Origin of the sequence: Tabrizicola fusiformis (assembly GCF_013328815.1) — a bacterium.
In the GTDB taxonomy this organism is placed as follows: Bacteria; Pseudomonadota; Alphaproteobacteria; order Rhodobacterales; family Rhodobacteraceae; genus Fuscibacter.
Window position 1 is genome coordinate 110016 of the sequence record NZ_JABUHN010000002.1, and the last position, 222520, is coordinate 332535.

General features: G+C 65.6%; 218 protein-coding genes and 2 tRNA genes (2 of these 220 only partly in view). 121 read left to right on the plus strand and 99 right to left on the minus strand.

Features of this window, described 5'->3' with window-relative positions:
• Positions 1-611 carry the 3' portion of a bifunctional diaminohydroxyphosphoribosylaminopyrimidine deaminase/5-amino-6-(5-phosphoribosylamino)uracil reductase RibD gene (ribD, locus tag HS053_RS03115; RefSeq protein ID WP_347233285.1) on the plus strand. The gene continues 490 nt to the left of window position 1, outside the view, so the window shows 611 of its 1101 coding nt (coding positions 491-1101); the start codon falls outside the window, past its left edge; it ends in the stop codon at positions 609-611.
• 134 nt (positions 612-745) lie between these two features.
• On the opposite strand, the gene HS053_RS03120 is transcribed toward ribD, so the two are convergent.
• The 3 genes from HS053_RS03120 to HS053_RS03130 are packed head-to-tail and all read right to left on the minus strand — an operon-like array spanning position 746 to position 3479.
• Entirely contained in the window at positions 746-1174 is a 429-nt protein-coding gene (locus HS053_RS03120; protein ID WP_174209751.1) for a VOC family protein, read from the minus strand.
• Positions 1175-1234: 60 nt separating this feature from the next.
• Positions 1235-2584, minus strand: coding sequence for a hypothetical protein (locus HS053_RS03125; protein ID WP_174209752.1), 1350 nt, complete (start codon positions 2582-2584; stop codon positions 1235-1237).
• Position 2585: 1 nt separating this feature from the next.
• On the minus strand, positions 2586-3479 hold the full coding sequence (locus HS053_RS03130; protein ID WP_174209753.1) for a hypothetical protein: 894 nt from the start codon (positions 3477-3479) through the stop codon (positions 2586-2588).
• 187 nt (positions 3480-3666) lie between these two features.
• Between HS053_RS03130 and thyX the strand changes: the two genes are divergently transcribed.
• Entirely contained in the window at positions 3667-4575 is a 909-nt protein-coding gene (gene thyX, locus HS053_RS03135) for an FAD-dependent thymidylate synthase (protein ID WP_174209754.1), read from the plus strand.
• The gene (locus tag HS053_RS03140) at positions 4568-5407 is read left to right on the plus strand and encodes a hypothetical protein (RefSeq protein WP_174209755.1); all 840 of its coding nucleotides are present in this window, start codon (positions 4568-4570) and stop codon (positions 5405-5407) included. Before thyX ends, HS053_RS03140 begins: the two co-directional genes overlap by 8 nt.
• A 33-nt stretch (positions 5408-5440) precedes the next feature.
• Here the strand turns inward: HS053_RS03140 and HS053_RS03145 are convergent, their stop codons facing one another.
• Entirely contained in the window at positions 5441-5992 is a 552-nt protein-coding gene (locus tag HS053_RS03145; protein WP_174209756.1) for an REP-associated tyrosine transposase, read from the minus strand.
• A gap of 110 nt (positions 5993-6102) precedes the next feature.
• On the opposite strand from HS053_RS03145, the gene HS053_RS03150 reads away from it, so the two are divergent.
• Positions 6103-6429 carry an arsenate reductase family protein gene (locus HS053_RS03150; protein WP_174209757.1) on the plus strand — a complete coding sequence of 109 codons (327 nt, stop codon included), beginning with the start codon at positions 6103-6105 and terminating at the stop codon, positions 6427-6429.
• Between the two features lie 42 nt (positions 6430-6471).
• On the opposite strand, the gene HS053_RS03155 is transcribed toward HS053_RS03150, so the two are convergent.
• Positions 6472-6678, minus strand: coding sequence for a cold-shock protein (locus HS053_RS03155; RefSeq protein WP_174209758.1), 207 nt, complete (start codon positions 6676-6678; stop codon positions 6472-6474).
• A gap of 193 nt (positions 6679-6871) precedes the next feature.
• Here HS053_RS03155 and HS053_RS03160 point away from each other — a divergent pair, with 193 nt between their 5' ends.
• Positions 6872-7225: a hypothetical protein gene (locus HS053_RS03160; protein ID WP_174209759.1), complete on the plus strand. Its 354-nt coding sequence runs from the start codon at positions 6872-6874 to the stop codon at positions 7223-7225.
• On the opposite strand, the gene HS053_RS03165 is transcribed toward HS053_RS03160, so the two are convergent.
• Complete coding sequence (locus HS053_RS03165) at positions 7222-7656, minus strand: MerR family transcriptional regulator (RefSeq protein WP_174209760.1); 435 nt, start codon at positions 7654-7656, stop codon at positions 7222-7224. The genes HS053_RS03160 and HS053_RS03165 overlap by 4 nt on opposite strands.
• Positions 7657-7738: 82 nt before the next feature.
• On the opposite strand from HS053_RS03165, the gene HS053_RS03170 reads away from it, so the two are divergent.
• Entirely contained in the window at positions 7739-9937 is a 2199-nt protein-coding gene (locus tag HS053_RS03170) for a heavy metal translocating P-type ATPase (RefSeq protein WP_174209761.1), read from the plus strand.
• A gap of 33 nt (positions 9938-9970) precedes the next feature.
• Here the strand turns inward: HS053_RS03170 and thrS are convergent, their stop codons facing one another.
• The gene (gene thrS, locus HS053_RS03175; protein WP_174209762.1) at positions 9971-11914 is read right to left on the minus strand and encodes a threonine--tRNA ligase; all 1944 of its coding nucleotides are present in this window, start codon (positions 11912-11914) and stop codon (positions 9971-9973) included.
• 165 nt (positions 11915-12079) lie between these two features.
• On the opposite strand from thrS, the gene HS053_RS03180 reads away from it, so the two are divergent.
• Genes HS053_RS03180 through HS053_RS03195 form a run of 4 tightly spaced genes read left to right on the plus strand, consistent with a single transcriptional unit; the run spans position 12080 to position 15221 of the window.
• A complete protein-coding gene (locus HS053_RS03180; protein WP_174209763.1) occupies positions 12080-12760 on the plus strand; it encodes a DNA-3-methyladenine glycosylase I in 681 nt (226 codons plus the stop codon).
• Between the two features lie 31 nt (positions 12761-12791).
• Positions 12792-13538, plus strand: coding sequence for an alpha/beta hydrolase (locus HS053_RS03185; protein ID WP_174209764.1), 747 nt, complete (start codon positions 12792-12794; stop codon positions 13536-13538).
• Positions 13531-14511, plus strand: a complete 981-nt coding sequence (locus tag HS053_RS03190; RefSeq protein ID WP_174209765.1) for an alpha/beta hydrolase — start codon at positions 13531-13533, stop codon at positions 14509-14511. Before HS053_RS03185 ends, HS053_RS03190 begins: the two co-directional genes overlap by 8 nt.
• Positions 14511-15221 (plus strand): alpha/beta fold hydrolase, encoded by a 711-nt coding sequence (locus HS053_RS03195; RefSeq protein ID WP_174209766.1) that lies wholly within the window; start codon positions 14511-14513, stop codon positions 15219-15221. Before HS053_RS03190 ends, HS053_RS03195 begins: the two co-directional genes overlap by 1 nt.
• A 10-nt stretch (positions 15222-15231) precedes the next feature.
• Here HS053_RS03195 and phaZ read toward each other — a convergent pair whose 3' ends face one another.
• Positions 15232-16506, minus strand: a complete 1275-nt coding sequence (gene phaZ, locus HS053_RS03200) for a polyhydroxyalkanoate depolymerase (protein WP_174209767.1) — start codon at positions 16504-16506, stop codon at positions 15232-15234.
• Positions 16507-16595: 89 nt separating this feature from the next.
• Here phaZ and phaC point away from each other — a divergent pair, with 89 nt between their 5' ends.
• From phaC to HS053_RS03225, 5 genes are all read left to right on the plus strand, one after another.
• On the plus strand, positions 16596-18389 hold the full coding sequence (phaC, locus tag HS053_RS03205) for a class I poly(R)-hydroxyalkanoic acid synthase (protein ID WP_174209768.1): 1794 nt from the start codon (positions 16596-16598) through the stop codon (positions 18387-18389).
• Positions 18390-18531: 142 nt separating this feature from the next.
• Positions 18532-18990 carry a Phasin gene (locus HS053_RS03210; RefSeq protein ID WP_174209769.1) on the plus strand — a complete coding sequence of 153 codons (459 nt, stop codon included), beginning with the start codon at positions 18532-18534 and terminating at the stop codon, positions 18988-18990.
• A gap of 130 nt (positions 18991-19120) precedes the next feature.
• Positions 19121-19681, plus strand: coding sequence for a polyhydroxyalkanoate synthesis repressor PhaR (gene phaR, locus HS053_RS03215; RefSeq protein WP_174209770.1), 561 nt, complete (start codon positions 19121-19123; stop codon positions 19679-19681).
• Positions 19682-19684: 3 nt separating this feature from the next.
• Positions 19685-20632 (plus strand): LysR family transcriptional regulator, encoded by a 948-nt coding sequence (locus HS053_RS03220; protein ID WP_174209771.1) that lies wholly within the window; start codon positions 19685-19687, stop codon positions 20630-20632.
• A gap of 54 nt (positions 20633-20686) precedes the next feature.
• Positions 20687-21208 (plus strand): PhnA domain-containing protein, encoded by a 522-nt coding sequence (locus tag HS053_RS03225; RefSeq protein WP_174209772.1) that lies wholly within the window; start codon positions 20687-20689, stop codon positions 21206-21208.
• A 39-nt stretch (positions 21209-21247) separates the two neighbouring features.
• On the opposite strand, the gene HS053_RS03230 is transcribed toward HS053_RS03225, so the two are convergent.
• A complete protein-coding gene (locus HS053_RS03230; protein ID WP_174209773.1) occupies positions 21248-24688 on the minus strand; it encodes a pyruvate carboxylase in 3441 nt (1146 codons plus the stop codon).
• Between the two features lie 202 nt (positions 24689-24890).
• Here HS053_RS03230 and HS053_RS03235 point away from each other — a divergent pair, with 202 nt between their 5' ends.
• From HS053_RS03235 to HS053_RS03250, 4 genes are all read left to right on the plus strand, one after another.
• Positions 24891-25709, plus strand: a complete 819-nt coding sequence (locus HS053_RS03235) for a pyrroline-5-carboxylate reductase family protein (RefSeq protein WP_174209774.1) — start codon at positions 24891-24893, stop codon at positions 25707-25709.
• A gap of 74 nt (positions 25710-25783) precedes the next feature.
• Positions 25784-28444 (plus strand): ATP-dependent helicase, encoded by a 2661-nt coding sequence (locus tag HS053_RS03240; RefSeq protein WP_174209775.1) that lies wholly within the window; start codon positions 25784-25786, stop codon positions 28442-28444.
• A gap of 66 nt (positions 28445-28510) precedes the next feature.
• Positions 28511-29098 carry a heme NO-binding domain-containing protein gene (locus HS053_RS03245; RefSeq protein WP_174209776.1) on the plus strand — a complete coding sequence of 196 codons (588 nt, stop codon included), beginning with the start codon at positions 28511-28513 and terminating at the stop codon, positions 29096-29098.
• On the plus strand, positions 29095-30120 hold the full coding sequence (locus HS053_RS03250) for a diguanylate cyclase domain-containing protein (protein ID WP_174209777.1): 1026 nt from the start codon (positions 29095-29097) through the stop codon (positions 30118-30120). Before HS053_RS03245 ends, HS053_RS03250 begins: the two co-directional genes overlap by 4 nt.
• Before the next feature lie 58 nt (positions 30121-30178).
• Here HS053_RS03250 and HS053_RS03255 read toward each other — a convergent pair whose 3' ends face one another.
• Together HS053_RS03255 and HS053_RS03260 are read right to left on the minus strand one after the other, a co-directional pair.
• Positions 30179-30931, minus strand: a complete 753-nt coding sequence (locus HS053_RS03255) for an NYN domain-containing protein (RefSeq protein WP_174209778.1) — start codon at positions 30929-30931, stop codon at positions 30179-30181.
• A gap of 123 nt (positions 30932-31054) precedes the next feature.
• Positions 31055-33487 (minus strand): GcvT family protein, encoded by a 2433-nt coding sequence (locus HS053_RS03260; RefSeq protein ID WP_174209779.1) that lies wholly within the window; start codon positions 33485-33487, stop codon positions 31055-31057.
• 95 nt (positions 33488-33582) lie between these two features.
• Between HS053_RS03260 and HS053_RS03265 the strand changes: the two genes are divergently transcribed.
• Positions 33583-34332 carry a DeoR/GlpR family DNA-binding transcription regulator gene (locus tag HS053_RS03265; RefSeq protein ID WP_174209780.1) on the plus strand — a complete coding sequence of 250 codons (750 nt, stop codon included), beginning with the start codon at positions 33583-33585 and terminating at the stop codon, positions 34330-34332.
• Between the two features lie 3 nt (positions 34333-34335).
• Here HS053_RS03265 and hypE read toward each other — a convergent pair whose 3' ends face one another.
• The 27 genes from hypE to HS053_RS03400 all read right to left on the minus strand — a co-directional run bounded on the left by hypE (position 34336) and on the right by HS053_RS03400 (position 63268).
• Positions 34336-35358, minus strand: coding sequence for a hydrogenase expression/formation protein HypE (gene hypE / locus HS053_RS03270; protein WP_174209781.1), 1023 nt, complete (start codon positions 35356-35358; stop codon positions 34336-34338).
• 87 nt (positions 35359-35445) lie between these two features.
• Positions 35446-36582 (minus strand): hydrogenase formation protein HypD, encoded by a 1137-nt coding sequence (hypD, locus tag HS053_RS03275; RefSeq protein ID WP_174209782.1) that lies wholly within the window; start codon positions 36580-36582, stop codon positions 35446-35448.
• The gene (gene hypC / locus HS053_RS03280) at positions 36579-36860 is read right to left on the minus strand and encodes a HypC/HybG/HupF family hydrogenase formation chaperone (protein ID WP_174209783.1); all 282 of its coding nucleotides are present in this window, start codon (positions 36858-36860) and stop codon (positions 36579-36581) included. Before hypC ends, hypD begins: the two co-directional genes overlap by 4 nt.
• Positions 36860-38374 (minus strand): sigma-54-dependent transcriptional regulator, encoded by a 1515-nt coding sequence (locus HS053_RS03285; protein ID WP_458358873.1) that lies wholly within the window; start codon positions 38372-38374, stop codon positions 36860-36862. The genes hypC and HS053_RS03285 overlap by 1 nt, the downstream gene beginning before the upstream one ends.
• A complete protein-coding gene (gene hypB / locus HS053_RS03290) occupies positions 38341-39189 on the minus strand; it encodes a hydrogenase nickel incorporation protein HypB (RefSeq protein ID WP_174209785.1) in 849 nt (282 codons plus the stop codon). Before hypB ends, HS053_RS03285 begins: the two co-directional genes overlap by 34 nt.
• The gene (hypA, locus tag HS053_RS03295; RefSeq protein ID WP_174209786.1) at positions 39189-39530 is read right to left on the minus strand and encodes a hydrogenase maturation nickel metallochaperone HypA; all 342 of its coding nucleotides are present in this window, start codon (positions 39528-39530) and stop codon (positions 39189-39191) included. Before hypA ends, hypB begins: the two co-directional genes overlap by 1 nt.
• The gene (locus tag HS053_RS03300; RefSeq protein WP_174209787.1) at positions 39523-40383 is read right to left on the minus strand and encodes a HupK protein; all 861 of its coding nucleotides are present in this window, start codon (positions 40381-40383) and stop codon (positions 39523-39525) included. Before HS053_RS03300 ends, hypA begins: the two co-directional genes overlap by 8 nt.
• A 2-nt stretch (positions 40384-40385) precedes the next feature.
• Positions 40386-41144 (minus strand): [NiFe]-hydrogenase assembly chaperone HybE, encoded by a 759-nt coding sequence (hybE, locus tag HS053_RS03305; protein WP_174209788.1) that lies wholly within the window; start codon positions 41142-41144, stop codon positions 40386-40388.
• Positions 41141-41974 carry a hydrogenase expression/formation protein gene (locus tag HS053_RS03310; RefSeq protein WP_174209789.1) on the minus strand — a complete coding sequence of 278 codons (834 nt, stop codon included), beginning with the start codon at positions 41972-41974 and terminating at the stop codon, positions 41141-41143. Before HS053_RS03310 ends, hybE begins: the two co-directional genes overlap by 4 nt.
• 9 nt (positions 41975-41983) lie before the next feature.
• Positions 41984-42403: a thioredoxin domain-containing protein gene (locus tag HS053_RS03315; RefSeq protein ID WP_174209790.1), complete on the minus strand. Its 420-nt coding sequence runs from the start codon at positions 42401-42403 to the stop codon at positions 41984-41986.
• A 3-nt stretch (positions 42404-42406) separates the two neighbouring features.
• Positions 42407-42718 carry a HypC/HybG/HupF family hydrogenase formation chaperone gene (locus HS053_RS03320; RefSeq protein WP_174209791.1) on the minus strand — a complete coding sequence of 104 codons (312 nt, stop codon included), beginning with the start codon at positions 42716-42718 and terminating at the stop codon, positions 42407-42409.
• A complete protein-coding gene (locus HS053_RS03325; protein ID WP_174209792.1) occupies positions 42718-43326 on the minus strand; it encodes a HyaD/HybD family hydrogenase maturation endopeptidase in 609 nt (202 codons plus the stop codon). Before HS053_RS03325 ends, HS053_RS03320 begins: the two co-directional genes overlap by 1 nt.
• A gap of 277 nt (positions 43327-43603) precedes the next feature.
• A complete protein-coding gene (gene cybH / locus HS053_RS03330) occupies positions 43604-44365 on the minus strand; it encodes a Ni/Fe-hydrogenase, b-type cytochrome subunit (RefSeq protein ID WP_174209793.1) in 762 nt (253 codons plus the stop codon).
• A gap of 4 nt (positions 44366-44369) precedes the next feature.
• Positions 44370-44951, minus strand: a complete 582-nt coding sequence (locus HS053_RS03335) for a HupE/UreJ family protein (protein ID WP_174209794.1) — start codon at positions 44949-44951, stop codon at positions 44370-44372.
• A 12-nt stretch (positions 44952-44963) separates the two neighbouring features.
• Positions 44964-46757 carry a nickel-dependent hydrogenase large subunit gene (locus HS053_RS03340; RefSeq protein ID WP_174209795.1) on the minus strand — a complete coding sequence of 598 codons (1794 nt, stop codon included), beginning with the start codon at positions 46755-46757 and terminating at the stop codon, positions 44964-44966.
• Positions 46758-46760: 3 nt separating this feature from the next.
• Complete coding sequence (locus HS053_RS03345) at positions 46761-47846, minus strand: hydrogenase small subunit (protein WP_174209796.1); 1086 nt, start codon at positions 47844-47846, stop codon at positions 46761-46763.
• Between the two features lie 259 nt (positions 47847-48105).
• On the minus strand, positions 48106-50307 hold the full coding sequence (hypF, locus tag HS053_RS03350) for a carbamoyltransferase HypF (protein ID WP_174209797.1): 2202 nt from the start codon (positions 50305-50307) through the stop codon (positions 48106-48108).
• A 91-nt stretch (positions 50308-50398) separates the two neighbouring features.
• The gene (locus tag HS053_RS03355) at positions 50399-51820 is read right to left on the minus strand and encodes a nickel-dependent hydrogenase large subunit (RefSeq protein ID WP_174210073.1); all 1422 of its coding nucleotides are present in this window, start codon (positions 51818-51820) and stop codon (positions 50399-50401) included.
• Between the two features lie 8 nt (positions 51821-51828).
• A complete protein-coding gene (locus HS053_RS03360) occupies positions 51829-52815 on the minus strand; it encodes an NADH-quinone oxidoreductase subunit B family protein (RefSeq protein ID WP_174209798.1) in 987 nt (328 codons plus the stop codon).
• Positions 52812-54131, minus strand: coding sequence for a sensor histidine kinase (locus HS053_RS03365; protein ID WP_174209799.1), 1320 nt, complete (start codon positions 54129-54131; stop codon positions 52812-52814). The genes HS053_RS03360 and HS053_RS03365 overlap by 4 nt, the downstream gene beginning before the upstream one ends.
• 98 nt (positions 54132-54229) lie before the next feature.
• Positions 54230-56293, minus strand: coding sequence for an oxidoreductase (locus tag HS053_RS03370; RefSeq protein WP_174209800.1), 2064 nt, complete (start codon positions 56291-56293; stop codon positions 54230-54232).
• 63 nt (positions 56294-56356) lie between these two features.
• Positions 56357-57268 carry a LysR substrate-binding domain-containing protein gene (locus HS053_RS03375; protein WP_174209801.1) on the minus strand — a complete coding sequence of 304 codons (912 nt, stop codon included), beginning with the start codon at positions 57266-57268 and terminating at the stop codon, positions 56357-56359.
• A gap of 56 nt (positions 57269-57324) precedes the next feature.
• Positions 57325-57996, minus strand: coding sequence for a DUF1028 domain-containing protein (locus tag HS053_RS03380; RefSeq protein WP_174209802.1), 672 nt, complete (start codon positions 57994-57996; stop codon positions 57325-57327).
• A gap of 156 nt (positions 57997-58152) precedes the next feature.
• The gene (locus HS053_RS03385; RefSeq protein ID WP_174209803.1) at positions 58153-58569 is read right to left on the minus strand and encodes a RidA family protein; all 417 of its coding nucleotides are present in this window, start codon (positions 58567-58569) and stop codon (positions 58153-58155) included.
• A gap of 66 nt (positions 58570-58635) precedes the next feature.
• Positions 58636-59895: a flavin-containing monooxygenase gene (locus tag HS053_RS03390; RefSeq protein ID WP_174209804.1), complete on the minus strand. Its 1260-nt coding sequence runs from the start codon at positions 59893-59895 to the stop codon at positions 58636-58638.
• A gap of 170 nt (positions 59896-60065) precedes the next feature.
• Complete coding sequence (locus tag HS053_RS03395; RefSeq protein WP_174209805.1) at positions 60066-61088, minus strand: ACP S-malonyltransferase; 1023 nt, start codon at positions 61086-61088, stop codon at positions 60066-60068.
• Complete coding sequence (locus HS053_RS03400) at positions 61085-63268, minus strand: dehydrogenase E1 component subunit alpha/beta (RefSeq protein WP_174209806.1); 2184 nt, start codon at positions 63266-63268, stop codon at positions 61085-61087. Before HS053_RS03400 ends, HS053_RS03395 begins: the two co-directional genes overlap by 4 nt.
• Before the next feature lie 169 nt (positions 63269-63437).
• On the opposite strand from HS053_RS03400, the gene HS053_RS03405 reads away from it, so the two are divergent.
• Positions 63438-64271: a LysR family transcriptional regulator gene (locus HS053_RS03405; RefSeq protein ID WP_174209807.1), complete on the plus strand. Its 834-nt coding sequence runs from the start codon at positions 63438-63440 to the stop codon at positions 64269-64271.
• Here HS053_RS03405 and HS053_RS03410 read toward each other — a convergent pair whose 3' ends face one another.
• Both HS053_RS03410 and rlmB read right to left on the minus strand, forming a co-directional pair.
• Complete coding sequence (locus tag HS053_RS03410; RefSeq protein ID WP_174209808.1) at positions 64272-64691, minus strand: CoA-binding protein; 420 nt, start codon at positions 64689-64691, stop codon at positions 64272-64274.
• A 174-nt stretch (positions 64692-64865) separates the two neighbouring features.
• Positions 64866-65645, minus strand: coding sequence for a 23S rRNA (guanosine(2251)-2'-O)-methyltransferase RlmB (gene rlmB / locus HS053_RS03415; RefSeq protein WP_174209809.1), 780 nt, complete (start codon positions 65643-65645; stop codon positions 64866-64868).
• Positions 65646-65761: 116 nt separating this feature from the next.
• Here rlmB and HS053_RS03420 point away from each other — a divergent pair.
• Positions 65762-65845 (plus strand) — tRNA-Tyr (locus HS053_RS03420).
• A 38-nt stretch (positions 65846-65883) separates the two neighbouring features.
• Here HS053_RS03420 and HS053_RS03425 read toward each other — a convergent pair.
• The 4 genes from HS053_RS03425 to HS053_RS03440 are packed head-to-tail and all read right to left on the minus strand — an operon-like array spanning position 65884 to position 69674.
• Positions 65884-67068 (minus strand): MFS transporter, encoded by a 1185-nt coding sequence (locus HS053_RS03425; protein ID WP_174209810.1) that lies wholly within the window; start codon positions 67066-67068, stop codon positions 65884-65886.
• A gap of 7 nt (positions 67069-67075) precedes the next feature.
• Entirely contained in the window at positions 67076-68158 is a 1083-nt protein-coding gene (gene arsB / locus HS053_RS03430) for an ACR3 family arsenite efflux transporter (RefSeq protein WP_174209811.1), read from the minus strand.
• An 11-nt stretch (positions 68159-68169) separates the two neighbouring features.
• Positions 68170-69147, minus strand: a complete 978-nt coding sequence (gene arsC, locus HS053_RS22620) for an arsenate reductase (glutaredoxin) (protein ID WP_206677576.1) — start codon at positions 69145-69147, stop codon at positions 68170-68172.
• Positions 69148-69152: 5 nt separating this feature from the next.
• Positions 69153-69674, minus strand: a complete 522-nt coding sequence (locus HS053_RS03440) for a DUF6428 family protein (protein WP_174209813.1) — start codon at positions 69672-69674, stop codon at positions 69153-69155.
• A 42-nt stretch (positions 69675-69716) separates the two neighbouring features.
• On the opposite strand from HS053_RS03440, the gene HS053_RS03445 reads away from it, so the two are divergent.
• The 3 genes from HS053_RS03445 to HS053_RS03455 all read left to right on the plus strand — a co-directional run bounded on the left by HS053_RS03445 (position 69717) and on the right by HS053_RS03455 (position 71912).
• Positions 69717-70043: an ArsR/SmtB family transcription factor gene (locus HS053_RS03445; RefSeq protein WP_174209814.1), complete on the plus strand. Its 327-nt coding sequence runs from the start codon at positions 69717-69719 to the stop codon at positions 70041-70043.
• A gap of 82 nt (positions 70044-70125) precedes the next feature.
• Entirely contained in the window at positions 70126-70923 is a 798-nt protein-coding gene (locus HS053_RS03450; protein WP_174209815.1) for an arginine deiminase family protein, read from the plus strand.
• The gene (locus HS053_RS03455) at positions 70863-71912 is read left to right on the plus strand and encodes a hypothetical protein (protein WP_241699740.1); all 1050 of its coding nucleotides are present in this window, start codon (positions 70863-70865) and stop codon (positions 71910-71912) included. Before HS053_RS03450 ends, HS053_RS03455 begins: the two co-directional genes overlap by 61 nt.
• A 136-nt stretch (positions 71913-72048) precedes the next feature.
• On the opposite strand, the gene HS053_RS03460 is transcribed toward HS053_RS03455, so the two are convergent.
• From HS053_RS03460 to HS053_RS03490, 7 genes are all read right to left on the minus strand, one after another.
• On the minus strand, positions 72049-72963 hold the full coding sequence (locus tag HS053_RS03460) for a glutaminase (protein ID WP_347233286.1): 915 nt from the start codon (positions 72961-72963) through the stop codon (positions 72049-72051).
• Positions 72960-73601 carry an imidazole glycerol phosphate synthase subunit HisH gene (gene hisH, locus HS053_RS03465; RefSeq protein WP_174209816.1) on the minus strand — a complete coding sequence of 214 codons (642 nt, stop codon included), beginning with the start codon at positions 73599-73601 and terminating at the stop codon, positions 72960-72962. Before hisH ends, HS053_RS03460 begins: the two co-directional genes overlap by 4 nt.
• 93 nt (positions 73602-73694) lie before the next feature.
• Positions 73695-74282 carry an imidazoleglycerol-phosphate dehydratase HisB gene (gene hisB, locus HS053_RS03470; protein WP_174209817.1) on the minus strand — a complete coding sequence of 196 codons (588 nt, stop codon included), beginning with the start codon at positions 74280-74282 and terminating at the stop codon, positions 73695-73697.
• Positions 74283-74337: 55 nt separating this feature from the next.
• On the minus strand, positions 74338-75252 hold the full coding sequence (locus tag HS053_RS03475; RefSeq protein WP_174209818.1) for a ribokinase: 915 nt from the start codon (positions 75250-75252) through the stop codon (positions 74338-74340).
• Between the two features lie 72 nt (positions 75253-75324).
• A complete protein-coding gene (locus HS053_RS03480) occupies positions 75325-75834 on the minus strand; it encodes a flavin reductase family protein (RefSeq protein WP_174209819.1) in 510 nt (169 codons plus the stop codon).
• A gap of 29 nt (positions 75835-75863) precedes the next feature.
• Positions 75864-77009: an aminotransferase class V-fold PLP-dependent enzyme gene (locus tag HS053_RS03485; RefSeq protein ID WP_241699741.1), complete on the minus strand. Its 1146-nt coding sequence runs from the start codon at positions 77007-77009 to the stop codon at positions 75864-75866.
• Between the two features lie 91 nt (positions 77010-77100).
• A complete protein-coding gene (locus HS053_RS03490) occupies positions 77101-77421 on the minus strand; it encodes a hypothetical protein (RefSeq protein ID WP_174209820.1) in 321 nt (106 codons plus the stop codon).
• Positions 77422-77716: 295 nt separating this feature from the next.
• On the opposite strand from HS053_RS03490, the gene HS053_RS03495 reads away from it, so the two are divergent.
• From HS053_RS03495 to HS053_RS03505, 3 genes are all read left to right on the plus strand, one after another.
• Complete coding sequence (locus tag HS053_RS03495) at positions 77717-78370, plus strand: protein-L-isoaspartate O-methyltransferase family protein (protein WP_174209821.1); 654 nt, start codon at positions 77717-77719, stop codon at positions 78368-78370.
• Between the two features lie 83 nt (positions 78371-78453).
• Positions 78454-79839, plus strand: a complete 1386-nt coding sequence (locus HS053_RS03500; protein WP_174209822.1) for a TolC family outer membrane protein — start codon at positions 78454-78456, stop codon at positions 79837-79839.
• Positions 79840-79938: 99 nt separating this feature from the next.
• A complete protein-coding gene (locus HS053_RS03505; RefSeq protein ID WP_174209823.1) occupies positions 79939-80697 on the plus strand; it encodes a hypothetical protein in 759 nt (252 codons plus the stop codon).
• A gap of 69 nt (positions 80698-80766) precedes the next feature.
• Here HS053_RS03505 and HS053_RS03510 read toward each other — a convergent pair whose 3' ends face one another.
• Positions 80767-81093, minus strand: coding sequence for a DUF6280 family protein (locus tag HS053_RS03510; protein ID WP_174209824.1), 327 nt, complete (start codon positions 81091-81093; stop codon positions 80767-80769).
• 217 nt (positions 81094-81310) lie between these two features.
• Between HS053_RS03510 and efp the strand changes: the two genes are divergently transcribed.
• The 15 genes from efp to HS053_RS03585 all read left to right on the plus strand — a co-directional run bounded on the left by efp (position 81311) and on the right by HS053_RS03585 (position 97061).
• Positions 81311-81874, plus strand: coding sequence for an elongation factor P (gene efp / locus HS053_RS03515; RefSeq protein ID WP_174209825.1), 564 nt, complete (start codon positions 81311-81313; stop codon positions 81872-81874).
• Positions 81875-82278: 404 nt separating this feature from the next.
• The gene (locus HS053_RS03520) at positions 82279-83277 is read left to right on the plus strand and encodes an LLM class flavin-dependent oxidoreductase (RefSeq protein WP_174209826.1); all 999 of its coding nucleotides are present in this window, start codon (positions 82279-82281) and stop codon (positions 83275-83277) included.
• Positions 83278-83288: 11 nt separating this feature from the next.
• Complete coding sequence (locus HS053_RS03525) at positions 83289-84623, plus strand: LLM class flavin-dependent oxidoreductase (RefSeq protein WP_174209827.1); 1335 nt, start codon at positions 83289-83291, stop codon at positions 84621-84623.
• A 1-nt stretch (position 84624) separates the two neighbouring features.
• Positions 84625-85806, plus strand: coding sequence for a M20 aminoacylase family protein (locus HS053_RS03530; protein ID WP_174209828.1), 1182 nt, complete (start codon positions 84625-84627; stop codon positions 85804-85806).
• A complete protein-coding gene (locus tag HS053_RS03535; RefSeq protein ID WP_174209829.1) occupies positions 85803-86429 on the plus strand; it encodes a GNAT family N-acetyltransferase in 627 nt (208 codons plus the stop codon). Before HS053_RS03530 ends, HS053_RS03535 begins: the two co-directional genes overlap by 4 nt.
• Positions 86426-88204, plus strand: a complete 1779-nt coding sequence (locus tag HS053_RS22625; RefSeq protein ID WP_174209830.1) for an amino acid ABC transporter permease/ATP-binding protein — start codon at positions 86426-86428, stop codon at positions 88202-88204. Before HS053_RS03535 ends, HS053_RS22625 begins: the two co-directional genes overlap by 4 nt.
• A 96-nt stretch (positions 88205-88300) precedes the next feature.
• Complete coding sequence (locus HS053_RS03545; protein ID WP_174209831.1) at positions 88301-89224, plus strand: ABC transporter substrate-binding protein; 924 nt, start codon at positions 88301-88303, stop codon at positions 89222-89224.
• A 75-nt stretch (positions 89225-89299) separates the two neighbouring features.
• A complete protein-coding gene (locus HS053_RS03550; protein WP_174209832.1) occupies positions 89300-90265 on the plus strand; it encodes an ABC transporter substrate-binding protein in 966 nt (321 codons plus the stop codon).
• Between the two features lie 7 nt (positions 90266-90272).
• Positions 90273-91295 carry an LLM class flavin-dependent oxidoreductase gene (locus tag HS053_RS03555; protein ID WP_174209833.1) on the plus strand — a complete coding sequence of 341 codons (1023 nt, stop codon included), beginning with the start codon at positions 90273-90275 and terminating at the stop codon, positions 91293-91295.
• Between the two features lie 157 nt (positions 91296-91452).
• Positions 91453-92085 (plus strand): CMD domain protein, encoded by a 633-nt coding sequence (locus HS053_RS03560; RefSeq protein ID WP_174209834.1) that lies wholly within the window; start codon positions 91453-91455, stop codon positions 92083-92085.
• Between the two features lie 7 nt (positions 92086-92092).
• The gene (locus tag HS053_RS03565; RefSeq protein ID WP_174209835.1) at positions 92093-92827 is read left to right on the plus strand and encodes a glutathione S-transferase C-terminal domain-containing protein; all 735 of its coding nucleotides are present in this window, start codon (positions 92093-92095) and stop codon (positions 92825-92827) included.
• Between the two features lie 62 nt (positions 92828-92889).
• Entirely contained in the window at positions 92890-93807 is a 918-nt protein-coding gene (locus tag HS053_RS03570) for a serine O-acetyltransferase (RefSeq protein ID WP_347233287.1), read from the plus strand.
• Positions 93808-93970: 163 nt separating this feature from the next.
• Positions 93971-94960 carry a taurine ABC transporter substrate-binding protein gene (locus HS053_RS03575; protein WP_174209836.1) on the plus strand — a complete coding sequence of 330 codons (990 nt, stop codon included), beginning with the start codon at positions 93971-93973 and terminating at the stop codon, positions 94958-94960.
• A gap of 71 nt (positions 94961-95031) precedes the next feature.
• A complete protein-coding gene (locus HS053_RS03580) occupies positions 95032-95838 on the plus strand; it encodes a taurine ABC transporter ATP-binding protein (RefSeq protein WP_174209837.1) in 807 nt (268 codons plus the stop codon).
• A complete protein-coding gene (locus tag HS053_RS03585; protein WP_174209838.1) occupies positions 95835-97061 on the plus strand; it encodes an ABC transporter permease subunit in 1227 nt (408 codons plus the stop codon). Before HS053_RS03580 ends, HS053_RS03585 begins: the two co-directional genes overlap by 4 nt.
• A gap of 30 nt (positions 97062-97091) precedes the next feature.
• Here the strand turns inward: HS053_RS03585 and HS053_RS03590 are convergent, their stop codons facing one another.
• Both HS053_RS03590 and HS053_RS03595 read right to left on the minus strand, forming a co-directional pair.
• Positions 97092-98333, minus strand: a complete 1242-nt coding sequence (locus HS053_RS03590) for an L-rhamnose isomerase (protein ID WP_174209839.1) — start codon at positions 98331-98333, stop codon at positions 97092-97094.
• A gap of 9 nt (positions 98334-98342) precedes the next feature.
• On the minus strand, positions 98343-100445 hold the full coding sequence (locus HS053_RS03595) for a bifunctional rhamnulose-1-phosphate aldolase/short-chain dehydrogenase (RefSeq protein WP_174209840.1): 2103 nt from the start codon (positions 100443-100445) through the stop codon (positions 98343-98345).
• A gap of 186 nt (positions 100446-100631) precedes the next feature.
• Here HS053_RS03595 and HS053_RS03600 point away from each other — a divergent pair, with 186 nt between their 5' ends.
• The 8 genes from HS053_RS03600 to HS053_RS03635 all read left to right on the plus strand — a co-directional run bounded on the left by HS053_RS03600 (position 100632) and on the right by HS053_RS03635 (position 108869).
• Positions 100632-101441 carry a DeoR/GlpR family DNA-binding transcription regulator gene (locus HS053_RS03600; RefSeq protein ID WP_174209841.1) on the plus strand — a complete coding sequence of 270 codons (810 nt, stop codon included), beginning with the start codon at positions 100632-100634 and terminating at the stop codon, positions 101439-101441.
• 52 nt (positions 101442-101493) lie between these two features.
• Positions 101494-102486 carry a rhamnose ABC transporter substrate-binding protein gene (gene rhaS / locus HS053_RS03605; RefSeq protein ID WP_174209842.1) on the plus strand — a complete coding sequence of 331 codons (993 nt, stop codon included), beginning with the start codon at positions 101494-101496 and terminating at the stop codon, positions 102484-102486.
• Positions 102487-102547: 61 nt separating this feature from the next.
• On the plus strand, positions 102548-104068 hold the full coding sequence (locus HS053_RS03610) for a sugar ABC transporter ATP-binding protein (protein ID WP_206677578.1): 1521 nt from the start codon (positions 102548-102550) through the stop codon (positions 104066-104068).
• A 1-nt stretch (position 104069) separates the two neighbouring features.
• On the plus strand, positions 104070-105035 hold the full coding sequence (locus HS053_RS03615; protein ID WP_174209844.1) for an ABC transporter permease: 966 nt from the start codon (positions 104070-104072) through the stop codon (positions 105033-105035).
• Positions 105032-106036, plus strand: coding sequence for an ABC transporter permease (locus HS053_RS03620; RefSeq protein ID WP_174209845.1), 1005 nt, complete (start codon positions 105032-105034; stop codon positions 106034-106036). The genes HS053_RS03615 and HS053_RS03620 overlap by 4 nt, the downstream gene beginning before the upstream one ends.
• Positions 106036-106350, plus strand: a complete 315-nt coding sequence (locus HS053_RS03625) for an L-rhamnose mutarotase (protein WP_174209846.1) — start codon at positions 106036-106038, stop codon at positions 106348-106350. Before HS053_RS03620 ends, HS053_RS03625 begins: the two co-directional genes overlap by 1 nt.
• A complete protein-coding gene (locus tag HS053_RS03630; RefSeq protein WP_174209847.1) occupies positions 106347-107714 on the plus strand; it encodes an FGGY-family carbohydrate kinase in 1368 nt (455 codons plus the stop codon). Before HS053_RS03625 ends, HS053_RS03630 begins: the two co-directional genes overlap by 4 nt.
• A gap of 9 nt (positions 107715-107723) precedes the next feature.
• Entirely contained in the window at positions 107724-108869 is a 1146-nt protein-coding gene (locus HS053_RS03635; RefSeq protein WP_174209848.1) for an alpha-hydroxy acid oxidase, read from the plus strand.
• On the opposite strand, the gene HS053_RS03640 is transcribed toward HS053_RS03635, so the two are convergent.
• The gene (locus HS053_RS03640) at positions 108862-109761 is read right to left on the minus strand and encodes an AraC family transcriptional regulator (protein ID WP_174209849.1); all 900 of its coding nucleotides are present in this window, start codon (positions 109759-109761) and stop codon (positions 108862-108864) included. The two genes, HS053_RS03635 and HS053_RS03640, sit on opposite strands and share 8 nt — an antisense overlap.
• A 97-nt stretch (positions 109762-109858) precedes the next feature.
• Between HS053_RS03640 and HS053_RS03645 the strand changes: the two genes are divergently transcribed.
• Positions 109859-110593, plus strand: coding sequence for an SDR family oxidoreductase (locus tag HS053_RS03645; RefSeq protein WP_174209850.1), 735 nt, complete (start codon positions 109859-109861; stop codon positions 110591-110593).
• 54 nt (positions 110594-110647) lie between these two features.
• On the opposite strand, the gene HS053_RS03650 is transcribed toward HS053_RS03645, so the two are convergent.
• A tRNA-Cys gene (locus HS053_RS03650) sits at positions 110648-110721 on the minus strand.
• Between the two features lie 180 nt (positions 110722-110901).
• Between HS053_RS03650 and HS053_RS03655 the strand changes: the two genes are divergently transcribed.
• Genes HS053_RS03655 through HS053_RS03670 form a run of 4 tightly spaced genes read left to right on the plus strand, consistent with a single transcriptional unit; the run spans position 110902 to position 115944 of the window.
• Positions 110902-112152 (plus strand): sarcosine oxidase subunit beta family protein, encoded by a 1251-nt coding sequence (locus HS053_RS03655; RefSeq protein ID WP_174209851.1) that lies wholly within the window; start codon positions 110902-110904, stop codon positions 112150-112152.
• Between the two features lie 9 nt (positions 112153-112161).
• The gene (locus HS053_RS03660; RefSeq protein WP_174209852.1) at positions 112162-112446 is read left to right on the plus strand and encodes a sarcosine oxidase subunit delta; all 285 of its coding nucleotides are present in this window, start codon (positions 112162-112164) and stop codon (positions 112444-112446) included.
• Positions 112443-115388 (plus strand): sarcosine oxidase subunit alpha family protein, encoded by a 2946-nt coding sequence (locus HS053_RS03665; protein WP_174209853.1) that lies wholly within the window; start codon positions 112443-112445, stop codon positions 115386-115388. The genes HS053_RS03660 and HS053_RS03665 overlap by 4 nt, the downstream gene beginning before the upstream one ends.
• The gene (locus HS053_RS03670) at positions 115381-115944 is read left to right on the plus strand and encodes a sarcosine oxidase subunit gamma (protein ID WP_347233288.1); all 564 of its coding nucleotides are present in this window, start codon (positions 115381-115383) and stop codon (positions 115942-115944) included. The genes HS053_RS03665 and HS053_RS03670 overlap by 8 nt, the downstream gene beginning before the upstream one ends.
• On the opposite strand, the gene HS053_RS03675 is transcribed toward HS053_RS03670, so the two are convergent.
• Positions 115941-116426, minus strand: coding sequence for a hypothetical protein (locus HS053_RS03675; protein WP_174209854.1), 486 nt, complete (start codon positions 116424-116426; stop codon positions 115941-115943). The two genes, HS053_RS03670 and HS053_RS03675, sit on opposite strands and share 4 nt — an antisense overlap.
• A gap of 122 nt (positions 116427-116548) precedes the next feature.
• Here HS053_RS03675 and HS053_RS03680 point away from each other — a divergent pair, with 122 nt between their 5' ends.
• Entirely contained in the window at positions 116549-117208 is a 660-nt protein-coding gene (locus HS053_RS03680; protein WP_174209855.1) for a helix-turn-helix domain-containing protein, read from the plus strand.
• Between the two features lie 71 nt (positions 117209-117279).
• Here HS053_RS03680 and HS053_RS03685 read toward each other — a convergent pair whose 3' ends face one another.
• From HS053_RS03685 to HS053_RS03710, 6 genes are all read right to left on the minus strand, one after another.
• Positions 117280-117549 (minus strand): hypothetical protein, encoded by a 270-nt coding sequence (locus HS053_RS03685; RefSeq protein ID WP_174209856.1) that lies wholly within the window; start codon positions 117547-117549, stop codon positions 117280-117282.
• Positions 117546-118220: a hypothetical protein gene (locus HS053_RS03690; protein ID WP_174209857.1), complete on the minus strand. Its 675-nt coding sequence runs from the start codon at positions 118218-118220 to the stop codon at positions 117546-117548. The genes HS053_RS03685 and HS053_RS03690 overlap by 4 nt, the downstream gene beginning before the upstream one ends.
• A 75-nt stretch (positions 118221-118295) precedes the next feature.
• Complete coding sequence (locus HS053_RS03695; RefSeq protein ID WP_241699742.1) at positions 118296-119732, minus strand: APC family permease; 1437 nt, start codon at positions 119730-119732, stop codon at positions 118296-118298.
• A gap of 9 nt (positions 119733-119741) precedes the next feature.
• Complete coding sequence (locus HS053_RS03700; protein WP_174209858.1) at positions 119742-119912, minus strand: hypothetical protein; 171 nt, start codon at positions 119910-119912, stop codon at positions 119742-119744.
• A gap of 9 nt (positions 119913-119921) precedes the next feature.
• On the minus strand, positions 119922-120302 hold the full coding sequence (locus HS053_RS03705; RefSeq protein ID WP_174209859.1) for a hypothetical protein: 381 nt from the start codon (positions 120300-120302) through the stop codon (positions 119922-119924).
• Between the two features lies 1 nt (position 120303).
• Complete coding sequence (locus HS053_RS03710) at positions 120304-120561, minus strand: hypothetical protein (RefSeq protein ID WP_174209860.1); 258 nt, start codon at positions 120559-120561, stop codon at positions 120304-120306.
• 266 nt (positions 120562-120827) lie between these two features.
• Between HS053_RS03710 and HS053_RS03715 the strand changes: the two genes are divergently transcribed.
• The 4 genes from HS053_RS03715 to glnT are packed head-to-tail and all read left to right on the plus strand — an operon-like array spanning position 120828 to position 125093.
• A complete protein-coding gene (locus HS053_RS03715; RefSeq protein WP_174209861.1) occupies positions 120828-121724 on the plus strand; it encodes a class II glutamine amidotransferase in 897 nt (298 codons plus the stop codon).
• 4 nt (positions 121725-121728) lie between these two features.
• The gene (locus HS053_RS03720; RefSeq protein WP_174209862.1) at positions 121729-122418 is read left to right on the plus strand and encodes a GltB/FmdC/FwdC-like GXGXG domain-containing protein; all 690 of its coding nucleotides are present in this window, start codon (positions 121729-121731) and stop codon (positions 122416-122418) included.
• A gap of 8 nt (positions 122419-122426) precedes the next feature.
• On the plus strand, positions 122427-123755 hold the full coding sequence (locus tag HS053_RS03725) for an FMN-binding glutamate synthase family protein (RefSeq protein ID WP_174209863.1): 1329 nt from the start codon (positions 122427-122429) through the stop codon (positions 123753-123755).
• A gap of 30 nt (positions 123756-123785) precedes the next feature.
• Positions 123786-125093 (plus strand): type III glutamate--ammonia ligase, encoded by a 1308-nt coding sequence (glnT, locus tag HS053_RS03730; RefSeq protein ID WP_174209864.1) that lies wholly within the window; start codon positions 123786-123788, stop codon positions 125091-125093.
• A 61-nt stretch (positions 125094-125154) separates the two neighbouring features.
• Here glnT and HS053_RS03735 read toward each other — a convergent pair whose 3' ends face one another.
• Together HS053_RS03735 and HS053_RS03740 are read right to left on the minus strand one after the other, a co-directional pair.
• Positions 125155-125796 carry a glutathione S-transferase family protein gene (locus HS053_RS03735; RefSeq protein WP_174209865.1) on the minus strand — a complete coding sequence of 214 codons (642 nt, stop codon included), beginning with the start codon at positions 125794-125796 and terminating at the stop codon, positions 125155-125157.
• Positions 125797-125809: 13 nt separating this feature from the next.
• Positions 125810-126172: a cupin domain-containing protein gene (locus HS053_RS03740; protein WP_174209866.1), complete on the minus strand. Its 363-nt coding sequence runs from the start codon at positions 126170-126172 to the stop codon at positions 125810-125812.
• Between the two features lie 118 nt (positions 126173-126290).
• Between HS053_RS03740 and HS053_RS03745 the strand changes: the two genes are divergently transcribed.
• The 8 genes from HS053_RS03745 to HS053_RS03780 all read left to right on the plus strand — a co-directional run bounded on the left by HS053_RS03745 (position 126291) and on the right by HS053_RS03780 (position 135349).
• Positions 126291-126704: a universal stress protein gene (locus HS053_RS03745; RefSeq protein WP_174209867.1), complete on the plus strand. Its 414-nt coding sequence runs from the start codon at positions 126291-126293 to the stop codon at positions 126702-126704.
• 165 nt (positions 126705-126869) lie between these two features.
• Entirely contained in the window at positions 126870-128213 is a 1344-nt protein-coding gene (locus HS053_RS03750) for an NAD(P)-binding domain-containing protein (protein ID WP_174209868.1), read from the plus strand.
• Positions 128214-128539: 326 nt separating this feature from the next.
• Positions 128540-130303, plus strand: coding sequence for an APC family permease (locus HS053_RS03755; RefSeq protein WP_174209869.1), 1764 nt, complete (start codon positions 128540-128542; stop codon positions 130301-130303).
• Positions 130304-130461: 158 nt separating this feature from the next.
• Positions 130462-131601, plus strand: coding sequence for an aminomethyltransferase family protein (locus HS053_RS03760; RefSeq protein WP_174209870.1), 1140 nt, complete (start codon positions 130462-130464; stop codon positions 131599-131601).
• Between the two features lie 95 nt (positions 131602-131696).
• Positions 131697-132314: a dimethylamine monooxygenase subunit DmmA family protein gene (locus tag HS053_RS03765; RefSeq protein WP_174209871.1), complete on the plus strand. Its 618-nt coding sequence runs from the start codon at positions 131697-131699 to the stop codon at positions 132312-132314.
• Positions 132311-133273: a PDR/VanB family oxidoreductase gene (locus HS053_RS03770; RefSeq protein ID WP_174209872.1), complete on the plus strand. Its 963-nt coding sequence runs from the start codon at positions 132311-132313 to the stop codon at positions 133271-133273. The genes HS053_RS03765 and HS053_RS03770 overlap by 4 nt, the downstream gene beginning before the upstream one ends.
• 10 nt (positions 133274-133283) lie before the next feature.
• Complete coding sequence (locus tag HS053_RS03775) at positions 133284-134354, plus strand: heme-dependent oxidative N-demethylase family protein (protein ID WP_174209873.1); 1071 nt, start codon at positions 133284-133286, stop codon at positions 134352-134354.
• A gap of 2 nt (positions 134355-134356) precedes the next feature.
• A complete protein-coding gene (locus tag HS053_RS03780) occupies positions 134357-135349 on the plus strand; it encodes a GlxA family transcriptional regulator (protein WP_174209874.1) in 993 nt (330 codons plus the stop codon).
• Here the strand turns inward: HS053_RS03780 and HS053_RS03785 are convergent, their stop codons facing one another.
• On the minus strand, positions 135350-136201 hold the full coding sequence (locus tag HS053_RS03785) for a DMT family transporter (protein ID WP_174209875.1): 852 nt from the start codon (positions 136199-136201) through the stop codon (positions 135350-135352).
• A 105-nt stretch (positions 136202-136306) separates the two neighbouring features.
• Here HS053_RS03785 and HS053_RS03790 point away from each other — a divergent pair, with 105 nt between their 5' ends.
• The 7 genes from HS053_RS03790 to HS053_RS03820 all read left to right on the plus strand — a co-directional run bounded on the left by HS053_RS03790 (position 136307) and on the right by HS053_RS03820 (position 143979).
• The gene (locus tag HS053_RS03790; protein WP_174209876.1) at positions 136307-138676 is read left to right on the plus strand and encodes a DUF1989 domain-containing protein; all 2370 of its coding nucleotides are present in this window, start codon (positions 136307-136309) and stop codon (positions 138674-138676) included.
• A 4-nt stretch (positions 138677-138680) separates the two neighbouring features.
• Positions 138681-139064, plus strand: coding sequence for a group II truncated hemoglobin (locus HS053_RS03795; protein WP_174209877.1), 384 nt, complete (start codon positions 138681-138683; stop codon positions 139062-139064).
• 70 nt (positions 139065-139134) lie between these two features.
• Entirely contained in the window at positions 139135-139527 is a 393-nt protein-coding gene (locus tag HS053_RS03800; protein ID WP_174209878.1) for a hypothetical protein, read from the plus strand.
• A gap of 256 nt (positions 139528-139783) precedes the next feature.
• A complete protein-coding gene (locus tag HS053_RS03805) occupies positions 139784-140905 on the plus strand; it encodes an extracellular solute-binding protein (protein ID WP_174209879.1) in 1122 nt (373 codons plus the stop codon).
• A gap of 185 nt (positions 140906-141090) precedes the next feature.
• On the plus strand, positions 141091-142173 hold the full coding sequence (locus tag HS053_RS03810; RefSeq protein ID WP_174209880.1) for an ABC transporter ATP-binding protein: 1083 nt from the start codon (positions 141091-141093) through the stop codon (positions 142171-142173).
• Between the two features lie 3 nt (positions 142174-142176).
• Positions 142177-143100 carry an ABC transporter permease gene (locus tag HS053_RS03815; RefSeq protein ID WP_174209881.1) on the plus strand — a complete coding sequence of 308 codons (924 nt, stop codon included), beginning with the start codon at positions 142177-142179 and terminating at the stop codon, positions 143098-143100.
• A gap of 9 nt (positions 143101-143109) precedes the next feature.
• Positions 143110-143979 (plus strand): ABC transporter permease, encoded by an 870-nt coding sequence (locus tag HS053_RS03820; RefSeq protein WP_206677579.1) that lies wholly within the window; start codon positions 143110-143112, stop codon positions 143977-143979.
• An 87-nt stretch (positions 143980-144066) separates the two neighbouring features.
• On the opposite strand, the gene HS053_RS03825 is transcribed toward HS053_RS03820, so the two are convergent.
• The 4 genes from HS053_RS03825 to HS053_RS03840 all read right to left on the minus strand — a co-directional run bounded on the left by HS053_RS03825 (position 144067) and on the right by HS053_RS03840 (position 146584).
• Positions 144067-144738 carry a DUF1638 domain-containing protein gene (locus HS053_RS03825; RefSeq protein WP_347233289.1) on the minus strand — a complete coding sequence of 224 codons (672 nt, stop codon included), beginning with the start codon at positions 144736-144738 and terminating at the stop codon, positions 144067-144069.
• On the minus strand, positions 144729-144884 hold the full coding sequence (locus HS053_RS03830; protein WP_174209883.1) for a hypothetical protein: 156 nt from the start codon (positions 144882-144884) through the stop codon (positions 144729-144731). The genes HS053_RS03825 and HS053_RS03830 overlap by 10 nt, the downstream gene beginning before the upstream one ends.
• A 59-nt stretch (positions 144885-144943) precedes the next feature.
• Positions 144944-145765: a hypothetical protein gene (locus HS053_RS03835; RefSeq protein WP_174209884.1), complete on the minus strand. Its 822-nt coding sequence runs from the start codon at positions 145763-145765 to the stop codon at positions 144944-144946.
• Between the two features lie 123 nt (positions 145766-145888).
• Positions 145889-146584, minus strand: a complete 696-nt coding sequence (locus HS053_RS03840; RefSeq protein WP_174209885.1) for a corrinoid protein — start codon at positions 146582-146584, stop codon at positions 145889-145891.
• 135 nt (positions 146585-146719) lie between these two features.
• On the opposite strand from HS053_RS03840, the gene HS053_RS03845 reads away from it, so the two are divergent.
• Positions 146720-147826 carry a PA0069 family radical SAM protein gene (locus HS053_RS03845; RefSeq protein WP_458358875.1) on the plus strand — a complete coding sequence of 369 codons (1107 nt, stop codon included), beginning with the start codon at positions 146720-146722 and terminating at the stop codon, positions 147824-147826.
• A gap of 60 nt (positions 147827-147886) precedes the next feature.
• Here the strand turns inward: HS053_RS03845 and bmt are convergent, their stop codons facing one another.
• From bmt to HS053_RS03860, 3 genes are all read right to left on the minus strand, one after another.
• Positions 147887-148903, minus strand: a complete 1017-nt coding sequence (bmt, locus tag HS053_RS03850; protein WP_174209886.1) for a betaine--homocysteine S-methyltransferase — start codon at positions 148901-148903, stop codon at positions 147887-147889.
• A 193-nt stretch (positions 148904-149096) separates the two neighbouring features.
• Entirely contained in the window at positions 149097-149411 is a 315-nt protein-coding gene (locus HS053_RS03855) for a DUF1476 domain-containing protein (protein ID WP_174209887.1), read from the minus strand.
• Positions 149412-149507: 96 nt separating this feature from the next.
• Positions 149508-150119 (minus strand): hypothetical protein, encoded by a 612-nt coding sequence (locus tag HS053_RS03860; protein ID WP_174209888.1) that lies wholly within the window; start codon positions 150117-150119, stop codon positions 149508-149510.
• A gap of 147 nt (positions 150120-150266) precedes the next feature.
• Here HS053_RS03860 and HS053_RS03865 point away from each other — a divergent pair, with 147 nt between their 5' ends.
• From HS053_RS03865 to HS053_RS03895, 7 genes are all read left to right on the plus strand, one after another.
• A complete protein-coding gene (locus tag HS053_RS03865) occupies positions 150267-151034 on the plus strand; it encodes a phosphoribosylaminoimidazolesuccinocarboxamide synthase (RefSeq protein WP_174209889.1) in 768 nt (255 codons plus the stop codon).
• An 85-nt stretch (positions 151035-151119) separates the two neighbouring features.
• Positions 151120-151359, plus strand: a complete 240-nt coding sequence (purS, locus tag HS053_RS03870) for a phosphoribosylformylglycinamidine synthase subunit PurS (RefSeq protein WP_174209890.1) — start codon at positions 151120-151122, stop codon at positions 151357-151359.
• A gap of 137 nt (positions 151360-151496) precedes the next feature.
• Positions 151497-152534, plus strand: a complete 1038-nt coding sequence (locus HS053_RS03875) for an alcohol dehydrogenase catalytic domain-containing protein (protein ID WP_174209891.1) — start codon at positions 151497-151499, stop codon at positions 152532-152534.
• A 142-nt stretch (positions 152535-152676) separates the two neighbouring features.
• Positions 152677-153345 carry a phosphoribosylformylglycinamidine synthase subunit PurQ gene (purQ, locus tag HS053_RS03880; RefSeq protein ID WP_174209892.1) on the plus strand — a complete coding sequence of 223 codons (669 nt, stop codon included), beginning with the start codon at positions 152677-152679 and terminating at the stop codon, positions 153343-153345.
• A gap of 46 nt (positions 153346-153391) precedes the next feature.
• Positions 153392-155158, plus strand: coding sequence for a sensor histidine kinase (locus HS053_RS03885; RefSeq protein WP_174209893.1), 1767 nt, complete (start codon positions 153392-153394; stop codon positions 155156-155158).
• Between the two features lie 3 nt (positions 155159-155161).
• Positions 155162-156490 carry a sigma-54-dependent transcriptional regulator gene (locus tag HS053_RS03890; RefSeq protein WP_174209894.1) on the plus strand — a complete coding sequence of 443 codons (1329 nt, stop codon included), beginning with the start codon at positions 155162-155164 and terminating at the stop codon, positions 156488-156490.
• A gap of 439 nt (positions 156491-156929) precedes the next feature.
• A complete protein-coding gene (locus HS053_RS03895) occupies positions 156930-159620 on the plus strand; it encodes an Rne/Rng family ribonuclease (RefSeq protein ID WP_174209895.1) in 2691 nt (896 codons plus the stop codon).
• 42 nt (positions 159621-159662) lie between these two features.
• On the opposite strand, the gene HS053_RS03900 is transcribed toward HS053_RS03895, so the two are convergent.
• Positions 159663-159893, minus strand: a complete 231-nt coding sequence (locus tag HS053_RS03900; RefSeq protein ID WP_174210082.1) for a sulfurtransferase TusA family protein — start codon at positions 159891-159893, stop codon at positions 159663-159665.
• A 174-nt stretch (positions 159894-160067) separates the two neighbouring features.
• Between HS053_RS03900 and HS053_RS03905 the strand changes: the two genes are divergently transcribed.
• The 3 genes from HS053_RS03905 (at position 160068) to HS053_RS03915 (ending at position 163434) form a co-directional block, all read left to right on the plus strand.
• Complete coding sequence (locus HS053_RS03905; RefSeq protein WP_174209896.1) at positions 160068-160808, plus strand: cytochrome c biogenesis CcdA family protein; 741 nt, start codon at positions 160068-160070, stop codon at positions 160806-160808.
• 62 nt (positions 160809-160870) lie between these two features.
• Positions 160871-162097 (plus strand): hypothetical protein, encoded by a 1227-nt coding sequence (locus HS053_RS03910; RefSeq protein WP_174209897.1) that lies wholly within the window; start codon positions 160871-160873, stop codon positions 162095-162097.
• A complete protein-coding gene (locus HS053_RS03915) occupies positions 162094-163434 on the plus strand; it encodes a cytochrome P450 (RefSeq protein WP_174209898.1) in 1341 nt (446 codons plus the stop codon). Before HS053_RS03910 ends, HS053_RS03915 begins: the two co-directional genes overlap by 4 nt.
• Here the strand turns inward: HS053_RS03915 and HS053_RS03920 are convergent.
• Positions 163431-164486: a LacI family transcriptional regulator gene (locus HS053_RS03920; protein WP_174209899.1), complete on the minus strand. Its 1056-nt coding sequence runs from the start codon at positions 164484-164486 to the stop codon at positions 163431-163433. The genes HS053_RS03915 and HS053_RS03920 overlap by 4 nt on opposite strands.
• Before the next feature lie 292 nt (positions 164487-164778).
• On the opposite strand from HS053_RS03920, the gene HS053_RS03925 reads away from it, so the two are divergent.
• The 9 genes from HS053_RS03925 (at position 164779) to HS053_RS03965 (ending at position 175565) form a co-directional block, all read left to right on the plus strand.
• The gene (locus tag HS053_RS03925; protein WP_174209900.1) at positions 164779-166020 is read left to right on the plus strand and encodes an ABC transporter substrate-binding protein; all 1242 of its coding nucleotides are present in this window, start codon (positions 164779-164781) and stop codon (positions 166018-166020) included.
• A 69-nt stretch (positions 166021-166089) separates the two neighbouring features.
• Positions 166090-166983: a carbohydrate ABC transporter permease gene (locus HS053_RS03930; protein WP_174209901.1), complete on the plus strand. Its 894-nt coding sequence runs from the start codon at positions 166090-166092 to the stop codon at positions 166981-166983.
• A gap of 1 nt (position 166984) precedes the next feature.
• Positions 166985-167887 (plus strand): carbohydrate ABC transporter permease, encoded by a 903-nt coding sequence (locus tag HS053_RS03935; protein ID WP_174209902.1) that lies wholly within the window; start codon positions 166985-166987, stop codon positions 167885-167887.
• A 3-nt stretch (positions 167888-167890) separates the two neighbouring features.
• On the plus strand, positions 167891-168970 hold the full coding sequence (locus tag HS053_RS03940; protein ID WP_174209903.1) for an ABC transporter ATP-binding protein: 1080 nt from the start codon (positions 167891-167893) through the stop codon (positions 168968-168970).
• Between the two features lie 3 nt (positions 168971-168973).
• Positions 168974-171358 carry a beta-mannosidase gene (locus tag HS053_RS03945; RefSeq protein WP_174209904.1) on the plus strand — a complete coding sequence of 795 codons (2385 nt, stop codon included), beginning with the start codon at positions 168974-168976 and terminating at the stop codon, positions 171356-171358.
• A gap of 11 nt (positions 171359-171369) precedes the next feature.
• Entirely contained in the window at positions 171370-172119 is a 750-nt protein-coding gene (locus tag HS053_RS03950) for a sugar phosphate isomerase/epimerase family protein (protein ID WP_174209905.1), read from the plus strand.
• A 2-nt stretch (positions 172120-172121) separates the two neighbouring features.
• A complete protein-coding gene (locus HS053_RS03955) occupies positions 172122-173243 on the plus strand; it encodes a Gfo/Idh/MocA family protein (RefSeq protein ID WP_194245493.1) in 1122 nt (373 codons plus the stop codon).
• A 7-nt stretch (positions 173244-173250) separates the two neighbouring features.
• Entirely contained in the window at positions 173251-174873 is a 1623-nt protein-coding gene (locus tag HS053_RS03960; protein WP_174209906.1) for a glycoside hydrolase family 43 protein, read from the plus strand.
• Between the two features lie 32 nt (positions 174874-174905).
• Complete coding sequence (locus tag HS053_RS03965) at positions 174906-175565, plus strand: GntR family transcriptional regulator (RefSeq protein WP_174209907.1); 660 nt, start codon at positions 174906-174908, stop codon at positions 175563-175565.
• An 81-nt stretch (positions 175566-175646) separates the two neighbouring features.
• Here HS053_RS03965 and HS053_RS03970 read toward each other — a convergent pair whose 3' ends face one another.
• From HS053_RS03970 to ssb, 15 genes are all read right to left on the minus strand, one after another.
• On the minus strand, positions 175647-176843 hold the full coding sequence (locus HS053_RS03970; protein ID WP_174209908.1) for a peptidoglycan DD-metalloendopeptidase family protein: 1197 nt from the start codon (positions 176841-176843) through the stop codon (positions 175647-175649).
• 50 nt (positions 176844-176893) lie between these two features.
• Positions 176894-177559 (minus strand): protein-L-isoaspartate(D-aspartate) O-methyltransferase, encoded by a 666-nt coding sequence (locus HS053_RS03975; RefSeq protein ID WP_174209909.1) that lies wholly within the window; start codon positions 177557-177559, stop codon positions 176894-176896.
• The gene (gene surE / locus HS053_RS03980; RefSeq protein ID WP_174209910.1) at positions 177556-178341 is read right to left on the minus strand and encodes a 5'/3'-nucleotidase SurE; all 786 of its coding nucleotides are present in this window, start codon (positions 178339-178341) and stop codon (positions 177556-177558) included. The genes HS053_RS03975 and surE overlap by 4 nt, the downstream gene beginning before the upstream one ends.
• Positions 178342-178498: 157 nt before the next feature.
• Entirely contained in the window at positions 178499-179395 is an 897-nt protein-coding gene (locus tag HS053_RS03985; protein ID WP_174209911.1) for a transglutaminase family protein, read from the minus strand.
• Complete coding sequence (locus tag HS053_RS03990; RefSeq protein WP_174209912.1) at positions 179395-181785, minus strand: circularly permuted type 2 ATP-grasp protein; 2391 nt, start codon at positions 181783-181785, stop codon at positions 179395-179397. Before HS053_RS03990 ends, HS053_RS03985 begins: the two co-directional genes overlap by 1 nt.
• Positions 181786-181791: 6 nt before the next feature.
• Positions 181792-185118 (minus strand): transglutaminase family protein, encoded by a 3327-nt coding sequence (locus tag HS053_RS03995; protein WP_174209913.1) that lies wholly within the window; start codon positions 185116-185118, stop codon positions 181792-181794.
• A 229-nt stretch (positions 185119-185347) separates the two neighbouring features.
• Positions 185348-186529, minus strand: a complete 1182-nt coding sequence (locus tag HS053_RS04000; protein ID WP_174209914.1) for a cytochrome P450 — start codon at positions 186527-186529, stop codon at positions 185348-185350.
• A complete protein-coding gene (locus HS053_RS04005) occupies positions 186526-187449 on the minus strand; it encodes a DMT family transporter (RefSeq protein WP_174209915.1) in 924 nt (307 codons plus the stop codon). The genes HS053_RS04000 and HS053_RS04005 overlap by 4 nt, the downstream gene beginning before the upstream one ends.
• A 59-nt stretch (positions 187450-187508) precedes the next feature.
• Positions 187509-188252, minus strand: coding sequence for a triose-phosphate isomerase (tpiA, locus tag HS053_RS04010; protein ID WP_174209916.1), 744 nt, complete (start codon positions 188250-188252; stop codon positions 187509-187511).
• A 145-nt stretch (positions 188253-188397) separates the two neighbouring features.
• Positions 188398-188754 carry a HesB/IscA family protein gene (locus HS053_RS04015; RefSeq protein WP_174209917.1) on the minus strand — a complete coding sequence of 119 codons (357 nt, stop codon included), beginning with the start codon at positions 188752-188754 and terminating at the stop codon, positions 188398-188400.
• 22 nt (positions 188755-188776) lie between these two features.
• On the minus strand, positions 188777-189490 hold the full coding sequence (locus HS053_RS04020; RefSeq protein ID WP_174209918.1) for a DUF3307 domain-containing protein: 714 nt from the start codon (positions 189488-189490) through the stop codon (positions 188777-188779).
• The gene (locus tag HS053_RS04025) at positions 189483-190142 is read right to left on the minus strand and encodes a hypothetical protein (RefSeq protein ID WP_174209919.1); all 660 of its coding nucleotides are present in this window, start codon (positions 190140-190142) and stop codon (positions 189483-189485) included. The genes HS053_RS04020 and HS053_RS04025 overlap by 8 nt, the downstream gene beginning before the upstream one ends.
• A 77-nt stretch (positions 190143-190219) precedes the next feature.
• Positions 190220-190582, minus strand: a complete 363-nt coding sequence (locus tag HS053_RS04030; RefSeq protein ID WP_174209920.1) for an SUF system Fe-S cluster assembly protein — start codon at positions 190580-190582, stop codon at positions 190220-190222.
• Positions 190583-190640: 58 nt separating this feature from the next.
• Complete coding sequence (locus HS053_RS04035) at positions 190641-191585, minus strand: acyltransferase family protein (RefSeq protein ID WP_174209921.1); 945 nt, start codon at positions 191583-191585, stop codon at positions 190641-190643.
• A 55-nt stretch (positions 191586-191640) separates the two neighbouring features.
• Entirely contained in the window at positions 191641-192189 is a 549-nt protein-coding gene (gene ssb, locus HS053_RS04040) for a single-stranded DNA-binding protein (RefSeq protein WP_174209922.1), read from the minus strand.
• A 236-nt stretch (positions 192190-192425) separates the two neighbouring features.
• On the opposite strand from ssb, the gene HS053_RS04045 reads away from it, so the two are divergent.
• Both HS053_RS04045 and HS053_RS04050 read left to right on the plus strand, forming a co-directional pair.
• Positions 192426-192992, plus strand: a complete 567-nt coding sequence (locus HS053_RS04045; RefSeq protein ID WP_174209923.1) for a helix-turn-helix transcriptional regulator — start codon at positions 192426-192428, stop codon at positions 192990-192992.
• Between the two features lie 88 nt (positions 192993-193080).
• On the plus strand, positions 193081-193704 hold the full coding sequence (locus tag HS053_RS04050) for a lytic transglycosylase domain-containing protein (protein ID WP_174209924.1): 624 nt from the start codon (positions 193081-193083) through the stop codon (positions 193702-193704).
• A 153-nt stretch (positions 193705-193857) separates the two neighbouring features.
• On the opposite strand, the gene tkt is transcribed toward HS053_RS04050, so the two are convergent.
• Positions 193858-195873, minus strand: a complete 2016-nt coding sequence (gene tkt / locus HS053_RS04055; RefSeq protein WP_174209925.1) for a transketolase — start codon at positions 195871-195873, stop codon at positions 193858-193860.
• A gap of 193 nt (positions 195874-196066) precedes the next feature.
• Here tkt and HS053_RS04060 point away from each other — a divergent pair, with 193 nt between their 5' ends.
• Genes HS053_RS04060 through HS053_RS04080 form a run of 5 tightly spaced genes read left to right on the plus strand, consistent with a single transcriptional unit; the run spans position 196067 to position 197727 of the window.
• A complete protein-coding gene (locus tag HS053_RS04060; protein WP_174209926.1) occupies positions 196067-196435 on the plus strand; it encodes a hypothetical protein in 369 nt (122 codons plus the stop codon).
• Positions 196428-196802 (plus strand): cell division protein ZapA, encoded by a 375-nt coding sequence (locus HS053_RS04065; RefSeq protein WP_174209927.1) that lies wholly within the window; start codon positions 196428-196430, stop codon positions 196800-196802. Before HS053_RS04060 ends, HS053_RS04065 begins: the two co-directional genes overlap by 8 nt.
• Positions 196799-197137, plus strand: a complete 339-nt coding sequence (locus HS053_RS04070) for an MliC family protein (RefSeq protein WP_174209928.1) — start codon at positions 196799-196801, stop codon at positions 197135-197137. Before HS053_RS04065 ends, HS053_RS04070 begins: the two co-directional genes overlap by 4 nt.
• 60 nt (positions 197138-197197) lie before the next feature.
• Positions 197198-197431: a type II toxin-antitoxin system CcdA family antitoxin gene (locus HS053_RS04075; RefSeq protein ID WP_174209929.1), complete on the plus strand. Its 234-nt coding sequence runs from the start codon at positions 197198-197200 to the stop codon at positions 197429-197431.
• The gene (locus HS053_RS04080; protein WP_174209930.1) at positions 197428-197727 is read left to right on the plus strand and encodes a CcdB family protein; all 300 of its coding nucleotides are present in this window, start codon (positions 197428-197430) and stop codon (positions 197725-197727) included. The genes HS053_RS04075 and HS053_RS04080 overlap by 4 nt, the downstream gene beginning before the upstream one ends.
• Positions 197728-197775: 48 nt before the next feature.
• Here HS053_RS04080 and grxD read toward each other — a convergent pair whose 3' ends face one another.
• The 6 genes from grxD to purL form a co-directional block, all read right to left on the minus strand.
• The gene (gene grxD, locus HS053_RS04085; RefSeq protein ID WP_174209931.1) at positions 197776-198138 is read right to left on the minus strand and encodes a Grx4 family monothiol glutaredoxin; all 363 of its coding nucleotides are present in this window, start codon (positions 198136-198138) and stop codon (positions 197776-197778) included.
• Positions 198135-198428: a hypothetical protein gene (locus HS053_RS04090; protein WP_174209932.1), complete on the minus strand. Its 294-nt coding sequence runs from the start codon at positions 198426-198428 to the stop codon at positions 198135-198137. The genes grxD and HS053_RS04090 overlap by 4 nt, the downstream gene beginning before the upstream one ends.
• A 137-nt stretch (positions 198429-198565) precedes the next feature.
• The gene (locus HS053_RS04095; protein WP_174209933.1) at positions 198566-198808 is read right to left on the minus strand and encodes a BolA/IbaG family iron-sulfur metabolism protein; all 243 of its coding nucleotides are present in this window, start codon (positions 198806-198808) and stop codon (positions 198566-198568) included.
• A 120-nt stretch (positions 198809-198928) separates the two neighbouring features.
• Positions 198929-199402: a GNAT family N-acetyltransferase gene (locus tag HS053_RS04100; protein WP_174209934.1), complete on the minus strand. Its 474-nt coding sequence runs from the start codon at positions 199400-199402 to the stop codon at positions 198929-198931.
• Complete coding sequence (locus HS053_RS04105) at positions 199399-199851, minus strand: GNAT family N-acetyltransferase (RefSeq protein WP_174209935.1); 453 nt, start codon at positions 199849-199851, stop codon at positions 199399-199401. The genes HS053_RS04100 and HS053_RS04105 overlap by 4 nt, the downstream gene beginning before the upstream one ends.
• On the minus strand, positions 199851-202010 hold the full coding sequence (gene purL / locus HS053_RS04110; RefSeq protein WP_174209936.1) for a phosphoribosylformylglycinamidine synthase subunit PurL: 2160 nt from the start codon (positions 202008-202010) through the stop codon (positions 199851-199853). Before purL ends, HS053_RS04105 begins: the two co-directional genes overlap by 1 nt.
• A gap of 197 nt (positions 202011-202207) precedes the next feature.
• On the opposite strand from purL, the gene HS053_RS04115 reads away from it, so the two are divergent.
• Positions 202208-202558, plus strand: coding sequence for a YciI family protein (locus HS053_RS04115; protein ID WP_174209937.1), 351 nt, complete (start codon positions 202208-202210; stop codon positions 202556-202558).
• Positions 202555-203754, plus strand: coding sequence for an RNA polymerase sigma factor (locus HS053_RS04120; RefSeq protein ID WP_347233290.1), 1200 nt, complete (start codon positions 202555-202557; stop codon positions 203752-203754). The genes HS053_RS04115 and HS053_RS04120 overlap by 4 nt, the downstream gene beginning before the upstream one ends.
• A gap of 345 nt (positions 203755-204099) precedes the next feature.
• Here HS053_RS04120 and HS053_RS04125 read toward each other — a convergent pair whose 3' ends face one another.
• On the minus strand, positions 204100-204993 hold the full coding sequence (locus HS053_RS04125; RefSeq protein WP_174209938.1) for a LysR family transcriptional regulator: 894 nt from the start codon (positions 204991-204993) through the stop codon (positions 204100-204102).
• Between the two features lie 217 nt (positions 204994-205210).
• Between HS053_RS04125 and HS053_RS04130 the strand changes: the two genes are divergently transcribed.
• Both HS053_RS04130 and murI read left to right on the plus strand, forming a co-directional pair.
• Complete coding sequence (locus HS053_RS04130; RefSeq protein ID WP_174209939.1) at positions 205211-206104, plus strand: lysophospholipid acyltransferase family protein; 894 nt, start codon at positions 205211-205213, stop codon at positions 206102-206104.
• 39 nt (positions 206105-206143) lie between these two features.
• Positions 206144-206956 carry a glutamate racemase gene (gene murI / locus HS053_RS04135; RefSeq protein ID WP_174209940.1) on the plus strand — a complete coding sequence of 271 codons (813 nt, stop codon included), beginning with the start codon at positions 206144-206146 and terminating at the stop codon, positions 206954-206956.
• Positions 206957-206982: 26 nt separating this feature from the next.
• On the opposite strand, the gene HS053_RS04140 is transcribed toward murI, so the two are convergent.
• A complete protein-coding gene (locus HS053_RS04140) occupies positions 206983-207444 on the minus strand; it encodes an MAPEG family protein (RefSeq protein WP_174209941.1) in 462 nt (153 codons plus the stop codon).
• 111 nt (positions 207445-207555) lie between these two features.
• Here HS053_RS04140 and HS053_RS04145 point away from each other — a divergent pair, with 111 nt between their 5' ends.
• The 14 genes from HS053_RS04145 to pstA all read left to right on the plus strand — a co-directional run.
• The gene (locus tag HS053_RS04145; RefSeq protein WP_174209942.1) at positions 207556-208326 is read left to right on the plus strand and encodes a DUF1684 domain-containing protein; all 771 of its coding nucleotides are present in this window, start codon (positions 207556-207558) and stop codon (positions 208324-208326) included.
• A 75-nt stretch (positions 208327-208401) separates the two neighbouring features.
• Complete coding sequence (gene argC / locus HS053_RS04150) at positions 208402-209430, plus strand: N-acetyl-gamma-glutamyl-phosphate reductase (RefSeq protein WP_174209943.1); 1029 nt, start codon at positions 208402-208404, stop codon at positions 209428-209430.
• Positions 209431-209541: 111 nt separating this feature from the next.
• Positions 209542-209988, plus strand: a complete 447-nt coding sequence (gene ccmE, locus HS053_RS04155; protein ID WP_174210085.1) for a cytochrome c maturation protein CcmE — start codon at positions 209542-209544, stop codon at positions 209986-209988.
• A gap of 161 nt (positions 209989-210149) precedes the next feature.
• Positions 210150-210761 (plus strand): holin-associated N-acetylmuramidase, encoded by a 612-nt coding sequence (locus HS053_RS04160; protein ID WP_174209944.1) that lies wholly within the window; start codon positions 210150-210152, stop codon positions 210759-210761.
• Positions 210752-211234 (plus strand): holin family protein, encoded by a 483-nt coding sequence (locus HS053_RS04165; RefSeq protein ID WP_174209945.1) that lies wholly within the window; start codon positions 210752-210754, stop codon positions 211232-211234. Before HS053_RS04160 ends, HS053_RS04165 begins: the two co-directional genes overlap by 10 nt.
• Positions 211235-211321: 87 nt before the next feature.
• Entirely contained in the window at positions 211322-212140 is an 819-nt protein-coding gene (locus HS053_RS04170; protein ID WP_174209946.1) for a MurR/RpiR family transcriptional regulator, read from the plus strand.
• 87 nt (positions 212141-212227) lie between these two features.
• Positions 212228-214147: a bifunctional 5-dehydro-2-deoxygluconokinase/5-dehydro-2-deoxyphosphogluconate aldolase gene (locus tag HS053_RS04175; RefSeq protein ID WP_174209947.1), complete on the plus strand. Its 1920-nt coding sequence runs from the start codon at positions 212228-212230 to the stop codon at positions 214145-214147.
• A complete protein-coding gene (iolD, locus tag HS053_RS04180) occupies positions 214144-215973 on the plus strand; it encodes a 3D-(3,5/4)-trihydroxycyclohexane-1,2-dione acylhydrolase (decyclizing) (RefSeq protein WP_174209948.1) in 1830 nt (609 codons plus the stop codon). The genes HS053_RS04175 and iolD overlap by 4 nt, the downstream gene beginning before the upstream one ends.
• 7 nt (positions 215974-215980) lie before the next feature.
• The gene (gene iolE / locus HS053_RS04185) at positions 215981-216877 is read left to right on the plus strand and encodes a myo-inosose-2 dehydratase (protein ID WP_174209949.1); all 897 of its coding nucleotides are present in this window, start codon (positions 215981-215983) and stop codon (positions 216875-216877) included.
• Between the two features lie 87 nt (positions 216878-216964).
• Entirely contained in the window at positions 216965-217780 is an 816-nt protein-coding gene (gene iolB / locus HS053_RS04190; protein WP_174209950.1) for a 5-deoxy-glucuronate isomerase, read from the plus strand.
• Between the two features lie 60 nt (positions 217781-217840).
• Positions 217841-218857, plus strand: coding sequence for an ATP-binding protein (locus HS053_RS04195; protein ID WP_174209951.1), 1017 nt, complete (start codon positions 217841-217843; stop codon positions 218855-218857).
• Positions 218858-218978: 121 nt separating this feature from the next.
• Positions 218979-220034, plus strand: a complete 1056-nt coding sequence (locus tag HS053_RS04200) for a substrate-binding domain-containing protein (protein WP_174209952.1) — start codon at positions 218979-218981, stop codon at positions 220032-220034.
• Positions 220035-220094: 60 nt separating this feature from the next.
• Positions 220095-221552, plus strand: coding sequence for a phosphate ABC transporter permease subunit PstC (gene pstC / locus HS053_RS04205; RefSeq protein WP_174209953.1), 1458 nt, complete (start codon positions 220095-220097; stop codon positions 221550-221552).
• Positions 221549-222520, plus strand: partial view of a phosphate ABC transporter permease PstA gene (gene pstA / locus HS053_RS04210; protein ID WP_174209954.1) — the 5' portion only. 330 nt of this gene lie beyond the right edge of the window; 972 of the gene's 1302 nt are visible here — the first part of the coding sequence; it begins with the start codon at positions 221549-221551; its stop codon lies beyond the right edge, outside the window. Before pstC ends, pstA begins: the two co-directional genes overlap by 4 nt.

Consider the following 222520-nt stretch of genomic DNA (forward strand, 5'->3'; position numbering starts at 1 on the left):
GGATTGCCACCGCTTCGGGCGAAAGTCGCTGGATCACCGGGGCGCAGGCCCGCACCCATGTCCATATGCTGCGGATGACCCATGATGCGGTGATGGTTGGCGCGGGCACCGCACTGGCCGATGACCCAGACCTGACGGTGCGCGGCCTTGGCGCGCGGCATCAGCCGGTGCGCATCGTGCTGGACAGCCGGTTGCGCCTTCCGGTGGGCAGCCGGCTTGGCCGCAGCGCGGGCGACAGCCCGGTCTGGATGGTGCATGGGCCCGATGCCCCCGCCGCCGCCCGCAGCGCATGGGCCGCCACTGGCGCCACCCTGATAGAGGCCGAGGCGCCGGGCGGCAGCCTTGCCACCCGCCCCGCGCTGGCGGCACTGGCGGCGCGGGGGCTGACCCGCATCCTCTGCGAAGGCGGCGGCACGTTGGCCGCGAGCCTGCTGAACGACCGGCTTGCGGGCGATCTGGCGCTTTACACCGCCGGTCTTGCTCTGGGTGCCGAGGGGCGGGCGGCGCTGGGGGCGCTCAAGCTCGCCCGGCTGGCCGATGCCCCGCGCCTGATCCTGCGTGAAAGCCAGACCTTGGGTGCCGACAGCTATACGCTCTGGTCCCTGGCCTGACACCGATATTTGCACCTTGCCAAATACTCCCGCCGGAGGCCCCGGTGTCAGCAAGCGCCCGGACCACGCAGCAAAGCCCCGGCCGTTCCGCCAAAGCGGGCGCTGCGGAGGCTTCAGCCTCCGCAGCGCCCGCTTTACCAGGATCCGGTATTGCCCATGCTGATCCAGGGTTCCGCCGGGGTCAGGGCCGCGCCCTTTTGCAACAGCTCGATCGACACGTTGTCGGGGCTGCGGACAAAGGCCATCCGCCCGTCGCGCGGCGGCCGGTTGATCAGCACGCCATTGGCCTGCAGATGGGCGCAGGTGGCGTGGATATCGTCCACCTCATAGGCCAGATGGCCGAAATGGCGGCTGTCGGACGGCAGGCCCGCATCGCCATCCCAGTTATAGGTCAGTTCCACCGGGCAGTCCGGCTGGCCGGGCGGCGCCATGAAGACCAGCGTGAACCGCCCGCCCTCATTGTCATAACGCCGGGTCTCTTCCAGCCCCAGAAGGCGGTAGAAGGCCATGGATTTCTCAAGGTCCAGCACGCGGACCATGGTGTGAAGATAGCGGATCGTCATGGGAAGCCTCCTGTTTGCTGCGGCAAACCTAGGATGGGCCGCGCGCAAAGGGTAGGGGGCTCAGAATGTCGATTTCACGCCCAGCCGCAGCTCGGCCTTTCGGGTCGTCATGGCCGTGATGTTTGAGTCCGTCTGGCTGAACGTCACCCCGACCTCGGGTGCAAAGCCCAGATAGTCGAGCTTGACCAGAACCGCCGAAAGGCCAAGTTGCGCTGTCACGTCCCGCCGTGCGTCCGCGATGTAGAGCGGCCGGTCATAAAGCTTCAGGCCAATGCTGGCGAAAGCGGACAGTTCCGCACCCAGAAGCGGCTGCGCGTCCTGCCAATCCAGCCGCAGCTCGGCCTCGCGCCGGGCGACCGAGGCCGCACCGGACGCCACCCGCCCTATGGACAGCCCCAAGGCCCAGCCATCGGCGCCCGGGGCGCCCCAGGACCAGCCCAGATCGACCGCAGATCGCAGGGACGAGCGCAGCGCCGCATCATGGCGGTCGGTATCGGTAAGGCTGAAGCCCAGGTTCAGCCGCCGGTCTTCCGCAAAAGCCCGACCATAGCCGAGCCGCAACTGCCGCCAATCGGCAAGGGTGGCACCGGCCTGCCAGTCGCGCCCGCCCTGCACTGTGACACTAAGCTGGGTCGGCCCGTCCTGCCGCGCCCAGCCGATCGAGGCCGAAAGACCCGCCTTGCCGAAATCCGAGGCCCGCGCCGACGGAACCGCCGCCCGTGCCGCGTCAGACAGCCGGTATTCGGTCACATTCCCTGCGAGCCCCAGCACGATCCGGGAGGTTGGACCCAGTTCCCAATGGCGCTGCAGATCGGCCGCCGCCGACAGGCCAAACCCCGAGAGCGGCACCGCATCGGGGTTGCTGAACTCGATCCCGCCGATGACGATGGTATTGGTGACCGGGCCGTCATTGACGTTCGAGGACGGAAAAGCGCCGAAGTCAAAGGTCGCTCGCCAAGGGTTGCGGCTTTTGACATAGGCAAAGTCGCGCACGGCAACCATGCGGTGGCGCGCGTCAGGGGCCACGTCGGCCGCGCGGCGCAGCCAGAGTTGCGCCGCGCCGTGACGCCCGTGCGAGGCCAGTGCCTGTGCCATCGCCAGGGCTGCCGAAAAGCGATCCTTGTCCGTTTGTGCGATCCGAAAGGCGCGGCGGGCTGCGGCCTCGGCGGGACGATAGTCGCCCAGATCCCGTGCGGCCCGGCTCAGGACGATCAGAGCAACGACATCGTTCGGATCGTGCCGCAACAGCGCCAGGGCCGCCGCGCGCGCGGCCAGAGGTTGTCCCGATTGCACAAGCTGCACCGCGAATTGCCGTGCCTGCGGCAAGCTCAACCGCGTTTCTGCGGCGACCGGGGCCTGAAACAGCGCCAGAACGAGAAAGGCGCAGCGCAGGAGCCAGGCCCGCCTCATGTCAGCGCAATGCGATGAAGACGCCGGTTTCGCGGACATTCCCGGGCGTGCTGCCATCGGGCGGCGTGTCATTGGCCAGCCCTTCCAGCACCACGATCCCGGCGATTTCGGTGCCGTTCGGCCCACCCAGAATGGCGGTCCATTGGCCCGAAGTCAGCTCTTCAGCCGTGTTGCCCGAGACGCCGACCGCCGTTTCGGCCGCGACGACGCCGGTGCTGCGGTCGATCTCGGACATCGCAAGCGAGACGAAATCGTCCATCGGGCCCAGTGCCGTGCCGTTCACATCGAAAAGCTGGCGGTTGGAGATGACGCCGACGATCGCCCCCACCTCATCGAAGTCGCCGAAGTCCATCTCGATCTGGACGGCGCCGGTCACATATTGCGGCTGGTTCGGCATTCCGGCGGCGTTTTCAAACACACGCACGGCCGCATATTCGCCGGTGAAGGAATATTCGCCCGAAGCGGGAAGGTTGACTGTTTCGGTATTGCGCTGCGCGCTGGCCCCGCCGATGCCGAAGTCGATATAGCCCGAGGTGGCAAAGGCCCCGGCCTGGGTGGCGCCACTGGTCGAGCGGCGGAAGACGGCGTAATAGGCCAATGTGCCCGCCGTATCCTCATAGCGCGAGAACGAGGTCGCACCAACCGCTCCGGTTCGGGCGTAAAGCGCCTGACCGTTGGGCGCATTGGCGCCATCGAAGGGTATGTTGTTGACGATCAGCTCACCCGTCTCGGAATCGTAGACCATGCTGTCCATAGTCAACTGCTCGTCAAGATCGGTGGCATAGATCGACCCGCCGAAGACGTCGGGCTCTGCCCCATCCTCCTCGACCCAGGGGTTTCCGCCGCAAGCCGCCAACGCCAGCAGCGACACGACCGCCGCGCATTTCACCCACATCTGCCTGCCCCATGCGTTATCTTTGCGCGAAGAATGCCGTGAAAGCGGTTGAAAGTCAAAGCAGATTCGGGTCGTCCACAGGCTTGTCCACCGCCTGTCACCGCCCTGCATCACACCGGGTTTGGCGGTTTCGCCATGGCGATCCGCAAGATATAGTTGATGGCGACTCATCCAGAAAGGCCCGCCCATGTCCCTTACGCCCGAGCAGCAGTCCCAGATCGAGGCCGCCCGCGCCACGCCGCGCCCCACGCTGCGCGCGGTGTCCGAAGGGATGGAGGCGCGGCTTTACCATGCTGCGCCGGTTCTCGACCACGGTTTCGTGCGGGTGATCGACTATATGGGCGATGATGCGGCCATCGTGCAGGCCGCCCGGGTATCTTATGGAGCCGGCACCAAACATGTGCAGAACGATGAGGGGCTGATCCGCTATCTGATGCGGCACTGGCATTCGACTCCGTTCGAGATGTGCGAAGTCAAGCTGCACGTCAAACTGCCGGTCTTTGTCGCCCGCCAGTGGATCCGCCATCGCACCGCCAATGTGAACGAATATTCCGCACGCTATTCGATCCTCGACCGGGAGTTCTACATTCCCGAGCCGGGGCAACTGGCGGCGCAATCGACGGTGAACAATCAGGGCCGCGGCGCGGTTCTGGAAGGGGCCGAGGCGGCGCGGGTGCTGGAGATGCTGAAATCCGACGCCGGCCGCAGCTATGACCATTACGAGGCGATGTTGAGCCAGGAGGGCCAGCAAGGATTGGCCCGCGAATTGGCGCGGATGAACCTGCCGATGAACATCTATACCCAATGGTATTGGAAGACCGATCTGCACAATCTGTTCCACTTCCTGCGCCTGCGCGCCGATGCCCATGCCCAGTATGAAATCCGCGTCTATGCCGAGGCGATTGCCGAAGCCGTGCGCGACTGGGTGCCGCTCGCCTTTGCCGCCTTCGAGGATTACCGGATGGGCGGCGTGACCCTGTCGGGCAAGGCGATTGCCGTGTTGAAACGGCGGCTGGCCGGCGAGGCGGTGACGCAGGAGGATTCGGGAATGAGCAAGGGCGAATGGCGCGAGTTTATGGAGGTTTGGGGTGTTTGAAGCTAAATTCATTCATTATTATTTGCTGCCAATCTTGGCGGCGGCGAGTTTGGGATTTTCAGAACCAGTTGCGGCACAGGCAGTCGATAAGTGCGATGAATTGGCTTCAAACGCCGATGATCCAGGCTCGGTTGCGCCCGGGGTTTCGATGGAGGCCATGAAGGGCGAAGAGGCTAGGGATGCCTGCCTGCGATCAGTATACAAGATGCCCGAGGTGCCCCGCTTCAAATACCAATTGGGGCGGGCATATTACAAGCTGCAGAACTGGAATCAGGCCAGGCTGAATTTCCAGTTTGCTGCCAATGAAGGCTATGCCATGGCGCATTATGCGCTTGGGGTTGTTGATTACGATGCGACCTTCTTCGATAAGGCAGCCAAGCATTTCCAGAAGGCACAGGAGCTTGGTATTACGGTCGCCGACGAATATGCACAGAACCTCGTCTTCGACGCGTCGATCTTTTCTGACCCTATCTTCTTCACCGGCCTCTACGAAGGCAAGCTTGAAGGGGGCGGAAAGCCGGCGCTCTCCTATATCGTGCAATTCACCGAATACCTTTCGATAGCGGGTTGCGAGCCGGCGATGTCGATTCACATGCAGGCGGGAAACCGCGCGACGGTTATACATCTTTCCGATGTCGGTGATCTTCTGGAAAGCCCATATCAAGGGCTCGGTGCGGATATCGCGGCATATGCGGATATGTCCGCGCAATGGGCAACGACGAGTCAGAACGTTTCAGCGGATGCGGCCGCGATGATTTCGCGCTATCAATGCACCGGTCCGGTCAACAAGGCGTTGCTTGTGGGGCTTTCCGCCTGGTTGAATACTCTGTGACGGGAGGGCCCGTGTGTCGGGGTGAACCCCGACCTACAGCAGCGCCTCATCCCCGTCGCGGTGCCATGAGGAATAAGGCCAATCCTTTGGATGGCTGACCAGCCCGTGTTTCACCGGGTTCAGCCAGCAATAGCGCAGATGAGCGGTGAAATCGCCCTCGTCGCGGATGTGATGTTCCCAGAACCGCTTTTGCCAGATCGGGGCCTCGTCCTTCCGTAGGTCGGGGTTCACCCCGACTCGCCGGGCGGTGCCCGCGCGCTCCCGCCCGCCCTTGGCGCCAAAGGGATTGTCCGCCGGAGTCGGGGTGAACCCCGACCTACGCAAATCGCGTGAGAAGCGGGCCTTGATCGCGCCGATGCGGGTGGCATAATCGCTGTCGCCCTCTGGCAGGGTCCAGAGACAGTGCATATGGTCGGGCAGGATCACCCAGGCGTCGATGCCGAAAGGGCGCTGCATCAGGGTCAGCCTTGCGGCCTGTCGCAGCGCCTCGATCTCGCGCAGCAAAAGGTCGCTGCCGGGCCTGGCGAGGGCGACGGTCATGAAGAGGGTGGCGCCGGGGCGCCGGGGGCGGCGGTATCTGGACATGGCCGCAGTTTCGCAGGGTCTGGTTAACAAAACCTTGCGGCGCGCAGCGGCTTGACCCCGGCCTCCCATCGCGTAGACACGGGCGCAGCGGTAAAAAAGGGGGCGGCAGAATGATCGTTTACGGCATTTCCACCTGTGACACGACCAAGAAGGCCGTGAAGGCGATCGAGCGGGCCGGGTTGCCGGTGATCTTCCGCGACATCCGTGCCAATCCGCTGACCCGGGACGAGATCGACGCCATCGTGACCGAATTCGGCAGCCGGGCGGTGAACAAGCAATCCACCACCTATCGCAGCTTTTCTGATTTCCTGCGCGAAAGCGAGCCGGAAGCGCAGATTGCTGCCCAGCCGACGGTGATGAAGCGCCCGGTAATCCAGACCGAAACCGGCTGGCATCTGGGCTGGGACGCCGAGGTTGAGGCAGCGCTTCTGGGGTGACCCGGCCCGCCGCAGCGGGCCCGATCAAATCTCAGAACCGGATCAGAGCAGACGCAGCTCGCCCGCCGATTGCTTGCCATCGCGGCCCGACAGCAGCTCGTATCCGACTTTCTGGTTGTCGTTCAGCCCCTTGAGGCCCGCCCGCTCCACCGCAGAGATGTGGACGAACACATCCTTGCCGCCATCATCGGGCGCAATGAAGCCATAGCCTTTGGTGCTGTTGAACCATTTCACGGTGCCGGTCGGCATTCCGCTTCTCCCCTTCCGATCCTCCCACGGCGGAATTGCCGCGGGCCGTGCGCCAATCTTCCGGGCCTTCGATCAGAGGGCAGTCAGAAAGTCTGTCGTCACAGGCAAAATCATGCCAAAGCTTAAGTGAAAATCAAGCGCGGAATCGGAGCAGCGAGTCGCGCAGGCAAAGCCTTGAAAACAGGGGATATTCATGCGGAACGCAGCCTTGGTGCTGGGCATCATCGGCGGAATCTGGGCGATGATCGTCGGCTTTTTCGGCTATGGCTATGTCACATGGGTCGCCGAATATGGCGAAACCGGGCTGACGGAACAGGTCAATCACCCCTTGGTGATTCAGGTTGCGAGCTTCCTTGCGCCCATTCTGGCGATTGCCGGGGCGGCCATGGCGCGGTCACAGAACCTGCCTGCCGGGGTCTTGCTGCTGGCGTCGAGCGCGGCAATCTGGGTGGCCTTCGGCTTCAACGTTTTCACCATGTTCCCCATCGCCATGTGCGGTCTGGGTGGCATCCTGGCCTTGGCCGCGCGTCAGCCCGACGCGCATTAGGGTTCCCCGGCGCTGTCATGGTGCGGGTGCGCGCATTGGCCATGATCGCCCAGCACTTCGATCACCCGGCAGTCTGAAATCGCGCCATGGGCGCATTGCGTGACCATCCGCTCCAGTTCCATCTCCAGCGCCTTCAGGCGCGAGAGACGGGCGCGCACGGCCTGTAGCTGGGCCTTTGCGATGGCATCGGCGGCGGTGCAGGGCTGATCCGGTTTGTCGGAGAGGGAAAGCAGGTCGCGGATCGCCTCCAGCGGAAAGCCGAGTTCCCGGGCGTGCCGGATGAAGGCCAGCCGGTCCAGCGCCGCGCGGGGATAAAGCCGCTGGTTGCCTGTGCTGCGTTCCGGCTCGGGCAAAAGGCCGATCTGTTCATAGTAACGGACGGTCGGCACCTTGACCCCGGCGGCCTGTCCCAGTTTTCCGATGGTCAGCATCAGATTCCCCTTGAACCTATAGTTGCTAGAGACATTAGCTTGCTGACTCGATCCGGTCCAGTGCCGGGAAAGCGAGGATAAGATGAACGAAGGCGAACACTGCGAATGGGCGGTGACGGGCATGGATTGCGCCGCCTGCGCAACCAAGATCCGCGATGCGGTGGGCCGGTTGCCGGGCGTCAGCGATGTCAGTGTCACGGTGATGGGCGAGAAGCTGAAACTGACACTGGCGCCGGGCGGGGCAGGCAGGGATGAGGTCGCGACGGTGGTGACCGCGCTTGGCTATGGGCTTGGCCCCGGCAAGGGCGCGTCGCGGCCAAAGGGTTTTGTCCTGCCGGAGAAGGCACCTCATGACCACGACCATGACCATGACCACGCGGCCCTGGGCCACGTCCATGACGATCCGGCGGACCGGGGCAAGGGCTGGTATCAGACGGCCAAGGGGCGGCTGGCGATCTTTACCGCGCTGCTTCTGGCGGGGGCATGGGGTGTCGGGCTTCTGTTTCCCGGTCAGGCCGGCACCTGGGCCTTTGTTGCGGCCTGCCTGATCGGTGTGGCGCCGGTGGCGCAGCGGGCCTTTGCGGCGCTGCGGTTGGGTCAGCCCTTTACCATCGAAAGCCTGATGACCTTGGCCGCCATCGGCGCCCTGTTCATCGGGGCGGCGGAAGAGGCGGCGCTGGTCGTGTTCCTTTTCGCCGTGGGCGAAGTGCTGGAAGGGGTGGCTGCGAACAAGGCGCGCGACGGCATCCGCGCGCTGGCCAATCTGGTGCCCAAGACCGCGCTTCTGGACGAAGGTGGCAATCCGCGCGAAGTTGCGGCTGACACGCTGATCCCCGGGCAGCGGGTGCTGGTCCGCCCCGGCGACCGCATTCCGGCGGATGGCGAGATCGTCGAAGGCATCTCGGGCATCGACGAAAGCCCGGTCACCGGCGAGAGCGTGCCGAAAAGCCGTGGCCCCGGCGAGCCGGTCTTTGCCGGGTCGATCAACACCGAGGCGGCGCTGCGCATCCGGGTGACCAAGGCTGCGGCGGACAACACCATTTCCCGCATCATCCGGCTGGTCGAAGAGGCCGAAGAGGCCCGCGCCCCGACCGAGCGGTTCATAGACCGCTTCAGCCGCTGGTATATGCCGCTGATCACCGGGCTGGCGGCGCTGGTGGTGTTGGTGCCGCCGCTGGGTCTTGGCGGCGACTGGGACACATGGATCTATCGCGGCCTTGCGCTGTTGCTGATCGGTTGCCCCTGTGCGCTGGTCATCTCGGTTCCGGCGTCGATTGCCTCGGCTCTGGCTTCGGGGGCGAAGCGCGGCTTGCTGATGAAAGGCGGCGCGGTGATCGAGGCGGCGGCCAAGGTGACGCAGGTTGCCTTTGACAAGACCGGCACGCTGACCCATGGCCGCCCGGTGGTGACCGACCTTGTGGCGCTGACCCTGCCCGAAGCCGAGGTGCTGCGCCTTGCCGCGGCGGTCGAGGCGGGGTCGGGCCATCCGCTGGCGCAGGCCATCTTGCGCAAGGCTGAAGGCGTGGCGCTGCCCGAGGCGACCGGGGCGCGGGCGATTGCGGGCAAGGGTGTTTCGGCCAGTGTCGAGGGCCGGGTGCTGACCATCGCCAGCCCGCGCTTTGCCGCCGAACAGGGCGCGCTGACGGCAGAGGGCGCGGCTGAGGCGCGCGCGCTGGAAGAGGCGGGCAAGACGGTGGCTGTGCTGTTCGGGGGTGGTGCGGCGCTGGGCCTGATCGCGCTGCGGGACGAACCCCGCGCCGATGCGAGCGAGGCAGTTCAGCAACTGCGCGCGTTGGGCCTGACGCCGACGATCCTGACCGGCGACAATCCCCGCACCGCAGCCGCCATCGCCGCCAGCCTTGGCACCGGGTTCCGCGCCGAGATGCTGCCGGAAGACAAACTGGTGGCGATCCGCGAGATGGCGGCGCAGGGCGGCGTGATGATGGTGGGCGACGGCATCAACGACGCGCCGGCGCTGAAACAGGCCAATGTCGGGGTGGCGATGGGATCGGGCACCGATGTGGCGCTGGAAACCGCCGATGCCGCCATTCTGCGCGACCGGGTGACGGACATTGCCGCCACGATCCGGCTGGCCCGGGCGACGATGGGCAACATCCGCCAGAACGTGACCTTGGCTCTGGGGCTGAAGGCGGTGTTCCTTGTCACCTCGGTTCTGGGGATGACCGGGCTGTGGATTGCCATTCTGGCCGATACCGGGGCGACGGTTCTGGTGACGCTGAATGCGCTGCGGCTGTTGCGATATGACCCCGAGCGGGGCTGAGAAAGGGGCACGCCGGAGCGCGCCCCTGTTCCGTCAGGCCGAAGGCGGCAGGCCTTCCAACCCGAAGGTGGCGATGGCCTGATCAAGGCTGATCGTTTCGGTCCGCGTCTCGCCCAGACGACGGACGGAGACCGTGCGCTCTTCGACTTCCTTCATGCCGATGGCAAGGATCACCGGAACCTTGCCCATCGAATGCTCGCGCACCTTGTAGTTGATCTTCTCGTTCCTAGTATCGGCTTCGGCGCGGACACCGGCCTTTTGCAGCGCTTCCACCACTTCGGCCACGAAAGGATCGGCGTCCGAGACGATCGAGGCCACCACCACCTGACGCGGCGCCAGCCAGAACGGCAGCTTGCCGGCGTAGTTTTCGATCAGGATGCCGATGAAGCGTTCGAAACTGCCCAGAATGGCGCGGTGCAGCATCACCGGGCGGTGTTTCATGCCGTCTTCACCGACGAATTCGGCATCCAGCCGGTTCGGCAGGTTGAAGTCGCACTGGAAGGTGCCGCATTGCCATTCGCGCCCGATGGCGTCGGTCAGCTTGAAATCCAGCTTCGGGCCATAGAAGGCGCCATCGCCGGGGTTCACCTCATAAGGCAGGCCCAGCTTTTCGATGGCCTGTTGCAGGGCGCTTTCGGCCTTGTCCCAGACCTCATCCGACCCGACCCGCACATCGGGGCGGGTGGACAGCTTGATGTCGAACTTCTCGAACCCAAGGTCGCGGTAGACGCCCGAAAGCAGTGCGATGAAGCCCGCGCATTCGCTTTCGATCTGGTCTTCGGTGCAGAAGATATGGGCATCGTCCTGCGTAAAGCCGCGCACCCGCATCAGACCGTGCATCGAGCCGGAAGACTCATAGCGATGGCACGAGCCGAATTCGGCCAGACGCAAGGGCAGGTCGCGGTAGGATTTCAGGCCCTGATTATACACCTGCACATGGCAGGGGCAGTTCATCGGCTTCAGCGCGTTGATGCGCTTTTCCTTGGCGCCTTCCTCGTCCACCTCGACGATGAACATGTTCTCGCGGTAGGCTTCCCAATGGCCGGACTTCTCCCACAGGATGCGGTCCACCACCTGCGGCGTGCGGATTTCCTTGTAACCAGCCTTGCGCAACCGGCCGCGCATGAAATCCTCAAGGCCCCGCCAGATCTGCCAGCCGTTGGGGTGCCAGAACACCATGCCCGGCGCCTCTTCCTGCAGGTGGAACAGGTCCATCTCGCGGCCCAGCTTGCGGTGGTCGCGCTTGGCCGCCTCTTCCAGCATCGTCAGATGCGCCTTCAGGTCGTCGCGGTTCCTGAACGCCACGCCATAGATGCGTTGCAGCATCGGGCGGCTGGCATCGCCCAGCCAATAGGCGCCCGCAACATGCGTCAGCTTGAAGGCATCGGCAGGCACCTGCCCGGTGTGTTGCAGATGCGGGCCGCGGCACAGATCCTGCCAATCCCCATGCCAATACATGCGGATGTCCTGATCTTCGGGAATGCGGTCGAGCAGTTCGAGTTTGAACGGCTCGCCCTTGCCGCGGTAATATTCCACCGCGCGGGCACGTTCCCAAAGCTCGGTCTTCACCGGCTCACGCGCGTTGATGATCTGCTTCATCCGCGCCTCGATGGCGCCGAGGTCTTCGGGCGTGAAGGGTTCCGCCCGGTCGAAATCATAGAACCAGCCATGGTCGCGGACCGGGCCGATGGTGACCTTCACATCCGGCCAGATTTCCTGCACGGCGCGGGCCATGATATGGGCAAGGTCGTGGCGGATCAGTTCCAGCGCCTGCGCGCTGTCGGCCATCGTGTGGATGGCGATGCTGGCATCGGCGGGGATCGGCCATTGCAGGTCGTAATGCGCGCCGTTCACCGTGGCGCTGATCGCCTTTTTCGCCAGCGAGGGGCTGATGGCGGCGGCCACTTCGGCAGGCGTCACGCCTGCGGGAAAGCTGCGCGCATTGCCATCGGGAAAGGTGAGGGAAATCTGGGCCATTCGGGCCTCCTCGTCATTTTGGCGCCTACGAAACGCCCGGTTGCGGGTTATGGTGGCGGTGTTCTGGCGCCGGGTTGCGTGAAAGTCAAGCCGGAGCGCGGGTGGAAAGCTGCGCCTCCGGCGGGGATATTTGGGCCAAGATGAATGGCTTGGCGGGGAGAAGACATGCGCAGTTTTGCGGAGATTCTAGAGCTGGCCGTGGCGCGGCGCGGCAACGAGGCGGCGGTGCTGGAGGGGGCGATGGTGCCGCTGGCGCCCGCAGCGCTGGCGGCGATCCCCGATGACCGCTGGCTGGGGGCGATGGCGCGGGGGATCTTTCAGGCGGGGATAAGCTGGAAGGTGGTCGAGGCGAAATGGCCCGGGATCGAGCTGGCCTTTGGCGGGTTCGATCCGGGTTTCGTGGCGATGATCGAAGGCGAGCGGCTTGAGGCGCTGTTGGGCGATGCCCGGGTGATCCGTTCCGGTGCCAAGATCGTGGCGATCCGCGACAATGCGGTGATGGTGCGCGCAAGCGGCGGGTTTGGCCGCAAGGTTGCGGAATGGCCGGAGGAAGATTTCGCGGGGCTTCTGGCTTGGCTCGGCCGCGAAGGCAGCCGGCTCGGCGGCACCACCGGGCAATACATGCTGCGCCAGATGGGCAAGGACAGCTATATCCTGACGCGGGATGTGGTGGCGCGGTTGCAGGAGGAAGGGGTGATCGCGGCTGCCCCGGGATCGGCCAGGGCCATGGCGGCGGTGCAGGCGGCCTTCAACCGCTGGCGTGCGGAAAGCGGGCGGAGTTTCAACGAGATCAGCCGGGTTCTGGCGCGCAGCATTGGGCCGGTTGGCATCGGGCCGGGGGATTGATAGGGTTTGCCCAGCCGCGAAGGAGCCTGATTTGACCGAATTTCTGACCACCCCGCAGGGCCGCCGTCTTGCCTATGAGCGCCGCGCAGGCCGGGGGCCGGGGGTGGTGTTTCTGGGCGGGTTCAAATCGGACATGCAGGGCACCAAGGCGCTTTACCTGCAGGATTGGGCGGCGCGGACCGGCCGGGCCTTTCTGCGCTTCGATTATTCCGGCCATGGCCAGTCTTCGGGCGATTTTCTGGACGGCGCTATCGGCGACTGGTTCGAGGATGCGCGGGCGGCGGTGCAGGCGCTGACAGAAGGGCCGCAGGTTCTGGTCGGTTCGTCCATGGGGGGCTGGATTTCGCTCTTACTGGCCCGGGCGCTGCCCGCGCGGGTGGCGGGGCTGGTGGGCATTGCTGCCGCGCCGGATTTCACCGAAGACAGCATGTGGGCGGGGTTTGCCGCGGCGCAGCGTGCGGCGTTGGCGGCAGAGGGCCGGGTGGTGCTGCCATCGGACTATGATCCGGCGGGCTATGTGATCACAAGGCGGCTGATCGAAGAGGGGCGGGGGCGGCTGGTGCTGCGCGACCCGCTGCCGCTGCCCTTTCCGGTGCGGCTGTTGCAGGGGACGGCGGACAGCGATGTGCCGCCTGCGGTGGCTTTGCGGCTTTTGGACCATGCGACAGGGCCGGATATCCGGCTGACGCTGGTCAAGGGGGCCGATCACCGCTTTTCCACGCCGGAGTGTCTGGCGCTGATCGAGGCGGCCATCGCAGAGGTTTTGCACCATGCGTAGGCTGGGGCGGGCGCTGGGCCGGATTCTGGTTGCCCTGCTCGTGGTTGGCGGCGTGCTTTGGGCCACCGATCCGCCCGATCAGGTGGGCGGGCCGATCGCCTTTGATCCGGCCAGCCTGCCCGCTGACCTGCCCGCATGGCTGGCGGCGCGCGAGGCGGCGGTGCCTGACCTGCGGGCGGGAGAGGAAAAGCGCATTGTCTGGGCCGGGCAGGCCGGGGTGAAGACGCCGCTGGCGGTGGTTTATCTGCATGGCTTCTCGGCCAGTTCCGAGGAAATCCGCCCGGTGCCGGATCAGGTGGCGCGGGCCCTGGGGGCGAACCTGTTCTTCACCCGGCTGGCGGGCCATGGCCGGAACGGGGCGGCAATGGCCGAGCCCACGGCGCAGGACTGGATCGAAGACACCGCCGAGGCGCTGGCCATCGGGCAGCGGCTCGGCGACCGGGTGCTGGTGATCGCCACCTCGACCGGCGGCACGCTGGCGGCCATGGCGGCGCGGGACGGGCGCCTGAACGGCGGGCTGGCGGGGGTGGTTCTGATCTCGCCCAATTTCGGGCTGCGGCCTTGGGCGGGCAAGATTCTGGACCTGCCTTGGGTCGAGGTCTGGGGGCCGGTCGTCGCCGGGGCCGAGCGCAGCTTTGCGCCGCAGAATGCCGCTCATGCGGCGCATTGGACCACGACCTATCCGACCGCCGCCCTGTTCCCGATGGCGGCGCTGGTGCGTCATGCGCGTGCGCAGGATTACAGCACGGCCGAGGCGCCGCTGCTTTTGATCCAGAGCCCGGATGATCAGGTGGTCAGCCCTGCCGCGGCGCAGGATGTGCTGGCGGGCTGGGGCGGGCCGGTCCGGCGGGAGGCGCGGCAGATGGGGCCGGGGGATGACCGCTATTCCCATGTGATCGCGGGCGACACGCTGTCGCCCGGGCAGACGGCCGGCACGGTAACGCTGATCCTCGATTGGGCGGCGGGATTGTGATGGCCGAACCGCTGGTGCTGATTCCGGGGCTGATGGCCGATGCGCGGCTGTTCCTGCCGCAGATGGTCCAACTGGGGGGCAGCCGGGCCATGTTGGTCAGCCTGCCGACGCGGGGCGACACGGTGGAGCAGATGTCAGAGGCGATGCTGCCCGATCTGCCGGCGAAATTCGCGCTGCTGGGCCATGGTCTTGGCGGTGATGTCGCGCTGGACCTGATCCGCCGGGTGCCCGAGCGGGTGACGCGGGTCGTCCTGATGGCGACCGATCCGCTGGCCGAGGCGCCGCAGGCGGCGGTGGCGCGCGAAACGCGGATGGTGGCCGCCCGCGCGGGCCGTCTGGTTGAGGCCATGCGCGAGGAAATCCCGGCGGCTGCGATTGCCGACAGCCCGTGGCGCGATGAGGTCATGGCGCTGGTCAAGGATATGGCGCTGGGTCTGGGCGAGGGGGTTTTTCTGCGCCAGAGCCGCGCCCTGCAGCGCCGCCCGGATCAGCAGAAGACCATGCGCAAGGTCAAGCTGCCCGCGCTGGTGATCGCCGGGGCTGTCGATACGCTGGTGCCGATGCGGCGGCAGGAGTTCACGGCCAACCTGATGCCCTTCGGCAAGTTGCAGGTGATCCCCGACGCTGGCCACCTCGCCCCGCTGGAGCAACCCGAAGCGGTGAGCGAGGCGCTGGCGGCCTTTCTGGCTGGGCCGGTCCTGTTGCGGTGACCCCGCCTGCTCAGACCGCCTGAAGCTTGGGTTTGGCGGGGGCGGGCACCGGGGCGGCCGAATTGGCGTCGATGAAGTTCAGGACCAGCGGGCGGATGTTCAGGCGCCAGCTCTTGCCGGCGAAGATGCCGTAATGGCCGGCGTCGGGTTCCAGGTGGCTGGCTTTCTTCGATTCCGGCAGCCCGGTGCAAAGCTTCAGCGCCGCCACGCATTGGCCGGGTGCGGAAATGTCGTCCTTCTCGCCTTCAACCGTCTTCACCGCGACCTGGGTGATGGCGCCGATATCCACCTTCTTGCCTGCCACCACGAATTCATTCCGGGCGATTTCGCGGTTCTTGAAGATGCGCTCAACGGTGGAGAGATAGAATTCTGCCGTCATGTCCATCACGGCAAGATATTCGTCGTAGAAGCGGTTGTGGGCATCATGATCAGACGCTTCGCCGCGGGCGACGCGCATGATCTGCTCGGCGAAAGCTTTGGAGTGACGCTCGGCATTCATCGACATGAAGCTTTGCAGTTGCAGCAATCCCGGATAGACCAGACGGCCCACGCCCTTGTATTTGAAGCCCACCCGCTGGATGGCGATCTGCTCCAATTGCCCCATGGTGATTCGGCGTCCGAAGTCGGTCACCTCGGTCGCGGCGGCGTCCGGGTCGATCGGGCCGCCGATCAGCGTCAGGCTGCGCGGCTGGGCGGCGGGGTCTTCCCCGGCCAGATAGGCGGTGGCGGCAAGGGTCAGCGGCGCGGGCTGACAGATGGCGATGACATGGGTATCGGGGCCGAGGTGCCGCATGAACTCGACCAGATAGAGCGTGTAATCTTCGACATCGAACTTGCCCGCCGACACCGGAATGTCGCGGGCATTGTGCCAGTCGGTCACATAGATATCGGCATCGGGCAGCAAGCTTGAGACGGTCGAACGCAGAAGCGTGGCGTAATGGCCCGACATCGGCGCCACCAGCAGGATCTTGCGAGCCATGGGCGCACGGCGGCGCACGAAAAACTGCACCAGATTGCCAAAGGGCTTTTCGACCACCGATTTCACATCGACGAGGTGATCCTGCCCGTCGGGCCCGGGGATCGAACGGATGCCCCAGTCGGGCTTGGCGACCATGCGGGAAAAGCTGCGTTCGGTCACTTCGCCCCATGCGGCGGCGAGTTGCAGCATCGGACTCATGGTCAGGGCGAAGGCCGGGTAAGAGGCCATGGCGCGTGCTGTTGCACCCAGCCACTCATTGGTATTACGGGCGCTTTCCATCAGGTCGTAGGTGGCCATATACTTCACGGGCGTCTCCTTGGCCGATGCGTCGCATCGCCTGTTGGGCAAAGCGTTGCTATGCTGCGTAGCAGCGAGAATAGGGTCGAAAAGATATCATGACAACTGATGAATATGACGCAGGACCAAAGTTGGAGAAACTGACCGAGAACCTTGCCAAGGTCGAGGCCCTGTCCGAGCGGCTGATGGGCGCTTTGGCCCGCTACAAGCCGCATGACCCTTCGCTGAACGGCCCTTCGCAAGAGGTGTTCATGAAGGCGGCCCAAGCCTATCTGGCGGCGATGATGCAGAACCCGGCCAAGGTGCTGGAGCATCAGGTCGGCTATTGGACCAAAAGCCTGAAGCATTACATCGAGGCGCAGCAGGCCCTTGCCACGGGCGAGTTCAAGGCCCCCGCCGACCCGGGGCCCAAGGACCGCCGCTTTGCCAATCCGCTGTGGGAGACCCACCCGGCGTTCAACTATCTCAAGCAGCAATATCTGATCAACTCGGATGCCGTCAGCACCGCCATCGCCGATATGGAAGGCATCGAGCCGGGCGAGCGGCAGCGGGTGGAATATTTCACCAAGCAGATCGTCGATATGCTGTCGCCGACCAATTTTCTGGGCACCAACCCCGATGCGCTGGAAAAGGCCATCGCCACCGATGGCGAAAGTCTGGTGAAGGGGCTGGAAAACCTGATCTCCGATATCGAGGCCAACAACGGCGAGCTTCTGGTGACGCTTGCCGACCGCGAGGCATTCGAGATCGGGCGCAACATTGCGACCACCCCCGGCTCTGTCGTGTTTCGCAACCGGATGCTGGAGCTGATCCAGTATGCGCCCACGACCGAGACGGTCCATGCCACGCCACTGCTGATCTTTCCGCCCTGGATCAACAAATTCTATGTGATGGACCTCAAGCCGCAAAACAGCTTGATCAAATGGATCGTCGATCAGGGCTTTACCTTGTTCGTGGTCAGTTGGGTGAACCCGGATGCCGGCTATGCCGATGTGGGCATGGATGATTACATCCGCGAGGGCTATCTGACCGCCATGGCCGAGGTGCGCCGCATCACCGGCGAGAAACAGATCAACTGCGTCGGCTATTGCATTGCGGGCACCACTCTGGGCCTGACGCTGGCGCATCTGGAGCGGGCAGGCGACCCTTCGGTCAAATCGGCGACCTTCTTTACCACGCTGGCCGATTTCTCGGACCCGGGTGAGGTGGGGGTGTTCCTCAACGACGATTTCGTCGATGGGATTCAGCGGCAAAGCGAATCCGACGGCATCCTGTCGCGGTTCTTCATGAGCCGCACCTTCTCGTTCCTGCGCTCGAACGACCTGATCTATACCCCCGCCATCAAAAGCTACATGCTGGGCGAGACGCCGCCCGCCTTTGACCTGCTTTACTGGAACGGCGACGGCACCAACCTGCCCGCCAAGATGGCCATCGAATATCTGCGCGGCCTCTGCCAGCAGGACGGCTTTGCCAAGGGCGAATTCCCGGTCTTCGGCAAGCCGGTCAGCCTTGAGGGCGTGAAGGTGCCGCTTTGCGCCATCGCCTGCGAGACCGATCACATCGCGCATTGGAAGGGCAGCTTCAACAGCGTGCGGCAGATGGGATCTGACGACAAGACCTTCATCCTTTCGCAGTCGGGCCATATCGCAGGCATCATCAACCCGCCATCCAAGGGCAAGTATGGCCATTACACCAACGATGGTCCGATGGCTGCGCCCGAGGACTGGCTGGCAGGCGCCACCTTCCATCAAGGGAGCTGGTGGCCACGCTGGGGCGCCTGGCTGGCCGGCCGGTCGGGCGGGCAGGTGAAGGCCAGAATTCCGGGCGATTCGGGGGTGCCGGTGCTGTGCCCGGCCCCGGGAACCTATGTGTTGCCCAAGCCAAGCCATTGATCCTTGGAAGATTTCCCCTGCGTCAACCGGGCGCGGGGGAAGAAATGCTGCATTGCAGAAATTTACTTGAAATGCTGCGATGCAGCATGTATATATGGCTCATCAGAAAACGGGATGACCCGGATTTTCAGGAGCAAATGAAATGACCAAGACCCCCGACTTCACCAAAGCCTTCCAAGACATCTTCGCTTCGCTTCCGGTTGACGCCACCGCGTTCCAGAACGCCTTCAAGACCCAAGCCGCTTTCGGCGAAAAGCTGTCGGCCGTTGCACTGGCCGCCGCTGAAAAATCGACCGAAATCTCGTCCAAATGGGCCAAGGACTCGATCGCCAAGCTGGCGACCGCTGCCAAGGCCAAGGCCGAGCCGGTTGAATACGGCAAAGCCGTGAGCGACCTCGCCACCGCCACCGCCGAACTGGCTGCCGAGAACCTGGCCGCCTTCGCTGAAGTTGCCAAGAAGGTGCAGATCGAAACCGTCGAACTGATCCTGGCTGCCGGCAAGGACGTTTCGGAAGAAGCCACCTCGGCCGTGAAGAAAGCCACCGCCGACGTGACCGCCGCTGCCAAAAAGGCCGCGACCGCCGCGACCGCTGCCAAGTGATCTGACGATCCAGAGCTTCCCTTTCCTCCCTGAGGGAAGCCGGAGGGCGGGCCATGAGCCCGCCCTTTCTTTTTTTCTGCGCCTCGCCTAAGCTTCTCTGCAAACGCATAAAGCACAGGGAGACAAGACCATGGCCGAGACCGCAAAGCCCCTGCTGATCAAGCGATACGCCAGCCGCCGCCTCTACAATACCGAGACGTCGGATTATGTGACGCTTGAGGATATTGCGAGCTTTATCCGCGCCGGCCGCGAGGTGCAGATCGTCGATCTGAAATCGGGCGATGACCTGACCCGGCAGTATCTGTTGCAGATCGTGGCCGAGCATGAATCCAAGGGCGACACCGTGCTGCCGACCAATGTGCTGACCGATCTGGTGCGCAGCTATACCACCAATGTGCAGTCGGTGGTGCCGCAATTCCTTGCCGCCAGCTTCGAGATGCTGCGCGAGGGGCAGTCGAAGGTGATGGAAAACCTTTCCGCCCTGCCCAACCCGATGGCCGCCATGCCCGGGTTCGAGGCGATGCGCAAAAGTCAGGAAGCCTTCATGAAAACCATGATGGGCGGCATTCCCGGCTGGAACGCCGGCAGCACCGGACCCGGCGAAGAGGCGCCGGCCCCCGGTTCGGCCGAAGAACTGGCGGAGATCAAGAAGCAGTTTGCCGAGCTTCAGAAGAAGCTCTCAAAGCTCTGAGCCATGCCCGAGACCTCGGGCCGCGTCACGCTCTGGGCCATCGAGGTCTTTCTGGCGGTGGCCGAAGAGCGGGCCATTTCGGCGGCGGCGCGGCGGCTGGGCGTATCGCCTTCGGCCATTTCACAGCAGTTGACCGGGCTTGAGGCGGCGCTGGGGGCGGCGCTTCTGGACCGCACCGCACGGCCGATGGCGCTGACCCCCGCCGGGGCGATGTTCCGCCGCCATGCCCAGACCATCCTGAATGCCGAAGCCGAGGCGCGGGCCGAACTGGCGATGGCCGACCTGTCGGGTCTGACCACGCTGCGCCTTGGCATGATCGAGGATTTCGACGCCGAGGTGACGCCGCGCCTTCTGTCCGCGCTGGCGGCGGAATTGCGCGGTTGCCGCTTTCTGCTGGAGACCGGCGCCAGCCACCGCCTGCTGGACCAGCTTGACGCGCGGGCGCTGGATATCGCCGTGACGGCCGATCTGGGGCAGGCGGGCAGCGATGAGGGTTGGCGCGAGGTGCATCCGCTGCTGGCCGAGCCTTTCGTTGCCGTGACACCCAAGGGGCGGGCGTGGGACAGCCTGCCGCTGATCCAATATACCGCGCGGCATCTGATGGGGCGGCAGATTGCAGCACATCTGGCGCGGCAGAACTTGCGGCTGGCGCATCGGCTGGAACTTGACAGCTATCACGCCATTCTGGCCATGGTCGCGGGCGGCGAGGGATGGACCATCCTGACGCCGCTTGCCCTGCACCATGCCGCCCGGTTCCGCGCGGCGGTCGAGGTGGCGCCCTTGCCCTTCGCCGCGCTGGAACGCACGCTGTCGCTTTCGGCGCGGTCGGGGGTGTTGCAGGACATGCCGGGGCAGATTGCCGGGCGGCTGCGTGGGCTGATCGGCGATCTGGTGGTGGCACCCGCACTGGCCGAATGGCCGTGGATGGCGGGGGATTTGCGGGTTCTCTGACCCTTTCTTTCCGGGCCCGCAGGGCGTAGGGGAGGGGCAACCAAGGAGCCCCCGATGATCCCTTCCGCCCTTCTGACCCGCTCTGGCGGGGTTTGCGAATTTTGCGGCGCCGCCGAGGCGCTGAGTGCCGTGCCCGTGCCGCCGGGGGGCGAGATCGTGCTGTGCGCGCTGTGCCGCGAGGAGGCGTCCGCCCCTGCCAGCCATTGGCGCGCGCTGGAAGGCGCTGCATGGTCCGAGGTGCCCGAGGTGCAGCTTGCCGTCTGGCGTAAGCTCGGCCAATTGGGCGAGGCATGGGCGACCGAGGTGCGCGACGGTATGGTGCTGGGCGATCAGGCGCAGAGCTGGGCCGACATGCCCGCCGCGCTGGAACACCGCGACAGCAATGGCGTGCTGCTGGCGCGGGGCGACGATGTGGTGCTGATCAAGGATCTGCCGGTCAAGGGCGCCGGTTTTACCGCCAAGCGCGGAACGGCGGTGCGCGGCATCTCGCTGGTGGCCGACAACGCGGCCCATATCGAGGGCCGCGTCGAAGGCCAGCGCATCGTGATCCTGACCGAGTTCGTCAAGAAGAAGTGAGTTTGGGGGATGGGCAATCTGCCCATCCTTGCCAAAGACCTACTCCAGTTCGACCAGCAGATCCTTCGCCTCGATCTGGCTGCCAGCCTGAACATGCAGCGCCTTGACCGTCGCGGCGCGGTCGGCGTGCAGGCCGGTTTCCATCTTCATCGCCTCGATGGTCAGCAGAAGGTCGCCCGCGTTGACCTTCTGGCCCACGGTCACCGCCACCGAAGCGACCGAGCCGGGCATCGGCGCGCCGATATGAGCGGGGTTGCCATCGGCGGCCTTCGGCCGTGCGGCGGTGCGGGCCTTGATCGCGCGGTTTGCCACGCGGATCACCCGGGGCTGGCCGTTCAGCTCGAAGAACACCTTCACCTCGCCGTCATCGGTGGTCTCGCCCACCGCCTGCAACCGCAGTTCCAGTGTCTTGCCGGGGTCGATTTCGGCCGTGATCTCTTCGCCCGGCTGCATTCCGTAAAAGAAGGTCCGCGTCGGCAGGGTCCGCACCGGGCCATAGGACTTGTGGCGGCCCATATAGTCGAGGAAGACCTTGGGATACATCAGATATCCGTTCAGATCCTCGTCATCCACCGGATAGCCGTTCAGCTCGGCCGAAAGGCGCGCCCGCTCGCCTTCCAGATCGACCGGCGGCAGCGATTTGCCGGGCCGGTCTGCCAGCGGCGCCTCGCCTTTCAGCACCTTCTTCTGGATGCCGGCAGGCCAGCCGCCATGCGGCTGGCCAAGATTGCCCTTCATCATGTCCACGACCGAGTCCGGGAAGGCCACGTCATGGCCCGGGTCTTCGACCTGCGCCCGGGTCAGCCCCTGCGCCACCATCATCAGCGCCATATCGCCGACCACCTTGGACGAGGGGGTGACCTTCACGATGTCGCCGAACATCCGGTTGGCATCGGCATAGGCTTGCGCCACCTCGGGCCAACGCTCTTCCAGACCCAGCGAGCGCGCCTGCGCCTTGAGGTTGGTGAACTGGCCGCCGGGCATTTCGTGCAGGTAAACCTCGCTCGCCGGGGCCGGCAGGCCGGATTCAAAGGCGGCATATTGCGCGCGGACATGTTCCCAATAGTTGGAAATCTCGCGGATGGCGGCGATATCAAGGCCGGTATCGCGCTCGGTATGGCGCAGCGCCTCGACGATCGAGCCGAGGCAGGGCTGCGAGGTGCCGCCCGAAAACGCATCCATCGCCGCATCCACCGCATCCACCCCGGCATCGCAGGCGGCCAGAATGGTGGCCGCCGCAGCACCCGAGGTGTCATGCGTATGGAAATGGATCGGCAGGCCGATTTCCTGTTTCAGCGCCTTGACCAGTTGCCGCGCGGCAGCGGGCTTCAACAGCCCCGCCATGTCCTTCAGCCCCAGCACATGGGCGCCGGCAGACTTCAGCTCTTTCGCGCGCTCCACATAATATTTCAGGTCATACTTGGCGCGGGCCGGGTCCAGCATGTCGCCGGTATAGCAGATGGTGCCTTCGCAGACCTTGCCAGCCTCGACCACCGCATCCATGGCGACGCGCATGTTTTCCACCCAGTTCAGGCTGTCGAACACGCGGAACACATCCACCCCGGTTTTCGCGGCCTGCGCCACGAAAGCCTGCACCACATTGTCGGGGTAATTGGTATAGCCGACCCCGTTCGAGGCGCGCAGCAGCATCTGCGTCATCACATTGGGCATCGCCGCGCGCAGGTCGCGCAGCCGCTGCCACGGGCATTCCTGCAAGAAGCGGTAGGCCACGTCAAAGGTTGCCCCGCCCCAGCATTCGACGCTGAAAAGCTGCGGCAGGTTGGCGGCATAGGCGGGCGCCACGGTGATCATGTCGATCGACCGCATCCGCGTGGCCAAGAGGCTCTGGTGCCCGTCGCGCATGGTGGTGTCGGTGATCAGCACCTTGGTCTGCGCCTTCATCCAGTCGGCCACCGCCTGCGGACCCTTCTGCTCCAGAAGGTTGCGGGTGCCCATCGCCGGTTCGGCGCGGGCCTTGGGCGGTTTCGGCGCCTTGGCCTCGGCATGGGGTTTCGGGCGGCCCGCCGTCTCGGGGTGCCCGTTCACCGTGATGTCGGCGATATAGGTCAGGATCTTGGTCGCCCGGTCGCGCCGCTTCTTGAAGGCAAAGAGGGCAGGGGTCGTGTCGATGAATTTGGTCGTATAGCTGTAGTCAAGGAAGGTCGGGTGCTTCAGCAGGTTGATGACGAATTCGATATTCGTCGCCACGCCGCGGATGCGGAACTCGCGCAGCGCCCGGTCCATCCGTGCAATCGCCTTTTCCGGCGTTTGGGCATGGGCCGTCACCTTGACCAGCAGGCTGTCGTAATAGCGGGTGATCACCCCGCCGGCATAAGCGGTGCCGCCATCCAGACGAATGCCGTTGCCGGTGGCGCTGCGATAGGCGGTCAGGCGGCCATAGTCGGGGATGAAATTGTTCAGCGGGTCTTCGGTCGTCACCCGGCATTGCACGGCATGGCCGTTCAGCCTGACCTCGGCCTGAGAGGCGACGCCGGTCGCTTCGGTCAGGGTCTTGCCTTCCTCGATCAGGATCTGGGCCTGCACGATGTCGATGCCGGTCACCTCTTCGGTTACGGTATGTTCGACCTGCACGCGGGGGTTCACCTCGATGAAGTAGAACTTCTGGCTGTCCATATCCATCAGGAATTCGACGGTGCCGGCGCATTCGTAATCCACGTGCGCACAGATTTTCCGTGCCATTTCGCAGACTTCGGCACGCTGCTCCTCGGTCAGATAGGGGGCGGGGGCACGCTCGACCACCTTCTGGTTGCGGCGCTGCACGGTGCAGTCGCGCTCCCACAGGTGCCAGACATTGCCCTGCTTGTCGCCCAGGATCTGCACCTCGACATGGCGGGCGCGCAGGATCATCTTTTCAAGATAACCTTCGCCATTGCCAAAGGCCGCCTCGGCTTCGCGCCGACCTTCGCGCACCTTGGCCTCAAGCTCGTCTTCGGACAGGATCGGGCGCATCCCGCGCCCGCCGCCGCCCCAGCTTGCCTTGAGCATCAAGGGATAGCCCACTTCGGCCGCCTGTTTCTTGACCAGCGCCATGTCGTCGCCCAGCACCTCGGTCGCGGGGATCACCGGCACGCCCGCCTCGATCGCCACCCGGCGGGCGCTGGCCTTGTCACCCAAGGCGCGCATGGTTTCGGCCCGCGGCCCGATGAAGGTGATGCCCGCCTGATCGCAGGCTTCGACGAAATCGGGGTTTTCCGACAGAAGACCATATCCGGGGTGGATCGCATCCGCCCCCGCCATCTTGGCCACACGGATGATCTCGGGGATCGAGAGATAGGCCCCCACCGGCGAAAGCCCCTGACCGATCAGATAGGCTTCATCCGCCTTGAAGCGGTGCAGCGACAGCTTGTCTTCCTCGGCATAGACGGCAACCGTCTTCTTGCCCATCTCATTGGCGGCGCGCATCACCCGGATGGCGATTTCGCCCCGGTTTGCGATCAGGATTTTCTTGAACTCGGTCATCGGCAGCACTCCGGGCAGGCAATTGGGCGGGGGGGTTGCGCAAACTGCGGTCACTCTACGGTCGCTGCGGTGCAGCGCAAGGGCGCGCTGTCACGAAACTGCAAAGTTTGCGAAATATGCAGGGCAGGGTTTGCAAGTGCAAATTGTGCTGCCCGGCTTGCACCCGACTTGCCTTGCCGTCACCCGATCCCTAGGCTTGGGCATGGGCATTGCATCCGGTTCCGATCCTGCAAAATCGCGTCTTGGCATTCTTGGCGGCACCGGCTGGCTGGGGCAGGGGCTTGGCCTGAACCTGTTGCGCAAGGGGCTTTGGCCGGCGGCCGATCTGGTGATCCTGAACCGCTCGGGCAAGGCGGGGGGCTATGAGGCGCATCCGGGCGTGATCATGGCGCGCGACATGGCCGAGTTGCAGGCGCTGTGCGACACCATCGTCCTGTCGGTCCGGCCCGAGGATTTCCCGGTGCCGGGGTTTGCGCCGGGAAATCGGCTGCTGATCTCGTTCATGGCTGCGGTTCCGATGGACCGTCTGGTCGCGTTGGCGCCCGAGGCAAGGATCGTGCGCGCGATGCCCAATGGCGGGGCGACCACCGGCACCTCCTATACGCCGTGGTTTGCCGAGGGGCTGGCGGCGGCGGATGTCGCGCTGACCCGGCGCATTCTGGCGGCGATGGGCGGCGAGGACCGGGTGGAAAGTGAAGACCATCTCGACATCCTCACCGCCTTCTCCGGCTCGGGCCCGGCCTATCCGGCGCTGATGGCACGCAGTCTGCTGGCGCAGGCGCTGGCCTTTGGCTTGCCGCAGCCCATTGCCGAGCGTGCGGTGGCGGCGGTGGTTTGTGGATCGGCGGCCGGGTTGCAGGTGGAGCAGGCCGAGGAGGTGATTGCGGCGATGATGTCCTATCGCGGCATTACCGCTGCCGGATTGCAGGCGGCGCAGGATGCGGGATTTGAGGCGGCACTCGCGGCGGCCATGACCGCTGCCGTCGCCCGCGCTCGCGCGATGGGCCGCGATGAGGTATGAAGCCGCCGGATGGTTCGGGCCGCAAACGCAGAACATTCCTTGAACATACGCCGTTGCGGCGCTAGATTCATCCAATGAACTCTTGGGACGAATCCGAAGCTTTTGCGGCCGCCGCCATACCGCTGTCGCAACTTGCGCTGGGGGCCCGCGCCCCGCGTGAGGCCGACACGCGCTATCTCGACGATCTGAACCCCGCGCAACGCGCCGCGGTTCTGGCGCTGGATGGCCCGGTCCTGATGCTGGCCGGGGCGGGCACCGGCAAGACCAAGGCGCTGACCTCGCGCATCGTGCATCTGTTGCGGACGGGGCGGGCGCGTCCGAATGAAATCCTGTCGGTGACCTTCACCAACAAGGCCGCACGCGAGATGAAAAATCGCGTCGGCGGCCTTCTGGGCGAGGTGGTCGAAGGGATGCCATGGCTGGGCACCTTCCACTCGCTTTCGGTGAAAATCCTGCGCCGCCATGCCGAACTGGTCGGGCTCAAATCGAACTTCACCATTCTGGATACCGATGATCAGTTGCGGTTGCTCAAGCAACTGGTGCAGGCCGCCAATATCGACGACAAACGCTGGCCGCCGCGCCTCTTGGCCGGGATCATCGACGGCTGGAAGAACCGCGCGCTGACGCCCGACCGCGTGCCCGCGTCTGAGGCTTCGGCCTTCAACAACCGCGGGACCGAGCTTTATGAACAGTATCAGGAGCGTCTGCGCAGCCTGAACGCCACCGATTTCGGCGACCTTCTGTTGCATTGCGTGGCGATCTTCCAGAAGCACCCCGATGTGCTGGCGCAATATCAGCGCTGGTTCCGCTATATTCTGGTGGACGAGTATCAGGATACCAACGTCTGCCAATATCTCTGGCTGCGGCTTCTGGCGCAGGCGCATAAGAACATCTGCTGCGTCGGCGACGACGATCAGTCGATCTATGGCTGGCGCGGCGCCGAGGTGGGCAACATCCTGCGCTTCGAGAAGGATTTTCCGGGCGCGCAGGTGATCCGGCTGGAACAGAACTACCGCTCCACCCCGCATATTCTCGCGGCGGCTTCGGGTATTATCGCCCGCAATGAGGGGCGGCTGGGCAAGACGCTCTGGACCGAGGCTGAGACAGGCGAGAAGGTCCAACTGAACAGCGCTTGGGATGGTGAGGAAGAGGCACGGTCAATCGGGGAAAAGATCGAAGACCATAGGTGTGGCCGTTCGGCGGAAGCGAAGAGAAGGTATAATCCGAGGTTAGCCAGCTTTCAGCAAGAGCTTGATAGAAGAGCAAAAGCGGGTCTCGGCCCGATAGATGAACAGGGCTATATTCGAGATGCGTTCGAAACCGGAAATGTTTATCGAGATTTAAAGACTTATAATCTCATTCTGAACCTTCTGAAGGATGACAAGGGCGGCTCAGGCAATATGCTTGGCGCTCTGCGTGGTTATCCTGTCAATGCGTTTTCTTTGAATGAAATCGCCATCCTCGTGCGCGCCTCCCATCAGATGCGGGCGTTTGAGGACCGTTTTCTGACCATCGGCCTGCCTTATCGTGTGATCGGCGGGCCGCGGTTCTATGAACGGCAGGAAATCCGCGATGCGATGGCCTATTTCCGGCTGGCCGTCAGCCCCGACGACGATCTGGCTTTTGAGCGGGTGGTGAACCTGCCCAAGCGGGGACTGGGGGAGAAGGCGCAGCAGGACATCCAGCGCGCCGCGCGGGCGGCAGAGGTGCCCCTTCTGGGCGGCGCGCGGGCGCTTCTGGCGCAGGGCGGCATCGGCGGCAAGGGGGCGGGGCAGTTGCGCGCCTTTGTCGAAGGCATCGACCGCTGGCATACCGCAATCACGCAAACGCGCGCCACCCAGCCCGAAGACAGTCTGGTCGAGCCGCTCTTGCCCGACACGCCGCAGGGTGGTCTGGACCATGTGCGGCTGGCCGAGGTGATCCTTGAGGAATCCGGCTATACCGCGATGTGGCAGAACGACAAGACGCCCGAAGCGCCGGGGCGGCTGGAGAACCTCAAGGAACTGGTCAAAGCGCTGGAGCAGTTCGACAGCCTGCAAGGCTTTCTCGAACATGTCGCGCTGATTATGGACAATGACAGTGAGGCGGCCGAAGAAAAGGTCACCCTGATGACGTTGCACGCGGCCAAGGGTCTGGAATTCCCCGTGGTTTTCCTGCCGGGGTGGGAGGATGGCCTGTTTCCCAGCCAGCGCAGCATGGACGAAAGTGGCCAGAAGGGCATCGAAGAGGAACGCCGTCTGGCCTATGTCGGCATCACCCGCGCCGAAGAGCTTTGCACGATTTCCTTCGCCTCGAACCGCCGGGTCTATGGCCAGTGGCAAAGCCAGCTTCCCAGCCGTTTCATCGACGAATTGCCGCGTGAGCATGTCGAGGTGCTGACGGTGCCTGGCCTGATGGGTGGCGGTTATGGCGCGGCGGCCCCGGCCTTTGGCGGGCTGGAAGACCGGGTGGCCAAGGCCGATGTCTACAATTCCCCCGGCTGGCGGCGCATGTCGGAACGAAACACGGCCCGCCCGGTGTCGCAGCCGCGTGAGGCCCGGCATATGACGATAGATGCCACGGCGGTCAGCGCCTATGTCATCGGTGACCGCGTGTTCCACCAGAAATTCGGCTATGGCGAGATCATGGGGATCGAGGGCGACAAACTCGAGATCGAGTTTGACCATGCCGGGACCAAGAACATCGTCGCCCGCTGGGTGGTGCCCGCGCATCAGGTGGATGATGTGCCTTTCTAGGCGGTTTTAGGCGGTTCTTAAACTCTGGCGCCTAGCCTTGGGGGGAATCATTGCCGAGTGCCCGCCATGCATGGTCTTTTCAACCGCGCCATCCAGTGTTTTCTGCGGGATACCTATGGTCCGGCGCTGTGGCTCGCGGTCACGCGCCGGGCGCAACTGGGGTTTGAGGGGTTTGAAACCATGCTGACCTATGACCCGTCGCTGACAGAGGCGGTCCTTGCCGCCGCCGCGACCGAGCTGAACCGCCCGCGCGATACGGTGCTTGAGGATCTGGGCACCTATCTGGTCTCGCATCCCAATGTCGAGGCGTTGCGGCGGCTGCTGCGGTTCGGCGGCGCCAGCTTTGTCGATTTTCTCTATTCGCTGGAAGACCTTCCTGACCGCGCCCGGCTGGCGCTGCCGGAGCTGGAACTGCCCGCGCTGGAATTTGCCGATCTGGGAGAGGGGCATTTTCGGCTGCGCTGCCGGGGCCATGTCCGTGGTATCGGCCATGTGGTCGTGGGGCTCTTGCGGGCGATGGCCGATGATTACGGCGCGCTGGTGCTGCTGGATCATGCCGGTTCCGATTCCGGGGGGGAGGTGGTGACCATCGACCTGCTGGATCACAGCCATGCCAGCGGGCGCCGCTTTCACCTGTCGGCCGACCTGGGATGAGGGCGCCGGGCCCCGATATCGGCCTCGGCCCCGAGGCGCTGGACCGGCTGATGCCGCTGCATCTGGCCTGCGATGCGCGCGGGCATGTGGTCTCGGTCGGCCCGACTTTGGCCAAGCTTTCCGGGCGCCGCCGCCTGATCGGCGCGCAGGTGCAGGAGATTCTGGCGCTGCGCCGCCCCGCCGCCCCCGCCACGGTCGAGGCGCTGCGCCTGCGTGCGGGCACGCTGGCACTGGCGCTGGCGACCGATCCGGCGGTCACCTTCCGCGGTCTTGCAGTGCCTTCGGCGGGGGGCGGGCTGTTCCTGAACCTGTCCTTCGGCATCGGCGTGACCGAGGCCGTCCGCCGCCACAGCCTGACGGTGGAGGATTTTGCCGCCACCGACCTGACCGTCGAAATGCTCTATCTTGTTGAGGCGAAATCGGCCGTCATGGATGAATTGCGCAGCCTGAACCAGCGTTTGCAGGGCGCGCGCGAAGCGGCCGAGGAACGGGCGCTGACCGATCAGTTGACGGGCCTGCGCAACCGCCGCGCGCTTGATTTGCAGATGAAGGCGCTGATAGGGCAGGGTATGGTCTTTGGCCTGATGCATATCGACCTCGATTTCTTCAAGCAGGTCAATGACACCCACGGCCATGCCGCAGGCGACCATGTGCTGCGGGAGGTGGCTCGCGTGCTGCGCGAGGAGACCCGCGCCTCGGATCTTGCTGCACGGGTGGGCGGGGATGAATTTGTTCTGGTCTTCCCCGGCCTTGCCGATGCGGCGCGGCTGGTCCGCATTGCCCGCCGCATCATCGCGCGACTGAGCCGCCCGATTGACTATGAGGGCCGTGCCTGCCGGATTTCGGCCTCGATCGGTGTCACGCTGTCGGCCTATTACGACCGGCCCGAGGCGGAGCGGATGCTGTTTGACGCCGATGCCGCGCTTTATGCCAGCAAACGCGCGGGCCGGGCGCAGGTGCAGCTTTTCACCCGGTCCGATGGCGACACCGATGGCGCTCTGGCCGGGCGCGATATCGCCTGATCCCGGCGCCCTTTTCCTTGTGGATGCGCGGGGGGCGGAGGGATGGCCAATCCGTGCCCTACGCCTTGTCTCGCACGATCACCGCATTGTTCGGCCCGGCCTTCACCTCAAACCGCGAAATCTTGCGCAACAGGTCCGAGAGTTTGGCCGACCCATAGCTGCGCGGATCGAAGTCGGGATGAAGCTGCGTCATCGCCTGCCCGATCGGCCCCAGCGAATACCAGTCCTGATCCGGGTCGATCTTGCGCATGGCATCCAGAACCAGCGGCATCGCCTTTTCCGGCGCCATCTTGACCGGCGGTGTGTCGGCCTTGCGGGGCTCTTTCGCCTCGGTCTGGGCGGGGGCCACCTCTTCGGCGCCGGCGATATTCTCGATCAGAAGGAAGCGGTTGCAGACCTTGCGCAGGGATTCGGGCGTCTTGGCCTCACCGATGCCGATGACCTGCAACCCATCCTCGCGGATGCGGCTGGCCAGCCGGGTGAAATCGCTGTCCGACGAGACGAGGACAAAGCCATCCACCTTGCCCGCGTGCAGAATGTCCATCGCGTCGATCACAAGGCCGATGTCGCTGGCGTTCTTGCCCTTGGTATTGGCCGATTGCTGATGCATCACAAGGCCAAGGTTGCGCGCCTGCTCTTTCCATTGGGTCAGGGCTTGGCTCGACCAGTCGCCATAGACGCGGCGCAGGCTCGGCTCGCCAAAGGCCGCGACTTCGCCAAGGATGGCTTCGGCATGACGGGCCGGAATGTTGTCGGCGTCGATCAGCACGGCCAGAAACGGCGCGCGGCCGGGGTGGGGGTCACTGGGCATGGGGCCTCACTTTCACCGGCGATCCTGCCCGAAACCGGCGGCAAGCGCAAACCGGCAGGGGGAGTCGGGGTAAACCCCGACCTACCGGCCCGTAGGTCGGGGTTCACCCCGACTCCGATAGGCTCAGCCCTTGACCCGGGCATTCGCCGGATCATAGGGCGCTTGCAGCGCGATCCGCGCCGGGACCACCTCATTGGCGATCACCAGCTCATAGCGCCCGCCCGTCAGGAACCCGTCGCTGACGCCCTCGGCATTGCGGACATAGCCATAGCCGATGGGCCGCCCGACCGTATAGCCAAAGCCGCCCGAGGTCAGATAGCCGACCGGCACCCCGTCGCGCAGGATGGTTTCCCGCCCGACCAGAACTGCCGACGGATCATCCACCACAAAGCCCGCCAGCCGTTTTACCAGCGGCCCCGCCGCCTCCAGCGCGGCACGGCCAAGGAAATCCATCCCCTTGCCCAGTTTCACCGCCCAGCCCAGTCCCGCCTCGAACGGCGTGTCATTGGGCGTGATATCGGCCGACCAGGCACGATAGCCCTTTTCCAGCCGCAGCGATTCAATCGCGCGATAGCCGAGCGGGCGGATGCCCTCGCGCTCCCCCGCCGACATCAGCGCATCGAACACCGCGCCGGTGGCGGCCAGCGGCACATGCAATTCCCAGCCCAGCTCGCCGACATAAGTCACCCGCAGCGCCCGGCAGATTGCCCCGGCAATCGGGATTTCCCGCACATGGCCAAAGGGGAACCCGGCGTTCGAGACATCCGCCGAAGTCACCCGTGCCAACACCTCACGCGCCTTTGGCCCCATCAGCGACAGCGTGCCCCAATCTTCGGTGATGTCGGTCAGGGTCACATCGCCTTGCGGCAGGTGATCGGCGATCCAGCCGAAGTCATGGTTGCGGAACCCGGTGCCGGTGACGATATAGAAATGATCCTCGGCCAGCCGCGCCACGGTCAGATCGGCCTCGATCCCGCCGCGTGAGTTCAGAAGCTGGGTATAGGTCAGCCGTCCCGGCGCCTTGGTCACATGGTTGGCGCAGATGTAATCCAACGCCCGGGCGGCATCCTTGCCCGTCAGTTCATATTTGGCGAAAGAGGATTGGTCGAAAATCCCCACCGCCTCGCGGCAATGGCGATGTTCCTCGCCCACCGCATCGAACCAGTTCTGCCGGCCCATCGAGTAGATGTCCTGCGCCTCGACCCCTGCGGGGGCGAACCAGTTCGGCCGCTCCCAGCCGAGTTTCGATCCGAAAACCGCACGATGGCCCTTCAGCCGGTCATACAGCGGCGAGACGATCCGGGGGCGCCCGCTTTCATATTCCTCATGCGGAAAGCCGATGGTGTAGTGTTTGCCATAGGCTTCGCAGGTGCGCGCATCCACCCAGGCGCGGTCCTGATGCAGGCCGGAAAAGCGCCGGATATCGACCGACCAGAGGTCAAGCGGCTGCTCGCCCGTCATCACCCATTCCGCCAGAACCCAGCCCGCCCCGCCGCCCGAGGCGATGCCGAAGGCGTTGAACCCAGCACCCACATACATGTTCGCGCAGTCATTCGCCCGGCCCAGAATGAAATTCCCGTCGGGGGTAAAGCTTTCTGCGCCGTTGATCATCTGCTTGACGCCGGTGGTCTCCAGCGCCGGAATGCGGGCGATGGCCTGCTCCAGATGCTGGGCGAAATGGTCATAATCATCATCGAACAGGCGGAATTCCCAGTTTTTCGGAATATCGCCGGTGGTCCAGCTTTGCGGGTTCGGCTCATAGCCGCCCATCACCAGCCCGCCGACCTCTTCCTTGAAATAGGTGCGCCGGTCGGGGTCGCGCAGGGTGGGGGCGTCGGCGGCAAGGCCCGCAATCTTCTCGGTCACGATATACTGATGCTTGATCGGTTGCAGCGGCACGGTGATGCCCGCCATGGCGCCGACCTCGCGCGCCCACATGCCGGCGCAGTTCACTACCTTGTCGCAGGCAATGCGGCCCTGATCGGTGAGGACGGCCAGAATCCGGCCCCCGTCCATCTCAAAGCCGGTAACAGTCACGCCCTCATGGATCCTTGCCCCATGCATCCGCGCGCCCTTGGCCAGCGATTGGGTGATGTCCGCCGGGCTGGCCTGCCCGTCGGTGGGCAGCCAGCTTGCCCCCACCAGATCGGAAACATCCATCAGCGGCCACATCCGCTTGACCTCGTCGGGCGAGATCAGATGCATCTCCATGCCAAAGCTTTTCGCCGTGGTCGCCAGCCGCTTGTATTCCGTCCAGCGGTCGGCATTGGTGGCCAGCCGCAGGCAGCCCGTCATCTTCCAGCCGGTCTCAAGCCCCGTCTCTGCCGCCAACCCCTTGTAAAGCTCGACCGAGTATTTCAGCACCCGGGTGATCGAGGCGGAAGAGCGCAACTGCCCCACCAGCCCCGCCGCGTGCCAGGTGCTGCCCGAGGTCAGCCTGCCCTGTTCGATCAGCAGCACATCCGCCTTGTGGTCGCGGGCAAGGTGATAGGCGGTGGAACAGCCGATGATGCCGCCACCGATGAGGACGATCTGGGCATGAGAGGGCAGGGACATGGGGCCTCCGGGGTGCGGGCTGGGAATCGCTTGTGGATTTTCGTGGATATTGCGACAAAAATCCGCAATTCTCCACAATAACCCAAGGAGACCCGATGACCCCGCGCCAGACCGCCCTGATCGCCCTTCTGGAAGCCGAAGGCAGCCAGCCGATTTCCCGGCTGGCGACGCGGCTGGCTGTGTCGGATGAAACGGCGCGGCGCGATGTGGCGCAGCTTGCCGCGGCGGGGCGGCTGGTGCGGGTGCATGGCGCGGTGGGGCTGGCGGGCGCGCTGGGCGAGGCGCCCTATGCCCGCCGGATGCGCGAGAATGCGGCGGCCAAGCGCGCCATTGCGGCGGCGGCGGCGGCGATGATCGCCGATGGCGCGACGCTGATGCTCGACACCGGCACCACCACGGCATGGCTGGCGCGCGCGCTGGCCCGGCACCGGCGGCTGACGGTGGTGACCAATTCCACCGACATCGCGCGGCTTCTGGCGGCGGGGGAGGGCAACCGCGTGCATCTGGCAGGCGGTGCCCTGCACCCCGACAGCGCCGCCGCCTTCGGGGCCGAGGCGCTGGGGTTTCTGGCGCGCTTTCGGGTCGGGCTGACGGTGATTTCCGCAGCGGCGTTGGATGCCGGCGGTGTGCTGGACGCCGAGCCGGATGAGGCCGATCTGGCCCGGGTGATGCTGGACGCGGGGGAGCGTCGCATGGTGGTGGCCGATGCCAGCAAGTTCCTGCGCCCGGCGCTGGCGCGGGTGGCGGGCTTTGACCGGATCGGCGATCTGGTCACCGATGCCGCCCCGCCGCCTGCCATCGCCGCCGCGCTGGAGGCCGCCGGAACGCGGTTGCATCTGGCCTGAGCGTCAGCAAATCCGTGGCAATTGCTCGCCCACCAGCATATCGACAATGCGGGCGCCGCCAAAGGCGGTGCGCATCGTCACCCGCCCGGCCGTCCCGGCCATCGCCCGCCCGATCCCCACCGAACCCGCGCCTTCGGGCAGTGCGCGCATCGCGGCCAAGGCTGCTTCGGCCTGATCCGGCGGGCAGAACAGCACCAGCCGCCCCTCGTTTGCCAGATAAAGCGGGTCCAGCCCGAGGATTTCGCAGACCCCCCGCACCTCGTCGCGCAGCGGCAGCGCCGCCTCGTCAATCTCGACCGCCAGCCCCGCCTCACCCGCCATCTCGTTCAGCGCAGAAGCCAGCCCGCCCCGGGTGCAGTCGCGTGCCGCCCTGATCCCGGGCGCCGCCGCCAGCGCCGTCTGCATCAGATGCCCCAGCCCCGCGCAGTCCGAGGCGATGTCCGACGACAGCGCCAGATCGCCCCGCGCTGCAAGGATCGTCGCCCCATGGTCGCCCAGCACGCCGTTGACGATCACCACATCCCCCGCCGCAATCCGCGCAGCACCCAGATCGACCCCCGGCGCAATCACGCCAATTCCGGCGGTGGTGATGAAGACGCCATCGCCCTTGCCCCGCTCGACCACCTTGGTATCGCCGGTCACGATCCGCACGCCCGCCTTTGCCGCCTCTTCCGCCATCGTCGCCACGATCCGGCGGAGCAGCGCCACCTCGCAGCCTTCCTCGATGATGAAGGCCGCCGAGAGCCAGAGCGGCCGCGCGCCGCCCACCGCCAGATCGTTCACCGTGCCGCAAACCGCCAGCTTGCCGATATCGCCGCCGGGAAACTCCAGCGGCGTCACCACGAAACTGTCGGTGGTAAAGGCCAGCCGCGCCCCCGGCACCTGCAAGGCATCGGCCATCAGCCGCGCCTGATCCTCTGACCCCGGCGGCTGAAAGACCGAGGTAAAGACCTCTTCGATCAGATCGCGCATCGCCCGGCCACCGCCGCCATGCGCCATCGTCACCCGCTTGTCGCGCAACGCCATGATTTGCACCTTTCGAAATACTCCGGCGGGAGCCCGGGACGGGCCGGGGGGCGGCGCCACCCGAAAATCCTTTCTTCAAGGATTTTCCTAAGCGGCGGCCACCCGCGCCCCGGCATATTGCCAATAGGCCGCACAGGCCCCCTCGGACGACACCATCAGCGCCCCCAGCGGCATCTCCGGCGTGCAGCCGGTGCCGAATTGCGGGCATTGGGTGGGTTTCAGCTTGCCCGTCATCACCGCGCCACAGGCGCAGCCGGGGATTTCCGGCACGTTGCGGCTGGCCGCGGCATAGCCGATGCCGAATTTCTCTTCCGCATCGAAGGCCGCATATTTCCCCCGAATGCGCAGGCCCGAAGCGTCGATCTCCCCCAGCCCCCGCCATTCAAAGCTGGGCCGCCGCTCATAGACATCGGCAATGGCGGCAAGGCTGACCGGGTTGCCATGTTCGGGCACCACGCGGCCATATTGGTTTTCCACCGCCGCCCGGCCTTCTGCGATCTGGGTCAGCACCATCAGCACCGATTGCAGAAGGTCGGTCGGCTCGAACCCGGCCACCACCAGCGGCTTGCCATAGTCGGCTGCAATGAAATCATAGGGATGCACGCCGATCACCATGCTCACATGGCCCGGCCCGACAAAGCCGTCCAGCATCATCTCGGGATCATCCAGCAGCGCCTTGATCGGTTCGGGCACGGTGATGTGGTTGCAGAAGACACTGAAATTCCCTAGCCCCTCGCGCGCTGCCTGTTGGATCGACAGCGCCGTCGAAGGCGTCGTCGTCTCAAACCCCAGACCAAAGAACACCACCTCGCGGTCGGGATTGCGCCGCGCCAGTTCCAGCGCGTCCAAGGGCGAATAGACCATGCGGATGTCGGCGCCGTCGGCCTTGGCCTGCATCAGCGATTTGCGATGCCCGGGCACCCGCATCGCATCGCCGAAGGTGGTGAAGATCACCCCCGGCTGCTCGGCAATCTCGACACATTCATCGACCCGCGCCATCGGCAGCACGCAAACCGGGCAGCCGGGGCCATGAATGAACTCGACCCCTTCATGGATCAGCTTGTCGAGGCCGTAGCGAAAGATCGAATGGGTATGGCCGCCGCAGATTTCCATGATGTGGACGGGCTTGGCGCGGGTGGCGCCGATCTCGTCAGCCTTGCGGGCGATGGCGGCAAGCAGGCCCTTGGCCGCCGCCGGATCGCGGAATTCGGATGCAAATTTCATGCCAAAGCCTCCTCAGAGCGGGCCATCTGTTCCAGCGTCTCTTGCGCCTCGCCCAGATCGCGCAGCGCCTCCAGAGTTTTGGTGGCCTCATCTTCGTCAATCAGGCTCATGGCAAAGCCGACATGGATCAGCGCCCATTGCCCGACCAGTGCGGTCAGGTCATTGCCCGCCACGCAAGCCACATTGACCGCGCGCCGCACGCCCGACACCTCGGCCATCGCCATCAGCCGGTCTTCATCCACGATGGCGGTGATCCGCCCCGGTATGCCCAGACACATCAGTCGTCCTCCTCTTCGGCGGCCAGCCGCCCCGAGGGGTCAGCAATGCCATAACGGTCCAGTTTCGCCCGCAGCCCCACCCGGCTCAGGCCCAGCTCGGCCGCGGCGCGCGATTTGTTCCAGCGGTGGCGCGTCAGCGTCTCGCGCAAAATCCGCATCTCGATCAGTTCCACCCGGTCTTTCAGCGTGCCATCGGCGACCAGCACCGCCTCGGCCGAACGGTCGGCCCCCGCCTCATGCGGGGCGGCTTGCAGGATCGGGCGGCTGATCAGCTCGGCCCCCAGAAGCGGCGATTGCGCAAAGATCAGCATCCGCGTCACCTCATTCGCCAATTCGCGCAGGTTGCCGGGCCAGTCGTAATTCTCAAGAAATTCAAGGGCGGCGGGGGCAAAGCCATGGGCCGCCTTGCCATGCTGCGCCGCCAGATCCATCAGGAAATGCTGCGCCAGCAGAGCCACATCGCCCCGCCGGGCGCGCAGCGGCGGCAGCGCCAGTTCCCCCACCGCCAATGCATAGTAAAGGTCGGGGCGGAAGGCGCCATCGGCCACCCGCCGCGCCAGTTCGCCACCCGAAGCCGCAATCAGCCGCAGGTTGGTCGTCAGCACCTCCTGCCCGCCGACGGGCGAGAAACTGCCCTCTTCCACCAGCCGCCACAGCGCCAGTTGCAGCGCGGGTCCGGCATGTTCCAGCCCGGCCAGAAACAGCGTGCCCCGATCCGCCTTTTGCGCCAGCCCGATGCGGTTGACCCCGCCGGGCAGGACGCCGCGCTTTGCCCCGAAAAGCTCTATCGCCGCCAGCTCCTCGGGCATCCCCGCAAGGTTCAGCGCGTGGAATGGTTTGTCCGAGCGCAGGCTGCCGAAATGCATTGCGCGGGCCAGCCGCGCCTTGCCGGTGCCGGGTTCGCCCACAATAAGGACCGGCACGTCGAAACTGGCGTAATGCCGTGCCGCCTCGATCAGGGCATTCATCGGGCTGGCGGGGGCGCGCAGCAGGGTTTCAAACCCCATCCCCTCGCGCAGCGCCGCCCGCCGCTTTTCCAGCTTGGTCTGCGCGGTGGACGCCAGAAAGCGCATCTCCAGCGCCATACGCTCATTCTCGCGCGCCAATTGAAACAGGCGCGCGCCGTTGCGGGCGGCCATCAAGAGTTGATCCGGGTGCCAGGGTTTGGTCAGGAATTGCTGGATGCCGGCGGCGTTGATCGCCTGCGCCATGGCGCCGGGGTCGGTGTAGCCGGTGATCAGCAGGCGCACGGTGTCGGGCCAGCGGTCGCGCAGGTCGGTCAGGAATTCAACCCCGGTCTTACCCGGCATCCGCTGGTCGCAGATCACCACCTGCACCCATTCCTCCTCCATCAGCCGCAGTGCCGCATCGGCATCGCCCGCTGTCAGGCAGTCGAATTCATCCTCAAGCGCCATCCGCATCGCCGAGAGCGAATGGGGCTCGTCATCGACCAGAAGGACGGCGGGGCGCGGGCTGGGCATCAGGCTTTCTCCGCCAGCCGGGCGCGCAGCCATTCCAGCCATTGTGCCATGCCCTGCCCGGTGCGGGCCGAGACACGCAGGATTTCGATGGCCGGATTGACCCGGCGCAGGTTCGCTTCATAGGCGTCAAGGTCGGCGTCGCAATGCGGGGCCAGATCGCATTTGTTCAGGATGGCCAGCCGCGCGGCGGTGAACATATCGGGGTATTTCAGCGGCTTGTCCTCGCCCTCGGTCACCGACAGGATGGCCACCTTGGCATCTTCGCCCAGATCGAAGCCGGCAGGGCAGACCAGATTTCCCACATTCTCGATGAAGAGGTAGGACCGGGGTGCAGGCCGCAGATCGTCCAGCGCGTGGCCCACCATATGGGCATCAAGGTGACAGCCCTTGCCGGTGTTGATCTGGATTGCCCGGGCGCCGGTGGCGCGGATGCGGTCGGCATCGGCGCTGGTCTGCTGATCGCCCTCGATCACGGCAAGCGGGGCATCGCCAAGCGCCTGAATGGTCTTGCACAGAAGGGTGGTCTTGCCCGACCCGGGGCTTGAGACAAGGTTCAGCGCCAGAACCCCCAGCGCCCGCAGCACCCGGCGGTTGGCCTCGGCCAGCGCGTCATTCTTGGCAAGGATCGAGGTTTCGACCTCGATCAGCCGGGCCTGCGACATGCCGGGCACCGAAACCCCCGCCGCACCAAGGCCGTAGTGGTGGCCGTGGTCATGGTGATGCCCGTGGGAATGGTTGTGCGCCGCAGGCGCCTTGGCCAGCACATGGGGAAAGGGCAGGGGTTTTTCCGCAGGCTTCGGCCCCGCGTCAAACGTCACCTCGCCATGGCATCCGCAAACGCTACACATCAGACCACCTCCATATCCCTGATCCGCATTTCATCACCGCCTTCGGGCAACAGCCGGCCACCGCCACACAGGGGGCAGGGCGCCAGCCGGTCGTCGATCTGCACCGTCACCCGGCAATCATAGCAAAGCGCCTGCCCGGGCAGGTCGATCATCTCCAGCCGCGCGCCTTCGGCGGGACTGCCGCGCATCACCACGTCAAAGGCGAATTCCAGCGCCGGTTTCTCGACCCCGGCAAAGCGCCCGATTTCCAGCCGCAGCACGGTCACGGCGGTAAAGCCATGGGCGCGGGCCTGATCCAGCACGATGCTGCGGATGCCTTCGGCAAGGCTCATCTCATGCATGGGCCACCTCTTTCACCGTGACCGGCACACAAGGATCATGCAGCGCGATGATCAGCGGGGCAAGGGCGGGGCGGCAGGTGGCCAGCGCCTGCTCCAGCGCGCCGCCGGGGGCAAGCAGGTGGTCGGTCGGCGTGCGGCGCTGCAACCCGGTCACCCGCCCGCCCGCCGTGTCGATCCGCAGCGCATATTGGCCACGGGCTGCGGGGGCAATCGCCACTCCGTTCTCAACCCGAACCCCCGGCAAATCACCCGCCAGCACCGCTTCGGCATCCGCCAGACGGCCCAGCAGCCGCCACAGCGGCCCACGGCCATGGGTGCCCTCGACCGCGCGCAACAAGGGATGGTCCGCCCGGCGTCCGGCGGCAGAATTTTCCCAGAGGCCGGGCGCGAAGGGGGCGGGGGGAGGGGGGAGGGGGGCAATGACCCCCTCCCCCGGTTGCAGCGCGTCCCGCAGGGCGGCAACCAGCGGCGCACATCCCGCGCCCTGCGCCAGCCACTCCGCCAACCCGTTCAGCCCCTTGGGCAGACCCCGTCCAAAAAGCGCCCCCGCCACGTCGCCCGCAGGCAGCCGCCCCGGTGCCCGGCACAGCAAAGGCGGCAGCGTCACGCAGAGCGCCACCAGATGCTCGCGCAGCACCTCGGCCCGCAGATCGGCGTCGGAAACTTCGGGCGCCAGCCCCAGCGCCGCCCGCGCCGCCACCCCCTGCGCCATGCGGCACAGGTTGAAGAGGCGGGGCAACATCGCCGCCGCCTCTGCCGCAGGGCGCCCGGCCAGCAGCGCCGCCAGCGGCAGCGCCGCCCCGGGCTGAACCCGCGCCCGTCCCGGCGACAGATGAACGACGGCCCCCTGCATCCTCAGCCCGCCAGCCCGCCCGAGATCAGCTTGCGCCGCGATGGCGTCGCCTCAACCTCTGGCGCGGGGGGCGCCAGTTCCGCTTCGCGTGCGGCGCGGATATCGGCGGCGCGGTCGGTTCCGGCGCGGTTCTCACTGCGGAAAAGTTCGGCCATCACCGCGCGGGCCACGTCAACCGCCTGCAACTGGCTGGTGAAATCCCCCATCGGCGAGAAGAGCGAGCAGGCCAGATAAGGCCCCACCATCTCGCGCGCATTGTGCAGGAATTCATATTCGCCCGAGGGGAAGGCGATCACTTCCTTTTCCCCGGCGCCCAGCACCGGGCGGGTTTCGGCGGGCAGCAGCACAAGGTTCATGAACCACGGTGCCACCAGCACCCCCAGAAAGCCACCCTCCCAAGGCTGAAACCCCACAGCCGCCACATGTAGGGCGTGGTTCACCATTGGCACGTCGCGCATCTTGGCGTTGAAGATTTCGCGGAAATCGGCCTCAAGTGCGGCGACCCGCCGCGCCATTTCCTCCATGACGGCGGCGCTTTCGGCGCCCGGGTCTTCACGGACCAGAAACTGTGCCTTGGGTGCGGAGCAGCCCGGGCAGGTCCAATCCTCGGGCAGGTCCAGAAACGGCGTGCCGGGCAGAACCTGCCGCGTGTCGTCGCCTTCCGCCGGGTCATAGGGCGTCCAGCAAATCTTGCATTCCATGATGGCCTTGGCGCTGATCTTGTCCGACGCGCCGAGATAGCTGCCCTCGAACCCGCTCATCGCGTTGCCTCCACCACTTCGCGCAGGCGCGCTGCGCTGTCTTGCAGATCTTCCAGTGCGGCCAATGCCACCTCGGGCATCGCCGCCACCTCATAGGTGTCAAGGATAAGCTGGTCGGTCGAGTTGTAGAATTGCACCCGCCAGACATGCCCCTGCGCGCAGGCGGTGATCCGGCAATTGCCATAGCCGCGCGACAGCACGGTGACCGCGCCTTCGCCCAAAGCTTCGGCCAGCCAGTCAAGGTCTTCGGGCGTGTGGGGCAGCAGGGTCAGGTTCACCACATGCGCCATGGCGCCGGGGCGGAAACCTGCGGATTTGTCCAAGAGTTCGGCCAGAATGGCCGGGGCGTTCACCACCCCCGGCGCCTTGCGCGCCAGCACCCCCAGCGCGGGCCGGTGCGGCAGATGCGCCCGCGCCACAGCCAGCGCAGGCACCGGTCCGACCTCCAGCCGGTCCAACCCGGCGGCGGCGAGCATCCAGACCCCGGCAAAGACGCTTTCCTGCACCATCACGGCAGGAATGCCGCGCAGCTTCATCGACACTTCGCCCTGACCCAGACAATCGGCCATCACCTTGCGCGCCGCGGGGGGCAGGCTGGCCAGATCGAATTCGGCCCCCGCGCCGCCCGCCGCCGCCGCATCACAGGCATCGGCCACCTGCAACAGCATGGCCAGCGCGGGCGACAAGGCGGCAGGGTCGTCAGCCTCGGGCAGATGGGGCGAATAGGTCCGCATCCCCGAGGGCATCGACATGTATTGCAACTCGCCATCGGCGTCGGGCTGCGAGCCGGGGCCAAAACCCGAGGGCGGAAGGGTGAAGGGCGAAGCCATGGGAACCTCTCAGACCGAAGGACGTTGCAGGATATGGGTGATGCGGTCGAGGTAATCGGACCAGTCGCGCACCTTCTCGATGGCACCCAGAAAGCGCCCCTCGCGGTAGAAGAGCAGCCCCGGCGTCTTCAGCGCCCGGGTCTCTTCGCGCAAGCCCGCCTCGATGCCGTCGCCCACCAGCGCGCAGTCAAAGGCGTGCTGAAAGGCCACCCGCAATTCCGGCAGGATCACCGCCGCATCGGCGGTTTCCAGATTGCGGCGGGGATCGCCGGGGATGAACAGGCAATGCGCGCCGGGCCTTGCGGTGAACTCGGCCAGATCATGGCGGCTGTGCAGGCTGGGCCAGCCGAACTCGACCTCAAGCCGGGTCAGCAGGGGGTGGGGGGCCGCCGGAGTGGCGTGGTCGTCATGGGGGGCGTGATCGTGCATCGGCTATCCTGTGGGCTGGCCCGCGTCGAGCGCGGCTTGCAGATGGGGGGGCAGGGTGGGGGTGCGGGCATCCAGATCGGCAAAGGCATCGCCCAGATCGCCGCCCGCCATCAGCGACCGCAGCCCGTCCAGCGCGGCGGAAATCTGCGCGGCAGTCTCGGGCGTCAGCACCTCACGCGCGGCACCAAGGAAGACCAGAACCCAGTCGCCCGGCCCGGCCTCGGGCACCAGCGACAGGTCAACCAATGTGCCGTCGGTCATGTGGCCCGCGATGCCGGCGACCGCCGCAATCTGCATCGGCACGCCCAGACACATCACGGCACCTGCGGGAAAAAGCGGGCATCACCGATACGGCAGGCGTCATCCTCGGACGGGCGCCCCGCTTCATAGGCGTCGCGCAACAGCGGCGCCTGCGCCAGCCCCTCGGCGCGCGAACGGCCTTCGGTCACGGTGATGCCCCAATCGGCCAGCGTGGCCCGGGCAATCTCCAGCGCCTGCGGGATGCGCGCGGCAACGGCGGGGCGCAGGCCACCGCCGAAATCCTCAAGCTCCACCGGCTGGCAGCCGATCAGCACCATCTTGGCCGGGCGGTAGCCCATCAGCGTGGCGGTGGCGATCACATCCTGAAAGCCGGTCTGATGCAGGCTCATCTTCTTGGCGCCCATAAAGGCGGGCACCTCGTCATCACGCACGATCTTCATGGTGCCGGGGGGCAGGCCATAGTCGATGGCGTCAAACACGATCAGCGCATCGGCGGCTTCGAGAAACGGCAAGAGATACAGCCCCTGCGTGCCGCCATCCAGAAGGGTGACGCCCTCGGGCAGGGCATAGCTTTGCGCCATCGCCTCGACGCAGCGGACGCCAAAGCCCTCGTCAGCCCACAGCAAATTGCCGATCCCCAGGATCAGAACCCTGTCCGTCATGCGCCTCTCCTCCCGGTCCGGCTCTGGTCGCGGGGTTATCGCCCCCGCCTTACAAGTGAGAGTATGCTTTGCAGATGACCCGGTCAGAGAGTTTTTGCATGACGCGGAAATTTCTGGCAACCGGCTGAAAAGCGGGAAGAATATGGCAAGTAACGGGGGCTAGCCGTCTTGCGTATCGGAAGGATGCTTTCCGATATGGCTGGCCAATCGCAAATCTTCCTTCCAAACGAAAAAGGCGGGCCCGAGGGCCCGCCGGTCACTGACACGCGGGAGGAACTCACTCGGGCCGGTCGTCCTTGAAGGTGCGGTGGCCCGAGATCATCGTGGACACCATGCTTTGACGGCTCATGATGTCTTCGCGGATCGCGGCATAGATGTGGATGATCATGAAGACGATGATCGCCCACATCCCCAGATGGTGCAGCGTGTGCAGCCGCTGGCTGTTGCCGACCAGACCCAGAAGCCAGCCCATCGCCAGATCGGGCAGGCTGCCTTGCCCGGCACCTTCGGCATAAAGCGCCCAGCCCGTCAGCAGCATGAAGGTGATGCCCACCGTCATGAAGAAGAACATCGCGGCCTGTGCCAAGGGGTTGTGGCCGACGTATTTCTTCGGCTCGGCCTCAAGGAACAGATACCAGCGCAGTTCGAAGAACACCTCCTGCCACCAGACCTTTTTGAAGATCGGGATGTAGAACATCTGCTTGGCGTGGTGGTTGCCGACAAAGGCCCAGTAGATGCGGCCAAAGAAGCCCACGGTCAGCAGTTGCGCCGCCGCGAAATGGGCAAAGCGGATATAGCCGAAGACGAATTGCTGCGTCGCCTCGCCGATCTGCATCGAGGGCAGCGGGGCGCCGATGAAATAGCCGGTGACGATCAGCACCAGAATGGCCGCCGCATTCAGCCAGTGCCAGAGGCGCACCGGCGCTTCATAGACATAGACCGAGGTGCGTTTGCGCAGGGTTTCAAGGTCTTGCGCGGTGGCATCGCCGGTCAGCCGCGCCGCCTCAAATCCCGGGGGTTGGGGGGTGATGTCGGTCATGGCATCAGCCCGCCATCATCAGCAGGCCGCTGCCGGCAATCCCCAGACCCAGCCCGCGCTGCATGATCCGCGCCGCCCGGCCATTGGCCACCACACGGGCAAGGCCAATGCCCGCCAGATGCAGGCCCGCCGTGGCAATCAGGAAGCCGGCAAGATAGCCAAAGGCATTGCCCGTCGCCTCGCTGGCATGGGCATGGCCATGGGCCGAGGCGAAGACCCCGATCATCGCCAGCGAAGCCAGCGTCAGGCTCTGCGCCTGCCCGGGTTTCGACACCACCACCAGCAGGCCAAAGACCACGACCGAGGTCAGGATCACCTGTTCGACCATCGGATAGCCGATGCCCGCCCAACTGATCGCGGCCCCCGCCGCCATGGCCGCCATGAACGTCGCGGCGCCCAGCCAGAAGCGGTGGGGCAGGGCAAAACCCGACCAGAGGCCGACCGCCAGCATGGCCAACAGGTGATCGGGGCCAAAGACCGGGTGCGACATGCCCGCCACAAAACCCGAGGTGTCGCCATGCCCGGTATGGGCCAAAGCCGGGGCGGCCACGGCCATCAGAACCGCCGAAAGTGCAAGTTTCTTCATCGCTTCCTCCTCTCAGCGAACCTTGACCCGGGCCATTTCCTGGCCTTCGGGCGACATGACATGGGTGGAACATGCCAAGCACGGGTCAAACGAGTGCAGCGTGCGCAGGATTTCCACCGGCTCTTCCGGGCGCTCCATCTTGGTGTCCATCAGGCTGGCCTCAAAGGCGCCGATATTGCCGGCGGTGTCACGGGGCGATCCATTCCAGGTGGTCGGCACCACGCATTGATAGTTCTCGATCCGGCCGTCCTTGATGCGCACCCAATGGCCAAGGGCACCCCGCGGCGCCTCGGTGGCCCCCACGCCCTTGGCTTCCTTGGGCCAGGTCGAGGGATCCCATTTCGTGACATTGGCGGTGCTTTCGTCGCCGTTCTTGATGTTCTGCACCAGCTTGTCGAAGAAATGCTTTTGCAGCCGCCCGCAATATTCGCTTTCCAGCGCCCGGGCTGCGGTGCGGCCAAGGGTCGAGAAGATCGCGGTCAGCGGCAGTTTCATGGTGCCCAGAAGGCCATCGACCTGATTCTTGATATCCTCATGCCCGCTGGCATAGCCGACGACATAGCGGGCCAGCGGCCCCACCTCCATCGCATTGCCTTTCCAGCGCGGCGCCTTGATCCAGCTATACTTCGCCGCTTCGTCCAACTGCTCGATATTGGTGCGGCTGCCCTTGGCATTCGGGCCAAGCTCATACTTCGGCTTGGTTTCGCCATCCCAAGGGTGCAGACCCTTGCCGGCTTCGGCATATTCATACCACGAGTGATCGACGAATTCCTGAATCTGCTCGGGGTCGCGCTGATCGACGTCATGCACCTCGTTCAGGTTGCCGTTGATGATGGCGCCGCGCGGCAGATGCAGTTGCGCGGGGCTGAAATCATTGGCGTTTTCGGGAATGTCGCCATAGGCCAGCACCGATTTGCCCGACAGCCCGCCGCCATACAGCCAATTCTTGTAGAAGCCGCCGATCGCCACCACGTCGGGCAGATAGACGTTGCGGTTGAACTCGATGCATTTGTCGATGATCGAGGAGACGAGGTTCAGCCGCTCCATGTTGATCGCACCCACGGCGCCGGTGGAATGCACGTTGATCGGGCAGGGCACGCCCCCCACCAGCCAGTTCGGATGCGGGTTCTTGCCGCCAAAGATCGTGTGGATCTTCACGATCTCTTTTTGCAGATCAAGCGCTTCCAGATAATGGGTGGTCGCCATCAGATCGGCTTCGGGCGGCAGAAGATAGGCCGGATTGTCCCAATAGCCGTTCTTGAACAGGCCCAACTGCCCGCTTTCGACAAAGGCTTTCAGCCGGTTCTGCACATCGCGGAAATATCCGGGGCTGGACAGCGGATGGTTCGGGCTGACCGCCTGTTGCAGCTCGGAGGTGGCCTTGGGGTCGGCGCGCAGCGCGTTGACCGGGTTGACCCAATCCAGCGCGTGCAGGTGGTAGAAGTGAACCACATGGTCATGGATTTGCAGGTTCAACTGCATGATGTTGCGGATGGAATTGGCATTGTCGGGAATGGTGATGCCAAGTGCATCCTCGACCGCCCGCACCGAGGTCAGGGCGTGGGTGCCGGTGCAGACGCCGCAAATCCGCTCGGTAAAGGCCCAGGCATCGCGCGGGTCGCGGCCCTTGAGGATCACCTCAAGGCCCCGCCACATGGTGCCGGTGCTGACCGCGTTGCGGATGATGCCCTGATCATCCACGTTCACCTCGCAGCGCATATGGCCTTCGATCCGGGTGACCGGATCGACCACAATACGCTTGCCGCTGTTGTCGAGGTTGAAGCCGTTCGGCGTTGTGATCCCCATGGCTTAACCCTCTACCTTGTCTTGATTTTTCTTCTGGGCGCGTTTCAGCGCCGAAATGGCGGCATGAACCGCCACGGCCCCGCCCACCGCACCGGCAGCCCCCATGCCGATGGTGTCGGCATTCGCCTCGATCCCGAATTGCTTGATGTTGGTCAGCCGGTCATAGAACGACCCCTGATCCCAGAACCCGTCCTCGGAGCAGCCGATGCAGCCATGGCCGGACTGGATCGGGAAGCTGGTTCCCTCATTCCAGCGCACGGTGGAGCAGGCGTTATAGGTGGTCGGCCCCTTGCAACCCATCTTGTAGAGGCAATAGCCCTTGCGGGCGTTCTCGTCGTCCCAGGCTTCCACAAACTGGCCGGCGTCGAAATGCGGGCGGCGATAGCATTTGTCATGGATGCGCTGGCCATAGAACATCGCCGGGCGGCCCTGACGGTCCAGTTCCGGCAGCCGGTCGAAGGTCAGCATATAGGTGATCACCCCGGTCATCACCTCGGCAATCGGCGGGCAGCCGGGCACCTTGATGATCGGCTTGTCGGTGATGACCTTATGCACCGGGGTGGCGCGGGTCGGGTTCGGTGCCGCCGCCTGCACGCAACCGTAAGAGGCGCAGGCGCCCCAAGAGATGATCGCCTTGGCCCCCGCCGCGGCATGGCGGAGCTGCTCGACAAAGGGTTTGCCGCCGACGATGCAGAACATGCCGTCTTCGTTCAGGGGCGGGTTGCCCTCGACCGCAAGGATGTAGTTGCCCTTGTATTTCTCCAGCGTCTCTTCCAGCGCCGCTTCGGCATGGTGGCCCGCCGCCGCCATCAGCGTGTGCTGATAGTCCAGGCTGATCATCGACAAGACCACGTCCTTGGCCAAGGGATGCGCCCCCCGGATGAAGCTTTCGCTGCAACAGGTGCATTCCAGCCCGTTCACCCAGACCACCGGCGTGCGCGGCTTGGTCTCCATCGCATGGGCGATCTTCGGCACGAAGGCCGGGCCAAGGCCCAGCGCGCTGGCCGTCAGCGAGCAGTATTTCATGAAGCTGCGCCGGGTGATCCCCTGACGGCGCATGACTTCGTAAAAGGTTTCGATCTCAGACATGGTTCCTCCCTTGCCCCTCGTCGCTGGGTTGGCCGGACAGAGTCACGGCTCCAAGGGCAGAGTGCAGGCGGGCAGAGGGAGGCGCCAAAGGTTTCAGGCGGCGCGGAAAACTCTCTGAAAGCCGTTTCAGGTCAGAGAGTTGGGCCGGATATGCCCCGGGTGTGCCGCGCCCCGCGCGGCAAGGCGCTGACCAGTTCGGCGCGGGGGGCGGTCAGGCGGTTTCCATGAGGTTTCGTGCGGGATGGGCAGATTGCCCATCCTACATCTGCGCCAGCGCCACCAGTGCCTGCCCGAAGGCCAGCCCGCCGTCATTGGCCGGAACCTCGCGGTGAACCAGCACCGGCAGACCCTCCAGCGCGGCCTGCATGGCCGTCAGCAGCCGGGCATTCTGGAAACAACCGCCCGACAGCGCCACCGCCTGCGCGCGGCCTGTCTCCACCAGCGCCCGCGCCTCTGCCGCAAAGGCCGCTGCCAGCCCGTCATGAAACCGCGCCGCGATGGTGGCCTGCGGCACATCCGCCGCAAGGTCATCCATCAGGCGGCGGATCATCGGCGCCGGGTCCAGCCCCGGCCCCATGGCATAGCCCGGCCCCGGCGGTTCGGCCAGCGCCTCAAGCCGCATCGCGGCCTCACCCTCATAACTCTGCATCTCGGGGCAGAGCCCCAGCAGCGCCGCCACCGCATCGAAGAGCCGCCCCGCCGAGGAGGACATCGGCGCATTCACCCCCGCCGCCATCGCCGCCCGCAAAACCCCGCGCGGCTGGCCGGGGAAGAGCCTGTCCGCTTCCGCCTCCAGCCCCGCCTGATCCAGCCGCACCAGCGCATTGCGCCAGGGCTGGCGACTGGCGGCATCGCCCCCGGCCAAGGGCGCCGGGCGCAGATGCGCCACCCGCTCAAACCTCTGGTAATCGCCCAGCAGCACCTCGCCGCCCCAGATCGTGCCATCGGCCCCCAGACCCAGTCCGTCCAGCACGATCCCCGCCACCGGCCCGCCGTCCTGCGGCCACAGGTTTTCGCCCAGACAGGCCGCCAGATGGGCATGATGGTGCTGCACCTTCACCATGGGCAGGCCCATCGCCCCGGCCTCGCGGGTGGCGCGGTAGCCGTCATGCAGGTCGCAGGCCACCGCTTCGGGCCGGTGATCGAACAGCGCCGAACAATCGGCAATCGCGCGGGAAAACTCCTCGACCGTCAGCGCATCGTCCAGATCGCCCAGATGGTGCGACAGCATCACCTGCCCGTTCTTGACCAGACAGATCGCCGCCTTCATCTGCCCGCCCACCGCCAGCACCTGCGCCGCGCCAAATCCCGGCGGCAGGGGCAGGGTGCCCGGCACCCGCCCCCGGGCGCGGCGCAGCACCATCCGGGGGGTGGCCCGCTCGACACTGTCATCCAGCCGCCGCGCGATGTCGCGGTCATGGCACAGGAAGCCGTCGGCGAAGCCTGCCAGCTTCTCCCGCGCCTCATCATTGCCGATCACCTGCGGCTCGCCCGAAAGATTGCCCGAGGTCATCACCAGCACGCCGCCGAACGCCTCCAGCAGCAGATGGTGCAGGGGCGTATAGGGCAGCATCACCCCCAGATCGGCCATGCCCGGCGCCACGCCTTCCGGCAAGACCCCGCGCGACGGCACCAGCACCACCGGCGCCGCCGGATCGCCGAGCAGCGCCAGCGCGGCCTCCCCCAGCACCGCCACCGCCGCCAGATCCGCCTCGCGCCCCATCAGGGCAAAGGGTTTGGCCGGCCGCCGCTTGCGCGCGCGCAGCAGCGCCAGCGCAGCCGGATTGGCCGCATCGCAGGCCAGATGGAACCCGCCCAACCCCTTGACCGCCACCACGCCACCCGCCCGCAGACAGGCCCCCGCCGCCGCAATCGGCCCGCCCGGCCCGCCCTCATACCACAGCCGCGGACCACAATCCGGGCAGGCCACCGGCTGGGCGTGAAACCTGCGGTCGGCGGGGTTTTCATATTCGGCCCGGCAGGCGGGGCACAAAGCAAACCCTGCCATGGTGGTCATCGCCCGGTCATAGGGCAACCCCTTCAGGATGGTAAAACGCGGCCCGCAATGGGTGCAGTTGGTAAAGGCATAACCGCGCCGCCGCCCGTCGCCGAACACCTCCTCCACACAATCGGCGCAGGTCGCCGCATCCGGCACCACCCGGGTTTCCGCGCCGCGCCCCTGCGAGGCGGCAATGATGAACCCCTCCGGCTCCACGTCGAAGGGCTGCCCGGCAACCTCCACCGCATCCACCCGCGCCAGTTTCGGCGCACGCGGCGCAATGGCGGCGGCAAATTCCTCAAGCCGCGCCCCGCAGGCCCGGATCAGCACCCCTTCGGGATCGTTCAGCACTTCGCCGCGCAGCCCGAACTCCTGCGCCAATTGCCAGATGAAGGGGCGGAACCCCACCCCCTGCACCTGCCCGCGCACCCGGATCACAGCCCCCTTCACGGCGCCCCCCATTCATCTTGGCCCAAATATCCTCGGGGGGAGAGGCCGAAGGCCGAGGGGGGCAGACGGCCCCCCGCGCCGCCAGGGCAGGGTGCGCGGCCCATCAATGCACCGTGCAGACCATGCAGGGGTCAAAACTGCGCACCACATGCTGCACCGCCAAGGGCACCGCCTCGCCTTCGCCCGCGGCCACGCCCTCCAGTGCCGCCTCCAACGGTCCGGGCAGACCGGCGCTGTCGCGGGGGGAAAAGTTCCATGTCGTCGGTGCCACGATCTGATAGCCGGCGATCCGGCCCTTTTCGATCCGTATCCAATGGCCCAGCGCGCCGCGTGCCGCTTCGACCAGCCCTTCGCCAGCGCCCTCGCGCGGCAGGGTTCCCTGCGCCATGAACAGCGCAGCCGGCTGGATATCTGCCACCAGACGCTCCATCACGCCCTGCGTGCGCGCCAGTTCCAGAAGCCGCCCCGCCACCCGCGCCAGCACCCCGCCGTCCCGCGCCAGCGACAGGGCCAGCGGGTGGCCATCCACCACCTGCCGCGCCAAGGCGCCGACTTCCACCGGACGGCCTGCCAGCCGCGGCGCCTTGCACCAGCTATAGGCCGTCTCGCGCATCGCCTCGTCCGGCTCGGTCCGGCCACGGGCGGGATGGGCCGCCCCGCCCAGCATCCAGGAATGGCTGACATCCTCAAGGATCGCGCCAGTGTCGAGCGGCTGCGTCCCGCCCTCCCACAATCCGCGGGCAAAGACCGGGCCTTCGGCCAAAGGATAGGCGCCAAAGCTCATATAGCGCCCGGCGCCCCGGCCCAGCGTCGCAAGGTCAAGATCGGCGGCAATCTCAAGGAACAGCCCGGCATCACCGCGGGTCCAGTGCATCAGCGCCGTCGCATCGGGCAAGGCGGCGAAATCCTCAAGCGGGGCACCGAACAGATCGGTCTCAAGATAGCGGCGGAAGGCGCGCAGGCTGGCTTGCAGGCGCAGCTTTTCGCGCAGGCCGGGTGCGCGGGTCACGCCGCCCGGCTGAATGGCCAAGGTATGCGGCCATTTGCCCGCCATCAGCCCCATGATGTGCAACAGTTCCGCCCGCGCCTGCACGGCGGCACGCAGCGCACCGCCCTCAACTGCCGTGAACCGGCTGACCGCCCGGTCATGCCAGCCGCGCCCGGCATAGGCGGGCCTTGCAAAATCCGGCATGAAGAACAGGTGGAAATGGGTCAGATGGTCGGCCACATTCTCGACCGCATGGATCAGCGCCGCCATCGCCGCACCTTCGGGCGTCGGCGCCAGCCCCATGGCCGCCCCCAAGGCCCGCGCCGCCGCCGCCGACTGGCTGATCGAGCAGATGCCGCAAATCCGCGGCGTGATGGTCAGCGCGTCGCGCGGGTCGCGCCCCTCGAGCATCCGTTCAAACCCGCGGTAGAGCGGCGCATTGACCCGCGCGCTCCGCACCCGGCCTTCGGCCACGTCCAGCGTCACCTCAAGATCGCCTTCCACCCGGTTGAACGGGCCGACCACCAGCCGGGTGATGTCTTGGGTCACCGGGGTTTCCTCAAGGTCGGCGGCACCACCACATGGTCGGAAACCGCATTGACCCCCAACCGTTCCGGCGTCGCCGCCTTGGACAGTGAGGCCAGCGCCATGAACCACGCCTTGGGCATATCGGTCGGCAGGCCCACCGGGATGCCGGCGATCTTGGGCGTTTCGGTAAAGGGATGGCGCGGGTCTTCAAATTCCGGCGCGGTGCAGTTGATGCAGGGATAGCCGCCCTTGGTGCAGCTTCCCTCGCCGTTCCACGGCCTTGTGTTGCAATCGCCCACCGCCTGCGTGCCGATGCAGCCAAGGTTTTCCATCATGCAGCCCAGTTGCGACAGCTCACGCGCCGAAGCCTTGTATTCGTAAAATTCATTCTTTGGGCAGCCGTGATGCACCAGATGATCGGCGTAAAACCGGGGGCGCTGATAGCCGTCCAGCGCCACCGCCTCACCTGCCGCCAGCATCATCAGCGTCTCGGTGACCCAGCCGGGATGGGTCGGACAGCCCGCGACGTTGATCACCGCCCCGCCCGCCCCGCCGCGCCATCCCGCAGGCAGCAAGCCGCCCGGATGCGCGCCCTCATATTGCAGCCCCACCGCGTCCGAAGGGTTGCCGCCCGCCGCCGTCACCCCCCCATAGGCCGCGCAACTGCCCACCGCGACCACATGGGCCGCCCTTGGCGCAAGGCTTGCCACCCAATCCATCAGGCTGCGGCCGGTGCCCGACAGCATCTGATACCGCCCGGTGCCGCGCGGGCCGCGCGCAATCGCGCCCTCGACGCAGAGGATATCCAGCGGCTGTTGCCCGCTCTCGATCCGCTCTAGGAGCGCCCGCGCCTCGGCCCCGGTTTCCACCGACAGGGCCGGATGCCAGAGCAATTCGATCCCGGCATCGGCCAGAAGGTCTGCCAGACCGGGGTTTTCGGCGCAAAGCAGCGACATCGTGCAGCCGCCGCACCCCGAAGCCTGCAACCACAGAAGCGTCGTCATTCCGGCCCCCCCGGCAGTTCCAGCCGGAAGGTCGCCCCCGGCCCGCCCTCGGCCAGCATCAGCCGCCCGCCATGTTCCTCAGCAATCTTGTGGCTGATCGACAGGCCAAGGCCGGTGCCGCGCCCGACCGGCTTGGTCGTGAAGAACGGGTCAAAGATCGCCGCCGCCAGATCGGGCGAAATCCCCGGTCCGTTGTCGGCCACCGTCAGCACCGCCCGCCCGTTCTCGGCCCGCGCGGTAAGGGTGACCGAAGCCCCGGCACAGCCCTCCAGCGCGTCAACGGCATTCTGCACCAGATTCATCACGATCTGCTGGATATGGCCGGGCCGGCCAAAGGCCATGACCTGCGGCTCTCCGGCAAAGGTCAGGGCGACCGGCTGTTTCATCCCCCGCAACACCCAATTGGCCGCGATCCGGGCGCAATCGACCAGATCGAACACCAGCCGTTCACCCGAACCGTCTGACGAAAGCCGCCGCAAATCCTCGACGATATCGCGCACGCGCTCTGACCCGTCGCGGGCCCCCTCAATCGCGGTGCGCAGATTGCCGATCTCGCGGTCCAGCCGCAGATTGGCGCGCAGGGCCACCAGTTCCTCGCGGCTGGCGCCCTCTTGCACCCGCTGGAAATAGGTCTCGAACTTGGTCAGATAGCGGTCGAGCGCATGGGTATTGGCATAGACAAAGCTGATCGGGTTGTTCAGCTCATGCGCCACCCCGGCCAGCAGACGGCCCAGCGAGGCCAGCTTTTCATTGCGCACAAGCTGCGCCTGCGCCGCCTTCAGCGCGTCATGGCTGGCCGAAAGTTCCGCATAGGCCAGCCGCAATTCGCCCAGGGGCCGCCCGGTCAGCACAAATCCCGCGGCCCGGCCCCGGTCATCCAGCCGGGGCGCGATGGACAGTTCCAGCGGGCTCGGCCCCTCGGGCGTCAGCAGGCCCAGTTCCAGCACCACCGAACGGCGGCTGTCGCGCGCCTCTGCCAGACCGGCCTGCAACCGGGCATGATCGGCCGGGTCGATCAACTCGCGCAGATCGCCGCCCTCGATCGCCACCCGCCCCGTGCGCGCCATGAGCGAGGCCGAAGCCTGCTCCACCAGCCCGCCGCGCGACACCACGATCAGCACATCCGACACCGAGCCGAGGATCGAGGTCAGAAAGGCCCGCATCCCCTGCAATTCGGCATTCTGCCGCTCAAGCCGCTCCTGATAGCCGACCAGATCGGCATAGGTGCGGTCCACCGCCGACAGCACGTCAATCCAGGCGTCATCCGAAAAGGATGCCGGGCGCGGCAGAGGATCGTCAGGGCGCAGGGTGGCCATGCGGGCAGGATAGGGGCAAGCGGCGATGCGGCGCAAGCGGCTGCGGCCGGCAGGCTGCGTGCTTGCACGCACCTTTGCCAACCCGACGGAAGGCGCGGTCAGCCCTGCAAGGCCACCACCTCGCGCCGGAAGGGCAGGGCATCGCCGATCTCCGCCATGTCCACCTCGCGCGCATAGCGGTGCCCGGCATAGGTGGCCCAGGCAATCGGCCCCGGCGCTGCCGCATCGCCGATCACCTTGACCGAACGGATGCCCGCATCGGCCCAGTCCGCCTGCCGTGCCATAAGCCCCTGATAAAGCGCGTCGTCCGAAGTCCGGCTGGCCACCATCACCACCGTATCGGCTTCCAGCCGCGCCTCTGCGCCGGTATAGGCGCAGGCGGTCACCACCGCCCCCGCCTCCAGCGCCGTGATCCCGGTGTTCAGCACGATCTTCACCCCCGCCGCCGCCAGCCGCCGGTGGATCGCCCCCTGTTCCAGCGTGTTGCGGCTCCAGTCCGAGACGAAGGCGGCAGGCGTGACCAGCGTCACCTCGCATCCCGCGCGCGCGCAAAGCTCGGCCAGCACGCCGCCCATGTAGTAATGGTCATCGTCGAACAGCACGACCCGCCCCGTGGGCCGCTGCCCCGCCATCAGGTCATCCGGCGTCAGCACCGGCATTCCGGTATTGGGGACCGGCGCGACATGCATCCGCGCCACGCCATCGGCCCGCCACTGCGACCCGGTGGCGATGCAGACATTCTGAAACCCAAAGGACAGGATATCCTCCACCGTCAGCCGGCTTTGCAGATAGGTCTCCACATTCGCCCGCTGCGAAAGCTGATAAATCCGGTAATCCGCCACCCGTCCCCAGGCCGAAAGCCCCGGCAGCAGCCGCTCCCGCGCCACCCGTCCGCCCAGGGCATCACCCGCCTCGGCCAGCGCCACATCGTAACCGCGCAAGGACAGCGCCCGCGCTGCCTCAAGCCCGGCAGGCCCGGCGCCCACCACCAGCACCGACTGGCTTTCCCCCTTGGGGTTCATCCGCTCCGGGTGCCAGCCCTTGCGCCATTCTTCCATGAAGCTCGGGTTCTGGGTGCAGCGGCTGATACCGCCCGTCATGTCGCCGGAAACGCAGATGTTGCAGCCGATACACTCGCGGATATCCTCGCTGCGGCCTTCCTGCACCTTCACCGGCAGGAAGGGGTCGGCAATCGAAGGCCGCGCACAGCCGATGAAATCCAGCGTGCCCTGCCGCACCAGCCGCGCCATCACGTCGGGGCTGGTAAAGCGCCCGACGCCCACCACCGGGCGGCTGGTCAACTCACGGATGCCGCGCACCAACTCCTCTTGCGCCGCCTCCTCCTTGAAGCGCGAGGGCCCGGAACACTCCTCCCATGTGCCATGCGCCAGATCCCAAAGGTCCGGCAGATCGCCGTTCATCCCGATGAAATCGCGCAGCTCCGCGTTGGAAAAACCAAGATCGCCAATGGTTTCGTCCAAGGACACCCGCAGCGTCAGCGCCATGCAATCGCCCACCGCATCGCGCATATCGCCGATCACCTCACGCACGAAACGAGAGCGGTTTTCCAGACTGCCGCCATATTCATCGCCGCGCTGATTGGTGGCCCGGCTCAGGAAATGCTGAAAGATGCCAAAGCCATGCGCGCCATACAGGCAAATCAGGTCGAACCCCGCCAGCTTGGACCGCCTTGCCGCATTCACGAACCAGCGCCGCAGGTTGCGGATGTCGGCCTTGTCCAGCGCGCGGGCCTGCACCGGGTCATTGGTAAAGGTGCGGATCGGGCCGGGGCTGACCGCCATCGGCACCTCACGGCTGTAGAAATTCGGCCCGTTGATGCCGGAATAGGCCAGTTGAATGCCCGCCAGCGCGCCATGGGTCTTCATCGCCTCCGACATCTTGCGCAGGGCAGGAATGTCCTGATCCTCCCACAGCCGCTGCTCGATGAAGGGGGTGATTTCCGAGGAATGGTGCATCTCGGTCTGTTCGGTAAAGATCACGCCCCAGCCGCCCTCGGCCTTCACCCCGCGCATTGCCGCCACGGCAGAAGGGTCGCGGTAGCCGCCACCATTGCAATGCGGCACCTGATAAAAGCGGTTCTTGGCAACATGCGGCCCGATGGCCAGCGGGGTGAACAGGATCTCGTGGCGCGGGTCGGTCATTGCGGTGGTTCCTGGCGGGTAAGGGGCTGGGCAGTCTAGATTGATATTCTGATTCGGACTTCACTAAGCCGTGCCAGGGGTCAGCGTGGCGCGGGCGTGATCGACAAATGCCTGCACCGTCAGCGCCAGCCCCGCCCCCGCCATCACGGCCAGCCCCAGTTGCAGGGGCCGCACCGGCCCGGCCAGCGGCACATGCGCCAGCCGCCCGCCATCGGGCGCCTGATCGGTGACCGGGCGGATATTGGCGATGGAATAGCCAAAGCCATTGGCCACCATGGCGCGCATCACCCCCATGTCGCGGGTCCGTTCGACAATGCGCGGTCGCAGCCCGGCGCGGGTGAAGACCGACAGGAAATAATCGGTCGAAAACGGCAGGTCCAGCAGCACCATCGGCAAAGGCGCAAGATCGGCCGGGCTGACACTCGTCTGCCGGGCGAGTGGATGATCGGCCTGCAAAACCGCATAGGGTGGCAGGGTGATCAGTGGCAGAAAGAAGATATCCGACGGAATATCAAGATCATAGATCAATGCGACATCCAGCGTCGCCCCGCGCAGCCCCTCGAATATCTCGGTCTGGTTCAATTCGGCCTGCCGGAATTCGACCTGCGGAAACGCATCGACAAAACCGCGCCGAAGCTGCGGCAACAGCACCTGCGCGAAGGTCTGCAGACAGCCGACCGACAGGGGGCCGCGCACCTGCCCGGTGATCTCGCCCGCCAGATCGTTCAGCCGCGCCGCCTCGGCCAGCACCGCCTTGGCCTGCGCCATGAACTGCCTTCCCCCTTGGGTCAGCGTCAGGCCATGGGCATGTTTGCGCACGAAAAGCGCAAGGCCGAACTCGGCCTCAAGCTGTGCAATTGCCGCCGAAATCGACGGGGAAGAGATATTCACCCGCTCGGACGCCAGCGCGATCGACCCCGCTTCGCCGACCGCGACCAGATATTCCAACTGACGAAGCGTAAAGCGCAGCGGCATCGGCGATCTCCTCACAGATTAGGACAAGGCTATGCCAGGCGTTGACATTGCCAAGTCTATTCGTCACCCGGAACCCCGTAGGACGGCGCCTGCGTCGGATCTTCGGCGCGCTGGACATAAGCGGCCATCTGCGGGCGATAGACCGTCCACGCCTCGGCCAGCATCCCGATCGGATCGTCGGCCCAGTCAATCCGCAGATCGGCCAGCGGCCAGGACAGCCGATCCGCGATCTTCAGCCCGGCCGAGCGGACCGGCCCCGCCTCGCCCCCGGCGGCCAGCCCGGCCTGCAAAGCGGCGATCAGACGGTCGCCCAAATGGCCGCCCGCAGCCTCAAAAGCCGCAACCATGCTCGCGGGAATATCATTGCTGGCCAGAAGGTTGCCGCCCGAAGCGCAGTCTTTCCCCCGCGCCTCGCCCCAAAGGCCCAATACGTTTGTCCCAGAATGAATCGCCACCTCGCCCGACCCGTCCACGACCAGCAATTGCCGGTAACAGATATGCGTCCGACCCGCCGTCACCGCCTGCAACGCCGCCCCGGCCGAAGCCCCCGCCTCCAGTGCATCCAGCAGCAGGGGGCCGAGCGCCGGGTCGGTCACATTCTGGCTCGCCACGGCGCCCACACCGGCGCGGACATGGGAACATCGCGCCGCAACTGCCGGAGAAGATGAGGAAATCACCACGCCGAACTGGCCAGTTTTTGCGCAGCGCGCGACAAGGGAAAAGGTCATATGGTCCTCATGGTGCCGGCCGCCGGGGGCGTTTCGCCCCCCGGACCCCCAGAGAGTATTTCGCAAGGTGCAAACCGGAAGAGCGGTCTTGCCATTGCACCTTTTCAAATACTCCAAGGGGGTTCGCGGGTGTGAAACCCCCGACTTTTCTGCGGGTCAGTCAGGAATGACGGCGGTTGCGTCGATCTCGACCAGCCAGTCGGGGCGGGCCAGCGCCACCACGGTCAGGCCGGTGCAGACCGGATGCACGCCTTTGATGTATTCGCCCATGGTGCGGTAGACCGGCTCGCGGTGGCGGACATCGGTGAGATAGACCACGAGTTTCACCAGATGCTCCATCCGGCCACCCGCCTCTTCGATCAACTGCTTGATATTGCTCATCACCTTATGGGTCTGTTCCACCGGATCATGGCTGCCGAGGTTGACGGCGGTGTCCAGATCCTGCGGGCAGGCGCCGCGGAACCAGAGCGTGGTGCCGCCCCGGGTGGCGACGAGGTGGCAGAGGTCGTTGTCGAGGTTCTGTTCGGGGTAGGTGACTTTGGTGTTGAACTTGCGGTAGCGGGTGATGGTCATCTGGGGCTCTTTCGCGCTGTCGTTTTCGTGTCGGGTTTCTGTAGGGTTTGCGTCGTTTTTCCGGAGCTACATCGCGGGCGTGCCCGGGCCGTCATAGGCGAGATAGCTGCGCTGGATGGCGATATGGTCGGCGACCAGCTTCGCATCATGCCAGACGCCCCAGATGAAGGACGATCCGCGCCGTGTCTGATAGGGCTGGCCAAGGAAATAGATCCCCGGCTCGGCGCCGATGCCGCGCAGGTGGCGCGGGCGGCCGTCCGCATCGACGGCATCGGTCTTCAGCCAGGAGAAATCGACGGCAAAGCCGGTGGCCCAGATGATTGTGGTGATGCCCGCGTCGGCGAGGTTGAGCGACAGGATCGGGTGGGTCACGCAGGCGGGGTCGGGGCCGATCACCCGGGCCGACGGTTCTTCCGGCAGGTTCAGGCCATTGCGGGCGACCCAGGCATCGGCCTCATCCAACACCGAGAGGTAGTTGGCATCGCCCTGGGCGATATTGGCGGCAAGGTCGGCGGCGAAGGTCAGGCGGCCGTCGGCGAAGGTTTCGGTGCGGCCGACCAGCGTCATCCCCTCGGCGGCAAAGCGGCGGAAATCGACGGTGCGGCCCCCCTTGGCGCCCGAAACCGCGATGGTGGTGTGTTCGGCGCCCGGCGTCGCCTCGCTGTCCCATTTGTTGAGGACGCCCAGCCACCAGACGAAATCGCGGCCCCGGTAGGCGCGGGGCGGACGGCCGTGCGGGCCGACCGAGAGCCAGACCTTGCGGCCCGACTGCCGGAGTTCTTCGGCGATCTGGGCGCCGGACGATCCGGCGCCGACCACCAGCACCCCGCCCGCAGGCAGCGCGCCGGGGTTGCGGTAGGCGGTGGAATGCATCTGGGTCAGGCCGGGGGTTTCGGGGATCAGCGCCGGGATCACCGGCTTTTGAAACGGGCCGGTGGCGGCGATGACGCGGGCGGCCTCGATGGTGCCTTGCGAGGTTTCCACCACGAAGCCGGGGCCCTCGGGGTTGCGGGTGACCGAGGTCACCTCGACCCCGGTGCGGATCGGGGCGTTGAATTTCGCGGCATAATCAACGAAGTAATCGGCCACGCCTTCCTTGCCGACAAAGGCATCGGGGTCGCCGGCAAAGGTCATGCCGGGGAAGCGGTCATGCCAGGCGGGGCCGTTGGCGACCAGCGAATCCCAGCGTTCCGAGCGCCAGCGTTCGGCGATACGGGCGCGTTCCAGAACGAGGTGTGGCACGCCCTGGCGGGTCAGATGCTCGCTGGCCGCGACCCCGGCCTGCCCTGCGCCGACGACGAGCGTATCAACCTTTTCGACAGACATCCTGCGGCCCTTTCCCGGTGGTGATGCCGGCAGGATGCGATAACATGAATTTGGGATAAAGTAATTGGTTCCGCAGATTGGATTAGGTTTAGACTAATCAATGGGCCACGACAAGGTAGGATGGGCAATCTGCCCATCCCTCGTTTCGCAGGATGGGCAGATTGCCCATCCTACGCGACAAGGGCGCGTTGTTCGGGCAGCGCCATCGAGATCAGAAAGGGGGCTTCCGCCTGCGACCGCTGGAAATCGGCCTTGTCGCCCATGCCTTTCCACCCCGCCAGGATCAGCGATTGCACCACCGCCCCGCCCAGCGTGGTGCCGGGGCCGGGGATGATGAAATAGTCCGGGGCGAACTCGCGGGCTGCTGTGCGGATGGCGGCGGTGAAGTCATAAGCCTCGGTCACCTGATGGCCGAGCGTGTAGTCGCGCAAGGTGGCTGTGGTGGCGGTGCCGGGCCACCAGATATGGCCGCGCCCGTCGATCAGCGGCAGCTTGGGCTGGGCGAACAGGGTTTCGGGCAGGCGGGCGCGGCCCTCTGCGGCGACAGGGGCCTGAAGGGCGGTGTGGAAGGCGGCGTGATTGGACAGGCGCATGGGGAAGCGGCCCTGCGCGGAGGGCACGGCGGCCTCAAACGCCTTCAGCCCGGTCTCGTTCCCTGCCAGAACCAGCAGCCCGCCAAGGTCGATCGAGAGGGAAAGGGTGTGGTCGGGGCGGGTGGCGATTTCGGCCACCAGCGCGAGGAGGTGGGATTTGCGGGCCGGGTCGGGGCGCCAGTCGTCGCCCATATGGGGATAGACAAGCTGCCCGCCGATCAGGCTTTGCTGCATCAGCGTGCCCATGGTGTTGACCACGGCAAAGCCGTTGTCGGGCGTCAGCGCCCCGGCGCAGGCGAGGGCCGAATACCAGCCCATCGAATTGCCGGTGACGGCGACGAGGTTGATGCCCTTCAGCGCCAGCCGGTCGCCCAGCGTGCAAGCGTAGATCAGGGCGCTGGCGTTGTCGCCGCGCGAATGTTTGGCGACGGAATAGGTCGCGGCGGTGTCGAGGGCGGTCAGAGTCTCTTGCCCCAGCGCCTGCCTTGCGGCGTCGAAACGGGCCAGCAGGGCGGCGTCGGGGAAGGTTCGGGTCAGGCTGCCCAGTTCACTCTTGGTATAGGTGCCCCGGCCGGGGCAGACGAGGACGGCGGTTTTCATGTCACCAGACCTTTCGCGGCTTCGGTGATCTGCAGGGCAGAGGGCATGGTGGCGGCATAGGCCGGGCCGGTGGCGATGAAGCTGTCTTCGGCGGTAAGGCGGGCCAGCTTCGCACCGGGGGCCGTTTCGTGGAAATGCGCCATCAGCGCCTCGGCCACGCCGCCGGTGTGGCGGGTTTCATCGACGATCAGGATATGTCTGCAGCCCCTGACCGCTTCGGTCAGTGCCTCTTTCGGCAGGGGGGAGAGCCAGCGGGTGTCGATGATGCGGGTCTTGATGCCGGCGGCCTCGATGGCCGGAAGGGCCTGATTGGACAGGTAAACCCCGTTGCCGAAGGTGACGATGGCAAGGTCGGTGCCTGCACCCTCCACCCCCACCTGACCGAAGGGGATCACCTGCGACGGGTCGGGATAGCGGCGCATCCAGGCGCCGTCCTTGTCGGAATGCAGATCGCGCATCGGATAAAGCGCGATGGGTTCAAGGAAGACCACCAGCCGCTGTTCCTCGCGCGCCAGCCGCACGCATTCGCGCAGCATCATCGCAGCATCGGCGCCGTTTGACGGCACGGCGAGGATCAGCCCCGGAATGTCGCGCAGCACGGCGACGGAGTTGTCATTGTGGAAATGGCCGCCGAAGCCCTTCTGATAGCCAAGGCCTGCGATGCGCAGCACCATCGGGTTGGTGTATTGGCCGTTCGAGAAGAAGGGCAGGGTCGCCGCCTCGCCCCGCAACTGATCCTCGGCATTGTGGAGATAGGCGAGGAACTGGATTTCCGGCAGCGGCACAAAGCCGTTCTGCGCCATGCCGATGGCAAGGCCGAGGATCGACTGTTCATCCAGCAGCGTGTCGATCATCCGGTCGGGGCCGAACCGCTGGTGCAGCTTTTGCGTGACGCCATAGACGCCGCCCTTGCGGCCGACATCCTCGCCCATCATCACCAGCTCGCGGTGGGTGAGCATCAGGTCGGTCAGCGCCCAGTTGATCAGACGCGACATGATCTGCGGCTCGTCCATCGCCTTCATATCGCCGCCAAAGGCCGCAGCGCGGGCCTCGGGTGCCGGGCCATTGGTCGGGGCGCAGGGGCGTTTCGGCGGGATGATGCTGGCCATGACCTGCGCGGCGGTTTTCAGCCGGGGGCGGGTGATCGCCTGATCGGCGACGCGGACCACACGGGCGTTCGTTTCATTATAGATCGCCAGCGCCTGATCGGGGGGCAGCACTCCGGCCTGATCCAGAAGGCGGACCGAATGCAGCAGCGGATCGTTGGCTTCTTCCGCCTCGACCTCTTCGCGGGGCAGGTAGGTGGTGGGCACATCGGCCCCGGCATGGCCGTAAAGCCGGATGGTGCGGATATGCAGGAAGGCGGGTTTGCGGCGGTCGCGGACATAGGCAGCCGCCTCCGACGCCACGCGGAAGGTGTCGTAGAGGTCCAGACCATCGGCCTTGAAATATTTCAGGCCGGGGCGGGCGCTGAACGTGGCCTCGATCCAGCCCTTGGGCGTTTTGGTGGAAATGCCAATGCCGTTGTCTTCGCAGACAAACAGCAGGGGCAGGGGGACCGATTGATAGCTGGTCCATTGCGCGGTGTTGAAGGCGCCCTGCGCGGTGGAATGGTTCGCGCTGGCATCGCCGAAGCTGCAATAGACGATGGAATCATCCGGCAGAATCTGATGTTCCGGCTTGTGCCGCCGGGCGGCGCCGATGGAATAGGCCGCCCCGACCGCCTTGGGCAGGTGGCTGGCGATGGTCGAGGTCTGCGGCGGGATGAAGAGGTCGCGCGACCCCAGAACCTTGTGCCGCCCGCCGGAAATCGGGTCTTCCATGGAGGAGGCGAAGGACAAAAGCATGTCCCATGCCGGATTTTGCCCCGGAACCTGTCCGGCCCGTGCAATCTGAAAAGCGGCATCGCGGTAATGCAGGAAGGCCATGTCGGTGGGGCGGAGCGCAAGGGCGACCGCCGCCAGCCCCTCATGCCCCGACGACCCGATGGTGTAGAAGCCTTGGCCCGCGCGCTGCATGGCGCGGGATTGGCGGTCGAGCGCGCGGGTCAACACCCCGGCGCGGAACGCCTGCAGCGCGGTTTCCGGCGTCATCGGGCCAGCCGGGGGGCGACCTGCGGGCAGGTCGCGGGCGGCGACGCGGGCGAGGAAGTTTTCGTGGACGATGGCGGCGCGGTCCATGGGACGGTCCTTTGACGGGATTTTGGGCGGCAACCCCCGGGGGTTTCACACCCCCGGACCCCCGTGGAGTATTTCGCAAGGTGCAAATCGCAAGGGTGGTTTTGCTTAGGCCATTGTCGTGCCGGGCGGAACCGATATTCTTGGGGCAATATATGAGTGGAGTGCATAGATGGAGCGGCGCGACCTGCCTTCGATGAGCCAGCTTGCCGCCTTTGAGGCGCTGTGCCGGTTGGGATCAACCGTGGCGGCGGCGCGGGACCTGGGGATGACGCAGGGGGCTGTGTCGCGGCTGGTGGCGGCGCTGGAGGCGCGGCTGGGCGTGGCTTTGGTGCGGCGGGTCGGGCGGCATCTGCTGCCGACCCCGGCGGCGGCGGTCTGGGCGGCCGATTTGGGCGGCGCGCTGGAGCGGATTGCCGGGGGTGCGGCGCGGCTGCGTGCGGGGGCGGGGGTGATGCTGGCGGTGCTGCCGGGCTTTGGTGCTAATTGGCTGGCGCCGCGGCTGGCGGGGTTCCGGGCGGCGCATCCGGGGGTGGCGGTGCATCTGGCGACGCGGCTGGAGCCGTTTGACCTGACGGCAGAGTGTTTTGATGCCGCCGTGCATTTCGGTGCGGCGGATTGGCCGGGCGCGGCGCATATGAAGCTTTGGGAGGAGCGGGTGCTGCCCTGCGCCGCGCCGGGGGCGGATCTGCACGGTATGGCTTTGCTGGGCCTGCAGACGCGGCCCGATGCCTGGGCGCGCTGGTTTGCGGCGCGCGGCGAGGCGGGCCGGGTGCCTGCTGTGGTGTTCGATCAGTTCGCGCCGATGATTGCGGCGGCGGTGCATGGGCTGGGCGTGGCGCTGTTGCCGGAGTTTCTGGCCGAGGCGGAGCTGGCCGCCGGGCGGCTGGTGGCGCTGGCGCCGGCACACGCGGCGGAGGGCGCCTATTGGCTGGTCTGGCCCAAGGGGGCAGAGAGCCCGGCGCTGACGGCGTTCCGGAGCTGGCTGTCGGCGCAGGTCGGCTGATCAGAGACCGAGACGCGGAATTTCGATGGCCGGGCAGCGGTTCATCGCCACCTCTGCCCCGGCGGCGCGGGCGCGGGCGGCGGCGGCCTCATCCTCGACGCCAAGCTGCATCCAGATGACGCGGGCCCCCAGCGCCACGGCCTCATCCGCCACCGCCCCGGCCTCTGCCGAGCGGCGGAAGACATCGACCATGTCCACTGGCCCCACCTCTGCCAGCGTGGCGCGGACCGGCTCGCCCCAGGGCGACAGGCTGCCCGCCTGGCCGGGGTTGACCGGGATCACGCGGTAGCCGCGTGCGGCCAGAAAGCGCGCCACGCCATGGCTGGGCCGGTCGGGCCGGGGCGACCAGCCGACCACGGCGATGGTTTTGACCGAAGTCAGGATGCGGGCAATGTCGGTGTCGGTCAGATGGTCGGTCATGGGCGGTTCCTGACAGAAAAAGGCGCCCGTGCCGCAGGGGCCGGGCGCCAAGGTGTGGAACGAGGGACAGTGAAAGAAGGGAACGGGGGTTCCAGACCCGGCCTCTGCACTGTGACATAAGTGTCTTTCCGCCCGGTAAAAGAGCGGGTCGCGTATTCGTGAAAAAGCCGTGAGTCAGCGCGTCGCGGCGGCATAAAGCCCCACGGCGGCGGCGTTGGAGACGTTGAGGCTGCCGAAGGCCCCGGCAAAGGCGATGCGGGCGATCATGTCGCAGGTCTCGCGGGTGCGTTCGCGCAGCCCGGGGCCTTCGGCGCCAAGGACAAGGCCCACGGCACGGGGGCCGGCGGTGGCCAGCGCCTCGGCCAGGGTTACCGTGCCGTCGCCGTCCAGCCCGATCAGGACATAGCCCATGTCGCGCAGCTCCTGCATCGTGTCGCCCAGATTGGTGACGCGCAGGTAGGGCTGGCGTTCCAGCGCGCCCGAGGCGGTCTTGGCCAGCGCGCCGGTTTCGGGCGCTGAATGGTGGCGCGGCGCGATCACCGCGCGGGCGCCGAACACTTCGGCCGAGCGCAGCACGGCGCCGACATTGTGCGGATCGGTCACCCGGTCAAGCAGCACCAGAAGCGGCGCCCCGTTGCCCGAAATCGCCACATCGGCCAGCTTGCCCCAGTTCAGCGGGCGCACCTCCATCGCGGCGCCCTGATGGACCGAGCCTTCGTCGATCGGCACGTCGAATTTGCGCGGATCGGCCAGTTCGGGTTCGATCCCGGCAAAGGCCACCGCCTCTTCCAGCTTGTCCAGCGCGTTTTTCGTCACCACCAGCCGCAGCTTTTCGCGGGCGGGGTTCATCAGCGCGTCGCGCACGGCATGAAGGCCAAAGAGCCAGACGGTCTCTTTCGCTTCGGCCTTGCGGCCGCGTTCCTTGTCCACCACCCAGCTCGGTTTCTTGGTCATGCGCGTCTCCTCGTGCAAGGCCACCTGTGGCAAGACAGCCCCGGCTTGGCAAGCCGCATTTCACCCAAATCGGCCCTTGACGCCCCGGGGGGCCTTGGGTAAACCCCGCCTCCAGTGGGCGATATGCTACAAGGTGTGGCAGCGGACTGTAACTCCGCCGAGGCGACTCATGCCTGGTTCGATTCCAGGATCGCCCACCATTCTTCCGATATGTGATGGAATGTCAGGGGCTTGGCCCCTATCCCGCGCGGTTGCCCGCGGCGATGGTTTTCCACAAAAGCCCGGCGAGGGCGGCATCGGCGACGGCCAGTGCCGCGGCAAAGGCCAGCGTGTTTTCTTGCCCGATGGTGGTGATCAGCAGGGCGCCGACGGTGGGGGCCATCGCCTGCGCCAGAAGGAAGGGCCGCGCAAGCCGCCCCATCACCGGGGCATAGCGGTCCGGGCCTAAGAGGGTCAGCGGCAGCGCGCCCCGTGCGATGGAGAAAATTCCGTTTCCGGCGCCGTAAAGGACGATGGCCGCCCCGATGATTGGTAGGCCAGAGGCCAGCAGGATCAGCCCGACCGCGCCAAGCCCGGTGGCGGCGGCCATGGTGCGGATCGGGTGGTGCCTTGCGCCGCTGGCCATCTCAAAGAGCCGGGCTGCAACCTGCGCCGGGCCGAGGAGGGCGCCCAGCCAGACCGTTTCGGCGGTGGTCAGGCCGCGCCCCTGCAGGATGGTCAGCAGATGGACCGAGACGATGGTGACCGACAGACCTGAAAGCACCATGATCGCCATGAGGATGCGGCTGGCGTGCCGCTCGTCCGGCGAAAGGTGGAGCGGGGCGGACTGGCCGGCGGCGGCGTCCGGGGCCGGGCGCTGCCCCGGCAGGGCGAAGAGGATCAGCGGCAGGCAAATCCCGATCTCGATGGCGGCATAGGTCGCGCAGGACCAGCGCCAGCCCAGATGATCCAGCAGAAAGGCCGAAAGCGGCCAGCAAAGGGTGCTGGCAAAGCCGCCCAGAAGGGTGAGAGAGGTGATTGCAGAGCGGGCCGCGTGCCCGTAGATGCCGCCCAGCGTGGCAAAGGCCGCGTCATAAAGCCCCGCCCCCATGCCAAGGCCGATCACCGCCCAGCCCGCGATGAAGACCGGCAGCGCCGGCGCCGTGGCAAGGATCAGCAGCCCCGCGGCCAGAAGCAGCGCCGACAGCGCTAGCACCGGCTTGCCGCCATGCAGCCGGATCGCCTGACCGACACGCGGCGAGGCAAGCCCGGCGACGAACAGGCCCAGCGACAGGCCGCCGACGATCCAGGACAGCGGCCAGCCGGTGTCGGCGGCGATGGGGGCCGCGAAGACCGCCAGAAGGTAATAGGAACAGCCCCAGGCAAAGATCTGGACAATGCCAAGGGCAGAGATCACCGGCCATCGCCGCGCGGTTATGGCCATTGTGGGGTCATCCGGCCGGTGCCTGACCGGATTGTGCGGTGCCTGCGGGAAACCACCTTGCGCCAAGGCGCAGCGCGACATGCACCAGCAGGATCAGCACCGGCACCTCGACCAGTGGGCCGATCACCGCGGCGAAGGCCACCGGCGAGGCAAGGCCGAAGGCGGCGATGGCCACCGCGATGGCCAGCTCAAAATTGTTGCCTGCGGCGGTGAAGGCGATGGCCGTGGTCCGAGGGTAATCCGCCGCGATCAGCCGCCCCATGGCAAAGCTGAGAACGAACTGGATCAGGAAATACAGCGCCAGCGGCAGGGCAATGCGGGCAGCATCCCCCGGCAGGCGCAGCACATCGCCGCCTTTCAGGCTGAACATGGCGACGATGGTGAAGAGCAGCGCCGCCAGCGTGACCGGACCGATGCGGGGCAGGAAGGCGGTCTGATACCACACTTCCCCCCGCCGTGCGATCAGGACGCGCCGGGTCAGGAAGCCCGCCGCAAAGGGCAGGCCGAGAAAAATCATCACCGCTTTGGTGATGGTCCAGAACCCCACGTCGATCACGCTGCCCTGCAACCCGAAAAGCGGCGGCAGGACCGAGAGAAAGATCCAGGCATAGGTCGAGAAGAACAGGATCTGGAAAACCGAGTTGAAAGCCACCAGTGCCGCCACATACTGACCGTCTCCACGCGCAAGCTGGTTCCAGACCAGCACCATGGCGATGCAGCGCGCAAGCCCGATCAGGATCAGCCCGGTCATATATTCCGGCTGATCACGCAGAAAGATCACCGCAAGGGCGAACATCAGCACCGGCCCGATGATCCAGTTCTGCACCAGCGACAGGGCCAGCACCCGGCGGTCGGCAAAGACGCGGGGCAGCTCTTCGTATTTCACCCGGGCCAGCGGCGGATACATCATCAGGATCAGGCCGATGGCGATGGGAATATTGGTGTCGCCGACCGAGAGCGCGTCAAGCGCACCCGCAAGGCCGGGCAAGCCCGCGCCGAGCGCGATGCCAAGCGCCATGGCGGCGAAGATCCACACGGTCAGCCAGCGGTCGAGGAAAGACAGCCGGGCAGGGGGCTCAGGGTGCGTCATGGGGGCTCCGGTCAGGATGCTGCGGGGGTGACGGGGCGGCCATCGGTGCCGGTCACGGCTTGGCCGTCCTCTTTCGAGAAGGCGCCTTTCTGCGGTGGCAGCAGGTCCAGCACCATCTCGGACGGGCGGCAGAGCCGCACGCCTTTGGGGCTGATCACAAGGGGGCGGTTGATAAGGACGGGATGCGCCATCATGGCATCCAGAAGCTGATCCTCGGTCAGGGCCGGGTCGCCAAGGCCAAGGTCGGCATAGGGCGTTCCCTTTTCGCGCAGCAGGTCGCGGGCGGAAATGCCCATGCGTGCAATCAGTTGCACCAGCATTTCGCGTGAGGGTGGGGATTTCAGATATTCCACCACATGCGGTTCAACCCCGGCATTGCGGATCAGCCCAAGCGTGTTGCGGGACGTGCCGCAGTCGGGGTTGTGGTAGATCACAACATCCATGCCTTGCCCCTGCGCCGCGTCCGGGCGCTGTGGCGTTGCGCCCGCAGACTGGCCAATCTCCCGCAGACGGGTCGCAAGGCTGGCGCGGTCAAGGGAGGCAACCGGAAGTGCGGTAAACGCGGCAATCCGCGCCTTCATCTGGCGCAGGGCATTTATGAAGGCCATTTCCTGTGTCAGGGCGGTGCCGGTGGCGGCAGCAGGGTCTTCGATGCCCCAATGCGCTGTCATCGGCTGGCCTGGCCAGAACGGGCAGACCTCTCCGGCGGCGTTGTCGCAAACGGTAAAGACAAAATCCATCACCGGGGCATTCGGCCCGGCAAACTCATCCCAGCTTTTTGAGCGCAGATCGCCGGTCGGATAATGGAAGTTTTCCAGAACCCGCAGGGCGGTCGGATGCACCTCGCCTTTCGGCTGGCTGCCCGCCGAGAAAGCGCGGAAGCGGCCGGCACCGTCCTGCCGCAGGATGCTTTCGGCAAGGATGGACCGCGCGGAATTGCCGGTGCAAAGGAAAAGCACGTTGAAGATGCGGGTGGTTTTCTCGGACATCGCCATCACCCGCAGCAGGGCTTGGCGCCGGGGGCGGCAGAGCAGGTGTTGCGTTCCTGCAACCAGCGGTCGCGCGGCTTGCAGCTTGCCGGGCGGGGCGACAGAATGACCCGGACCACGCCGCCTTCGACGCGCGGCAGGGCTGCGCGGTAAAGCTGCATCGGGCGCGCGCCATCGCTGACCTCGAAGGTCAGTTTCGCGGTCTGGTCCAGCGCAACATGTGCGATCACCTTGCCGATGATCTTGAGGAACCGGCCCGCAGGCATGTGGCTGCGATCCTCGTTCACATCCCAAAGCTGGATGAAGATTTCGGTCCAGCTTTCCGGGTTCGCGCCGCAGTCCAGCGCCTCGAACCGGCCCGCTTTCACCTCGGTAACGTGATAGCCGGGCTGCACATCCTGCCCGTCATAGCTGAAGACCAACGGCAGGTCGGCGGCGCCGTCCAGCGCGGACAAAAGCCCGCCGATGGAAATATCATCCGGGTCGGTTGCGCCGGCCGGCGCACCGATGTTGCCTTGAAGCGTCATTTGCGTTACCTTTCGATTCGACATTTTTAGGAATATCAAAATATGGAAGAACGTCAAGCCATCGCCGCCTTCGGGGCCTTGTCGCAGGAAACGCGGCTGCGGATCCTGCGGCTTCTGATCGTTGCGGGGCCAGAGGGGATGGCGGCGGGCATGATTGCCGAACGGGCGGGGGTTTCTGCCTCGAATGTCAGTTTCCATGCCAAGGAGCTGGAGCGCAGCGGTCTGGTGGTGTCGCAGCGCGAAAGCCGCTCGATCATCTACCGCGCCGATATGGCGGCGCTGGACGGTCTTCTGCGATTCCTGATGGAGGATTGCTGCGGCGGACAGACGCCGCTTTGTGCCGGGGTGCCCGCCTGCGCGGCGGATTGACGGGTTTTGTCGGTGCGCACGCCGGGCGATGCTTGCCCGTCGGGGCGCGGGGCGCTACGGCTTGGGCAGCAGGAGGCCCCCGATGTCCGACACATCCTTTCGTTTCAGCCATGCCATCACGCGGCGGCCATCCGGCTCGATCATCGCGGGGCTGCGCGCGGTGGATACCGGGGCGCCGGATCTGGACGTGATGCTGGGCCATCATGCCGATTATGTGGCGGCGCTGCGCGGCACGGGGGCGACGGTGATCGAACTGGCGCCGCTGGACGCCTATCCCGACGGCGTTTTCGTCGAAGATACTGCCCTTTGCCTGCCGCAGGGCGCGGTGGTGATGCGCCCGGGCGCGCCCAGCCGGTTGGGCGAGGCGGCAGAGATGGCGCCGCATCTGGCGGCGCTTTATGGCGATGTGCGGCAGATCACGGGCGCCGACAGCTATATCGAGGGCGGCGACATTCTGGTGACGGAGACCGAGATTCTGGTGGGCCGCTCGGCGCGCACCAATGCGGCGGGGGTGGCAGAGCTGGCGCGGCTGGTGGCCGACTGGGGCCGCCCGCTGCGCGAGGTGTTCACGCCGCCGGGGGTGCTGCATTTCAAGACCGATTGCTCGTTGCTGGATGGTGAGACGGTGCTGGCAACCAACCGGCTTGCCGCCTCGGGCTGTTTTGCGGGCTACCGGGTTGTGCCGGTGGCGGCGGGGGAAGAGGCGGCGGCCAATGCGATCCGCTTCAACGACCGGGTGATCATGGCGTCGGGCTTCCCGCGCACCCGCGATGCGGTGCTGGCGGCGGGGTATTCGGTGACCGAAATCGGCAATTCGGAATGCGCCAAGCTCGACGGCGGCATGTCCTGCCTGTCGCTGCGCTTCACGCCGAAGCCCTGACGAAAGGGCGGCGGGTGAGCGGGTTCAACATCGTCGCCGTGGTGCAGGAGGGGCGGCTGGCCTATGAGGCGCTGCTTCTGGTGGCCAGCCTGCGACGGATGAGCCCCGGCTTCACCGGCCGCCTGATTCTGGCCGAACCGCATGGCCCGCGCTGGCGGGCCGATCCGCGGCTGCAGGACGGGGCGATCCGCGCCGCTTTCGAGGCGCTGGGGGCCGAATTCCTGCCCTTCGAGAACATCGCCTTCGGCAGTTCCTATCCGCATGGCAACAAGATCGAGGCGCTGATGGCGCTGCCGGAAGAGCCGTTCCTGTTTCTGGACAGCGATACGCTGGTGACGGGCGATCTGGCGGCGGTGCCATTCGACTTCACCCGGCCCTCGGCCTCGATGCGGCGCGAGGGGTCATGGCCGGATGTGCCGGTCTATTCTACGCATGAGGCGATCTGGGGTGCGCTCTATGATCGTTTCGGGCTGGACATGGCGCAGACGCTGGACCTGTCGCAGCCGCAGGATTACTGGCAGCGGTTCCTCTACTTCAACGCAGGCTGGTTCTTTGGCGCCAATCCGCGGGCGTTCGGGGCGCGCTGGGCCAGCTATGCGCGGTCGGTGCGCGATGACACGCCGCCGGCGCTGGCGGCGCAGTCGCTGAACCCCTGGCTGGACCAGATCACCCTGCCGCTGGTGGTGCATTCCTTCGGCGGCGGGCGGCCGGGGCCGGAGCTTTGGGGGATGGACGGCGATGTGACCTGCCACTACCGGCTGCTGCCGCTGCTTTACGCCCGCGAAAGCGACCTTGTGGTCGAGGTGCTTGAGGCGGTGGCGGGGCGGCAGGAGCTGCGGCGGCTGCTGCGCGACTGGGAACCGGCGCGCGAGATGATCTATCTGAATCGCGGTGCGAAGGTGCGGGCGATGTTCGACCGTGCCGACCTGCCGCGGCGCGAACAGGCGATCCGGTCGCGGTTGAAGGCCGAAGGGTTGTGGTTGCGGTGATATGGGAGGAGAGTCGGGGTTTACCCCGACCTACGGGCGATGCCGCTGCCGCGAAGGTCGGGGTTCACCTCGCCCCCCCAACATCCGCCGAAACACCTTGCCGAACGGCGTAGGTCGGGGTTTACCCCGACTCTCGCTAACCAAACACCGACCATCCCGTCGCCCGCACCAGCCGCTCCAGCGCCAGCGTGCCAAGCCGGGAATTGCCCTGCGCGTTCAGGCCCGGCGACCAGACGGCGATGCTGGCCCTGCCCGGCGCGATGGCCAGAATGCCGCCGCCGACCCCCGACTTGCCCGGCAGGCCGACGCGATAGGCGAATTCGCCCGAGCCGTCGTAATGGCCGCAGGTCATCATCAGCGCATTGATCCGCCGGGCGCGGGCGGGCGAGACCAGACGCGGGCAGCCCGGCGCCCCCACCAGAAACCGCCCGGCGCGGGCAAGCTGGGCCGTGGTCATTTCCACCGCGCATTGGTGGACATAGGTGCCGATGGTCAGGGCCGAGGGATTGCGCAGATTGCCATGGGCCGCCATGAATTCGGCCAGCGCGATGTTGCGGTGGGCGGTCGCCTGTTCCGAACGGGCCACGGCCTTGTTGATGTGGATATCCTCATCCCCGGCGGCGGCGCGGATGAAGGCCAAGAGTTCGGCCAGCACCACCTTGGGCGCGTGTCCGGCCAGGATGGCATCGGTGACCACGATGGCCCCGGCATTGACGAAAGGGTTGCGCGGGATGCCCGCCTCATTCTCAAGCTGCAGGATCGAGTTGAAGGCCAGACCCGAAGGCTCGCGCCCGACCCGGTTCCACAGGCTGTCACCCAACCGGCCAAGGGCGATGGCAAGGGTGAAGACCTTTGACACCGACTGGATCGAGAAGGGCGTGGCGGCGTCACCGGCGCTGATCACGTGACCCGAGGGCAGGGCGACGGCAAGGGCGAACTGGCCCGGATCGACCTTGGCCAGCTCGGGGATGTAATCGGCGACGGCGCCCCGTTCGACCTCCCCTGCCATATCGGCGGCGATCTGTGCGACGATGGCCGGAAGGTCGGTCACGGCGTCCAGCGCAGGAAATTGGCGATCAGGCGCAGCCCGGTGGCCTGCGACTTCTCGGGGTGGAACTGGGTGCCGACCATATTGCCCGCACCGATGATGGCGGTGATGTCGCCGGCATAATCGACATGGGCCAGACGCTCATCCGGGGTGGTGACGCGGAAATGGTAGGAATGGACGAAATAGGCGTGGTCGCCGGTCTTCACGCCATCCAGAACCGGGTGGGGGTGGTCAATCACCAGATCGTTCCAGCCCATATGCGGCACTTTCAGCCCCGGCGCGCCGGGGGTGATCTTCACCACCTCGCCGCCGATCCAGCCGAACCCGGGGGTGTCGCGGTATTCGCGGCCCCAGTCGGCCATCATCTGCATACCGACGCAGATGCCGAGGAAGGGGCGGCCCTTGACGCGCACCGCCTCTTCAATCGCCTCGAAGAGGCCGCCGTAATCGCCAAGGGCGGCGCGGCAGGCGGGAAAGGCGCCGTCGCCGGGCAGCACGATGCGGTCGGCGCGGGCGACATCCTCGGGGCGCGAGGTGACCAGCACATCCCCGGCGCCGGTTTCCAGCGCCATGCGCTGAAACGCTTTTTCGGCAGAGTGCAGGTTGCCGGAATCATAATCGACAAGGACGGTCAGGGGCATGGGGCTTCCCTCTGAGCGGGCAAGAATTTTGGAAAATTCTTGTCCGGATTTTTCGAAAAATCCGGCAAATTCCTTGCAAGGAATTTGCGGCGGTTAGAGCGCACCCTTGGTCGAGGGCAGGGCATCGCCAAGGCGCGGGTCGGGTTCGACCGCCTCGCGCAGGGCGCGGGCCACCGCCTTGAAGGCGGCTTCGGCGATGTGGTGGCTGTTCAGCCCGTGGATCAGGTCCACATGCAGAGTGATGCCGCCATGGGTCGCCAGCGCCTGAAAGAATTCGCGCACCAGTTCGGTGTCGAATGTGCCGATCTTGGGCGCGGTGAAGGGCACATTCCACACCAGATAGGGCCGCGCCGACAGGTCCAGCGCGCAGGCGACCTGCGTGTCATCCATCGCCAGCCGGAAATGGCCATAGCGGCGAATGCCGCGCTTGTCACCCAAGGCCCGGGCCAGCGCCTGACCCAGCGCGATGCCGCAATCTTCGACCGTGTGGTGGTCGTCGATGTGCAGGTCGCCCTTGGCGTTCAGCGCAATGTCGATCAGAGAATGACGGGCCAACTGATCCAGCATGTGATCGAAGAAACCGACGCCGGTCTGGCAGGCGCTTTTGCCGGTGCCGTCCAGATTGATCGCCACGGTGATGGCGGTTTCATTGGTCTTGCGGGTGATCTCGGCCTGACGCATGGGGCCCTCCTTAGGCTTGTGGCCTTATAGGCAAGGGGGAGGCAAAGGCCAAGCCTCAGGACAAGAGCGCGTCGATTTCGCTGCGGGCGGGCATTGCGGCGGCAGCACCGGGGCGGGTCACGGAAATCCCGGCGGTGGCAGAGGCAAAGCGCAGGGCCTCGGCCACCGGGCGGCCCTCGGCCAGCGCCACGGCAAAGCCGCCGTTGAAGGCATCGCCGGCGCCGGTGGTGTCGGTGACCGGCCCGGCGGCAAGGGCGGGGCTGTGCAGGGACTGGCTGCGGTCGCGGTAAAGCGCGCCATTGGCGCCCAGCGTCATCACCACCGCGCCCACGCCGCGCGTCAGCAGGGCATCCGCCGCCGCCTCGGCCTCGGCCAGCGTGGTCACCGGCAGGCCGGTCAGCAGTTCGGCCTCGGTCTCGTTCGGGGTGATATAATCGCAAAGCGCCAGCATCCCATCGGGCAGGGTGGTGGCGGGGGCGGGGTTGAGGATGGTGGCCACCCCCGCCGCCCGGGCAATCTCAAGCCCGCGCAGGGCGGCTTCGACCGGCTGTTCCAACTGGGTCATGAAGATCGCGGCGCCTTCGATCAGCGTGGCGCGCGCCTCAAGATCGGCGGGGGAAAGGCGGGCGGCGGCGCCGGGCGTGACGATGATAGCATTGTTGCCCGATCCCGCCTCGACCATGATCGCGGCGGCGCCGGTGAAGCTTGCCGCATCCACCGTCACTTCGGGGATCACCCCGGCGCGGGCCCAGACACCGCGGGCCAGAACGGCGAAATCATCCTCTCCCAGCCGGGTGATGAAATGCACCTCTCCGCCGGCCATGGCCGAGGCCACCGCCTGGTTCGAGCCTTTGCCGCCCGGGCCAAGGGCAAAGCCCTGACCCAGAAGCGTCTCGCCTATCCGGGGCAGGCGCGGGGTGCGGAAGGAACAATCGGCGCAGAAGATGCCGAGATTGACGATATAGGCCATGGGGTCGCGCTTTCGCAGGGGTTTTGCGGCAGGTTGGCCCGGATTTGACCCTTTGGTCAACGGGCGGATGGATCAGCCGTCGGGCAGTTCCTGAAACCGGCCATGGGCATAGATCAGCGCGCCCGCGCCGTCGGTGCAGCGGATGGCGCGGACCCGGCCGATCAGGATGGTGTGGGTGGCGCGGTCGATCATCTCTTCCACGGTGCAGTCAAAGGCGGCGGGGGCGCCGACAAGCAGCGGCGCGCCAGTCACGGCGGTCTCCCAATCGGCGCCTTCATAGCGGGCGGCGCCCTTGATGCCGCCCTTGCCGGCAAACCGCTCGGCCACGGGACGGTGGGCGGCGCCAAGGGTGGACCAGCCAAAGCAGCCGTATTCCGCAAAAAGCGCGTGGGATGAGGCGTTGCGGTTGACGCAGGCCAGAACCAGCGGCGGTTCGGTGGACAGCGAAATGCCGGAGGTCACGACAAGCCCCGAGGCCCGTGCGCCGCTGCCCACGGTCAAGAGGCTGCAATGGCCGTGGACACCACGCATGGCGGTGCGGAATTCCTCGGGGGTGGGGTCGTCCGTGCTGTGGTCGGGCATCTGGCGCCTTTCGGATCGGGGCCGTGGTTTCAGGCCAGCACCTCGGCAAGGGCGGCCAGCAGGGTTTCTGTGCCCGCCTCGGTCGTCAGGATGCCGGGGGAAAGGCGCAGCGTCTGGCCGCGGCTGTCGCTGGTCACGCCGCGGGCGCGCAGGGCGGCGACGGTTGCGGCCCCGGGGTGGCGGTCGGGCAGGCGCAGCATGACAGAACCGCCGCGCTTGCCCTCGGCCTCGGGCGTAATCAGCGGCAGGTTCAGCGCCTTGGCCCCGGCGATGATCCGTGCGGTCAGGCGGCGGTTATGCGCCAGCAGGGCTGCATGATCCTGTCCCGCGTGCCAGTCGAGCGCCGGAAGCGAGGCGACGGCGGACATCACCGCCGGCGTTCCTGCGTCAAAGCGGCGGATGTCGGGGGCAAAGGCAAAGCGGGTGATGTCCCAGTTGAACGGATTCTCCTGACTGAACCAGCCGCGCAGAACGGGCTGACAGCGGGCGATCAACTCGGGCGCGACATGCAGGATGCCTGCGCCGGGGGTGCCGCACATCCATTTCAGGCTGGTCGAGACGGTGAAATCCACCGCAGGCGCCGTCACGTCAAACGGCAGAAGGCCGGCGCCTTGGGTGATGTCCGCCCCGATCAGGCTGCCCATCTGCCGGCCATGCGCCACCATGCGGGCAAGGTCGATCCGGTGCGAAGAGGTGGAGGACACCCAGGTCAGCAGGGCAAGACCGACTTCGGGTGTCCATGCCTCAAGAAAATCGTCATCCTCGACATGGGCGGCGCCTTGCCGCAGCGGCACCGTTTTCAGCGTGAAGCCAAGGCGGGGGGCAAGGCCCTGCAACAGGAAATGGTTCGACGGGAAGCAATCGGCCCCCACCAGAACCTGCCGCCCGCGCAGCACGTCTTCGGGCAGCGCGGTGAGCAGGGCATGGGTGGCGGCGGTCACGCTTTCGGCATGGGTCAGGCTGCCTTCGGGCGCGTTCAGGATCGCACGCCAGCGGGCAAGGAAGCTTTGGCAGAGCGGCAGCACCGCGCCCCATTGGCTGTCATCCGGGCGGCCCCAGATGGCGGCAAATTCGGCCAGCGCCCGGGCAAGGTCGGCCGCCTTGCCGGGATACATCCCGATCGAGTGGTAAAGGAAATAGCTGTCGCCCATGTTGCCCATGCTGCGGCCCCCCATGCTCTGGCCCCGTCGCGTCCTGCCGGGGTTGTTCCACGGCAGGGGGCGGCTGGCAAGGGTCCGAGGCAGGGGGCAGAACGAAGGCGGGGCATCAGTGCAGCGCGGCGCCGTCGCGGCGGATCGGCCAGCCGGGGCGGACGGGCGGCAGGGGGACGGGCAGGGGAAGGCAGCGCAACACCTGCACGCACCGCTCGCGCCGATATTGCGGATCGTTCAGGATCGGTTCGGGCAGAAGGGACGGGGCAAACCGGCTTTGCCGCAGCGTGATCAGTTCAACCCGGGTCCAGCGGCCCTGTGCCGCCAGATCGGGACGTTGCAGCAGAAGCTGGCGCAAGGCCGCCTCCCGCGCTTTGAGCCGGGCGATTTCTGCCCGAATATCAGCGAGTTCATCGGCAGGGTGGAGTTTGTGCAAGGCGGCCTCCGGTGCAGGATGGGGCGGATCGGGCCAGCCTTGCGCAAGAGGGTTAACGAATCCCCCAACAGGCCCTGCGACATCGCGAGCATGGGCGATGACGGTTGCATCTTGACAGCCGCCACATATCATATTCACTTAATGGAATATATTCGGCCGGGCACCTGCCGGTTTTTGCACCCGTCTGCGACGAAAAACCCGCAGCCCGGCGTATCAGCCCTTGCAGGACAGGTTGCCCCGCCCTTCCTTATGTGGCAAGATGGATGCAGGAATAACTAGACCGATGAGTTCAGAGATGAGCGATTACACCGCCCGCCGCGTGATGATGGTCGATACCCAGGTCCGCCCCTCGGATGTGACCAAGTTTCCCATCATCGAAGCCATGCTCTCGGTCCCGCGTGAGGCATTCGTGCCCGCAGACCGCAGCGAGGCGGCCTATGTCGGCGAGAATGTGCCGCTGGCGCCGGGCAGGGTTGTGCTTGAGGCGCGCACTCTGGCCAAGATGCTGGACGCGCTGGACATTCAGCCGGGCGAGCTGGTGCTGGATATCGGTTGCGGCCTTGGCTATTCGGCGGCGGTGATCGCACGCATGGCCGAAGCGGTCGTCGCGGTGGAAGAGGATGAGACGCTGGCCGCCGGTGCGACCGCCGCGCTGACGGCGCAGGGCGTGGACAATGCGGTGGTGATGGTGGCCACCCTTGCCGCCGGGGCGCCCAAGCACGGCCCCTATGATGCGATCACCCTGCAGGGTGGTGTGGAAACCCTGCCCGAGGCGCTTCTGGCGCAGCTCAAGGAAGGCGGGCGGATCGGCGCCGTCTTCATGGAGGGCGCGCTGGGCAAGGTGAAGATCGGATACAAGGAAGGCGGCCGGATCACCTGGCGCTTTGCCTTCAACGCGACGGCCCCGGTTCTGCCGGGCTTTGCCGTTGCACGGAGCTTCGCGCTCTGACAGGCCGGGCCGCTGGCGCGGTCCCGCCCCGGAATTGGCAGGTCCGGTCCCAAGGGTCCGGGCGAAGGACAGGGAACGTGCGGATGCGGAAGATCGTAAGGGTTCTGGGGCTGGTGGCAGGCATGGCCACCGCGCCGGTGGTGGCCGGGGCCGAGACGCTGGCCGATGCACTGGTGGCGGCCTATACCAATTCGAACCTCTTGGACCAGAACCAGGCCGTGCTGCGCGCAGCGGATGAGGATGCGGCGATTGCCGTCGCCAGCCTGCGCCCGGTGGTGAATTTCGTGGCTCAGGCGGGCTGGCGGAAATATGACAATGACACCGCCAGCGGTTCGTTGCCGCGCGCGAATTTCGAGACCACCTCGTCCTCGCTGTCGCTGACGGCGCAGATGGTGCTTTGGGCCGGCGGGCGCGGGCAGTTGCGCGCCGATGCGGCCCGCGAGGCGGTGCTGGCCACGCGCTCGGCCCTTGTCTCGGTCGAGCAGGAGGTGCTGTTGAATGCGGTGGCCGCCTATGTGCGCTATGGACTTGCGGCCGAAATCGTTGGGCTGCGCGAATCCAACGTGCGGGTGATCACCAAGGAACTGCGCGCCGCCAAGGACCGTTTCGACGTGGGCGAAATCACCCAGACCGACGTGTCGCAGGCCGAAGCGGCGCTGGCGCTGGCGCAGGCCAATCTCGCCGCGGCGCAGGGTGACCTGATGATCGCGCGCGAGAACTACAAGGCCGCGACCGGCCATTATCCGGGCCGCCTTTCGGGCCTGCCGAAACCGCCCGCCACCGCCAAATCGCTGGAAGAGGCCAAGGCCGTGGCGCAACGCGGCCATCCGGCGGTGATCCAGGTGCAGCATCAGGCCAAGGCCGCCGAACTGGGTGTGCAGATTGCCAAGACCGTGCTGGGGCCGACGGTTTCCGGCGAAGTTTCGGTCGGCAAGGATCTGGACACCGGGATCGGCAATGTCGGCGCGGGCCTGTCCTTCAACCAGACGCTTTATGCGGGCGGCGGCAATTCGGCCAGCTACCGGCAGGCACTGGCCAACAAGGATGCGGCGCGGGCAGGTCTGTTGCAGACCGTGGTCGGGGTCGAACAATCGGTCGGCACCGCCTGGGCGAACCTTGCCGTGGCCAATGCCTCGATCGACGCCAGCCGCAAGCAGATTGCCGCGGCACAGCGCGCCTTTGACGGCGTGCGCGAAGAGGCGACGCTGGGCGCGCGCACCACGCTGGACGTGCTGAACGCCGAGCAGGATCTGCTGTCGGCCCGCGCGGCCCGGCTTGAGGCCGAGGCGAACCGCTATATCGGCATCTACAACCTTCTGGCGACGATGGGCCTGCTGACGGCGGAACATCTCAAGCTGGGCGTGCCGACCTATGACCCGGAAGCCTATTACAACGCCGTCAAGGATGCCCCGGCGATGAGCGCGCAGGGCAAGGCGCTGGACCGGATCCTGAAAAAGATCGGCAATTGAGGTGCTTCCCGGCCCCGTTGCGGGGCCGGGGCATTCTTGTCTTGACGGCCCTTCGCGGCTAGACTGCGACGAGAATGCAATAATTCAGCCGAGGCGGGCATGTCCGAACCCCTGAGCGCGGTCGAGATCGAGGATGTTCTGTCGTCGATCCGGCGACTGGTTTCCGATGATCTGCGGCCCGCCGCCCGGCCCATGGCCGACCCGGATGCCGGCAAGCTGATCCTGACGCCCGCCCTGCGCGTGGTGCAAGAGACGCCGCCCCGTGCGCCGGATGCCGCCATCGAAAGCGTTGTCGCGGGGCTGGGGGCTGCGGTCGATGCCCGTGCCGAGGATTGGGAATCTGAAACCGGCGATCCCGCCCCGGCGGCTGCGGCGGTCAGTGCCGACAGTGATTGGGACATTCCGCCAGGCCCGGAAACCGCGGATGAGGCCGAGGTTCTGGCGGTGCAGTTCCACGCCCGCCCGCGCAGCACATTGCAACCCGCCGAGGTGATCCCGGCGCCGGTGGCCGAGCCGGTTCCCGGCTGGGCGCAGGAGGGCGAGGACGAGGCACCCGAGCCGGCGCGCTGGGCCGCTGCCACCATCGAACCCGATGCCGCCTGGGCCGACGAGGCCGAAGCGCAGGTTCTGGAAGAACTCTCGGACGAGATTGCCGCCGCTGCCCCGCTTGACCGGATGGCCGAGGCGGCGGAAGCGGCCGGTTATGACGCCTATGAGGATGAGGCGCTGCGCGAACTGGTGCGCGACCTGATCGTCGAGGAATTGCAGGGGCCGCTGGGCGCCCGCATCACCCGCAACATCCGCAAGCTGGTGCGGGCCGAGATTGCCCGCGCGCTGGCCGCCGAACAGCTTTACTGAGGCAAGGCGCAAAAGCAAAACGCGCATCCCACGGGATGCGCGTTTTGCTTTGCCTGCGGAACGCAGGTATCAGGCGGCCTCGGCCTGTTCCAGTTCCAGCGCGTGGCGACGCTCGGATTCCTCGCGGCTGAGAGCGACCGAGGTGCGCACGCCTTTCGAGACGAATTCCATCAGCCCCTTGACCACCCGTTCGTTCGGGTCGATCCCGGCGCAGGACAGCACTTCACGCCCGTCGCGCGACCGCGCCCAGCGGGCGATCTGATCGGGGCCGTTGCCGTATTTTTTATCATCCGCAATGGCATCATCCAATGCGGCAAGCACAACCGCCGCAAAAAGCTTGCGTGCGCGCTGGCCTTGTTCGAAGTTGAAGGCTGTGCTGTCGATCGTATCGAGCATCACCTGGTCCTTTTATTCTTGCTCTTGTATTCGTTCGCGTCCTGCGCTTGTAACGATTTGAATACGATTCGGGGGCTCATCTTTCTCATAGCAGCTATGCAGGCACTGCATGGCTTGCGGAGTCACCCCACCGTATCTAGTCGGCTTGCGCCAGACCGACCGCCCAGATATAGGGGCGCGCAGGATCAGATCAAGCTTTAGCCAAGGTTTTGCCACTATGCCGAAGATCAACGGTAACGAAATCCGCCCCGGGGCGATCATCGAGCATGACAACGGGCTTTGGGCGGCGGTCAAGGTGAACCACGTCAAGCCGGGCAAGGGCGGCGCCTTTGCCCAAGTCGAGCTGAAGAACCTGCGCGACGGGCGCAAGCTGAACGAACGCTTCCGCTCGGAAGACAAGGTCGATCAGGTGCAGCTTGAGATGAAGGATCAGCAGTTCCTGTATGAAACCGATGGCCGTCTGGTGTTCATGGACACCGAAAGCTATGAGCAGATCGAGCTGGACTCGGATCTTCTGGGCGACCGCCGTCCCTTCTTGCAGGACGGCATGACGGTTTCGGTGCAGTATTACGGCGAAGAGCCGCTGAACGTGACCATCCCGCAGAAGGTTCTGTGCAAGGTGGTGGAAACCGAGCCGGTGCAGAACGGCCAGACCGCCTCGAAATCCTACAAGCCCGCGCTTCTGGACAATGGCGTGCGCATCATGGTGCCGCCCTTCATCAATGCCGATGAGGATATCATCGTGCATACCGAACTGATGGAATATTCCGAACGCGCCTGAGCCGCCCGCAAGACTGACATAAGGCCGTCCGGTGTTCCGCCGGGCGGCCTTTTGCATGGCTGGCCGCTGCCCATGGCCCGGCGTGATTCGGGATGAGCGCCCGCGAGGCACAGGATTTCGGCGGGCGGAGGGCATCCTTCTGTGCGGAATGTCCTGAACAGGGCAACTGTTCCGGCCGCGTGCCCCGGGGTGGCACAAGCCTTCTGTCCGGCCGGTTTCCATGGGGTGCTGCTGCACCGCAAGGGGGTGGCGGGCGAGAATGATCTTTCCCAGATATGGCGTTCCGCGCCCCGGTTGCGGCTGCCGGACGGGCCAGAAAAGAACGCCCATCCGCTTGCGTCTGACGGTTTAATCTACTGAATTAATCGTGATTAAATTGACGCCACCAGCCGCAGGATCTGCCTATGCCCTATGCCATCAGCCTTCTGGACAAGAGCCCCGTTGCCGAAGGCACCAGTGCGGCCGAGGCGCTGCAAACCTCGGTCGCTTTCGCGCAGGCGGCAGAGCGGCTGGGCTATCACCGCATCTGGCTGGCCGAGCATCACGGCACGCCGCAACTGGCCAGTTCGGCGCCCGAGATCATGGTGGCCCATCTGCTGGCGGCGACGCGGCGCATCCGCATCGGCACCGGCGGGGTTCTGTTGCAGCATTACAGCCCCTTCAAGGTGGCCGAGGTTTTCGGCCTGCTGGCTTCGCTGGCGCCGGGGCGGGTCGATCTGGGCATCGGCAAGGCGCCGGGCGGCTTGCCCTATGGCACAAAGGCCCTGCAATCAGAGCATGGGTCGCCCCGCCGCAGCTTTGAGGCCAAGCTGGAAGAGCTGGAGCATTTCCTGAGCGACAGCCTGCCGGAAAGCCATCCGCTGCACGGTGCCCGGGCGTTGCCGCGCCCGCCGGTGCAGCCGGAGAAATTTCTGCTGGGCGCCTCGCCCGAGAGCGCGGCACTGGCCGCCCGGCTGGGCTGGGGCTTCAGCTATGCCGGCCACCATGACGGCAATCCGCAGGCGGTGGCCCGCGCGCTGGACACCTATGCCGCGGCAACGGGGCGCAAGCCCTCGCTGGCGCTGGCGGCGATCATCGCCCCGACCCGCGCCGAGGCCGAGGCACAGGGGGCTGAACATCGCATCTTCAAGGTGACATTGGCCGATGGCCATGCGGTCAACCTGCCGAATGAAGAGGCGGCGGCGGAATATGCCCGGCAGGCGGGCGGCCAGCCCTACAGCATCGAAGAGCGCCGCCCCTCGGTGCTGATCGGCACCGGGGCCGAGGTGCGGGCAGAGCTGGACGCGCTGCACCAGAGCTTCGGTGTGACCGAATTCATCCTCGACATCCCCACCGCCGACCGGGCGCAGCGTCTGGCGGCCATCGAACTCTTGGCGGCCGCCGGCCTGCGCCGCGCCGCCTGAAAGGACAGACCATGACCCAGAACATTCCCTTCGGCATCATGCTGCACGGCGCAGGCGGCCATATGAATGCGTGGAAGCATCCTTCGGGGCCGGCCGATGCCTCGGTCAACCTTGCATTCTACATAGACATCGCCCGCAAGGCCGAGGCGGCGGGCATTGCCTTTGCCTTTGTGGCGGACGGGCTTTTCATCAATGAAAAGTCGATCCCGCATTTCCTGAACAGGTTCGAGCCGCTGACCATCCTGTCGGCGCTGGCAACGGCGACCGGCAAGATCGGCCTCGCCGGCACCGTCTCGACCAGCTATTCCGACCCGTTCACCGTGGCCCGGCAATTCGCCTCGCTTGATCTGATTTCGGGCGGGCGGGCCGGGTGGAACGTGGTCACGACCCCGCTTGAGGGCAGCGCGAAGAATTACAACCGCAGCCATCCCGACCATGCGCTGCGCTATGAGATTGCCGACGAATACCTTGCCGTGACGCAGGGGCTTTGGGATAGCTGGGACGAAGGCGCGGTGCTGCGTGACCGGGAAACCGGGCAGTTCTTTGACCCCGCCGGGCTGCACCGGCTGAACCACAAGGGGCGCTTCTTCCAGATCGAGGGGCCGCTGAACATCGGGCGCAGTCCGCAGGGGCAGCCGGTGATCTTTCAGGCCGGATCGTCGGGCGCGGGCATCGCGCTGGCGGGCAAATATGCCGATGCGGTCTTTACCAATGTCGATACGCTGGAGGGCACTGCGGCCTTCACCCGCAAGGTGAAGGATGCGGCACAGGCCCATGGCCGGGCGCGCGGGGATGTGAAAATCTTCCCCGGCATCTCGCCCATCGTCGGCCGCACCCATGCCGAGGCCGAAGCGAAATACGAGGCGATCCGCAACTTGTCGGGCATCGACGAGGCGCTTGCCTATCTGGGCCGCTACTTCGATCACCACGATTTCACGCAATACGATCTGGACGCGGCCTTTCCCGATCTGGGCGAGATCGGGCGCAACAGCTTTCAATCCACCACCGACCGGATCAAGGCCGATGCGGCCCGTCTGGGCAAGACGCTGCGGCAGGTCGCGCTGGAAGAGACCACGCCGCGCCCGACCTTCCTGGGCACTGGGGCGGAGGTGGCCGAAGAGATCATCCGCTGGATCGACGCCGGGGCTGCGGACGGGTTCATCCTGGGCTTTGCGGTGCAGGCCGAGGGGCTGGCGGATTTCCTGAACCTTGTGGTGCCCGAGCTTGAGGCGCGCAGCCGCTACAGCCGCGACCTGCCGGGCAAGACGCTGCGCGACCATCTGGGCCTGCCCTTCAAGGTCAGCCGCCACCGGACGGCACAGCGCCACGACACGGCGGCGGAATAGCATGGCGCGGCCCCAATCTGACCCATTGCCGGCAATCGCGGCGGGGATCGGCGCCTTTGTGGCGCTGCGGCAGGATTTGCACCGCCACCCCGAATTGTCGCGGCAAGAGTTCCGCACGGTGGGCATCGTTGCGGGCCTGTTGCGTGGCTGGGGCTATGAGGTGACCGAGGGTATCGGCGGCACCGGCGTTGTCGCCACCTTGCAGGCGGGCAAGGGTGCCCGCGCGCTGGGCCTGCGCGCCGATATGGATGCGCTGCCGATTGCCGAGGCGACGGGGCTGCCCTATGCCTCGGTCGCGGCGGGGGTGATGCACGCCTGCGGCCATGACGGGCACACGGCGATCCTGTTGGCGGCAGCGGAATATCTGGCGCGGACCCGCCGCTTTGACGGGCGGCTCGTGCTGATTTTCCAGCCCGCCGAAGAGATCGGCCATGGCGCGCAGGCGATGCTGCGCGACGGGCTGTTCGACCGCTTTGCGGTGGATGCAGTCTTTGGTCTGCACAACTGGCCCGGCCTGCCTGCGGGGCAATGGGGCATCCTGCCCGGCGCGGTGATGGCGGGCATTGATCAGGTGCTGCTGACCGTGCAGGGCAGGGGGGGCCATGGTGCGGCGCCCCATGAAACGGTGGACCCGGTGGTGACCGCCGCCCATGCCGTTGCCGCGTTGCAGACCGTCGTATCGCGCAATGTCGATCCGCAAGAGGCGGCGGTGGTCACGGTCGGCGCGATCCATGGCGGCGAGGCGTCGAACGTCATTCCCGATACGGTCGAGGCCCGGCTGACCCTGCGCTATTTTTCAGCCGCCACCCAAGCGGTGCTGGAGACGCGGGTTCCGGCCCTGCTGCGCGGCGTGATCGAGGCATTCGGTGCCGGGGCCGATCTGACCTATGCCCGCGGCTTTCCCCCGGTGATCAACCATGCGGCCGAGGCCGCCCTTGCCCGCCGCGTGGTTGAGGAGGGCTTCGGCCCCGCCGCCCTGATCGAAGGGTTCCGCCCCCGCACCGCCAGCGAGGATTTCGCCTATTTCCTGCAAGAGCGCCCCGGCGCCTTCCTGATCCTTGGCGCGGGCGACGGCGCCCCGCTGCACAGCCCCCGCTACCGCTTCAACGACGACATTCTGGCGCCCGCGGCGGCGCTTTGGGTGCGTCTGGCCGAAGCCTTTCTGACCGGAGACGCGCAATGACCGACCTGATTGTGGAAAGCCACCCCCTTGCCCCCGAGGCCCAGCCCTTGGTCGAGGATCTGATCCGCGAATATGACAGCCGCTATGGCACCCGCTTCAACCCCGAAGGGGCGCGGGCCGAGGTGTTCCGCTATCCGCCGGAAACCTTTGCGCCGCCGCATGGCAATTTCGTGCTGTTGCAGCGGGGCGGGCAGACCATCGGCGGCGGCGCCTTCATGCGCTATGACGATCAGACCGCCGAATTCAAGCGGATCTGGACCCATGCCGATCTGCGCCGTCAGGGGCTTGCCCGCAAGGTGGTGCTGGCGCTTGAGGAAAAGGCCGCCGCGCAGGGGTATACCCGGGTCTATCTGACCACCGGCTTTCGGCAGCCCGAGGCGGTGGGCCTGTATCTGGGCCTTGGCTATCGGCCGCTGTTCGATCCAGCACTTGACCCCGAGCTTTACCTGACCCTGCCGTTTGAAAAGCATATCGGAGTCGAGGCGGGCAGGCCGGGCATTACCCCGCTGAAGGTGCCGGGGGTCTATCCGCCCGAACTGGCCCATGCCGCGCCCGGCCTGCCGCTGCGGGCGCAGGGCCATGCCGGGCTTAGTCAGGTGCGGTTCGGGGGGGCATTGTCATGAGCCTGACCGCCGATATCACCCCCCGCCTGCCGGCGGCGCCTGTGGCATCCGCCGATTACAGCCGCCACCGCATCGTGCCCGCGCGCCATTATGGCCGCACGGCTGGCACGGTGGCGGCGGTTCTCATCCTGGCCGCGCTGCTGCAATCGGTCTTGGCCAATCCGCGCTGGGGCTGGGATGTCTTTGCCCGCTGGTTCTTTGACGCCAGCGTGCTGGCCGGGTTGGGCCAGACCCTGCTTCTGACGGCGCTGGGAGCCCTGTTCGGCTTTGCGCTCGGCACGGTTCTGGCGCTGGCGCGGGTCTCCTCCTCGCCGCTGCTGGTGGCGTTGAGCTGGGGGTTCATCTGGCTTTTCCGCTCGATCCCGCTGGTGGTGCTGCTCTTGCTCATCAACAACCTTGGCTATCTTTACGAGCATATCGTGATCGGGGTGCCTTTCACCGAGATCACCTTCCTGTCGCTGCCCACCACCCAGTCGATCACGCCGTTTCTGGCGGCGGTGCTGGGGCTGACGCTGAACATGGGGGCCTTTTCGGCCGAGATGATCCGCGGCGGCATCTTGTCGGTGGATCAGGGCCAGCACGAGGCGGCGGCGGCCCTTGGCCTGCCCAAGGGGCGGCAGGCGCGGCGGATCGTGCTGCCACAGGCGATGCGGGCGATCCTGCCCACCGCCTTCAATGAAATCATCGGTTTGGCCAAGGGCACCTCGATGGTTTACATCCTCGCGCTGCCGGAATTGTTCTACACCATCCAGATCATCTATCGCCGCAATCTTGAGGTGATCCCGCTCCTGATGGTGGCGACCGTCTGGTATGTGGTGATCCTGTCGGTCCTGTCGGTGATCCAGTATTACATCGAGCGGCACTATGCCCGCGGCGCCCTGCGCAGCCCGCCGCCGGATATTTTCCGCGCCGTCGCCGCTCGGTTTGGCCTGTTCCGCCCGGTTGCGGCCCCGCCCGCCCCGCCGCGCCGCGATGTGGTGGTGCCTTCGGGAAGCTGGTCGGAAAGCCTGCCCCGGGGCGGGGCGGTGACGATCCAGAACGTCTCGAAGAGCTTTGCACAGCTCAAGGTGCTGGATGACGTGTCGCTGACCATCCCTTCGGGCAGCGTGACGGCGATCCTTGGGCAGTCCGGGTCCGGCAAATCGACGCTCTTGCGCACGATCAACCATCTGGAGCGGGTGGATGCGGGCTTTATCGCCATCGACGGTGAACTGGTGGGCTACCGGCAAAGCGGCCATACGCTTTATGAGCTGAAAGAGGCCGATATCCGCCGCCGCCGCACCGATGTCGGCATGGTGTTCCAAAGCTTCAACCTGTTCCCGCATCTGACGGTTCTGGAAAACCTGATCGAAGCCCCGCTTGCCGTGCGCGGCCTGAGCCGGGCCGAGGCAGAGGATCTGGCGCGTGGCCTTCTGGCGCGCGTGGGTCTGGCGGACAAGGCCGACGCCTATCCCCGGCAGCTTTCGGGTGGCCAGCAACAGCGCGTCGCCATAGCCCGGACGCTGGCGCTGAAACCCAAGGTGCTGCTGTTCGACGAACCCACTTCGGCGCTGGACCCCGAACTGGTGAACGAGGTGCTGGACGTGATCAAGGAACTGGCCCGCTCGGGCACAACCCTGATCATCGTCACCCATGAAATCGGCTTTGCCCGTGAAGTCGCCGATACGATCGTCTTCATGGAACAGGGCCGGATCCTTGAGGTTGGCACACCGGAAAAGGTGTTCAACCGCCCGGATCATCCCCGGACGGCAGAGTTTCTGGCCAAGGTGCTGTAATCCTTCCGACCCCCACGACACCGCCCCAAACCACCGGCGCGCCGCTCCCGCGCGACCGGACCGGGGGCGGCAACCCTGAAACCCAAAGGAAATGCCATGACAAACCCCCTTCGTTCCGCCGTCTTCGGGCTGGTTGCCGGCCTGATGGCCTTGCCCGCGCTGGCCGCCGAGCCTGACCTTTCGCCCGAACAGCCCGGCCGTATCCGTGCCGAAAAGGTGCAGGCGGCCATCGACCTGATCCCCAAGGATTACGCCTTTGTCACCCCGGGCAAGCTGACCGTGGCCACCAGCCCGTGGCAACTGCCCTTCGGCGTCTATGCCACCGACAACAAGACTGCAGTCGGCGCCGAGCCGGATGTGGCGCAGCTTGTGGCCGACAGCCTTGGGCTTGAGCTTGAGCTGATCCCGGTGGCTTGGGCGGATTGGCCGCTGGGCGTCTCGTCGGGCAAATATGACGTGGTGATCTCGAACGTCACCGTCACCGAAGAGCGCAAGGAAAAGTTCGATTTCTCGACCTACCGTCAGGATCTTCTGGGCTTTTACGCCCCCAAGGACAGCAAGCTGGCCAAGATCGAGGGCGCCAAGGACATCGCGGGGCTGAAGGTGATCGTCGGTTCCGGCACCAATCAGGAGCAAATCCTGCTGGCCTGGATCGAGGAGAACAAGACCGCCGGCCTGCCCGCGACCGAACTGGTCTATTTCGATGACGAGGCGGCGCGCGACCTTGCGCTGTTCTCGGGCCGTGCGGATGCCTATTTCGGGCCGAATGCCGCCGAAGCCTACAAGAACGCGCTGAAAGATGACCGCAAGTTGCTGGGCCAGTTCTCGGGCGGCTATCCGCTGACCGCCGAAATCGCCGTGGTCACGCCCAAGGGCGCCGGTCTGGCCGATGCCATCACCGCCGCGCTGAACGGCCAGATCGCCAATGGGACCTATGGCAAGGTGCTGGACCTTTGGGGCATCGGCACCGAGGCCGTGACGCAATCGCGCACCAATCCGCCGGGCCTGCCCAAGTCGTAAGTCCGCGGTCGCCGGCGGCGGTGTCCTCCTCCTGCGCTGCCGCCGGTTTTTCCCTTTTTTGCAGAAAGAGAAACCATGCTCCCCTCGCTCTCCCGCCGTCATGGTCTGGCCTTCGGGCTTGCCGCCCTTATCGCCGCGCTTGCGCCCGCACAGGCCGGCTTTGCCGCCGAAACCGTCCTTGCGCCCGAGGTTCTGGCCCTGAGCCCCGATCAGCCCGGCGCACCGCATACTGCGGCCAATGCCGCCGCGATTGCCGCCCTGCCCAAGGATTTCGCCTTTGTTACACCCGGCAAGCTGACCGTCGCCGTTTCCGCCTTTGCCCCGCCGCTGGCGGTGCAGGCCAGCGATGCCCGCACGCTGATCGGGGCCGATCCCGAAATCGCCCGTCTGGTGGCCGAGGCGCTGGGGCTGGAACTGGAGTTGATCGCCGTGGCCTGGCCCGATTGGCCGCTGGGGGTCACCTCGGGCAAGTATGATGCGGTGATCTCGAATGTCGGTGTCACCGAAGAGCGCAAGGAGAAATATGATTTCGCCACCTACCGGCAAGGTGTCCATGGCTTTTATGTGCCGCTGGACAGCCCGATTCAGTCGCTGGCCGAACCCAAGGACATTGCCGGGCTGAAGATCATCACCGGCTCGGGTGCCATTCAGGAGCGTATTCTGCTGGAGTGGAACCGGCTGAACACCGAGGCGGGGCTGGCCCCGGCGGAACTCTTGTTCTTTGACGATGATGCAGCCGAGACGCTGGCGCTGCTGTCGGGGCGGGCGGATGCCAATTTCAACCCCAACGGCACGCAGGCGTGGAATGCGACCGTCACCGGCAAGACCCGCCGTGTCGGCCTGATCAGCGCCGGCTGGCCCAATCTGGCCGAGGTGGGGGTGGTGACGAAAAAGGACAATGGCCTGTCGCCCGCGCTGGTGATCGCGCTGAACGGCATCATCGCCGACGGCAGCTATGCACAGGTTCTGACCCGCTGGGGCCTGACAGAAGAGGCGGTGCCCGAAAGCCGCGAAAATCCCCCCGGATTGCCGAAGTTCTGAGCGGGCCATGGGCATTTCCTTTACGCAGGTCGGCTTCCTGATCCCCGGCAATTTTTCCGAGGATGACCCGCTGACCGGCCTTGAACAGACGCTGGACATCATCGCCCGGGGCGAGGCGCTGGGCTATGATTCCGCCTGGGTTCGGCAGCGGCATCTGGAACGGGGCGTCTCGTCGGCGGCGACCTTTCTTGCGGCGGCGACGCAGCGGACGCATCGCATCGGGTTGGGCACCGCCGTCATTCCCCTTGGCTATGAAAACCCGTTCCGGCTGGCCGAGGATCTGGCGACGGTGGATGTGCTGTCGCGCGGGCGGCTGAATGTCGGCGTTTCGGCCAATCCGCCGCAGTTCGGGGCGCTGTTGGGCGACCTGCTTTATGACGGCGATCCGGCGCTGGCCGATTATGGCCATGGCCGGGCCGAGCGGCTGGCGCGCGCCCTGCGCTCCGAACCGCTGGCCGATGAGGCGGTTGCGGGCAATGCCGCCGGGGCGCAGGTGCCCCGGTTGCAGCCGATTGCCGAAGGGCTGACCGAAAGGCTCTGGTATGGTGGCGGGTCGCTCAAATCGGCGGAATGGTCGGGGCGCAACGGCTGGCACATGCTGACCGGCAACATCGTGACCGGCGAGACCACCGACGATTTCCTGACGGCGCAGGCCGGGCTGATTGCGCGGTTTCTGGCCAACTGGCGCGGTCCTGTTGCGCCCCGCATCGCGCTGGGCCGGGTGATCCTGCCGCTGGACAGTGCCACGCCGGCGCAGCGGCGGCGCTACCGCGACTATGTGGCCAGCCGCCACGCGCGGACGCTGGCGCCGCAGGGGCCGAAACGCACGCTGTTCGGCGCCGATATCATCGGCACGCTGGACGAGATTGCAGCGGCCCTTGCCCGCGATCCCATCGCGCAACGGGTGTCCGAGTTCCGGCTGGAGCTGCCCTATGAATTCCCGCACGAGGATTATGTCCAGATCGTCGAGGATTTCGCCCGGCTGCTGCCGCAGATCCGCCCGGTCCCGCTGCGCCGCACCGGCTCCTGAGCGTGCGGCCCCCGGCGGGTGATGTGCTGCCGGGGGCCGTGGAGAGAGGAAAATCCTTTCTCCGACGCATGAAAAAAACACGTCCTGTTTTATCGTCTTTTTATCTGTCCCGTGTCATCCTGCCATTACAAGACCGCCGTTTGCCCCAGAGGATGCCATGACCCATCACGACCTGACCCTGATCGAGCGGCTTTCCGGCATTATGGCCGACAGTGCGGCGACCAATGCCGCGGCGCGGGCCTTTCGTGCCCGGCCCGAGGCGCGGGTGGGGGCCGAGCAAAGCTATCGCCTGCTGCTGCATCCGCAGACCCCCAGGGCCGTGTCGCTGGTCGAGCGGCGGGCGGTGGCGGCCTTCGTTGCCGTGCTGCATGGCGAGGAACGCAGCCGGGCGCATTTTCTGGACCTGTTGCGGCAGACCGGGGCCGATGGCGCGCGGCTTGCCCCACTGGTTGCGGTCGAGGCCGAAGGTGCCTCGCAGATTGGTCGCTATGGCCGGTTTCCGGCGGGGCCGGTGACCCTGGGCGATCTGGACGGGCCGGCTTACCGGGTGGACCCGGCGCTGCGCCCCGCGTTCGGCGGGCGGCTGGCTGCGGCGCTGGAACAGGCGCATCTTCTGGCATTGCATCCGGCCGATGACGGCCCGCAGGCACAGGCGGCGCTGCGGCGGGCGGGGTGGAACGCGGCGGGCATTGCCACGCTGGCGCAACTGGTGGCGTTTCTGGGCGTGCAGGTGCGGCTGGTGGCGGCCTTGCGCGGCCATGCCGCGGCATCCGCCCCTCCCGCAGGCTGAGGCTGCGATGCTGACCTTTCACATCGCCGCGCCGCCGGACAGCGCCGTCGCGCAGCGGGTGCAGCTTGCCCTTGCGTTGCATGGTGTCGGCGTAACAGTCGGGCCCGCAACGACGCGCCCGCACCTGACGGTGGGCTGCGCGGGCCGGGGCAAGCTGGTGCTGGGCGACAGTCTGGCGATGCTGGAGTTGATCGACCGGCTGTTCGTGCCCCGATCCGCGGGTAGTCCGGCCGGGCGCGCGGCGCGGCGCCAGATCGTCGATCAGGTTCTGCTGGCCGAGGACCGTCTTGCGGCGGTCATCGCCGCGCGCGATGCCCGCGACCTTGATCTTGCGGTCTATCACCTGCGCGAATCCCTGCGCCGGATCGAAAACGGCCTTGCCGCGCTGCCGCCCACGGCCCCGGCCGGTCCGGGCCTGCTTGACTGCGCGTTGGCGCCGTTGCTCTGGCGGTTGCAGGTGCTGGACCGGCGCTTTGCCGCGCGGCTGGGGGTGGGGCTGCCGGGGTTGCATGCCCTTGCCGTCCGGTTGCTGGCGCTGCCGCAGGTTGCGGCGGTCTTGAACCGTGCAGCGGCCGACCGGCTGGTGTCGCATCTGCGCGACAGCGGGGCCGCACTGGCCGATGCCGAGGTCTGGACCATCTGGGACCGCGCCTTTGCGCCGCAAAGGGCCGAAAACAAAGTTCTCTTTGCCGGCCAAAGAACGAAAGTTCCATCCATTGGCAGGTCCGGGGCTTTCCGCTAGCGATCAGGCATAGGCAGCCTCCGGCAAGGAACGGTCCCAGAATGGATGGAGCGCAGGAGAGCGTGGCAAACGAAAGCCGCATCCCGATGGAGATTGCCGCCTTGGCCGAGCGGTTGCGCCTGATCCGCACCGTGTCGCAGCAGCGGCGCTATCACGGCCGCCCGACGCCGCATCTGCCGTCGAAAGCGGTCATCATCGAGGTTCTGAACGATGTGATCGGCGCGCTTTACCCGCGCCATTTCGGCCCCCCCGGGCTGTGTCCGCAAGATACCGATGCCCATGTCGCCCGCAGCCTGACACTGGCGCGGCAGCGGCTGTCGCGCCAGATCGAGCTTGAGCTTCTGTTGGCCGATGATGCCGACGCCGATGCCTGCCAACTTTATGCCGAGGATGCCGCGGGGCAGTTTCTGGCCCGGCTGATCCGGGTGCGCGACCTGCATGACACCGATATCGCCGCCGCCTATGCCGGCGACCCTTCGGCCAAAAGTCTGGATGAGATCGTCTTCTGCTTTCCCGGTGTGGCGGCCATCCTGCGGCACCGGCTGGCACATGAGCTTTACGGGCTGGGCGCCACGATGATCGCGCGGATCATGGCGGAATATTCGCATTCCCTGACCGGCATCGACATCAATCCCGGGGCGCGGATCGGCCCGGCCTTCTTTGTCGATCACGGCACCGGCGTGGTGATCGGCGAGACGGCGGTGATCGGGCGCAATGTGCGGCTGTATCAGCATGTTACCCTAGGCGCCAAACGGTTCGAAGAGGATGACGAAGGCAATCTGGTCAAGGGCCAGCCCCGCCATCCGGTGATCGAGGATGACGTGGTGATCTATGCCGGGGCCACGATTCTGGGCCGCATCACCATCGGGCGCGGTTCGGTGATCGGCGGCGGGGTCTGGCTGACGCGCAGCCTGCCGGCGGGCAGCGCCGTTACGCAGGCGACGCCGGAACTGGCGGTCGCGCCGGTGCGGGCGGGATAGGCGGGGAATAATCCTCTCTTTTCGGGCGGGTATCTGCGGATTTCTTCCACGGGCAGAGATGGCTTTGGAATGGCCTCTGGCACGGTCTGACGGCAGATTGCGCATCAACGACTAAACGAGTCGTGTAAAGCGGTTTGCCCGCCACTGCATTCAGGAGACCAAGATGAAACGCCTTGCCGGCCTTGCTGCCGCAGCCCTTTTTGCCGCCACGCCGATGGCGCAGGCCGAAGTGACGGAAATCACCGTCGCCTATTTCCTCGAATGGCCGCTGCCGTTCGAAAAGGCCAAGGTCGAGGGCGCCTTCGATGCCGCGCTGGGCGTCAAGGTGAACTGGCGCAGCTTTGACACCGGGGTTGCGATGTCGGCGGCGGCTGCGGCGGGCGATGTGCAATTCCTGATCAGTCAGGGCGTGCCGCCCTTCGTGACCGCCACTTCGGCGGGTCAGGATCTGAAGGCAATCGACATTGCCGTCAGCTATTCCGACAATGACAATTGCGTCGCCCGCAAAGACCTTGAAATCACCAAGGAAAACGCCGCGACCGAACTGGTCGGCAAGAAGGTGGGCGTGCCGCTGGGCACCGCCGCGCATTACGGGTTCCTGAAACAGATCGAGCATTTCGGCCTGACCGCCGCGCAGTTGCAGGTGGTGGACCTGACCCCGCCCGATGCCGCCGCGGCCATTGCGCAGGGCAATATCGACGTGTTCTGCGGCTGGGGCGGCTCGCTTGCCCGGGCGAAGGAATATGGCAATATCCTGCTGACCGGCGCCGAAAAGGAAGAGCTTGGCATCCGCATCTTTGACGTGATTTCGGCGCCCGGTGCCTTTGCCGCCGAAAACCCCGATCTGGTGGCGAAATTCCTGAAGGTGGTGAACGATCAGAATGCCGCCTATGCCGCCGATCCCGCGGGTTTTGTCCCGGTGCTGGCCAAGGATGCCGGGCTGGACGAGGCGGGCACCAAAGACCAGCTTGCCGGCTTCACCCTGCCCACGGTCGAGGAAAAACTGTCGGACAAATGGCTGGGCGGCGGGCTGCAAGCCTATCTGAAAAGCGTGGCCGATTTCTTTGTGACCACCGGCAACATTCCGGCGGCGCTCGACAGCTATGACGGGGTGGTGGACGCCTCCTATCTGGAAGCGGCCTCCAAGTTCTGATCCCTGGCAGGGGCTTGCAACGGCGGCGCGGGGGAAACCCGCGCCGCCTGTTCTGTTGAAAGGAAAGCGAAATGGCCGGCCTGAACATCGCGGCGCTGTCGATGCAATTCACCCCGCCCGGAGGCGCGCCGACCCGCGCCTTGCAGGATGTGTCGCTGAACATTGAAAAGGGGGAACTGGTGTCGGTCCTTGGCCCCTCGGGCTGCGGCAAGACCACGCTTCTGAACATTCTGGCCGGGTTTCTGGTGCCCAGTGCCGGGCAGGTCACGCTCGACGGGCGCCCGGTGCGGGGGCCGGGGCCGGACCGGGGCATGGTGTTTCAGCAGGGCGCGCTGTTTGAATGGATGGATGTGCGGCGCAATGTGGATTTCGGCCCGCGCATGAAAGGCGTGCCCCGGGCCGAGCGGGACCGGATCACCGACCGGCTTCTGGGGCTGACGGGGCTTGCAGGCTTTGCCGACAAGCCGGTTTACGAGCTTTCGGGCGGGATGCAGCAGCGGGTGGCGTTGGCGCGCTGCCTTGCCAATGACCCCGAGGTGATCCTGATGGACGAACCCCTTGGCGCACTGGACGCGCTGACGCGGGAAAAGATGCAGGGGCTGGTGCTGAAACTCTGGAAGGAAACCGGCAAGACCGTGATCCTGATCACCCATTCGGTGGAAGAGGCATTGCTTCTGGGCGCGCGGCTGATCGTGATGGCGCCGCGCCCGGGGCGGATTTTCCGCGAATACCGGCTGCCCTTTGCCGAAGCCGGGGTGAATGCCGATCTGCGCGCGATCAAGAAACGCCCGGATTTCGCGGCGGTGCGCGATGAGATCCTGTCGCTGATCTGGGGCATGGAGGATGAGATCATGGGCCGGGCTGAGGTGGCGGCATGATCGTTCTGGCCGCCTATCTTGCCATCTTTGCCGCCGCATGGGGGCTTGGCCGGTTCTGGAACCGCAAGGCGCCGCCCGTGACCTTCGGCGATGCCGCGTCGATCCGGCCCAGCCGGCTTGCCTCGGTGCTGTCGGTGCTGTCGATCTTTGTGATCTGGGGCGCCTTTACCAATTCGGCGCTGGTGCCGTTGCATGTGCCAGGCCCGTTCGTGGGCGATACCCGGTTCACCTATACCGCGCAGGATGGCGCCGGGCAGCGGGGCGAGGCCGAGGTGACCATCCGCGTCACCCGGCCCGGCGACAAGGCCGAAGCGCCGCCGGCCACCGGCGGCAGCGGCATTGCGCAGGACGACGCCGCGACCACCCCCGCCTGGCGCAGCGCGCTGATCAAGCCGGGCGAGAATGACGGCGCAGGCGCGCAGGTGGTTGCGGTGAACGGCCAGCCGATTGCCCCGGGCCAGCCCGTTCGCGTGGCCGATGGCACGGTGGTTCTGACGCCCAAGGGCTCGCTTTCCTTCACGCCGGATGCGGGCTGGCAGATGGAGCCGATCTGGCTGCCCGCGCCCGAAGCGGTGGCGGCGCGGCTGGCCGAAATCGCGGTCAACGGCTATCAGAACCATTCCTTGTGGGAACACTTGGGCTATTCGCTGTGGCGGGTGCTGGCGGGGCTGGTGCTGGGGGCGCTGGTTGGCATTCCCCTTGGCTATGCGATGGGGCTGTCGGGCTGGCTGCGCGGCTGGTTCGACCCGATCGTGGAGTTCATGCGGCCGGTGCCGCCCTTGGCGCTGATCCCGCTGATCATCATCTGGTTCGGCATCTGGGAGACGGGCAAGATCATCCTGCTGTTTCTGGCCGCGCTCTGGATCATGGTCATCGCCGCGCGCACCGGGGTCACGGGTGGCAAACTGTCAAAGGTTCATGCGGCTTACAGCCTTGGCGCGTCCAAGGCACAGGTGCTGTGGCACGTGATCATCCCCAACTCGCTGCCCGACATCTTTACCGGGCTGCGGGTGGCGCTGGGGGTCTGCTGGGGCACGGTGGTCGCGGCAGAGCTGGTGGCGGCGGAAAAGGGGGCGGGAATGATGATCCTTGTCGCCTCGAAGTTCCAGCTTACCGATATCGTGGTCATGGGGATCATCCTGATCGGGGTGATCGGCTATGGCATCGACATCCTGATGCGCCGGGCCGAGCGGGCGCTGATCCCGTGGCGGGGCAGGGGATAGGGTCCGGGCGCCTTTCGGCGCCCGGCGGGGTCAGCTTCGCCCGGCGACGCTGGCCTGATACCCGGCGAGGGCCGAAGACAGCGCCTGCCCGGTGGGCAGATCGGCGCGGGCGCAAAGCTCGGCCCAGACGGCACCGAAGGGCAGGTCTTTCGCCTCTTCCGTCAGGATCAGCCGGGCGCTGAAATCCAGCGCGGCCTCGGTCGCCTTCAACTGCGCCTGCGGCATCAGGAAGGCGCGCAAAAGCGCCTTTTGCATGTTGCGCGTGCCGATCACCCATGCGGCGGTGCGGCTGATCGTGGCATCGAAGAAATCCAGCCCGATCGAGGTCTTGCCCAGAAGATCGGCAAAGACCAGTTCCTGCGCCAGCGCCATCAGATCATCATTCAGCAAGACCACATGGTCGCTGTCCCAGCGCATCGGGCGGCTGACGTGCAACAGGATATGGTCCAGCGACAGGGCCACGGCAGAAAGCTTGTCGGCCACACTTTCGGTGGGGTGGAAATGCCCCATGTCGAGACAAAGCGCGATGGCCTTGCGGATGGCATAGCCCATGTAAAACTCATGGCTGCCGACCGTCATCGATTCCACGCCGATGCCGAACAGCTTGGATTCCACCGCGTCGATCAGATGGACCTTGGGGTAGGGATCGGCCAGCATGGCATCCAGCGAGGCTTGCAGCCGCCGCCGCGCCGCCATGCGGTCCACCGGGATATCTTTCGACCCGTCGGGCACCCAGATGTTGTTCACAACCGGGCTGCCCAGTTCGGCGCCGATGCGCGCGGCAATCTCGCGGCAGCGGCGGCCATGTTCGATCCAGAAGGCGCGGATACCGGCATCGGGATGCGACAGGGTCAGGTTGTCGTCGGCCTTGGCATGGGCAAAGAAGGTGGGGTTGAAGTCGAGCCCCAGCCCCTGATCGCGCGCCCAATCCACCCAAGGGGCGAAATGGTGGTATTCCAGCGCGTCACGTTCGGGGCTTTCGGCAGTATCCAGATAGCAGGCGTGCAGGTTCAGCCGGTGCTTGCCCGGGATCAGCCCATAGGCAAATTCCAGATCGGCGCGCAGCTCGTCAGGCGTGCGCGCCCGGCCCGGATGGTTGCCGGTGGCCTGAATGCCGCCGCCGGCGCTGCCGGATTTCTTCTCGAACCCGCCGACATCATCGCCTTGCCAGCAATGGACCGAGATCGGCACGGCGAGGGTGGCGGCGATGGCGGCTTCGGCATCAATGCCCCAATCGGCGAATTGCGCACGGGCGCTGTCATAGATTGTCATGGCATCCCCCTAGCGCGTGAAAGCCTGAACATTGCCGGCGTCCACGTTCAGGATGTTCCCGGTGGATTTGGCCGACAGGTCCGAAGCAAAGAAATAGGCCCCCTCGGCGATATCCTCGGGCAGGACCGAGCGTTTGAGCATCGAGCGGTTGCGATACATCTCTTCCAGCCCCTCCTTGTCGGTCTTGTAGGTGCTGGCGCGCTGGTCCAGCCATTCGCCCGACCAGATCTTGGACCCGCGCAGCACGGCATCGGGGTTGACCACGTTCACGCGGATGCCCGCTTCGGCCCCTTCCAGCGCAAGGCAGCGCGCCAGATGAATCTCGGCGGCCTTGGCGGTACAATAGGCGCTGGCATTCGGGCTGGCCGCCAGCCCGTTCTTCGACGCGATGAAGATGACCGAACCGCCGACGCCCTGCTGACGCAGCACCTTGAACGCCTCGCGGCTGACAAGGAAATAGCCGGTGGAGAGGATATCCATGTTCTTGTTCCACAGGGCGAGGCTGGTTTCCTCGACCGGGGCGGAAGAGGCGATCCCGGCGTTCGACACCAGAATGTCGATCCCGCCGAATTCCACCGCCGTATTGGCATAGGCGGCGATCACCTGCGCCTCGTCCGTGACGTTCATCTGCACGGCGCGGACCACATCGCGGCCGAAAACCCGTGCCATGCCCGCCGCCACATCTTCGACCGCCTTGCCGTCGATATCGGCCAGCACCACGCAGGCGCCGTCCTTGAGCAGCCGTTCGGCGGTGGCCGAGCCGATGCCGCCCGCGCCGCCGGTGACCAGCGCCACCCGGCCTGCCAGCGCCTTGGGCTTGGGCATCCGTTGCAGCTTGGCCTCTTCCAGAAGCCAGTATTCGATGTCGAACGCCTCCTGCTCGGGCAGGCCCTGATAGGTCGAAACGGCGCTGGCGCCGCGCATCACATTGATGGCGTTCACATAGAACTCACCCGAAATCCGGGCGGTGGCCTTGTCCAGCGCGAAGGTGATCATGCCGACACCGGGCACCAGCCAGACCACGGCATTGGGATCGCGCAGGGCGGGGCTGTCGGGATGCTTGCAGCGGTCATAATAGGCGGCGTAGTCCTGCCGATAGGCTTCGGCAGCGGCGGGAAGGCTGGCCAGAACCGCCTCAAGATCGGGATTCGCGGGGTCGAAGTCCACCACCAGCGGGCGAATTTTCGTGCGCAGGAAATGGTCGGGACAAGAGGTGCCCATCGGCGCCAGCGTATCCAGCGCCTGCGAGCCGACAAACTCCAGCACCGCAGGCTGATCGTCGAAATGGCCGACCTTGTGGCGGTCTTTCGAGATCAGGCCGCGGATGGCCGGCATCAGCCGGGCAGCAATCGCGCGGCGTTCGTCCGCGGGCAGGGTTGCAACCTTGGCGCCGCCGAAGGCCGGCTTGCCCGCCGTGCGCGCGCCCAGCCAGTCCGCCGCCTTGTTGATGATCTCCAGCGTGGTCAGATAGCAGTCCTTGGCATCATCGGCCCATGTGAAAAGCCCGTGGCTTTCCAGCACCGCGCCGCGCATTCCGGGGTTTTCGGTGGCCAGCTTTTCCAGCCAAAGGCCAAGCTCATAGCCCGGCTTCTTCCACGGCAGCCAGCCGATCTCGCCGCCGAAAATCTCTTCCGTCAGGGCGCGGGAATTGACCGAGGCCGCAATGGCGATGATCGCATCGGAATGGACGTGATCGACATGCTTGCGCGGCACATAGGCGTGCAGCGGCGTGTCGATCGAGGCGGCGCGCGGGTTCAGGTTGAAGGTGCAATGGGGCAGGTAGCCCACCATTTCGTCTTCATGGGCCAGACCGCGATACTTGCCCTTCAGCGCGCGCAGCTTGTCCATATAGAGGGTTGAAAACCCGTCCATCTTCATCGAGCCGATATCGCCGCCCGAGCCCTTGACCCACAACACCTCGGCCAGATCGCCGGTCAGCGGATCGGTCTCCATCACCTTGGCGCTGGTGTTGCCGCCACCGAAATTCGTCACGCGCTTGTCCGAGCCCAAGAGATTCGAGCGGTAAAGCAGCTTTTCCGATTCGCTCATCGCTGCGGCGCGGGCGTCATCCCACAGGTTTTCAAGCCGGTTGGCGGCTGCGGTCATGGCCATGCTGTCCTCCATCTGCGCGGGAAATCTGCCGCGCCTCCTGAGCATGAAAGATGCCAGCCTGCGACGGAATGTCAATCAGTTTCGATCATTTTCAATCATTGTGCAGGTGCAGAAACGGTTTCTGCGATTGAACATGATTGACAATGATCGAATCGCACCGCAATCTGACCAGCGAGGGAGGACCAGATGCACGAAACCGAACGCCATCGCATCATTCTGTCCGCCGTGCAGGAGCGGCCCGTCGTCACGGTGCCGGACCTGTGCCAGTTGACCGACGCCTCCGAGGCGACGATCCGGCGCGACATCGCGCAACTGCATGTCCAGAAAAAGCTGCGCCGGGTGCGGGGCGGGGCCGAGGCGATTGCGCCGCCCAGCTATGTCGGCATCAACGCGCGACCCTTTGCGGTGCAGGAATCGCTGCACGCCGCCGAAAAGCGCGCCATTGCCAAGGCGGCGGTCGAACTTTGTCAGGATGGCGATGCCATCATCATCAACGGCGGCACCACCACTTTCCAGATGGTCCATCCGCTGACGACGCGGCGCCTGCAGGTCTTTACCAATAGCTTTCCGATTGCCGAGCATCTGCTGAAGCACACCAAGAACACCGTTCTGCTGCCCGCGGGCGCCATCTACCGCGAGCAGAACATCATCCTGTCGCCGTTCCACGATGACGGCAGCCGCCATTACTATGCCAACCGCATGTTCATGGGCTGTCGCGGCCTTGGCCCCCTGGGTCTGATGGAGGGCGACCCGCTTCTGATCCAGGCTGAACAGAAGCTGATCGGGCAGGCGGATGAGCTGATCGTGCTGGCCGACAGTTCCAAGTTCGCCCAGCGGTCGAGCCTGCTGCTCTGCCCGCTTGGCCGCATTCACACCGTCATCACCGATGACCGCATCGACGACCGTTCCGCCGCCATGCTGGAGGCGGCAGAGGTCCGGCTGATTGTTGCCGAGGTTGCCGCCTCGGACCGCAAGACCCGCGCGCAGGAGGACTGACGCGCCCAACCAACGCCCCTTGAGGAGGGGGCAAACGCTCAGGGAGGATCACATGAGCATTCTGAGGAAGGCACTGACCACCGTGGCCTTGGCCACCGCGCTGATGGCCACCGGCGCCCATGCCGAGACCAAGCGCATCGCCATCGTCGTCAAGGCGCTGGGCATCGGCTTCTTTGAAGCGGCTGCCAAGGGCGCCGAAGAAGCGGCCAAGGAACTGGGCGATGTGGAAATCATCTACACCGGCCCGACCGACACCACCGCCGAAGGCCAGATCGAAGTGATCAACAGCCTGATCGCCCAGAAGGTGGATGCCATCGCCGTTTCGGCCAATGACACCGACGCGCTGGTGCCGACGCTGCAAAAGGCGATGGAGCGCGGCATCACCGTGATCTCGTGGGATTCGGGCGTGGCCAAGGAAGGCCGCCTGATGCACCTGAACCCCTCGTCCAGCGCGCTGATCGGCAATACGATCATCAAGCTGGCCGCCGATCACCTGCCCGAGGGCGGCGATGTGGCGATCCTGTCGGCCACCACCACCTCGACCAACCAGAACGTCTGGATCGAAGAGGCCAAGAAGGTGCTGCCGAACTATCCGGGCATCAACATCGTGGCGACCGTTTACGGCGATGACCTTGCCGACAAATCCTATCGGGAAACCCAAGGGCTGCTGCAAACCTATCCGAACCTGAAAGCCATCATCGCGCCGACCTCGGTCGGTATCGTGGCGGCGGCGCAGGCGGTGACGGATGCGGGCAAGGTCGGTCAGGTCAATGTCACGGGCCTTGGCCTGCCGTCGGAAATGGCTGGTCATGTGAAGTCGGGCGCCTCGCAGTCCTTTGCCATCTGGAACCCGATTGATCTGGGCTATTCGGCCACGATGATCGCCTATCACCTGTCCAAGGGCGACGCCAAGGCCGAGCCGGGCGCCGAAATCTCGATCGGCCGCATGGGGAGCGTCAAGCTGGACGAGAATGGCGAAGCCGCGATGGCCGACCCCTTCACCTATGATGCGTCCAACATCGACCAGTTCTCGTCGATCTTCTGATCACGGAACCTGTCGGGCCCGGCCCCATCGGACCGGGCCCTTCATTTTCGGGGGGAATATCATGCAAACCGACCAGTCCGCCGGCGCCGATCCGGTGCTGCGCCTTCGTGGCATCTCGAAAAGCTTTCCCGGGGTGCGGGCGCTGAACGGTGTGCAGCTTGACCTCTATCCCGGTCAGGTCACCGCCCTTGTGGGCGAGAATGGCGCGGGAAAATCCACCATCGTCAAGATATTGACCGGCATCTATCAGCCCGACGAAGGCAGCATCACCGTGGACGGGCACGAGATGCGCTTTGCCACCGCCGATGCGGCGGCACGGGCGGGGGTGACGGCGATCCATCAGGAAACAGTGCTGTTCGACGAATTGACGGTGGCCGAGAACATCTTCATCGGCCATGCGCCGCGGGGCCGCTTCGGCCTGATCGACACCCGCAAGATGCGGGATGAGGCACAGCGCCTTTTGGACCAGATCGGCGCCGGCATTGCGGCGGACATCCGGCTGCGCGATCTGGGCATCGCCTCGCGCCATCTGGTGGCCATCGCGCGCGCCCTGTCGATTGACGCCCGGGTGGTGATCATGGACGAGCCGACTGCCGCCCTGTCGCACAAGGAAATCCACGAGCTTTATGAGCTGGTGGAAAAGCTCAAGGCGCAGGGCAAGGCGATCCTGTTCATCTCGCACAAGTTTGACGAGATTTTCCGCATTGCCGACCGCTGGACCGTGTTCCGTGATGGCCAGTTCGTGGGGACTGGTGCCATGGCCGAGGTGACCGAGGCCGCGCTGGTGCAGATGATGGTGGGCCGGTCGGTGGACCAGATTTACCCCAAGCGCCCGGCAGAAATTGGCGCGCCGGTTCTGACCGTGGCGGGCTATTGCCACCCGACCGAGTTTGACGACATCGGCTTTACCCTGCACCGGGGCGAGATTCTGGGCTTTTACGGTCTGGTCGGCGCCGGGCGGTCCGAGGTGATGCAGGCGCTGTTCGGCATCACCCGCCCGTCAAAAGGCGCCTGCAAGATCGACGGTCAGGTCCGCGTCATCCGCTCGACCGCCGAGGCTGTGGAGGCGGGCATCGTCTATGTCCCCGAGGATCGCGGCAAGCAGGGTGCGGTCAAGGGTCTGCCGATCTTTCAGAACATCACGCTGCCTTCGCTGACCCGCACCAGCCGGGCGGGCTTTCTGCGGTTGGCCGAAGAGTTCAGACTGGCGCGCGAATATACCGCGCGGCTGGACCTGCGGGCGGCCAGCCTTGATCAGGATGTGGGCCTCTTGTCAGGCGGCAACCAGCAAAAGGTGGTGATCGCCAAATGGCTGGCCACGAAACCCCGGGTGATCATTCTGGATGAACCGACCAAGGGCATCGACATCGGATCGAAGGCGGCGGTGCATGATTTCATGTCGGAACTCGCGGCCGAGGGGCTGGCGGTGATCATGGTCTCAAGTGAAATCCCCGAGGTTCTGGGCATGGCCGACCGGGTGATCGTCATGCGCGAAGGCCGGATCGCGGCCGAATTCGCCGGGCAGGCGATGACGCCGGAAAACCTTGTCCGCGCCGCCGTCGGCATCGAGGAGGCCGCATAAGATGCTGAAATCGCGTGAAACCATTCTGGCGCTGGCCATTCTGGTGCTGCTTGGCGCCATTGCGCTTCGCTTTGCCGCCTTCATCGCCCCCGCCAATCTGGCGGCGGTCTTCACCGACACCTCGCCGCTGATCATTCTGGCGCTGGGCCAGATGGCGGTGATCGTGACCAAATGCATCGACCTGTCGGTGGCGGCAAATCTGGCGCTCTGCGGCATGATCGCGGCTATGCTGAACGGGGCAGGGGTGCCCCTGCCGCTGATCCTCTTGGCGGTGGTGGCGCTGGGGGCGGCGCTGGGGGCGGTGAACGGCCTTCTGGTCTGGCGGCTGGGCATTCCGTCGATCGTGGTGACGCTGGGCACCATGACGATCTTTCGCGGCATCATCTTTCTGCTGACGGCGGGAAAATGGATCAACGCGCATCAGATGACCGAAGGGTTCAAGGCTTTCCCCCGGGCGCAGTTTCTGGGCCTGCCGGTGATGGCCTGGATCGCGGTTGCGGTGATCGCGGGCTTTGCCCTGTTCATCCGGCGCAGCCCGCTGGGCCGGGCGCTCTTTGCGGTGGGCGGCAATCCCCATGCGGCGGTCTATGCCGGGATCGACGTGGGCCGGACGCAATTTGCCGCCTTCGTGATTTCGGGCGCGCTGGCGGGGCTGACGGGCTATCTCTGGGTCGCGCGCTATGCGGTGGCCTATGTCGATATCGCGGGCGGGTTCGAGCTTGACGTGGTGGCGGCCTGCGTGATCGGCGGTATCGCCATTGCGGGCGGCGCCGGGTCGGTCGCGGGCGCGGTGATGGGCGCGCTGTTTCTGGGCATCATCAAGAACGCGCTGCCGGTCGTCGGCATCTCGCCCTTCTGGCAGATGGCGATTTCGGGCACCGCCATTCTGGTCGCGGTTGCCGTCAACAGCCGGGGGCAGGGCCGTCAGGGCCGCATCATCCTGAAACAAGCGGAGCATCGGGCATGAGCAACGCCACCACCCCCCAACAGGCACCGGGCCGCCATATTCCCGACCGGCTGCAATCGCCGCTGGTGCGTGGGCTGAAAAGCTGGGAGGCACTTCTGGCCGTCGTGGCCGTGGCGATCTTCGTGGCGAATGCCTTTGCCTCGCCCTATTTCCTTGATCCGTGGAACCTGTCGGACGCGAGTTTCAACTTTACCGAAAAGGCGCTGATTGCCTTTGCCATGGCCATGCTGATCATCGCGGGCGAGATTGACCTGTCGGTCGCCTCGATCATCGCGCTCTGTTCGACGGTGATGGGGGTGGCGATGGTGGCCGGGGCGCCGGTCTGGCTTTTGGTGGTGCTGGGCCTTGGCACCGGGCTGGCTTGCGGGGCGTTCAACGGGCTTCTGGTGGCGCGGTTCGGCCTGCCCTCGATCGTGGTGACCATCGGCACGATGAGCCTGTTTCGCGGCATCAGCTATATCGTGTTGGGCGACGGGGCCTTTACCGGCTATCCGGCCGATTTCGGCTGGTTCGGGCAGGGCTATGTCTGGTGGGTGTTCAGCGTGGAACTGGTGTTGTTTGCGGTGATGGCGGTGGTTTTCGGACTGCTGCTGCACCGCACCAACTTTGGCCGGATGGTCTATGTGATCGGCAACAATGCCACCGCCGCGCGGTTTTCCGGCGTGCGGGTGGACCGGGTGCGGTTCATCCTGTTCCTCTTGACCGGGGTGATGAGCGGGCTTGCCGCCGTCTGCCTGACATCGCGCCTCGGCTCCACCCGGCCGTCGATTGCGACGGGGTTCGAGCTTGAGGTGGTGACCATGGTCGTGCTTGGCGGGGTCAGCATTCTGGGCGGATCGGGCAGCATTCCGGGCGTGGTGATCGCCGCGCTGGTGATGGGGCTGGTCACCTTTGGTCTGGGCCTTTTGAACGTGCCGGGTATCGTCATGTCGATCATCGTCGGCGCCTTGCTGATCGGGGTGATCGCCCTGCCGCGCCTGTGGGCGATGTGGAGGAAATGATGGAGAAATACGCCTTCCGCATGATGCTGAACCCAGGCATGGAGGACGAATACCGTTGCCGCCATGATGCGATCTGGCCGGAACTGGTGGCGCTGCTGAAAGAGGCGGGCGTGCAGGATTATTCGATCCACCTTGACCGCGAAACCAATGCACTCTTCGGCGTGCTGTGGCGGCGCACTGATCATGGCATGGATGATCTGCCGAACCATCCGGTGATGCAGCGCTGGTGGGCGCATATGGCCGATCTGATGGCGACCCATCCGGGCAATGAACCCGTCGCGGTGCCACTGGTGCCGATGTTCCACCTGCCATGAGGCACGCCGCCGTGAAGCATGTGGCCGTTATCGACATCGGCAAGACCAATGCCAAGCTGGCGCTGGTCGAGGCCGGAACCCTGCGCGAGGTAGCGGTGGTCACCCGGCCCAACACCGTGCGCCCCGGCCCGCCCTGGCCGCATTTCGATGTCGAGGGGCATTGGGATTTCTTCCTGCACCACCTTGCCGCCTTTCATGCGGCGCATGGGGTGGATGCCATTTCGGTGACCACCCATGGCGCCTCGGCGGTGCTGCTGGATGCCGCGGGGGGCCTTGCCGCGCCGATGCTGGATTATGAGCATTCCGGCCCGGATGATCTGGCCACAGAATATGATGCCATCCGCCCGGCCTTTGCCGAAACCGGCTCGGCCCGGTTGCCGGGGGGGCTGAACCTTGGGGCGCAACTCTTCTGGCTGTTGCGGACCGATCCCGGCCTGCGGGACCGGGTGGCGCAGGTGCTGACCTATCCGGGCTATTGGGGCTGGCGGCTGACCGGGCAGATGGCCTGCGATGTTACCTCGCTGGGCTGCCATACCGATCTGTGGGAACCGGCGACGGGCCGGTTTTCCGCACTGGTGGCGCGGCTGGGCCTGACGGACAAGATGGCGCCGCCGCGCCGCCCGGGCGAGGTTCTGGGCCGCCTGCGCCCCGAAGTGGCGGCGCAGACCGGGCTTGCCGCCGATACCCCGGTGACGGTGGGCATCCATGATTCCAATGCCTCGCTCTTGCCGCATGTGCTGGGGCGCAGCGCGCCGTTTTCGGTGGTTTCCACCGGCACATGGGTTGTGGCCATGGCGATGGGCGCCGATCCGGTCACGCTGGACCCGGCGCGCGATGTGCTGGTCAATGTCAACGCGCTGGGCCAGCCGGTGCCTTCGGCCCGGTTCATGGGCGGGCGCGAGTTCGAGATGATCGCGCAGGGCGACACCACCGCCCCCACCGCACAGGACCGGGCAGAGGTGCTGGCGCAAGGCGTGGCGCTGCTTCCGGCGGTTGAGCCGGGGTCCGGCCCGTTCCGTGGGCGGGTGCATCGCTGGACGGTGCCGCCCGAAGGGGCGGGGCAGCGGATGCTGGCGCTGTCGTGGTATCTGGCGATGATGACCGACACCTGCCTGCGGCTGATCGGCGCGCGGGGCCCGGTGATCGTCGAAGGCCCCTTCGCGCGCAACCCGGATTATCTGGAGATGCTGGCCACCCTGCGGCTCGAAGGGGTGGAAATCGCCGCCTCGGCCACCGGCACTTCGACCGGGGCCGCTCTTCTCAGCCTTGGGGCCGGGACGCCGCCCGAGACGCGGGCTGTTGCCCTTCCGGCCTTTTCCGGCAATCTTGCCGCCTATGCCGCCCGGTGGCGGGACCAGATCTGAAAGACCGACATGCGCCTGACCGATTGCCACAACTTCCACGACTTTCGCCGCCTTGCCCAACGCCGCCTGCCGTCGCCGATCTTCAACTATATCGACGGCGGCGCCGATGATGAGGTGACGCTGCGGCGCAATACCACCGCTTTCGAAAGCTGCGATCTGGTGCCTTCGGTCCTGCGCGGGGTCGAAGAGGTGGATATGTCGGTCACGGTGATGGGGCAGAAGCTGGCGCTGCCGGTTTATCTGTCGCCCACCGCGCTGCAACGCCTCTTCCACCATCAGGGTGAACGCGCCACGGCCGCTGCGGCCGACAAGTTCGGCACCATGTTCGGCGTGTCCTCGCTCGGCACGGTGTCGATGGCCGAGCTGGCGAAAAAGCACAGCAATCCGCAATGCTATCAGTTCTATTTCCACAAGGACCGCGGGCTGAACCGCGCCATGATGCAATCGGCCAAAGAGGCGGGCATCAAGGTGATGATGCTGACGGTGGACAGCATCACCGGCGGCAACCGCGAGCGTGACCTGCGCACCGGCTTTTCCATTCCCTTCCGGCTGACGCTGGGCGGCATGACGCAATTCGCCATCAAACCGATGTGGGGCATCAACTATGTCACGCATGAAAAGTTCAGCCTGCCGCAACTGGATGCCCATATCGACATGAAGGGCGACAGCCTGACCATCGGGCGCTATTTCACCGAAATGCTCGATCCGTCGATGACATGGGACGATGTGGCGCAGATGGTGGCCGACTGGGGCGGCGAGTTCTGCCTGAAAGGCGTGATCAGCGTCGAGGACGCCCGCCGCGCCGCCGAGATCGGCTGCACCGGGATCGTGCTGTCGAACCATGGCGGGCGGCAGCTTGACGGCTCGCGCAGCGGTTTTGACCAGTTGGACGAAATCGTGCAGGCGGTGGGCGACCGTCTGGATGTGATGATCGACGGCGGCGTGCAGCGCGGCACCCATGTGCTGAAGGCGCTGTCGCTGGGCGCCAAGGCGGTGGGGTTGGGACGGTTCTATCTGTATGCGCTGGCCGCCGCGGGACAGCCGGGGATCGAGCGGGCGCTGGGCCAGCTCAAGGCGGAAATCCTGCGCGACATGCGGCTGATGGGGGCAAAGTCGGTGGCCGATCTGGGCCGCGCCAACCTGCGGTTCAGATAGCCGCCGCGCCGCGCCGGAAGCGGCCCGGCGGCAGGCCCGTGTGGCGGCTGAAAGCCGTGCTGAAGGTGCTGGCCGATCCATAGCCGATGCGCTGGGCCACCTCGTCCAGCGTCAGGCGTCCGTCGCGCAACAGGCCGCGCGCCAGGGCCATGCGCCACCCCATCAGATATTCCATCGGCCGCAGCCCCACCCGGCCGGTGAAACGGTCGAAAAAGGCCGAACGCGACATCCCCGCCGCCCGCGCCAGATCGGGCAGGGTCCAGCCGCGGTCGGGGGCGCCATGCATGGCGCGCAGCGCCGCGGCAAGGCGCGGATCGGCAAGGCCGCAAAGCAGCCCTGGCGCGGCCCCGGGCGCGGGGGCCACGCGCAGCGCCTCGATCAGCAGGATTTCCACCAGCCGCTCAAGGATCGGCTCGCGCCCGATGTCATCGCGCGCCGCCTCATCGCCCAGAAACCGCACGAGTTCGGCCAGCCGCGCCACGCCGCGAATATGGATCATCCGCGGCAGCAGCCCGACCAGAAGCCCCGCCTCGGGTGCCTCGAAGGTGAACCAGCCGCCCAGTTGTTCCACCTCGGGCGGGCCATCCTGCCGCCCATGCCGCACCGGATGATCGGCGCTTTGCGACGGATCGAGCAGCAGGGGAACGGCGGGTTCAAACCCCGACATGGTAAAGGCGGGCGTGGCGGGCAGCAGCACGAAATCCCCGGCCTCAAGCGTGACCGGCTCTTCCCCCTCTACCGCAAGGCGGCAGCGCCCCGAGGTCACCGCGCAAAAGCCCGGATGGCCGAAGGCGCTGTAACGCACCGCCCAGCGGCCTGCGCCGCTGATGCCCTTGGACACCACGGCGCGCGGCTGCAAAAGCTGGATCACTTGGGCAAGCGGGTCGGTCATTTCGGACTATCTCAAATGAAAATCGGATCATTGATTGATGATCGTCCTGATCATGCCGGTTAAAACCAGATGGTCAACCGCAAAACAGGAGAAAGACATGAACACCGTCCTCATCACCGGCACCTCTTCGGGCTATGGTCTGGAAACCGCCCGTCTGTTTCAGGCCCAAGGCTGGAATGTGATTGCCACCATGCGCCAGCCGCGCCCCGGCCTCTTGCCCGAGGGGGTTCGGATGCTCCCCCTTGATGTGACCGATGCAGACAGCATTGCGGCGGCCATCGCGGCGGCGGGGCCGGTGGATGTGCTGGTCAACAATGCCGGGATCGGCGTGGTCGGCGCCTTCGAGGCGACGCCGATGGCCCATATCCGCAAGGTGTTCGAGACGAATACCTTTGGCACCATGGCCATGGTGCAGGCCGTCATTCCCCAGATGCGGGCGCGGCGCTCGGGGGTGATCGTCAATGTCACCTCCAGCGTGACGCTGGCGCCGATGCCGCTTGCCGCCGCCTATACCGCCAGCAAACAGGCGATCGAGGGCTTCACCGGCTCGCTCGCGCATGAAATGGCGGCTTTCGGCGTGCGGGTGAAACTGGTGGAGCCGGGCTATGCGCCGACCACCCGCTTTGCCGCCAATACCGACATTCCGGTCGCCGATCTGATTCCGGCGGAATATGCCGATTTCGTGGGCCCGATCTTTGCGGCCTTCGCCAACCCGCCGCTGACCACCAGGGAAAGCGATGTGGCCGAAGCCGTGCTGCGCGCCGCAACCGCGCCGGGCGACCAATTGCGCCATCCGGCTGGCCCGGACGCACTGGCGCTGGCAGCGGCGTGAGCCGAAATCACCACAGCCGCGGCGGTCGTCGGAAGATTGCAAGCGAGGGGAGAGTGGAGGCGGGTACCGGAATCGAACCGGTCTTCACGGATTTGCAATCCGCTGCGTAACCTCTCCGCCAACCCGCCGGAGGTGGGCTGTGATTAGGGGCTTCCGGGGCGGGCGTCAAGGCGAATTGGTGTCGGGGCCGGACAGCGGCCGGGGCCGGGTGGGATGGCGAAAACTTGCAAGGTGATGGCGGAAATGCGCAGGGTTTGCGGCCCGTCCCGGCGCAGTATGCCGCCAACAGCAAGAGGGGATGCGAGAGCATGCGCTATTCCGGGTTCCGGGTGATTGCCGAGGCTCTGACGGGCCACAAAGGGTGGAAACCCGTCTGGCGCGACCCCGCGCCGCAGGCCGAGTATGACTATATCATCGTCGGCGGTGGCGGGCATGGGCTGGCCACTGCCTATTACCTTGCCAAGGAATTCGGGCAGGCGCGGATTGCCGTGCTGGAAAAGGGCTATCTGGGCGGCGGCAACGTCGGGCGGAACACCACGATTATCCGCTCGAACTACCTCTTGGACGGCAACGAGCCGTTTTATGAATTCAGTCTCAAGCTCTGGGAAGGGCTGGAGCAGGACTTCAACTACAATGCGATGGTGTCGCAGCGCGGCATCATCAACCTGATACACACCGATGCGCAGCGCGATGCCTTCACCCGGCGCGGCAATGGCATGATCCTGAACGGCGCCGATGCCGAGATGTTGAGCCGTGATCAGGTCAAGGCGATGTATCCGTTCCTGAATTTCGATAATGCCCGCTTCCCGATCAAGGGGGCGCTGATGCAGCGGCGCGGCGGCACGGTGCGACATGATGCGGTGGCCTGGGGCTATGCCCGCGGGGCGGATATGCGGGGCGTGGATCTGATCCAGAATTGCGAAGTCACCGGAATGCGGATCGAGAATGGCCGCATCCTGGGCGTCGAAACCTCACGCGGGTTCATTGGGGCCAAGAAGGTGGGCGTCGCGGTGGCAGGCTCGTCCAGCAAGGTGATGGCCCATGCTGGAATGCGCCTGCCGATGGAAAGCCATGTTCTGCAAGCCTTTGTTTCCGAAGGGCTGAAGCCGTTCATCGACGGGGTGATGACCTTTGGCGCCGGGCATTTCTATGTCAGCCAGTCCGATAAGGGCGGCCTTGTGTTCGGCGGCGACATTGACGGCTATAACTCCTACGCCCAACGCGGCAACCTGCCGGTGATCGAGGATGTGGCCGAAGGCGGCATGGCGCTGATGCCGGCCATAGGGCGGGCGCGGCTCTTGCGCACCTGGGGCGGGATCATGGACATGTCGATGGACGGCAGCCCGATCATCGACAAGACCCATGTGGACGGGCTCTATTTCAACGGCGGCTGGTGTTATGGCGGCTTCAAGGCCACCCCCGCCTCGGGCTGGTGCTTTGCTCATCTGCTGGCCAAGGACGAGCCGCATAAGACCGCCGCGGCCTATCGCTTTGATCGCTTCCTCAAGGGGCTGATGATCGACGAAAAGGGCCAGGGCGCCCAGCCGAACCTGCACTAGGAGCATGAAATGATTATCAATCATCCCATCCTGGGGCCGCGTGATGCGCAGGAATTCGTCTATCTGGGCGATGCCAGTCTGATCGACCGACCCGATGGCATGACTGCCGGGATCGAATCGTTCCACGACTATCTCTACAACCGCGACAACCCCGCAGGGCTGCACCGCGAACTTTGGTATCACGAGCAAGGCGACCGATCCTGGCTGGTGGTGACGCGCAATACCGTCAGCCATGAAATCACATCGGTCGAACTGGCCCGCGACGTGGCCCGCGCGCGGGGGCGCAGCAAATGAGCCAGTCCAATCGCATTCAGGGCGGGTTGATCGACCGCAGCCAGACCTTCCGTTTCAGCTTTGACGGGGTGGCCTATCAGGGGCACCCGGGCGATACGCTGGCTTCGGCGCTTCTGGCCAACGGGGTGTGCCTGATGGGGCGCAGCTTCAAGTATCACCGCCCGCGCGGGCCGCTTTCGGCGGGCTCGGAAGAGCCGAACGCGCTGGTGCAACTGCGCACGGGCGCGCGGCAAGAGCCGAACACACGGGCCACCGTGGCCGAACTCTTCGACGGGCTGGAGGCGACCAGCCAGAACGCCTGGCCCAGCCTGCGGTTTGATGCGCTGGCGATCAATGACCGGCTGAATACCTTCTTCACGGCGGGCTTCTATTACAAGACGTTCATGTGGCCGGCGGCCTTCTGGGAGAAGGTCTATGAGCCGATCATCCGCCGCGCGGCGGGTCTGGGCAGCCTGACGAAACAGGAAGACCCGGATGATTATGACAAGGGCTTTCTGCACTGCGATGTGCTGGTCATCGGCGGCGGGCCTGCCGGCCTGATGGCGGCCTTGACGGCGGGGCGCGCCGGGGCGCGGGTGATCCTGGCCGATGAGGATTTCCGGCTGGGCGGGCGGCTGAATGCCGAAACCTTTGCGGTGGGCGAACAGGCCGGGGCCGACTGGGCGGCGGGGGTCGCGGCGGAACTGGCCAGCCTGCCGAATGTGCGGCTGATGCCGCGCACCACGATTGTCGGTGCCTTTGATCATGGCATCTATGCCGCCGTGGAACGGGTCAGCGACCATCTGGCGGTGCCCGCAGCTGGCAAGCCGCGCCAGACGCTGTGGCGCATCTACTCCAAGCGCGCGATCCTTGCGGGCGGCGCGACCGAGCGGCCCATCGCCTTTGAAAACAACGACCGGCCCGGCATCATGCTGGCGGGCAGCTTGCGCGCCTATGCCAACCGCTGGGGCGTGGCGGTGGGCGACCGGGTGGCGGTCTTCACCAACAACGACGATGGCCTGCGCACCGCCCGCGATCTGAAGGGGCGCGGCGTGGATGTGGTCGCAGTGATCGACAGTCGCCCGGGGGGTGACCTGTTGCCCGGCATCCGCCATTTGCAGGGCGCCGAGGTGATCGACAGCGCCGGGCGGTTGGGGCTGACCTCGATCACCGTGCGGCAGGCCAATGGCAAGACCGAGGTGATCAGCGCCAATGCCCTTGCGGTGTCGGGCGGCTGGAACCCGAACGTCAACATCACCTCGCACCACCGCTCGCGCCCGGAATGGCGCGACGATATCGCGGCTTTCGTGCCCGGCGCTGGTGGCCCGGCCAATCTGGCGGCGGCAGGGGCGGCGGCAGGTGACCTTTCCACCCATGGCGCCCTGCGTGGCGGGGCCGAGGCGGCGCGCGAGGCGCTGGAAACGCTGGGGCTGCAGGCGCCCTATTCCCTGCCGCAGGCCGAGGATGCGCCCATCGCCATCACGCCGCTCTGGTATGTGAGCGGGGGCAAGGGCCGGGCCTGGATCGACCCGCAGAACGATGTGACGGTCAAGGATGTGAAGCTGGCCCATAAGGAGAATTTCTCCTCGGTCGAGCATCTGAAACGCTATACCACGCTGGGCATGGCCACCGATCAGGGCAAGACCGGCAATGTCCTTGGCCTTGCGATCATGGCCGAGCTGACCGGCCAGTCTATTCCGGCCACCGGCACCACCATCTACCGCCCGCCCTATACGCCGGTGGCGATGGGCACGCTGGCGGGCCGGTCACGCGGCAAAGAGTTCAAGCCCTTCCGCCTGACGCCCAGCCACAAATGGGCCGAAGAGCAGGGCGGCATCTTTGTCGAGGTCGGCAACTGGCTCCGCCTGCAATGGCTGCCGAAACCCGGCGAGACGACCTGGCGCGAAAGTGTTGACCGCGAGGTGCTGGCGACGCGGAAATCGGTCGGTATCTGTGACGTGACCACGCTGGGCAAGATCGACATTCAGGGCACCGATGCGGGCGCCTTCCTCGACAAGGTCTATGCCAACACCTTCAGCACGCTGGCCGTGGGCAAATGCCGCTATGGTCTGATGCTGCGCGAAGACGGCATGGTGTTTGACGACGGCACCACGGCGCGGATGGGGCCGAACGAATATGTGATGACCACCACCACCGCCAATGCGGTGACGGTGTTCCGCCATCTGGAATATGTCCGCCAGTGCCTGTTCCCCGATATGGATGTGCAACTGATCTCGACGACCGAGGCTTGGGCGCAATATTCCGTCGCCGGGCCCAACGCCCGCAAGCTTTTGCAAAAGCTGGTGGATCAGGACATTTCCGATGCCGCCTTCCCCTATATGGGGGCAGGCAACATCACCATCGGCGGCCTTAGGGCGCGGCTCTTCCGCATCTCGTTCTCGGGCGAACTGGCCTATGAAGTCGCCGTTCCCACCCGCTATGGCGATGCGCTGATCCGGGCGCTGACCGAAGCCGGGCGCGAGTTTGATGCCGTGGTTTACGGCACCGAGGCGCTGGGCGTCATGCGGATCGAAAAGGGCCATGTGGCGGGGGGCGAGCTGAACGGCCAGTCCACCGCGCTGAACATGGGGCTGGGCAAGATGGTGTCGAAGAAAAAGGACTCCATCGGCATGGTCCTGTCGCAGCGCGAGGGGATGAACCGCGCCGAGGGCTATCGCCTTGTCGGCGTGAAGCCGGTCGATCCCAAGGGCGTCTTGCAGGCGGGCAGCCATTTCCTTAAAATCGGCGCGCCGCCGGTCTTGGAAAGCGATGGCGGCTGGCTGACTTCCAAGGTCTATTCGCCGCATCTGGGCTGCGACATTGCGCTTGGCTATCTCAAGGCCGGGGATCAGAAGATCGGGCGCCGGATGCGCGCGGTCAACTTCCTGACCAAGACCGACACCGAGGTTGAAATCGTCAGCCCGCATTTCTTTGACCCCGAAGGAGAACGTCTCCGTGGCTGATATCCTCAAACCCCTCACCGCGCTGGGCCACGGGGCACCGGAAACCGTGCAGATCGGCCCGCTGCGGATCGCTGAACGTTTCGACGTGGCGCTTGCCTCGCTGGCACAGCGGCGCGGGCAAGAGGCGGCTTTTGCCAAGGCGGCGGCCGGTCTGGGCCTGCCCTTGCCCGGTGCTGCCCGGGCCGAAGCCGGGCCGGTTCTGGCCGCCTTCTGGGTGGCGCCCGAGATGTGGTTCGTCGAGGCGCCCTTTGCCAGCCACGAAGACATCGTGGCCGCCCTCAAACCCGCCTTCGGCGAGGCGGCCTCGCTGACCGAACAGACCGACGCCTGGGTGCGCTTTGACCTGTCGGCGCCCGACCTTGGGCCGCTGCTGGAGCGGCTGACCAATATCGACTGGCCGCAGGCGCCGGTGGGCTATGCCAGCCGCACGGTGATCGAACATCTGGGCGTCTACCTGATCCGCCGGGGCGCGGGGGAGGCCACGCTTTACGGCCCGCGCTCTTCGGCGGCCAGCCTGCTGCACGCGCTTGAAGTGACGGCAGCCTCGGTCGTCTAGGCACGCAAGGCGGCGGCGATGGCATCGCGCCAGCGCTCCGCTTCTGCGCGGCTGTCGAAACAAGCCATCTCGATGGGTCGGCCGCCCGGCACCGGCAGCCGCAGAACCGGGAAAGGCCCATCCTCCGCTTCGCGCATGATCAGCGCGGGCGGGCCGATGCTGTGGCGCGGCATCGTCCTAATGTCATTGATCAGCGGCCCGCGCCTGCTGCGGGTTACCCCGGGCAGCGCCGGGTCGATCCACAGCTCGGTGGTGTTGACCAGCGCCAGCAGCAGAAAGAACCCGCCAAGCCCGCCCGAAACCAGCACGACCGCCCCGACCAGCGCCAGCACCGGCCAAGAGGTTTCGGCGCCGACATTGGCCAGCCAGGCGGCAGGAATGCCCAGACCCACACCCAGCCCCAGGAAGAGGACGAAGGCCCGCAGCGGCCAGGGCAGCGGATTTTCCCGATAGGTGATGCGGTTTGCGTCCATCCTCAGCATGGGTGCATCCTGCCGGGCAATCCGGGCGGCAGGATGGCAGGAAGTTGCAGCCCCTTGTTCCACAAGATGTTTCCCTGTAGTGAAATCTGCCGTATGATTTCCGCCTGACAGATGAGGCACCCATGGACGAAATCTCGGAAATTCCCGCCCTGCCGCGTGGCAAGCCTGCCTTCGATCAGGATCCGCACCGCGTCCGCGAAATCACCGAGCGCAACCTCGAAGCTGCCATCGGCCGCGAGGTGCGCAACTTCCGCCGCCAGCAGGGCATGACCGTGGCCGATCTTGCGGCGGTGACCGGCCTGTCCATCGGGATGCTGTCCAAGATCGAGAACGGCAATACCTCGCCTTCTCTGACCACCTTGCAGGTGCTGTCCCATGCCTTTTCGGTGCCGGTGACGGCCTTCTTCCGCAGCTATGAGGAACGCCGCGAGGCGCAGCATGTGAAATCCGGCGAACATGTCGAGATTGAACGGCGCGGCACCCGGGCCGGCCATCAGTATAACCTGCTGGGCCATATCGGCTCGAATTCGTCGGGCGTGGTGGTGGAACCCTATATCATCACCCTGACCACCGAGAGCGACACCTTCCCCGCCTTTCAGCACGAGGGGCTGGAACTGCTCTACATGCTCGAAGGCGAGGTGGATTACCGCCACGGCGAACAGATCTATCCGCTGAAACCCGGCGACAGCCTGTTCTTTGATGCCGATGCACCACATGGGCCGGAGACACTGGTGAAACTGCCCGCCCGCTATCTTTCGGTCATCGCCTATCCGCAGGGGTGAACCACCCGGGATTTGCACCTTTTGAAATACTCCCGCCGGAGGCCCCGGCCCGCCGCGGGCGATCCCCTTGGTCATCCGCTCCGATGCTGCCAGATGGTGTAGCGGATGCGGGCGGTGCGGTAGGCGTCCATCGCGGCGATGGCCCAGACGAACAGCCCGCCCGCGAATTTGCCCACCACCGAGACATCCGGCGCGGCGGTCTTCAGGGTGAACCCCCCCAGCAGCACCACGAAGCACACGAAGATCAGCCCGCGCACCGGCTGGCGGTTCATCACCTGCCCGACGCCCGGCAACAGAAGTCCGGTCGCCAGCACAAGCCGGGGATGGGGTGGTTTGTTCATGTGCTTTCCTCGCTCACAAGATCATCGCGCAGGGCGCGCAGCGCGTCCAACAGCGGCAAGAGACGCGCCGGGGCCAGCGGCTGTTGCCCGACCTCGCCATCGCGGAAGATAAGGTAGCGGCCACGGTCCGCCTCGTCGCCCAGAATCACCAGCCGCAGCCCCTTGGGCGAGATCAGCAGTTCCTTGACCTTCGGATCGGCAAAGATCGCCAGATGCGGCGCCAGAAGCGCGGCCGCGGGCACGCCGGCGGCATCGTCGCTGCGGATGCCGGTGCCGGGGGGCAGGCTGTCGGGGCAGGGCAGCGATTGCGGCAACTGGCTGAAATGCGAAAACGGTTCCTGCCCGGTGGGGCGGGCCATGATGTCAAGCGTGGCCTGCACCGGCATGGGCTGTGGCAGGGTCACCATCACCCAGAGCGCGGGCAGTTTGCGGAAGGTCAGCCCGTCGGGCACCGCCTGCAGGTCAAATCCGTCGGGGCCGATATGTCCGGTCATCCGGGCAAAGCCGCTGGGCGCGATCCGCGTCACCTGCCGGTCAAAGAGCGGGGCCACGGCGGTGAAGTAACCCGCCCGTGCCGCGTTTCGGGTGCGGGCGGCCATCCATGTTGCGCGCGCAAGCCAGAGCAGCAGAACGGCAAAAGCGGCCGCGAGGAGGGGGGGCAGGGCGGTCATGGCATCTTTCGGGGGCAATTCGGCCCGCCCGGGGGATCGGGCGGGCCGTCAGGTCGCAGGGTCAGTCCGGCAGGATCAGTATCCCTGCGGTTTCGGCCAGGGCATGGTGAACTGCGCCCCCCGGTTCACAAAGCGGTAGCGCCAGAAGTGGAACCACAGCGACACCACGATGTAGAAGCCGATCATCGCCACCAGTTGCGTGCCATAGCCCAGGAACACCGCAAAGAAGGTGATGCCGCAAAGGCAAAGCAGCACGATGGCGGGCAGCGGGTGGAACGGGTGTTCATAACCGCGCTTGATACTGCCCATCGGCCATTTCTTGCGGAACAGGATGATGTTCAGCGGCATGAAGGTGTATTCCAGAAGCCCCGACAGGATCGAGAAGGTGATCACCTGATCCAGCGGCGCCCCCAGCGCGAAGATCAGCGCGATCGGCACAAGAAACACGATCGAACGGTAGGGCGTGCGATACTTCGGATGCACCGCGCCAAACCAGCCCGGCAGGTATTTGTCGCGTCCCATGGCGAACCATGCCCGGCTGGCATCATTGATGCAGCCATTGGCGGATGCCAGCGTGGCAAAGAGCGTGCCGATGCCCAGAAGCCAGACCAGCGCGTTAGACCCCGAAAGCCGCGCCGTGTCGAACAGCGGCGCCACCGAGCCGTTCACCCCATCGCCGAGGAACTCCCAAGGCAGCACGCCGGAACAAGTATACCATGTCAGGGTCGCGGCAATCAGCAGCGTCATGATCCCGGCCAGCGTGCCGAAGGGCAGGGCGCGGGCGGGGGAACGGACCTCTTCGGCGGCCTGTGTGGTGCCTTCGATGCCAAGGTAATACCACAGGCCAAAGTGCATCGCCGCCAGCACGCCGATCCAGCCATAGGGCAGCTCGTGCCCCTCGAACAGCGCTGCATGCTGCACGATGCCGGTGCCGATGATGCCCGAGGTGGACACGAACAGCACCAGAATCGCCACAAAGGCGATGGCGGTGATCACAAGGTTGAAGGTCAGCGTCGCCAGCACCCCGCGATAGTTCAGCCAGGCCAGAAACAGGATGGACAGGATGATGAAGGGCCGCTGGTCCAAGGCGCCCTCATATCCCGTCATCGTGGCCACGACCGAAATCAGGTAACCGGCGGTAATCGCATTGGCCGCCTCCAGCATCGTATAGGCGAAGGTCAGGTAAAGCCCGACGTTGAAGGCCATCAGCGGCCCCACGATGTGCTTGGCTTGCGTATACTGGCCCCCGGCGGCGGCCACGGTCGAGGTGACCTCGCTGTCGATCATCGCGACGCAGGTGTAAAGGATGCCCGCGAACCAGCAGGCGATCAGCGCGGCATAGGCACCGCCCTTGCCCACGGCAAAGTTCCAGCCCATGTATTCGCCCACAAGCACGATGCCCACGCCCAAGGCCCAGACATGGGCCGGACCAAGCACCCGCAACAGGCCGACCTTGGTGCCATGCGGGCCCATGCCGTCCATCGTTTTCGATGTGATGTCGATATCTGCCATGATGCGCCCCTAAGCCTTGTGTTCTTCTTCGGTCAGCGCCTCAAGCTCGCCTTCGCGCGATGAGGTGAGGACATCCTCGGAATAGCTCGTATCGGTGCGGAACCAGTCCACCAGCATGTAAAGGCCGAAAAGGGCCGACAGCCCCCATGCGGCATATTCGATGTAATTCCAGGTCTGCATGATGGGCTCCTATTTCTCGCCGAATTTTTCCGCGATCACTTCGCGGTATTCGGATTCGGAAAAGCGCAGCAGCAGGACGTAATACAGCACCACCACCACGATCATGGCGATCAGCGCCCCGGCGGTGAAGCTGTAGTCGAACCGCGCAAGGATCAGGTCATGCGCCGAGGCCGGGTCATATCCCAGCGCCTCGTATTGCGCGGCCTGCGCGGCGTTCTGGCCAAGCGCCTCCCATGTGGGCGCTTCGGCGGGGTTCGAGACGGTCTTGGTCGATCCGGCCATGCCCAGCCAGAGCGGCACGAAGAGCGCCCCCACCGTCAGGGCAACAAGAACGATCACGTCGATCAGCTGGCTGGCCTTGCCCTGCTTCGGGGCCGAATAATGCGCCATCTCAGCCCCTCCGCCCGCGGGCTTCATCCAGGAAGCGGATGTCGAGCCCATAGATGAAGTCGCGGTCTTCGCGGTAATGGCGCAGCATGGCGATGATGGCGGCGGTGTTGAACAACAGCACGACCGCCCCGGCACAGAGCAGCATGATCCGCGCCACGCCATTGGGCGCCAGAGACCACGTTGCCAGCGCCACGAAGATCACCGCAAACCAGAGGCCGATGACGAACGCCCATGCCACAAGCACGTCGCGTCGGTGCATCGCCCCAATCCGTTGATCGAGGTCAGACACTATTCCCTCCCTAAGGCCCTTTGACAGCCGGTTTGGACGGGGCCGCGGCGTCCTTTTCTCTCCGGCAAATTTGTTTTCTCAAGGGAAAGCCGGGTGCGGCATTCTGTCAAGCAAAACCTGCCCAAATTCTGGGCGCTGCGCGAATTTTCCCGACAGGTGAAAAAAGTTTCTTGGCAGTTGATTAGCGGAAGAATTCGGTGCTAGCCTTCGGTCAGAGAATGGAAGGAGACGAATCCATGTGTGGCATCGTTGGGCTGTTCCTGAAGGACCCCAAGCTTGAACCTCAACTGGGCGCGCTGTTGACCGACATGCTGATCACGATGACCGATCGTGGCCCGGATTCGGCAGGCATCGCCATTTATGTCCGTCCCGAAGAGGGGCACGCCAAGCTGACCGTGCAATCGGCCAATGCGGCAGCCGACTTCAAGGGGCTGGACGCCGATCTGTCCGCCGCCATCGGCGGCCCGGTGACGGCCGACGTCAAGGATACCCATGTGGTTCTGGATGTTCCGGCCGACAAGCTGGACGCGGCCCGCAGCGCCGTTACCACCCTGCGCCCCGGCGTCAAGGTGATGAGCGCGGGCGAAGCCATCGAGATCTTCAAGGAGGTCGGCCTGCCCAAGGATGTCGCCGCCCGCTTTGGCGTGTCGAAGATGTCGGGCACCCATGGCATCGGCCATACCCGGATGGCGACCGAATCGGCCGTCACCACGATGGGCGCGCACCCGTTCTCGACCGGGCCGGACCAGTGCCTTGTCCACAACGGCAGCCTGTCCAACCACAACGGATTGCGCCGCGAACTGATCCGCAAGGGCATGACCTTCGAGACCCAGAACGACACCGAGGTCGCCGCCGCCTATGTCAGCCAGAAGCTGAAAGAGGGCGAGGATCTGGGCACCGCGCTTGAATCGGGGCTGGACGATCTGGACGGGTTCTTCACCTTCGTCGTCGGCACCCACAACGGTTTTGGCGTGGTGCGTGATCCCATCGCCTGCAAGCCCGCCGTGATGGCCGAAACCGATCAATATGTGGCCTTCGGGTCGGAATACCGCGCGCTGGTCAACCTGCCGGGCATCGAAACCGCCCGCGTCTGGGAACCCGAGCCCGCCACCGTCTACTTCTGGGAGCGTTGAGAGAATGCAGACCTTCGACCTTGGCGCAGAGGGGCTGCGCGCGCTCAATTCGTCGCTGCACGCCCTCAAGGGCCAGACCAACATGACCGCCTGGGAAGTGATCAACCCCAAGGGCGCCCATGCCATCGCCGCCGGGGTGGATGCCCCGGTGGATATCACCGTGCGCGGTTCGACCGGCTATTACTGCGCGGGGATGAACAAGCAGGCCACCATCCGCATCAAGGGCAGCGCCGGTCCGGGCGTTGCCGAAAACATGATGTCGGGCACGGTGATCATCGACGGAAATGCCAGCCAATACGCCGGGGCGACCGGGCGCGGCGGCTTGCTGGTGGTCAAGGGCAATGCTTCGTCGCGCTGCGGCGTGTCGATGAAGGGCATCGACATCGTGGTGCATGGCAGCATCGGCCACATGTCGGCCTTCATGGCGCAGTCGGGCAATCTGGTGGTCCTGGGCGATGCCGGCGACGCGCTGGGCGACAGCCTCTATGAAGCCCGGCTTTTCGTGCGCGGCTCGGTCAAATCGCTGGGCGCCGATTGCATCGAAAAGGAAATGCGGCCCGAACATCTGGCCCTGCTGGCCGATCTGCTCAAGCGCGGCGAGGCCGAGCATCTGGCCAAGCCGGAAGAGTTCAAGCGCTATGGCTCTGCCCGCAAACTCTACAATTTCAACATCGACAATGCGTCGGCCTACTGAGGCATCCCATGAGCGATTTTCCCCATACCCCGCCCCGCTTCTCGGCCACCTTCACCCCGGCGGTGAATGCCGAAATCCGTCGCGCGGCGGCCTCCGGCATCTATGACATCCGCGGCGGCGGCACCAAGCGGCACCTGCCGCATTTCGATGACCTGTTGTTCCTTGGCGCCTCGATTTCCCGCTATCCGCTGGAAGGCTACCGCGAGAAATGCGCCACCGATGTCTGGCTGGGCACCCGTTTCGCCAAGAAGCCGATCCATCTGGAAATTCCGGTGACCATCGCGGGCATGTCGTTCGGCGCGCTGTCGGGTCCGGCGAAAGAGGCGCTGGGGCGCGGCGCATCGGCCGCCGGCACCTCCACCACCACCGGCGACGGCGGCATGACCGAGGAAGAGCGCGGCCATTCGCGCACCCTCGTCTATCAATACCTGCCCAGCCGCTATGGCATGAACCCCGATGACCTGCGTCGCTGCGACGCGATTGAGGTTGTGGTGGGGCAGGGCGCCAAGCCGGGTGGCGGCGGGATGCTGCTGGGTCAGAAGATTTCCGACCGCGTGGCCAATATGCGCAACCTGCCCAAGGGCATCGACCAGCGCTCGGCCTGCCGTCACCCCGACTGGACCGGGCCGGATGATCTGGAAATCAAGATCATGGAACTGCGCGAAATCACCGATTGGGAAAAGCCGATCTATGTGAAGGTCGGCGGCGCGCGCCCCTATTACGACACCGCGCTGGCCGTGAAGGCGGGCGCCGATGTGGTGGTGCTGGACGGCATGCAGGGCGGCACGGCTGCGACGCAGGATGTCTTCATCGAACATGTGGGGATGCCGATTCTGGCCTGTATCCCGCAGGCGGTGAAGGCGTTGCAGGATCTGGGGATGCACCGCAAGGTTCAGCTCATCGTGTCGGGCGGTATCCGCACCGGCGCCGATGTGGCCAAGGCCATGGCGCTGGGTGCCGATGCGGTGGCCATCGGCACCGCTGCGCTGATTGCGCTGGGCGACAATGACCCGAAATGGGAAAGCGAATACCAGAAGCTTGGCACCACCGCCGATGCCTATGACGACTGGCACGAAGGCCGCGACCCGGCCGGGATCACCACCCAAGACCCCGAACTGTCCAAGCGGTTCGACCCGATCCTGGGCGGGCGGCGCTTGAAAAACTACCTCAAGGTGATGACGCTGGAAGCGCAGACCATCGCGCGGGCCTGCGGCAAGAATCACCTGCACAATCTGGAACCCGAAGACCTCTGCTCGCTGACGATCGAGGCTGCGGCCATGGCAGGCGTTCCGCTGGCCGGCACCAACTGGATCCCCGGGCGCACCGGCGGGTTCTGAAAAACATAAAGACGACAGGGAGCTACACCTATGACGAAAGACCTTGCCAAATGGGCCAAGGAAAAGGGCGTCAAGTATTTCATGGTCTCTTACACGGACCTCTTCGGAGGGCAGCGGGCCAAGCTCGTTCCGGCGCAGGCGATCAATGACATGGTTCAGGACGGGGCCGGTTTTGCCGGCTTCGCCACCTGGCTGGACCTGACCCCCGCCCACCCCGACATGATGGCGGTGCCCGACCCGGAAACCGCGATCCAACTGCCGTGGAAACCGGAAGTGGCCTGGCTCGCCTCCAACTGCGTGATGGAGGGGCAGCCGGTGGCGCAGGCCCCGCGCAACGTGCTGCGCAAACTTGTGGACGAGGCCGCGAAAGAGGGGCTGCGCGTCAAGACCGGGGTGGAGCCGGAATTCTTCCTGCTGACGCCTGCGGGCGACCGTGTGGCCGACCCTTACGACAATGCCGAAAAGCCCTGCTATGACCAGCAGGCGGTGATGCGACAGTATGATGTGATTGCCGAAGTCTGCGATTACATGCTCGACCTCGGCTGGGAAGCCTACCAGAACGACCACGAAGACGCGACCGGCCAGTTCGAGATGAACTGGAAGTATGACGACGTGCTGCAAACCGCCGACAAGCACAGCTTCTTCAAGTTCATGCTGAAATCGGTGGCCGAAAAGCACGGGCTGCGCGCCACCTTCATGCCCAAGCCGTTCAAGGGGCTGACCGGCTCGGGCTGCCACGCCCATATCTCGGTCTGGTCGCTGGATGGCAAGAAGAACGCCTTTGCCGACAATTCCAAAGAGTTGGGCCTGTCGGATCAGGGCCGCCACTTCCTGGGCGGGATCATGAAGCACGCGAGCGCCTTGGCCGCGATCTGCAACCCGACGGTGAACAGCTACAAGCGGATCAACGCGCCGCGCACCTCGTCGGGGGCGACCTGGGCGCCGAACTCGGTCACCTGGACTGGCAACAACCGCACCCATATGGTGCGCGTCCCCGGCCCGGGCCGGTTCGAACTGCGCCTGCCCGATGGCGCGGCCAACCCCTATCTGATGCAGGCGGTCATTCTGGCGGCCGGTCTGGACGGCGTGCGTTCCAAGGCCGACCCCGGCCCGCGCCACGACATCGACATGTATCAGATGGGCCATACGGTGAAGAACGCGCCCAAGCTGCCCTTGAACCTGCTGGACGCGCTGCGCGCCTATGACAAGGACAAGGTGCTGAAATCGGTGATGGGCGATGAATTCTCGGCGGCGTTCCTGAAGCTGAAACACAAGGAATGGGACAGCTACGCCTCGCATTTCTCGGTCTGGGAGACCGAGAATACCCTGGATATCTAAGCCCCTTCCCCATGGGCTTCGCCTGCGGCCCCGGTTGCGACCGGGGCCTTTTTTTTGGGCCTCAGCCCTTGTTGCGGACGGCATCCGCCGCTGCGAAATGGTCAAGCTGATCCTGCCGCGCCTTGACGAAGGCCGGGCGGTCGCAGAGCCGCCCGAGATAGGCCCGCAGCGCCGGATGATCGGCCAGCGCCCCCAGATCACCCGGCAGGCGCAACACCTCGGCCATGGCGATATCGGCCACCGTAAAACGCCCGTCGGCCAGCCAGTCACGCCCGTTCAGCACCGCCTCAAGCCGGGAAAATCGCTGCTGCATCCAGCCTGCCAGCGGGTTTTCGGCGGGCTTTTTCAGGCCGATGAACCACCATGGAACAGTGACCATCTCGACCGAGTTCAGCGCGGCGAAAAGCCATTGCAGGGTTTCCGCCCGCCCCGCCGGGTCGCGGGGCATCAGAACCTCGCTTTTCTCGGCCAGATGCAAAAGGCAGGCGCCGCTTTCAAACAGCCGGATGTCGCCATCCTCAAGGAAAGGCACCTGCCCGAAGGGTTGCCGCGCCAGATGTTCCGGCCCGCGAACACCGGCCGGAACCGTGGCCACATTGTAGGCAAGCCCCGCCTCTTCTGCGGCCCACCGCAGCCGAATGTCGCGCACATAGCCGCGCGGCATTTGCGGCACCCAGTCATAGGTCCAGATGGTCAGGGCCATGGTGCGGGTTCCCTTATTCCACCGAAATCTCGGGTCCGGCGATATGCACCGCCAGAAGACAGCCGTTTGGGGTATAGGAATTATGTTCCGACCCGTCGCGGTAGAACACCAGATCGCCGGCCTTCAGGATGGTGCCGTCGCTTTCGTGCAACTCGCCTTCAAGGATCAGGAATTGCTCATGCCCGTTGTGGCGGTGGCCGCGTGTCGTCATGCCCGCGGGCATCCGGTAGACGTGAAAGCCGGTGCCCAGCTCGCGCCCCTTGTCCAGTTGCAGCACGGTATCGCCCAGAGCCAGCCCGTCGGGATAGACAAAGGGGGTAAAGGCGGCGTCATGGATGTTGGCGACCTGACGGTCTTCGGCGGTGATCGGTTTCATGGTGGCTCCCGGCAGGATTTTGCCTTTGGGTGAACCTTTTTTGATACACGTCAAGGCGGTTTGCCCAGAATGAGGGCTTCCTGTGCCGCAGGTCAACTGTGAGCAAGGAGCGACCGCCATGAGCAAGAAGATTCTCTGTCCCACCGATGGCAGCGACCATGCAACCCTGGGCGTGATCCGCGCCGCCGAGATTGCCCGGCAAAGCGGGGCGGAACTGACGCTTTGCGTCGTGAACATCGCCCATGGCGGGGCACGCGGCCCGACCATCAACCATTGGCGCGAAGAAGAGGTGGCCAGCCTGCTGGAGGGGGCCGTGGCCGCTGCCAAGGCCGCCGGGGCCGAAGCCGCCGATACGGCAGAGCTTGTCGCGCGTGAGCCGGGGGCCGCCATCATCGCCTATGCCGAGCAGCATGGCTATGACCAGATCGTCATGGGCACCGGCGACAAGCGCGGGGTCAAGCGGCTGGTTCTGGGGTCTGTCGCGGCCGAGGTGGCGGGGCAGGCGCATTGCACCGTGACGGTGGCGCGCTGAAGGCGCAGGGCAGCCCGTTTTCTCATCGCTCCGGCCTGGGATGCCGGGGCGATGTGTTTACCATGGGGAAGAAGATTTGACACACACGCAACTTCTCTTCTAGGTTCGGATGCAAGGCAGCGCGCGAAATCAACTGCCAAGAACAGCCAGCATCCGGAGGTGTCCATGAAGAAGAGAGTAGCGGTGATCGGTGCCGGTCCGTCAGGACTGGCGCAGCTTCGCGCATTCCAGTCGGCCAAGGCCAAGGGGGCCGAAATCCCCGAAGTTGTGTGCTTTGAAAAGCAGTCCAACTGGGGGGGCTTGTGGAATTACACCTGGCGCACCGGCCTTGATGAACATGGCGAGCCGGTCCACTGCTCGATGTATCGCTATCTCTGGTCGAATGGTCCGAAGGAAGGTCTTGAATTCGCGGACTATTCCTTTGAAGAACATTTCGGCAAGCAGATCGCCAGCTATCCGCCGCGCGCCGTGTTGTTCGACTATATCGAAGGCCGCGTGAACAAGGCGGGCGTGCGCGACTGGATCCGGTTCAGCAGCACGATCCGCATGGTCCGCTATAATGCGGACAAGGGCAATTTCACCGTCACCGTGCATGACCTCAAGAATGACCGGATGTATGACGAGGATTTCGACAATGTGATCGTCGCTTCTGGCCATTTCTCGGTGCCGAACGTGCCGGAATATCCGGGGTTCGACAAGTTCAACGGCCGCGTCCTGCACGCCCATGACTTCCGCGATGCGCGCGAGTTTGCAGGCAAGGATCTCTTGCTGCTCGGCTCGTCCTATTCGGCTGAGGATATCGGCAGCCAGTGCTGGAAATACGGCGCCAATTCGATCACCGTCGCCTATCGCAACGCGCCGATGGGCTTCAACTGGCCCGACAACTGGAAGGAAGTGCCCGCGCTCGACCACATGGACGAGGATACCGCCTACTTCAAGGACGGCACCTCGAAGAAGGTCGATGCGGTGATCCTCTGCACCGGCTACAAGCACCATTTCCCCTTCCTGCCCGACGATCTGCGGCTGAAAACCGCGAACCGGCTGGCGACGGCGGACCTCTACAAGGGCGTGGCCTGGGTGCATAACCCCAAGCTCTTCTATGTGGGGATGCAGGACCAGTGGTTCACCTTCAACATGTTCGACGCGCAAGCTTGGTGGGTGCGCGACGCGATCATGGGGCGGATTGCGATTCCCGCCGACAAGGCCGCGCTGATCAAGGATGTCGAAGACCGCGTTGCGGGCGAGGATGCCGGGCAGGACGCGCATGACGCCATCCATTATCAGGGTGACTATGTGAAGGAACTGATCGCGGAAACCGATTACCCGTCCTTCGACGTGGACGGCGCCTGCGAAGCGTTCTTCGAGTGGAAGGACCACAAGAAGGAAGACATCATGGGCTTCCGCAACCACGCCTACAAATCTGTCATCACCGGCACCATGGCGCCGATCCACCACACGCCTTGGAAAGACGCGCTGGAGGATTCGATGGAAAGCTATCTGCGCAACTGACCGCGCCGCGCTGCAAACCAAGGCCCCGACCCCGTGTCGGGGCCTTTTTGCGTCCGGTTTTTGGGCAAGCCGGGGTTGGACCTGATTCTCAGGAAACAAACTTTCGGGAAAATGAAAATTTTCTCGCCATGGCGGCGGTCCCGTGCTTTTCTTTGGCCATCGGGACGGCGCCTTGCGCGGTCCGGTGCCGCCGGGGAAACGCGGGAACAAGGAGACCACGGAAGACCGCCGGGCGTGCTGCCCCAAGGCGGATCGTTCGGAAATTAAGGCGCGGAAGGACGGGGCCAACCCCGAACCCTCCGCCGGGTTCAACAGGAGAGAGGGATATGACGAATAAATCAGGCTCGGGCGAAATGGTCCGGGCATTGGATTGGAGAGGCGCCTTCTGGGTCGCGGCGGGTGTGCCGCCCTTGGTGCTGTTCTCGATCGGCGGGATTGCGGGGACGACGGGCAAGCTGGCCTTCCTCGTCTGGATACTGTCGATGATCATGGGCTTTCTGCAAAGCTTCACCTATGCCGAAATGGCGGGCATGTTCGGCAACAAGTCGGGCGGCACCTCGGTTTACGGCGCCACGGCCTGGCTGCGCTATTCCAAGCTGATCGCGCCCTTGTCGGTCTGGTGCAACTGGTTCGCCTGGTCGCCGGTGCTGTCCTTGGGCTGCGCCATCGCGGCGGGCTATATCCTGAACGCGCTGTTCCCGATCCCGCTGGCCGAAAGCCAGCAGGTGGTGGATTGGGTGGCAGCGAACCTTGCCAGCTATACGGCGGAAACCCCGGCGGTTGTCGAATATCTGGCCGCCAATGCCGGAAGCACCGCTGCCGATGCCATCACCGCTGTTGCCACCGCCGATGGCGTGAATGCCCTGACGCCGTGGTTCCGCGGCTACGAGGCGTTCAACATCGCCATCCCGGGGCTTGGCACGCTGCATTTCAACTCGACCTTCATCATCGGCGTGGCGCTGATGCTGATCATTCTGGCGATCCAGCACCGCGGCGTGGCGCAGACCGCCAGCGCGCAGAAATGGCTGGCGATCATCGTTCTGGTGCCGCTGCTGCTCGTCGGTCTCGTGCCGATCCTGACCGGCGCCATCAACACGATGAACGTCACCAACCTGCTGCCGCCCACCGCCGCCTATTCCGGCGTGGACGGAGAGTGGAACATCGGCGGCTGGACCCTGTTCCTGGGCGGTATGTATATCGCCGCATGGTCCACCTACGGCTTTGAAACCGCCGTCTGCTATACGCGAGAGCTGAAAGACCCCAAGACCGACACCTTCCGCGCGATCTTCTATTCGGGCCTGCTTTGCGCGGTGTTCTTCTTCCTGATCCCCTTCGCCTTTCAGGGCGTTCTCGGGCAGGAGGGGATGCTGGCGGCTGGTATCGTCGATGGCACAGGCGTCGGCGAGGCGCTTGGCAACATGATCGGCGGCGGGCCGGTAATCACCCAGATCTTCGTGATCCTGATGATCATGGCGCTGTTTCTGGCGATCATGACGGCGATGGCCGGTTCGTCGCGCACGCTCTATCAGGGCTCGCGCGATGGCTGGCTGCCCAAGTATCTGGGCGAAGTGAACAGCCACGGCGCCCCGCACAAGGCGATGTGGACCGACGTGGCCTTCAACGTCATCCTGCTCGCGCTGGCCTCGGATGTGGCTGGCTATTTCTATGTGCTGGCGATCTCGAACGTCGGCTACATCATGTTCAACTTCCTGAACCTGAATGCCGGCTGGATCCACCGCATCGATTCGGCGCATATGGAGCGCCCGTGGAAGGCGCCGACATGGCTGATCGGCATCAACACCGTTCTGGCCTTTGTGAACGCGCTGTTCCTGGGCGCGGGGGCCAAGGTCTGGGGTTACGAGAATGCGCTGTGGTCGGGTCTGGTCTTTGCCGCCTTCATCTTCCCGGTGTTCTGGTATCGCCATTACATCGTCGATGGCGGCAAGTTCCCGAAAGAAGCCTATGACGATCTGGGCCTGAAAGAAGGCGATCTGGGCGAACGCAAGGCCGGGATGCTGCCCTATCTGGCGCTGGTCGCCGGGGCGGCGGTGGTGCTTTGGGCCAACTGGTTCTTCGTGCTGCCGGCCTGAGTGCCTGTTTTCTGACGCTTAGGGAAAGGGGGCCGCGCAAGCGGCCCTTTTTTCATGCAATGTTTTCTGCGAAGAAAAATACTTGCATTTCATTATTGATTTTCGTCGCAGACCCTAACAGACTTGGCGAAAATCAGACCAATTCAGGGAGACCGCAGATGACCAATTCCTGGCGTTTTTCGACGCTGATCGACCGCCACCGCGCGCTTGGCTCGAATCTGGAAGACTGGAGCGGGATGGGCACCGCCTGGTCCTATTCCAAGGGCGACCCGGATGCCGAATACATGGCGATCCGCACCAAGGCCGGGCTGATGGATGTCTCGGGTCTGAAGAAGGTCCATATCACCGGCCATGCCGCGAGCCATGTGATCGAGCGGGCAACAACCCGCAATGTCGAAAAGCTGATGCCGGGCCGCGCGGTCTATGCCTGTATGCTGAATGACGCGGGCAAGTTCGTCGATGACTGCGTGATCTACCGGATGGGGCCGAACAGCTTCATGGTGGTGCATGGCTCGGGTGCCGGGCATGAACAACTGACCATGGCGGCGACCGGCCGCGATGTGTCGATCCGCTTTGACGACAACCTGCATGATCTGTCGCTGCAAGGGCCGCTGGCGGTGGATTATCTGGAAAAGCACATTCCGGGCGTCCGCCAGCTTGGCTATTTCAGCCACATGCCGACCAGCCTCTTCGGCAAGCCGATCACCCTGTCGCGCACCGGCTACACCGGCGAGCGCGGCTATGAGATTTTCTGCCGCGGGCAGGATGCCGTGATGATCTGGGACCGGATTCTGGAGGAAGGCGCTTCCATGGGGATCATCCCCTGCCGCTTCACCACGCTGGATATGCTGCGCACCGAAAGCTATCTGCTGTTCTTCCCCTTCGACAATTCGGAAATGTATCCGTTCGAGAATGAGGGCCCTGGCGATACTTTGTGGGAGCTTGGCCTCGATTTCACCGTCTCGCCCGGCAAGGTGGGCTTCCGTGGCGCGGAAGAGCATTACCGGCTGAAGGGCAAGGAACGCTTCAAGATCTGGGGGCTGAAGCTGGAAGGCAAGAATGTGCCCGGCAACGGCGCGCCGGTGTTCCGGGGCGATACGCAGGTCGGTGTGGTGACGCAGGCGATGTATTCGCCGCTGAACGACTGGACCGTGGCCATCGCCCGCCTGCCGGTCGATTGCGCCAACAACGGCACCGATCTGGTGGTGAAATGCGGCACCCATGGCCCGATCAAGGCCAAGACCCATTCGCTGCCCTTCTATGACATCGAGAAGAAGCGCCGCACGGCCAAGGACTGATCCTGCCTGAACCCGGTCGGGGGCCTGTCGGCGCGGACAGGGGCCCCCGGCCGGGTGCAAATCCACAAACGGACGGCCACAAACGGACGGAATGCATGACACAGACCCCCCTTTCCACAACAATCAAAAGTCGCCCGGTCTATGCGACGCTCGCGCCGCGCCCGGGCCGTCTGCATCTGATCGTGGCCGATGGCGAAGGCGCCGAAGCCGTGGTTGACCTGATTGCCCGCGCGCCCGACCGCGCCGCGATGCTGGCTGCGGCGCATATCCTTTACACACCCGGCCCGAACGGCACCGACCAATGGGACAGCCTGCAAGCCTTGGGGGCCGCGCAGGTGTTCCGCGCGCCGACCATCCCCACGCTGTTGCCGCGTCTGGCCAAGGTTCTGGCCGATGCCCACATGGGCACCCAGTTCTATCTTGCCGGAACCGAGGGGCTCATTGGGCAGGCCGAGCGCGACATCATGGCGACCGGCGTGCCCTTCGTGGCGATCCAGAAGGAGCATCGCGGATCAACGGTGCGGCGCGTGCAATGTGTGCATTGCAAGGGCATCACCGAAAACGTCGCCACCGATCCGTTCCGGTGCAGCCATTGCGGCCTGAACCTCTTTGTGCGCGACCATTACTCGCGCCGGCTGGCGGCGTTTCAGGGGGTGAACATTGATGCGGAAGACCCGGGTCAGGTGCCCGAAGCGGTAGTGAGGTTCCAATGAGCGGCGGCGCAAAACTCCACGTCCGCGTGGCCGAGGTGGTGCAGGTCAATGACCTGATCAAACGTTTCCGCTTTGTGGCGCGTGATGGCGGCGCGCTTCCCGCCTTTTCCGGCGGCGCCCATACCGTGGTGGAAATGGACGATCACGGCACAAGGCGGCTGAACCCCTATTCGCTGATGTCCGACCCCGAGGATGGCTCGGGCTATGAAATCTCGGTGCGGCGGGATGATGCCGGGCGAGGTGGCTCGCTTTACATGCACAGTCACGTCGTGCCGGGAATGGAGATGGTGATCTCGCATCCCGTGAACCTGTTCGCGCTGGATAACCGGGCGAAGAAGCATCTGATGATCGCGGGCGGCATCGGCATCACGCCGTTTCTGGCGCAGATCGCGCAGCTTTCGCATTTCGGCGGCAAGTTCGAGCTGCATTACGCCGCGCGCAATCCGGCGCTGGGGGCCTATATGGACCGTCTGACGGCGGCGCATCCCGACCGGGTGCATTGCTATTTTGACGATCTTGGCCAGTCGATCGACCTTGGCCGCATCCTGTCGATGCAGCCCTTGGGCACGCATCTCTATGTCTGCGGCCCCAAGGGGATGATTGCCTGGGTTCTGAAAACCGCCGAAGCCATGGGCTGGCCCGCCCGCGCGCTGCATCACGAGGAATTCCTTGCCCCCGGCACCGGATTGCCGTTCGCCGTGGAGCTTGCCGCCTCGGGCAAGACGATCACCGTCGGCCAGACCCAATCCCTGCTTGAGGCGATGGAGGCGGCGGGCGTCGATGCCCCCTACCTCTGCCGTGGCGGGGCCTGCGGGCAATGCGAAACCCATGTGATTCGCTGTGAAGGCACCATCCTGCACCGCGACCACTGGCTGTCGCCCGAAGAGATGGCGGCAGGGCAGAAGATCATGCCCTGCGTTTCCCGTTTTGAGGGCAAGACCCTCGTCATCGACCGATAGGAGCCGCCCCATGAGCCTTGATTTCAAACCCGGCGCGTTCAACGACTTCTTCCGCGACGAGACCTTCCGCGACGATTTCACCTATCGCAACTCGCCGCAGAACATCCGCCGCTTTCCCTTCCCGTTCGACCGCGACGACTACATGTATTCGGTCAATATGGAGCCGCATGTGCCGGGGCGAAAAGGCTCGGTCTTTGAGCATGAGTTCGATGTGGACGAGCATTATGTCTCGGAAATGATCGACCGCGCCAAGGTGCTGGCCGACGATCCGCTGCGCTGTCAGTCGCTGCCGCATATGACGCTGGCGGGCTGGGACTTGCTGGAACTGATCATGGTGTCCAAGGCGCGCGACTATCCGCAATGGTTCAGCCTGACCCGCGACGGCAACCGCTGGCATTGGATCAACCGGCCCTTGGGCATCGACCATACCTTTACCTTCCTTGACGAAAGCACGCTGCCCTACGGGCCGTTTGAATACATCACCCGCCAGACGCAGGGCGATTTCAGCCTTCAGGACGAACGCGACAACGATCTGTGGATGGATGCCGGCATGATCACCAGCCAAGCGGACTGGTCGCTGGATTTCGACATCGGGATGAGCTTCATGGAATGGCACGCGCCGGTGCCGCTGGCGCATGACATGGGCGTGTTCGACCGGGCGCTGAAATTCCTGCTGAAATTGCAGCACGGCGCCCCGGTGCGCCGCTTCAACTGGACGATGACGGTCAATCCCCTGCTCGACACCGCGCCGGAAACCTATCCGAAATGGGGGCCGTCAAAGACCACGCTGACGCAGGAGAACCTTGGCAACAAGCAGCATCTGCGGGTCGAATTGCAGACGCTGTATCGTCTGCCCCGCTCGAATGCGATTGCCTTCGACATCCGCTGCTATCTTGGCAAGTTCGAAGAGCTGGTGACGGTGCCGAAATGGGGCCGCCGCCTGCACCGCGTGGTGCGCGACCTGCACCCGGACCTTGCGACCTACAAGGGCTTTATCCGCAACCGGCCGGCGATGGTGGAATGGCTGTCGAAATATGATGACGGTGCCCCCACCTCGCCCGGCTGGTGGCCCGAGGACTGATGATGGCGACGCTTGCCCCGCTGCGTCTTGGCTTCCTGATGTTCCCGGGTTTCCCGATGGCCTGCCTGACTTCGGCGATCGAGCCTTTGCGGGCGGCCAATGAAATCTCGGGCCGGCGCCAGTTTGAATGGCGGCTGGTGGCGGAAAGTCATGCCCCGGTGCGCTCTTCGGCCGAGGTGCGGTTCGAGCCGGATGTGACCCTGGCCGAATGCGAGGGGCTGGACCATCTTTACATCCTGTCGCCGCCCACCGGCGCCTTTGCCGATCCGCGCCACGGTCAGGCAAGGCTGCGCTGGCTGGAGCGGACGGGCGTGGTGCTGGGCGCCTTTTCCGGGGGCATCTTCCCCTTGGCCCGGGCCGGTCTGATGGAGGGCAAGGGCTGTTCGGTGCATTGGTGCTATGAGGCGGCCTTCAAGGCCGAATTTCCCAAGGTCGAGGCGTCAGAGGCGGTGATCCTGCGCGACGGGCGGCGGATTACGGCTTCGGGCGCGGGGGCGGTGTTCGACCTGATGCTGCGCCTGATCGAAGAACGGCTGGGCCGCCAATGCATGACCGAGGTGGCCTGCTGGTTCCAGCATCCCTTCGTGCGCGATGAGGATGCCAGCCAGAAAGTGCCCGTCGCCCGCACCGCCAGCACGGCAGACCGCCTGCCGCCCGCGATCCGCGAGGCGATCCGGCTGTTTGAAACCCATGTCGAAGACCCGCTGCGCATTCCCGATGTCGCGGCAGCGGTGGACATGTCGGGCCGCCATTTCGAGCGGCTGTTCAAGCGCGAAACCGGGCAAAGCCCGCTGCGCTATTACCGCCACCTGCGGCTGGCCAAGGCGCGGCAGCGGGTGCTCTATTCCAACGACAGTCTGTCGCAGATCGCGGTGTCGGTGGGCTATCCCACCTCCGGCCCGATGGCGCGGCATTATGCCGAGCTTTACGGCGTCAGCCCCAAGGATGAGCGGCGGCTGATGTCAGGGCTGGGGGCGGCGCAGGCGGCGGAATAGCTATCCCTGCACCGACAGCACGGCGATTCCGGCGAAAACCGTGGCGATGCCTGCCCATTGCACCGGGCGCACCGCTTCGGCCAGAAGACGCCATGCCAGAAGGATGGTCAGCACCCCGAAGAGGGCCGAGGCGACGGCGGCATATTCGGGGTGCGGCAGGCTGCCCGAGGCCAGAACCAGCCCCAGCGCCAGGGCGTCCAGCACCCCCATCGCGGCCAGCGTGCCGCGCTGGCTGCGCGGCGGCAGCAGGGGCGCGCGCAGCGCCAGCGCCAGAACCGCGATCAGCCCCAGCGTGACAAGCCGCGCGGTCAGGGTGGCGGGCAGGTCGCCCATCAGCCGCGCCGCCTCTTGCCCCAGCGCAAAGGTGCTGGCAAAGCCCACAGCCCCCAGACCGGCCCAGAGCAGCGCGGGCAGAACCGGGCCGCTGCCGGCGGTTTCCTCGCGTCCCGTCACGGCGACCACGGCGATGCCCAGAACAATGGCCGCCACCGCCGCCCATTCCAGCGGTGCAATCGCCCGGCCCTGCAGACCGGCGATTCCCAGCGACAGCATCGGATAGGCGCCCAGAATCGGCGCCACCAGCCGCACCGGCGCCACGCTCAACGCCCGATACAGCCCGCCCATGCCCAAAGCATAGGCAAAACCCGCCAGCGCCGACACGCCCAGCCCGGCAAGGCTGACCGCCCCCCAATCCGCCCAGATCAGCGCGGGGGCCAGCAAGGCCACGCTCCCGGCGGCCAGAACCGTCAGCATCATCGGCAAAAGGGCCGCCCCCTGCGCCAGTTTGCGCACCAGAAGGTCATGCAGCGCCCAGGCAAAGGCCGCCGCGATCCCAAGGCTTAGTGCCAGCATTTTCGGGCCACTCCCTCACGCAATGCTTGTGCCACGCGAAACCCGTGGTTATTCTTCCTGATGAACAAGTTTTATCCTCATTAAAGAGAGGCGCAAGGGAAAGCCATGCTCGACACGCCCTATCCCCAGATCATCCCCGGCCCGCCGCGCCCCTCGCGCATCCTGACACCGCAGGCGCTGCAACGCCACCCGGGGCGCGAACGGCATGTCGTGCCGGGCGCCGGGGTGGTGATGCTGCGGCTGGGACAGGGCGACCGGCTGACCCTGATCAATGACGAGGGGGGCCAGCCCGCCGAACTCGTTGCTGTGGCGCCGGACGGGCGGATCGACGCGGCGGTGCTGGGCCTTGCGCCCAACGGTCAGGCCGAGGGGCTGAAGGCGCTGCTCGCCGGGGGCGGTTCGGGCATGGGCGCGCTGCGGCGGGGAATTGCGGCGCGGGGGATTGATCTGGCGTCAGCGGGTTCGGTTCGGCTTTTTGCACCCGACACGCCTGCCGGAGCGCGGGCCGAGATGACTGCGCTGGACGATGGCTGGCTGATCCTTGCCGCGCCGGGCCTGCCGATGGCCCCCGAGGCGCAGGATACTGCCACACCGTTGACCCTGCTGGTGCAGCGTTCTAAGCCTGCACTGATCGGAAAACACGATCTGCCTGATCCGCTGGCAGACCCGGTGCTGGACCTGCGGGTGAAATCCGCCACCGCCGAAAGCTATTTCGTCAAGGCGGGCGACTATATCCAGATCCTCGATGTCGATGGCCGCCAATGCACGGATTTTCAATGCTTTGACGCGCGCAAGCTGGACCGGGGCATTGAACATGCGCTGGACGTGACCACCTCGCGCACGCTGATGGGCCATGCCTATTCGATGCCGGGTCTGCATTCGAAATACTTCGATCAGGACTGGGTGCCGCTGGTTGAGGTGGTGCAGGATACCGTGGGCCGCCATGACGCCTTTGCCATGGCCTGCGCCAGCAAATATTACGATGACATCGGCTATCCGGGCCATGTGAACTGTTCGGACAATTTCAACGCCGCGCTGAAGGACCGCGGCGTGACGGCCCGTCCGGGCTGGATGGCCGTCAACATGTTCTTCAACACCAATATCGACGCCCATGGCGTGCTGATCAGTGACGAACCCTGGAGCCGCCCGGGCGATTATGTGCTGCTGCGGGCGCTGACCGATATCGTCTGCGTCAACTCTGCCTGCCCGGACGATACCTCACCGGCCAATGGCTGGTATCTGTCCGACATCCATGTGCGCACCTATTCGGGTGCCGAAAAGTTCAGCCGCGCCATCGCCTGGCGTCCTACCCCAGATTCGGAGCCGAAGATGACCAAGGAAACCGCCTTCCACGACCGCATCTCGGCGCGCACCCGCAATGTCTTGGAATACAAGGGCTATTGGCTGCCCCAGACCTATTCGCAGAACGGCGCGATCGAGGAATATTGGGCCTGCCGCGAAAAGGCGGTGGTGCTGGACCTGTCCCCGCTGCGCAAGTTCGAGGTGACCGGCCCGGATGCCGAGGCGCTGATGCAATGGGTGGTGACCCGCGACATGAAGAAGCTGTCGGCGGGGCAGGTGGTCTATTCCGCGATGTGCTATGAACATGGCGGCATGATCGACGACGGCACGGTGTTCCGGCTGGGCAAGGACCAGTTCCGCTGGATCGGCGGCGACGATTATTCCGGCATCTGGATTCGGGAACAGGCGGAAAAGCTGGGCCTGCGCGCCATGGTCCGTTCATCCACCGATCAGATGCACAATCTGGCGGTGCAGGGGCCGAACAGCCGCGAGATTCTGCGCCGCATGGTCTGGACCGCGCCGCATCAGCCAACGATTGACGAATTGGGCTGGTTCCGCTTCACCGTGGCCCGTCTGGGCGGGCCGTCCGGGGCGCCCTTGGTGGTGTCGCGGACCGGCTATACCGGCGAGTTGGGCTTTGAAATCTTCTGTCATCCCAAGGATGGTTCTGCGGTTTATGATGCCGTCTGGGAACATGGCGGCGATCTGGGGCTGAAGCCGATGGGCCTTGCCGCGCTGGACATGGTGCGGATCGAGGCCGGGCTGATCTTTGCCGGCTATGATTTCAGCGACCAGACCGACCCGTTCGAGGCGGGCATCGGCTTTACCGTGCCGCTGAAATCCAAGACCGACGATTTCATCGGACGCGAGGCGCTGATCCGCCGCAAGGACACCCCCAGCCGCAAGTTCGTCGGGCTTGAGATCGACAGCAATGTCGATGTCCATCACGGCGATTGCCTGCACATCGGCCGCGCGCAGGTGGGGGAGGTGACCTCTTCCATGCGCTCGCCGCTGCTGGGCAAGAACATTGCGCTGGCGCGGGTGGATGTGGCCCATGCCGACGTCGGCACGGCGATCGAGGTGGGCAAGCTGGACGGGCAGCAAAAGCGGCTTCCGGCGGTGATCGTGCCCTTGTCGCATTACGACCCGAAGAAGACCCGTCCGCAGGGCTGATGCCATGGAACCGATGATCGACCGGATCGGCGGCGAAGCGGCGGTTCACCTGTTGGTGGACCGCTTCTATGACCTGATCGAGACCCTGCCGCAGGGCGCCGCGATCATGGACATGCATCTGCGCGGCCACGGTCTGAGCCATGTGCGGCCCGAGCAGTTCGCCTTCCTCTGCGGTTTTTTCGGCGGGCGGCGCTATTACCACGAACGCCACGGCCATATGAACCTGCGCGAGATTCACGCCCATGTCGAAATCCGGGCGCAGGATGCCGAGGATTGGCTGGCTGTGATGGACCGTGCCATGGACGAAACCGGCGTCGCCGAACCGATGCGCGGCCAGATTGCGGCAACCTTCCGCCGGGCGGCGCTGATGCTGGTGAACCGCGCCTGAATTGGTGCCTTGCCCTATTGACCCCGGCCCGCCAATCCCCCACCTGAGGCGTAGAAACCGGAGTATCGCCATGCGCCTTGCCCTTCTGACGGTCCTTGTCCTCGCCGCGGCGCCCGCCGCCGCATACACCACCCGGCTTGGCGAAAGGGTCGAGGCGCGCGGAGAGGGGCAGTTCGAGGTGCTGGCCTCGGCCGGGCAGGGGGCCGCGGCAAGCTGGTGTGCAGCGGGCGATTATGTGCTGCACCGGCTGGGCCTGCCGCCCGAAACCCGGATCTGGCGGCTGTCCGCGCCGCCGCGCGCCGCCGGGCAGGGCGTGACCTTCGGCCTTTCGGCGGCAGGTGCGCAGGGCAGCGGCCTGTTCAATTTCGGCTTCAAAGCGGGTGCGGAGACTGGGCTGACCGCCGCTTTTGCTGAAAACCTGTGCTTTGGCCTTGGGCCGATGCGGGCCGACCCCGAGAGTTGATCGGGCAAAACCATGGCCGGGCAACGAACTCTCCCTATGGGCGAGTTTCTGGCCTTATGGCTTTGTCTTAACTGGCCTCACAGCAATTTGTTGACACCGTCCCCCTGCGCGCGAGTAAGCTTGCCTTACTGACCGCGCAAAGGGGCGGTTTGTCGTGGTTTTGTCACGGATCGCCCCCCAGCCTGTGTCTGTCAAAAAGGGCAGCCTGCCTGCCTTACAAATCCGCGTCAGCGGAACAACTCAGGGAGCATCTACCGTGTCGAATTCCTCTTCGATCAGCCGCCGCGGCTTTCTCAAGCGGTCTGCTGCCGTGGGCGCGGGCGCATTGGCTGCGCCGGCCCTCATCTCGTCCAAGGCGCTGGCCTCGTCGGGCGAGCTGAACTTCGTGGGCTGGGCCGGGTATCCGGCGCTGGCCGAAAAGGTCTTTCCGGCCTTCACCGCCGCCACCGGCATCACCGTGAACTTCAAGGAACTGCCCGATCAGGACACCATGTTCGCTGAAGGCAAGGTGGCCCTTGAGGCGGGCGGAATCGACGTGATGGAGCCGACCATCGACCGCGTCGGCGCCTGGAACTCGAACGGGCTGCTGGGCGCGTTTGACGAATCCAAGCTGGCGATGGACAATTATCTGCCGGGTCTGGCCGATGGCGCCGCGGGCGAGCGCAGCCGCAAGGATGGCGCGCTGCTTTATGTGCCGTCGAACTGGGGCACCGAGGCGCTGGTGGTGAACGAAGCCGAAGCCAAGGTCACCGGCTCGCTCGGCGATCTGTTCAGCGCCGACAATCAGGTCACCCTGCGCCCCCATTCGGCGCTGGCTGCGATGGGCCGCTGGCTGGATGCCACGGGCAAGCTGCCGCGTCCGTGGATGGACGGCTACACCGACATGGCCGCCATGGCCGAGCTGTGGGATATCGCGCTGGCCGAGGCGATCAAGGCCAAGGGCAATGTGGTGCAATGGTGGTCGGGCGAGAACGAGGCGAATGCCGGCTTTACCGCCAATGGCGCCACGGTCGGCCTGTGCTGGGATTCGACCGGCTTCAACCTGCGCAATGACGGCTACAAATATGTCGCCCCCAGCGAAGGTGCCTTTGCATGGCATCAGGGCTTTGTCCTGATGAAGAATGCGGCCAACGTCGAACAGGCGCATGAGTTCGTCAAATACGTCTCCACCGCCGAGGGCGCTGCGGGCTGGGCCACGGCCTTCTCGTCGAACCCGGTGGGCAAGGGCGCGGCGGACCTGATGAACCCCGATGTCTCGGCCTATTACAACGGCACTTTCAACGACGAGGCTCTGTCCAAGCTGTGGTGGTGGCCCGATCAGTCGGCAGAATTCCTCGCCAAGCGCGCCGAATACGCCGACAAATACAAGGCCGCCTGATCAAGGGGCCAACCCTATCCGCGCCGGGTTCCGCAAGGAGCCCGGCGTGCGTGTTTTCGGGCAGAAGCCACCGGCGCTGGACCAATCCGACAGGCCAATCTGGCTATAGCCATTGCAGGGCAATAGCGGCCTGCTAGGCTGCAACAAAGGCCTTAACAAAAGACCAACAGGGGGAAGACGATCCAATGAGCGCAGGGATTGATCTTGATGACGTGTGTTGCGATTTCGGCAGCTTTCGCGCGGTGGACCATGCCAATGTCGCCATCAAGCCGGGAGAGTTCTTTTCCTTTCTGGGTCCGTCGGGCTGTGGCAAGACCACCATCCTGCGGATGATCTCTGGCTTTACCGAGCCGACGCAGGGCGCCATTCGCATCGGCGGCAAGGACATGAAGGGCCAGCGGCCAAACCAGCGGCCGACGGCGCTGATCTTTCAGAACCTCGCGCTGTTTCCGCTGATGTCGATCTGGGAGAACATCTCGTTCGGGCTTGAGGTGCGGGGCGTGGACAAGGCGACCCGCCGCGCCAAGGCCGAAGAGCTGCTGCGGCTGGTCGATCTGCCCGGCGCGGCCGACAAGATGGTCAGCCAGCTTTCGGGCGGCCAGAAACAGCGGGTGGCGATTGCCCGTGCGCTGGCGGTGGAGCCGGCGGTGATGCTCCTGGACGAGCCCTTGTCGGCGCTGGACCTGAAACTGCGCCAGCATATGCGGGCCGAGTTGCGCGCCATCCAGAAACGCACCGGCGTCACCTTCATCTACATCACCCATGATCAGGGCGAGGCGCTGGCGATGTCCGACCGGGTTGGCGTCATGTCCCAGGGCCGCATCCAGCAGATCGCCGATCCGCGCGACATCTACAACAACCCGGTGAACGGGTTCGTCGCCAGCTTCGTCGGTGAAAACAACATCTTCGAAGGCAGCACCGGCCCCGCCGCCGAAGGGCAGGCCGCGTTCACCACCCCCGAAGGCAGTTTCCGCGCCCGCATCGCCCCCGACGCCGTTGGCAAGCCGGTCAAGCTTTACGTCCGCCCCGAACACACCTTCCTTGCGACGACCGCCGGAACCGAAAACGCCGTGCCGGTGACGGTGACCGAAGTGGCCTTCGAAGGTTCGTTCATCTCGGTGCTGACGCGCAGCGAAACCGGCAAGATCGTGGTGGCCGAAATCCGCAATGACGGCTCGGCCACGGTGCCCGATGTGGGCGCCCGGCTTTACGCCAGCTTCGACGCCGCCCGCGCCGCCCTCTTGCCCGACGCCAATGTGAGGGGCTGACCCATGTCCGACATGTTCCGCCGCTATGGCCGGGGGCTGACGCTGCTGATCGGGTTGCTGGTGGCCTTCTGGCTGGTGATGCTGGTGATCGTGCCGAACATCACGCTGTTTGAACAAAGCTTCCGCCCCTATCTGCCGTTGACCGAAGTGGGCGGCCCGCGCGATACCTATTCCTTCGCCAATTACCTGAAGGTGTTCGACGGGTTGGTGGAGACCTCGTTTCTGGGCATCCCGTTCCACATCCCGGTCCATATCCTGACCTTCTTCCTGACCATCTGGTATTCGATGGTGGTGACGGTCATCTGCTTTGTGCTGGCCTATCCTCTGGCCTATTACATGGCCAAGACGGTGCAGCCCAAATCGCTGCCGACGCTGTTCCTCTTGCTGTTCGTGCCGCTCTGGGTGTCCGAGGTGCTGCGCGCCTTTGCGTGGTGGATCATCCTTGCCCTGAAAGGTCCACTGAACGCCCTGCTGCTCGGCATCGGCATTCTGGACAAGCCGGTCCGCTGGATCACCGATTACGATGCGGTCGTGATCGGGCTGATCTATACCTATGTGCTTTTCATGCTGTTCCCGATCTACAACGCCATCTCCTCGCTTGACACCAACCAGATCGAGGCGGCCGACGATCTGGGCGCGCCCTGGTGGAAGATCCACTGGCGCATCGTGCTGCCCCATGCCAAGCCGGGCATCGCCTCGGGCGCGGTCATGGTCTTCATGCTCTCGGCGGGCTCGCTTCTGGTGCCGTCGATCCTTGGCTCCACCACCTCGCAGTGGTTCACCCAGACCATCGACCAATGGTTCAAGGACGCGCTCGACTGGAACACCGCCTCGGCCTATGCCTTCCTCCTGCTGATCCTCTGCACGGTCTTCGTCACGCTGGCGATGAAGTTGTTCAAGGTGAAGCTCTCGGACATCGCAAAATAGGGGGCCATGATGCACAAGTTCCGTCAGACGCTTTCGCATCTCTACATGGTGGCCTTCCTGTTCTTCATGCTGGCGCCGCTCGCCGTGATGTCGGGGGCCGCCTTCAACGACAACAAACTGCCCTCGATCGTGCCGTGGAAGGGCTGGACGCTGCATTGGTTCACCGAGCTTCTGGCCGATAGCCGCATGATGATCGCCTTCCGCAACACGCTTCTGGTGGCGCTGGCGGTGGCGGTGCTGGCGGTGATCATCGGCACGGCGGCGGCTATCCTGATCAATTCGGTGTCGGGGCGGCTGCGCTCGGCGCTTTATGGCATGATGATCTCCACCATCCTGATCCCCGGCGTGGTGATCGGCATTTCCACCATGATCATGTGGACCAAACTGGGCGGCGCGATCTTCGGCCCGGATAAGCCCTTCCCCTTCATCCCCGGCCTGCATCTGTCGGTGCTGGGGCAGGTCAGCTATATCGCCGCCATGGTGATGCTTCTGGTCCTCGCCCGGCTGCAAAGCTTTGACGCCGGGCTGGAAGAGGCGGCACTCGATCTGGGCGCCACCCACGGGCAGGTGATGCGGCGCATCCTCTTGCCGCATCTTTACCCGGCACTCGGGGCCGGGGGCGCCGTGGCCTTCTTCCAGTCGATCGAGAATTTCAACGTCACCCAGTTCACAAGGGGCGGGGCCGATACGCTGACGGTCTATGTCTTCTCCAAGGTCCGCTCGGGCATCACACCCACAATCAATGCGCTGGCCTTCCTCCTGATCGTGGCCACGCTGATCCTTGCCGTTGTCTACGAACTCAACCGTCGCAACCGCGTCCGCATCGAAATCGCGCGTGAGGCCGAAGCCCGCCGCGCCACCTTCGCCGAAGAGCTGTAACGAACCGGGGGGCGCCCTGACCTGCGCCCCCCATCCTCTCTCCAGAAATATCCCGGGGGTGCGGGGGCTGGCCCCCGCTCCGCGGCTTCAACCCCTCGCGGCATCCGCCATGAAGCCCGCCAGATCGCCATAGCCGGTAAAGCGCCGCTCATAGGCCAGACCCAACCGCGCGGCACAGTCGCGCGCCCGGGCATCCAGCGCAGGATCGTCGATCTGCGCCTGATAGACCAGCTTGGTGTAATTGCCGAAATACATGTCGCGCAGCTCGGGGTGGCGGTCCAGCCCCATCGGCTTCCAGACAAAGGCATCGAACTGCCGCACCAGAAAATCGGTCAGGTAGAAGGCGGTGAACTCGCTGTCGGCATGGGCTGCAAAGGCATCATTGCCCTCAAAGAAGCTGTAGCAATGCGGCCCGGCGATCATCTCGACCCCCAGACGGTCACAGGCGGCCTGCAACTGGCCGCCGGTGCCGCAATCGGCGTAAAGCACATGGATGGCGTCATAATCGCCACGCCGTGCCTCGACCACGCGCACCACCTCTTCGGTGATCTTCTCGGGGTAGAGGTGCAGCTTGGCAGGCAGGCATTGCAGATCGAGATGGTCCCAGCCGTTCAGCCGCTTCAGCGCCAGCACCTCATGCGCCAAGGCACCGCAAGCCAAAAGCAGCACACGCCCGGCCGCCTCGGGCGAAGGTCCGACCGCCAGCCCGCTTTCGGTCAGGCTGTCGTCATCCGGGGCCTTGTCCCCAGTCAGCGCCACGCAAGACCCCGGACGGCGGCGGCCAGCACAAGGGCGCCAAGCGCCGCCCAGATCAGCGGCAGGTCCAGCGCCTGCACGGCCCAGAGCGTGGCTCCGGCGGCGGCGATCACGGCAAGGACAATGGCAAGAAAATGGGGCAGGGGCATCGCAATCTCCTCTGCAACAAAGATGGACCCGCGCGGCGCCTTTGCCAAGAGCCCGCCCCTCAGGCCGGCATCATATAGCCGCCGCGCACCACCATTTTCGGCCCGTTTTTGGTGAACAGCCGGCGCCCCTCGAACACCGTCCGGTAAAGCCAGGCGATTTCCTCGCCGGTTTCGCAATAGCCGATTTCGCCATCGGCAAAGAAGATGTCGATCTTCTCGTCGCCATGTTCGTCGGAATAGGTTTCCTGCGCGCCATGCAGGATCATCGGCACCCCGCAGCGGCGGTTGATGAAGGTCTGCACATCCAGAAATTCGGGGCTGCGGGAATGCGCCTCTCCCAGCCGCTCTTCAAAGACGGCGATGTTGCGGCCCGGGTCCGAGGCCGGAACGATGCCGTAAAGATCGAAGTCGCCGTGAATGTATTTGCCCGCCAGAAGATGGCTGCTGGACGAGAATTTCAGGCAGCCATAGCGTTTGCTCGCCGGGTCAAGATCGACGAAATACTGCTTGCCGCCCGGCACATAGGTCAGGCTTTGCTGATCTTCCCATGTGCGGACCTTCTCGTGGATCTGGGCCTGCGAAAAGCTGCCCCAGATGTCCAGCGCCTTTTGGTATTTCTTGTCGGTCTCATAGGCGGCGGGTCCGGTGACCGTGGGGTCCACCACCAGCCCGGCACAGTCGATCTGGCCCGCCACCGGATGGGCATAGGGGTTGTTCGCCGTCTTGGCCTTGCAGTCCAGCCGCTTGGCCACGCAATCCTTGTCGCCGATGAAGCGCAGCGACATCAGATTGGTCCGCCGCACCAGAATGGTGACGTTGAACAGCTTTGCCGCATCCTGAAAGACGCGCTTGTGTTCGGGGGACATGGCAACTTCGGGCATGACGGACCTTCGGGGGCAAAGCATCGGCTGAAATGCCGACAGATTGCCATACTGCGCGCCCCGGGCAAGTCAAAAGGCCCCGCAGATCGCACTGCGGGGCCTTTCCATACCTTGCGGGCGGTCTCAGCCGTTCATCTGGTTGTGCTTGCGCGCAACCCAGGTCTTGGCGGTTTCCACCGCGACAGCCGCATCGCGGCAATAGGCATCGGCGCCGATCGCCTTGCCGAACTCTTCGTTCAGCGGCGCACCGCCGACGAGGATGATGTAATCCTCGCGCAGGCCCTTTTCCTTCATCGTGTCGATCACGACCTTCATATAGGGCATGGTGGTGGTCAGCAGGGCCGACATGCCAAGGATATCGGGCTGTTCGGTTTCCAGCGCCTCGAGATATTTCTCGACGCTGTTGTTGATGCCCAGGTCCTTCACCTCAAAGCCGGCGCCTTCCATCATCATGGCGACAAGGTTCTTGCCGATGTCGTGGATGTCGCCCTTGACGGTGCCGATCACCATCTTGCCCATGCGCGGCGCGCCGGTTTCGGCCAGAAGCGGCTTGAGGATGGCCATGCCCGCCTTCATCGCATTGGCGGCGAGCAGCACTTCGGGAACGAAGAGGATACCGTCGCGGAAGTCGGCGCCGACAATCGTCATGCCCGCGACCAGCGCCTTGGTCAGGACGTCATAGGGCGTCCAGCCGCGTTCCAAGAGGATGTTGACGCCTTCCTCGATCTCTTCCTTCAGACCGTCGTAAAGGTCGTCATGCATCTGCAGGACAAGTTCGTCATCGGAAAGTTCGGACAGGATGATTTCGTCGTCGGCCATCTGGGCGCTCCTTCGGGCAGTTGCCATGTGTCTGGGGCCAAAGCCCGGCTGGCACTTTTCGGTTTACGACATGGCCGAAGTCAAAGCCGACAGCAAGGGGTCGCAGGCGGGAAAAGACTTGGGGGTGTTCCCTTAATGTTCTATCATGCCGCCATGACCGGAACCGACCGAACCCTTTTGCCCGGAAGCCGGGTCCGTGCCCGGGGCACGGCCGACAATGCCGCCGGCCGGTATGAGCCGACGGCCCGCGTCGCCTTTGACGATGGCTGGGATATCGAAGAGACCGACCGGCTCTTGAAAACCGAGGTGCGGGCAGAGATCCCGCGTTCGGCTCTGACGTTCAACCGCTCTCCCGATCTGCCGTTTGATCGTTCGGTCAATCCCTATCGCGGCTGCGAACATGGCTGCATCTATTGCTTTGCCCGGCCGAGCCATGCCTACCTCAACCTCTCGCCCGGCCTCGATTTCGAGACCCGGCTGATCGCCCGCCCCGGCATCGGCGCCGTGCTTGAGCGGGAGTTGCGGGCGAAGTCCTACAAGGTGGCGCCGGTGGCGATCGGCACCAACACCGACCCCTATCAGCCCTGCGAGGCCGAATGGCGGGTGATGCGTGAGGTGGTTGCTGTGCTGGCGGCCTTTCGCCATCCGCTGGCCATCACCACCAAGGGCACGCTGATCGAACGCGACCTTGACCTGCTGGCACCGATGGCGGCGCAGGGGTTGCTTCGGGTGGGGATTTCGGTCACCACGCTGGACCCCGGCCTGTCGCGGCGGATGGAGCCGCGGGCCGCAGCGCCCGCGCGGCGGCTTGAGGTGATCCGGCGGCTGACGGCGGCGGGTGTGCCGGTGCGGGCCATGGTGGCGCCGGTGGTGCCCGGCCTGACCGACCACGAACTTGAGCCGATCCTTGCAGCGGTGAAGCAGGCGGGGGCGGTGGCGGCCAGCTATATCGCGCTGCGCCTGCCCGGCGAGGTGGCGCCGCTGTTTCGGGACTGGCTGGCAAGCCATGTGCCCGACCGCGCGGCCAAGGTCATGGCCCGGGTGCGCGACATGCACGGCGGGCGCGACTATGACCCGGAATGGGGCCGGCGGATGAAGGGGCAGGGGCTTTGGGCGGAACTTCTGGCGCAGCGTTTCGCCAAGGCGGTGAAGCGGCTGGATCTGGTGCGCGACATGCCGGGGCTGCGCTGCGACCTATTTGCACCACCGCCCCGGGCAGGGGATCAGATGAGCCTCTTCTGAGGCTCATCCAAATTTCTTCGAAGAAATTTGCAAATTCGTTCGAACGAATTTGGCCCGGCCCTAGCCGCGGCGCCCGCGCCGTTCGCGCTTCGGCTCGCCCGAGGTGTCGCCGGTGCCGTCCGAGGTCGAGGAGAAGCCACCCAGCTTGGCCGAAACATCCTCAAGCGTCGGCTTCGGGCCGCGCGGCCGGGTTTCCAGCGCCGCGCGCATCGCCACCAGATGTTCGGCCATGGTGCCGCAGCAGCCGCCGATGATCTTCACCCCGGCATCGCGCGCCAGCACGGCATATTCCGCCATCAATTCCGGGGTGCCGTCATAATGGATATGGCCGTCGTGATATTTCGGGATGCCGGCATTGCCCTTGGCGATCACCGGAAAATGGGCGCCATGGGCGATGAAGCCCATGACTGTGCGCATCAGGTCGCTGGCGCCGACGCCGCAATTGGCACCGAAGGCCAGCGGCGGATAGGGCAGGGTATCGACCAGATCGGACAGCCCGGCCGAAGTGACGCCCATCATCGTGCGCCCGGCGGTGTCGAAGCTCATCGTGCCGCACCACGGCATTCCGGCAAGCCGGGCCGCCTCGGCGGCGGCCTTGTATTCCTCCGGCGCGGAAATGGTCTCGATCCACAGCACATCGGCGCCGCCTTCCTTCAGGCCCTCGGCCTGTTCGTGGAAGATTTCGACGGCGGTGGCATGGGTCATGGTGCCCATCGGTTCAAAGATTTCGCCGGTCGGGCCGACCGAGCCGGCGACGATCACGGTGCGGCCTGAGGCATCGGCGATCTCGCGGCCCAGTGCTGCGCCGACGCGGTTCAGCTCGCGCACACGGCCTTGCGCATTGTGCAGCTTCAGCCGGGCGGCATTGCCGCCGAAGGTGTTGGTCAGGAAGATGTCCGACCCGGCCTGAACCGAGCCGCGATAAAGGCTGCGGATATTCTCGGGCTTGTCGGTGTTCCAAAGCTCCGGCGGTTCTCCTGCCGTCAGACCCATGTTGAACAGGTTGGTTCCGGTGGCGCCATCGGCCATCAGCCAGTCGCGGGTGGACAGGAGCTGCGAGAGTTTATCGAGGGACATGATCCGCCTTCGGTCCTTGGGGCTTTGCCTTCTCCTGCCATGGGCAGGGGGCGTTGGCAAATTCATAATCCGCATGATGATGTTCGACGCGGCGCGGGGCAATTGCGCAGGCCCCCGGTGCGGCAGGGGGGCAAAAAGCGGGGGCCGGACGCCGTCCTGCGGTGCCCGGCCCCCTGAACCGCCTGAAGCGGGATCAGAATTCGTTCATCAACTGCGCCTTGGCGACCGGCAGCAATTCGGCCAGTTTAGCGCGAATCTCGTCGGCGCTGGCCTTGCTCCCCAGATCGGCCGCCAGCTTGCGCACCACGTCTTCGTCGCCGGCCTCTTCGAAATCGGCGGCGACCACGCTCATCGCATATTCGGCGGCGGCATCGCCCTCTTTGCCCAGAAGCCCGGCGGCCCAGAGACCCGTCAGCTTGTTGCGGCGCGCCTCGGCGCGGAACTGCATCTCCGAGTCATGGGCGAACTTGTTTTCGAAGGCATTCTCGCGGTCGTCGAACGTGGTCATGGGCTGGCCCTCCGGGGTCATGGATGCTTTCTTCCCATATGCCCAAGCCGGGGCATCGCTTCAAGCCCCTGCAAGCTGCGGCCGATGCGCCCGGGGTCAATCGGGGGCGGCAATCGCGGGCGGATGCCAGCGGCAGGCGGTCATCCGGGCCGAAACCGCACAGGACTTCGTATCGCGCCAGCCCGCCGCCCGCATCCGGGTGCGCAGGACGGGCTCGGGCAGGGGGGTGCCTCTGCCCTTTGGGGTTACCGTCCAGAGCGGCAGACCGGGATGGTCCGCCATCACCAAGAGCGCCGCCTCCAGTGCAGCAAGGTCGGGCAATTCGGCAACGGCCAGCACGGGCGACCCATCCCCATCCCCATCCCCGACCCCGGCAAGGGCCTCCAGCAGCGCGGCATCGGTCACCGGACCCAGCCGCAGCACGGCCCTGTCCGGGCCGATGCCCAGCTTTTCGGCCAGCCCCGGCGGCGGTTTGGCCAGCGCGCGGACCCAGGCTGCGGCCTCCCGCGCGCAAAGATCGGCTTCGATCACGCCCGGCCGGGTCTCGATCCGCAGGGTATCGCCCGCGGCGGCAAAGCCGGTGATCTCGCCCCGCGCGATCTGCGCCCGCACTGCGCCGCGCAGGATCAGTCCTTCGGCCTCAAGCAACAGCTTGCCGGGGCCTGCCTTGCCGTCAAACCGGATTTCGCCCGCCGCTTCGCGCCCCATCACACCCTCCATGGCTGCGTCTGAGCCTGCCAGAGCAGGCCGGATTCGTCACGCCTGGGTTGCGTCTGGGCTGAGGGTTGCTTATAGCCGCAGCCAAAGGGAGGGGTGGCCAGCGCCGCCCCGTTTCCCATTGGAACAGAGGCATTCATGGCGCGCAGGAAAAAGGTCTACGAAGGCAAGGCGAAGATCCTTTACGAAGGGCCAGAGCCGGGCACCCTGATCCAGTATTTCAAGGATGATTCCGCCCCGTCGCAAACCGAAGCCGCCCCGGCTGCGGTCGATGGCAAGGGCGTTCTGAACAACCGGCTGTCGGAATTCTTCATGGCCGGGCTGAACTCGATCGGCGTGCCGACCCATTTCATCCGCCGCCTGAACATGCGCGAGCAACTGGTGCGCATGGCCGAAATCATCCCGCTGGAAGTGGTGATCCGCAACTTTGCCGCCGGCGATCTGTCGTCGCGGCTGGGCATCCCCGAGGGCACGCCGCTGCCGCGCCCGATTGTGGAATATTACTACAAGGACGAACGGCTGAACAATCCGATGGTGGCCGAAGAGCATATCGTGGCCTTCGGCTGGGCCAACCAGCAGGATCTGGACGATATCGTGGCGCTGGCGCTGCGGGTGAATGACTTTCTGTCGGGCGTGATGATGGGCGTGGGCATCCGGCTGGCCGATTTCCGGCTGGAAGTAGGCCGGGTCTGGGAGGGCGATTTCATGCGCCTGATCGTGGCGGATGAGATCAGCCCCGACAGTTGCCGTCTCTGGGATATCCGCGCCGCCGCCGAGCGCGAGGCGGCCGGCGCGCAGGGGACCGAACCCGGGCCGCTGGCGGATGTCTATTCGGAACTCGCCCGGCGTCTGGGGGTGCTGCCCTCGAACGTCACGCATACCACCAAGCCGACGCTGATCAACTGAGCCGCACTTGCCTCTTGCCGCCCGGCGATGCGGGCGGTAAGGGGCGCCATAGCCTGAAACCAGCCTGCAACCTTCGGAGAATGCCATGAAAGCCCGTGTCACCGTGATGCTGAAAACCGGCGTTCTGGATGTTCAGGGCGAAGCGGTGCGCCATGCGCTGGGCACGCTGGGCTTTGCCGGGGTGCAGGGGGTGCGGCAGGGCAAGGTGATCGAGCTGGATCTGACCGAAACCGATGCCGCCGCCGCCGAAGCCGCCGTCAAGGCGATGTGCGACAAGCTGCTCGCCAATACCGTGATCGAAAGCTACCGCGTCGAGCTGCTGTAAGCGCGACGCAAATTCCTTCGAAGGAATTTGCAAATCTTTTCGAAAAGATTTGCGTTGCGCGACCGGAAACGTCGCGCCCGGGCAGGACGCCGTGCAGGGCCGCCGCCGTAATGCAGTGAGCTTTCGGAGAGTTTGCCATGCGTGCTGCCGTCATTCGTGCCTATAACGCCGACCTCAGCCTTGAGACCGTCGCCGATCCGGTTTGCGAGGCCGATGGCGTGGTGCTGAAGGTGCTGTCCTGCGGCATCTGCCGCAGCGACTGGCACGGTTGGGTGGGCGAGCATCCCAAGGTCAAGCCCGGCGCCATTCCCGGCCATGAATATTGCGGCGAGGTGGTCGAGGCCGGGCCGCTCTCGGGCTGGAAGCCGGGGGACCGGGTGATCGCGCCCTTCATCCTGTCCTGCGGTCAATGTCCCGAATGCCGGTCCGGCCACAGCACCACCTGCCGGGCGCAGCGGGTGCCCGGCTTTGGCGAGCCGGGGGCCTGGGCGGAATATGTCAGCGCCCCCCACGCCCATAACCTTGCCCGGCTGCCGGAAAGCCTGTCGCCCGCGCTGGCGGCGGGGCTGGGCTGCCGTGTCACGACCGCCTGGCACGCGCTGACCGGGCGGGCGGCCTTGCAGGCGGGTGAATGGCTGGCGGTGCATGGCACCGGCGGGGTGGGGCTGTCGCTCTTGCTTCTGGGCCGGGCGCTGGGCGCGCGGGTGGTGGTGGTCGATGTGGTGCCCGAAAGGCTTACCCATGCGCTGTCGCTCGGGGCGGAACTGGCCTTCGATGCGCGCGAGGGCGATGTGGCGGCGCGGATCGTCGAGGCGACCGGGGGCGGCGCCCATGTCAGCGTCGAGGCGCTGGGGATCGAGGCGACCGCCAATGGCTCGATCGAATGTCTGCGGCCCATGGGGCGGCATGTGCAGGTGGGGCTGCCGGTGGGCCATACCGCGGTGATGCAGATCAACATGAATGCCGTCTATATGAAGCAACTGGCGCTTTACGGCTCGCGCGGGATGCCGTCCTGGCGCTATCCCTCGCTTCTGACGATGATCGAGACCGGGCGGGTCGATGTGCGGCCCATCGTGGCGCGTGAGGTGCCCTTGTCGGCGACCAGTGCCGAGTTGCGCGCCTTTGGCGGGCCGATGCCGCCCGGTGTGGCGGTGATCACCGATTTCGCCGGGTAAAAGGGGCGCTGCCCCTCGGCCCCCGATGGGGGCCTCACCCCGGGATATTTTCGCCAAGATGAAAGCCGGGGCCGGATTGGCTCTGGATGCCGCGGCTGCATTGCGCTAAGGCCGGGCCATCCCCAGACAGAGGATTTCCGCGATGAAAGCTGCCGTCGTTACCTTCCCCGGGTCGAATTGTGACCGCGACCTTGCCGTCGCCTTCGAGCGGGCGGGCTATCAGGTGGCGCGGGTCTGGCACAAGGACAGCGCCCTGCCCGAAGGGGTGGATGTCGTGGGTGTGCCGGGCGGCTTTTCCTTTGGCGATTATCTGCGTTGCGGGGCCATCGCCGCGCAATCGCCCATCGCGGCGGCGATCCGGGCCCATGCGGCGCGCGGCGGCTATGTGCTGGGCATCTGCAACGGCTTTCAGGTTCTGACCGAGATGCAGCTTCTGCCGGGCGCGCTGATGCGCAATGCCGGGCTGAAATTCGTCTGCAAGCCGGTGGGGCTGCGGGTGGAGACCACCGACAGCGCCTTTACCGCCGGTTATGGCAAGGGTTCGGTCATCACCGTGCCGGTGGCGCATCACGATGGCAATTACACCATTGATGCCGAGGGGCTGGCGCAGTTGCAGGCCGAAGACCGCATCGCCTTCCGCTATACCCAGACGCCCAATGGCGCGATGGATGACATTGCCGGGGTGCTGTCGGCCAACCGCCGCGTGCTGGGCATGATGCCCCACCCCGAGCGGGTGGTGGACCCGGCCCATGGCAGGGCCGATGGGGCGGCGTTGTTTGCCAGCCTGATGGGCGGGATGGCGCTGGCCTGAGCGGGCCTGCCTTGAGGGCCGGCAGGGGGGCGCCTAAACTGGCGCCATGCAGGACGTGAACGATCCGACCCAAAGCGGCGATTCCGCCCCCGCCGCCGTTTCCTGGCGGATGCGTCTGGCTGTGGGCCTGCTGCTGGTCGTGGCGGCGGGCACGGTTCTGACCACCAACCGCTGGCTGTCCGAGCGGTTTACCGAAACCACGCGCAACCGGGCCGAGCTGCGGCTGGCCTTGTATTCCGGTAACGTTATCAGCGAGTTGCAGCGCACCTCGGTTGTGCCCTTGCTGTTGACGGATGATCCCGCGATCCGCGATGCGCTGGTGCGCGACAGCTTTCCCGACACCACCCTGCGCCTGATGCAGGTGCAGGAGGAAATCGGCGTCGCCTCGATCATGCTCTTGGACAAGGACGGGCGCACTGTGGGGGCGACGGACCGCAACCTTCTGGGCACTTCGCACCGCGACCGCAGCTATTTCTTCGAGGCGCAGCGCAGCCGCGACACGGTCTTTGCCGCCGCTCCGCGCGAAGGGGGCGGGTTCGACTTTACCTATTCGCGCGGCATCACCGCCGAGGGGCGGGTGCTGGGTGTGATCGTGGTCGGCGTGGACCTGATGAAGCATGAACGCGCCTGGGCGGGCCTGCAGGACGAGGTGGTGGTGGCCGACAGCGAGGGCACCGTCCTTTTGGCGACCGAGCCGGTCTGGCGCGGCAAGTCGGTGGAACAGGCGCTGATCTCGCCCGAGGCGCCTTCGGCCTTTGGCCGGGCGCTGAAAGGGGCGGCGGATTGGGCGCAGAACCCGCCCGATGCCTATGTCTCGGGCGAGGCGGTGCTGCGGACCGAGGCGCGGGTGCCGTTCCGCGGCTGGAAGATGATCACCTTTACTGAATATGATTCGGTGCGCGAACGGGTGAACGGCGTGATCGCGCTGGAGATCATGGGCTTTGCCATTCTGGCGGCGCTGACATTCTACATGCTGTCGCGGCGGGCCTGGTCGCAATCGCAAAGCTTCCGGCGCGAGTCGGCGGAGTTGCGTCTGCTGAATGCCCGGCTCAGCCGCGAAATCGCCGAGCGCGAGAAGGTGCAGAAGAACCTTGAGGTTGCCGAACTGACCCTTGCACAATCGTCCAAGCTGGCCGCGCTGGGGGAAATGTCAGCGGCGGTCAGCCATGAGCTGAACCAGCCATTGGCGGCGATGAAGACCTATCTGGCGGGCGCGAGGCTGTTGTTGCAGCGCAAGCGGCCGGAAGAGGCGCTGTCGTCGTTCCAGCGCATTGACGATCTGATCGAGCGGATGGGCGCCATCACCCGGCAGCTCAAATCCTATGCCCGCAAGGGCGGCGAGGCGTTCGAGCCGGTGGATTTGCGCAACGCGCTGTCGTCCGCGCTGTCGATGATGGAGCCGCAGTTGAAGGCACGGGTGGTGCGTATCACCCGCACCCTGCCGCGCCAGCCCGTCATGGTGATGGCCGACCGCATCCGGCTGGAGCAGGTGATCATCAACCTCTTGCGCAATGCACTGGATGCGACCAAGGACGTAGCTGCGCCGCAGATCGACCTTCTGCTGTCGGCGGGTGAGCTTGCCACGCTGCGGGTGCGTGACAACGGCCATGGCATCAAGGAACTCGATAACATTTTCGAGCCTTTCTATACGACGAAAAAGCCCGGCGAGGGTGTCGGACTGGGGCTGGCGATTTCGTCCGGCATCGTGACCGATCTTGGCGGACGACTGACGGCCCATAATGCCGAGGGCGGTGGGGCGGTTTTTGAAATGCAATTGCCGGTTCTCGGCAAGGAAGCGGAAGCAGCGGAGTAACGCATGGCACGAGCGATGAAAGTGGCGATCGTGGATGACGAGGCCGACATGCGGGCCTCGATCAGCCAGTGGCTGGCGCTGTCGGGCTTTGACACCGAAACCTATTCCAGCGCCGAAGAGGCGCTGAAGGTGATCGGCCCGGAATGGCCCGGCGTGGTGGTCAGCGACATCAAGATGCCGGGAATGGATGGCATGGCTTTCCTGAAGCGGCTGATGGGGATGGATTCCGGCCTGCCGGTGATCCTGATCACCGGGCACGGCGACGTGCCGATGGCCGTCGAGGCGATGCGGATCGGCGCCTATGATTTCCTTGAAAAGCCCTTCAACCCCGACCGGATGACCGAACTGGCCAAGCGCGCCACGCAGGCGCGGCGGCTGACGCTGGACAACCGGGCGCTGCGCCGGGAACTGGCCGATGGTTCGGTCCTGATGAAAAAGCTGATCGGCGGTTCCCCGGCGATGGAGCGGCTGCGCGAGGATATCCTTGATCTGGGGCAGGCGGACAGCCACGTCCTGATCGACGGCGAGACGGGAACCGGCAAGACGCTGGTGGCCCATGCGCTGCACGCAGTGGGGCCGCGGGCCTCGAAGAAATTCGTCACGGTGTCCTGCGCGGCATGGGGCGAGGATCAGCTTGCGGCCAAGCTCTTTGGCCCGTCCGAGGACGGCAACCTGCCGCTGATCGAAGAGGCGCGGGGGGGAACCCTGTGTCTGGAAGACATCGAAAGCCTGTCGCACCCGTTGCAGGCGCGGCTCTTGACGCTGATCAACGAACAGGGCACCCCACCGGAAACCCGGATCATCGCCATCTGCAACGAACACGCCCCCGACCGCACGCTGGAAGATGCGCTGCGGCCCGACCTGTTCTATCGGCTGGGCGCCATGACCATCATCTGCCCGCCGCTGCGGGCGCGGGGCGAGGATATCCTGACGCTGTTCGCCCGCGCTTCGGAGCAGTTTTCCGAGGAATATGGCTGCGACGCGCCGCAGGTGACGGCGCAGGAGGCCGCGCAACTCTTGCAGGCGCCCTGGCCGGGCAATGTGCGCCAGTTGGTGAATATCGCCGAGCGGGCGGTGTTGCAGAACCGGCGCGGCTCGGGCTCGATCGCCTCGCTTCTGATGGCCGACAACGAAAACTCGGGGCCCGCGATGACGACCGAGGGCAAGCCGCTCAAGGAATATGTCGAAAGCTTCGAGAAGATGCTGATCGACAATACCATGCGCCGCCACAAGGGCAGCATCACCGCCGTCATGGACGAATTGTGCCTGCCGCGCCGGACGCTGAACGAGAAGATGGCGAAATACGGGTTGCAGCGGCAGGATTACGTCTGACTGGGCGCCTTGGCGGGCGGTGCGTGCAAGCACGCACCCTACCGCGGGGCTGCCCCGACGAATCCCCATTGTCATTCGCCGGTTTTTGCCCATAGGGTCGTCTTGCGCGTGTCATGGACACGTCACGGAATTCTCCCCTTCCGCTCTGGCGCGTTACCCGCACCGAAAAGAAGGGGTCGGATCGGCCCGGCAACGGGCTGCTAGCTTGCCCGCAAGTCATTGACGAAACGGGCTTTTTCAGGTGGGCGGCGCAAGCCGCTCTGGTGAGACCCGCAATGGAGCGTGCGTTCAACAGGCTGACAGGCGAGGGGTGCCCACAGGGCACAGCCCGCCCGCAAGCCATGCGCGCCCTAGCCCGAACAAGACGCCTCAACCCGATTGCCCTTGACGCCGGACCTGGGTCCGGCCCGGGGGCATCGACCGGGCGCAAGAGAAATACATGTCACGCAAAATGCTCATCGACGCCACCCATTCCGAGGAAACTCGGGTGGTCGTGGTGGACGGAAACAAGGTTGAAGAATTCGACTTTGAAACCGTAAACAAGCGCCAGCTTGCCGGAAACATCTATCTGGCCAAGGTGACGCGGGTCGAACCCTCGTTGCAGGCGGCCTTTGTGGATTATGGCGGAAACCGCCATGGCTTCTTGGCCTTTGCCGAAATCCACCCGGATTATTACCAGATCCCCGTGGCCGACCGCAAAGCCCTGCTGGAAGAAGAGCGCGCCTACAATCGCGCGCAAGAGGAAGAGGACAACCGCCGCCAGCGCGCCCGTCCGCCCCGCCCCGCGCCCAAGGCCGAAACCGCCGCAACCGGCGATGAGGTCAGCATCGGCGGCATGGATGTGGTCGATCTGGGCGAGGAAACCGGCGCCGATGCGCTGGTCGAGGCGGCGGCCCCCGCCGATCATGCCCATACCCACCACGTCGCTTCGGTCGATGCCGAAGACGGCGAGGCGCCCTATCGCTCGATCGACCATGCATCCGACACCGATGACGAGATCGAATCGATCGCCGAAGAGGATGTGGCCGAAGAAATCAGCGCCCCGCGCAAGCCGCGTCCGCGCCGCTACAAGATTCAGGAAGTGATCAAGGTCCGCCAGATCATGCTGGTGCAGGTGGTCAAGGAAGAGCGGGGCAACAAGGGCGCCGCACTGACCACCTATCTGTCGCTGGCCGGTCGGTATTGCGTGCTGATGCCCAACACGGCACGCGGCGGCGGCATCAGCCGCAAGATCACCAATGCGGTGGACCGCAAGAAGCTGAAGGAAATCGCGCAAGAGATCGAGGTGCCCGATGGCGCCGGTCTGATCATCCGCACCGCTGGCGCCAAGCGCACCAAGCCCGAGATCAAGCGAGACTGCGAATATCTCATGCGGCTCTGGGAAGAGATCCGCGAGCTGACCCTGCGCTCCATCGCGCCGGCCCAGATCTATGAGGAAGGCAACCTGATCAAGCGCACGATCCGCGACCTTTACTCGAAAGAGATCGAGGAAGTGCTGGTCGAGGGCGAGGCGGGTTACCGCACCGCCAAGGACTTCATGCGGATGATCCTGCCGGCCAATGCCCGCGATGTGAAACGCTATGACGAACAGATGCCGCTTTTCGCCCGCTATCAGGTGGAAAGCTATCTGGGCGGCATGTTCAACCCGGTGGTGCAACTGAAATCCGGCGGTTACATCGTCATCGGCATCACCGAGGCTTTGGTTGCCATCGACGTGAACTCGGGGCGCGCCACGAAAGAGGGGTCGATCGAGGAAACCGCGCTCAAGACCAACCTTGAAGCCGCCGAAGAGGTCGCCCGCCAGTTGCGCCTGCGCGATCTGGCCGGTCTGATCGTGATCGACTTCATCGACATGGAAGAGCGGCGCAACAACGCCGCCGTCGAAAAGCGCCTCAAGGACAAGCTGAAGACCGACCGCGCGCGGATTCAGGTTGGCCGCATCTCGGGCTTTGGCCTGATGGAGATGAGCCGCCAGCGCCTGCGCCCGGGGATGCTGGAAAGCACCACCCAGCCTTGCCCGCATTGCCATGGCACCGGGCTGATCCGCTCGGACGACAGCATGGCGTTGCAGGTGCTGCGCGCGCTGGAAGAAGAGGGCACGCGCAAACGGTCGAAGGAAGTGCTGCTCAAGGCGCCGGTCGGCATCGTGAACTTCCTGATCAACAACAAGCGCGAGCATATCGCGCTGATCGAGGCCCGCTATGGCATGTCGGTACGGATCGAGGCCGATCCCTCGCTGATCAGCCCCGATTATGCGATTGAAAAGTTCAAGACCGCCACCCGCGTCGTGCCCGAACCGGGCGCGGTGATTTCCGGCAATGCCAGCCTGATGGGCGCGCCGGTGGCCGAAGAGGATGAAGCCGACGATCTGGTCGAAGAAGAGATCGCCGAAGAGGCCGAGGACGAGGCGGTTGAAACCGCCGAAGCTCCGGCCGCTGCCGAAGCGGCCGCTGGCGGCACCAAGAAGCGCCGCCGTCGGCGTCGTCGGCGGAAACCGGGCGCTCCGGGGCAGACGGATGCCGCGGGCAGCGAAGGCGATGACGACGGCGAAGAGGATGACGGCGAAGATGGCGATGCCGCCGAAGCTGTCGTCGAGGTGGTTGAGGTCGTGGCCGAGGTTGCGGTTGTTGCCGAAGCCGAAGCCGTGGCTGCGCCGGTTGCTGAAGTTGTCGTCGCTGACGTGGCTGCTCCTGCTGCCGAAGCCGTGGCCGAAGGGGCTGAAACCGCACCCAAGCGCACCGTGACCCGCACCCGCCGCGCCGCTGCCCCCAAGGTGGCTGCTGCCGAGGCGGAACCGGCCGCGCCGAAGACCACCCGCAGCCGCGCTCCGGCCAAGCCCAAGGCCGCCCCGGTCGAGGCGCCCGTCGAAGCTGCCGATGCGGCAGTCAAGCCGAAAACCACCCGCAGCCGCAAACCGGCGGCCCCCAAGGCCGCACCGGAAGCCGCAGCCGAAACCCCGGCCGAAGCCGCCGCGCCGGTTGCGGAGCCGGCTGCAGAACTTCCGGCGCTGCAACCCGATCCCGGTCTGGCCACCGTGGCCGCCGAAGGTCCGGTTCCCGATCCGCAAGAGGCGGCGGCGCCCGAACCTGCGGGCGACAAGCCCCGGCGCAAGGGCTGGTGGTCGCGCTGATCACAAGAGAGGGCGGCAGGTGATCCTGCCGCCCTTCGTCTTTCAGCCGCCGCGCCGGATCAGATAGAGCCCAAGGCCCCCCTCCTGCCGCCCCTCCAGAAAGTCATGCCCCGCTTCGGCGCAGAAATGCGGCAGGTCCACTGCCGCCATGCCGTCAGTCGCCCGCACCCGCAGCACCGCACCCGGCGCCATCGCCATCAGCCGCTTGCGCGCCCGCAGCACGGGCAGCGGGCAAAGCAGCCCCTCGCAATCCAGCTCTTCATCCCATTCCATGGCCGGCTCTTTCATTCTGGCCTTTCATCTTGGCCCAAATATCCCCGCCGGAGGCTCCTGCGCCAGCCCCCAATGCACCCCACGCAGGCGTGACCGCCCGCCGCAGGCCAGAGGGGTGCCAAGGGGGTGACGCCGCGTGCCGCCCGCGCTACACCCTTGATCAAAGGAGCCCCCATGTTCGGCATCGACCTTTTCGACGCGGCGCTGATCCCGGCCATGACGGTGGCCGCCCTTGCGGGTGTGCTATCGTTTCTCAGCCCCTGCGTGCTGCCCATCGTGCCGCCCTATCTGGCCTATATGTCGGGCATTTCGGTGGGCGAGATGAAACAGGGCCGGTCGCCCCTGCTGGCGGCGCTGTTCTTTGTTCTGGGGCTTTCGACGGTCTTTCTGCTCCTCGGGGCTGCCGCCTCGGCCTTTGGCGCGTTCTTCCTTGGCAATGCCGATCTGTTCTCGACTGCTGCCGGGATCGTCGTCATGGTCTTCGGGGCGCATTTCCTGGGGGTGATCCGCATTCCGCTTCTGGACCGCGAAATGCGGATGGATGCGGGCCAACAGGGCGGCTCGGCCTTTGGCGCCTATGTGCTGGGGCTGGCCTTCGCCTTTGGCTGGACCCCCTGCATCGGGCCGCAACTGGGCGCCATCCTGTCGCTGGCGGCGCAAGAGGGCAGCGTGGGCCGCGGCATGGCGCTTTTGGCCGTCTACGCCGCCGGGCTGGGCCTGCCCTTCTTGTTGGTCGCGGCCTTCTTCGCGCGGCTCTCGCCTTTGGTGACTTTCCTCAAGCGTCACGCCCAAAGGATCGAACGGATCATGGGGCTGCTGTTGTGGACCATTGGCCTGCTGATGCTGACGGGGGGCTTTTCGGCCTTTTCCTTCTGGCTGCTGGATACCTTCCCGAGCTTAGCCGAACTGGGCTAGCCTGACCAAGATTCGCCCCATTCTGCCGCCAGAGTGGCGCCGGAAGGGAAGACCGGATGAGGATGGACAGACCACAGGCAGACAGCGCGCGCTTGGCGGAAACCCGCGTCTTCCGGCGGCGGGTGTTCTATATTCCGGGCTATGATCCGTTCCACCCCCGCCGCTACCGCGAGCTTTACCGCAAGGAGGGGCAGGCGCAGGCGCAGGTTTCCGGCTATGAACTGGGCTTGCGCCCGCGCCGGGGCAGCGGCCCCTATGGCTGGAGCGCCACCGCTACCATGGACGGCGCCCGCGCCGAAGCCGAGGTTGAGGTGCTGGTCTGGGCCGATATCGTCAAAGGCTCGATGTCGGCGGGGATTGCCGCCACCTATCTGCAACTGGTCCGCACCGCCTGGGCCTATATCGGGTCGGGCGCGCTGTTCCGGCTGATGCGGCTGCGCAAGGGGCCGATGATCGCGGCGCTTTACCCCATCGTCTTTCTTCTGGCGCAGCTTGCCGTGGCGCTTCTGGCGGGGTGGGGCATCGGGCGGCTGGCGGGGCTGATCCATCCTCTGGCGGGCTGGGCGGTGGGGCCGGCGCTGGTCTGGCTGGTGCTGCGTGGCTTTCGTCGCTGGGACAACAAGGTCTTTGCCTGGTATCTGATGCATGACTACGCCTATTCGGCGCAAGACGGCGGCGCCAACCCGCCCGAGCTTGAGGCGCGGATGGTCGCCTTTCGTCAGCAGATCGCGGTGGCGCTGGCCGAGGATGTCGATGAGGTTCTGGTGGTCGGTCATTCCTCGGGCGCGCATCTGGGGGTGTCGATTCTGGCCGACCTGATCCGCGCTGGCCTGCCCGAACGGCGCCCGGCGCTGGGCTTTCTGACGCTGGGGCAGGTGGTGCCGATGGTGTCCTTCCTGCCCAAGGCGCGGCGGCTGCGGGGTGATCTGGCCTATCTTTCGGCGCGTGATGAGCTGACATGGGTGGATGTGACCGCCCCCGGCGACGGCTGCGCCTTTGCGCTTTGCGACCCGGTGGCGGTGACCGGCGTGGCGCCCGAGGGCAAGCGTTGGCCGCTGGTGATTTCGGCGGCGTTTACCCAGACACTCAGCCCCGCCCGGTGGAAAGAATTGCGCTGGCGGTTTTTCCGGCTGCATTTCCAGTATCTTTGCGCCTTCGACCGCCCGGGGGATTACGATTACTTCCGCCTCACCGCCGGGCCGCAGACGCTGGCCGCGCGCTATGCTGGCAGGGCAGCGTCGAAAAGCCGGATCGAAACCCCGCTTTCGGGGTATAGAACCACCGGATGAGACCGCCGAAACCCGAACCCCGCCCCGATCGCGTCTCGCTATGGCGCCATCTGCGGCTGTTCCGGCAGGATATCCTTTCGGCGCAGCCCGCCCGGCTTTACCGCGCATGGATGGCCGAGTTCCGCACGCCGTTCTTCCGCAGCTATCTGTGCAACGATCCAGCGCTGGTCGCCCGGGTTCTGGTCGAGCGGTCCGACGATTTCCCGAAATCCAACCGCATCCGTGAGGGTCTGGCGCCGCTCTTGGGCAATTCGGTTTTCGTGACCAATGGCGCGGTCTGGAAGCGGCAGCGCCGCATCATCGACCCGGCGTTTGAGGGGGGGCGGTTGCGTGACACCTTCCCGGCGATGGTCGCGGCGGGGCAGGGCGCGGTGGCCCGGCTGCCCGAAGGTGTGGTCGAGGTCGAAGAAGAGATGAGCCATGCCGCGGCGGATGTGATCTTCCGCACCCTGTTTTCGATTCCGATCGAGCATGAACTGGCCACGGCGGTCTTTCACGAATTCCGCGCCTATCAGCGCAGCCAGCCGATCCTCAACCTTGCCGCCTTCCTGCCGCTGCCGCGCTGGGTTCCACGCTTTCACCGGCGGGCCACCAAACGCGCGGCTGCCGCGATCCGCGCGCTGATCACCCGGCTGTGCGAGGCGCGGGCGGCCGAGATTGCGGCGGGAACGGCCCCCGACGATCTGGCCACCAAGATCATGACCACGCCCGATCCCTTATCGGGAGAGCGGTTCACCACGGCCGAAATGGGCGATCAGGTGGCGATCTTTTTCCTTGCCGGGCATGAAACCAGCGCCTCGGCCCTTGCATGGGCGCTGTATCTGTTGGCGCTGCATCCGCAGGTGCAGGAGCGGGTTGCGGCCGAAGGGGCGACCTTGGGCGAAAGCCCCGAATTTTCCGCCATTAGCCGCCTGAAATACACCCGCGATGTCTTCCGCGAGGTGCTGCGGCTTTATCCGCCTGTGCCGATGATGGTGCGCGAAAACACCTGCCCCGAGGGGATGCGCGACCGCCCCGTCGCCCCCGGGGCGCAGATCGTGCTGTCGCCTTGGCATCTGCACCGACATGAACGCATTTGGGACAGGCCGGATGATTTCGACCCCGACCGCTGGCAGACCGAGGAAAACCGTGCCTGCGCCCGCGATGCCTTCATCCCCTTTTCGGCAGGGCCACGGGTCTGCACCGGGGCGGGGTTCGCCATGGTCGAGGGGCCGCTCTTGCTGGCGCAACTTGCTGCCGCCTTCCGCTTTGAACGGGCGGGCGAAGACCCGGTTCCGGTGGCGCATCTGACGGTGCGGGCGCGCGACGGCATCCGCCTGCGGGTCACCCGGCGTTAGCGTAGGGCGTCAACATCCTGCGGCACTTCCAGACCTTGCCCCCGGTCGGCGGGCGGTCGCCGCTCAATCGCGGCCATCACCGCATGGGCCAGAAAATCGCCGGCGCGGCTGACATCCTCGTGGATCACGATGATTTCCTTGCGGAACCGCTTGAGAAAGCGGATCGCCTCCTTGGCCACCAGATCGAAATCGGCGCCGATATCATAGCCCGCCGCCTCTGCCCCCGCGACCGCCGCCATTGCGGCCGTGGTTGAAGCCGAGACCATCCCGTCCGGCGCCGGCAGTTGCGAAAAGCGGGCGTTGCAGGCGGCTTCGACCGCATCGGCGCCGCTGTCGGAATCGAAGATTTCGGCGATTTCGCCGATCACACCATGTTGCGCACAGGCATCGAGAAAGCCGTTGCGCATATGCAGGCCATAGTTCTGCGCCCGGGGCGGCGGGATCAGATACAGCCGCTGCCGCCCCCGCTGTGCCAGCGCGCGCACCGCAACCCGGGCAAACGCCTCGTTGTCGAAATCGAAATAGGGATGGTCCAGCCCCATCGCCGTGCGGCCATGGGTGGCAAAGGGAAAGCCGTGCTGCGCCATATAGGCCACGCGCGGATCGTCGGGCCGGGTCTGGTTCAGGATGATGGCATCGGCACTTTCGGTCTCGACCACATAGCGGACCGGCTCCATCGGGTCTTGATCGGGGAAATAGGGCATCACCACCAGATGATAGGCCGTGCCGCGCAGCGCATTGGCGATCGAATAGATCAGCCGCGAGGTGTGGTTCATGATGTCGGCTTCGGTGGACAGGATCAGCGCGATCACATTGGTCTTGCCGGTGCGCAGGCGCACGCCGGCGCGGTTGGGCCGGTAACCCAGCCGCAGCGCGGTTTCGCGCACCCGCTTCTTGGTTTCCTCGCCGATGTCGGGGGCATCTTTCAGGGCGCGGCTGACGGTGGCGATGGCAAGGCCCGTCGCGCCGGCGATGGTCTTCAGCGTCGGGCGTTCATGGGCGCCTGCCTCGGCAAGGATGCTCGGGGTCGGGCCTGCCGGTGATTCTGTCATGCCCCATCTCCTGCGGGAAACCGTCCCGCGGCAGTTACCATTATGTGCCCCCGAACAGGGCGATTCGCCTTGTCCCTGCGGCGCGCCAAGCCGCCGTGACCGTCCGTCAAACCCCGTAATCCCAAGGCTATAGCACGGGAGGCGGGGCATGGCAGCAGGGCAGCCAACGCCGATTCAGACTTGTAATGAAGGCCCGAAAATTACCGGACCACAAGCGAAAAGATTGCTTGATCGGTGAAACTATAACGTTATAGCTACGGACTATAACGTTATAGAAACCGGGAGGACGACAATGAAGAACTGGAAACTGGCCGCTGGGCTTCTGGCTTCGGTGGCATTGCCGCAGGGCGCCTTGGCCACCGATCTTGAGGTCACCCATTGGTGGACCTCGGGCGGCGAGGCGGCTGCGGTCAAGGTCTTTGCCGATGCGGTCAATGCCGCCGGGCTGACATGGGTCGATGGCGCCATTGCCGGGGGGGACAATGCGCGGTCAATCATCATCAGCCGGATCTCGGGCGGCGACCCGATGGAGGCGACCCAGCTCAACACCGGGCGCGACGCCGAAGATCTGGTGAAGGCCGGTCTGATGACCGATCTGACCGAGCTGGCCGAAAAGGAAGGCTGGAAGGACATCATCCGCCCGGCCAAACTGCTGGACGCCTGCACCTATGACGGCAAGATCTACTGCGTGCCGGTCAATATCCATTCGTTCCAGTGGATGTGGCTGAACCGCGGCGTCTATGAAAGCAACGGTCTGGCCGTGCCGACCAATTGGGAAGAATTCATCGCCTCGGCGCCCGCGCTGAAGGAAAAGGGTGTCACCCCGCTGGCCGTGGGTGGCGAGAACTGGCAGATCAACGGCATGGCCGGGGTCTTCACCGTCGCGCTGGGCGGGCTTGACCTGTATAAAGCGATCAACATCGACAAATCCGCCGAGGCTGCCGCCTCGCCCGAAATGACCAAGGTGTTCGACGCCATGGCACAGGCGCGCGGGCTGGTGGATGACGGCTATGTCGGCCGGGCCTGGAACGATGCCACCAATATGGTGATCACCGGCAAGGCGGGCGCGCAGATCATGGGCGACTGGGCACAGGGCGAATTCTCGGTCGCGGGGCAGACCGCTGGCAAGGAATATGACTGCCTGCCGGGCCTTGGCGTGCATCCTGTGCTGGATACCGGCGGCGATGCCTTCTATTTCCCCAAGCCCGTCGGCGACAATCCCGAGATCGTCGCGGCGCAGATGCAGATGGCCTCGCTGCTGGTCTCGCCCAAGGTTCAGGTGGATTTCAACCTCAAGAAAGGCTCGCTGCCGATCCGCGCCGACATCGACATGAGCGCGGCCAACGCCTGTATGCAGAAGGGGATCGAGATTCTGAACAACCCCGACAACGTGCTGCCCTCGGGCGAACAGGCGTGGACGCCGGATACGCAAGGCCAGTTTGAAGACCTCTGGGTCGAGTTCTTCAACTCGCCCGACATGAGCGTGGCCGATGCGCAGGCCCGCTATGTCGAGATCGTGGCCTCGGCCGACTGATCCCGTTTGACCTGATCCTGTCGGGCGCCCACCAAGGCGCCCGACGCTTCATCTGCACCGGGAGGCAGCATGGCCCACGCGGGAAAACCCAATCCGCTCTTTCGCAACCTGACGGCCAAGGTCGCCACCCTGCCGATGGTGGTCACGGCGCTGGTGGTCTTTGTCGGCTGCTCGCTCTGGACGGTGGTCTATTCCTTCACCGCCTCGCGGTCGTTGCCGGTGAACGATTTCGTCGGCTTCAAGCAATATGACCGGCTGTTTTCCACCTCGCGCTGGGATCAGGCGGTCGGCAACCTGCTGATCTACGGCATTCTGGCGCTGATCATTTCTTTCGTGGTGGGCTTCGTGCTGGCCGCGTTTCTGGACCAGAAAATCCGGTGGGAGGACACGTTCCGCACCATCTACCTTTACCCCTTTGCCCTGTCGTTCATCGTGACCGGCGTTGTCTGGCAATGGATCCTTGATCCGGGCCTTGGGTTGCAGTCTGCCGTGCGCAGCCTTGGCTGGGACAGTTTCACCTTCAACCTGATCGCCAGCCCCAAGACGGTGATCTATGCCCTGCTGATCGCGGGCATCTGGCAGGGCACCGGCTTTGTCATGGTGTTGATGCTGGCGGGTCTGCGCGGCATCGACGAGGATATCTGGAAGGCCGCGCGGGTGGATGGCATCCCGGCCTGGAAGACCTACCTCATGATCATCGTGCCGATGATGCGGGGGGTCATGGTCACCGCGCTGGTGATCGTCGCTTCGGGCATCGTGCGGCTTTACGATCTGGTCGTGGCACTGACCGATGGCGGCCCCGGCTTTGCCTCGGACGTGCCGGCCAAATATGTTTTCGACCACCTCTTTGCCCGGGCCAATCTCGGGCAGGCATTGGCCGGTTCGACCATGATGCTGCTGTCGGTGCTGATCATCGTGGTTCCCTGGGCCTATCTGGAATTCGGCCGGAAGAAGGGGCGCTGAGATGACCGTGCAATTGAAAACGGCGCAAAACCCGCGCGGCCCGCGCCCCCGCCGCATCCTGAACCCGACCCGGCTGATGATCTATGGCGTGCTGATCGTGGCGGCGCTTTACTACATCATGCCGCTTTGGGTCATGGTTATGACCTCGCTCAAGGGGATGCCGGAAATCCGGCTGGGCAATATCTTTTCGCCGCCGATGGAAGTGACGTTCGAAGCTTGGGGCAAGGCATGGAACACCGCCTGCACCGGCCTGCAATGCGAGGGGCTGAAGGTCGGCTTCTGGAACTCGGTGCAGATCACGGTGCCCTCGGTGGTGATCTCGATCATCATCGCCTCGGTCTCGGGCTATGCGCTGTCCTTCTGGAAGTTCAAAGGCTCCGAGACCTACTTCACCATCCTGATCTTCGGCTCGTTCATCCCCTATCAGGTGATGCTTTTCCCGCTGGTGATGATCTGCCGCGAGCTGGGGATCTATGGCACGCTGTCGGCGGTGATCCTTGTGCATACCATCTTCGGAATGCCGATCCTGACGCTTCTCTTCCGCAACTACTTTGCCAGCCTGCCGGAAGAGCTGTTCAAGGCCGCCCGCGTTGATGGCGCGGGGTTCTGGGGCATCTTCTTCAAGGTGTTGGTGCCGATGTCCACGCCGATCTTTGTCGTGGCGGTGATCCTGCAGGTCACCGGCATCTGGAACGACTTCCTCTTTGGCGTGGTCTTCGCCGGCACCAAGAACTGGCCGATGACGGTGCAGCTCAACAACATCGTCAACGCCACGCAGGGGGTCAAGGAATACAACCTGAACATGGCCGCCACGATCCTCACCGGGCTGGTGCCGCTGACCATCTATTTCATCTCCGGCAAACTCTTCGTCCGCGGCATCGCCGCCGGTGCCGTGAAAGGCTGACGCATGACATATTCGATCCAGGTCAAGGATTTGACGCTGAACTTCGGGGCGGTTTCCGTTCTGAAAACCATGAACCTCGACGTGACCGAGGGAGAATTCATCGTGCTGCTGGGGCCATCGGGCTGCGGCAAGTCCACGCTCCTGAACTGCCTTGCGGGCCTGCTGGAGCCGTCGGACGGCGAAATCTGGATCAAGGGCAAGAATGTCACTTGGGCCGAACCGAACGAACGGGGCATCGGCATGGTGTTCCAGTCCTATGCGCTTTACCCGCAGATGACGGTGCGCGGAAACCTGTCCTTTGGCCTGCGCAATGCCCGGATGCCCAAGGGCGAGATTGACAAGCGTGTCGCCCGCGCCTCGGAAATCCTGCAAATCGGGCCCTTGCTCGACCGCAAGCCGGGGGCGCTGTCGGGCGGGCAGCGGCAGCGCGTGGCGATCGGCCGGGCGCTGGTGCGCGATGTCGATGTCTTCCTGTTTGACGAGCCGCTGTCGAACCTCGACGCGAAGCTGCGCAGCGAATTGCGGGTGGAAATCAAGCGTCTGCATTCGCGCCTGAAAAACACCATGGTCTATGTCACCCATGACCAGATCGAGGCGCTGACCCTGGCCGACCGCATTGCGGTGATGAAGGGCGGGGTGATCCAGCAGCTTGCTGCGCCGCAGGAAATCTACAACCGGCCGGCGAACCTGTTCGTGGCGGGGTTCATCGGCAGCCCCTCGATGAACTTCCTGCCGGGCCAGACGCTGGACGGCGGGCGGAGTTTTGACTTTGCCGGCACGCGGATTGACCTTGAAGGCTATGAGGGGGGGGCGGTCGGCACCCGGTCCAAGGCCATTCTTGGCCTGCGGCCCGAACATCTTCTGATCCAGACGCAGCCCGAGCCGGGCCGGACCATCCCCGCCACGGTGGAAATCGACGAGCCGATGGGCGCGGATTCGCTGGTCTGGCTGCGGGCGGGCGATCTGGCGATGTCGGTGCGGGTTCCGGTGGAGCAGCGCCCGCAGCCGGGGCAGGCGGTGCATCTGCGGGTCGATATCCGCCACGCCTCGGTCTTTGACAGCGAGACGGAGGCGCGGGTCTGAACCATGCAGGATCTGGGCGGAGTTTGGACGCTTTCCGATGAAAGCGGGCAGTATCGCGTTGCGATGCGGCTGCCGGGCGACGGCATCAGCGCCCTGCATCAGGCGGGGGTGATCCCCGACCCCTATCACGGTCGCAACGAATATGGGTTGCGCTGGATTTGTGAGCGAGAATGGACGGTTACGCGCGACTTCTCACATGATGGCGGCGCGGCGGAGCTGTGCCTTGAAGGGCTGGATACGCTGGCCACCGTCACCCTGAACGGCGCCGAGGTGTTGCGCGCTGCGAATGCCCATCGCCGCTGGCGGGTGGATGTGTCGGGCGTTCTGAAGGCGGGGCGGAACGAGATTGCCCTGACCTTCCATGCCGCCCCGCAGGCGGCAGCGGCGACGCAGGCCGGTTTGCCCTTTCCGGTGCCTTATCATCAGCCGAATTGCCCCATTCCCAACGGCAATATGCTGCGCAAACCGCAATGTGATTTCGGCTGGGACTGGAATATTGCGCTGGCGCCTTTCGGGGTCTGGGGCGGTATCCGGCTTGAACCGAAGGCGGCGCGCATCCGCGACGTGATCGTGACGCAGAGCCATGTTCCGGGGCTGGCGCGGGTCAGTCTTCTGCTTCATGCGGAAGGTGAAGAGATTTCGGCAAACATTTGCGGTATAACAAAATATGCAAAGATTGTCGCCGGTGTCGCGCGGCTGGAACTGGCCATTCCGAACCCCGAACTCTGGTGGCCTGCCGGGCAAGGCGCGCAGGTGCTGCATGACCTGACCCTGACCATGGGCGAGGTGACCGAGACCCGCCGCATCGGCCTGCGCGATCTGAAACTGATCAGCCAGCCCGACGCCGCGGGCCGCAGCTTCGGTTTCCGTGTCAATGGCCGCGATGTCTTTGCCAAGGGCGCCAACTGGATCCCCGCCGATGCCTTGCACGGTCGTATAAGCCGCGACGCGACCCGCGATCTGCTGCAATCGGCGGTGGACGCCCATATGAACATGATCCGGGTCTGGGGCGGCGGGCGGTATGAGCCGGACTGGTTCTATGATCTCTGCGACGAGATGGGGCTGATGGTCTGGCAGGACTTCATGTTCGCCTGCCATCTCTACCCCTCAACCCCCGAATTTCTGGCCGAGGTGGATGCCGAGGTGCGCGATGTGGTGGCACGGCTGAACCACCACGCCTGCCTTGCGCTCTGGTGTGGCGATAACGAGCTGATCGGCGCATTGGGCTGGTTCGAGGAAAGCCGCCGCGACCGCGACCGCTATCTCGTCAGCTATGATCGGCTGAACCGCACCATCGAGGCGGCGCTGCACGCGACCCTGCCTGCGCCCAACTGGTGGCCCTCATCGCCCAGCCCGGGGCCGATGGCCTTTGGCGATGCCTGGCATGATGACAGTTCGGGTGACATGCATTTCTGGTCGGTCTGGCATGAGGGCCGCGACTTTGACCATTACCGCGATGTCAGCCCGCGCTTCTGTTCCGAGTTCGGCTTTCAGTCCTATCCCTCGCTTGAGGTGATCCGCCGTTTCGCCGCGCCGGACGATTTCAACATCGCCAGCCCGGTGATGGAAAGCCATCAGAAGAACACCGGCGGCAATGCCCGGATTGCCGAGACGATGTTTCGCTATTTCCGCTTTCCGGTGGGGTTTGCGAATTTCGTCTATCTGAGCCAGGTGCAGCAGGGGCTGGCGATCAAGACCGCGGTGACCCATTGGCGCAGTCTCAAGCCGCATTGCATGGGCACGCTCTATTGGCAGTTGAATGACACATGGCCGGTCTGTTCGTGGTCCAGCCTTGACCATGGCGGCGGCTGGAAACTGTTGCATCACATGGCCCGCGCCTTCTATGCGCCGGTTTTGGTGAGCGTGGTGCCCGTTGCCGAAGGGCTGGAACTGCGGGCGGTGAATGACCGGCCCGAGGCGGTTGATCTGACCGTGGCGGCGGTCGCCGTGGCGATGGATGGCCGCACCCGGCCCCTGTCGCAGGCCACGGTCACCGTCGGCCCCGATGCCGCGGTGCCGGTGCTGACCATTGCCGCCGATGCGCTGGCGCCGCAAGAGATGCTGGCCCATGTCTGGCTGGACGGGCAGGGCACCCGGCTGGGCGGCGATCTTCATGCGCCCCGACCCTACAAAAGCTATGACCTGCAGTCGCCGGGCCTTGCCCTGACGGTGGCAGAGGCGCCCAACGGCTGGAGCCTGACGATCAGCGCCACGGCCCTTGCCCTCTTCGTCGCGGTCGAGGCCGACCGGCCCGGACGGTTCAGCGCGAATGCGATGACGCTGTTTCCCGGCCATGCCGCCACGCTCACCTTCACCCCCGAAACCCCCGGACCTGCGCCGCAATTCACGCTGCGCGATCTTTACTCCGCCACCTGTGGCACCGCCTGAAAGGATACCCGATGTTCAGCTATCAGCTTTATTCCTCCCGCAACTTCCCGCCGCTGGGCGATACTCTGGCCATGCTGGCCGAGGCGGGCTACGATGGGGTCGAACCCTTCGGCGGGCTTTACGCCGACCGCGCCGGGCTTGAGGCGCTGGCATCGGGGGTCAAGGCCGCGGGGCTGGCGGTGAAGACCGGGCATTTCAGCATCGAACAGGTTGAGGACACCCCCGATTGGGTGATCGAGGTTGCCCGGACGCTGGGGATGGCGAAGGTGATCGTGCCGTGGCTGCATCCCGACCACCGGCCCACCGATGCCGCGGGCTGGCGGGCGCTGGGGGCGCGGCTGCAAAAGGCCGGGGCGCCGATCCGGGCGGCGGGTTTCGGCTTTGGCTGGCACAACCATGATTTTGAGTTCTTTCCCTTCGCCGATGGCAGCCTGCCGATCACCGCGCTGTTCGAAGGCGGCCCCGATCTGGAATGGGAGATCGACGTGGCCTGGGTGGTGCGCGGCGGGCATGACCCGCTGCACTGGATCGCGGCCGAAAAGGGCCGCATCACCATCGCCCATGTCAAGGACATCGCCCCGGCGGGCGAGGCCGAAGATGAGGGCGGCTGGGCCGATGTCGGTCATGGCGTGGTGAACTGGCCCGCAATCCTGCCGGCGCTGCGGGCGAATGGCGTGACGTATTTCATCATGGAACATGACAACCCCTCGGACCACCGCCGCTTTGCGACCCGGGCGCTGACCGCTGCGAAAGGCTTCTGATCATGGCGAAAACCGGCATCGGCATCATCGGCTGCGGCAATATCTCGACCGCCTATCTGCGGCTGGCCCCGCTGTTCAAGGGCGTGGAGGTGCGGGCGGTCGCCGACATGAACCTGGCCGCGGCTCAGGCGCGGGGGGCAGAATTCGGCGTGCGGGCGCAGTCGGTCGAAGACCTTCTGGCCAACCCGGAGGTGGAGGTGGTGATCAACCTGACCATTCCCGGGGCGCATTTCGCGGTGACGCGGGCCATTCTTGAGGCGGGCAAACATGCCTATTCGGAAAAACCGCTGGTCCTGACGCTGGATGAGGGGCTGGAGCTGCGCGATCTTGCGGCGGCGCGGGGGCTGTCGGTGGGCTGTGCGCCCGATACCTTCCTTGGCGGCGCACATCAGCAGGCCCGCGCTCTGATCGACGAAGGGCGGCTGGGCCGGATCACCGCAGGCGGGGCGGCCGTGATGGGCCACGGCATGGAGCATTGGCACCCGAACCCGGATTTCTTCTTCCTGCCCGGCGGCGGGCCGATCCTGGACATGGGGCCCTATTACATTGCCAATCTGATCAATCTGATCGGCCCGGTCAAACGGGTCGGCGCGCTGACCTCGATGGCGGAGACCGAGCGGACGATTTCCTCGCAGCCCCGGGCGGGGGAGAAGATTCCGGTCAAGACCCCGACCAACATTCACGCCCTTCTGGAGTTCCACAACGGCGCCACGGTCAACCTCTCGGCAAGCTGGGATGTCTGGCACCACCGCCGCAGCCACATGGAGCTTTATGGCACCGAGGGCACGCTTTACCTGCCCGATCCGAACTTCTTCGGCGGCACAGTGGAGATTGCGGGCCGCGATGGCGAGGCGTCGGAAGTCGCGCCTTGGGAGCATCCGTTCGGTGTGACGAATTTCGAGGGCGGGCGGGCGAATTACCGCACCGCCGGGCTGGCCGATATGGTGGCGGCGCTGCGCGAGGGCCGCGATGCCCGCTGCTCGCTGGCGCGGACCCTGCATGGGGTCGAGGTGATGACGGCCTGCCTGAAATCGGGTGAGACGGGCGGCTTCATCACGCTGGGCACCACCTGCACCCGGCCCGCGGCGCTGGGACCGCAGGAGGCGCGTGCCTTGCTTGCGTGATGGGGGCATGATGCAAAATCCCGCGCTGCGCGGCTTCAACCCCGATCCCAGCTTTTGCCGGGTGGGCGAGGATTACTTCCTCGCCACCTCGACCTTTGAATGGTTTCCGGGGGTGCAGATTTTCCACTCGCGCGATCTGGCGAACTGGCGGCTGGTGGCCCGTCCGCTGCGGCGGGCCAGCCAGTTGGACATGCGCGGCAATCCCGACAGTTGCGGCGTCTGGGCGCCCTGCCTCAGCCATGCCGACGGGCTCTTCTGGCTGGTCTATACCGATGTGAAGCGGTTCGACGGCGCCTTCAAGGATGCCCACAATTATGTCGTGACCTGTCCGACCATCGACGGCGACTGGTCCGAGCCAGAATATGTCACCTCCTCCGGCTTTGACCCTTCGCTGTTTCACGATGACGACGGGCGCAAATATTTCCTGAACATGCGCTGGAACCATCGCGGGCCGGGATCGGGCCTGAACCCTGCGCATGACAGTTTTGACGGGATCGAGCTGCAGGAATGGCAGCCGGGGCGGGGGCTGATCGGAGATCCGGTGACGATCCACACCGGCACCCCGCTGGGGATGAGCGAGGCGCCGCATCTCTTCCGCCGCGATGGCTGGTATTATCTGACCATGGCCGAGGGCGGCACCGGATATGACCATGCCGTCAGCATGGCCCGCGCCCGCGACATCCGCGGCCCCTATGAAGACCACCCGGCACAGCACCTGCTGACCGCCCGTTTCGCCCCGGGCAGCCCGTTGCAGCGCGTCGGGCACGGACAATATGTCGAGGGCCATGACGAGCGACACTGGCACAGCTTCCTCTGCGGCCGCCCGCAACTGGGGCCGCGCGGGCCCTTCTGCGCCATGGGCCGGGAAACCGGGCTGGCCGAGGTGGAATGGCGCGACGGCTGGCTTTGGCTGAAAGGCGGCGGGCAGGTGCCGCCGGTTGATCTGGCCTTGCCCGAGAGGGCACCGCGCGGGCCGGTCGGCTACGTCTTTGACGGCCCTGACCTGCCGCAGGATTTCCAGTGGCTGCGCAGCCCGCAACCCGAACGGCTCTTCACGCTGACCGGCCGTGCCCTGCGCCTGACCGGGCGCGAAAGCCTCGGCGCGTGGTTTGAGCAATCGCTGGTGGCGCGGCGGCAGGAAGACCCGGCCTGCCGTGTCGAAACCGAGCTTCTGGCCGATCCGCCGAACTGGCAGCGCGCGGCAGGGCTGATCCACTATTACAACCGCCACAAGTTCCACGCAGCCCTGCTGACGCAGGAACCGGGCCTTGGCCGGTGTCTGCGGGTGGTCTCCTGCCCCGGCGACCCGACCGAGGCGCTGGTTCTGTCGCCGCCTGTCCCGGTGCCCGGCGGACCGCTGCGGCTGGGCCTGACCATCGACGGTGCCGCCGCGCAATTCGACTGGGCGCAGCCCGGGGCCAATTGGCAGCCGCTTGGCCCGGTTCTGGATGCCAGCGTGATTTCCGATGAAGGCGGGCGGGGCGAACATGCCAGCTTTACCGGCGCCTTCCTTGGCATGGTGGCGCATGACCTGACCGGGCAGGGCTGGACGGCGGATTTCACACGCTTTTCCTATTCCCCGCAGCCCTTGGGCAAGGCGGGCTTGCATGTGGGCCACAGCCCGGCATAACTCTACCTCCGAGTTTGGCCGAGCGAACCCCGATGACCGCAGAAGACCGCAAGATACCAAGCCATGAGCTGACCTATGCGCGGCTGCGCGACATGGTGCTGTATGGCCATCTCGAACCCGGCCAGCCGGTGACGATTCAGGGGCTGGTCGGCGATCTGGACGCCGGCATGACCCCGGTGCGCGAGGCGCTGCGCCGCCTGACCGCCGAGGGCGCGCTGGAGCCACAGGGCAACCGCCGGGTGACGGTGCCGCGCCTGACCCCGGCCATTCTGGAGCAGGTGGCCTTCGCCCGACTGACGATCGAACCGCGTCTGGCCGAGCTTGCCGCCGCCCAACTGACCCCGGCGCTGATCGAGACGCTGGCCGCGCTGGACGAACGGGTGAACGAGGCGCTGCGCGCGGGCGATGTTCCGGCCTACCTGGAAAGCAATCACGCCTTCCACTTCGCGCTCTATGAGGCGTCGGGGGCGGGGGTGTTGCTGGATATGGCCCGCTCGCTCTGGCTGCGCTTCGGGCCCTCGCTGCGGGTGGTCAGCAGCCTGTCGGGGATCGAAGGGCTGCCCGATGGCCATGTCGAGGCGCTGGCGGCGATGCGCGCCGGCGATGCCGGGGCGCTGGCCATGGCCATCCGCAACGATATCGCCCAAGGGGTCGAACATGTGCGCGACGCGCTGGCGCGCGGCGCGGTCTGATCCGCCGGGGCCGGGCGCCAAATTTCTTCGAAGAAATTTGCAAAATCCTTGGAAGGATTTTGGCCCGCCCTGCCGCTGGTGTTATTGCAGATAGGGCATCGGATCGACGCTGTCCACGCCGCGCCGCACCTCGAAATGCAGGAAGGCCGGGTTGCCCGAGCGGACCACCGCAATCGCCTGGCCGCGGGCCACCTTGTCGCCCTTGGCTACCTTGAGCTGATCGACCCCGGCATAGACCGTCAAGAGATCGCCCGCATGGCGGATCACCACGATGGGCGTGCCGGTGGTGTCCTTGGTCACCGCTGCCACGGTGCCGGCATCGGCGGCCTTCACCGCGGTTCCGGCGGCGGCGGAAATGTCGATCCCGTCGTTCTTCTTCTTCTGATAGGTGCGGATGATCTTGCCCGCGACCGGCATCACCAGCTTGGTCGCCGTCGCGCCGGTCCGCTGGCTGCCCATGTCGGGCGAGGCAGGGGTTTCCTTGGCCTTTTCGGCGGCAGGGGCGGTCTTTTCATCCGGCAGCGGTTTCTTGGCCGAGGGCGGGGTGGGCGTCGGGCTGCCCTGACCCGGGACCGTCGCCACATCCTGCGGCGCAATCGGCGCCGAAGCGGCGGTCGGGATGATCAGGAACTGCCCCTCGCGCACGGCAAGGTCGCTGCCCAGCCCGTTCCAGTCGGCCAGCGCCTTGGCCGAGACGTTGTAGGCCCGGGCGATGGTATAGGCGGTTTCGCCGCGCTGCACCTTGTGGCGCACCGGTTCGCCACCCGCAGGCGCCTTGGGCGCGGCAGGGGCGGGCGTAGTCGATCCGGCCCGGTCAATCGCATTGCCCGCGATGGTGGTGACATCAATCGCCCCGCCCGAGGCGGAGGGCGGCGTGCCCGAACCGATCACCCCGCCGGTGACGGCACCGCCCGGCGCAGCAGGGGCGGCCCCGCCCGCCACCCGGCCCGGCAGGGCCAGAACCTCACCGTCGCGCAGGGCGTCGCTCGGGCGCAGCGCGTTGTAGCGGGCCAGTTCGGCGGCATCCATGCCGATGCGGCCCGCGACCGTGGCCACGGTATCGCCGCGCCGCGCCACCGCCACCTGATAGCCGGGATAGGAAATCACCCCGCGGCTGTCGGCATTGGGGCGCGGATTGGTCGCGGCGCGCGCCGCATCCGAGGTGTCGAACCCCGCTCCGCCGCGCAGATCCCAGTCAAGCCCGCCCCCGCCGCCGACACAGGCCGACAACAGCAGCATGGCCGTCAGGCCGGTTACAGGTCCACGCGACAGGTTCATGCTCGCCCCTCACTCCATCGTGCCCGGTTGGCCCGGGTCACATCACGTCTTCACTCGTTGCCCAAGCCTTCGACCAGCGGCACGAAACGCACCGGGCGCAGCTCTTCATACTCATAGCCGGTGGTCAGGCGCGTCACCTTGATCAGGCTTTGCACCGCATCCGACTGCCCCACCGGCAGCACCATGATACCGCCGATCTTGAGCTGCGCCAAGAGCGGCCCGGGCGGGTCTTCGGCCGCCGCAGTCACGAGGATGCGATCAAACGGCGCCTGATCGGGCAGGCCGAAACTGCCATCTGCCGTCATGGCGACGATATTCACCAGTCCCATGCTGCGGAAAAGGTCGCCCGCCTCTTTCACCAGCCGCCGGTGCCGGTCCACGGTATAGACCCGCCGCGCCAGAAGGCTGAGGATGGCCGCCTGATAGCCCGATCCGGTGCCCACCTCCAGCACGGTATCGCGCGGCTGCACGTTCAGCGCCTGCGTCATCAACCCCACCACCGAGGGTTGGCTGATGGTCTGGCCGCAGGCGATGGGCAGGGGCATGTCCTCATAGGCGCGCTCGGCGAACAGGCCACGCACGAACTGGCCGCGATCCACCCGCTCCATCGCGGTCAGAACCCGGCCATCGGTTACCCCACGGGACCGTAGCGCAAAGAGAAACCGCATCTTCCGTTCGGCCGCCGTCGCATCGTCGGGCAGGCCGTCCTCGCTCATGCCAGCCGCGCCTCAAGGTCGGCCAGCACATCATGCGCCGTCAGGTCCGCGCGCAGCGGGGTGACCGAGATATAGCCCTCGACATTGGCCGTCACATCGGTGCCGGGCAGGGTGGCCCCGTGCTGCGGGCCGCCCTTGATCCAGAGGAACCGCCGCCCGGTGGGCGACAATTGCGCCTCGACCGAGAAGGAGGTGTAGCGGCGGAAGCCTTGGGCCGCGACCTTGGTGCCCTTGACGCCCGCTGCGGCGGTCGGCGGGAAATTCACGTTGTAAAACAGCCGGTAATCGCCTTCGTCCCAGCGCCCCTTGTCCAGCAGGCGGCGCAGAAGGGCCGGGCCATGCACCCGGGCCGCCTCGAACGGGTCATCCAGCCCATCGGTTTCGCGCCCCATGAACTGCGACAGGGCAATCGCGGGAATGCCCTGCAATGCCGCCTCCATCGCGCCACCGATCGTGCCGGAATACAGCACATTCTCGCCCGAGTTGTTGCCCCGGTTCACCCCCGACAGCACCAGATCGGGCTTTGCCCCCTCCAGCACGTCATGGATGCCCGCCAGCACGCAATCGGCCGGGCTGCCCTCGGCGGCAAAGCGGCGCGGCCCAAGCTGGGCGATCATCGTGGGGTGGGTGTAGCTGATGCAATGGCCGACGCCCGATTGTTCAAAGGCGGGGGCCACGGTCCAGACCTCGCCCTCGGGCCCGGCAAGCGCGGTGGCAATCTCGTGCAGCACCTCAAGCCCCGGAGCGTTGATGCCGTCGTCATTTGTGATCAAAATGCGCATGAAACCCTCTCGTTCCCCCCTGATTAGACGAGCCGCCCCGCTGCGGCAAGCACCGAGCGGGCCGCATTGCGCCGCCGCCCGACAAAGGCCCGCAGCCCGGCATTTGCACCTTTCGAAATACTCCCGCCGGAGGCATCCGACGCGGGCAAGGGGCGGCTCATTCGGTGGCTTCGTCCTCGGCCTCCGGGCGGATGTCCACGGAATGGCTGCCTTCCTGCGCGCCGTCCAGACGGAGCATCCCGATCACCGGCGCCACGTCGCCATAATCGCGGCCATGGCCGACGACGATATGGTCCTCGGCCACGAAACAGGCATTGGTCGGGTCATAGTCGATCCAGCCGGTTTCGGCGCCGCACCAAGCCCGCACCCAGGCGTGCATCGCATCCGCCCCTTCCAGCCGGGGCTTGCCCGGCGGCGGATGGGTGCGCAGATAACCCGCCACATAGGCGGCGGGAATGCCATGGGCGCGCAGCCCCGCAATCATGATCTGGGCAAAATCCTGACAGACGCCGTGGCGCCCGGCAAAGGCCGCCTCGACGGGGGTGTCCACCTCGGTCGCCTCGGCGTCAAAGGTCATCGCGGCGTGCAGCGCCTCTCCCAGCGCCTGCACCGCCTGCCGGGTGGTGCCCGCAGGGTCGATCACCCCGGTGGCAAATTCGGTGATGGCCGCGATGCGCGGCAATCGGGGCGAGGGCGGCAGGAAATGATGCGGCGCCGAACGTCCGACATCGCGGATCAGGGCGATTTCCCCGGTCAGATCGGCAAGGCTCGCGGAAATGTCGAACTCGGCGGCGGTGGCATGGCGGATCACCTCGGCCTGCATTTCGACCGCGACGGCGGTCAGGCCGGGGGGCATGACCGCCTCGATCACCCGTGTTCCGAAGAAATCGGTATAATCCAGCATTTCAACGGGTTCCGGCGTGATGGTCACCGTTTCGGCGGCCACGGTCTGCACCCCCGGCAGGGCGGCGGGCAGGACGCGGAACTGCTGGCGCCCCGCGCCGGTGGGGCGGGCGAAACGGTAGTCGATACACAGGCGGATCCGGTAGAGCATCAGCGCAGGAAAGCCTCTGTCAGATGGTCGGACAGCCCGGCGATCCGCCCCCGCAATTCCCACAGCGCCTCGGTCGTCAGGTCTTCGGGACGGTCGGTCACCAGATCGGTGTGCAGCCGCAGCATGGCGCGGCCAAGCTCCGACATCCGGCCCGGGTCATCCTCGCCCGGCAGAAAGCGGATCTGCTCGGCCAGACCGTCAAGCTGATAGCGGATGGCGCGGGGGTTCATCTCGTCCAGCGCCAGAAGGTCGATCACCGTGGCGCGGCTGGTGGACAGGCTGAAGCGGCGGCGGTGCGACATCACGCTGTCGCCCACCTCGACCGCAAGGTCGAGCGCACCCTGCGGCGCATCGGGATCGGCCAGCGTGGCCAGTGTGGCGGCCATGCCCATGGCGCGTTCATGGTGGCGCCCGATGGTCAGGAAGCGCCAGCCCAGAAAGCGATACATGTTTTCATGCACCAGCCCCGAAAACCCCGTCAGCTTGCGCAGAAGGGCCGAAAGAGCGCGGGCGGCATCGTCGCCCGGTGTCACCGTGGCGGCCATCCGCCGCGCGGTCTTTTCAAGGTCGATCAGCGCCGACCATGCATCGGGCGAGAAACGGTCGCGCACCTGCCCGGCGCTGGCAATCGCGGCGGCCAGCGTGGCCAGAAGCCCGGGCGGAACCCCGCCCTCCGGCTCGGCACTAAGGCTTTCCAAAAGGGGGTCAAGCGCGGCGATCAGCGGCGCTGCCGCCTCTCCGGCTTCGGCCAGCCGCACGTTGCGGGCGCGCAGCAGGCGCATGATGCCCTCGGTCCGTTCGACATAGCGGCCCAGCCAGAACAGGTTGTCGGCGGCGCGCGAGGGCAGGGCGCCGGGCGTCGTGCGCCGGTAGGGGCCGGGGCTGGCGGGCACCATGGTATCGCTGGCCACCGGCCGCGGCGAGACGATCCAGACATCCGCCGCCGAGCCGCCGTGCTGCATCGCCAGCGCCTTGGGGTCGGGCGAGGCGCCAATGCGGGCAAAGCCGCCGGGCATCACCTGCCAGCCGGTTTCGGTGCGCGCCAGAAACACCCGCAGCGACAGCGGACGCGGTTGCAGCCGCCCGTCTACCAGCGCGGGGGTGGTGGAAAGGGTGACCGCCTCTTGCGCGACCAGCGCCGCCCCCTCGGCTTCAAGCCGGGCGGCGAGTTCGGCGCGCGACAGGCGGGCAGCCGGGAAAGCGTCCGAGGTGCCGTCAAAGGGCGATCCGGTGGCGAGCGCCCGGCTCATCACCATGCGGCCTTGGGCGGCCAGAACCTCGGCCCGTTCGGGCGCGCCGCCGCACCACCATGTGGCGATGTTGGGTATCTTCAGCGGTTCATGCAGCAGATGCGGCGCCAGTTTCGGCAGAAAGGCCATCAGCGCCCGCGTTTCCAGCACCCCGGACCCCAGCGCATTGACCAGCGTGACCCCCTGCGCCCGCAGCGCCGAGACAAGGCCGGGCGTGCCGATCCGGCTTTGCGGGTTCAGTTCCAGCGGGTCGGCGAAATCGCCGTCCAGCCGCCGCCACAGCACATCCACCGGCCGCAGCCCCGACACGGTGCGGACCAGCAGGTGGCCTTTCTCGACCGTCAGATCCTCACCCTGAACCAGGGTGAAGCCCAGATAGCGGGCGATCCAGGCGTGTTCGTAATAGGTTTCGTTCAGGGGCCCGGGTGTCAGGATGGCCACCCGCGCCTCGCGGTCGTCGCGCAGCGCCAAGAGGCGGTCGCGGAAATCGCGGAAGAAACCGGCCAGCCGGTGGACGTTCATCCCGGCATAGACCTCGGAAAAGGCGCGTGAGGTGGCGACGCGGTTTTCCAGCGCATAGCCCGCGCCCGAAGGGGCCTGCGTGCGGTCGGCCAGCACCCACCACTTGCCATCCGGGCCGCGCCCGATTTCAAAGGCGACGAAATGCAGGTAATGGCCATCGCGCGGGCGCACCCCCACCAGCGGGCGCAGCCATTCGGGATTGCCCGCCACCAGTTGCGCCGGCAGCATCCCCGAGGCCACCAGCCGGTTGGCGCCGTAAAGATCGGCCATCACCGCTTCGAGAAGGTCGGCACGCTGGGTCAGGGCGGCGGTCAGCCCGGCCCAGTCCGCCTCGTCGATCAGCACAGGCACATGGGCCAGAGGCCAGGGCCGCTCAACCGACTGGCCGGTGCCGTATTGGCGATAGAAGACGCCGGAATCCATCAGATACTGGTCGCCGCGCGCCAGCCGCCGCGCCCGCTCTTCCTCGGGCAGGCCAAGGAAATGCGACAGGAACCCGCGCCAGACCGGGCGCACAACGCCCGCACCATCGACCAGCTCATCCGGCACCGTGGCCAGCGGGCGATAGCCCGCCAGCCCCGTGGCGAGGGTCTGCTCTGCGTCGTCGGCGCGTGTCATGCGTTCTTAGACCCCGAGCGGGCGGCGCAGGTCAAGCGTGAAGGGAAATTCGGGTGTGCGCCGCTCTGTCGCCACCCGATGAAAGCCGGGACGGTGGCCATGCGGGAAGAACCGCGCCAGCCGCCGCGCCTCGGCCTCGTTGCCGTTGACCGGGAAGGTGTCATAGTTGCGCCCGCCCGGATGGGCGACGTTATAGACACAGCCACCGATCGCGCGCCCCGACCAGCGGTCATGGATGTCGAAGGTCAGCGGCGCATCAACCGGCAGCACCGGATGGATGGCCGAGGCGGGCTGCCACGCCTTGAACCGCACCCCGGCCACCGCCACGCCATTCGCCACCTGCGTCAGCGGCAATTCGCGCCCGTTGCAGGTGACGGTATAGCGGCTGGGGTCAGCGGTGGTCAGTTTTACCTGCAACCGTTCGGTGGAACTGTCGGTATAGCGCACGGTGCCGCCGATGGCGCCGGTTTCGCCCAGCACATGCCAGGGTTCCAGCGCCTGCCGCAGCTCCAGATGGGTGCCTTCGTATTCCACCTCGCCGCAGAAGGGGAAGCGGAACTCGCCCTGCGCGGTGAACCAGTCTTCCTGCATGGCAAAGCCGTTCTGCCGCAGATCGGCCAGCACGTCGCGGAAATCCTCCCAGACGAAATGCGGCAGCATGAAGCGGTCATGCAGCGCGGTGCCCCAGCGCGTCAGGTCGCCTTGCGCCGGATTGGCCCAGAACCGCGCGATCAGCGCCCGGATCAGCAATTGCTGGGCCAGCGACATCCGCGCATCCGGCGGCATCTCGAAGCCACGGAACTCAACCAGACCCAGCCGTCCGGTGGGGCCATCGGGGGAATAAAGCTTGTCGATGCAAATCTCGGCGCGGTGGGTGTTGCCTGTGACATCGGTCAGCATGTTGCGCAACAGCCGGTCGGTCAGCCAGGGCAGCGGTTGCACGCCTTGGCCGGGTGCCGGAATCTGGCTGAGGGCGATTTCCATTTCGTAAAGCGCGTCATGCCGGGCTTCGTCGATCCGGGGCGCTTGGCTGGTCGGTCCGATGAACAGGCCCGAGAAGAGGTAAGACAGGCTCGGATGCCGGTTCCAGTGCAGGATCAGCGATTTCAGCAGATCGGGCCGCCGCAGGAAGGGGCTGTCATTGGTGTTGGCACCGCCCACCACCACATGGTTGCCGCCGCCGGTGCCGGTATGCTTGCCGTCGATCATGAACTTTTCGGCGCCAAGGCGCGACTGGCGGGCCTCTTCATAGACCGCCTGCGTGATGGCAACGCAATCATCCCAGCTATGGGCGGGGTGGATGTTCACCTCGATCACGCCCGGATCGGGCGCGACGCGGATCACGTTCAGGCGCGGGTCATGCGGCGGCGCGTAACCTTCGATATGCACCGGCAGGTTCAGCCGCTTGGCAGCCGCCTCGGCGGCGTGGAGCAGATCAAGGTAATCCTCAAGGCTGACCACCGGCGGCATGAAGACGCAAAGCCGCCCGTCACGCGGCTCGACCGACAGGGCGGTGCGGATATAGCCGTCCACCTCGGCCACCGGGCTGCCTTGCGGAATCTGGTCGCCTTGCGGGCTGTGGGCGACAAAACTGGCCCGGGCCTGCGATTTGCGCTCCGCTTCGGGCGGGGTGAAATCGGGCAGGGGGGGGCGTTCGACGGTGGGGTCGGCGGGGTTGATATAGGGATACTGGCTGGCCGGGATCCAGGGCAACGATTCCAGCGGCAGGCGATAGCCGACCGGGCTGTCGCCCGGCACAAGAAACATGAAGCCGCGCCGCAGCCGCCATTTCTCGGTCCGCCAGCGGCGATCTGTCGCCCGGCCCTGCCAGCTTTGCACCGGCAGGATGAAGCCCGAAGGTTCGGTCAGGCCGCGGTTGAAGACGGTTGCCAGACGGTGCCGCGCCTCGGGGTCTTTCAGTTCCGAATTGGCGGGGGTGACATTGGCCGGCAAATTCGCCTCTTTCACCAGCCATTCGGCGGGGTCTTCATAGGCGGGCAGGATGCAATCTTCTTCAACCTCAAGCTCTGCCGCGATTTCGCGCAGCAGTTCTTGCGCGTCGAGCGTGGTCACGCCGGTATCGCGCCCCTCGGCGGCGATCAGAGCCGGGTCGGACCAGACCGGCTGGCCATCGGTGCGCCAGTAAAGCGAGAAGGTCCAGCGCGGCAGGCTTTCGCCCGGATACCATTTGCCCTGCCCGTAATGCAGAAAACCGCCGGGCGCGAAACGGTCGCGCAGGCGGCGTATCAAGGTATCGGCCAGCGTCCGCTTGGTCGGTCCGACGGCGGCGGTGTTCCATTCATCCGCCTCGAAATCGTCGATCGACACGAAGGTCGGCTCGCCCCCCATGGTCAGGCGGACATCGCCTGCGGCAAGGGCGGCATCCACCTGATGGCCAAGGGCGTTCAGATCGTCCCAGGCTTCGTCGCTGAAGGGTTTGGTGATGCGCGGGTGTTCGGCCACGCGCCGCACCTGCATGTCAAAGTCGAAATCGACCTCTGCATAGCTCGCCATGCCCGAAATCGGCGCGGCATTGCGGTAATGCGGGGTGGCCGCCAGCGGAATGTGGCTTTCGCCGGTCAGCAGGCCGCTGGTCGGGTCCAGCCCGATCCAGCCGGCGCCGGGCAGGTAGACCTCGCACCAGGCATGAAGATCGGTGAAATCCACCTCGGTTCCCGAGGGGCCGTCCAGCGCCTTGAGATCGGGCTTGAGCTGGATCAGATAGCCTGAGACGAAGCGCGCGGCAAAACCCAGATGCCGCAGCATGTTGACCAAGAGCCAAGAGGAATCGCGGCACGAACCCGAAGCCTTGGCCAGCGTTTCATCCGGGGTCTGCACCCCCGGCTCCAGCCGGATCAAATAGTTGATGTCGCGCGACAACTGCATGTTCAGCCCGACAACGAAATCGACCGTGCCGGTCGGGTCGCGCGGGATGCGCGCTAGATAGGCCATCAGCTCGGGGCCCACTTCCTCGGCCCGGCGGTAAATCTCCAGATCGTCCAACAGGTCGGCAGGGTATTCGAAGGGCCAGGTCTGGGCGCTTTCCTCGACGAAGAAGTCGAAGGGGTTATAGACGGTCATGTCCGCGACCAGATCGACCTCGATCTTCAGTTCGGTCACCGGCTCGGGGAAGACGAAGCGGGCCAGCCAGTTGCCGAACGGGTCTTGCTGGTGGTTCACGAAATGCCCGCCGGGCGAAACCTTGAGCGAATGCGAGATCACATGCGTCCGGCTGTGCGGCGCGGGGCGCAGCCGGATGACCTGCGGGCCAAGGATCACCGGGCGGTCATATTTGTAATGGGTCAGGTGGTGGATGCTGGCCTTGATCGACATTCGGTGTTCCGCGCTTTGACTGGCCACAGATCAGGGCCTTGGCTGCCATCCTGCAAGCAAACCGCGACGGGTTCCAGCCTGCGACACAAGGGGCGGAAATATCGCCGGGTTTTGCGGCAGATGTGCCTAAAATGCGGGCGTTGGTCTGCGGGGTGGGCCCCGGAGGGTTTCACACCCTCCGGACCTCCCGTGGGATATTTAGGGACAGATGAATGTCAGGCCCAGAAGATCAGGCGCTGACGGGCAGAGCAGTCAGGCCGTGGAAATGGTAGACATCGCCGTAGCGCGGTTTCGCGGCGAGGTGCAGGCCGGGCAGGCGTTCGAACAGGATGGGCAGGGCGGTGACCAGCTCCAGCCTTGCCAGAGGGGCGCCGACGCAGAAATGCAGGCCCGCGCCGAAGGTGGCATTGGGCTTGACCGGGCGGGCCGGGCGGAACTTTGCCGGGCTGTCCCAGACGCCCGGATCGCGGTTGGCGGCGGCCAGCAAAAGCGCGACCTGATCGCCGCGCTTGAAGTGGTGACCCATCACCTCGATATCGTCATAGGCCCAGCGGGTGAACATATGCAGCGCCGGGTCAAAGCGCAGGATTTCCTCGACCGTGCCTTCGGCGGCCTCGGGCGCAAGGGCTGAATGAGGGGTTTTCGTCTCCAGCAGGGTTTTCACCCCGTTGCCGATGGTGTGAACCGTCGCCTCATGCCCGGCATTCAGCAGCAGGATGCAGGTGGTGATCAGCTCATCCGTGGTCAGACGCTCGCCTTCGCTTTCGGCGGCGATCAGGCTGGTAATCAGATCATCGCGCGGATCGTTGCGGCGGGCCTCGACATAGCCGCGCATGAAGGCGACGAAAGCCTCGGTCGCGGCAACGGCGCGGTCTTCGGTCTCGCGGGTGCGACCGGCCATATACATGCCGACCATGGCATTGGACCAGCGCAGGAGGTCGTCCGACATCTCTTCGGGCACGCCGAGCAGCCGGGCGATGATGATGACCGGCAGCTTTTGCCCGAAATGTTTCAGCAGATCGAACTCGCCGGCGGGCAGCGCGTCGATCAGCTCATGCGTCAGCGTGGCGATTTCGGGTTGCAGCGCGGCGATGCGGCGCGAGGTGAAGGCGCGCAGCACAAGGGAGCGCAGCCGGGTGTGGCGGGGCGGTTCCAGCTCCAGCATGGAATGCGCCTCGACCGCGTAGAAGGGGCGGAGGTGGTCGGGGATGGCCGGGGCCAGTTCGGCGGGCACCTCGCGGCCAAAGCGGCGGTCGCGGAAGATGGCATTCACCGCCGCCGCATTGCCGGTGCAGGTCATGCGGTAATCGGCCCAGTGGAAGAACGGGCCATGGGCGCGGGCGGCCTCATAAAACGGATAGGGGTTCTGCACGAAACCCGGCTCGGTCGGTGATTGGTGCAGCGTGATCATCGCCGCAGCCCCAAGGGGATGATCCCCTGCGCCACCAGCACCCCCAGCGCGACCAGCCCCGCCGCCGCCGCCTGACCCCAATCCCAAAGCCCGCCCATCGCAAAGAGAATGATCATCACATAGAAGGGCGCCGCGTTGATGTGCAGCGACGACAGGCCGATGCCCAGCCGTTCAACCGACATGATCCACATAAGCTGACTGATCCCCAGCGAGCCGACCGAGAAGGCCAGCAGCGCCAGCACCTCGCGCAGGCCCCAGGGGGTGAAATCGGGCAGGGGGGCGCCAAGGCCGATCTGACCCAAGGCAACCGTCGCGGTGGCAATCGCGGCGCCCGAAATGGTCAGTGCCGTCCGCCCGATGGGCGAGAGCGCCGGAAAGGCGGTGACGGTCAGCCGCGATCCCAGCGCAAAGGCCAGCACCGAGCAGAAGCATAGCGCCGCGCCAAGGCCCAGCGACAGCCCGCCCGCGCGGAAATCCAGCGCCATCATGCCGCCGACCAGCGACAGCACCAGCCCGAGGATCAGCGCGGCGGTCAACTTGCGCCCGTCCAGCGCCACTTCCAGCGCGATACCGACCACCGGCAGGGTGGCCGAAATCACCGCCGCCGTAACCGCCCCGCCCCGCGCCTGACCCAGAATCAGGAACCACGCGCCCAGCCCGATCAGGCTGCCCACCGCGATGCCCTTCAGCCAGTTGACCCGCGCCATCGCCCCCGGCCCCTCCATCAGCGCCCAGATCGGCAACAGCGACAGGGCGGCCAGCGCCATGCGCAGCGCGGTCAGTTGCTCGGCCGGCAAAAGCGGGATGATGAAATCGGCCGCGGGCAGGCCGGCGGCCCAGATCAGCATGGAGGCCATGCAGATCAGGTTCGCGGCCAAAAGGCCCCGGGCGGGAGCGGGGGAGGTGAGTTCGGCGGTCATGGTGCTATCTTGCAGATTGGCCGGTCGCGGACTGTTCCAGCCGCGACCTTGTGCCGCTGTCAGGCGGCGGAAAGTGCTGCAACAATGGCGCCAAAATCGGCGGCCTTCAGGCTGGCCCCGCCGACCAATGCGCCATCGACATGCGGCACGGCAAAAATCTCGGTGGCGTTCGAGGGTTTGACCGAACCGCCATAGAGCAGCCGCACGCCTGCCGCCTCGGCGCCGATCCGCGCCGTCAGACGGTCGCGCAGGAAGGCGTGAACCTCGGCGATCTGCTCCAGCGTCGGGGTGCGGCCGGTGCCGATGGCCCAGACCGGCTCATAGGCCAGGACCAGCGTGGCGGCGGTCGAGGCGGCGGGAACCGAACCGTCAAGCTGCGCCCCGATCACCGCCAGCGTTTCGCCCGCGTCGCGCTGGGCTTCGGTCTCGCCGACACAGACGACCGGCACAAGGCCCGCCGCCACCGCGGCTTCGGCCTTGGCATGGACCAGCGCATCGGTTTCGCCATGGTCGGCGCGGCGTTCGGAATGGCCGAGGATGACATAGGCCGCCCCGGCATCCTTCAGCATGGCCGCCGAAAGGTCGCCGGTATGGGCGCCCGAAGCCTTGGCATGGCAATCCTGCCCGCCCAAGGCCAGAATCGAGCCGCGCGCCGCCCAGTTGGCCTGTGCGATCAGCGTGGCGGGCGGGCAAAGCAGCATCTCGCAGCCGGGGGCCGGATGGGCGGCAATCAGCGCCTGCACCTCGGCCAGCGATGCCGCCGTGCCGTTCATCTTCCAGTTTCCAGCCGCCAGTTTCCGCATCGCATCCTCCCGTTTCCCTGCCCGACAGGGTTAGCGGCAACAGCCGCCTTGCGGAAGGGGCCAATCTGCCGCGTGGCAGAAATGAAAGACCCGCAGGGCAAAACCTGCGGGCGAACTGGTTACTCTCGCGCGTTCTTCGGGGGGATCAGGCGGGCTGATCCTTGAACTTGATGGATTCGCCGCAGCCACAGGCTTCGGCCACATTGGGGTTGCGGAACTTGAAGCCAGCCTGCAGCAGATCGACCTCGTAGTCGATCTCGGTGCCGATCAGGAACATCTGCGCCATGGGGGCGATCAGCACGCGGGCGCCGTCCTGTTCCACCACCTCGTCCAGCGGGTTCACCTCGGCCACATAATCCATGGTGTATTCCATGCCCGCACAGCCGCCCTTCTTGACGCCGATGCGCAGCCCTTTGGAGGACTGTTTCTCCATCAGCCGGGCGATCTGCTTCGCCGCGATGGGGGTCAGGGTGACGGCGGCCTTGCCGGGAATGCCGAACATGGGATTCTCCTTTGCTGTCAATCTAGGGTGTCGCGGGCGAAATTCCAAGCGGTGGCAGCAGGGCCATCAGTGCAACCGTGCCATAGCCTGCCAGCATGGCCCAGCCGAACGAGGCCAGCGTGCCGATGATGACATATTCCGACAGCGCCCGGTCATCCTTGACCGCCCCGAACCGCAAGATCGACTTGGCCGCCATCAGAAGGCCCACGTCCTCGGGCTGGCCGAGGAGGATAAGGCCGAAGATCAGCCCCCGTTCTAGGAGCCCGATGATCCGCCCGGCGCCTTGCAGTCCCTCGACCGGGACAGTCAGCGCGAAAGGCGCCATCAACAGGCCGATGGCAAAGCCGCCCGCCCGTGTGGCCAGAAGAAAGCCCGCCAGCAGGGTGAAAAGTCCAGGCAGCGCGGCGATCCCGCCCCAGAGCCCTTGGCCATAAAGCCCGGGCTGCCACAGCGCCAATGCCGCAAGGGCCGCCAGATGCGCCGCCTGATCGGCCAGAAACCCCGAAAGGCCGCGCCCGACCAGTGCCTTGACCGCATCCACCGCCAGATGCAGCGCCGTCAGCCAGATCAGCGACAGCGTGACCTGCCCGGTCGTGATCACGGCACAGATCAGCACCACCGCCCCATGCGCCGCCAACCCCGCCACCCGCCGCTTGTTCGCCACCATCCATCCGCTCTGAAACACGAAATCGGCAAGGACATGGGCGAGGAGGAGGGCGGCGAGGGTTTCAGGCATGAGAGGCTCCTGCAAGTTCGCGTTCGATGACTTCTTCCCAAAGGCGGAGCGTTGTTCGCAACTCGTTGGCCCCGCCGCCTCCCAGCCTATAGTTCACCGCCTGCGGGCTGATGCCAAGTTCCGTTGCAAGTTCGGCAAGCGTCGGGTGGTCGGGCTGCAAGTAAAGTGCCATCGCCTCAGCCTGTGGCATGGTCCAGCGACTTGCGCGCTCAAACATCAGTCTGGCGATGATCTTGTCGCGGTGGCCTATCATGCTGCCCGAGAAGGCAATCCTCTGGCTGCGCGCCATCTCGTCCAGCCCCCTGCCAGACAGCACGAAAGCTTCGCCATTGGCGTCGCTCAGGTCAGTCGTCCCTGAACTGTCAATCTTACCCAGACCGATCGAAATCCGACTGGAAAGGTCGGTGCCGCCGCTGCGCAGCCTTGCCAGCAGGACAAGGGCCGCACGAAGTGCAAGCCACGGGTCTTTCAGCAGAACTTGCCAACCATCGCCACGGAACCGGGTAAAGCGCAGGTCGGCGTGGCTTTGCCACACGGCAATGGTATGCGCCGTTGCTTCGAGTTGAGCCATGGCCTGATCGACAACTTCGGATGATTTCTCTTCCGAATTGACAAGATCGCCCGTCAAGACAGCAACGATAGGGAGTTCCACTTAAGTCACCAGACTTGAATTCTGTGAAATCAAGTCTTGGGGCTTTATTTTGTGAAAATCAACCCCTCAGGCTTGCCCTACATGAACCCCAGTTCCAGCCGGGCCTCGTCGGACATCATCTCCATGCCCCAGGGCGGGTCGAAGGTCATGGCGACATCGACCTGTTTCACGCCGGGGACCGAGTTCACCGCATCGGCGACCCAGCCGGGCATTTCGCCGGCCACCGGGCAGCCGGGGGCGGTCAGGGTCATGGCGATGTTCACCGCATTCTCACCGTCGATGGCGACGGTATAGACCAGCCCCAGATCGTAGATGTTCACCGGAATTTCCGGGTCGAACACGGTGCGGCAGGCTTCCACCACCTGATCATAGAGCGGGTGGTCGGTGCTGGACGGGGCGATCAGGGGGGCGCCCTCGATCTTGGGTTGAACCTCGGTCATATCGGTCTCGCGCGTTGTTGAGTGATTATATAGGAAATGCGCGCGGCAAGGTCCAGTGTCACAAAAGCCGCCGCGACAACCCGCTGCGGATCAACCCCCAGGTCACCGCGACCGAGCCGGTGACCGCCAGCCAGAAGATCCAGAAACTGCCCAGATCGGTATAGCGGAATCCGATGACACAGAAGGCGACATGGATGAAATAAATGCCGCTGGAATAGGTGCCCAGAACCTTGCTCGCACTCTGGCGCGGGAATTTCAGCGCCAGAAGCAGCAGGGCCGGGCTTGCCAGCCCCAGCGCCAGCAGGTTGTCGTGGCCCGCGCCCTTGGGTGCCAGCCGGTCCAGCGCCAGACTTTCCCCCATCACCAGCGCCACGCCCAGCACCGCAACCGCCACCAGCACCGGCAGGCCAAGCCGCTGGTCGAACTGATGTCGTCGGATAAGGAAGCCGGCCAGCACGAAGGGCAGCCCCATGAACAGCCCGTTGCGATGCAGGATCGTCGCATCGCCGATCAGCGCCTTGTTCGGGTGGATCAGATCGAAGGCGATGCCATAGACAATCGCCACCCCGGCCAGAAAGCTGCCCGCCATGACCGCGATCAGCCGGGGCGTGGTCCAGTCGCGGACAAGGGCCACCAGCGCCGCCGCCAGCGCCAGCCCGGGCAGATACCAAAGCTGCCACCAGCCGACCAGCAGCATCCGCAGGGGCGGCCAGGCCGCGCCGCCTTTCAGCACACCATACCAGGCGGGCAGGTAAAGCAGCGTCCAGAGCGCATACAGCACCAGAAGCCGCCGCACATAGCGCGCCGCTCCGCCGCCTTGCAGCACCGGGCCAAGGAAATAGCCGTTGATGACGAAGAACACGGGCACGGCCAGCCGGTAAACCCCGCCGCCCGACAGCATGATCGCATCATGGCCAAGGGGTTTCAGCGGATTGGCATGAATCCCCACCACCATCACGGCCATGAGGATTTTCAGGATATCGACGGAAAGCTTGCGGTCCATGGCGCGAAGGCAGCCGCCCCTCCCCAGGCGGCCGCGCTGCCTTTGCTGTCAGGGGTCAGAAGGGAATTTCATCGTCCAGATCGGGGCGCGAGCCGCCGCCGCCTGACCCGCCGCCATAGCCCCCACCGCTGCGCCCGCCCGAACCACCGCCCGAGGACGCGCCGCCGCCCTGGCTGCCGTAATTGTCATAACCGCCCCGGTCGTCATAGCCGCCCCGATCCCCACCGCCACCGCCGCCCGAGCCGCCGCCATCCCGGCCGCCCAGCAGCGTCAGCTCACCGCGGAACTGCCGCAGCACGATTTCGGTGGTATAGCGGTCGGCACCGGATTGATCCTGCCATTTGCGGGTCTCAAGCTGGCCCTCGATATAGACGGTGGAACCTTTGCGCAGATATTGCTCGGCGATCTTGGCAAGATTTTCGTTGAAGATGGCCACCGAATGCCATTCCGTCCGCTCCTTGCGCTCGCCGCTTTGCTTGTCGCGCCAGGTTTCCGAGGTGGCGATGCGCAGGTTCACCACCTTGCCGCCATTCGGGAAAGACCGCACCTCGGGGTCGCGGCCGAGATTGCCGACGATGATGACCTTGTTGACCGACCCTGCCATGAGACTCCCCTGATTCCGTTCTGATTCCGGTTGTGGCCGCAGTTTGACGGCCATCTGGTTAACGAAACCTATAGACGCCCCCCCGGCGCCCTGCAACCGGGCCGGGCTTTGATGCATCCGGCCGAAATCCGCCGGGGCAGAGACGGGCGGGAGGGATGCGGCAGCTTTCCCAATCTGCCGCGCCGGGTTAGAACGGCCGGGCCGGGCGCTTGCCCCGCTTTGCGCGATGAGCCCCGATGCCCCTGTCCGCCCGCCTGACCCCCTTCCTTGCGCCGGCCCTTCTGCCCGGTCTGCTGTTCGGGCTGATCCTGTTTCAGAGCGTCTGCGCCACCTTCTTCGTAATCGACGTCGCCGCCGACCTTGAAGCCGTCTGGCCGGATGTTCTGGGCAGCGGGCATCTGATGCCGGAACTCGGGGCGACGCTGGGGCTGCTGCTGGGCATCGGCTGCGAGGCGCTGGTGCTTTGGCGCCTTCTGCGACGGCAGGCACGGCTGCAACAGGGCATGAGCGTGGCGGCAGGGGCATTGGCCGAGGTGATGGAGGGCTTCTTTGCCGAATGGGCGCTGACCCCCGCCGAGGCGGATGTCGCGCGCTTTACCGTCAAAGGTTATGCCATTGCGGAAATCGCAGGCTTTCGCGGCTCGGCCGAGGCGACGGTAAAGACCCATCTGAATGCGATCTACCGCAAGGCGGGGGTGGCGGGCCGGGCGCAGCTTGTCAGCCTGCTGGTCGAAGACCTGCTGCGCGCGCCGCTGGTTTCGGTTGCGGCCGAAGGTGCCCGCGCGGTGCCGGATAGGGGCTGATTTCCAGCCGGTGGCGGCTTTATGCCTGCGGGCTGGAATTCCTGCCCCACATGGTATATCTGACGGCAAGGACAAGACGGACCCTGTGATGCGCCCTGTGACCTCTGTGCTGCGTGCAACCCTCGCCTTGGCGGTTGCCTTGAGTGTTGGTTTGCCCGGTTCCGCCGGGGCCGAGGGGCTGGTGATCAGCAAATCCAAGAAGAACCGCAATGCGCTGTTCAAGTCGCAGACAGCGCTTCTGGATGGGCGGCTGGCCAAGCAATACGATTATTCCGCCCGCCTGAAACCCAATGCGCCCAAAGAAGGCGCGGGCGACAGCGCCGCCACCACGGTGCGCTACAAGGGCAGCTACAAGGGCGAATATCTGGAACTGGCCAAGGCCGCCGCGCGCAAACATGGCGTGCCGGAAGAGATGTTTCTCAAGCTGGTGCATCAGGAATCCGGCTGGAATCCGGGTGCCGTCTCGCCCAAGGGGGCGACGGGGCTGGCGCAACTGATGCCGGGCACCGCGGACCATCTGGGGGTCGATATCTCTGACCCGGTGCAGAACCTTGATGGCGGCGCGCGTTACCTGCGGATGATGTATGACCGCTTTGGCGACTGGCGGCTGGCGCTGGCAGCTTATAACGCCGGGCCTCTGGCGGTCGAAAAGCACAAGGGCGTGCCGCCCTATGCCGAGACGGAAAACTACGTCAAGGCGATCCTAGGCTGAGAAATAGTTGTCCGATTTCTTTGAAGAAATCGGCTGTTGTGCGTTTTACCCCGCGATGCGCCCGGGCAGAAACGCAAAGCGGCCCCCGCAGGGGCCGCCAAATTCGTTTGAACGAATTTGCAAATTTCTTCGAAGAAATTTGCCGAAGGCGCTTCAGAGAAGCGCCTTCGCCGCCGCCACCGCCGCTTCGGCGGTGATGCCGAACTCTTTATAGAGCCGGTCATAGGGCGCCGAGGCGCCGAAGGACGACATGCCGATGAAGGCCGCCTTGCCGTCCCGCCCGCGCTCGCCCAAGAGCCAGCGGTCCCAGCCCTGCCGCACCCCGGCCTCGATCGCCACGCGCACGGGCCCCGCCGGCAGAACCTTCTTGCGCCAAGCTTCATCCTGCGCCGCGAAAAGCTCCATCGACGGCATCGAGACGACGCGGGTGCCGATGCCTTCGGCCTCCAGCGCCTCGCGCGCCTTCAGCGCAATCTCCACTTCCGAGCCGGTGGCAATCAGGATCACCTGCCGCTTGCCCGTCGCCTCGGCCAGCACATAGGCGCCCTTGGCCGACAGGTTCTGATTGGTGTGGGTCTTGCGTGCCGGGATCAGGTTCTGACGGCTCAGCGCCATGACCGAGGGCGTCGCCGATTGCGTCAGCGCCACTTCCCAGCATTCGGCCACTTCCACCAGATCGGCCGGCCGCAGCACCAGCGTGTTCGGCGTGGCGCGGCTGATGGCCAGATGCTCCACCGGCTGGTGGGTCGGGCCGTCTTCGCCAAGGCCGATGCTGTCATGGGTCATGACATAGACCACCGGCAGCCCCATCAGCGCCGAAAGCCGCATCGAGGGACGGGCGTAATCGGTGAAGGCCATGAAGGTGCCGGAATACGGCCGCACGCCGCCATGCAGCGCCATGCCGTTCATCGCGGCGGCCATGCCATGTTCGCGGATGCCCCAATACATGTAGCGGCCCTTGCGGTCTTCCGGCGTGAAGACGCCCAGATCGCCGGTCTTGGTGTTGTTCGAGCCGGTCAGGTCCGCCGAGCCGCCGAAGGTCTCGGTCATGATCGGGTTGACGGCGTTCAGCACCTTTTCGCTGGCGGTGCGGGTGGCGAGCTTGGCGCCTTCGGTCACCGCGGCTTTCTTGACGGCGCGGATGGCACCGGCCAGACGGGCAGGGGCCTCATCGCTGAAAATCCGGCGCAGTTCGGCCTGACGCGCAGGCGACAGGGCTTCGACGCGCCCGACCCATGCGGCATGGGCGGCGGCACCGCGGGCGCCCATCGCCTCCCATTCCGATTTCACCTTCGCGGGCACTTCGAACGGACCGCCGGTCCAGCCATAGCCTTCCTTGGCGGCGGCAAGCTGCGCCTTGTCGGTCAGTGCGCCATGGCCCTTGGAGGTGTCCTGCGCCGCGTGGCCGAGCGCGATATGCGTCTTGCAGGCCACCAGCGCCGGGCGGGGCGAGGCTTTGGCGGCGGTCAGCGCGCGGTCGATATCCTCGGGGTCATGGCCGTCGCAAGAGAAGACATCCCAGCCAGAGGCAGCAAAACGCGCCTTCTGGTCGGTCACATCCGAGAGTGAGACCTTGCCGTCGATGGTGATGCCATTGTCATCCCACAGCACGATCAGCCGCGACAATTGCTGCTTGCCCGCAATGCCGATGGCCTCTTGGCTGACGCCCTCCATCAGGCAGCCGTCGCCCGCGATGACCCAGGTGTAATGGTCCTGCACCTTGGCGCCCCAGCGAGCGCGCAGATGCTCTTCGGCCATGGCAAAGCCCACGGCATTGGAAATCCCCTGACCCAGCGGCCCGGTGGTGGTTTCCACCCCCGAAACATGGCCGAATTCCGGGTGGCCGGCGGTGATCGCGCCCCACTGGCGGAAATTCTTGATCTGCTCCAGCGTCACATCCTCATACCCCGTCAGGTAGAGCAGCGAATAGATCAGCATCGAGCCATGGCCCGCCGACAGGATGAAACGGTCACGGTCCGGCCAGCGCGGCGCCTTGGGATCGAACTTCAGATGTTTTTCGAACAGCACGGTCGCCACATCGGCCATGCCCATCGGCATCCCCGAATGGCCCGAATTGGCGGCGGCCACCGCGTCCAGCGTCAGGGTGCGGATGGCGCAGGCGCGCATCCAGTGATCGGGATGGCGGGCGCGAAGCGTTGCGATGTCCAAGGCCGGACTCCTGTTTTCAAGGGGTTTGGGCGTCAATAGCAGGCATGGCGGCAAGTTCAAGCGTGGCCCGCAAGGCCTTGAGCCAAAAGGGGCGACCTTGCGCCCCGGCTTCGGCTATGATTGCCCTTGACGGGCCCCGCCGCGATTCGCGCCGCGTGCAGGGTGACGGAAATACGAAAGGGATCTACCCCTCATGCAGGATATCGCAGAGCTGGAACGGCGCATCAGCGCGGCCTTGGCCCGGATCGACCGCGGGATCGAGGGGCTTGCAACCCCCGCCGAGGCGCCCGAAGCCGGCCCCGATGCCGGAGCCGAGGCGGAAATCGCCCGCCTCTCCGAGGCGCTGGACGAAGAGCGGATGGCCAATGTGCAATTGGCCGAGCGGCTGCGCGTGGTGAAATCCCGCGAGGTCGAGGCGCGGGCCGCACTCGAAGCCAAGCTGGCCGAGGTGACGGCAGAGCTTGCCACCCTGCGCGCCGCCCGCGCCGAAGAGGCGGCCGAAGTGGCCGCCATCATCGCCGCCCTTGCCCCCATCGTCGAAGAGGCCAGCCCCCATGCCTGAGGTCGAGATCAAGATCGGCGGTCGCGCCTTCACCGTCGCCTGCCAGCCGGGCGAAGAACATTTCCTGCGCACCGCTGCCGCCATGCTCGATGGCGAGGCGCAGCCGCTCATCGCCCAGCTTGGCCGCATTCCCGAAGCGCGGATGCTGCTGATGTCGGGTCTGATGCTGGCCGACCGCACCGCGGCGGTCGAGGATGAGAACCGCCTGCTCAAGGCAAAACTGGCCGAGCTTGAGGCGCGGCCCCTGCCCGAACCCGCCCGCATCGAAGTGCCGGTGATCCCGCCGCAAGTCACGGAAACCCTTGCCGAAATCGCCGCCCGGGCCGAGGCGCTGGCCGCCCGCATCGAAGAACGGAGCCCGGCATGAGGGCGCTGCTGCTGGCGGGGCTGGCCGCCCTGGCCCCTGCAGCGGCACAGGCGGAATTGCAGCCCCTCGCGGTCCGCTATTCCTGCGACCGCGGCGTCGAATTGCCGGTGGTCTTCGTCAATGAAACGGGGGGCGACAGCGTCGCCGTGCTGTATATCGAAGGCGGCCAGAACCTGCTGTTTCAGGAACAAAGCGCCTCAGGCGCCCGCTATGGCTGGCCCTCCGACGGCTCGGCCTATGTGCTTTGGACCAAAGGGCCAGAGGCGACGGTCTTCTGGCGCGATGGTGAGACGGGCACTGAAACCGTTCTTTACACCTGCACGCAAGCCGACTGACGGCATTTCTTTGCGGTATGTCTTGCGGTATGTTTCATGCGCATGCCGCAGGAGATTTCAATGACCGCCACCCGCCGCGCCACCAGCCTGACACTGGATGCCAAGCTTCTGGATGAGGCCAAAACCTTGGGTCTAAATCTGTCGCGCGCCGCGGAGGAGGGGCTGCTGGCCGCGATCAAGGCAGAACGCAAGCGGAAATGGACCGAGGAGAATGCGGAAGCCATTGCCGAATACAATGCCTGGATCGAGGAAAACGGCATTCCGAACACGGACATAAGGGTTACGGTGCTTTGAGCGCGCAGTTCGATCTTTATGTGGCGCCTGACCGTGGCCTGATCGTCGTGCTTCAGAACGACCAGATAGAGATGCTGAACACCCGCGTCTTCGCGCCCTGTCTGCCGGTCGGGACAGGGGGCATCGACTTTCCGCGACTCACGCCGGGTTTCTATCATGCCGAGCGCCATTATCGGGTGATGACGCATCTGCTGGGCGTCACCCGGTTGCGCCAGCTTGGCACCCGCGTCGGCAGCATCGCCCATCTGCGCGACGAGATCACCCGCGCGATGGACCTGCTGATGACCGGGTTCTGAAAGCCGAAAGGCCCGCCGGGGCGGGCCTGTGGCGCGGTCTTGTCCGGTTCAGGCGTTGGCTTCGCGGATCTTGTCAGCGGCGTCCTTGTCAAAGGCAACGCCCTTGGCCTCGAACAGCGCGTCCAGCTCGCCCGAAAGGGTCATTTCGGTGACGATGTCGCAGCCGCCGACGAATTCGCCCTTCACATAAAGCTGCGGGATGGTCGGCCAGTCCGAGAAGTCCTTGATCCCCTGACGGATTTCGGCGTCGGCCAGCACATTCACATCGGTAAACTCGACACCCATATAGTTCAGCACCCCCGCCACGCGGGACGAAAACCCGCATTGCGGCATCATCTTGGTGCCCTTCATATACAGCACCACGTCGTTCTTTTCGATCGTCTCGCGGATTTGGTCGGCTGCTGCGGTCATTCTGCTTGTCCTTTGTCTTTCGTTTCTGGAACGAAAATCTTTGCGTATTCTATCGGGTCTTTCGGGACGGTGTAGCGGTTGTTGACCATACCACCCAGAAAATCCCGGCCAGTTTGAGGATAGTCACTGCCCAGAACATGCACAGCGGGCTGCGGGGCAAGGGCTGGCTGCCACTTGTCGTGATTGGCGTGAACAGCATGACGGCGCCTGATCCATGCCAACACCACGGCCATCAGTCCCACCGGAACGAGGATCGCCACAAGCGCGGGAAGGTTGAGAGTCACGGTCATCTTGCGGTTTCCTTCAGGAACCTCCAGCGTTCGATGCGGCGCGTTCTTGTCCAATATCCCGGTCCATGCCGCAGAAACCCCCGGATATCTGCGCACCAGAAAAAGGCGCCGAGGATATCGAGGACGGCCTGCATGGCCTAATCCGGCGCCTTCGTGGTCAGCGCCAGCGCATGCAACTCGCCATGGGCGCCGTCCATCTTGCCCTTCAGGCTGGCATAGACAGCCCGCTGTTGCTGCACCCGGTTCATGCCCTTGAAGCTTTCGTCGATCACCTCGGCAGCCCAATGGTTGCGGTCGCCTACGGTGTCCACCACCTTGATCTGCGCCTTTGGAAAGGCGGCGCGGATCAGCGCCTCGATGTCTTCGGCTTCCATGGCCATGCTCGGCTCCTTCACGTCTTGCTGCAAATGTAGGGCGCAGGCCGGGGCGCTGCAAGCCACCCCGTAGGATGGGCAATCTGCCCATCCTCACTCAAGGCCGGGATGGGCAGATTGCCCATCCTACGGGCGGTCCTCGCGCAACAGGCCATAGAGCATCAGATCCACCGCCCGCCCCAGCGCCGGGCGCCACCAATGGCGCCGCAACCGGCCCTCCAGCGTGAAGCCCAGCGATTCGTAGAGATGCTGCGCCCGCAGGTTTTCGCCCGAGGCATCCAGCCAGAGACGCTCCGCCCCCAGCTTGTCAAACCCATGATCCACCAGCGCGCCAACAAAGGCCCGGCCGCGCCCGCCGCCGGGCTGATCCAGCGCAAGGCGGCGCAGTTCCACCGTTCCCGCCTTGTCCATCCGCCCACAGAACAGCGCATAGCCCTGCGCCCCCTCGGCCTGCCAGATCACCAGTGCGGCATCCGGGCTGTCGAGATAGCCTTGCAGGGCCGTTTCATCCTCATCGGTGATGAAAGGCGCATTCTCGGGGCGCTGTGCCAGAGCCCGGATGAAGGCAAAATCGGCGGCGGTGGCGGGGCGCAGGGTCATGGCTTCCACTCCCGGTCAAGCATCGACAGAAAGACGCAATCCACCCAATCGCCCGAGGGGCGCAGCCAGCATTCGCGCCACACCCCTTCGCGGACGAAACCCGCCTGCGTGAAGAAGCGCAGGGCACGGGCATTGTCGGCGGTGATGTCCAGCCCCACGCGGTGGGCGCCGCGCGGGCCGAACATCTCTGCCAGAACGGCGGCCAGAAAGGCGCGGCCAAGGCCCGGGCGGGTGGTGGCAAACTCGCGCAGCGACCAGATGCCGTGCATCCATTGCGTGAGGCAGGCAAAACCTGCCGGACCCCCGGCATCCCAGACCAGAAGATTGCCGGCTGCGATGGCGCCGTCGATCTGCCCCGCGTCGGGCGGATCCAGCCAAAGCGCATTTTCCGGTGCGGTCCAGAGGGTATGGACAAAGCCCGCCTCATCGGCCCGCGCCGGTCGCAGCATCAGGCAACGGCCTTGGCAAAGGCGCTGCGGTAAAGGTCCGACAGCGCGGCCAGAGGGGCGGTTTCGCTGCCGAAAGTCACCGCGTCGCCGCCGAAGCTGCCCACACGGATCACCTCGACTCCGGCCGTCAGCGCGGCGGCTTCCAGCGCCTGCGCCCCCGCCTCGGAGGCCGCAACCAGATAGCGGGCCTGATCCTCGCCGAAGAGCGTGGGAATATCGCCCGGAACCAGCGCCAGCCCAAGCCCCGCGCCTTCGGCCATCTCGAAGGCCGCCAGCGCAAGGCCGCCGTCGCCAAGGTCGGTTGCGGCGCGGACCGCCTTGCGATGGGCGCGCAGGAAATCGCCGTTCTTCTTTTCCGCCGCCAGATCGACCGGCGGCGCATCGCCCGCCTCGATCCCGAAGGCTTCGGCCAGAAGGGCCGACTGGCCCAGATGGCCATAGGTCTCACCGATCACCAGCGCCACATCGCCGTCCTGCGGCTTGCCGGCGATCAGCTGGTCAAGGCTGGTCAGGATGCCGACCGCGCCGATGGTGGGCGTGGGCAGGATCGGCTGGCCGTCGGTTTCGTTGTAAAGGCTGACGTTGCCCGAGACGATCGGCATTTCCAGCGCCGCGACAGCCGCCCCGATGCCTTTGATCGCGCCGACGAACTGGCCCATGATCTCGGGCTTTTCGGGGTTGCCGAAGTTCAGGTTGTCGGTGGTGGCCAAGGGCAGGGCGCCGACCGCGGTCAGGTTGCGATAGGCCTCGGCCACAGCCTGCTTGCCGCCTTCGAAGGGGTTCGCCTTGACGTAGCGGGGCGTGACGTCGCTGGTGAAGGCCAGCGCCTTGCCCGTGCCATGGACACGGACGACACCGGCGGGCAGGCCGGGGGTGACGACGGTGTCGGCGCCGACCTGGCAGTCATACTGCTCATAGACCCAGGACTTTTGCGCGTAGCTGGGCGCGCCGATCAGGGCCTTGAGCGCGTCGATGGCGCCGATGGCCGGCACTGCGCCCAAGGGGGCGGCGGCGGGCGTTTCCACCCAGGGGCGGTCATATTCCGGGGCGCTGGACGAGAGTTTCGACAGCGGCAGGTCGGCCTTCACCTGATTGCCGTGCAGGATCAGGAAGCGGTCTTCGGGGATGGTTTCGCCGACGATGGCAAAGTCGAGATCCCATTTCACAAAGATCGCGCGCGCCACATCCTCAAGCTCGGGCTTGAGGACCATCAGCATCCGCTCCTGGCTTTCCGACAGCATCATTTCGTAGGCGGTCATGTTGGCTTCGCGCTGCGGCACGTCATCGAGTTGCAGCTTGATGCCAAGGCCGCCCTTGTCGCCCATTTCCACGGCGGAACAGGTCAGGCCCGCGGCACCCATGTCCTGAATGGAGATCACCGCACCCGAGGCCATCAGCTCAAGACAGGCTTCCAGCAGGCGCTTTTCGGTGAAGGGGTCGCCGACCTGAACGGTGGGGCGCTTTTCCTCGATGGTCTCGTCGAATTCGGCGGAGGCCATCGTGGCGCCGCCGACGCCATCGCGGCCGGTTTTCGCGCCGAGGTAGACCACCGGCATCCCCACGCCCGAGGCGACCGAGTAGAAGATCTTGTCGGCATCGGCCAGACCGGCGGCAAAGGCGTTCACAAGGCAGTTGCCGTTATAGCTGCGGTGGAACCGCACCTCGCCGCCGACGGTCGGCACGCCAAAGGCATTGCCATAGCCGCCGATCCCCTCGACCACGCCTTTGACCAGATAGGCGGTCTTGGGGTGGCTGGGCTCGCCAAAGGACAGCGCGTTCATCGCGGCAATTGGGCGGGCGCCCATGGTGAACACGTCGCGCAGGATGCCGCCGACGCCGGTGCCGGCGCCCTGATGCGGCTCGATATAGGAGGGGTGGTTGTGGCTTTCCATCTTGAAGATGACGGCCTGACCATCGCCGATATCGACCACGCCCGCATTCTCGCCCGGTCCGCAGATCACCTGCGGCCCGGTGGTGGGCAGGGTGCGCAGCCATTTCTTCGACGATTTGTAAGAGCAATGCTCGTTCCACATCGCCGAGAAGATGCCCAGCTCGGTGAAGGTCGGTTCGCGCCCGATGATGCCCAGCAGGCGCTGGTATTCGTCGGGCTTCAGCCCGTGCGAAGCGATCAGGTCCGGCGTGATGGCGGGTTCGGTCATGGCGCGTCCTCTGGCAGGGATTGCGCGCGTCTTAGGCCATGGGACGGTTTTGCGAAAGGCGCTCGGGCGCGGCAGCGAAAATTTTTCGGCGAAAAATTTTCGGCGCCCCGGGGGCCGATGTCGAATCTTGCCTCGGCGGGGCGTCCTTGGCTTAGGATCATCGGGCAATCCCGCCCGTGACCCGCAGGAGACGAGACATGAAGTATATGGCCCTGATCTATGAAGACAGCCGCAAGTCGCCGGGTCCGGACAGCCCCGAGTTCGCGGCTTTCATGGGCGGCTACGTCGCTCTGGCCCGTAAACTGCAAGAGGACGGCAACTGGATTTCGGGTGAGGGGCTGAAGGGGCCCGAAACCGCGACCTGTCTGCGCCGTCGTGGCGGCAAGGTGGAAACGATGGACGGCCCCTTTGCCGAAACCCGTGAGCATCTGGGCGGCTTCTATCTGTTCGAGGCGCGCGATCTGGATCAGGCGCTGGCCTATGCGGCGATGATCCCCTCGGTTGATTGGGGCACGGTCGAGATCCGTCCGGTGATGGATTATTCGTGACCGCAGTTGCTGCGGCGCTGACGGCGCTGATGCGCCAGGACCGGGGGCGGCTCTTGGCCGCCCTCATTGCGCGGACCGGGGATTTTTCCGGCGCCGAGGAAGCCTTGCAGGAGGCCGCCGAGGCGGCGCTCTTGCATTGGGGGCGCTCGGGCCTGCCTGATCATCCGCAGGGCTGGCTCTTGCGGGTGGCGCTGCGCAAGTCGATCGACCGCTATCGCCGCAGCGCGCGGGCCGAGGCGCATCTGGCGCTGATCCGGCAATTGGGCGCCGAAGAGGCGGTCATGGCAGAGGGGCAGGAGATTGCCGATGAGCGCCTGCGCCTGATTTTCACCTGTTGCCACCCCGCACTGGAACCCAAGACGCGGGTTGCGCTGACGCTGCGGACGGTTTGTGGCCTGACCACCGCCGATATTGCCGCGGTCTTTCTGGACGGCGAGCCGACCATGGCGCAGCGCCTGTCGCGGGCCAGAGCCAAGATCGCCGCCGCCCGCATTCCTTATGTGGTGCCAGGGGCCGAGGACTGGGCCGCCCGGCTGGAGACGGTTCTGACGGTGGTCTATCTGATCTTCACGGTCGGTTATACGGCGGGCGCGGGCCATGGTCTTTGCGGCGAGGCCATCTTTCTGGCCCGTCTGCTGCAAGACCTGCGTCCGGGCGATGCCGAGGTTGAGGGTTGTCTGGCGCTTTTGCTGCTGACCGATGCCCGGCGCGCCGCGCGCGTTGACAGCCGTGGCCATGCCGTGCCGCCGGGCGTACAGGACGCCGCCCTGTGGGATGGGCAGGCGCAGGCCGAGGGGCTGGCGCTGCTGGAACGGGCGATGGAGCGGCGGGCGGCGGGGCCATTTCAGATCAAGGCGGCAATTTCGGCCTGCCAGATGATGCGGCCCGGGCCGGACTGGCCGCAGATCCGGCTGCTTTATGACCGCCTGATCGGGTTCGAGCCGACGCCGGTGGTGCGGCTGAACCGCGCCGTGGCGTTGATGGAATGCGCCGATCTGGCGGCGGCAGGGCAAGAGATTGCGGCCTTGGCGGTGGAACTGGCCGATTATCAGCCGTTCCATGCCGCCCGGGCGGAATGGCTGGCCCGCAGCGGATGCCGGGCCGAGGCGATTGCGGCCTTTGACGCGGCGCTGCGGGGCGCCGGTCCTGCCGAAACCGCCTATCTGCAGGCAAGGCGGGCGGATCTGGCGGGGTGATTCTGCGCGGGCGCGCTTTGCCGGCTGCGCGAACTCCGGGCGCCGGGCGGATTTTTGGCCCAATCGGCAGGCAATTGCCGTCTGGCGAAAAAAAAGGCCGAGCAGAAGCTCGGCCCAAGTCCAACAGGGAGGTATGAGGTGCAAGAGCGAACTCAACTGCGCCTCGAGGAGTTATCTAGGCGCGGGACATGATTCCTGCAATCGGCAATTTGCTGCATGCGCAGCATTGCCGCTATGCGTCATGCGCATGGCTAGCGTTATCATGCGGCTGAATTGCATGGCAAATGGGCGCCGCGCGCCTTTGATTTCAGCATCTTGGCGGTTTGGGCGGTGAAACTGCGGCGTCTATTCCTGATGCCGCTTGCGATAGGCGAAAATCTCGTCCGTCACGAATTCGCGGAAGGCCGCCACCCGTTTTGAATGCCGCAGCTCTTCGGGATAGGCCAGAAACACCGGAACCTCGTCAGATTCCACCTCGGGCAGCACGCGCACCAGATGGGGGAAATCCTCGGTGATGTAATCGGGCAGCACGCCGATGCCCAAATGGTTCAAGACCCCCTGCAAGACGCCGAAATAGTTGTTCACCGTCAGGGTGGAAGAGATGTTCTGGCTCATCAGTTCGGCGACCAGCGTGGCGCCGGCGGCCACCTGTGCGGCGCCGGCATGTTGGCAGATCAGGCGGTGATGGCTGAAATCCTCCATCTTTTCCGGGGTGCCCCGCGCGGCAAGGTATTCCGGCGTGGCATACATCCGCATCCTGATCTGCATCAGGCGTTTGCGGATCAGGTCGGCCTGACTGGGTTCCTTCATGCGGATGGCGACGTCCGCCTCGCGCATGGGCAGGTCCAGCACCCGCTCTTCCAGCATGAGGTCGATCTTCAACTCGGGGTATTTGGCATAAAGATTGGCCAGCCGCGGCGCGAGCCAGAGTGTGCCGAAGCCCGTGGTGGTGGTCACCCGCAATTCGCCAAACACCTCATCCTCGGCGTCGCGGATGCGGGCAGCGGTTGCATCCAGTCGCTTGACCATCTGCTGGGTGGCGTCGAACAGCAACTCCCCCGGCTCGGTCAGGATCAGGCCGCGGGCGTGGCGGTGGAAGAGGGTGACGTTCAGGCTTTCCTCAAGCGCGCGAATCTGGCGGCTGACGGCGGATTGCGACAGGTGCAGCACCTCACCGGCATGGGTCAGGCTGCCCTTTTCGGCCACCGCGTGGAAAATCCGCAGCTTGTCCCAATCCATTTCGCAAAACCTTCCCGAAGACGCGCGGACGCTAACACGTTGGCGCCTGTGTAGGCAGAAAAATCCGGGTGTAAATGCGCTTTGGGCGGAATAATTCCCCGGCAGGGGCAGAAATGCTGCATTGCAGCACGTCACGCGCCTGTCATGTGAATGCCGCATCAGGGACGTGAAGCCCCGTCGGGAAGCCCCGTCGTCAAGCCCCTGTGCCGAGGATGCCATGCGCCCGTCCGATCCCAACCGCCCGATGACCCGCGACATCACCTATGCGACGGCGGCGCAAAGCCGGGCGGGGCGGCTGGTGATCCGCGCGATGGAGAATGCGACGGGCCGTCTTGGCCTGATCCGCCGCGCGCAGGGCTATGAGGCCGAACTGGGGCAGGGCCGCAGCTTCTGGCAGGTGATCCCCGAACGGCTGGGCCTGACGCTGGATGTGACGGCGGGCCGTCTGGACGATCTGCCGCGGCATGGGCCGCTGGTGGTGATCGCCAACCATCCGTTCGGCATTCTGGACGGGCTGATGCTGGGCCATATGCTCGACCAGGTCCGGCAGGGCGAGTTCCGCATTCTGGCCAATGCCGTCTTTCGCCGGGCGCGCGAGCTGGACCGCATTCTTCTGCCGATCTCGTTCGAGGAAAGCCGTGCGGCGGTGGCGCTGAACCTGCAAACCCGGGCGGCGGCGTTGGCGCATCTGGGGCAGGGCGGCGCCATCGGGGTGTTTCCGGGCGGCACGGTTTCCACCTCGGCCCGGGCGTTTTCGCATCCGATGGACCCGGGCTGGCGCAATTTCACCGCCAAGATGATCGCCAGATCCGGCGCAACCGTGGTGCCGGTCTATTTCGACGGCCACAACTCGCGCCTGTTCCAGATCGCCAGCCGCCTGCACACCAACCTGCGGCTTGGCCTCTTGATCCGCGAGCTGAAACGGCGGGTGGATGAACCCGTGCGGGTGGTGATCGGCAAGCCGATTGCGCCGGGCGCGCTGGCCGGTCTGCAATCCGACCCGAATGCGCTGATGCAGCATCTGCGCCGCGCCACCTATGCGCTTTCCCCCGTGCCGCTTCGGTCGTATGATCCGGGCTACGAGTTCGAGGCGAAATACAAATCCCGCTGAGGCGCCCCCGCGCGTGCCCCGGCAGAAAAGGGGGGCAGCATGGCGGTTGGCGTGTTCGATTCGGGCCTTGGCGGTTTGACGGTGCTGGATGCGGTGTCACGGCGGTTGCCCGATGTGCCCTTCGTCTATTTCGGCGACAACGCCCATGCGCCCTATGGCGTGCGGACCCATGACGACATCTTCAACCTGACCTGCGCAGCGGTGGAGCGGCTTTGGGCCGAGGGCTGCGATCTGGTCATTCTGGCTTGCAACACGGCATCGGCGGCGGCGCTGAAGCGAATGCAGGAAACCTGGGTGCCGAAGGACAAGCGGGTGCTGGGCGTCTTCGTGCCGCTGATCGAGGCGCTGACCGAACGGCAATGGGGTGACAATTCGCCGCCGCGCGAAGTGGCGGTCAAGCATGTGGCGCTGTTTGCCACCCCTGCCACGGTCGCCAGCCGCGCCTTCCAGCGGGAACTGGCGTTCCGCGCCATCGGCGTGGATGTCGAGGCGCAGCCCTGCGGCGGGGTGGTCGACGCCATCGAACAGGGCGACGAGATTCTGGCCGAGGCGCTGGTGCGCAGCCATGTCGAGGCGCTCAAGCGCCGGATGCCCAACCCTGAGGCAGCCATTCTGGGCTGCACCCATTATCCCTTGATGGAAAAGACCTTTCAGGAGGCGCTGGGCGCCGGGGTCAGGGTCTATTCGCAGGCCAATCTGGTGGCGGAATCGCTGGCCGATTATCTGACGCGGCGCCCCGAAATGCTGGGCACAGGCACGCAGTCGAAGTTCCTGACCACCGGCGATCCGGCCAATGTTTCGAACAAGGCGACGCAATTCCTGCGGCGGCGGATTGTGTTCGAGGCGGCCTGACCGGGGGGATGGGCAGATTGCCCATCCTACGCCAGCACCACCCAGACCACCCGCAGGGCCATGCCCATCACCATCAGCGAGCCAAGCGTCCACAGGGTCGCGCGCAGGTCATGGGTCTGCGCCGTGACATAGGCGGCAAAATGCAGCAGGCGGCTGGCCACATAGCCGTAGAGCAAGACCTGCGCCCAGATCAGCGGCGGCCCGGTCAGCACGAAGAGAAACCCTGCGGCCAGGAAGAACGGCACATTCTCCAGATCATTCATATGGATGCGGCGCATCCGCTCCACCCGTTCGTCGGGGGCGAGCTGTGCCGGATCGGGCGCGCGGTTCAGCAGGGTGCGGCGCAGGTCTTCGGGCGCGCGGTAGCCGCCCTTGACCTGCATCATCCGCCACACAGTCAGCCAGCCCATTGCCATGGTCTTGAGGATCATCAGGCTGGCGGCAAGGGCATAGGTGGCCAGCAGCGGATCTTGCAGCGACAGGGTCATCGGCACCTCCGGGCTTTGCGCCATGCTACGCCCGCAGGCGCGCACCGCGCAACGGCTGCCCCTTTCCAAGCCCCGAACTCCGGTGCAGTCTGCCCGCAAAGGAGACCGATCATGCAAGCCTTTGACGACTGGAAGGCCGACCGTCTTGCCGCGCTGACGGCACCGGATGGCTGGCTGAACCTGACCGACCGGGTCGAGATTGCGCCCGGCAACCGCTATGCGGTGGGGCGAGGGGCGGAGAATGGCCTGCAGATTTCGGCAGGGCCCGAGCATCTGGGCATCCTGACGCTGGCGCCCGGCGGGCAGGCCAGCCTGACCACCGCCGAGGGGCAGGAACTGCCCTTCGGGCCGGTGCCGGGGGCGCCGCCGCGGCTTTCGGTCGGCAATCTGATCCTTGAAATCCACACGGCCGAGGGCCAGCCCGCTCTGCGGGTGCGCCGTATCGACCATCCGCGCCGCCTGCGCGACCCCGGTCTGCGCTATTTCCCGCCCGCGCCGCATTGGGTTATCCCTGCGCGCTGGCAGCCCCTGAGCGTGCCGCAGCAGGCGCGGATTGACATGGTGGGCGGGCGCAGCGAAACGGTCTCGCTGACCCATCAGGCGGTGTTCGACCATGACGGCCAACGCGTGACCCTGTTGCCCACCCATTGGAAGGCGGGCGCGCCGATGTTCGTGATACGCGACCTCACGGCAGGGGGCGAAACCTATCCCGCCGCGCGGTTCCTGATCGGCGAGGATGTGACGGAAGACAGCATCACCCTTGATTTCAACAAGGCGCATACGCCCCCCTGCGGCTTTACCGAATTTGCCGTCTGCCCCTTGCCGCCGCGCGAGAATGTGCTGCCCTTCCGCATCGAGGCGGGCGAGTTGCGGCCGGATTGAACCTTCACGGCCTTTGCCCTTGCAAAACCGCCGCCGCAGCCGCAAACAAGGCGCGTTTCATAAGGGGAGACCGCCATGACCCAACGCATCGCCATTCTGGGCGCCTCGGGCTATACCGGGGCGGAGCTGGTCCGTCTGATTGCGACCCATCCCGATATGAAGATCGTGGCACTTTCGGCGGATCGCAAAGCCGGCATGACCATGGATCAGGTCTTTCCCTTCCTGCGCCATCTGGACCTGCCGCCCTTGGTGAAGATCGACGAGATCGACTTTTCCGGCGTCGATCTGTGCTTTTGCGCATTGCCCCATGCCACGACGCAACTGGTGGTCAAGGCGCTGCCGCGCGACCTGAAGATCGTCGATCTGTCGGCGGATTTCCGGCTGCGTGACCCGGCGGACTATGAAAAATGGTATGGCGCCCCCCATGCGGCGGTCGAGTTGCAGGCCGAGGCGGTCTATGGCCTGACCGAGTTCTACCGCGAGGAAATCCGCGCCGCCCGGCTGGTGGCGGGCACCGGCTGCAACGCGGCCACCGGACAATATGCACTGCGGCCGCTGATCTCGGCCGGGGTGATCGACCTTGACGACATCGCCATCGACCTCAAGGCCGGGGTGTCGGGTGCGGGGCGCAGCTTGAAGGAAAACCTGCTGCACGCCGAATTGTCGGGCGGCACCCACAGCTATTCGGCAGGCGGCAAACACCGCCATCTGGGCGAGTTCGATCAGGAGTTCTCCAAGATCGCCGGGCGCCCGGTGCTGGTGCAGTTCACGCCGCACCTCTTGCCGATGAACCGGGGCATTCTGGAAACCGTCTATGTCAAGGGCGACCCGAAGGTGGTTCACGCTACGCTGGCGGCGGCCTATGCCGATGAACCCTTCCTCAAGGTGCTGCCTTTTGGCGCACTCCCCTCGACACGCGACATTGCCGGCTCCAACTTCTTTCATCTGGGGGTGGTCGGTGACCGTATCCCGGGGCGGGCGGTGATCGTGGCGGTGCTGGACAACCTGACCAAGGGTTCCTCCGGTCAGGCGATCCAGAACGCCAACCTGATGCTGGGGCTGGAAGAGACTGCGGGGCTGATGCTGGCGCCGGTCTTCCCCTGAGCGGCGGGGCCTTGATCAAGGTCAAGGCAGAGCAGGCACAGCGGGCGCACAAGGGCGGCGCGGCGACAGGGGGCGACGATGGAAGCGACGGCAAGACCGGAATTTCGCGGCATGAAGGGGCTGAAAAAGCGCCGCCGCGTGCAGATCATCCTCCTGACCTTTCTGGGCCTGATCCTGTCGGTCGTCCTGATCGGCTATGCCATGCGTGACGGCATCAATTTCTTCCGCGCCCCCGCGCAGGTGATGAGCGACCCGCCCGCCCCGGGCGAGGTATTCCGCCTTGGCGGGCTGGTTGAAGAAGGCAGCGTCACGCGCGGTCAGGGCGAAACCGTCAGCTTCCGCATCACCGACACGGCCGAGGTGATCCCCGTCACCTTCACAGGCGTCCTGCCCGACCTTTTTGCCGAAGGCCAGGGCGTGGTCGCCACCGGCCAGATGCAGGGCGGCACTTTTGTCGCCAGTGAAATCCTTGCCAAGCATGACGAAACCTACATGCCCAAGGAAGTCATCGACAGCCTGAAAGAGCAGGGCGTCTACGTCGAACCAGCCAAGAACTGAGGGCTTTCATCTTGGTCCAAATATCCCCCGCGGAGCATCCGCGGTTGATGCCGGAGCCTCCGGCGGGGATATTTATCGCCAAGATGAAAGGGCGGGCGCTGCGTTAGCAGCGGTTAACCCGGCATCAGGCAGTTTTCCCGTGGGGAGCCATGGGGAAAGCGATGAAATCCGTCAAAGACCTTGCAACCGAGATCGTCGCCCGCGAGGGCGGCTTTGTGAATGACCCGGATGATCCGGGCGGGGCGACCAACCATGGCGTGACACTGGGCACGCTGCGGCGGCTGGGGCTGGACCTGACCGGGGAGGGGCGCATTGATGTGGCCGATGTGCGGCGGCTGACGGCGGCGCAGGCGGTTGACATCTACGTCGAGCATTACTTCACCCGCACCGGCATCGCGGCGCTGCCCGAGGTGCTGCAGCCTTCGGTGTTCGACATGTATGTCAATGCCGGGGGCAATGCGGTGAAGGTGTTACAGCGGCTCTTGGGCGATATGGGCTTCCCTTGCGATGCCGATGGCCAGATCGGGCCGCAGACCATTCGCGCGGCGCAGATGGCCTATGAGGCGGCGCCGTCGCATCTGGCCGATGCCTATGGCATTGCGCGGCGTAATTACTATTACGCGCTGGCCGATGCACGCCCTGCCAGCCGCAAATATGCCCGCCGCCGCGATGGAGGCAAGGGCGGCTGGATCACCCGGGCCGAAGAGTTCATCGCGCCGCGCTATCACCTGAGCGAGGCGCAGCACCGGGCGCGGGTGGCGGCATGGGGGTGATCAGCGCCATACTGGGCAATCCGGGCACCGTGGCCGCGGTGGGTGAGGCGGCCAAGGGCGTGGCCGAGGTCTTTACCCCCTCTGCCACCAAGAGGATGGAGCTTTCGGCCGAAGCGCAGATGGCGGCGCTGCGCGAATACGGGGCCGAGTTCGGCATCGCGCCCGATGGGTGGTTTGACCGCTTTGTCAACGGGCTGAACCGTTTGCCGCGGCCGATGCTGGCCTTTGGCACCATTGGCCTTTTTGTCTATGCCATGATCGACCCGCGCGATTTTGCCGACCGGATGCTGGGCCTGAATGCGGTGCCCGAACCGCTCTGGTGGCTTCTGGGCGCGGTGGTGGCGTTCTACTTCGGTGCGCGCGAGACGCATTACTTTCGCAGCCGCCCCGGCGCGGCGGTGACGCCTGCGGCAGCGGCGGCTAGCGGCGAGGACAATCCCGCGCTGGCCGACTGGCGCGCGGAACGCGGCTGACCCCGGCCCCGGCGGAATTTTCGCCGGGGCTTGGAATATTTGTTCCATGCTGCTAGCCTCTCGTTCCGGGCAATGGGAAGGGCCGCCATGGATGAGATCAGCACAGCGCCCGCGAGCATTGAAGAATTCCGCGCCCGGCTGGCCGGGGTGATCGACGGCCTGCCGCGCCGGTTGCGGCAATGTGCTGACCATATCGCGGCCAATTCCGACCGCATCGCGGTTTCGACGGTGGCCGAACTGGCGGCGGGGGCGGATGTGCCGCCTTCGGCTGTCATGCGTTTTTGCCAGATCCTTGGCTTTTCGGGCTTTTCCGAGATGCAGCGCCTGTTCCGCGAGGCTTATGCCCCCGGCTGGCCCGATTATTCCACCCGGCTGCGCAATCTGAAAGACGGCGGCGCGGGCAGCCCGCAGGCGCTGTTGGGGGAATTCATCGAAGCCGGGCGGCTGTCGCTGGAAGCCTTGGCCAAGGGGGTGGACGAGGCGGCGCTGGCGCAAGCGGTGGCGGTGCTGGCGGCGGCGGAAACCGTGCATGTGGTGGGGTTGCGCCGGGCCTATCCTGTGGCCAGCTATCTGGCCTATGTCTTTGACAAGATGGAGGTTCCGGCGATGCTGCACGATGGCGTGGGCAAGCTGGACCACCGTTTTGCCCTGCGCCCCGGCGATGCGGTTCTGGCGGTGACCTTTGCCCCCTATTCCGAGGAAACGCTGTCGCTGGCGGCAGATGCGCGGCAACGCGGCCTGCCGGTGGTGGGGCTGACCGATCTGCTGACCAGCCCGCTGGCCCGGCTTGCCGATGCCGTCCTGACGGTGCCCGAGGTGGATTTCGGGGCCTTCCGCTCTCTCTCGGCCACGCTTGCACTGGCGATGGCGCTGGCGGTCGCGGTGGGCTCGGCGCGGGAGGGCTGAAAAAACTCTTCCGTTGTGGCGAGAAATAGAATATTTGTTCCAAAGCCGCTGCGGGTCCGAATCCTGTCCGGCGCAGATGGGGGACGCATGAAAAGCCTTGATATCATCACCATCGGTCGGGCCTCGGTCGATCTTTACGGCGCGCAGGTGGGCGGGCGGCTTGAGGATATGGGGTCGTTCCAGAAATACATCGGCGGCAGCCCCTGCAACATGGCGGCGGGCACGGCGCGGCTGGGGCTGCGTTCGGCGCTGATCACCCGGGTCGGGGATGAGCATATGGGCCGCTTTATCCGCGAGGAGCTGGCGCGCGAAGGCGTGGATGTGCGGGGGGTCAGGACCGATCCGCAGCGGCTGACGGCGCTGGTGCTCCTAGGCATCCGCGATGAACATCAGTTTCCGCTGATCTTCTACCGCGAGAATTGCGCCGACATGGCGCTCTGCGAAGACGACATCGACGAAGGCTTTATCGCCGAGGCGCGGGCGGTGGTGGCGACGGGCACCCATCTGAGCCATCCGCGCACCGAGGCGGCGGTGCTGAAGGCGCTGCATCTGGCGCGGCAGCATGGTGCGCGCACCGCACTCGACATCGACTATCGCCCCAACCTTTGGGGACTGGCGGGGCATGGCGACGGTGAAAGCCGCTTTATCGAAAGCGCCGCCGTCACCGCCAAGCTGCAAACCACGCTGCATCTGTTCGATCTGATCGTCGGCACCGAGGAAGAGTTCCATATTGCCGGCGGCACCACCGACACCATCGCGGCGCTGCGGGCGGTGCGGGCGGTTTCGGGGGCCACGCTGGTCTGCAAGCGCGGGCCGATGGGGGCGGTCGCCTTCACCGGCGCCATTCCCGATACGCTGGACGAAGGTCAGGCTGGCCCGGGCTTTCCGATTGAGGTGTTCAATGTTCTGGGCGCCGGGGATGGGTTCATGTCCGGCCTGCTCAAGGGCTGGATGGATGACGAAAGCTGGCCGGTGGCGCTGACCTATGCCAATGCCTGCGGGGCCTTTGCCGTCAGCCGCCACGGCTGCACCCCGGCCTATCCCAGTTGGGCCGAGTTGCAGTTTTTCCTGAACCGGGGGGTGAAGGAAAAGGCGCTGCGCAAGGATGCCGAACTGGAGCAGATGCATTGGGCGACCAACCGGCATGACGATTGGTCCACCATGCGGGTGTTCGCCTTTGACCACCGGATGCAACTTGAGGCGATGGAAGGGGCCACGCCGGAAAAGATCGGCGCCTTCAAGGGCCTCTGCCTGAAGGCGGCGCTGCGGGTGGCGGATGGCAAGCCCGGCCACGGCATCCTGTGCGACAGCCGTCTGGGGCGTGAGGCGCTTTATGCCGCCGCGGGCACCGGCCTGTGGATTGGCCGTCCGGTGGAATGGCCCGGTTCGCGCCCCTTGACGCTGGAGCCGGAAATCGGCCCGGATTTCGGCGGGCTTTCCGAATGGCCCTTGGGCCATGTGGTGAAGGTTCTGTGCTTCTATCACCCTGATGACGATGCCGCGACGCGGGCGGATCAGGAGGCGACGGTGACGCGCCTCTTCCACGCCTGCCGCCGCAACCGGCTGGAAATGCTGCTGGAAATCATCCCGTCCAAAGTTGCGGCGGTGGATGATGACACCTCGGCCACGGTGATCCGCCGCTTTTATGAGATCGGGGTCTATCCCGACTGGTGGAAACTGGAGCCCTTTGCCACAGATACCGCATGGGACCGCGCCTGCGCCGCGATCACCGAGAATGATCCGAATGTGCGCGGTGTGGTGGTGCTGGGGCTGGATGCCGCCGAGGACGCGCTTGCGGCCTCGCTGGCGCTGGCGGCGCGGCATGATCTGGTCAAGGGTTTTGCCGTTGGCCGCACGATCTTTGCCGATGCCGCCCGGGGCTGGCTGGCCGGCACGATGACGGATGAGGCGGCCATCGCCATGATGGCCGAACGCTATGCGCGGCTGTGCGGCATCTGGGATGCGGCGCGCGCCGGGCTGAATACGGGGGAGGGGATTTCGGCATGACGACCATTCGTCTTACAGCGGCGCAAGCCATGATGCGCTGGCTTGCGGTGCAGATGACCGAAGAGGGCGAGCGTTTCATCGACGGCGTCTGGGCGATCTTCGGCCATGGCAATGTGGCGGGCATCGGCGAGGCGCTTTATTCCGTGCGCGACCGGCTGCCCACATGGCGCGGCCAGAACGAACAGACCATGGCCCATGCCGCCATCGCCTATGCCAAGACGATGAAGCGGCGCCGCGCGATGGCCGTCACCTCTTCGATCGGGCCGGGGGCGACGAATATGGTCACCGCGGCGGCGCTGGCCCATGTGAACCGGCTGCCGGTGCTGTTCATCACCGGCGATGTCTTTGCCAGCCGCGCGCCCGATCCGGTCTTGCAGCAGATCGAGGATTTCGACGATTCCACGGTCAGCGCGAATGACTGTTTCCGCCCCGTGGTGCGCTATTTCGACCGTATCAGCCGGCCCGAGCATATCCTGTCGGCGCTGCCGCGGGCGCTGCGGGTGATGACCGATCCGGCCAATTGCGGCCCGGTCTGCCTTGCCTTCTGTCAGGACACGCAGGCCGAAGCCTGGGATTACCCGGTGGAGTTCTTTGAGCCGCGCGTCTGGCACATCCGCCGCCCGGAACCCGATGCCCGTGAACTGGCGGCGGCGGTGGCGGCGATCAAGGCTGCCAAGCGCCCGCTGATCGTGACGGGGGGCGGGGTGATCTATTCCGGCGCCGAGGCGACGCTGCGCAGCTTTGCCCGCAAGCACAATATTCCGATGGTGGAAACGCAGGCCGGCAAGGGCGCGGTCGATTGGGAAGAACCGCTGCATTTCGGCTCTCCGGGGGTGACGGGCACCGGCTGCGGCAACGAACTGGCGGCGACAGCCGATCTGGTGATCGGCATCGGCACGCGGTTTCAGGATTTCACCACCGGCTCGTGGACGGTATTTTCCGCACCGGGGCGCAAGCTCTTGTCCATCAACATCCATGGCCATGATGCCGCCAAGCGCGGCGCGCAATCGCTGGTCAGCGATGCCAAGGTGGCGCTGGAAAAGATCGGCGCGGCTTTGGGCGACCATGCCTTTGCCGACCCCGATTTCGCGGCGCGCGAGGCGTGGTTCCGCACCACCGACCGGCTGATGGCGCCGCCCATGGACAGCAATGCGCTGCCCTCGGATGCGCAGGTGATCGGGGCGGTGCAGCGGCAATGCGGCAAGAATTCCATCGTCATGTGCGCGGCGGGCACCATGCCGGGCGCCTTGCAGGTGCTGTGGCGCGCGGCGCGGGGCGGCTATCACATGGAATATGGCTATTCCTGCATGGGCTATGAAATCGCCGGGGCCATGGGCATCAAGATGGCCGCACCGCAGGCCGATGTGGTCTGCATGGTGGGCGATGGCAGCTATATGATGGCCAACAGCGAGCTGGCGACGGCGGTGATGATGGGCGTGCCCTTTACCGTCGTTCTGACCGACAACCGCGGCTATGGCTGCATCAACCGGCTGCAAAAGGCGACGGGCGGGGCGCCCTTCAACAACCTCTTGGACGACAGCCACCATGTGAACCCGGCCAATATCGACTTTGTGGCCCATGCCCGTTCGATGGGGGCCGATGTGGTGCGCGCCAGCGGGATCGGCGCGCTGGAATCCGCCATGGCGGCGGCCAAGGGGGCGACGATCCCCACCGTGATCGTGATCGACACCGACCCGATGCCGGGCACCGGCGCCGGCGGAAGCTGGTGGGAAGTGGCCGTGCCCGCCGTTTCGGACCGCGCCGAAGTGCAGGCCGCCCGCCACGACTATGAAGCAAACACCGCCCGGCAATGGCTGGGCAATTGAGGCAACCATGATCCTTTTCGGAACCAATCCCATCGCCTGGGCCAATGACGACGACCAGAGCATCGGCGCCGATATTCCGACCGCCCGTATTCTGGACGAGGCGGGCCGCCAGATCGGCTTTGACGGGATCGAGAACGGCCACCGCTGGCCGGATGACCCCGAAGAATTGCGCGCCCTTCTGGCGTCTTACGGGCTGAAGTTCATCTCGGGCTGGTATTCTACCAATCTTCTGGTGCAATCGGTCGAGGATGAGATTGCGGCGGTGCAGCCCCATCTGGCCAAGCTTCGGCACAACGGCTGCAAGGTCTGCATCGTCTGCGAAACCTCCAACGCGATTCATGGCGATGCGGGCCGTCCGGTGAACGACCGGCCGACCCTGAGCGCTGCCGAAATGGTGGCCTTCGGCGCCAAGCTTGAGGTGTTCGCCGCCTATCTTGCCGGGCAGGGGGTGACGCTGGTTTACCACCACCATATGGGCACCATCGTCGAAAGCCCCGAAGAGATTGACGCGCTGATGGCCGCGACCGGGCCGCACACGCATCTTCTATTCGATGCCGGCCATTGCACCTTTGGCGGCGGCGATCCGGTGGCGGTGCTGACGCGCCATGCCGCGCGGGTGAAGCATTTCCACGCCAAGAACATCCGCCCCGCCATCACCGCCAAGGTGCGGGCCGAGGGATGGTCCTTCCTGCAAGGGGTGGTGGGCGGTGCTTTTACCGTGCCGGGCGATCAGGAAGGCGGCGTCGATTTCGCGCCGCTGCTGAAGATCCTTGCCGGTGCGGGCTATGACGGCTGGATCGTGATCGAGGCCGAGCAGGATCCGAAGGTGCGCAATCCGCTTTTGTATCAGACGCTCGGTCTGGCGACGCTGAAGCGGCTTTCGCGCGAGGCGGGCCTGATCTGAGCGGCGGCGGAGAACCGGGGGTTTCACACCCCCGGACCCCCGTGGGATATTTGGGCCAAGATGAAAGCCTTGGCGGGAGGAAATGCGATGGCCGATCTCTTGCGGAAACCCTCGGGCATGCGGGGCAAGGTGCATGACATCACGCCGGAAAGCGCGGGCTGGGGGCATGTGGGCTTTGGCCTGTATCGGCTTGAGGCGGGGGACCGGGCGGCGGAAGTCACCGGCGGGCGCGAGGTGATCCTTGTGCTGGTCGAGGGCAAGGCGCAGGTCACCGCCGCCGGGCAGGATTGGGGCGAGATGGGCGACCGGATGGATGTGTTCGAGAAGACGCCGCCGCATTGCCTTTATGTGCCGGGCGGCGAAAGCTGGGAGGCGGTGGCGACAACGCCTTGCGTGCTGGCGGTCTGTTCGGCGCCCGCAAAGGGCGGCCACAAGGCGCAGCGGTTGGGGCCGGAGGGCATCACGCTCACCCCGCGCGGGCAGGGGGCCAACACCCGCCACATCAACAACATCGCCATGGAGGCGCGCGAGGTCTGCGACAACCTTCTGGTGACCGAGGTGTTCACGCCGTCCGGCAACTGGTCAAGCTATCCCAGCCACCGCCATGACGAGGACGATTATCCGCGCATGACCTATCTGGAGGAAAGCTATTACCACCGGCTGAACCCGGCGCAGGGCTTTGGCGTGCAGCGGGTCTATACCGAGGATGGCTCTCTGGACGAGACCATGGCGGTGAAGAACCATGATGTGGTTCTGGTGCCGAAGGGGCATCATCCCTGCGGCGCGCCCTATGGCTATGAGATGTATTATCTGAACGTCATGGCCGGGCCTTTGCGCAAATGGCGGTTCCAGAACGATCCCGACCATGACTGGATTTACCGCCGCGACAATCCGGGGGCGTGAACCAACTGGCCAGACTGCCGCCTAGCCGTTAGGAACGGGGCAGGCGGTCTGGGGGCGGCGATGGTTGGTTCGGTGGCAGAGATTCTGGCGGGCATCCCGATGCCGGTGGTGCTGATCGGTGCAGACGAGCGGGTGGCCGAGGCCAATCCGGCGGCGCAGGCTTTGTTCGGCGCCGGGTTGGTGGGGCGGCACCACGGGTTGGGTTTCCGGCAGCCGGACCTTCTGGCGGCCATCGTGCAGGCGCGGCAGGGCCGGGCCGGGCGGGTGCGGCTGGTCAGCCCCGGATTGCCAAATGACCGGGTGCATGAGGTGACGGTGACGCCGGTTTCGGGCGGGGTTCTGCTGGCCTTCGAAGACCTGTCGGCGCTGGCGCAGATGGATCAGATGCGCCGCGATTTCGTGGCCAATGTCAGCCATGAGTTGCGCACGCCCCTGACCGCGATGATCGGTTTCATAGAGACGTTGCAGGGCCCGGCCCGCAACGATGCCACGGCGCGCGAGCGGTTCCTTGGCATCATGGCGCGCGAGGCGGAACGGATGAACCGCCTTGTGCGCGACCTCTTGCATCTGAGCCGGGTGGAAAGCGAAGAGCGCCAGCGCCCGGCAGAAGAGGTGGATATTGCCGCCCTTGCCCGCGCTTCGGTGGCGGCGCTGCGGCCTTTGGCCGAGCGGGGCGGGGTGGCGCTGCGGCTGGAGGGGGCCGAGGCGCCGGTGCCCTTGCGTGCCGATGCCGACCAGATGACGCAGGTCTTGTCGAACCTGATCGAGAATGCGGTGAAATACGGCAGTCCGCAGGGGGCGGAGGTGCTGGTGAAACTGGCGCGGGAAGAGGGGCCGCGCGGCCCGCAGCTCCGCCTGTCGGTGTCAGATCAGGGTGAGGGCATCGAATCGCAGCACCTGCCGCGCCTGACCGAGCGGTTCTACCGCGTCGATGGCCACCGCTCGCGCGAGAAGGGCGGGACCGGGCTGGGGCTGGCCATCGTCAAGCACATCGTTAACCGCCACCGGGGCCGCCTGATCATCGAAAGCGAGCCGGGCAAGGGCAGCCGGTTTTCGGCGCTGCTGCCGCTGGAATGATCGCCCGGAAGGGGTGTCATGCAACTGTTACACAACTGTCGCAAAAGCGTGGCCAAGCGGCCCTAGACGGGGCGGCGACGAAGGGGCATCCGGCCCCCTCGCAAGACAGACGGAGCGACAGATGTCCCTTTCCAAGATTTCCGTTTCGACGCTGGCGATTCTCGCCGCCTCGACCCTGGCCGCCTCGGCCCGCGATCAGTTGCAGATTGCCGGTTCCTCGACCGTGCTGCCCTATGCGACCATCGTTGCCGAAGCCTTCGGTGAAAACTTCGACTTCCCGACCCCGGTCGTGGAAGGCGGCGGTTCGGGTGCGGGCCGCAAGAAGCTGTGCGAAGGCGTGGGCGAAGGCACCATCGACATCGCCAATTCCTCCAGCCGCATCAAGCAATCGGACATCGACCTCTGCGCCACCAATGGCGTGAACGAGATCATGGAAGTGCGCATCGGCTATGACGGGATCGTCTTTGCCAGCGACATCGCCGGTGCCGATTTCGCCCTGACCCCCGCCGATGTCTGGGGCGCTCTGGCGGCCGAAACCGTCAAGGACGGCGCCGCTGCCGCCAACACCGCCAAGACTTGGGCCGATGTGAACCCGGCTCTGCCCGCGCAAGACATCCTGGCCTTCATCCCGGGCACCAAGCACGGCACCCGTGAAGTGTTCGATCTGAACGTGATCGAAAAGGGCTGCAAGGACGCTGGCGCCTATGACGTCTACCTCGCCGCCTCGACCGGCGCCGATGAGGATGCCAAGAAGAAGGAAGCCGCCGAGAAGTGCCTCGCCCTGCGCACCGATGGCGTTTCGGTGGACATCGACGGCGACTATACCGAAACCCTGTCGCGCATCGCGGCCAACAAGACCGCCATCGGCGTCTTCGGTCTGTCCTTCTACGAAAACAACACCGACAAGCTGAAGGTTGCCACCGTCAACGGTGTGGTTCCCTCGGTCGAGACCATCTCGAAGGGCGAATACCCGGTGTCGCGTCCGCTGTTCTTCTACGTCAAGAAGGCGCATATCGGCGTGATCCCCGGCCTGAAGGAATATATCGAGTTCTTCGTGTCCGACGACATGGCTGGCCCGGATGGCGCGCTGGCCGCCTACGGTCTGGTTCCCGACCCGGAGCTGGCCGCGACCCAGGCTGCCGTGGCCGCTGAAACCCCGATGGGCCCGCTGCAATAAGCTTCCGATCAAGGGCGGCGCGGGTGATCGCGCCGCCCCCTCCCATTTCGCAGGAACGCCATGAGCATCGGACTCCTCTTGTTGATCATCCTCGGCCTTGGCCTTGCAGGATGGCTGGTTGGGCGGCAGCGCGCCGTCGCATCCGTCGCGGGCGATATCCGCAAGCTGCATTCGCTGCCCGGCTACTACGGGCATACCGTTTTTCTGATGACCACCGTCCCGGCCTTCCTGCTGATGATCGCCTGGACCCTGGCGCAACCCGTGGTGATCGAGAGCCGCATCGCGGACATGATCGCCACTTCCGACATTCCTGAAGGCAGCTCGCGCGGTCTGGTGATGGCCGATGTGCGGCGCATCGCGGACGGGCTGGATGCCGTTGTTGCGCGGGGCGAGGGCGATGCCACCCTTGCCGCCGTGGGTGTCGAAGGCGCCGATATCCGCGCCCGGCTGGCCGAAGCCGGCGTCGCCGTGGGCGGCGAAGTGAAGCCTTCGGTTCTGGCGGCGGCCCTTGAATACCGCGCCCTGTCGGGCACCGCACTGACCGCGCTGGCGGCGGTGGCGCTGATCCTGGCGCTGGCCGGGCTGGGCTGGTCGATCTCGCGCATTCAGGGCGAATACCGCGCCCGAAACGCCACCGAAGCCTTTGTCATGTGGCTGCTGATCGGCTGTTCGCTGATCGCGGTGCTGACGACCGTGGGCATCATCGCCTCGCTGGTGTTCGAGACGGCGCATTTCTTCCGCCTCTATCCGGCGGCGGACTTCTTCTTCTCTGCCACCTGGAACCCGAAATTCGGAGGCGGTTCGTCGCTGGGCATCTGGCCGCTGGTCTGGGGCACGCTTTACGTCTCGGCGATTTCGCTGGTGGTGGCGGTGCCGGTCGGGCTGATGAGTGCGATCTATCTGGCCGAATATGCCAGCAAGCGCACCCGGTCCTGGGTGAAACCGGCCATCGAGATTCTGGCGGGCATCCCCACCATCGTCTATGGCCTTTTCGCGCTGATCACCGTGGGCCCCCTGCTGCGTGACTGGTTCGCCCAGCCTCTGGGACTGGGCAGCAGCTCGTCCTCGGTGATGACGGCGGGGCTGGTCATGGGGATCATGGTCATTCCCTTCGTCTCGTCGCTGTCCGATGACATCATCAACGCGGTGCCGCAGAGCTTGCGCGACGGCTCGCTGGGCCTTGGTGCCACGTCTTCGGAAACCGTGCGACAGGTGGTGTTGCCCGCCGCATTGCCGGGCATCGTCGGCGCCGTCCTTCTGGCTGCCAGCCGTGCCATCGGCGAAACCATGATCGTGGTCATGGGCGCGGGGGCCGCTGCCAAGCTGTCGCTGAACCCGTTCGAGGCGATGACGACCGTTACCGTCAAGATCGTCAGCCAGTTGACCGGCGATACCGAATTTGCCAGCCCCGAAACGCTGGTGGCCTTTGCCCTCGGGCTGACGCTGTTCACGCTGACGCTGGGGCTGAACATCCTCGCCCTCTACATCGTCCGCAAATACCGGGAGCAATACGAATGAGCGGCTCGCTTCTGACGCAGGATCCGCGCACCAAGGCGCGCAATGCCGCCGAGCGCCGGTTCCGCGGTTACGGTCTGACGGCCATCGTGGTGGCGCTGCTGGCGCTTGTCTGGCTGTTGATCTCGATTTTTTCGGCGGGGCTGCCGGCCTTTCGGCAGACCTTCCTGACCTTCCCGGTCACGCTGGACGAAAAGGTGCTGGACAAATCGGGCACCCGCGACATTGCGGTGATGTCCAAGGTCACCACCGTTGCCTTTGCCAAGCTGCTGTCGCAGTCGATCGAGGCGGAAATCACCGCCCGCGGCATCGACCTTGGCGGTGCATCGGCCAAGGATGTGACCAAGCTCGTTTCCGAGGAATCTGCGGCAACGCTGCGCCGGATGGTGCTGGCCGATCCCGCGCTGGTGGGCACCACCATCGAGTTCACCGCACTGGCGACTGGCCGGATCGACGGCTATTACAAAGGCCGCGTGACGATGGAAAGCGCTGCGCTGGACAAGAACACCTCGCCCGAGCAACTGGTTCTGGCCGACAAGCTGAAAGAGGCGGGTATCCTTGGCACGCGCCTCAACAGCGGTTTCCTGACCATGCCCGACGCTTCGGACAAACGCCCCGAGGCCGCCGGTCTGGGGATTGCCGTGGTCGGTTCCTTCCTGATGATGGTGGTGGTTCTGGTGCTGTCGCTGCCCATCGGGGTGGCCGCCTCGGTCTATCTTGAGGAGTTTGCGCCGAAGAACTGGCTGACCGACCTGATCGAGGTGAACATCGCCAATCTGGCCGCTGTGCCTTCGATCGTCTACGGTATCCTCGGCCTTGCGATCTTCATCAACTTTGCCGGGCTGCCGCAATCGGCGCCCATCGTCGGCGGCCTTGTGCTGACGCTGATGACGCTGCCGCGGATCATCATTCCGACCCGCGCCGCGCTGAAAGCCGTGCCGCCCAGCATCCGCGATGCGGCGCTGGGGGTG

Excerpts from the sequence above, each read along its gene's own strand:
- HS053_RS03120 (WP_174209751.1), bottom strand. The coding sequence starts at position 1,174 with ATGACGATCCGCTATCTTCACACCATGGTCCGCGTGCTGGACCTTGAG.
- HS053_RS03125 (WP_174209752.1), bottom strand. The coding sequence starts at position 2,584 with ATGAGGCGGGCCTGGCTCCTGCGCTGCGCCTTTCTCGTTCTGGCGCTG.
- HS053_RS03130 (WP_174209753.1), bottom strand. The coding sequence starts at position 3,479 with ATGTGGGTGAAATGCGCGGCGGTCGTGTCGCTGCTGGCGTTGGCGGCT.
- thyX (WP_174209754.1), top strand. The coding sequence starts at position 3,667 with ATGTCCCTTACGCCCGAGCAGCAGTCCCAGATCGAGGCCGCCCGCGCC.
- HS053_RS03145 (WP_174209756.1), bottom strand. The coding sequence starts at position 5,992 with ATGTCCAGATACCGCCGCCCCCGGCGCCCCGGCGCCACCCTCTTCATG.
- HS053_RS03150 (WP_174209757.1), top strand. The coding sequence starts at position 6,103 with ATGATCGTTTACGGCATTTCCACCTGTGACACGACCAAGAAGGCCGTG.
- HS053_RS03155 (WP_174209758.1), bottom strand. The coding sequence starts at position 6,678 with ATGCCGACCGGCACCGTGAAATGGTTCAACAGCACCAAAGGCTATGGC.
- HS053_RS03160 (WP_174209759.1), top strand. The coding sequence starts at position 6,872 with ATGCGGAACGCAGCCTTGGTGCTGGGCATCATCGGCGGAATCTGGGCG.
- HS053_RS03165 (WP_174209760.1), bottom strand. The coding sequence starts at position 7,656 with ATGCTGACCATCGGAAAACTGGGACAGGCCGCCGGGGTCAAGGTGCCG.
- HS053_RS03170 (WP_174209761.1), top strand. The coding sequence starts at position 7,739 with ATGAACGAAGGCGAACACTGCGAATGGGCGGTGACGGGCATGGATTGC.
- thrS (WP_174209762.1), bottom strand. The coding sequence starts at position 11,914 with ATGGCCCAGATTTCCCTCACCTTTCCCGATGGCAATGCGCGCAGCTTT.
- HS053_RS03180 (WP_174209763.1), top strand. The coding sequence starts at position 12,080 with ATGCGCAGTTTTGCGGAGATTCTAGAGCTGGCCGTGGCGCGGCGCGGC.
- HS053_RS03190 (WP_174209765.1), top strand. The coding sequence starts at position 13,531 with ATGCGTAGGCTGGGGCGGGCGCTGGGCCGGATTCTGGTTGCCCTGCTC.
- HS053_RS03195 (WP_174209766.1), top strand. The coding sequence starts at position 14,511 with ATGGCCGAACCGCTGGTGCTGATTCCGGGGCTGATGGCCGATGCGCGG.
- phaC (WP_174209768.1), top strand. The coding sequence starts at position 16,596 with ATGACAACTGATGAATATGACGCAGGACCAAAGTTGGAGAAACTGACC.
- HS053_RS03210 (WP_174209769.1), top strand. The coding sequence starts at position 18,532 with ATGACCAAGACCCCCGACTTCACCAAAGCCTTCCAAGACATCTTCGCT.
- phaR (WP_174209770.1), top strand. The coding sequence starts at position 19,121 with ATGGCCGAGACCGCAAAGCCCCTGCTGATCAAGCGATACGCCAGCCGC.
- HS053_RS03220 (WP_174209771.1), top strand. The coding sequence starts at position 19,685 with ATGCCCGAGACCTCGGGCCGCGTCACGCTCTGGGCCATCGAGGTCTTT.
- HS053_RS03225 (WP_174209772.1), top strand. The coding sequence starts at position 20,687 with ATGATCCCTTCCGCCCTTCTGACCCGCTCTGGCGGGGTTTGCGAATTT.
- HS053_RS03230 (WP_174209773.1), bottom strand. The coding sequence starts at position 24,688 with ATGACCGAGTTCAAGAAAATCCTGATCGCAAACCGGGGCGAAATCGCC.
- HS053_RS03235 (WP_174209774.1), top strand. The coding sequence starts at position 24,891 with ATGGGCATTGCATCCGGTTCCGATCCTGCAAAATCGCGTCTTGGCATT.
- HS053_RS03240 (WP_174209775.1), top strand. The coding sequence starts at position 25,784 with ATGAACTCTTGGGACGAATCCGAAGCTTTTGCGGCCGCCGCCATACCG.
- HS053_RS03245 (WP_174209776.1), top strand. The coding sequence starts at position 28,511 with ATGCATGGTCTTTTCAACCGCGCCATCCAGTGTTTTCTGCGGGATACC.
- HS053_RS03250 (WP_174209777.1), top strand. The coding sequence starts at position 29,095 with ATGAGGGCGCCGGGCCCCGATATCGGCCTCGGCCCCGAGGCGCTGGAC.
- HS053_RS03255 (WP_174209778.1), bottom strand. The coding sequence starts at position 30,931 with ATGCCCAGTGACCCCCACCCCGGCCGCGCGCCGTTTCTGGCCGTGCTG.
- HS053_RS03260 (WP_174209779.1), bottom strand. The coding sequence starts at position 33,487 with ATGTCCCTGCCCTCTCATGCCCAGATCGTCCTCATCGGTGGCGGCATC.
- HS053_RS03265 (WP_174209780.1), top strand. The coding sequence starts at position 33,583 with ATGACCCCGCGCCAGACCGCCCTGATCGCCCTTCTGGAAGCCGAAGGC.
- hypE (WP_174209781.1), bottom strand. The coding sequence starts at position 35,358 with ATGGCGTTGCGCGACAAGCGGGTGACGATGGCGCATGGCGGCGGTGGC.
- hypD (WP_174209782.1), bottom strand. The coding sequence starts at position 36,582 with ATGAAATTTGCATCCGAATTCCGCGATCCGGCGGCGGCCAAGGGCCTG.
- hypC (WP_174209783.1), bottom strand. The coding sequence starts at position 36,860 with ATGTGTCTGGGCATACCGGGGCGGATCACCGCCATCGTGGATGAAGAC.
- HS053_RS03285 (WP_458358873.1), bottom strand. The coding sequence starts at position 38,374 with ATGGCTGCGCGCCCGGCTGGCGGAGAAAGCCTGATGCCCAGCCCGCGC.
- hypB (WP_174209785.1), bottom strand. The coding sequence starts at position 39,189 with ATGTGTAGCGTTTGCGGATGCCATGGCGAGGTGACGTTTGACGCGGGG.
- hypA (WP_174209786.1), bottom strand. The coding sequence starts at position 39,530 with ATGCATGAGATGAGCCTTGCCGAAGGCATCCGCAGCATCGTGCTGGAT.
- HS053_RS03300 (WP_174209787.1), bottom strand. The coding sequence starts at position 40,383 with ATGCAGGGGGCCGTCGTTCATCTGTCGCCGGGACGGGCGCGGGTTCAG.
- hybE (WP_174209788.1), bottom strand. The coding sequence starts at position 41,144 with ATGAGCGGGTTCGAGGGCAGCTATCTCGGCGCGTCGGACAAGATCAGC.
- HS053_RS03310 (WP_174209789.1), bottom strand. The coding sequence starts at position 41,974 with ATGGCTTCGCCCTTCACCCTTCCGCCCTCGGGTTTTGGCCCCGGCTCG.
- HS053_RS03315 (WP_174209790.1), bottom strand. The coding sequence starts at position 42,403 with ATGCACGATCACGCCCCCCATGACGACCACGCCACTCCGGCGGCCCCC.
- HS053_RS03320 (WP_174209791.1), bottom strand. The coding sequence starts at position 42,718 with ATGTGTCTGGGCGTGCCGATGCAGATTGCGGCGGTCGCCGGCATCGCG.
- HS053_RS03325 (WP_174209792.1), bottom strand. The coding sequence starts at position 43,326 with ATGACGGACAGGGTTCTGATCCTGGGGATCGGCAATTTGCTGTGGGCT.
- cybH (WP_174209793.1), bottom strand. The coding sequence starts at position 44,365 with ATGACCGACATCACCCCCCAACCCCCGGGATTTGAGGCGGCGCGGCTG.
- HS053_RS03335 (WP_174209794.1), bottom strand. The coding sequence starts at position 44,951 with ATGAAGAAACTTGCACTTTCGGCGGTTCTGATGGCCGTGGCCGCCCCG.
- HS053_RS03340 (WP_174209795.1), bottom strand. The coding sequence starts at position 46,757 with ATGGGGATCACAACGCCGAACGGCTTCAACCTCGACAACAGCGGCAAG.
- HS053_RS03345 (WP_174209796.1), bottom strand. The coding sequence starts at position 47,846 with ATGTCTGAGATCGAAACCTTTTACGAAGTCATGCGCCGTCAGGGGATC.
- hypF (WP_174209797.1), bottom strand. The coding sequence starts at position 50,307 with ATGGGGGGCGCCGTGAAGGGGGCTGTGATCCGGGTGCGCGGGCAGGTG.
- HS053_RS03360 (WP_174209798.1), bottom strand. The coding sequence starts at position 52,815 with ATGACGACGCTTCTGTGGTTGCAGGCTTCGGGGTGCGGCGGCTGCACG.
- HS053_RS03365 (WP_174209799.1), bottom strand. The coding sequence starts at position 54,131 with ATGGCCACCCTGCGCCCTGACGATCCTCTGCCGCGCCCGGCATCCTTT.
- HS053_RS03370 (WP_174209800.1), bottom strand. The coding sequence starts at position 56,293 with ATGACCGACCCGCGCCACGAGATCCTGTTCACCCCGCTGGCCATCGGG.
- HS053_RS03375 (WP_174209801.1), bottom strand. The coding sequence starts at position 57,268 with ATGCCGCTGCGCTTTACGCTTCGTCAGTTGGAATATCTGGTCGCGGTC.
- HS053_RS03380 (WP_174209802.1), bottom strand. The coding sequence starts at position 57,996 with ATGACCTTTTCCCTTGTCGCGCGCTGCGCAAAAACTGGCCAGTTCGGC.
- HS053_RS03385 (WP_174209803.1), bottom strand. The coding sequence starts at position 58,569 with ATGACCATCACCCGCTACCGCAAGTTCAACACCAAAGTCACCTACCCC.
- HS053_RS03390 (WP_174209804.1), bottom strand. The coding sequence starts at position 59,895 with ATGTCTGTCGAAAAGGTTGATACGCTCGTCGTCGGCGCAGGGCAGGCC.
- HS053_RS03395 (WP_174209805.1), bottom strand. The coding sequence starts at position 61,088 with ATGAAAACCGCCGTCCTCGTCTGCCCCGGCCGGGGCACCTATACCAAG.
- HS053_RS03400 (WP_174209806.1), bottom strand. The coding sequence starts at position 63,268 with ATGGACCGCGCCGCCATCGTCCACGAAAACTTCCTCGCCCGCGTCGCC.
- HS053_RS03405 (WP_174209807.1), top strand. The coding sequence starts at position 63,438 with ATGGAGCGGCGCGACCTGCCTTCGATGAGCCAGCTTGCCGCCTTTGAG.
- HS053_RS03410 (WP_174209808.1), bottom strand. The coding sequence starts at position 64,691 with ATGACCGACCATCTGACCGACACCGACATTGCCCGCATCCTGACTTCG.
- rlmB (WP_174209809.1), bottom strand. The coding sequence starts at position 65,645 with ATGACCAAGAAACCGAGCTGGGTGGTGGACAAGGAACGCGGCCGCAAG.
- HS053_RS03425 (WP_174209810.1), bottom strand. The coding sequence starts at position 67,068 with ATGGCCATAACCGCGCGGCGATGGCCGGTGATCTCTGCCCTTGGCATT.
- arsB (WP_174209811.1), bottom strand. The coding sequence starts at position 68,158 with ATGACGCACCCTGAGCCCCCTGCCCGGCTGTCTTTCCTCGACCGCTGG.
- arsC (WP_206677576.1), bottom strand. The coding sequence starts at position 69,147 with ATGTCCGAGAAAACCACCCGCATCTTCAACGTGCTTTTCCTTTGCACC.
- HS053_RS03440 (WP_174209813.1), bottom strand. The coding sequence starts at position 69,674 with ATGACGCTTCAAGGCAACATCGGTGCGCCGGCCGGCGCAACCGACCCG.
- HS053_RS03445 (WP_174209814.1), top strand. The coding sequence starts at position 69,717 with ATGGAAGAACGTCAAGCCATCGCCGCCTTCGGGGCCTTGTCGCAGGAA.
- HS053_RS03450 (WP_174209815.1), top strand. The coding sequence starts at position 70,126 with ATGTCCGACACATCCTTTCGTTTCAGCCATGCCATCACGCGGCGGCCA.
- HS053_RS03455 (WP_241699740.1), top strand. The coding sequence starts at position 70,863 with ATGCGCCAAGCTCGACGGCGGCATGTCCTGCCTGTCGCTGCGCTTCAC.
- hisH (WP_174209816.1), bottom strand. The coding sequence starts at position 73,601 with ATGCCCCTGACCGTCCTTGTCGATTATGATTCCGGCAACCTGCACTCT.
- hisB (WP_174209817.1), bottom strand. The coding sequence starts at position 74,282 with ATGCGTCAGGCCGAGATCACCCGCAAGACCAATGAAACCGCCATCACC.
- HS053_RS03475 (WP_174209818.1), bottom strand. The coding sequence starts at position 75,252 with ATGGCCTATATCGTCAATCTCGGCATCTTCTGCGCCGATTGTTCCTTC.
- HS053_RS03480 (WP_174209819.1), bottom strand. The coding sequence starts at position 75,834 with ATGCCCGACCACAGCACGGACGACCCCACCCCCGAGGAATTCCGCACC.
- HS053_RS03485 (WP_241699741.1), bottom strand. The coding sequence starts at position 77,009 with ATGGGGGGCCGCAGCATGGGCAACATGGGCGACAGCTATTTCCTTTAC.
- HS053_RS03495 (WP_174209821.1), top strand. The coding sequence starts at position 77,717 with ATGAGCGATTACACCGCCCGCCGCGTGATGATGGTCGATACCCAGGTC.
- HS053_RS03500 (WP_174209822.1), top strand. The coding sequence starts at position 78,454 with ATGCGGAAGATCGTAAGGGTTCTGGGGCTGGTGGCAGGCATGGCCACC.
- HS053_RS03505 (WP_174209823.1), top strand. The coding sequence starts at position 79,939 with ATGTCCGAACCCCTGAGCGCGGTCGAGATCGAGGATGTTCTGTCGTCG.
- HS053_RS03510 (WP_174209824.1), bottom strand. The coding sequence starts at position 81,093 with ATGCTCGATACGATCGACAGCACAGCCTTCAACTTCGAACAAGGCCAG.
- efp (WP_174209825.1), top strand. The coding sequence starts at position 81,311 with ATGCCGAAGATCAACGGTAACGAAATCCGCCCCGGGGCGATCATCGAG.
- HS053_RS03520 (WP_174209826.1), top strand. The coding sequence starts at position 82,279 with ATGCCCTATGCCATCAGCCTTCTGGACAAGAGCCCCGTTGCCGAAGGC.
- HS053_RS03525 (WP_174209827.1), top strand. The coding sequence starts at position 83,289 with ATGACCCAGAACATTCCCTTCGGCATCATGCTGCACGGCGCAGGCGGC.
- HS053_RS03530 (WP_174209828.1), top strand. The coding sequence starts at position 84,625 with ATGGCGCGGCCCCAATCTGACCCATTGCCGGCAATCGCGGCGGGGATC.
- HS053_RS03535 (WP_174209829.1), top strand. The coding sequence starts at position 85,803 with ATGACCGACCTGATTGTGGAAAGCCACCCCCTTGCCCCCGAGGCCCAG.
- HS053_RS22625 (WP_174209830.1), top strand. The coding sequence starts at position 86,426 with ATGAGCCTGACCGCCGATATCACCCCCCGCCTGCCGGCGGCGCCTGTG.
- HS053_RS03545 (WP_174209831.1), top strand. The coding sequence starts at position 88,301 with ATGACAAACCCCCTTCGTTCCGCCGTCTTCGGGCTGGTTGCCGGCCTG.
- HS053_RS03550 (WP_174209832.1), top strand. The coding sequence starts at position 89,300 with ATGCTCCCCTCGCTCTCCCGCCGTCATGGTCTGGCCTTCGGGCTTGCC.
- HS053_RS03555 (WP_174209833.1), top strand. The coding sequence starts at position 90,273 with ATGGGCATTTCCTTTACGCAGGTCGGCTTCCTGATCCCCGGCAATTTT.
- HS053_RS03560 (WP_174209834.1), top strand. The coding sequence starts at position 91,453 with ATGACCCATCACGACCTGACCCTGATCGAGCGGCTTTCCGGCATTATG.
- HS053_RS03565 (WP_174209835.1), top strand. The coding sequence starts at position 92,093 with ATGCTGACCTTTCACATCGCCGCGCCGCCGGACAGCGCCGTCGCGCAG.
- HS053_RS03575 (WP_174209836.1), top strand. The coding sequence starts at position 93,971 with ATGAAACGCCTTGCCGGCCTTGCTGCCGCAGCCCTTTTTGCCGCCACG.
- HS053_RS03580 (WP_174209837.1), top strand. The coding sequence starts at position 95,032 with ATGGCCGGCCTGAACATCGCGGCGCTGTCGATGCAATTCACCCCGCCC.
- HS053_RS03585 (WP_174209838.1), top strand. The coding sequence starts at position 95,835 with ATGATCGTTCTGGCCGCCTATCTTGCCATCTTTGCCGCCGCATGGGGG.
- HS053_RS03590 (WP_174209839.1), bottom strand. The coding sequence starts at position 98,333 with ATGACAATCTATGACAGCGCCCGTGCGCAATTCGCCGATTGGGGCATT.
- HS053_RS03595 (WP_174209840.1), bottom strand. The coding sequence starts at position 100,445 with ATGGCCATGACCGCAGCCGCCAACCGGCTTGAAAACCTGTGGGATGAC.
- HS053_RS03600 (WP_174209841.1), top strand. The coding sequence starts at position 100,632 with ATGCACGAAACCGAACGCCATCGCATCATTCTGTCCGCCGTGCAGGAG.
- rhaS (WP_174209842.1), top strand. The coding sequence starts at position 101,494 with ATGAGCATTCTGAGGAAGGCACTGACCACCGTGGCCTTGGCCACCGCG.
- HS053_RS03610 (WP_206677578.1), top strand. The coding sequence starts at position 102,548 with ATGCAAACCGACCAGTCCGCCGGCGCCGATCCGGTGCTGCGCCTTCGT.
- HS053_RS03615 (WP_174209844.1), top strand. The coding sequence starts at position 104,070 with ATGCTGAAATCGCGTGAAACCATTCTGGCGCTGGCCATTCTGGTGCTG.
- HS053_RS03620 (WP_174209845.1), top strand. The coding sequence starts at position 105,032 with ATGAGCAACGCCACCACCCCCCAACAGGCACCGGGCCGCCATATTCCC.
- HS053_RS03625 (WP_174209846.1), top strand. The coding sequence starts at position 106,036 with ATGGAGAAATACGCCTTCCGCATGATGCTGAACCCAGGCATGGAGGAC.
- HS053_RS03630 (WP_174209847.1), top strand. The coding sequence starts at position 106,347 with ATGAGGCACGCCGCCGTGAAGCATGTGGCCGTTATCGACATCGGCAAG.
- HS053_RS03635 (WP_174209848.1), top strand. The coding sequence starts at position 107,724 with ATGCGCCTGACCGATTGCCACAACTTCCACGACTTTCGCCGCCTTGCC.
- HS053_RS03640 (WP_174209849.1), bottom strand. The coding sequence starts at position 109,761 with ATGACCGACCCGCTTGCCCAAGTGATCCAGCTTTTGCAGCCGCGCGCC.
- HS053_RS03645 (WP_174209850.1), top strand. The coding sequence starts at position 109,859 with ATGAACACCGTCCTCATCACCGGCACCTCTTCGGGCTATGGTCTGGAA.
- HS053_RS03655 (WP_174209851.1), top strand. The coding sequence starts at position 110,902 with ATGCGCTATTCCGGGTTCCGGGTGATTGCCGAGGCTCTGACGGGCCAC.
- HS053_RS03660 (WP_174209852.1), top strand. The coding sequence starts at position 112,162 with ATGATTATCAATCATCCCATCCTGGGGCCGCGTGATGCGCAGGAATTC.
- HS053_RS03665 (WP_174209853.1), top strand. The coding sequence starts at position 112,443 with ATGAGCCAGTCCAATCGCATTCAGGGCGGGTTGATCGACCGCAGCCAG.
- HS053_RS03675 (WP_174209854.1), bottom strand. The coding sequence starts at position 116,426 with ATGCTGAGGATGGACGCAAACCGCATCACCTATCGGGAAAATCCGCTG.
- HS053_RS03680 (WP_174209855.1), top strand. The coding sequence starts at position 116,549 with ATGGACGAAATCTCGGAAATTCCCGCCCTGCCGCGTGGCAAGCCTGCC.
- HS053_RS03685 (WP_174209856.1), bottom strand. The coding sequence starts at position 117,549 with ATGAACAAACCACCCCATCCCCGGCTTGTGCTGGCGACCGGACTTCTG.
- HS053_RS03690 (WP_174209857.1), bottom strand. The coding sequence starts at position 118,220 with ATGACCGCCCTGCCCCCCCTCCTCGCGGCCGCTTTTGCCGTTCTGCTG.
- HS053_RS03695 (WP_241699742.1), bottom strand. The coding sequence starts at position 119,732 with ATGGCAGATATCGACATCACATCGAAAACGATGGACGGCATGGGCCCG.
- HS053_RS03700 (WP_174209858.1), bottom strand. The coding sequence starts at position 119,912 with ATGCAGACCTGGAATTACATCGAATATGCCGCATGGGGGCTGTCGGCC.
- HS053_RS03705 (WP_174209859.1), bottom strand. The coding sequence starts at position 120,302 with ATGGCGCATTATTCGGCCCCGAAGCAGGGCAAGGCCAGCCAGCTGATC.
- HS053_RS03710 (WP_174209860.1), bottom strand. The coding sequence starts at position 120,561 with ATGCACCGACGCGACGTGCTTGTGGCATGGGCGTTCGTCATCGGCCTC.
- HS053_RS03715 (WP_174209861.1), top strand. The coding sequence starts at position 120,828 with ATGTGTGGCATCGTTGGGCTGTTCCTGAAGGACCCCAAGCTTGAACCT.
- HS053_RS03720 (WP_174209862.1), top strand. The coding sequence starts at position 121,729 with ATGCAGACCTTCGACCTTGGCGCAGAGGGGCTGCGCGCGCTCAATTCG.
- HS053_RS03725 (WP_174209863.1), top strand. The coding sequence starts at position 122,427 with ATGAGCGATTTTCCCCATACCCCGCCCCGCTTCTCGGCCACCTTCACC.
- glnT (WP_174209864.1), top strand. The coding sequence starts at position 123,786 with ATGACGAAAGACCTTGCCAAATGGGCCAAGGAAAAGGGCGTCAAGTAT.
- HS053_RS03735 (WP_174209865.1), bottom strand. The coding sequence starts at position 125,796 with ATGGCCCTGACCATCTGGACCTATGACTGGGTGCCGCAAATGCCGCGC.
- HS053_RS03740 (WP_174209866.1), bottom strand. The coding sequence starts at position 126,172 with ATGAAACCGATCACCGCCGAAGACCGTCAGGTCGCCAACATCCATGAC.
- HS053_RS03745 (WP_174209867.1), top strand. The coding sequence starts at position 126,291 with ATGAGCAAGAAGATTCTCTGTCCCACCGATGGCAGCGACCATGCAACC.
- HS053_RS03750 (WP_174209868.1), top strand. The coding sequence starts at position 126,870 with ATGAAGAAGAGAGTAGCGGTGATCGGTGCCGGTCCGTCAGGACTGGCG.
- HS053_RS03755 (WP_174209869.1), top strand. The coding sequence starts at position 128,540 with ATGACGAATAAATCAGGCTCGGGCGAAATGGTCCGGGCATTGGATTGG.
- HS053_RS03760 (WP_174209870.1), top strand. The coding sequence starts at position 130,462 with ATGACCAATTCCTGGCGTTTTTCGACGCTGATCGACCGCCACCGCGCG.
- HS053_RS03765 (WP_174209871.1), top strand. The coding sequence starts at position 131,697 with ATGACACAGACCCCCCTTTCCACAACAATCAAAAGTCGCCCGGTCTAT.
- HS053_RS03770 (WP_174209872.1), top strand. The coding sequence starts at position 132,311 with ATGAGCGGCGGCGCAAAACTCCACGTCCGCGTGGCCGAGGTGGTGCAG.
- HS053_RS03775 (WP_174209873.1), top strand. The coding sequence starts at position 133,284 with ATGAGCCTTGATTTCAAACCCGGCGCGTTCAACGACTTCTTCCGCGAC.
- HS053_RS03780 (WP_174209874.1), top strand. The coding sequence starts at position 134,357 with ATGGCGACGCTTGCCCCGCTGCGTCTTGGCTTCCTGATGTTCCCGGGT.
- HS053_RS03785 (WP_174209875.1), bottom strand. The coding sequence starts at position 136,201 with ATGCTGGCACTAAGCCTTGGGATCGCGGCGGCCTTTGCCTGGGCGCTG.
- HS053_RS03790 (WP_174209876.1), top strand. The coding sequence starts at position 136,307 with ATGCTCGACACGCCCTATCCCCAGATCATCCCCGGCCCGCCGCGCCCC.
- HS053_RS03795 (WP_174209877.1), top strand. The coding sequence starts at position 138,681 with ATGGAACCGATGATCGACCGGATCGGCGGCGAAGCGGCGGTTCACCTG.
- HS053_RS03800 (WP_174209878.1), top strand. The coding sequence starts at position 139,135 with ATGCGCCTTGCCCTTCTGACGGTCCTTGTCCTCGCCGCGGCGCCCGCC.
- HS053_RS03810 (WP_174209880.1), top strand. The coding sequence starts at position 141,091 with ATGAGCGCAGGGATTGATCTTGATGACGTGTGTTGCGATTTCGGCAGC.
- HS053_RS03815 (WP_174209881.1), top strand. The coding sequence starts at position 142,177 with ATGTCCGACATGTTCCGCCGCTATGGCCGGGGGCTGACGCTGCTGATC.
- HS053_RS03820 (WP_206677579.1), top strand. The coding sequence starts at position 143,110 with ATGCACAAGTTCCGTCAGACGCTTTCGCATCTCTACATGGTGGCCTTC.
- HS053_RS03830 (WP_174209883.1), bottom strand. The coding sequence starts at position 144,884 with ATGCCCCTGCCCCATTTTCTTGCCATTGTCCTTGCCGTGATCGCCGCC.
- HS053_RS03835 (WP_174209884.1), bottom strand. The coding sequence starts at position 145,765 with ATGCCCGAAGTTGCCATGTCCCCCGAACACAAGCGCGTCTTTCAGGAT.
- HS053_RS03840 (WP_174209885.1), bottom strand. The coding sequence starts at position 146,584 with ATGGCCGACGACGAAATCATCCTGTCCGAACTTTCCGATGACGAACTT.
- HS053_RS03845 (WP_458358875.1), top strand. The coding sequence starts at position 146,720 with ATGTTCTATCATGCCGCCATGACCGGAACCGACCGAACCCTTTTGCCC.
- bmt (WP_174209886.1), bottom strand. The coding sequence starts at position 148,903 with ATGTCCCTCGATAAACTCTCGCAGCTCCTGTCCACCCGCGACTGGCTG.
- HS053_RS03855 (WP_174209887.1), bottom strand. The coding sequence starts at position 149,411 with ATGACCACGTTCGACGACCGCGAGAATGCCTTCGAAAACAAGTTCGCC.
- HS053_RS03860 (WP_174209888.1), bottom strand. The coding sequence starts at position 150,119 with ATGGGGCGCGAAGCGGCGGGCGAAATCCGGTTTGACGGCAAGGCAGGC.
- HS053_RS03865 (WP_174209889.1), top strand. The coding sequence starts at position 150,267 with ATGGCGCGCAGGAAAAAGGTCTACGAAGGCAAGGCGAAGATCCTTTAC.
- purS (WP_174209890.1), top strand. The coding sequence starts at position 151,120 with ATGAAAGCCCGTGTCACCGTGATGCTGAAAACCGGCGTTCTGGATGTT.
- HS053_RS03875 (WP_174209891.1), top strand. The coding sequence starts at position 151,497 with ATGCGTGCTGCCGTCATTCGTGCCTATAACGCCGACCTCAGCCTTGAG.
- purQ (WP_174209892.1), top strand. The coding sequence starts at position 152,677 with ATGAAAGCTGCCGTCGTTACCTTCCCCGGGTCGAATTGTGACCGCGAC.
- HS053_RS03885 (WP_174209893.1), top strand. The coding sequence starts at position 153,392 with ATGCAGGACGTGAACGATCCGACCCAAAGCGGCGATTCCGCCCCCGCC.
- HS053_RS03890 (WP_174209894.1), top strand. The coding sequence starts at position 155,162 with ATGGCACGAGCGATGAAAGTGGCGATCGTGGATGACGAGGCCGACATG.
- HS053_RS03895 (WP_174209895.1), top strand. The coding sequence starts at position 156,930 with ATGTCACGCAAAATGCTCATCGACGCCACCCATTCCGAGGAAACTCGG.
- HS053_RS03900 (WP_174210082.1), bottom strand. The coding sequence starts at position 159,893 with ATGGAATGGGATGAAGAGCTGGATTGCGAGGGGCTGCTTTGCCCGCTG.
- HS053_RS03905 (WP_174209896.1), top strand. The coding sequence starts at position 160,068 with ATGTTCGGCATCGACCTTTTCGACGCGGCGCTGATCCCGGCCATGACG.
- HS053_RS03910 (WP_174209897.1), top strand. The coding sequence starts at position 160,871 with ATGGACAGACCACAGGCAGACAGCGCGCGCTTGGCGGAAACCCGCGTC.
- HS053_RS03915 (WP_174209898.1), top strand. The coding sequence starts at position 162,094 with ATGAGACCGCCGAAACCCGAACCCCGCCCCGATCGCGTCTCGCTATGG.
- HS053_RS03920 (WP_174209899.1), bottom strand. The coding sequence starts at position 164,486 with ATGACAGAATCACCGGCAGGCCCGACCCCGAGCATCCTTGCCGAGGCA.
- HS053_RS03925 (WP_174209900.1), top strand. The coding sequence starts at position 164,779 with ATGAAGAACTGGAAACTGGCCGCTGGGCTTCTGGCTTCGGTGGCATTG.
- HS053_RS03930 (WP_174209901.1), top strand. The coding sequence starts at position 166,090 with ATGGCCCACGCGGGAAAACCCAATCCGCTCTTTCGCAACCTGACGGCC.
- HS053_RS03935 (WP_174209902.1), top strand. The coding sequence starts at position 166,985 with ATGACCGTGCAATTGAAAACGGCGCAAAACCCGCGCGGCCCGCGCCCC.
- HS053_RS03940 (WP_174209903.1), top strand. The coding sequence starts at position 167,891 with ATGACATATTCGATCCAGGTCAAGGATTTGACGCTGAACTTCGGGGCG.
- HS053_RS03945 (WP_174209904.1), top strand. The coding sequence starts at position 168,974 with ATGCAGGATCTGGGCGGAGTTTGGACGCTTTCCGATGAAAGCGGGCAG.
- HS053_RS03950 (WP_174209905.1), top strand. The coding sequence starts at position 171,370 with ATGTTCAGCTATCAGCTTTATTCCTCCCGCAACTTCCCGCCGCTGGGC.
- HS053_RS03955 (WP_194245493.1), top strand. The coding sequence starts at position 172,122 with ATGGCGAAAACCGGCATCGGCATCATCGGCTGCGGCAATATCTCGACC.
- HS053_RS03960 (WP_174209906.1), top strand. The coding sequence starts at position 173,251 with ATGATGCAAAATCCCGCGCTGCGCGGCTTCAACCCCGATCCCAGCTTT.
- HS053_RS03965 (WP_174209907.1), top strand. The coding sequence starts at position 174,906 with ATGACCGCAGAAGACCGCAAGATACCAAGCCATGAGCTGACCTATGCG.
- HS053_RS03970 (WP_174209908.1), bottom strand. The coding sequence starts at position 176,843 with ATGAACCTGTCGCGTGGACCTGTAACCGGCCTGACGGCCATGCTGCTG.
- HS053_RS03975 (WP_174209909.1), bottom strand. The coding sequence starts at position 177,559 with ATGAGCGAGGACGGCCTGCCCGACGATGCGACGGCGGCCGAACGGAAG.
- surE (WP_174209910.1), bottom strand. The coding sequence starts at position 178,341 with ATGCGCATTTTGATCACAAATGACGACGGCATCAACGCTCCGGGGCTT.
- HS053_RS03985 (WP_174209911.1), bottom strand. The coding sequence starts at position 179,395 with ATGCTCTACCGGATCCGCCTGTGTATCGACTACCGTTTCGCCCGCCCC.
- HS053_RS03990 (WP_174209912.1), bottom strand. The coding sequence starts at position 181,785 with ATGACACGCGCCGACGACGCAGAGCAGACCCTCGCCACGGGGCTGGCG.
- HS053_RS03995 (WP_174209913.1), bottom strand. The coding sequence starts at position 185,118 with ATGTCGATCAAGGCCAGCATCCACCACCTGACCCATTACAAATATGAC.
- HS053_RS04000 (WP_174209914.1), bottom strand. The coding sequence starts at position 186,529 with ATGATCACGCTGCACCAATCACCGACCGAGCCGGGTTTCGTGCAGAAC.
- HS053_RS04005 (WP_174209915.1), bottom strand. The coding sequence starts at position 187,449 with ATGACCGCCGAACTCACCTCCCCCGCTCCCGCCCGGGGCCTTTTGGCC.
- tpiA (WP_174209916.1), bottom strand. The coding sequence starts at position 188,252 with ATGCGGAAACTGGCGGCTGGAAACTGGAAGATGAACGGCACGGCGGCA.
- HS053_RS04015 (WP_174209917.1), bottom strand. The coding sequence starts at position 188,754 with ATGTTCGGCATTCCCGGCAAGGCCGCCGTCACCCTGACCCCCATCGCG.
- HS053_RS04020 (WP_174209918.1), bottom strand. The coding sequence starts at position 189,490 with ATGCCTGAAACCCTCGCCGCCCTCCTCCTCGCCCATGTCCTTGCCGAT.
- HS053_RS04030 (WP_174209920.1), bottom strand. The coding sequence starts at position 190,582 with ATGACCGAGGTTCAACCCAAGATCGAGGGCGCCCCCCTGATCGCCCCG.
- HS053_RS04035 (WP_174209921.1), bottom strand. The coding sequence starts at position 191,585 with ATGGACCGCAAGCTTTCCGTCGATATCCTGAAAATCCTCATGGCCGTG.
- ssb (WP_174209922.1), bottom strand. The coding sequence starts at position 192,189 with ATGGCAGGGTCGGTCAACAAGGTCATCATCGTCGGCAATCTCGGCCGC.
- HS053_RS04045 (WP_174209923.1), top strand. The coding sequence starts at position 192,426 with ATGCCCCTGTCCGCCCGCCTGACCCCCTTCCTTGCGCCGGCCCTTCTG.
- HS053_RS04050 (WP_174209924.1), top strand. The coding sequence starts at position 193,081 with ATGCGCCCTGTGACCTCTGTGCTGCGTGCAACCCTCGCCTTGGCGGTT.
- HS053_RS04060 (WP_174209926.1), top strand. The coding sequence starts at position 196,067 with ATGCAGGATATCGCAGAGCTGGAACGGCGCATCAGCGCGGCCTTGGCC.
- HS053_RS04065 (WP_174209927.1), top strand. The coding sequence starts at position 196,428 with ATGCCTGAGGTCGAGATCAAGATCGGCGGTCGCGCCTTCACCGTCGCC.
- HS053_RS04070 (WP_174209928.1), top strand. The coding sequence starts at position 196,799 with ATGAGGGCGCTGCTGCTGGCGGGGCTGGCCGCCCTGGCCCCTGCAGCG.
- HS053_RS04075 (WP_174209929.1), top strand. The coding sequence starts at position 197,198 with ATGACCGCCACCCGCCGCGCCACCAGCCTGACACTGGATGCCAAGCTT.
- grxD (WP_174209931.1), bottom strand. The coding sequence starts at position 198,138 with ATGACCGCAGCAGCCGACCAAATCCGCGAGACGATCGAAAAGAACGAC.
- HS053_RS04090 (WP_174209932.1), bottom strand. The coding sequence starts at position 198,428 with ATGACCGTGACTCTCAACCTTCCCGCGCTTGTGGCGATCCTCGTTCCG.
- HS053_RS04095 (WP_174209933.1), bottom strand. The coding sequence starts at position 198,808 with ATGGCCATGGAAGCCGAAGACATCGAGGCGCTGATCCGCGCCGCCTTT.
- HS053_RS04100 (WP_174209934.1), bottom strand. The coding sequence starts at position 199,402 with ATGACCCTGCGCCCCGCCACCGCCGCCGATTTTGCCTTCATCCGGGCT.
- HS053_RS04105 (WP_174209935.1), bottom strand. The coding sequence starts at position 199,851 with ATGCTGCGACCGGCGCGGGCCGATGAGGCGGGCTTTGTCCATACCCTC.
- purL (WP_174209936.1), bottom strand. The coding sequence starts at position 202,010 with ATGACCGAACCCGCCATCACGCCGGACCTGATCGCTTCGCACGGGCTG.
- HS053_RS04115 (WP_174209937.1), top strand. The coding sequence starts at position 202,208 with ATGAAGTATATGGCCCTGATCTATGAAGACAGCCGCAAGTCGCCGGGT.
- HS053_RS04125 (WP_174209938.1), bottom strand. The coding sequence starts at position 204,993 with ATGGATTGGGACAAGCTGCGGATTTTCCACGCGGTGGCCGAAAAGGGC.
- HS053_RS04130 (WP_174209939.1), top strand. The coding sequence starts at position 205,211 with ATGCGCCCGTCCGATCCCAACCGCCCGATGACCCGCGACATCACCTAT.
- murI (WP_174209940.1), top strand. The coding sequence starts at position 206,144 with ATGGCGGTTGGCGTGTTCGATTCGGGCCTTGGCGGTTTGACGGTGCTG.
- HS053_RS04140 (WP_174209941.1), bottom strand. The coding sequence starts at position 207,444 with ATGACCCTGTCGCTGCAAGATCCGCTGCTGGCCACCTATGCCCTTGCC.
- HS053_RS04145 (WP_174209942.1), top strand. The coding sequence starts at position 207,556 with ATGCAAGCCTTTGACGACTGGAAGGCCGACCGTCTTGCCGCGCTGACG.
- argC (WP_174209943.1), top strand. The coding sequence starts at position 208,402 with ATGACCCAACGCATCGCCATTCTGGGCGCCTCGGGCTATACCGGGGCG.
- ccmE (WP_174210085.1), top strand. The coding sequence starts at position 209,542 with ATGAAGGGGCTGAAAAAGCGCCGCCGCGTGCAGATCATCCTCCTGACC.
- HS053_RS04160 (WP_174209944.1), top strand. The coding sequence starts at position 210,150 with ATGAAATCCGTCAAAGACCTTGCAACCGAGATCGTCGCCCGCGAGGGC.
- HS053_RS04165 (WP_174209945.1), top strand. The coding sequence starts at position 210,752 with ATGGGGGTGATCAGCGCCATACTGGGCAATCCGGGCACCGTGGCCGCG.
- HS053_RS04170 (WP_174209946.1), top strand. The coding sequence starts at position 211,322 with ATGGATGAGATCAGCACAGCGCCCGCGAGCATTGAAGAATTCCGCGCC.
- HS053_RS04175 (WP_174209947.1), top strand. The coding sequence starts at position 212,228 with ATGAAAAGCCTTGATATCATCACCATCGGTCGGGCCTCGGTCGATCTT.
- iolD (WP_174209948.1), top strand. The coding sequence starts at position 214,144 with ATGACGACCATTCGTCTTACAGCGGCGCAAGCCATGATGCGCTGGCTT.
- iolE (WP_174209949.1), top strand. The coding sequence starts at position 215,981 with ATGATCCTTTTCGGAACCAATCCCATCGCCTGGGCCAATGACGACGAC.
- iolB (WP_174209950.1), top strand. The coding sequence starts at position 216,965 with ATGGCCGATCTCTTGCGGAAACCCTCGGGCATGCGGGGCAAGGTGCAT.
- HS053_RS04195 (WP_174209951.1), top strand. The coding sequence starts at position 217,841 with ATGGTTGGTTCGGTGGCAGAGATTCTGGCGGGCATCCCGATGCCGGTG.
- HS053_RS04200 (WP_174209952.1), top strand. The coding sequence starts at position 218,979 with ATGTCCCTTTCCAAGATTTCCGTTTCGACGCTGGCGATTCTCGCCGCC.
- pstC (WP_174209953.1), top strand. The coding sequence starts at position 220,095 with ATGAGCATCGGACTCCTCTTGTTGATCATCCTCGGCCTTGGCCTTGCA.